Source organism: Mesorhizobium sp. M0152, assembly GCF_040322415.1.
Taxonomy (GTDB): Bacteria; Pseudomonadota; Alphaproteobacteria; order Rhizobiales; family Rhizobiaceae; genus Mesorhizobium.
In genome coordinates this window covers 113,581-310,497 of record NZ_JAMYTH010000003.1, presented here as the reverse complement: position 1 = coordinate 310,497, position 196,917 = coordinate 113,581, and the positions used below count along the sequence as shown (strand labels likewise).

The 196,917-nt window shown below is 63.7% G+C and carries 181 protein-coding genes and 1 tRNA gene (1 of these 182 only partly in view); 94 read left to right on the top strand and 88 right to left on the bottom strand.

The window, feature by feature from the left end:
• Positions 1 to 796: xanthine dehydrogenase accessory protein XdhC (gene xdhC, locus NKJ26_RS05375; RefSeq protein WP_352694266.1), on the top strand; the 796-nt coding region annotated here is incomplete at its 5' end.
• Between the two features lie 84 nt (positions 797 to 880).
• Here the strand turns inward: xdhC and NKJ26_RS05370 are convergent.
• Complete coding sequence (locus NKJ26_RS05370) at positions 881 to 1,801, bottom strand: LysR family transcriptional regulator (protein ID WP_352600140.1); 921 nt, start codon at positions 1,799 to 1,801, stop codon at positions 881 to 883.
• A 139-nt stretch (positions 1,802 to 1,940) separates the two neighbouring features.
• Between NKJ26_RS05370 and NKJ26_RS05365 the strand changes: the two genes are divergently transcribed.
• From NKJ26_RS05365 to NKJ26_RS05350, 4 genes are all read left to right on the top strand, one after another.
• Positions 1,941 to 3,158: a urate hydroxylase PuuD gene (locus NKJ26_RS05365; RefSeq protein WP_352694264.1), complete on the top strand. Its 1,218-nt coding sequence runs from the start codon at positions 1,941 to 1,943 to the stop codon at positions 3,156 to 3,158.
• 1 nt (position 3,159) lies between these two features.
• A complete protein-coding gene (gene guaD / locus NKJ26_RS05360; RefSeq protein ID WP_352694262.1) occupies positions 3,160 to 4,473 on the top strand; it encodes a guanine deaminase in 1,314 nt (437 codons plus the stop codon).
• Positions 4,474 to 4,548: 75 nt separating this feature from the next.
• Positions 4,549 to 5,055, top strand: a complete 507-nt coding sequence (locus NKJ26_RS05355) for a heme-degrading domain-containing protein (protein ID WP_352694259.1) — start codon at positions 4,549 to 4,551, stop codon at positions 5,053 to 5,055.
• Between the two features lie 49 nt (positions 5,056 to 5,104).
• The gene (locus NKJ26_RS05350; protein WP_352694257.1) at positions 5,105 to 6,370 is read left to right on the top strand and encodes a glycerate kinase type-2 family protein; all 1,266 of its coding nucleotides are present in this window, start codon (positions 5,105 to 5,107) and stop codon (positions 6,368 to 6,370) included.
• 9 nt (positions 6,371 to 6,379) lie between these two features.
• On the opposite strand, the gene NKJ26_RS05345 is transcribed toward NKJ26_RS05350, so the two are convergent.
• The 6 genes from NKJ26_RS05345 to NKJ26_RS05320 form a co-directional block, all read right to left on the bottom strand.
• Entirely contained in the window at positions 6,380 to 7,051 is a 672-nt protein-coding gene (locus tag NKJ26_RS05345; RefSeq protein WP_352694255.1) for a UdgX family uracil-DNA binding protein, read from the bottom strand.
• A 62-nt stretch (positions 7,052 to 7,113) separates the two neighbouring features.
• Complete coding sequence (locus tag NKJ26_RS05340; protein ID WP_352599899.1) at positions 7,114 to 8,514, bottom strand: glutamine synthetase family protein; 1,401 nt, start codon at positions 8,512 to 8,514, stop codon at positions 7,114 to 7,116.
• 11 nt (positions 8,515 to 8,525) lie between these two features.
• The gene (locus NKJ26_RS05335; protein WP_352599901.1) at positions 8,526 to 9,908 is read right to left on the bottom strand and encodes an aspartate aminotransferase family protein; all 1,383 of its coding nucleotides are present in this window, start codon (positions 9,906 to 9,908) and stop codon (positions 8,526 to 8,528) included.
• Positions 9,909 to 10,058: 150 nt separating this feature from the next.
• Positions 10,059 to 11,033: a WD40 repeat domain-containing protein gene (locus NKJ26_RS05330; RefSeq protein WP_352599904.1), complete on the bottom strand. Its 975-nt coding sequence runs from the start codon at positions 11,031 to 11,033 to the stop codon at positions 10,059 to 10,061.
• 141 nt (positions 11,034 to 11,174) lie between these two features.
• On the bottom strand, positions 11,175 to 11,342 hold the full coding sequence (locus NKJ26_RS05325; protein ID WP_352694252.1) for a type II toxin -antitoxin system TacA 1-like antitoxin: 168 nt from the start codon (positions 11,340 to 11,342) through the stop codon (positions 11,175 to 11,177).
• A gap of 24 nt (positions 11,343 to 11,366) precedes the next feature.
• Positions 11,367 to 12,422: a CobW family GTP-binding protein gene (locus NKJ26_RS05320; protein WP_352694250.1), complete on the bottom strand. Its 1,056-nt coding sequence runs from the start codon at positions 12,420 to 12,422 to the stop codon at positions 11,367 to 11,369.
• Between the two features lie 266 nt (positions 12,423 to 12,688).
• Between NKJ26_RS05320 and NKJ26_RS05315 the strand changes: the two genes are divergently transcribed.
• Both NKJ26_RS05315 and NKJ26_RS05310 read left to right on the top strand, forming a co-directional pair.
• Complete coding sequence (locus NKJ26_RS05315) at positions 12,689 to 13,273, top strand: intradiol ring-cleavage dioxygenase (RefSeq protein ID WP_352599910.1); 585 nt, start codon at positions 12,689 to 12,691, stop codon at positions 13,271 to 13,273.
• Between the two features lie 333 nt (positions 13,274 to 13,606).
• Positions 13,607 to 14,077: a MarR family winged helix-turn-helix transcriptional regulator gene (locus NKJ26_RS05310; protein ID WP_015314298.1), complete on the top strand. Its 471-nt coding sequence runs from the start codon at positions 13,607 to 13,609 to the stop codon at positions 14,075 to 14,077.
• Here NKJ26_RS05310 and NKJ26_RS05305 read toward each other — a convergent pair.
• A complete protein-coding gene (locus NKJ26_RS05305) occupies positions 13,981 to 14,958 on the bottom strand; it encodes an AraC family transcriptional regulator (protein ID WP_352694247.1) in 978 nt (325 codons plus the stop codon). The two genes, NKJ26_RS05310 and NKJ26_RS05305, sit on opposite strands and share 97 nt — an antisense overlap.
• Before the next feature lie 51 nt (positions 14,959 to 15,009).
• Between NKJ26_RS05305 and NKJ26_RS05300 the strand changes: the two genes are divergently transcribed.
• The 5 genes from NKJ26_RS05300 to NKJ26_RS05280 all read left to right on the top strand — a co-directional run bounded on the left by NKJ26_RS05300 (position 15,010) and on the right by NKJ26_RS05280 (position 19,121).
• Positions 15,010 to 15,417: a DUF2000 family protein gene (locus NKJ26_RS05300; protein ID WP_352694245.1), complete on the top strand. Its 408-nt coding sequence runs from the start codon at positions 15,010 to 15,012 to the stop codon at positions 15,415 to 15,417.
• 198 nt (positions 15,418 to 15,615) lie between these two features.
• Entirely contained in the window at positions 15,616 to 16,500 is an 885-nt protein-coding gene (locus tag NKJ26_RS05295; protein ID WP_352599917.1) for a DMT family transporter, read from the top strand.
• 65 nt (positions 16,501 to 16,565) lie between these two features.
• Positions 16,566 to 17,588 carry a LacI family DNA-binding transcriptional regulator gene (locus tag NKJ26_RS05290; RefSeq protein ID WP_352600142.1) on the top strand — a complete coding sequence of 341 codons (1,023 nt, stop codon included), beginning with the start codon at positions 16,566 to 16,568 and terminating at the stop codon, positions 17,586 to 17,588.
• On the top strand, positions 17,585 to 18,583 hold the full coding sequence (locus NKJ26_RS05285; RefSeq protein ID WP_352694243.1) for a 2-hydroxyacid dehydrogenase: 999 nt from the start codon (positions 17,585 to 17,587) through the stop codon (positions 18,581 to 18,583). Before NKJ26_RS05290 ends, NKJ26_RS05285 begins: the two co-directional genes overlap by 4 nt.
• 139 nt (positions 18,584 to 18,722) lie before the next feature.
• Positions 18,723 to 19,121 carry a hypothetical protein gene (locus NKJ26_RS05280; protein WP_352694241.1) on the top strand — a complete coding sequence of 133 codons (399 nt, stop codon included), beginning with the start codon at positions 18,723 to 18,725 and terminating at the stop codon, positions 19,119 to 19,121.
• On the opposite strand, the gene NKJ26_RS05275 is transcribed toward NKJ26_RS05280, so the two are convergent.
• Complete coding sequence (locus NKJ26_RS05275; protein WP_352694239.1) at positions 19,122 to 19,895, bottom strand: gamma-glutamyl-gamma-aminobutyrate hydrolase family protein; 774 nt, start codon at positions 19,893 to 19,895, stop codon at positions 19,122 to 19,124.
• A 263-nt stretch (positions 19,896 to 20,158) separates the two neighbouring features.
• Here NKJ26_RS05275 and NKJ26_RS05270 point away from each other — a divergent pair, with 263 nt between their 5' ends.
• Positions 20,159 to 21,268: a TRAP transporter substrate-binding protein gene (locus NKJ26_RS05270; protein ID WP_352694237.1), complete on the top strand. Its 1,110-nt coding sequence runs from the start codon at positions 20,159 to 20,161 to the stop codon at positions 21,266 to 21,268.
• A gap of 201 nt (positions 21,269 to 21,469) precedes the next feature.
• Here the strand turns inward: NKJ26_RS05270 and NKJ26_RS05265 are convergent, their stop codons facing one another.
• The 4 genes from NKJ26_RS05265 to NKJ26_RS05250 all read right to left on the bottom strand — a co-directional run bounded on the left by NKJ26_RS05265 (position 21,470) and on the right by NKJ26_RS05250 (position 25,956).
• A complete protein-coding gene (locus NKJ26_RS05265) occupies positions 21,470 to 22,492 on the bottom strand; it encodes a zinc-dependent alcohol dehydrogenase family protein (protein ID WP_352694235.1) in 1,023 nt (340 codons plus the stop codon).
• Positions 22,493 to 22,511: 19 nt separating this feature from the next.
• Complete coding sequence (locus NKJ26_RS05260; protein WP_352694292.1) at positions 22,512 to 24,293, bottom strand: TRAP transporter large permease; 1,782 nt, start codon at positions 24,291 to 24,293, stop codon at positions 22,512 to 22,514.
• Positions 24,293 to 24,877: a TRAP transporter small permease subunit gene (locus tag NKJ26_RS05255; protein WP_352694233.1), complete on the bottom strand. Its 585-nt coding sequence runs from the start codon at positions 24,875 to 24,877 to the stop codon at positions 24,293 to 24,295. The genes NKJ26_RS05260 and NKJ26_RS05255 overlap by 1 nt, the downstream gene beginning before the upstream one ends.
• Positions 24,878 to 25,050: 173 nt before the next feature.
• Positions 25,051 to 25,956 carry a branched-chain amino acid ABC transporter permease gene (locus NKJ26_RS05250; protein ID WP_352694231.1) on the bottom strand — a complete coding sequence of 302 codons (906 nt, stop codon included), beginning with the start codon at positions 25,954 to 25,956 and terminating at the stop codon, positions 25,051 to 25,053.
• 145 nt (positions 25,957 to 26,101) lie between these two features.
• Between NKJ26_RS05250 and NKJ26_RS05245 the strand changes: the two genes are divergently transcribed.
• The 10 genes from NKJ26_RS05245 (at position 26,102) to NKJ26_RS05200 (ending at position 38,284) form a co-directional block, all read left to right on the top strand.
• Positions 26,102 to 26,713 (top strand): CGNR zinc finger domain-containing protein, encoded by a 612-nt coding sequence (locus tag NKJ26_RS05245; protein WP_352694290.1) that lies wholly within the window; start codon positions 26,102 to 26,104, stop codon positions 26,711 to 26,713.
• Positions 26,706 to 27,245 (top strand): hypothetical protein, encoded by a 540-nt coding sequence (locus NKJ26_RS05240; RefSeq protein ID WP_352599933.1) that lies wholly within the window; start codon positions 26,706 to 26,708, stop codon positions 27,243 to 27,245. Before NKJ26_RS05245 ends, NKJ26_RS05240 begins: the two co-directional genes overlap by 8 nt.
• A gap of 177 nt (positions 27,246 to 27,422) precedes the next feature.
• Positions 27,423 to 30,944 carry an indolepyruvate ferredoxin oxidoreductase family protein gene (locus tag NKJ26_RS05235; RefSeq protein ID WP_352694229.1) on the top strand — a complete coding sequence of 1,174 codons (3,522 nt, stop codon included), beginning with the start codon at positions 27,423 to 27,425 and terminating at the stop codon, positions 30,942 to 30,944.
• Positions 30,945 to 31,085: 141 nt separating this feature from the next.
• Complete coding sequence (locus NKJ26_RS05230; protein ID WP_352694226.1) at positions 31,086 to 33,401, top strand: putative bifunctional diguanylate cyclase/phosphodiesterase; 2,316 nt, start codon at positions 31,086 to 31,088, stop codon at positions 33,399 to 33,401.
• Between the two features lie 390 nt (positions 33,402 to 33,791).
• Positions 33,792 to 34,481: an N-acyl amino acid synthase FeeM domain-containing protein gene (locus NKJ26_RS05225; RefSeq protein WP_352694224.1), complete on the top strand. Its 690-nt coding sequence runs from the start codon at positions 33,792 to 33,794 to the stop codon at positions 34,479 to 34,481.
• 90 nt (positions 34,482 to 34,571) lie between these two features.
• Entirely contained in the window at positions 34,572 to 34,721 is a 150-nt protein-coding gene (locus NKJ26_RS05220) for a DUF3096 domain-containing protein (RefSeq protein ID WP_081689377.1), read from the top strand.
• 148 nt (positions 34,722 to 34,869) lie between these two features.
• Positions 34,870 to 35,094 (top strand): aa3-type cytochrome c oxidase subunit IV, encoded by a 225-nt coding sequence (locus tag NKJ26_RS05215; protein ID WP_352694221.1) that lies wholly within the window; start codon positions 34,870 to 34,872, stop codon positions 35,092 to 35,094.
• Positions 35,095 to 35,180: 86 nt separating this feature from the next.
• Positions 35,181 to 36,455 (top strand): Re/Si-specific NAD(P)(+) transhydrogenase subunit alpha, encoded by a 1,275-nt coding sequence (locus NKJ26_RS05210; RefSeq protein WP_352694219.1) that lies wholly within the window; start codon positions 35,181 to 35,183, stop codon positions 36,453 to 36,455.
• Positions 36,455 to 36,880, top strand: a complete 426-nt coding sequence (locus tag NKJ26_RS05205) for a proton-translocating transhydrogenase family protein (protein ID WP_032919126.1) — start codon at positions 36,455 to 36,457, stop codon at positions 36,878 to 36,880. Before NKJ26_RS05210 ends, NKJ26_RS05205 begins: the two co-directional genes overlap by 1 nt.
• A 6-nt stretch (positions 36,881 to 36,886) precedes the next feature.
• Positions 36,887 to 38,284, top strand: coding sequence for an NAD(P)(+) transhydrogenase (Re/Si-specific) subunit beta (locus NKJ26_RS05200; protein ID WP_352694217.1), 1,398 nt, complete (start codon positions 36,887 to 36,889; stop codon positions 38,282 to 38,284).
• Positions 38,285 to 38,340: 56 nt separating this feature from the next.
• On the opposite strand, the gene NKJ26_RS05195 is transcribed toward NKJ26_RS05200, so the two are convergent.
• Positions 38,341 to 39,396 (bottom strand): LysR family transcriptional regulator, encoded by a 1,056-nt coding sequence (locus NKJ26_RS05195; RefSeq protein ID WP_352694215.1) that lies wholly within the window; start codon positions 39,394 to 39,396, stop codon positions 38,341 to 38,343.
• Positions 39,397 to 39,451: 55 nt separating this feature from the next.
• Between NKJ26_RS05195 and NKJ26_RS05190 the strand changes: the two genes are divergently transcribed.
• Positions 39,452 to 40,297 (top strand): NAD(P)H-dependent oxidoreductase, encoded by an 846-nt coding sequence (locus NKJ26_RS05190; RefSeq protein ID WP_352694213.1) that lies wholly within the window; start codon positions 39,452 to 39,454, stop codon positions 40,295 to 40,297.
• A gap of 63 nt (positions 40,298 to 40,360) precedes the next feature.
• Here the strand turns inward: NKJ26_RS05190 and NKJ26_RS05185 are convergent, their stop codons facing one another.
• The 3 genes from NKJ26_RS05185 to NKJ26_RS05175 form a co-directional block, all read right to left on the bottom strand.
• Positions 40,361 to 41,278: a hypothetical protein gene (locus NKJ26_RS05185; protein WP_352599949.1), complete on the bottom strand. Its 918-nt coding sequence runs from the start codon at positions 41,276 to 41,278 to the stop codon at positions 40,361 to 40,363.
• Positions 41,279 to 41,518: 240 nt separating this feature from the next.
• On the bottom strand, positions 41,519 to 43,990 hold the full coding sequence (gene gyrB, locus NKJ26_RS05180; RefSeq protein ID WP_352694210.1) for a DNA topoisomerase (ATP-hydrolyzing) subunit B: 2,472 nt from the start codon (positions 43,988 to 43,990) through the stop codon (positions 41,519 to 41,521).
• Between the two features lie 425 nt (positions 43,991 to 44,415).
• The gene (locus tag NKJ26_RS05175) at positions 44,416 to 44,985 is read right to left on the bottom strand and encodes an NADPH-dependent FMN reductase (RefSeq protein WP_352694208.1); all 570 of its coding nucleotides are present in this window, start codon (positions 44,983 to 44,985) and stop codon (positions 44,416 to 44,418) included.
• A 189-nt stretch (positions 44,986 to 45,174) separates the two neighbouring features.
• Here NKJ26_RS05175 and NKJ26_RS05170 point away from each other — a divergent pair, with 189 nt between their 5' ends.
• Positions 45,175 to 46,548: a cytochrome P450 gene (locus NKJ26_RS05170; RefSeq protein WP_352694206.1), complete on the top strand. Its 1,374-nt coding sequence runs from the start codon at positions 45,175 to 45,177 to the stop codon at positions 46,546 to 46,548.
• A 21-nt stretch (positions 46,549 to 46,569) separates the two neighbouring features.
• On the opposite strand, the gene NKJ26_RS05165 is transcribed toward NKJ26_RS05170, so the two are convergent.
• The 7 genes from NKJ26_RS05165 to NKJ26_RS05135 all read right to left on the bottom strand — a co-directional run bounded on the left by NKJ26_RS05165 (position 46,570) and on the right by NKJ26_RS05135 (position 53,084).
• Positions 46,570 to 47,547, bottom strand: a complete 978-nt coding sequence (locus tag NKJ26_RS05165) for a complex I NDUFA9 subunit family protein (RefSeq protein WP_352694204.1) — start codon at positions 47,545 to 47,547, stop codon at positions 46,570 to 46,572.
• A gap of 185 nt (positions 47,548 to 47,732) precedes the next feature.
• Positions 47,733 to 48,185, bottom strand: coding sequence for a DoxX family protein (locus NKJ26_RS05160; protein WP_352694202.1), 453 nt, complete (start codon positions 48,183 to 48,185; stop codon positions 47,733 to 47,735).
• 442 nt (positions 48,186 to 48,627) lie between these two features.
• On the bottom strand, positions 48,628 to 49,629 hold the full coding sequence (locus NKJ26_RS05155) for an Ldh family oxidoreductase (RefSeq protein WP_352694201.1): 1,002 nt from the start codon (positions 49,627 to 49,629) through the stop codon (positions 48,628 to 48,630).
• Between the two features lie 110 nt (positions 49,630 to 49,739).
• Positions 49,740 to 50,549 (bottom strand): ABC transporter permease, encoded by an 810-nt coding sequence (locus tag NKJ26_RS05150; RefSeq protein ID WP_352694199.1) that lies wholly within the window; start codon positions 50,547 to 50,549, stop codon positions 49,740 to 49,742.
• A complete protein-coding gene (locus NKJ26_RS05145; protein ID WP_352694288.1) occupies positions 50,549 to 51,262 on the bottom strand; it encodes an ABC transporter permease in 714 nt (237 codons plus the stop codon). Before NKJ26_RS05145 ends, NKJ26_RS05150 begins: the two co-directional genes overlap by 1 nt.
• 153 nt (positions 51,263 to 51,415) lie before the next feature.
• On the bottom strand, positions 51,416 to 52,213 hold the full coding sequence (locus NKJ26_RS05140; RefSeq protein ID WP_352599966.1) for a transporter substrate-binding domain-containing protein: 798 nt from the start codon (positions 52,211 to 52,213) through the stop codon (positions 51,416 to 51,418).
• A 55-nt stretch (positions 52,214 to 52,268) separates the two neighbouring features.
• Positions 52,269 to 53,084 carry an ABC transporter ATP-binding protein gene (locus NKJ26_RS05135; RefSeq protein ID WP_352694196.1) on the bottom strand — a complete coding sequence of 272 codons (816 nt, stop codon included), beginning with the start codon at positions 53,082 to 53,084 and terminating at the stop codon, positions 52,269 to 52,271.
• A 215-nt stretch (positions 53,085 to 53,299) separates the two neighbouring features.
• On the opposite strand from NKJ26_RS05135, the gene NKJ26_RS05130 reads away from it, so the two are divergent.
• From NKJ26_RS05130 to NKJ26_RS05120, 3 genes are all read left to right on the top strand, one after another.
• The gene (locus NKJ26_RS05130) at positions 53,300 to 54,148 is read left to right on the top strand and encodes a dimethylarginine dimethylaminohydrolase family protein (protein ID WP_352694286.1); all 849 of its coding nucleotides are present in this window, start codon (positions 53,300 to 53,302) and stop codon (positions 54,146 to 54,148) included.
• Complete coding sequence (locus tag NKJ26_RS05125) at positions 54,145 to 55,737, top strand: 5-guanidino-2-oxopentanoate decarboxylase (protein WP_352694194.1); 1,593 nt, start codon at positions 54,145 to 54,147, stop codon at positions 55,735 to 55,737. Before NKJ26_RS05130 ends, NKJ26_RS05125 begins: the two co-directional genes overlap by 4 nt.
• Positions 55,738 to 55,944: 207 nt before the next feature.
• Positions 55,945 to 56,652 carry an SDR family NAD(P)-dependent oxidoreductase gene (locus tag NKJ26_RS05120; RefSeq protein WP_352694192.1) on the top strand — a complete coding sequence of 236 codons (708 nt, stop codon included), beginning with the start codon at positions 55,945 to 55,947 and terminating at the stop codon, positions 56,650 to 56,652.
• Between the two features lie 116 nt (positions 56,653 to 56,768).
• Here NKJ26_RS05120 and rpsA read toward each other — a convergent pair whose 3' ends face one another.
• The 3 genes from rpsA to aroA form a co-directional block, all read right to left on the bottom strand.
• Positions 56,769 to 58,466, bottom strand: coding sequence for a 30S ribosomal protein S1 (rpsA, locus tag NKJ26_RS05115; RefSeq protein WP_352694190.1), 1,698 nt, complete (start codon positions 58,464 to 58,466; stop codon positions 56,769 to 56,771).
• 204 nt (positions 58,467 to 58,670) lie between these two features.
• Positions 58,671 to 59,321: a (d)CMP kinase gene (cmk, locus tag NKJ26_RS05110; protein ID WP_352694188.1), complete on the bottom strand. Its 651-nt coding sequence runs from the start codon at positions 59,319 to 59,321 to the stop codon at positions 58,671 to 58,673.
• A gap of 244 nt (positions 59,322 to 59,565) precedes the next feature.
• Positions 59,566 to 60,924 (bottom strand): 3-phosphoshikimate 1-carboxyvinyltransferase, encoded by a 1,359-nt coding sequence (gene aroA / locus NKJ26_RS05105; RefSeq protein ID WP_352694186.1) that lies wholly within the window; start codon positions 60,922 to 60,924, stop codon positions 59,566 to 59,568.
• A gap of 206 nt (positions 60,925 to 61,130) precedes the next feature.
• Between aroA and NKJ26_RS05100 the strand changes: the two genes are divergently transcribed.
• The 4 genes from NKJ26_RS05100 (at position 61,131) to NKJ26_RS05085 (ending at position 62,988) form a co-directional block, all read left to right on the top strand.
• Positions 61,131 to 61,517, top strand: a complete 387-nt coding sequence (locus NKJ26_RS05100) for a TIGR02300 family protein (RefSeq protein ID WP_352599978.1) — start codon at positions 61,131 to 61,133, stop codon at positions 61,515 to 61,517.
• Between the two features lie 172 nt (positions 61,518 to 61,689).
• Positions 61,690 to 61,765, top strand: a tRNA-Ala gene (locus tag NKJ26_RS05095).
• 267 nt (positions 61,766 to 62,032) lie between these two features.
• Positions 62,033 to 62,638 (top strand): cupin domain-containing protein, encoded by a 606-nt coding sequence (locus NKJ26_RS05090; RefSeq protein WP_352694183.1) that lies wholly within the window; start codon positions 62,033 to 62,035, stop codon positions 62,636 to 62,638.
• Positions 62,639 to 62,799: 161 nt separating this feature from the next.
• Positions 62,800 to 62,988, top strand: coding sequence for a DUF3008 family protein (locus tag NKJ26_RS05085; protein WP_352584350.1), 189 nt, complete (start codon positions 62,800 to 62,802; stop codon positions 62,986 to 62,988).
• Positions 62,989 to 63,060: 72 nt separating this feature from the next.
• Here NKJ26_RS05085 and NKJ26_RS05080 read toward each other — a convergent pair whose 3' ends face one another.
• Together NKJ26_RS05080 and NKJ26_RS05075 are read right to left on the bottom strand one after the other, a co-directional pair.
• A complete protein-coding gene (locus tag NKJ26_RS05080) occupies positions 63,061 to 63,987 on the bottom strand; it encodes an NADP-dependent oxidoreductase (protein WP_352694181.1) in 927 nt (308 codons plus the stop codon).
• 182 nt (positions 63,988 to 64,169) lie between these two features.
• Positions 64,170 to 64,526, bottom strand: coding sequence for an SPW repeat protein (locus NKJ26_RS05075; RefSeq protein WP_352694284.1), 357 nt, complete (start codon positions 64,524 to 64,526; stop codon positions 64,170 to 64,172).
• Positions 64,527 to 64,753: 227 nt separating this feature from the next.
• On the opposite strand from NKJ26_RS05075, the gene NKJ26_RS05070 reads away from it, so the two are divergent.
• Positions 64,754 to 65,233, top strand: coding sequence for a hypothetical protein (locus NKJ26_RS05070; protein WP_352694179.1), 480 nt, complete (start codon positions 64,754 to 64,756; stop codon positions 65,231 to 65,233).
• A gap of 20 nt (positions 65,234 to 65,253) precedes the next feature.
• A complete protein-coding gene (locus NKJ26_RS05065) occupies positions 65,254 to 65,613 on the top strand; it encodes a hypothetical protein (RefSeq protein ID WP_352694177.1) in 360 nt (119 codons plus the stop codon).
• Positions 65,614 to 65,674: 61 nt separating this feature from the next.
• Here NKJ26_RS05065 and NKJ26_RS05060 read toward each other — a convergent pair whose 3' ends face one another.
• From NKJ26_RS05060 to NKJ26_RS05035, 6 genes are all read right to left on the bottom strand, one after another.
• Positions 65,675 to 66,775 carry a c-type cytochrome gene (locus tag NKJ26_RS05060; RefSeq protein ID WP_352694175.1) on the bottom strand — a complete coding sequence of 367 codons (1,101 nt, stop codon included), beginning with the start codon at positions 66,773 to 66,775 and terminating at the stop codon, positions 65,675 to 65,677.
• Positions 66,775 to 67,440: a cytochrome c oxidase assembly protein gene (locus NKJ26_RS05055; RefSeq protein ID WP_352694174.1), complete on the bottom strand. Its 666-nt coding sequence runs from the start codon at positions 67,438 to 67,440 to the stop codon at positions 66,775 to 66,777. The genes NKJ26_RS05060 and NKJ26_RS05055 overlap by 1 nt, the downstream gene beginning before the upstream one ends.
• Positions 67,437 to 67,817 (bottom strand): hypothetical protein, encoded by a 381-nt coding sequence (locus tag NKJ26_RS05050; RefSeq protein WP_352599992.1) that lies wholly within the window; start codon positions 67,815 to 67,817, stop codon positions 67,437 to 67,439. Before NKJ26_RS05050 ends, NKJ26_RS05055 begins: the two co-directional genes overlap by 4 nt.
• 7 nt (positions 67,818 to 67,824) lie before the next feature.
• Positions 67,825 to 70,341 (bottom strand): cytochrome c oxidase subunit I, encoded by a 2,517-nt coding sequence (gene ctaD, locus NKJ26_RS05045; protein ID WP_352694172.1) that lies wholly within the window; start codon positions 70,339 to 70,341, stop codon positions 67,825 to 67,827.
• Entirely contained in the window at positions 70,338 to 71,153 is an 816-nt protein-coding gene (locus tag NKJ26_RS05040; protein ID WP_352694170.1) for a cytochrome c oxidase subunit II, read from the bottom strand. Before NKJ26_RS05040 ends, ctaD begins: the two co-directional genes overlap by 4 nt.
• Before the next feature lie 299 nt (positions 71,154 to 71,452).
• Entirely contained in the window at positions 71,453 to 72,112 is a 660-nt protein-coding gene (locus tag NKJ26_RS05035) for a phosphoribosyltransferase (RefSeq protein ID WP_352694168.1), read from the bottom strand.
• A gap of 287 nt (positions 72,113 to 72,399) precedes the next feature.
• Between NKJ26_RS05035 and NKJ26_RS05030 the strand changes: the two genes are divergently transcribed.
• On the top strand, positions 72,400 to 72,807 hold the full coding sequence (locus NKJ26_RS05030; RefSeq protein WP_352600000.1) for a DUF6496 domain-containing protein: 408 nt from the start codon (positions 72,400 to 72,402) through the stop codon (positions 72,805 to 72,807).
• Positions 72,808 to 72,896: 89 nt separating this feature from the next.
• Here the strand turns inward: NKJ26_RS05030 and dgoD are convergent, their stop codons facing one another.
• Both dgoD and NKJ26_RS05020 read right to left on the bottom strand, forming a co-directional pair.
• Positions 72,897 to 74,045, bottom strand: coding sequence for a galactonate dehydratase (dgoD, locus tag NKJ26_RS05025; protein ID WP_352600002.1), 1,149 nt, complete (start codon positions 74,043 to 74,045; stop codon positions 72,897 to 72,899).
• 8 nt (positions 74,046 to 74,053) lie between these two features.
• Positions 74,054 to 74,743 (bottom strand): FadR/GntR family transcriptional regulator, encoded by a 690-nt coding sequence (locus tag NKJ26_RS05020; protein WP_352694282.1) that lies wholly within the window; start codon positions 74,741 to 74,743, stop codon positions 74,054 to 74,056.
• Positions 74,744 to 74,999: 256 nt separating this feature from the next.
• Between NKJ26_RS05020 and NKJ26_RS05015 the strand changes: the two genes are divergently transcribed.
• From NKJ26_RS05015 to NKJ26_RS04995, 5 genes are all read left to right on the top strand, one after another.
• Positions 75,000 to 75,989, top strand: a complete 990-nt coding sequence (locus tag NKJ26_RS05015; RefSeq protein WP_352694165.1) for an arabinose ABC transporter substrate-binding protein — start codon at positions 75,000 to 75,002, stop codon at positions 75,987 to 75,989.
• A 69-nt stretch (positions 75,990 to 76,058) separates the two neighbouring features.
• Positions 76,059 to 77,570, top strand: a complete 1,512-nt coding sequence (araG, locus tag NKJ26_RS05010) for an L-arabinose ABC transporter ATP-binding protein AraG (protein WP_352694163.1) — start codon at positions 76,059 to 76,061, stop codon at positions 77,568 to 77,570.
• Positions 77,571 to 77,581: 11 nt separating this feature from the next.
• Entirely contained in the window at positions 77,582 to 78,532 is a 951-nt protein-coding gene (gene araH / locus NKJ26_RS05005) for an L-arabinose ABC transporter permease AraH (protein ID WP_352694161.1), read from the top strand.
• Positions 78,533 to 78,545: 13 nt separating this feature from the next.
• Positions 78,546 to 79,436: an aldose 1-epimerase gene (locus NKJ26_RS05000; protein ID WP_352694159.1), complete on the top strand. Its 891-nt coding sequence runs from the start codon at positions 78,546 to 78,548 to the stop codon at positions 79,434 to 79,436.
• Entirely contained in the window at positions 79,429 to 80,208 is a 780-nt protein-coding gene (locus NKJ26_RS04995) for an SDR family oxidoreductase (protein WP_352694157.1), read from the top strand. Before NKJ26_RS05000 ends, NKJ26_RS04995 begins: the two co-directional genes overlap by 8 nt.
• 40 nt (positions 80,209 to 80,248) lie before the next feature.
• Here the strand turns inward: NKJ26_RS04995 and NKJ26_RS04990 are convergent, their stop codons facing one another.
• Positions 80,249 to 80,923, bottom strand: a complete 675-nt coding sequence (locus NKJ26_RS04990) for a GntR family transcriptional regulator (protein ID WP_352694155.1) — start codon at positions 80,921 to 80,923, stop codon at positions 80,249 to 80,251.
• A gap of 314 nt (positions 80,924 to 81,237) precedes the next feature.
• Here NKJ26_RS04990 and ssuD point away from each other — a divergent pair, with 314 nt between their 5' ends.
• The 13 genes from ssuD (at position 81,238) to NKJ26_RS04925 (ending at position 95,299) form a co-directional block, all read left to right on the top strand.
• A complete protein-coding gene (gene ssuD, locus NKJ26_RS04985; RefSeq protein WP_352694153.1) occupies positions 81,238 to 82,410 on the top strand; it encodes an FMNH2-dependent alkanesulfonate monooxygenase in 1,173 nt (390 codons plus the stop codon).
• Positions 82,407 to 83,861: an FAD/NAD(P)-binding protein gene (locus tag NKJ26_RS04980; RefSeq protein ID WP_352694151.1), complete on the top strand. Its 1,455-nt coding sequence runs from the start codon at positions 82,407 to 82,409 to the stop codon at positions 83,859 to 83,861. Before ssuD ends, NKJ26_RS04980 begins: the two co-directional genes overlap by 4 nt.
• A gap of 168 nt (positions 83,862 to 84,029) precedes the next feature.
• Positions 84,030 to 85,133 carry a dimethylsulfone monooxygenase SfnG gene (gene sfnG / locus NKJ26_RS04975; RefSeq protein ID WP_352694149.1) on the top strand — a complete coding sequence of 368 codons (1,104 nt, stop codon included), beginning with the start codon at positions 84,030 to 84,032 and terminating at the stop codon, positions 85,131 to 85,133.
• A gap of 116 nt (positions 85,134 to 85,249) precedes the next feature.
• Positions 85,250 to 86,185 carry an ABC transporter ATP-binding protein gene (locus NKJ26_RS04970; protein WP_352694147.1) on the top strand — a complete coding sequence of 312 codons (936 nt, stop codon included), beginning with the start codon at positions 85,250 to 85,252 and terminating at the stop codon, positions 86,183 to 86,185.
• Entirely contained in the window at positions 86,182 to 87,081 is a 900-nt protein-coding gene (locus tag NKJ26_RS04965; protein WP_352694145.1) for a branched-chain amino acid ABC transporter permease, read from the top strand. The genes NKJ26_RS04970 and NKJ26_RS04965 overlap by 4 nt, the downstream gene beginning before the upstream one ends.
• A gap of 3 nt (positions 87,082 to 87,084) precedes the next feature.
• The gene (locus tag NKJ26_RS04960) at positions 87,085 to 88,125 is read left to right on the top strand and encodes a branched-chain amino acid ABC transporter permease (RefSeq protein ID WP_352694143.1); all 1,041 of its coding nucleotides are present in this window, start codon (positions 87,085 to 87,087) and stop codon (positions 88,123 to 88,125) included.
• A 79-nt stretch (positions 88,126 to 88,204) separates the two neighbouring features.
• Positions 88,205 to 89,542, top strand: coding sequence for an ABC transporter substrate-binding protein (locus NKJ26_RS04955; protein WP_352694141.1), 1,338 nt, complete (start codon positions 88,205 to 88,207; stop codon positions 89,540 to 89,542).
• 79 nt (positions 89,543 to 89,621) lie between these two features.
• Entirely contained in the window at positions 89,622 to 90,413 is a 792-nt protein-coding gene (locus NKJ26_RS04950; RefSeq protein ID WP_352694139.1) for an ABC transporter ATP-binding protein, read from the top strand.
• A gap of 24 nt (positions 90,414 to 90,437) precedes the next feature.
• Positions 90,438 to 91,685, top strand: coding sequence for an SfnB family sulfur acquisition oxidoreductase (locus NKJ26_RS04945; protein ID WP_352694137.1), 1,248 nt, complete (start codon positions 90,438 to 90,440; stop codon positions 91,683 to 91,685).
• A 67-nt stretch (positions 91,686 to 91,752) separates the two neighbouring features.
• Positions 91,753 to 92,313, top strand: coding sequence for an FMN reductase (gene msuE / locus NKJ26_RS04940; protein ID WP_352600034.1), 561 nt, complete (start codon positions 91,753 to 91,755; stop codon positions 92,311 to 92,313).
• A 117-nt stretch (positions 92,314 to 92,430) separates the two neighbouring features.
• On the top strand, positions 92,431 to 92,916 hold the full coding sequence (locus NKJ26_RS04935; protein ID WP_352694134.1) for a hypothetical protein: 486 nt from the start codon (positions 92,431 to 92,433) through the stop codon (positions 92,914 to 92,916).
• Between the two features lie 276 nt (positions 92,917 to 93,192).
• Complete coding sequence (locus NKJ26_RS04930; RefSeq protein ID WP_352600038.1) at positions 93,193 to 94,632, top strand: aldehyde dehydrogenase family protein; 1,440 nt, start codon at positions 93,193 to 93,195, stop codon at positions 94,630 to 94,632.
• Positions 94,633 to 94,723: 91 nt separating this feature from the next.
• Complete coding sequence (locus NKJ26_RS04925; RefSeq protein WP_352694132.1) at positions 94,724 to 95,299, top strand: DUF1349 domain-containing protein; 576 nt, start codon at positions 94,724 to 94,726, stop codon at positions 95,297 to 95,299.
• Between the two features lie 235 nt (positions 95,300 to 95,534).
• Here NKJ26_RS04925 and NKJ26_RS04920 read toward each other — a convergent pair whose 3' ends face one another.
• From NKJ26_RS04920 to NKJ26_RS04900, 5 genes are all read right to left on the bottom strand, one after another.
• Complete coding sequence (locus tag NKJ26_RS04920; RefSeq protein WP_352694130.1) at positions 95,535 to 97,109, bottom strand: glycosyltransferase; 1,575 nt, start codon at positions 97,107 to 97,109, stop codon at positions 95,535 to 95,537.
• On the bottom strand, positions 97,106 to 98,335 hold the full coding sequence (locus tag NKJ26_RS04915) for a glycosyltransferase family 4 protein (RefSeq protein ID WP_352694128.1): 1,230 nt from the start codon (positions 98,333 to 98,335) through the stop codon (positions 97,106 to 97,108). Before NKJ26_RS04915 ends, NKJ26_RS04920 begins: the two co-directional genes overlap by 4 nt.
• Positions 98,336 to 98,500: 165 nt before the next feature.
• Positions 98,501 to 100,030 (bottom strand): mercuric reductase, encoded by a 1,530-nt coding sequence (locus NKJ26_RS04910; protein ID WP_352694126.1) that lies wholly within the window; start codon positions 100,028 to 100,030, stop codon positions 98,501 to 98,503.
• Positions 100,020 to 101,369, bottom strand: a complete 1,350-nt coding sequence (locus NKJ26_RS04905) for a glucoamylase family protein (protein ID WP_352694124.1) — start codon at positions 101,367 to 101,369, stop codon at positions 100,020 to 100,022. Before NKJ26_RS04905 ends, NKJ26_RS04910 begins: the two co-directional genes overlap by 11 nt.
• A 207-nt stretch (positions 101,370 to 101,576) precedes the next feature.
• Positions 101,577 to 102,329, bottom strand: coding sequence for an SDR family NAD(P)-dependent oxidoreductase (locus tag NKJ26_RS04900; RefSeq protein ID WP_352694122.1), 753 nt, complete (start codon positions 102,327 to 102,329; stop codon positions 101,577 to 101,579).
• A 68-nt stretch (positions 102,330 to 102,397) separates the two neighbouring features.
• Between NKJ26_RS04900 and NKJ26_RS04895 the strand changes: the two genes are divergently transcribed.
• A complete protein-coding gene (locus NKJ26_RS04895) occupies positions 102,398 to 102,520 on the top strand; it encodes a hypothetical protein (RefSeq protein WP_352600052.1) in 123 nt (40 codons plus the stop codon).
• 152 nt (positions 102,521 to 102,672) lie between these two features.
• Entirely contained in the window at positions 102,673 to 103,983 is a 1,311-nt protein-coding gene (locus NKJ26_RS04890; protein WP_352600054.1) for an O-antigen ligase family protein, read from the top strand.
• Positions 103,984 to 104,205: 222 nt separating this feature from the next.
• On the opposite strand, the gene NKJ26_RS04885 is transcribed toward NKJ26_RS04890, so the two are convergent.
• Positions 104,206 to 105,471, bottom strand: a complete 1,266-nt coding sequence (locus NKJ26_RS04885; RefSeq protein ID WP_352694280.1) for a polysaccharide biosynthesis/export family protein — start codon at positions 105,469 to 105,471, stop codon at positions 104,206 to 104,208.
• An 84-nt stretch (positions 105,472 to 105,555) separates the two neighbouring features.
• Positions 105,556 to 106,233, bottom strand: coding sequence for a sugar transferase (locus tag NKJ26_RS04880; protein ID WP_352600056.1), 678 nt, complete (start codon positions 106,231 to 106,233; stop codon positions 105,556 to 105,558).
• A gap of 599 nt (positions 106,234 to 106,832) precedes the next feature.
• Here NKJ26_RS04880 and NKJ26_RS04875 point away from each other — a divergent pair.
• Positions 106,833 to 107,108 carry an exopolysaccharide production repressor protein gene (locus NKJ26_RS04875; RefSeq protein WP_352694119.1) on the top strand — a complete coding sequence of 92 codons (276 nt, stop codon included), beginning with the start codon at positions 106,833 to 106,835 and terminating at the stop codon, positions 107,106 to 107,108.
• A gap of 128 nt (positions 107,109 to 107,236) precedes the next feature.
• Here the strand turns inward: NKJ26_RS04875 and NKJ26_RS04870 are convergent, their stop codons facing one another.
• The 6 genes from NKJ26_RS04870 to NKJ26_RS04845 form a co-directional block, all read right to left on the bottom strand.
• Positions 107,237 to 109,075: an ABC transporter ATP-binding protein gene (locus NKJ26_RS04870; RefSeq protein ID WP_352694117.1), complete on the bottom strand. Its 1,839-nt coding sequence runs from the start codon at positions 109,073 to 109,075 to the stop codon at positions 107,237 to 107,239.
• Positions 109,068 to 110,045, bottom strand: coding sequence for a serine kinase (locus NKJ26_RS04865; protein ID WP_352694115.1), 978 nt, complete (start codon positions 110,043 to 110,045; stop codon positions 109,068 to 109,070). Before NKJ26_RS04865 ends, NKJ26_RS04870 begins: the two co-directional genes overlap by 8 nt.
• The gene (locus NKJ26_RS04860; protein WP_352694113.1) at positions 110,042 to 111,958 is read right to left on the bottom strand and encodes a lasso peptide isopeptide bond-forming cyclase; all 1,917 of its coding nucleotides are present in this window, start codon (positions 111,956 to 111,958) and stop codon (positions 110,042 to 110,044) included. Before NKJ26_RS04860 ends, NKJ26_RS04865 begins: the two co-directional genes overlap by 4 nt.
• Positions 111,955 to 112,446, bottom strand: coding sequence for a lasso peptide biosynthesis B2 protein (locus NKJ26_RS04855; protein WP_352694112.1), 492 nt, complete (start codon positions 112,444 to 112,446; stop codon positions 111,955 to 111,957). The genes NKJ26_RS04860 and NKJ26_RS04855 overlap by 4 nt, the downstream gene beginning before the upstream one ends.
• A complete protein-coding gene (locus NKJ26_RS04850) occupies positions 112,430 to 112,744 on the bottom strand; it encodes a PqqD family protein (RefSeq protein ID WP_352694110.1) in 315 nt (104 codons plus the stop codon). Before NKJ26_RS04850 ends, NKJ26_RS04855 begins: the two co-directional genes overlap by 17 nt.
• 133 nt (positions 112,745 to 112,877) lie before the next feature.
• Positions 112,878 to 113,030 (bottom strand): lasso peptide, encoded by a 153-nt coding sequence (locus NKJ26_RS04845; RefSeq protein ID WP_352694108.1) that lies wholly within the window; start codon positions 113,028 to 113,030, stop codon positions 112,878 to 112,880.
• A gap of 522 nt (positions 113,031 to 113,552) precedes the next feature.
• Here NKJ26_RS04845 and NKJ26_RS04840 point away from each other — a divergent pair.
• The 8 genes from NKJ26_RS04840 (at position 113,553) to NKJ26_RS04805 (ending at position 121,972) form a co-directional block, all read left to right on the top strand.
• Positions 113,553 to 114,683 (top strand): nucleotidyltransferase family protein, encoded by a 1,131-nt coding sequence (locus NKJ26_RS04840; RefSeq protein WP_352694103.1) that lies wholly within the window; start codon positions 113,553 to 113,555, stop codon positions 114,681 to 114,683.
• A gap of 61 nt (positions 114,684 to 114,744) precedes the next feature.
• Complete coding sequence (locus tag NKJ26_RS04835) at positions 114,745 to 115,767, top strand: glycosyltransferase family 2 protein (protein WP_352694101.1); 1,023 nt, start codon at positions 114,745 to 114,747, stop codon at positions 115,765 to 115,767.
• A 286-nt stretch (positions 115,768 to 116,053) separates the two neighbouring features.
• Positions 116,054 to 116,455: a hypothetical protein gene (locus NKJ26_RS04830; RefSeq protein ID WP_352694099.1), complete on the top strand. Its 402-nt coding sequence runs from the start codon at positions 116,054 to 116,056 to the stop codon at positions 116,453 to 116,455.
• Positions 116,456 to 116,603: 148 nt separating this feature from the next.
• Entirely contained in the window at positions 116,604 to 117,467 is an 864-nt protein-coding gene (exoK, locus tag NKJ26_RS04825) for an endo-1,3-1,4-beta-glycanase ExoK (protein ID WP_352694097.1), read from the top strand.
• A gap of 67 nt (positions 117,468 to 117,534) precedes the next feature.
• On the top strand, positions 117,535 to 118,866 hold the full coding sequence (locus NKJ26_RS04820; RefSeq protein WP_352600080.1) for a UDP-glucose dehydrogenase family protein: 1,332 nt from the start codon (positions 117,535 to 117,537) through the stop codon (positions 118,864 to 118,866).
• Between the two features lie 67 nt (positions 118,867 to 118,933).
• On the top strand, positions 118,934 to 120,376 hold the full coding sequence (locus tag NKJ26_RS04815) for a GMC oxidoreductase (protein WP_352694095.1): 1,443 nt from the start codon (positions 118,934 to 118,936) through the stop codon (positions 120,374 to 120,376).
• Positions 120,377 to 120,389: 13 nt separating this feature from the next.
• Positions 120,390 to 120,839 (top strand): hypothetical protein, encoded by a 450-nt coding sequence (locus NKJ26_RS04810; RefSeq protein WP_352694093.1) that lies wholly within the window; start codon positions 120,390 to 120,392, stop codon positions 120,837 to 120,839.
• 53 nt (positions 120,840 to 120,892) lie between these two features.
• Complete coding sequence (locus tag NKJ26_RS04805) at positions 120,893 to 121,972, top strand: glycosyltransferase (protein WP_352694091.1); 1,080 nt, start codon at positions 120,893 to 120,895, stop codon at positions 121,970 to 121,972.
• 9 nt (positions 121,973 to 121,981) lie between these two features.
• Here the strand turns inward: NKJ26_RS04805 and NKJ26_RS04800 are convergent, their stop codons facing one another.
• Entirely contained in the window at positions 121,982 to 123,004 is a 1,023-nt protein-coding gene (locus NKJ26_RS04800) for a phosphoribosyltransferase family protein (RefSeq protein ID WP_352694089.1), read from the bottom strand.
• A 52-nt stretch (positions 123,005 to 123,056) separates the two neighbouring features.
• Positions 123,057 to 124,553 (bottom strand): lipopolysaccharide biosynthesis protein, encoded by a 1,497-nt coding sequence (locus NKJ26_RS04795; protein ID WP_352694087.1) that lies wholly within the window; start codon positions 124,551 to 124,553, stop codon positions 123,057 to 123,059.
• Between the two features lie 188 nt (positions 124,554 to 124,741).
• On the opposite strand from NKJ26_RS04795, the gene NKJ26_RS04790 reads away from it, so the two are divergent.
• The 6 genes from NKJ26_RS04790 (at position 124,742) to NKJ26_RS04765 (ending at position 132,420) form a co-directional block, all read left to right on the top strand.
• Entirely contained in the window at positions 124,742 to 125,914 is a 1,173-nt protein-coding gene (locus NKJ26_RS04790; RefSeq protein ID WP_352694085.1) for a glycosyltransferase, read from the top strand.
• Between the two features lie 15 nt (positions 125,915 to 125,929).
• Positions 125,930 to 126,919 carry a glycosyltransferase family 2 protein gene (locus NKJ26_RS04785; RefSeq protein ID WP_352694083.1) on the top strand — a complete coding sequence of 330 codons (990 nt, stop codon included), beginning with the start codon at positions 125,930 to 125,932 and terminating at the stop codon, positions 126,917 to 126,919.
• A complete protein-coding gene (locus NKJ26_RS04780) occupies positions 126,919 to 127,869 on the top strand; it encodes a glycosyltransferase family 2 protein (RefSeq protein ID WP_352600160.1) in 951 nt (316 codons plus the stop codon). The genes NKJ26_RS04785 and NKJ26_RS04780 overlap by 1 nt, the downstream gene beginning before the upstream one ends.
• Entirely contained in the window at positions 127,859 to 128,827 is a 969-nt protein-coding gene (locus NKJ26_RS04775) for a glycosyltransferase family 2 protein (RefSeq protein ID WP_352694081.1), read from the top strand. Before NKJ26_RS04780 ends, NKJ26_RS04775 begins: the two co-directional genes overlap by 11 nt.
• A gap of 74 nt (positions 128,828 to 128,901) precedes the next feature.
• Entirely contained in the window at positions 128,902 to 129,798 is an 897-nt protein-coding gene (locus NKJ26_RS04770) for a UTP--glucose-1-phosphate uridylyltransferase (RefSeq protein WP_352600098.1), read from the top strand.
• 231 nt (positions 129,799 to 130,029) lie between these two features.
• Positions 130,030 to 132,420: a polysaccharide biosynthesis tyrosine autokinase gene (locus tag NKJ26_RS04765; protein ID WP_352694079.1), complete on the top strand. Its 2,391-nt coding sequence runs from the start codon at positions 130,030 to 130,032 to the stop codon at positions 132,418 to 132,420.
• A 301-nt stretch (positions 132,421 to 132,721) separates the two neighbouring features.
• On the opposite strand, the gene NKJ26_RS04760 is transcribed toward NKJ26_RS04765, so the two are convergent.
• On the bottom strand, positions 132,722 to 133,804 hold the full coding sequence (locus NKJ26_RS04760; protein WP_352694077.1) for an acyltransferase family protein: 1,083 nt from the start codon (positions 133,802 to 133,804) through the stop codon (positions 132,722 to 132,724).
• Between the two features lie 117 nt (positions 133,805 to 133,921).
• Positions 133,922 to 135,829, bottom strand: a complete 1,908-nt coding sequence (locus tag NKJ26_RS04755; protein ID WP_352694075.1) for a propionyl-CoA synthetase — start codon at positions 135,827 to 135,829, stop codon at positions 133,922 to 133,924.
• Positions 135,830 to 135,982: 153 nt separating this feature from the next.
• On the opposite strand from NKJ26_RS04755, the gene NKJ26_RS04750 reads away from it, so the two are divergent.
• The 4 genes from NKJ26_RS04750 (at position 135,983) to NKJ26_RS04735 (ending at position 138,958) form a co-directional block, all read left to right on the top strand.
• A complete protein-coding gene (locus NKJ26_RS04750) occupies positions 135,983 to 136,795 on the top strand; it encodes a DUF2259 domain-containing protein (RefSeq protein WP_352694073.1) in 813 nt (270 codons plus the stop codon).
• 441 nt (positions 136,796 to 137,236) lie between these two features.
• Positions 137,237 to 137,527, top strand: coding sequence for a PqqD family protein (locus NKJ26_RS04745; protein ID WP_352600108.1), 291 nt, complete (start codon positions 137,237 to 137,239; stop codon positions 137,525 to 137,527).
• A gap of 13 nt (positions 137,528 to 137,540) precedes the next feature.
• Positions 137,541 to 137,975 carry a lasso peptide biosynthesis B2 protein gene (locus NKJ26_RS04740; RefSeq protein WP_352600162.1) on the top strand — a complete coding sequence of 145 codons (435 nt, stop codon included), beginning with the start codon at positions 137,541 to 137,543 and terminating at the stop codon, positions 137,973 to 137,975.
• An 86-nt stretch (positions 137,976 to 138,061) separates the two neighbouring features.
• A complete protein-coding gene (locus tag NKJ26_RS04735) occupies positions 138,062 to 138,958 on the top strand; it encodes a phosphoenolpyruvate carboxykinase (ATP) (protein WP_352694071.1) in 897 nt (298 codons plus the stop codon).
• A 102-nt stretch (positions 138,959 to 139,060) separates the two neighbouring features.
• Here NKJ26_RS04735 and NKJ26_RS04730 read toward each other — a convergent pair whose 3' ends face one another.
• The 14 genes from NKJ26_RS04730 to NKJ26_RS04665 form a co-directional block, all read right to left on the bottom strand.
• Complete coding sequence (locus NKJ26_RS04730) at positions 139,061 to 140,089, bottom strand: nucleotidyltransferase family protein (RefSeq protein ID WP_352694277.1); 1,029 nt, start codon at positions 140,087 to 140,089, stop codon at positions 139,061 to 139,063.
• Positions 140,090 to 140,158: 69 nt separating this feature from the next.
• Positions 140,159 to 141,145, bottom strand: a complete 987-nt coding sequence (gene dhaK / locus NKJ26_RS04725) for a dihydroxyacetone kinase subunit DhaK (protein ID WP_352694069.1) — start codon at positions 141,143 to 141,145, stop codon at positions 140,159 to 140,161.
• A 30-nt stretch (positions 141,146 to 141,175) separates the two neighbouring features.
• On the bottom strand, positions 141,176 to 141,601 hold the full coding sequence (locus NKJ26_RS04720) for a hypothetical protein (RefSeq protein ID WP_352694067.1): 426 nt from the start codon (positions 141,599 to 141,601) through the stop codon (positions 141,176 to 141,178).
• A gap of 11 nt (positions 141,602 to 141,612) precedes the next feature.
• Entirely contained in the window at positions 141,613 to 143,229 is a 1,617-nt protein-coding gene (gene ptsP / locus NKJ26_RS04715; protein WP_352694065.1) for a phosphoenolpyruvate--protein phosphotransferase, read from the bottom strand.
• Positions 143,213 to 143,515 (bottom strand): HPr family phosphocarrier protein, encoded by a 303-nt coding sequence (locus tag NKJ26_RS04710; RefSeq protein ID WP_352600118.1) that lies wholly within the window; start codon positions 143,513 to 143,515, stop codon positions 143,213 to 143,215. The genes ptsP and NKJ26_RS04710 overlap by 17 nt, the downstream gene beginning before the upstream one ends.
• 22 nt (positions 143,516 to 143,537) lie before the next feature.
• Complete coding sequence (dhaM, locus tag NKJ26_RS04705) at positions 143,538 to 143,927, bottom strand: dihydroxyacetone kinase phosphoryl donor subunit DhaM (protein ID WP_352600120.1); 390 nt, start codon at positions 143,925 to 143,927, stop codon at positions 143,538 to 143,540.
• Complete coding sequence (gene dhaL / locus NKJ26_RS04700) at positions 143,924 to 144,526, bottom strand: dihydroxyacetone kinase subunit DhaL (RefSeq protein ID WP_352600122.1); 603 nt, start codon at positions 144,524 to 144,526, stop codon at positions 143,924 to 143,926. Before dhaL ends, dhaM begins: the two co-directional genes overlap by 4 nt.
• A 71-nt stretch (positions 144,527 to 144,597) precedes the next feature.
• Positions 144,598 to 146,241 (bottom strand): dihydroxyacetone kinase subunit DhaK, encoded by a 1,644-nt coding sequence (locus tag NKJ26_RS04695; protein ID WP_352694062.1) that lies wholly within the window; start codon positions 146,239 to 146,241, stop codon positions 144,598 to 144,600.
• 96 nt (positions 146,242 to 146,337) lie between these two features.
• Positions 146,338 to 147,351, bottom strand: coding sequence for an ABC transporter ATP-binding protein (locus NKJ26_RS04690; protein WP_352600126.1), 1,014 nt, complete (start codon positions 147,349 to 147,351; stop codon positions 146,338 to 146,340).
• The gene (locus NKJ26_RS04685) at positions 147,344 to 148,456 is read right to left on the bottom strand and encodes an ABC transporter ATP-binding protein (RefSeq protein ID WP_352694060.1); all 1,113 of its coding nucleotides are present in this window, start codon (positions 148,454 to 148,456) and stop codon (positions 147,344 to 147,346) included. The genes NKJ26_RS04690 and NKJ26_RS04685 overlap by 8 nt, the downstream gene beginning before the upstream one ends.
• 2 nt (positions 148,457 to 148,458) lie before the next feature.
• Complete coding sequence (locus tag NKJ26_RS04680; protein ID WP_352600130.1) at positions 148,459 to 148,662, bottom strand: hypothetical protein; 204 nt, start codon at positions 148,660 to 148,662, stop codon at positions 148,459 to 148,461.
• Positions 148,663 to 149,008: 346 nt separating this feature from the next.
• A complete protein-coding gene (locus NKJ26_RS04675; protein ID WP_027023748.1) occupies positions 149,009 to 149,959 on the bottom strand; it encodes a carbohydrate ABC transporter permease in 951 nt (316 codons plus the stop codon).
• On the bottom strand, positions 149,956 to 150,903 hold the full coding sequence (locus NKJ26_RS04670) for a carbohydrate ABC transporter permease (protein WP_027023747.1): 948 nt from the start codon (positions 150,901 to 150,903) through the stop codon (positions 149,956 to 149,958). The genes NKJ26_RS04675 and NKJ26_RS04670 overlap by 4 nt, the downstream gene beginning before the upstream one ends.
• A gap of 126 nt (positions 150,904 to 151,029) precedes the next feature.
• On the bottom strand, positions 151,030 to 152,361 hold the full coding sequence (locus NKJ26_RS04665) for an ABC transporter substrate-binding protein (RefSeq protein WP_352694057.1): 1,332 nt from the start codon (positions 152,359 to 152,361) through the stop codon (positions 151,030 to 151,032).
• Positions 152,362 to 152,664: 303 nt separating this feature from the next.
• On the opposite strand from NKJ26_RS04665, the gene hrpB reads away from it, so the two are divergent.
• The 4 genes from hrpB (at position 152,665) to nhaA (ending at position 158,640) form a co-directional block, all read left to right on the top strand.
• A complete protein-coding gene (hrpB, locus tag NKJ26_RS04660) occupies positions 152,665 to 155,127 on the top strand; it encodes an ATP-dependent helicase HrpB (protein WP_352694055.1) in 2,463 nt (820 codons plus the stop codon).
• Positions 155,128 to 155,394: 267 nt separating this feature from the next.
• A complete protein-coding gene (locus NKJ26_RS04655; protein WP_027023744.1) occupies positions 155,395 to 156,720 on the top strand; it encodes an ActS/PrrB/RegB family redox-sensitive histidine kinase in 1,326 nt (441 codons plus the stop codon).
• 63 nt (positions 156,721 to 156,783) lie between these two features.
• On the top strand, positions 156,784 to 157,347 hold the full coding sequence (locus NKJ26_RS04650) for an ActR/PrrA/RegA family redox response regulator transcription factor (RefSeq protein WP_352605314.1): 564 nt from the start codon (positions 156,784 to 156,786) through the stop codon (positions 157,345 to 157,347).
• 96 nt (positions 157,348 to 157,443) lie between these two features.
• On the top strand, positions 157,444 to 158,640 hold the full coding sequence (gene nhaA / locus NKJ26_RS04645) for a Na+/H+ antiporter NhaA (RefSeq protein ID WP_352694052.1): 1,197 nt from the start codon (positions 157,444 to 157,446) through the stop codon (positions 158,638 to 158,640).
• Positions 158,641 to 158,692: 52 nt separating this feature from the next.
• Here the strand turns inward: nhaA and NKJ26_RS04640 are convergent, their stop codons facing one another.
• Entirely contained in the window at positions 158,693 to 159,193 is a 501-nt protein-coding gene (locus NKJ26_RS04640; RefSeq protein WP_352605415.1) for an MmcB family DNA repair protein, read from the bottom strand.
• Positions 159,194 to 159,318: 125 nt separating this feature from the next.
• Between NKJ26_RS04640 and NKJ26_RS04635 the strand changes: the two genes are divergently transcribed.
• Entirely contained in the window at positions 159,319 to 159,672 is a 354-nt protein-coding gene (locus tag NKJ26_RS04635; protein WP_352694050.1) for a hypothetical protein, read from the top strand.
• 415 nt (positions 159,673 to 160,087) lie between these two features.
• Here the strand turns inward: NKJ26_RS04635 and cueR are convergent, their stop codons facing one another.
• Positions 160,088 to 160,510 carry a Cu(I)-responsive transcriptional regulator gene (cueR, locus tag NKJ26_RS04630; protein ID WP_352605320.1) on the bottom strand — a complete coding sequence of 141 codons (423 nt, stop codon included), beginning with the start codon at positions 160,508 to 160,510 and terminating at the stop codon, positions 160,088 to 160,090.
• 225 nt (positions 160,511 to 160,735) lie between these two features.
• On the opposite strand from cueR, the gene NKJ26_RS04625 reads away from it, so the two are divergent.
• Complete coding sequence (locus NKJ26_RS04625; RefSeq protein WP_352694048.1) at positions 160,736 to 161,353, top strand: L,D-transpeptidase; 618 nt, start codon at positions 160,736 to 160,738, stop codon at positions 161,351 to 161,353.
• 147 nt (positions 161,354 to 161,500) lie between these two features.
• Here the strand turns inward: NKJ26_RS04625 and NKJ26_RS04620 are convergent, their stop codons facing one another.
• From NKJ26_RS04620 to trpS, 3 genes are all read right to left on the bottom strand, one after another.
• Positions 161,501 to 162,070 (bottom strand): NifU family protein, encoded by a 570-nt coding sequence (locus NKJ26_RS04620; protein ID WP_027023737.1) that lies wholly within the window; start codon positions 162,068 to 162,070, stop codon positions 161,501 to 161,503.
• Positions 162,071 to 162,215: 145 nt separating this feature from the next.
• The gene (locus tag NKJ26_RS04615) at positions 162,216 to 162,707 is read right to left on the bottom strand and encodes a universal stress protein (RefSeq protein WP_352605323.1); all 492 of its coding nucleotides are present in this window, start codon (positions 162,705 to 162,707) and stop codon (positions 162,216 to 162,218) included.
• 104 nt (positions 162,708 to 162,811) lie between these two features.
• Positions 162,812 to 163,879, bottom strand: coding sequence for a tryptophan--tRNA ligase (gene trpS / locus NKJ26_RS04610; protein WP_352694045.1), 1,068 nt, complete (start codon positions 163,877 to 163,879; stop codon positions 162,812 to 162,814).
• A gap of 197 nt (positions 163,880 to 164,076) precedes the next feature.
• On the opposite strand from trpS, the gene NKJ26_RS04605 reads away from it, so the two are divergent.
• Entirely contained in the window at positions 164,077 to 164,199 is a 123-nt protein-coding gene (locus tag NKJ26_RS04605) for a hypothetical protein (protein ID WP_352605327.1), read from the top strand.
• Between the two features lie 93 nt (positions 164,200 to 164,292).
• Here NKJ26_RS04605 and murJ read toward each other — a convergent pair whose 3' ends face one another.
• Positions 164,293 to 165,891, bottom strand: a complete 1,599-nt coding sequence (murJ, locus tag NKJ26_RS04600) for a murein biosynthesis integral membrane protein MurJ (RefSeq protein WP_352694042.1) — start codon at positions 165,889 to 165,891, stop codon at positions 164,293 to 164,295.
• Between the two features lie 64 nt (positions 165,892 to 165,955).
• A complete protein-coding gene (locus NKJ26_RS04595) occupies positions 165,956 to 168,757 on the bottom strand; it encodes a [protein-PII] uridylyltransferase (RefSeq protein ID WP_352694040.1) in 2,802 nt (933 codons plus the stop codon).
• A 256-nt stretch (positions 168,758 to 169,013) separates the two neighbouring features.
• Between NKJ26_RS04595 and NKJ26_RS04590 the strand changes: the two genes are divergently transcribed.
• From NKJ26_RS04590 to NKJ26_RS04580, 3 genes are all read left to right on the top strand, one after another.
• Positions 169,014 to 171,515, top strand: coding sequence for a heavy metal translocating P-type ATPase (locus NKJ26_RS04590; RefSeq protein ID WP_352694038.1), 2,502 nt, complete (start codon positions 169,014 to 169,016; stop codon positions 171,513 to 171,515).
• Between the two features lie 42 nt (positions 171,516 to 171,557).
• Positions 171,558 to 171,950 (top strand): CopM family metallochaperone, encoded by a 393-nt coding sequence (gene copM / locus NKJ26_RS04585; RefSeq protein ID WP_352694036.1) that lies wholly within the window; start codon positions 171,558 to 171,560, stop codon positions 171,948 to 171,950.
• A gap of 88 nt (positions 171,951 to 172,038) precedes the next feature.
• Positions 172,039 to 172,884, top strand: a complete 846-nt coding sequence (locus tag NKJ26_RS04580; protein WP_352694034.1) for an aldo/keto reductase — start codon at positions 172,039 to 172,041, stop codon at positions 172,882 to 172,884.
• Positions 172,885 to 173,116: 232 nt separating this feature from the next.
• Here NKJ26_RS04580 and mutS read toward each other — a convergent pair whose 3' ends face one another.
• Positions 173,117 to 175,885, bottom strand: coding sequence for a DNA mismatch repair protein MutS (gene mutS, locus NKJ26_RS04575; protein WP_352694032.1), 2,769 nt, complete (start codon positions 175,883 to 175,885; stop codon positions 173,117 to 173,119).
• A 342-nt stretch (positions 175,886 to 176,227) separates the two neighbouring features.
• Here mutS and NKJ26_RS04570 point away from each other — a divergent pair, with 342 nt between their 5' ends.
• Together NKJ26_RS04570 and NKJ26_RS04565 are read left to right on the top strand one after the other, a co-directional pair.
• Entirely contained in the window at positions 176,228 to 177,223 is a 996-nt protein-coding gene (locus tag NKJ26_RS04570) for a glycosyltransferase (RefSeq protein ID WP_352694030.1), read from the top strand.
• Positions 177,224 to 177,353: 130 nt separating this feature from the next.
• Complete coding sequence (locus NKJ26_RS04565; protein ID WP_352694028.1) at positions 177,354 to 179,633, top strand: NADP-dependent malic enzyme; 2,280 nt, start codon at positions 177,354 to 177,356, stop codon at positions 179,631 to 179,633.
• Between the two features lie 27 nt (positions 179,634 to 179,660).
• Here NKJ26_RS04565 and NKJ26_RS04560 read toward each other — a convergent pair whose 3' ends face one another.
• Both NKJ26_RS04560 and NKJ26_RS04555 read right to left on the bottom strand, forming a co-directional pair.
• Positions 179,661 to 180,371 carry an antitoxin Xre/MbcA/ParS-like domain-containing protein gene (locus tag NKJ26_RS04560; RefSeq protein ID WP_352694026.1) on the bottom strand — a complete coding sequence of 237 codons (711 nt, stop codon included), beginning with the start codon at positions 180,369 to 180,371 and terminating at the stop codon, positions 179,661 to 179,663.
• 463 nt (positions 180,372 to 180,834) lie between these two features.
• Entirely contained in the window at positions 180,835 to 181,827 is a 993-nt protein-coding gene (locus NKJ26_RS04555) for an adenosine kinase (protein WP_027023726.1), read from the bottom strand.
• Positions 181,828 to 182,059: 232 nt separating this feature from the next.
• Here NKJ26_RS04555 and NKJ26_RS04550 point away from each other — a divergent pair, with 232 nt between their 5' ends.
• Together NKJ26_RS04550 and NKJ26_RS04545 are read left to right on the top strand one after the other, a co-directional pair.
• On the top strand, positions 182,060 to 182,962 hold the full coding sequence (locus NKJ26_RS04550; RefSeq protein ID WP_352694274.1) for an EamA family transporter: 903 nt from the start codon (positions 182,060 to 182,062) through the stop codon (positions 182,960 to 182,962).
• A 177-nt stretch (positions 182,963 to 183,139) separates the two neighbouring features.
• Positions 183,140 to 183,856 carry a sulfate transporter family protein gene (locus NKJ26_RS04545; RefSeq protein WP_352605351.1) on the top strand — a complete coding sequence of 239 codons (717 nt, stop codon included), beginning with the start codon at positions 183,140 to 183,142 and terminating at the stop codon, positions 183,854 to 183,856.
• On the opposite strand, the gene NKJ26_RS04540 is transcribed toward NKJ26_RS04545, so the two are convergent.
• The 5 genes from NKJ26_RS04540 to NKJ26_RS04520 all read right to left on the bottom strand — a co-directional run bounded on the left by NKJ26_RS04540 (position 183,853) and on the right by NKJ26_RS04520 (position 187,707).
• Positions 183,853 to 184,851: a proline racemase family protein gene (locus NKJ26_RS04540; RefSeq protein ID WP_352605354.1), complete on the bottom strand. Its 999-nt coding sequence runs from the start codon at positions 184,849 to 184,851 to the stop codon at positions 183,853 to 183,855. The two genes, NKJ26_RS04545 and NKJ26_RS04540, sit on opposite strands and share 4 nt — an antisense overlap.
• 13 nt (positions 184,852 to 184,864) lie before the next feature.
• On the bottom strand, positions 184,865 to 185,668 hold the full coding sequence (locus NKJ26_RS04535; RefSeq protein WP_352605357.1) for an isocitrate lyase/PEP mutase family protein: 804 nt from the start codon (positions 185,666 to 185,668) through the stop codon (positions 184,865 to 184,867).
• Between the two features lie 191 nt (positions 185,669 to 185,859).
• Positions 185,860 to 186,525 (bottom strand): HAD family hydrolase, encoded by a 666-nt coding sequence (locus NKJ26_RS04530; protein ID WP_352694023.1) that lies wholly within the window; start codon positions 186,523 to 186,525, stop codon positions 185,860 to 185,862.
• On the bottom strand, positions 186,525 to 187,010 hold the full coding sequence (gene dut / locus NKJ26_RS04525) for a dUTP diphosphatase (RefSeq protein WP_352694021.1): 486 nt from the start codon (positions 187,008 to 187,010) through the stop codon (positions 186,525 to 186,527). The genes NKJ26_RS04530 and dut overlap by 1 nt, the downstream gene beginning before the upstream one ends.
• A gap of 226 nt (positions 187,011 to 187,236) precedes the next feature.
• A complete protein-coding gene (locus tag NKJ26_RS04520) occupies positions 187,237 to 187,707 on the bottom strand; it encodes an Lrp/AsnC family transcriptional regulator (protein ID WP_352694019.1) in 471 nt (156 codons plus the stop codon).
• 116 nt (positions 187,708 to 187,823) lie between these two features.
• Between NKJ26_RS04520 and NKJ26_RS04515 the strand changes: the two genes are divergently transcribed.
• The gene (locus NKJ26_RS04515; RefSeq protein ID WP_027023718.1) at positions 187,824 to 188,072 is read left to right on the top strand and encodes a DUF6356 family protein; all 249 of its coding nucleotides are present in this window, start codon (positions 187,824 to 187,826) and stop codon (positions 188,070 to 188,072) included.
• Positions 188,073 to 188,087: 15 nt separating this feature from the next.
• Positions 188,088 to 188,888, top strand: a complete 801-nt coding sequence (locus NKJ26_RS04510) for a class II glutamine amidotransferase (protein WP_352694017.1) — start codon at positions 188,088 to 188,090, stop codon at positions 188,886 to 188,888.
• A 52-nt stretch (positions 188,889 to 188,940) separates the two neighbouring features.
• Here the strand turns inward: NKJ26_RS04510 and NKJ26_RS04505 are convergent, their stop codons facing one another.
• Positions 188,941 to 189,891, bottom strand: a complete 951-nt coding sequence (locus tag NKJ26_RS04505) for a hypothetical protein (protein ID WP_352694015.1) — start codon at positions 189,889 to 189,891, stop codon at positions 188,941 to 188,943.
• A 324-nt stretch (positions 189,892 to 190,215) separates the two neighbouring features.
• Between NKJ26_RS04505 and NKJ26_RS04500 the strand changes: the two genes are divergently transcribed.
• Complete coding sequence (locus NKJ26_RS04500) at positions 190,216 to 190,458, top strand: hypothetical protein (RefSeq protein WP_352605369.1); 243 nt, start codon at positions 190,216 to 190,218, stop codon at positions 190,456 to 190,458.
• A gap of 123 nt (positions 190,459 to 190,581) precedes the next feature.
• Positions 190,582 to 190,806, top strand: coding sequence for a hypothetical protein (locus NKJ26_RS04495; RefSeq protein WP_352605371.1), 225 nt, complete (start codon positions 190,582 to 190,584; stop codon positions 190,804 to 190,806).
• Positions 190,807 to 190,876: 70 nt separating this feature from the next.
• Here NKJ26_RS04495 and NKJ26_RS04490 read toward each other — a convergent pair whose 3' ends face one another.
• Complete coding sequence (locus tag NKJ26_RS04490) at positions 190,877 to 191,950, bottom strand: NAD(P)/FAD-dependent oxidoreductase (protein WP_352694013.1); 1,074 nt, start codon at positions 191,948 to 191,950, stop codon at positions 190,877 to 190,879.
• A gap of 141 nt (positions 191,951 to 192,091) precedes the next feature.
• Here NKJ26_RS04490 and NKJ26_RS04485 point away from each other — a divergent pair, with 141 nt between their 5' ends.
• Positions 192,092 to 193,684 carry a peptide chain release factor 3 gene (locus NKJ26_RS04485; protein ID WP_352694011.1) on the top strand — a complete coding sequence of 531 codons (1,593 nt, stop codon included), beginning with the start codon at positions 192,092 to 192,094 and terminating at the stop codon, positions 193,682 to 193,684.
• Between the two features lie 157 nt (positions 193,685 to 193,841).
• On the opposite strand, the gene NKJ26_RS04480 is transcribed toward NKJ26_RS04485, so the two are convergent.
• On the bottom strand, positions 193,842 to 194,312 hold the full coding sequence (locus NKJ26_RS04480; RefSeq protein ID WP_352694009.1) for a VOC family protein: 471 nt from the start codon (positions 194,310 to 194,312) through the stop codon (positions 193,842 to 193,844).
• 257 nt (positions 194,313 to 194,569) lie between these two features.
• Here NKJ26_RS04480 and ilvD point away from each other — a divergent pair, with 257 nt between their 5' ends.
• Positions 194,570 to 196,414, top strand: coding sequence for a dihydroxy-acid dehydratase (ilvD, locus tag NKJ26_RS04475; RefSeq protein ID WP_352694007.1), 1,845 nt, complete (start codon positions 194,570 to 194,572; stop codon positions 196,412 to 196,414).
• Between the two features lie 225 nt (positions 196,415 to 196,639).
• On the opposite strand, the gene NKJ26_RS04470 is transcribed toward ilvD, so the two are convergent.
• Positions 196,640 to 196,917 carry the final stretch of an ABC transporter ATP-binding protein gene (locus NKJ26_RS04470; protein WP_352694005.1) on the bottom strand. It continues 1,477 nt past the right edge of the window, so only the last 278 of its 1,755 coding nucleotides appear in the window; its start codon lies off the right edge, out of view; its stop codon occupies positions 196,640 to 196,642.

Genomic DNA, 196,917 nt, shown 5'->3' with positions numbered 1-196,917 from the left:
CCGCCGGGTGGGGGCGCTTCGGGCCCGCGCGGGGGGCGGGGGCGCGGCCCGCGCCGGGCCGCCCCAAAAACCCCCCCCCCCCCCGCCCGCGGCGACCCCACCCGACGGCTTCGCCGCCACCCTCCCCTCAAGGGGGAGGGATACTCGCGCCACACTTGACGTGCCGCTCGGCCCCGAAATTGGCCAGTGCTGCGGCGGGCGTGTCGAAGTGCTGATCCGTCTCGTCGATGCGAAGTTGGCGCAGGAACTGATTGCCGCCGCGGAAGCAGAAGAAGCCCACCTGCCGCGTGTCTACATCTTCGGCGGCGGCCATGTCGGCCAGGCACTAGCCACGGCGGTGTCGCTTCTTCCCGTGCATGGCGTCGTGATCGAGACGCGAGCCGAGGCGCTGGAGGGCATGCCCGAAACCGTCGAGACGCGGCTGACGCCGATGCCCGAGGCCGAGGTGCGAAACGCTCCGGCCGGCACGGCGTTCGCTATTCTGACGCACGATCACGCACTGGATTTCCTGATCGTCGCCGAAGCGCTGAAACGCGGCGATGCGGCCTATGTCGGCATGATCGGCTCGAAGACCAAGAAAGCGACGTTCAGGAACTGGTTCCTGAAATCGGTGGATGGCAGCGAAGCGGAGTTTGCCCGCCTCGTCTCGCCGATCGGCGGCGACGCCGTTAGGGATAAGCGCCCGCAAGTCATCGCAGCGCTGGCCGCCGCTGAGATCATGACGGCTCTGGTCGTTCACGCCACAGCGTCAAATGCCGACCATTCGATCCCGCGCGGCAAGGTGATGGCCGGCTAGCGACTTGTTGTTTCGTTTCCAATCGACCGAACCATGCGTTCAGGGCGACGGCTAGCACTGGCCAACCGCCGCTCACGTCGGCTCCTATTTGCCGGCAAGAATGTCGTTGATCAGCCGCTGGCAGCGCTCGGCCATGAAGTCGAGCAACAGCCGCACCTTGGGGTCCTGCAGCTTCTTGTGCGGGTAGACGGCTGCGAACTGCACCGGCGTCGGTGGCGTGTTGCTCAAGATCACCTTCAGCCGTCGGTCTCGGATGAACGGCTCGACCTCGAAGCGCGGCTTGTTGATGATGCCGCGGCCCGATAGCGCCCAGCCGGTCAGCACATCGCCATCGTCGGTGTCGTAGGGGCCGTGCACTTCGAATTTCTGCGGGCCGGCCGGGGTTTGCAGCGTCCATACATATTCGCGCGCACCGGAATAACGCAGCATCAGGCAGTCGTGCTTCTTGCCGATCAGCTCCTGCGGCTCGACCGGTTCGCCGCGCGCCTCCAGATACTTCGGCGCCGCCACCAGCACGCGTTCGCATTCCATTATGCCGCGCATCCTGAGACTGGAATCCTCGATGATGCCGAGCCGGAAGGCGACGTCGATGCCTTCCTTCATGATGTCGACATTGTGGTCCGAGAGCCTGAGCCGTACCTCGATATCAGGGTATTTGTCGTGGAAATCGGGAATGCCCGAGGCCACCAGCCGGCGGCCGAGGCCGAGTGGCGCCGTTACCCGGATGGTGCCTCGCGGCTGGCCGGAAAGTGCTGAAACCGCCGCCTCGGCCTCGGTGATCGCCTCCAGCACCTGCTTGGCGCCTGAATAAAAAACCGTGCCATGTTCGGTCGGCATCAATTGCCGTGTGGTGCGGTTGAACAGACGCACGCCAAGATGCTTCTCCAGTTCCTTGATCCGGTTGGAGGCGACCGCCGGCGAAATGCGCATGTCGCGGCCCGCCGCCGACAGATTGCCGAGCTCGACGACGCGGACGAAGACGGCGATGTTGTCGAGATAGGCCATGCGGCGTTCCGTGGCTTTCATGCGGCTGCGTGGGACCACCCTAGTATTTTCCATTTTTTTTTGAAAGTCCTGGTGCGCCTCGCCTCTTTCCGTTTGCGCTCCAGCCCGTAAAGTCACCCAATCGGCAGGGACGACTTCAATGATGGATTTCGCGATTTTCTGGGACTGGCTGAGCTTCGCCATGCGCTGGCTGCATGTCATCACCGGCATCGCCTGGATCGGCTCGTCGTTCTACTTCGTCGCGCTGGATCTCGGCTTGCGCCAGCGTCCGGGCATGCCCGCCGGTGCCTTCGGCGAGGAATGGCAGGTGCACGGCGGCGGGTTCTACCATGTCCAGAAATATCTGGTGGCGCCGGCCGAAATGCCCGAGCACCTGACCTGGTTCAAATGGGAATCCTACGCCACCTGGCTGTCCGGCTTCGCCATGCTGTGCGTCGTCTACTATGCCGGTGCCGATCTGTTCCTGATCGACCCCAACGTGCTGCCAATGTCGGTGCCGGCCGGCATCCTGCTGTCCCTGGCGACGATCGGCGTCGGCTGGGTGGTCTACGACCTGTTGTGCCGCTCGCCGCTTGGCAAAAGCGATACCGGCCTGATGCTGGTGCTCTACTGCGTGCTGGTGTTCATCGCCTGGGGTTTGACCCATCTGTTCACCGGCCGCGCCGCTTTCCTGCATCTGGGCGCCATTACCGCGACGATCATGTCGGCCAATGTCTTCATGGTCATCATTCCCAACCAGAAAATCGTCGTCGCCGACCTCATCGCCGGCCGCAAGCCCGATCCGAAATACGGCAAGATCGCCAAGCAGCGCTCGCTCCACAACAACTACCTGACGCTGCCGGTGCTGTTCCTGATGCTGTCGAACCATTATCCACTGGCCTTCGGCACCCAGTTCAACTGGGTCATCGCCTCGCTGGTGTTCATCATCGGCGTGCTGATCCGGCACTATTTCAACAGCATCCATGCGCGCAAGGGCAACCCGACCTGGACCTGGATGGCGGCGCTTGTGCTTTTCGTCATCATCATCTGGCTATCGACCGCGCCCAAGGTGCTGACAGGAGAGCCCCGGGAAGCCGCCTCGGCGCAAATCTATGTCGCCTCGGCGCATTTCCCGGCCGTGCGCGACACCGTGCTCGGTCGTTGCTCGATGTGCCATGCGCAGGAGCCGGTCTATGAAGGCATCTACCATGCGCCCAAGGGGGTGATGCTGGACACAGACGCCGATATCGCCAACCACGCCCGCGATATCTATCTGCAGGCCGGCCGCAGCCACGCCATGCCGCCGGCCAATGTTTCGCAGATTACCGACAAGGAGCGGGCGCTGCTGGTGGCCTGGTTCGAAGGCGCGGGGAAATAGCATGACCTCGACACTCCTGCGCGGCCGCACACTGTCCTTTGTGCGTTGGCCCGAGACCATCGACGACCACTCCGCCTGGCGTTACGAGGAGGATGGCGGTCTGCTGATCCGCGATGGCAGGATCGCCGCCGCCGGCGCCTATGCCGATGTCGAGAAACAGGCTGGAGAGGACGCAAAAAAAATCGACCACCGGCCGCATCTTCTGCTGCCGGGCTTCATCGATGCCCATGTGCATTTTCCGCAGATGCAGATCATCGCCTCCTATGGCGCCGAACTGCTCGACTGGCTCAACACCTACACTTTCCCGGAAGAGACGAAGTTCGCCAACGCGCAGCATGGTCGCCGCATCGCGCGGCTGTTCCTCGACGAGATGGTGCGCCACGGCACCACCACGGTTGCCGCCTACTGCTCGGTGCACAAGGCCTCAGCCGAAGCCTTCTTCGCCGAGTCACACGACCGCAACATGCTCAACATCGCCGGCAAGGTGATGATGGACCGCAACGCGCCCGACGGCGTGCTCGACACGCCGCAATCCGGCTATGACGATACTAAGGCGCTGATCGCGGAATGGCACGGCAAGGGCCGGCAGCACTATGCCATCACGCCGCGCTTCGCCATCACTTCGTCGCCCGAACAGATGGAGATGGCCGGCGCGCTCTGCCGCGAACATGCCGACCTGCACATGCAGACGCATCTATCGGAAAACCACGCCGAGATCGCCTTCACCCAGGAACTCTATCCGCGGTCGCGCGACTACACCGACGTTTACGAACACTACGGGTTGTTGGGCAAGAAGAGCCTGTTCGGCCACTGCATCCATCTGTCGGAGCGCGAGGCGGATGCGCTTTCGGACAGCGGCTCGGTGGCCGTGTTCTGCCCGACCTCGAACCTGTTCCTCGGCTCCGGCCTGTTCGATTACCAGCGCTACCGCAAGCGTGACAAGGCGCTTCGGATCGCGGCCGCCACGGATGTCGGCGGCGGCACCAACTACTCCATGCTGCGCACCATGGACGAGGGCTACAAGGTGATCGCGCTGAACGGCGAGAAGCTCAACCCGTTCCAGTCCTTCTGGCAGATGACACGCGGCAATGCCGAGGCGCTGTCAGTGGCGGAAAAGATCGGCACGCTGGACGAAGGCACCGATGCCGACATCGTCGTGCTCGACGCCAAGGCAACGCCGGCGATGCGGCTCAGGATGGACACGGTCGAGACGCTGGCGCAGGAACTTTTTCTGCTGCAGACGCTGGGCGACGATCGCGCCGTGCGCGAGGTTTATGTGGCGGGTCGGCCGGCCAAGACCGATCTAGCAATTTAGAACGCTACGGCGTTCCTTGCTTGACAAGCGGCGATCATCGGTCAAAGCGTGCAGCGAAGTTGACAGGGGAACGACATGGCCGTTGCCGAAGACATCGCTCTGATCAAGAGACAGGAAGAGACCCTTGTCTTCCCGGCCTTCGATGAGGCTGTCGCTTTCAAGATCGGTTCGGCCATCCGCGACCGGGCCCTCGCCGAAAACATGCCTGTTATCGTCGACATCAGGACCTTCGACCGGCCGCTGTTCTATGCCGCCATGCCGGGCTCGAACGCTTCCAATCCCGACTGGGCGCGGCGCAAGATCAACGTCGTCAAGCGGTTCCTGAAAAGCACCTACCGCATGGTGCTGGAACAGCAGCGCCCTGATCGCACCTTCAAGATCGGTGAAGGCCTGGATATTGCCGACTATGTGCTGGCTGGCGGCGGCTTTCCGGTTGCGGTCAAGGGCGTCGGTGTCATTGGCGTCATCGCCGTCTCCGGGCTGCCGGAGCGCGAGGATCACGGCGTGGTGGTCGATGCGATCTGCGATCATCTGGGCGCCGACAAGCGCACGCTGGTGCTGCCACCGGAAACAAAGTCGTGACGTTGGCGCTGCCCTGCAAGAACACGCGCGACACTGATAGCGGCCGGATATGACCATTCTCGATCCCAAATCCTTCCTCACCTCCATCTTCAACGCCGCCGTCGCTGCCGCCGATCCCGAAAGAACCATCCGGGATCATTTGCCGGCCAAGCCCAAAGGCCGCACCATCGTCATAGGCGCGGGAAAGGGTTCGGCGCAGATGGCGGCGGCTTTCGAGAAAGTCTGGGATGGACCGATCGAGGGGCTGGTCGTCACCCGCTACGGCTATGGCGCTAAATGCAAGCGCATCGAGATCATCGAGGCGGCGCATCCGGTGCCTGACGCTAAAGGGCTCGAGGCCTCGCGCCGCCTGCTCGGGAAAGTCCAGGACCTGACAGCGGATGATCTGGTCGTGGCGCTGATTTCCGGCGGCGGTTCGGCGCTGCTGCCATCGCCTGCCGATGGCTTGACGCTCGCGGATGAGATCGCCGTCAATGAGGCGCTCCTCGCCTCCGGCGCGCCGATCGCGGCGATGAACACCATCCGCAAGCATGTCTCGACCATCAAGGGCGGCAGGCTGGCCGCAGCCGCCTGGCCGGCCAGGGTGGTGTCGCTGGTCGTTTCCGACATCCCCGGCGACAATCCGGCGCTGGTCGCCTCCGGTCCGACAGTGCCCGACACAGGCAGTCGCGAGGACGCGCTGGCGTCGATAGCAGCCTATGGCATGAACCTGCCGGCCCCGGTCATGGCGCACATCAATTCGCCGGCCGCCGACGCGCCAAGTCCCGGGAATGAGCGCTTTGCGCGCAACGAGGTGCATCTGATCGCCTCCGCCGGCGTCTCGCTCGAAGCCGCGGCAGCCGAAGCCAGGCGACAGGGCATAGAGGCCGTCATTCTCTCCGATGCCATCGAAGGCGAAGCGCGCGAGGTCGGCGGCGTGCATGCGGCCATCGCGCGCGAAGTGGCGACACGCGATCGTCCGTTCCGCAAGCCGGTGCTGATCTTGTCGGGCGGCGAGACCACGGTGACGCTGCGTGCGAAGGGCAAAGGCGGCCGCAACTCGGAATTCCTGCTTGCCTTCGCCCTAGGCATCAACGGCACGCAAGGCATTCACGCGCTGGCCGCCGATACCGACGGCATTGACGGTTCGCAAGACAATGCCGGCGCCTTCGCCGATGGCTCGACGGTGGCGCGCATGCGAGCGGCGGGCGTCGATGCCAAGGCGATGCTGGCCGCCAACAACGCCTGGACGGCTTTCAACGCGGTTGGCGATCTGTTTGTTCCCGGTCCGACCGGCACGAATGTCAACGATCTCAGGGCGATCCTGATCCGGTAGGCGCTCGGATCAGGCGGCCATCAGCTGCTTCACCTGCTTCATGTCGTGCAGGAACCGCTCACGCTCGGCTTCCTTGTCCGCACGCTCGCGGATGCGCAGGATGAAGGAGGGATGGATGGTGATGAACACACGCATGCCATCCTCACGCTCGATCGCCTGGCCGCGCATTTTCATGACCGGAACCGCCTTGCCCAGCAGCGACAATGCCGCTGTCGCGCCGAGCGCCACGGCGAGTTTCGGTTTGATCAGCTCGAACTCCTGGTCGAGCCACCAGCGGCAAGCCTGAACCTCGCCGGCATTCGGCTTGGAGTGAATGCGACGCTTGCCGCGCGGCTCGAACTTGAAGTGCTTGACCGCGTTGGTGACGTAGACTTTCTGGCGGTCGACCCCGGCGTCGTCCAGTATGGCATCGAATACCTTGCCGGCCGGACCGACGAAAGGGCTGCCGGCGAGATCTTCCTGATCCCCTGGCTGCTCACCGACGAAAATCACCTTGGCGCGGTCGGGGCCTTCGCCGAACACGGTCTGCGTCGCATCGCGCCACAGCGGGCAGCGGTGGCAAGCCTTCGCTACCTCGCGCAGCTCCGAAATCGAGGTGACGTCCGGCAACAGCTCGTCGGTCGGCCCGGAAATACGCCTGGCGGGCCTTTTCGCCTCATGCGGTTGGCCTGTCGTCACCATCATCCTGTCCTATCGGTTCTGACACTGAAATGGACGGGACGGACGATGGTTCCTCCGAGGTCTCAGACCTCGTGCAGATAGAGGTGATAGTCCAGTTCGCTGACCGTGCGCGCCACGCGCAGATATTCGGACTGCTTGATCGCCACGAAGGTGCGGTGCAGATCCTCGCCGAGCGCGCCCTTGAGGAAGCTGGATGCCCTGGCCGCTTCGATGGCGGCGCGCCAGTCGACCGGCATGGTCGTGCGCGTCACCGCTGCCTCATAGCCGTTTCCGGTCGTTTCGGGGCCGGGATCGAGGCCTTCGTCTAGGCCTTTGACGATACCGGCGAGCACCGTTGCCGCGATCAGATACGGATTGGCGTCGACGCCCGACGGCCGATGCTCGATGCGCCGGTTCCTGGCGTCGCCCGCCGGCACGCGCAGCGCCACCGACCGGTTGTTGACGCCCCAGCTCGGCGCCACCGGCGCATAGGATTGCGAGACGAAGCGCCGCCAGGAATTGGCGTGCGGCGCAAACACCAGCATCGATTCGGCCATCGTCTGGATCAGTCCGCCGAGACCGCGCAGCAGCGGCAACGACCAGCTTTCGCCGCCGGCCTCGGCAAAGACGTTCTTGCCCGCCTTGTCCTGGAGCGAGACGTGGAAATGCATGCCGGAACCAGCATATTTTTCGATCGGCTTGGCCATGAAGCAGGCGGTGACGCCATGGCGGCGCGCCTGCGCCCGCACCAGCCGCTTCAGCATGACCAGATCGTCGGCCGCCCGCATCACGTCCTTGCGGTAATTCAGCGTCAATTCGTACTGGCCGGGCGCATATTCGGAAATCACCGTCTCGGCCGGAATGCCTTGCGCTTTGGCTGCTGCATAGATGTCGGAGAACAGCGGCTCCATTCCGTGCAGATGGTCGACGGAATAGACCTCGGTCTTGCCCGAGATACGTCCGTCGAGCACGGCGCGCGCCGGCTGCACCTTGCCGTCGGCATCGCGCTCATTGGCAAGGAGAAAAAATTCGAGCTCGAAGGCGCCGGCCGGATAGAGACCCTTGGCCGCAAGGATGTCGACTTGTCGCGCCAGCGCCAGGCGCGGATCCGACGACATCGGCTGGCCGTCGAGGTGATACATCGCCATCAGGAGCTGGCCGCGCGGCGGGTTCGTGCCGTAGAGCGGCACCAGCGTGCCCGGGATCGGCCATGCCCTGAGATCGCCGTCGCCTGTGGTCCAGATCAGTCCGGTCTCGTGCACATCCTCGCCGGTGATGTCGAGGCCGAGGATCGAGATCGGCATATGCCGGCCGCCTTCGAAAATGCTTTTCAGCTCGTGCCGGCGCACGATCTTGCCACGGCCGACGCCATTGGCGTCGGTCAGCACGATATCGAAAGCTTCGATCTCGGGATGAGCGTCGAGAAAGGCTTGCGCCTCGGTGGGCGAAGACCCCGAAGGGGAGGTCACGATGGCGTTGTCCATGGCCGCTTGTCTCATGCCGCAAGCTTCGCCGCAACCGCGGCGAAGGCGGTGATCAGCCGGTTGACCTGAGCGCCTGTGGTCGCCGGCGAGATCAGCATCATGTTGTGAAACGGCGCGATCAGCACGCCGCGATTGACCAGCGCGACATGGATGGCCGCCTCCAGTTCCGGCGCATGCGCCACCTCCGCTTCGGCGCCGTTGCGCAAGGGGCCGGGTGCGCAGATGAACTCGACACGGGCACCGACGCGGGCAACATGCCAGGGCAGGCGGTAGCGGTCGATCACGCCGGTCAGCCCGGCATCGAGCCGCCGCGCAAGATGGTCCATGCGGTCATAATTCTCCGCCGTCATCACCTCTTCGAGCGTGGCGCGCATCGCCGCGAACTGGAGCGGATTGGCCGAGAGCGTCGTGCCCATGCCGGAATAACCGGGCTCTTTCGCTCTGTTGTAGGCGCCGTAGCGCGAGGCGACCTCGTCGCTCATGCCCCACACGCTTGCCGGCACGCCGCCGGCGATCGGCTTGCCCAGTACGAAAAAGTCCGGATCGAGCCCGTGTTTCCTGGTGTAGCCGCCGGGGCCGGTCGAGATCGTGTGCGTCTCGTCGATCAGGAGCAGTGTGCCGGTTTCGCGCGTCAGCTTGCGCAGCGCGTCGTGGAAACCAGGATCGGCCAGCACCATGCAGGAATTGGTCAGCACCGGCTCGGCGATGACGCAGGCGACATCCCCGTCCTTGAGCGCGGCTTCCAGCGCGGCAACGTCGTTGAATTCGATGACCTTCGCCGTTTTGGTCAGGTCGCGGAATTCGCCCGCCAGTCCCGGCCGGTTGACCGGCTTTCTGTCGATCAGCCGCACCATAGTCTCGTCGACGGAGCCGTGGTAACAGCCGTTGAAGACGAGAATCTTTTCCCGCCCGGTAATGGCGCGCGCAACGCGCAAGGCAAAGCGGTTGGCGTCGGTCGCCGTCGTCGCGATCTGCCAGAACGGCAGGCCGAAACGCTGTTCCAGCAACGGCCCGATGGCGAGCGCATCTTCCGAAGGCAGCATATAGGTCAGGCCGCGCCCCGCTTGGCGGCGGATCGCGCGTGCCACCGGCGGTGGCGAGTGGCCGAACATCGAACCGGTGTCGCCCAGGCAGAAATCGTCGAGCTTGATACCGTCGATGTCGGTGATGGTGGCGCCTTTGGCGCTGTCGACCAGGATCGGAAACGGCGTCGGCCAGTCGTTCATCCAGTGCATAGGCACGCCGCCGAAGAAACCCGGCAGGCCGTTGCCGGCCTTGGCCTGCGATTTCGGCCGCGCCTTGCGGAAGGCTGCCCCCTCGGTCTCGCGCAATTCGGCAATGCGGCCGCGGCCGATGCCGCCGATGGACGTCTGTGAAGTGCCGTTGCCGTGCATGAAAGCCCCCGTCGTCGGTCACTCTTAGCCAATGAGTGGCCGCAACCGCAATTGGCCGCGCGTCTACTCTGCGTTGGCTCAGACGGGAGTAGGGCAGTAGGGCAGTGTTCAGGCGCAGGTCTACTTTGCCCTTCCTACTGCCTTATTCCCTTACGCCGTGATGTCGATGACGCCGCAGTCGCCGGCAGCACTGCCGAAGGCGACGCGGCGTTCTTCCTTGTCCCACATCATCGAGGTGATGGCGCCCTTGCCCGGCCGGCGCAGCAGCACCTCCTTTGCGTCGGAAAACCGCACGGCCATCACCATGCCGTCATCATAGCCGACGGCGACGACATCCTGGCTCGGGTGGCAGGCGACTGATGTCACCATGGCGTTGCCGCGCGTGCCGAGCTCGAGCGGCGCTTTGCCCATCGGGCCGTCCTTGCCCGAAAACGGCCAGACGATCGCGGCCGGCGCGCCTGAACTCGCCAGCCATTTGCCTTTCACGCTCCACGACAGGCTTTTGACCTTGCCGGGATAGCCGCTCATGCGCATGTGCTTGCCGTCGGCCAACTTCCAGCCGTGCAGCGCGTTTTCCTGCATGGTGGTGACAACGAAGGCGCCATCGGGCGAGAAGGTGATGCCGGTATGGGCGCCGGCCCATTCCAGTTCGACCGGCTTGCCCTCGGCCGCCGGGAAATGCAGCGTCGCGCCATTGTAGCGAGCAACACCGAAACGCATGCCCTTGGGCGAGAAGGCCAGCCCCTCGACCGAACGCGGATGCACGAACTCCCTGGTCTTGCCGTCGGCAAAGCGCACGAAGGCGGTCTTGCCCGTCGCATAGGCGATAGCGCCTTGCGGCCCGGCGGTGACGCTGGTGATCCACTTCTTTCCGGTACTGGTCAGTTCGGTGGCCTCGCCCCCGGCCTTCACGGCAAACACCTTGCCGTCCTCGCCGCCAGTGATCAGCCGGTCGTTGGCGACATCATGGAAGGCGGCGAGCAACCCGTCATTGGCCTGCATTGTCTTGTGGCCATGATCGAGCCGGTGCACGGCGCCGTCGGCCAGCGCGAAATGCGGCACGTCACCGAGGAAGACGGCGGTGACGCAATGGCCTTCGAGATCAAGCGGGGCGACGGTTGGCATGGTTATCTTTGCTTGGCTGAACGGGATTGCAGACGCGGCTCGGGCTTACTCGACGTTTGCGGTTCCGGCAACCGTGCTGACAATCGGAGGGATCGGCATCCAAGGAGATCCAATCGCGCTGTTTCGCGATCATGGAGAACGTCACAGCGTGTTAGGCAACGTCGCCATCGCCTTGCGCAACTTGGCGTTGGGTTTGGGCGTGCGCCGCAGTAGATAAAGGATGCGCGCGAAATCGCGAGCAGATACCTTCACGGGCTCGGCCGCATCGATCGCGACCTGCTCGGTTTTGCCATCGGTAGATCTGGGCATCACCTGCTCCCCGCCGAACAACCACTACGCCTGGCAGGCGTCGAAGCTCTTCTTCAGCCGCTCGGCGTCGAGTTCGCGGCCGATGAACACCAGCCGGCTCTCATGTTTCTCACCGTCTTTCCAGGCGCGCTGGTGGTCGCCCTCGATGATCATGTGCACGCCCTGGATGACATAGCGCTCGTCGTCGCCCTTGAGCGCGATAATGCCTTTCAGCCGCAGGATGTTCGGGCCTTCCATCTGGGTGACCTTCTCGATCCAAGGGAAGAATTTCTTCGGATCCATCTCGCCGCCGCGCAGCGACACCGACTGCACCGTCACGTCATGGATGTCGGAAGGATGCGCGTGATGATGGTGGTCGTGCCCGTCATGATCATGGTGGTGATCGTGGCCGTCATGGTCGTGGTCATGATGATCATGATCGTCATGCGCCTCGAGAAAATGCGGGTCGTTCTCCAGCGCCCTGGACAGGTCGAAGGCGCCGCGGTCGAGCACTTCGGACAGGTCGACGCCGGCACGAGTGGTGCGATGGATCCTTGCCGCCGGATTGATGGCCCGGATCGTCGCCTCGACCTTGGCGAGTTCTTCGGCGGTGACGAGGTCGGTCTTGTTGAGCACGACGACGTCGGCGAAGGCGATCTGGTCCTCGGCTTCCCTGGAATCCTTGAGCCGCAGCGGCAGATGCTTGGCGTCGACCAGCGCCACCACTGCGTCGAGCCTGGTCTTGGAGCGCACGTCGTCGTCCATGAAGAAGGTCTGCGCCACCGGCACCGGATCGGCGAGCCCGGTGGTCTCGACGACGATGGCATCGAAGCGGCCAGGCCGGCGCATCAGGCCTTCGACGACGCGGATCAGGTCGCCGCGCACCGTGCAGCAGACGCAGCCATTGTTCATCTCGTAGATTTCCTCGTCGGATTCCACGATCAGGTCGTTGTCGATGCCGATCTCGCCGAATTCATTGACGATGACGGCGTAACGCCTGCCGTGGTTTTCCGACAGGATGCGGTTCAGCAGCGTCGTCTTGCCGGCACCGAGATAGCCGGTGAGAACGGTTACGGGGATCTGCGTCTGTGCGTCGCTCATGGCTTGCCTCGAAGTGACTGGGCCGCCAGAACGGCCCTCGGAAAAGGGATTGTCGGCTCCATATAGGATGTGCGTCGGGCTTTTGCACGAGGCAAACCGATGGTCCAAACAGGCTTGCCGACATTACCGAATTCATTGGCGAGAGCCGCCATCCTCGCCTAGATGAGAGAGCAGGAGGCAATGCGACGCCAATCGAGAGGCACGAAACGTCCGACAAGCCATCCTCCTTGTCGTTGAGCCGGCGCAGCGCGCTTGGCTTTATAGCGGTGACCGCCAGCGGCGGTGTCTTCCTGCCGGCCGCGGCACCAGCCGCCCAGTCTTCGGCCACTCGATCTTCGCCCGCCAAGGCCTCGCCCTATGCCGGGCTGGCTTTGTTCGAATCCGGCGCCGGCATCTGTGCCATAACGCCCGAGGTGACCGAGGGACCGTTCTACTTCGACCCGAAGCTCGAACGTGCCGAAATTACCGAAGGCAAGAAGGGCATAGCCCTTGACGTCCGGCTGCAGGTCGTCGACGCGGCCTGCCACCCGCTCGCCGGCGTTCGCGTCGACATCTGGCATTGCGATGCACAAGGCGCCTATTCGGGCTACCCCGGACAAGGTGACGGCAGGGATGTCGACACGTCGGGTCAGACGTTTCTGCGCGGCTGGCAAAGGACTGACGCCAGCGGCATCGTTTCCTTCGACACCATCTATCCCGGCTGGTATCGCGGCCGAACCACTCATATCCACTTCAAGGTCTTCCCCGACGGCAATTCGGTGATGACCGGCCAGTTGTTTTTCCCCGACAGCCTCAGCGAGCAGATCTTCACCGCCGTCGCGCCCTACGATGACCGGCCCGCTATGACGTGACACCTCGAACGCCAGCGACGGCATCGCCAGCCAAGCCGGATCGCTGTCGCAGGCCGCACTGCGCGAGGTGGAGGACGCTTACCAGGCGCTGATGATTGTCGCGGTGAAGCCCGGCTGAAAGGTTCACGCTCGTGCTCGCCCGCGGCGAAAACCCCCAGCCGCGACAACTCGTTTGTCATCTAACTGAAATAAACATCTGGCATTGGCCACGGCGGACACCACAATGCTTGCCGGCAAAGCTGTTTGGGCGCCGGAAATCTTTTCTATCGTCGATTGCCAACCGGCCGGCTGCGTCTATGCTGTACGCACCGGTACGGCCGAAGAGGGATGACCATGGCCAAGGCGGACAAGACTGCGACAATGAGCCGGCTGCATTCGGCGGCAAGGCTGGCAAGAACGGCGCTGGCGGCGCGGCTTCTGGCGCACGGCTTCTATGCCGGCCAGGACCAGATCATGCTGGCGCTCGACCGCGAAGACGGCCAGACGCCGGGTAATCTTGCCGGTCGTCTCGGCGTGCGCCCGCCGACCATCACCAAAACCATCAACCGGCTGCAGGCGCAGGGTTTTCTGGAAAAGCGCGCCTCCGATTCCGATGCGCGCCAGGCGCACATCTTCCTCACCGATACCGGCCGCGAAACCATCCGCGCCATCGAGAAATCGGTGAAGAAGACCGAAAAGCAGGCGCTGAAAGGTCTCGACAAGAAGGATCAGAAGGCGCTGTTCAAGCTGCTGGCCCGCATCGAGGCCAACCTGTCGAACGAGGAACTGGTATTGATCGACGACGACGCCGAGTCGGACGACTGATCGTCGGCACGAGCGATCAGGCCGCCATAGCGGCCGACCAGCGAAGACCAGCGTCCCGGCGTCATGCCGAATGCCTTCTTGAACTGCCTGTTGAAATGGCTCTGGTCGCTGAAGCCTGTCTCGGCGGCGATCTGCGCCAACGGTTCCCCGGTCACGATCATCCGCCGCGCGCTCTGAAGCCGGCGCATCAGCAGGAAACGATGTGGGCTGGTGGAGAAGGCGGCGCGGAAATGCCGCGACAAGCCGTAACGGTCCAGCCCGGTAATCGCCTCCAGTTCGCCGGAACGCACCGGGCGAGTGAAGTTTTCCGTCAGATAGTCCCGCGCCAGCGCAGCCGCCCGCCATGCCGTCCTGGGCATCGGCTTTGCCGGCTGGCCGGCATGGTGGGCGAGGCCTTGCATCAATTGTGCGAGGAAGTCGGCCACGAACAGTTCATCGAGTTCCTGCTGCAAAGGCCCCAGCGCCGAAAGCAAAATCGTGCGCAAGCGTCCATCCGTCAGCACGGCATCCCCGACGAAGGGCAGCGACGCGCGGCCGAGGCAGTCGAGCATCATCGACGGTTCGAGATAAAGCATTCGGTAGCGCAGCCCATCCTCGGTGCCCGCGCCGCCGTCATGCAGTTCGTCGGGATGCAGCAGGATGATCTGGCCAGGCAGGCTCTGGCGCGCAGCGCCGCGATAGCGAAATGTCTGCACGCCTCGTAGCGTCACTCCGATCGCATAGGTGTCGTGACGATGCAGGTCGAACGCGTTGCCGCGGAAGCGCGCCTCGATCCGCTCCATGCCGACAGGGTCGGGAGCGGAGATGATGCAGTTTTCCGCCGCATCAGCGCACAAACGTCCAAGACCCTCGAAGGCTTGGCTGCCTAGATCGTGCGGCATGTTCTCCTTCAGCCTCGCATTGGGGCGCAACCTCGAATTGGCCAGTGTCTCATGTTCGATACGAAATTTGCAATCGTGCTCAGGGATGATCTGCCGGTCTGGCAGAAGCTCAACGTCACCGCCTTCCTGACCAGCGGCATCGTCGCCCAGTTTCCCGATATCATCGGCGAGCCCTACCGCGATCGCGCCGGCACTCTCTACAATCCGCTGTCGGTCCAGCCGGTTATCGTGCTGTCGGCCGACCAGGTCACGCTCGGCACGATCCATCGGCGCACGCTGGAGCGCGGCGTGATGGCATCGCTCTACGTCGAGGAGATGTTCTCGACCGGATTTGACGCGGCTAACCGCGCCGTCTTCGCAGAATTCGCGCCTGAAGACGCCAAGGTGGTCGGCTTGGCTCTGCGCGCCGAAAAGAAGGCCGTCGACAAGATCACCAAGGGCGCCCGCATGCACGCCTAGCACCAGCAGATGAACTGAGCCTGCCGACAACTGTTGTTGTGCCAGCCGGCTCTGGCGTTTCGGCGGGCGACAATTGGCTTGCCGGCGTGCGGCATTTCCCGCAAAGGTGGGCCTCAGCCCAGCTTTCCATCCGGCCTGCAAGTGAGTGCTTCCCAAAGATATCCAGAAAGCGCAACGCCCCCGGTGGCGATCCTGTGCATGCTTTCCACCTACGTCTTTTTCACCTTCCTCGACACCAGCAGCAAATATCTCGTCCTTGCCGGCATTTCGGCGCTGATCGTCGCCTGGGTGCGCTTTGCCGTGCATGTCGTGCTGGTAGGCGCGCTGCTGCGCGGCTGGCGCGAACCGGCGCGGTTTCGCCCGGTCAACCTGCCGGCGCATATCCTGCGCGGTGTATTCCTGTTCGGGTCGACCATGTTCAACGTTTTGGCGTTGCGATCCCTGCAATTGGCCGAGACGACCTCGATCTATTTCTTCGGGCCGATGGTGATAACGGCCCTCGCCGGGCCGCTGCTCGGCGAATGGGCCGGTTGGCGGCGCTGGCTGGCGATCCTGGCCGCCTTTGCCGGCGTCCTGATCATCACCCGGCCAGGCGTCGGGGTCTTCGGCGTCGGGCACCTTTTCGCGCTCGGCTCGATGCTGTCGAACTGCTTCTACGTCATCATGACGCGCCGCATGTCGACGACCGAGACCTCGGAGAGCCTCATCCTGTTTTCGGCGTTGGCGCCGGCGGTGCTGCTTTTGCCCTTGCTGCCGTTTTCGGTTTCGGTGCCGCATGACGGCTGGCACTGGTTCGTCCTGCTCATGCTTGGCGTGTTCGGCGTCGTCGGCCACTGGCTTCTGGTCCAGGCCTATCGGCTGGCAACGACCACCGCACTGGCGCCCTATCCCTATTCGCAGATGGTGTGGATGATCCTTTCCGGCTGGGTCGTGTTCGAGCAGTTTCCCGACCGCTGGACTTTGGTCGGCGCCGCCATCATCGTCGCCAGCGGCCTCTACATCGTCCATCGCGAGCATCGGCTTCGGCTGCGCAGCCGCGCGGCCTCGGATGTCGAGGCGCAAGCGCTGGCAAAAAAACTTTGATTTGGCCTCGATCGATGGCATAAGGCCGCCCTTAAACAGTTTAAAAAAACGACGGGGAGCGAAGGCTGGCACAGAAGATCAAGCTGTCGACGATCGCGGACGCGCTCGGCGTATCCACGGCCACGGTGTCACTGGCGTTGCGCGACAGTCCGCTCGTGGCGGGCTTGACGCGCGACCGCATCAAGGAACATGCCCGCGCCATCGGCTATATCTATAACCGCCGCGCCGCCAGCCTGCGCACCTCGCGCTCTGGCATCGTCGGCGTGGTCGTGCATGACATCATGAACCCGTTCTTCGCCGAGATCCTGCGCTCGATCGAAAGCGAGCTCGACCGCAGCCGGCAGACCTTCATCCTGTCCAACCACTACGACCAGCTCGAGAAGCAGCGCACCTTCATCGACACGCTTTTGCAGCTCGGCGCCGATGGCGTCATCATGTCGCCGGCCATCGGCACACCGGCGTCCGACATCCTGATGGCCGAGGAGAACGGCTTGCCGGCGGTGCTGATCGCCCGCACCGTCGAAGGCGCCGACGTGCCGGTCTTTCGCGGCGACGACGCCTACGGCACCGGGCTCGCCACCAACCATCTGATCTCGCTTGGCCATAAGCGCATCGCCATGATCGGTGGCACCGACCAGACCTCCACCGGCCGCGACCGCTACCAGGGCTATGTCAACGCCATGGAGGCGGCCGGCCTTGAAGTCAGGCCGGCCTGGCGCATCGCCGGCCCGCGCACCAAGCAGGCCGGTTTTGAAGCCGCCGGGCAGTTCCTGGCGCTGAAGGACAGGCCGACGGCCGCCTGCTGCTGGAACGACCTCGTTGCCATCGGGCTGATGAACGGCATTGCACGTGCCGGCCTCGTGCCGGGCGTCGACATCTCCGTCACCGGCTATGACGATCTCGAAGAAGCGGCCATCGCCACCCCGGCGCTGACCACCGTCTGGAACGGCCAGCGCGAAGTTGGCCGCCGCGCCGCCAGCGCGCTGCTCGACAAGCTTAACGGGCAGACGGTGCGGCCCTCGCAGGAATTGATCAAGCCGGAACTGCATGTGCGCCAGTCGACCGGCAAGCCGGTGGAGCGTGCATGACCAAGGCCGAACAACTGCAAACCGTCGCAATTCTGGTGCCGGGCGATTTCAATGATCATGCGATCGCCCGCATCGACCGCACATTCAGGCGTGTCGGAATCGAGCGCGCCGATCCGGCGCTGGTCACCGATGAAATGCGCCGCGACGTACGTGGCATCGCGTCGTTTGCCGGCATCAACGCTGCGATGATGGATGCGCTGCCCAATCTCGAACTTATCGCCTCTTTCGGCGTCGGTTATGATTCGGTCGATGTCGGCCATGCCGCCGCGAAGAACATCATGGTCACCAACACGCCGGACGTGCTGACCGAGGAGGTCGCCGACACCGCGATCGGGCTGCTGATCAACACCGTCCGCGACCTGCCGCGCGCCGAGACCTGGCTCCGCGACGGCAGTTGGGCGCGCAAGGGCAACTATCCGCTGAGCCGGCTGACCTTGCGCGGTCGCAGCGTCGGCATTTTCGGCATGGGCCGCATCGGGCAAGCCATTGCCCGCCGGCTGGAAGCCTTTGGCTTGCCGGTTTCCTACCACAACCGGCGCCGTGTCGAAGGTCTTTCCTACCAATATCATTCGACGCTGAAGGGCCTTGCCGAAGCGGTCGATACACTGATTTCGGTGGCGCCCGGCGGCGCCTCGACGGAGAAGGCCGTCAACGCCGAAATCCTGTCGGCGCTTGGCGCGAACGGGGTTTTCGTCAATATCGGCCGCGGCAGTACGGTCGACGAGCCGGCACTTGCGGCAGCGCTGGCCGACGGCATCATCGCTGCTGCCGGCCTCGATGTCTTTGCCGACGAACCGAACGTGCCCAAGAGCCTGCTCGACGCGCCGAACACTTCGCTGTTGCCGCATGTCGGCTCGGCGTCGGAGCATACACGCCGCGCCATGGCGGATCTCTGCGCCGACAATCTGGTCTCCTGGTTCAGCGAACGCCGGCCGCTGACGCCGGTGCCGGAGACGGCGAATGTAAAGGCCAGCGCCATTCCAGGAAAAGTGTGAAACGGCTTTCCGTTCTGATTTGCGACAAAGAGATCGAGCGGTTCTGCGGCTTGAGCCGCGGGTTGCCACGCTTGTTAACTTCAGCTTAACCCTTTGAAATCATTTTTTCACCCTACCCGTGTAGTGGATGAAGATCAGGATGAGGACACTTTCCGCATTGATCGCCGCAACCGCGCTGTTCGGCGGCATTCAGCTGTTTCATGACGGCAGTGGTGAAGGTGCTGCCGATGAGGCAGCACCGCCTAACACCTACAGGTTGGCGGCCAATGGCGACGAGGCGGCGTGCGCGGTCAGCCGGGGCACCGAAATTTCCGATGGCTTGTCGCTGCTCACCCTGGCCCCGACATGCCGCCGGCTACTGCCCGGCATCGAGCAGGCGAAATTCTGGCGCGAACAAAACGACGGCACGGTCGCCTTCAGTGCCAACGGCGTCGATCCGATCGTGACCTTCGCGGTTGCCGACGGCGAAGGCTACGAATCCTATGCGCCGGCGCTGCCGCTGCTGTCGCTGGCGGCCACCGGTGACTTGAGGGATTGATTATTCCGCTGCGGCGCGCGCGCCGGCCTTGGCCGCCGCGTGCAGCCGCACCGCATCGCCGAAGGCACCGAAAATCTTGGCCGAGTTGCTGTCCGAATTGACCCAATATTCCGGATGCCATTGCACGCCGACGGCGAAGGCGCGGGAGTTGCGCACCGAAACCGCCTCGACCGTGCCGTCGCCGGCGACGGCCTCGATCTGCAGCTTCGGGCCGAGCCGGTCGATCGCCTGGCGGTGCAGCGAATTGACCTTGACGTCGCCAGCACCGAACACGCCGGCCAGACAACTGCCTGGCTTGATCGAAATGGTCTGGTGGATGGCGAAGCGTTCGTCCTGTTTGTCGCTCACCGGCGCGCGGTGGTCGAGCGAACCCTCTCTCTCCTGGATCTCGGTGCCCAGCGTGCCGCCCAACGCCACGTTCATCTCCTGGATGCCGCGGCAGATGGCGAGCAGCGGCACGCCGCGCTCGATCGCCCGACGGATCAGCGGCAGCGTGGTGGCGTCGCGCGCTGGATCGTACGGACCGTTGGCCTCGCTGGCGTCGCCGCCGTAAAGCGAGGGGTGCACATTGGATTTGGAGCCCGTCACCATGACGCCGTCGACCGACGACAGGAGTTCGTCAAAGTCGAGCCTGTCGCCGAATGAGGGCACCAGCAGCGGGAAAACGCCCGCACCCGCGATCGCCGCTTCCAGATATTGCTGCGGAGCTGCATGCCAGGTGTAGTTGTCGAACTGACGGACGTCGGTCGATATGGCGACGAGCGGTTGATGCATTTTGGCTCTGTTTTCCATCTGGGCAAGAAATATCCTGCCTTCAAAATAGGCGATCCCTAGGCATTTTTCCATGCCAAGTTTCGGCATGTCGCATGGGCCAGCAAACGCCTTGTTAGACTATAGTTGCAGGGTTGCATCGCGTGCCCATCAAATCCGGCCGCTGTGCTGGACTCGACTTCTTGCCCGTGTATTGTTTCGCTAAGCCGATACGGGAACAGAGGATTCCCGGAGTTCGGTCAGTGATCCAAAAAGGGAGGAACTGCATGGATCGTCGTTCATTCATTCGCAAGGCCGGCGTCACCGGTGTCGGTGCTGCGGCAGCGGCGGCCACGCTTGCCGCACCCGCCATTGCCCAATCCAATCCCAAGGTGACGTGGCGGCTTGCGTCATCCTTCCCAAAGTCGCTCGACACCATTTATGGCGGCGCCGAAGTGTTCTCCAAGATGCTGTCGGAAGCCACCGACGGCAACTTCCAGATCCAGGTGTTCGCAGCCGGCGAACTTGTTCCCGGCCTGCAGGCCGCCGACGCCACTACGGCCGGCACGGTCGAGGCCTGCCACACGGTTGCATATTACTACTGGGGCAAGGACCCGACATGGGCGCTCGGGGCCGCGGTTCCTTTCTCGCTCAACGCACGCGGCATGAACGCCTGGCACTACCATGGCGGCGGCATCGACCTGTTCAACGAGTTTCTCGCCACGCAGGGCCTTTTCGGCCTGCCGGGCGGCAACACCGGCGTGCAGATGGGCGGTTGGTTCCGCAAGGAGATCAACACGGTCGCCGATCTCGCCGGCCTCAAGATGCGCATCGGCGGCTTTGCCGGCAAAGTGGTGCAGAGGCTCGGTGTCGTGCCGCAGCAGATCGCCGGCGGCGACATCTATCCGGCGCTGGAAAAAGGCACCATCGACGCCGCCGAATGGGTCGGTCCCTATGACGACGAGAAGCTCGGCTTCTACAAGGTCGCGCCCTATTACTACTATCCCGGCTGGTGGGAAGGCGGCCCGACCGTCCACCTGATGTTCAACAAGGCGAAATATGACGAGCTTTCGCCGACCTACAAGTCGCTTCTACGCACCGCCGCCCAGGCCGCCGATGCCAACATGCTGCAGAAGTATGATTACCTGAACCCTCCGGCGGTGAAACGGTTGGTGGCCGGCGGCGCCAAACTGCGGCCGTTCAGCCAGGACATCATGGCCGCCTGCTTCGAAAAGGCGAACGAAGTCTATGCCGAAATGGAAGCCTCCAACGCGCCTTTCAAGAAGATCTGGGATTCGATCAAGGGCTTCCGCAAGGAGCACTATCTCTGGGCTCAGGTAGCCGAGTACAACTACGACACCTTCATGATGGTTCAGCAGCGCAACGGCAAGCTCTAGGCGCTGCAACTGCTTGCGCCGGCTAATGATCAAGTCTGCGCCGCCCTCATCCGCCTGCCAGCTCACTTCTCCCCGTCACTATACGGGGAGAAGTGCCCGGTCCACCCTCAGCAGCTGCAGCTGCTGCGGAGGACGGGCAGGGCGATGAGGGGCAGCGCAAACGCTCTTAGCTGACAATCCGCGAAAGCCAGCACCTCAGCCTCAGCCCGGCACCACCAGCACCTTGACCTCGCCAGGAGCCGGCGGATTGGCGATCACCGTCGCGGCCTCTTCGAGCGTCACCTGCCTTGAGATCAGCCGGTCGATCTCGATTGCACCCGACGCAATAAGATCGGCGGCGCGGCGATGGGTGTAGGGATTGAGGAAGGAGCCCAGCACTTTAAGCTCGCGGAACAGCAGGTCGAAGGGCTCGAATTCCGCTTTCATGCCTTGCGGCGTCACGCCGACGATGACGACCTTCCCGCCGGCCCGTGCCAGCCGCATCGACTGCTCGACGGTCTCTCGCACGCCGGCGCACTCGAACACGACATCGGCACCGCCCGGCATGAGGCCGGCCGGCCCGGCAACGGCATCGGCGACATCGGCTGCGGTTGGATCGATCGTCGCCGTGGCCCCGAGATCCTCGGCAAGCGCGCGCCGCGAGGCTTGACGCGTCGACAGGATGATGGTGGTGGCGCCGGCCAGCCGCGCTAGTTGCACCGTAAGCTGCCCGATCACGCCGCCGCCAAGCACGACCACCGAGCTGCCAGCTGTGATTTCGGCAAGGTCCATGCCGTGCAGGCAGCAGCCGAGCGGCTCGCAGAACGCGCCATGGGTGGGCTTCAGGCCGGCCGGAAGGATGAAAGCCTGTTTCTGCGGCACAATGACATAGTCGGCGAAGCCGCCGTCGCGATGGATGCCGATGGCGCTGAGATTGCGGCACAGGTTGACCCGACCGGCATGGCACTGCGGGCAGCGTCCGCAGGCGATGTTGGGATCGCCGGTGATGCGGTCGCCGATTGCAAAACCCGAAACGTCCGCGCCGATCGTTTCGATGATGCCCGAGAATTCGTGCCCGGGCGTCACCGGCGGTCTGCAGGGAAACTCGCCGTGGAAAAGATGCCGGTCGGTGCCGCACACGCCGCAGGCTTCGATCCGCACTAGAAGATCGTCCGGTCCGGGGACAGGTTTGCGTATTTCGCGCAACGCGATGCTGCCCACCGCTTCCAGCCGCACTGCTTTCATGGTGTTGCCAGCTCCGGCATCAGTTGAAGCTCGGCGGCTGCGACAGGTCCGGCTGGGGGGCCGCCGGCTTGGCGGGCGGCGAGTCGCCGAAATTCGGCGGCTGCGACAGATCGGAGCCCGGCTGCGCGCCGCCATTGGCCGGCGCGGTGCCGGTATCGGCAGGCGGTGCGCCGAGCGGCGTCAGGCCGGGTATCTCGGGCACCTTGTAGTCGATCGTGCCGGAGTCGGCCGCCGTACCCTTGTAGTGCATCACCATTTGCGGAAAGGCGATGGTCAGCCCGATCATGATCACCTGGATGCAGACGAAAGGCACTGCGCCCCAATAGATCTGGCCGGTGGTGACCGGCGCGACCTGCTTGCCAGTGAGGCGGTCGAGATAGGGCACGCGGGCTGCCACCGAGCGCAGGTAGAACAGCGCGAAGCCGAACGGCGGATGCATGAAGCTGGTCTGCATGTTGACGCCGAGCAGCACGCCGAACCAGATCAGGTCGATGCCGAGCTTGTCGGCTGCCGGCGCCAGCAGCGGCACGATGATGAAGGCGAGCTCGAAAAAGTCGAGGAAGAAGGCAAGAAAGAAGACGAGCAGGTTGACGCCGATCAGGAAGCCGGTTTCGCCCCCCGGCAGCGAGGTGAGCAGATGCTCGACCCAGATATGCCCGTTGACGCCGTAAAAGGTCAGCGAGAACACCCGCGCGCCGATCAGGATGAACAGCACGAAAGACGACAGCCGGGTCGTGGAGGTCAGCGCCTGCTTGATGACATCCAGCGATAGCCGTCCCTTGACCGCCGCCATGATCAACGCGCCGACCGAGCCCATGGCGCCGCCCTCGGTAGGCGTTGCTATGCCGAGGAAGATGGTGCCCAGCACCAGGAAGATCAGCGCCAACGGCGGGATCAGCACGATGATCACCTGCTGCGCCAGCCTGGACATCATGTTGATCTTCAGGCCTTTGTCGGCGATAGCCACGATGTAGATGAAGATGACGCCTGCCGTGGCGCCGAGAATGTCGGCATTGTCGCCATGGGCCGGCGCGAAATAGCGATAGGCCGCGTAGGAAACCGCGGCTGTCACCAGCAGCGCCGCTATCAGCGACAGTACGCCGTGGCCGAGCGTGCGGGCCTCGAGCGGCAGCGCCGGCATCGATTTCGGCCGGATGATCGACATGATCAGGATGTAGAGCATGTAGAGGCCGGTGAGCACGATTCCCGGGATCAGCGCGCCCGCGTACATGTCGCCGACGGAGCGGCCGAGCTGGTCGGCGAGCACGATCAGCACCAGCGACGGCGGGATGATCTGCGCGAGCGTGCCCGACGCGGCGATGACACCGGCCGCAACGCGGCGGTCATAGCCATAGCGCAGCATGATCGGCAGCGAGATCAGCCCCATGGCGATGACGGAAGCCGCCACAACGCCGGTGGTGGCGGCCAGCAGCGCGCCGACGAATATCACCGCATAGGCAAGGCCGCCGCGGATCGGTCCGAACAGTTGGCCGATCGTGTCGAGCAGGTCCTCCGCCATGCCCGATCGCTCGAGCACGATGCCCATGAAGGTGAAGAACGGAATGGCAAGCAGCGTGTCGTTCGACATCACCCGGCTGCCGTAGAAATTGTCCGGCAGCGCGTGCAGCAGCGGCCAGGCTAGATTGATCGACCCACCGGAATAGGGCGAGAGGAGCACGCCGATGAAGAAGAACATCAAGCCGTTGGCGGCCAGCGAGAAAGCGACGGGGTAGCCGATCAGCAGGAAGATGATCAGCGAGGCGAACATGATCGGTGCCATGTTCTGGGCGATGAACTCGATCACGAGCGCACCTCGTCGGCCAGCGCCTTGGCTTCGAGCTCGGCCTGCTCATGCACCGATATAAAAGGATTGGGATCGTCCATGTCGCCGCGCATGATGGCGATCTTCTTGATGATCTCGGAGATGCCCTGCAGCGCGAGCAGTAAGAAGCCGGCCAAAAGGATGGCCTTGGCCGGCCAGATGATCAGCCCGCCGGAGTTGTTGGACATCTCGCCGCTGCGAAACGACAGCGACACATAGGGAACGAAATAGATCACCATCAGCGTCACGAACGGCATCAGGAAGAAGAGATGGCCGAGAAGGTCGATCCAGTGCTGCACGCGGCGCGAAAACATGCCGTAGACGACGTCGATTCGGATATGGTCGTTCTGCTTCAGCGTGTAGGCGGCGGCCAGCATGAAAGCGGCGCCGAACAGGTACCATTGCAACTCCAGCCAGGCATTCGACGAAATGTCGAACACCTTGCGTATGATGGCGTTGCCGGCGCTCACCAAGATGGCCAGCAGGATCAGCCACGATACCCATTTGCCGATGAATTCGTTGGCGCGATCTATGGTCCTGGATAGAGCGAGAAGCCCTGCCATGCATTCCTCCCTGGTATTGGAGGCGTGTCGGCTCCCCTTATCCGTCACGCCGCCTGGCCCAACCGTATGCCGCGCGTGGCAGCACGGGTCAACAAGGGATAGAGCCAGCAAAGCATCACCAAGCGAATGGCGTCGGGATATCCCCGCGTCATGCGACCAAAGTCTGATGAGGGTCAGGCGATCTTGCCCGTGTCGCGACCGGCGCCGATCAGGATCAGCATGGCGACCAGGAACAGATACATCCACGCATCGCGCCATTCGACCGGGAAATAGCCGGCCCACAGCGATTCGGCCATGCCGAAGGCGGCCGCTCCCAGCGCCGCCCGCGGCGGCGAGAGATAGCCGCCGACCGCCGTCACGAACAGGATCTTCAACCCGTAGACGAGCCCGGACCCGAAGCTGACATTGCCATAATAGAGGCCGGCCATGATCCCGGCCAGCGCGGCGCAGAAGCCGCCGAACAGCACCGCATGCCGGAACACGCCGCGCACGTCGACACCGCACATGGCTGCGGCCTTGGGGTCGTCGGAAACGGCGCGCCAGCGGCGACCGAAGCTCGAGCGGGCGAATGCCCAGGTGGCCAGCAGGATTGCCGTCAGCACCACTGCGCAGTCGAGCAACTGGATCAGCGTCAGCGTCGCCTTGAAGCTTGGGCCTTGGGCAAAGACGATCGGCTGCGCCAGCATGGGAGGCAACCACAGATCATGCGTGTCGGCGGCGATGCGGCTGGCCTCCGACAACAGCAGCAGGATGCCGAGCGTCGTCACCACGATGGCATTGGGCGAGCGGTCGGCCAACGGTTCGAAGACGCTGCGCGACAAGACGTGGCTGACCAGCCCGGCGTAGAGGAAGGCGGCGGCTATGCCGAGCGTCACCGCCGCGAGCAGCGTCAGCCACAGCACTTGATAGCCGAAGGCCGCGGTGAGGATCATCGTCTGGCCGCAAAAGGCGAACAGCGCGCCATAGGCAAGGTTGGTGCGGTGCAGGATGCCGTTGGTCAGCACATAGCCGAACGCGAGCAGCGCATACAGCGCACCCGAATGCAGCCCGTTCAGCACCTGCTGGAAGAAATAGAGCATGCCAGACCCTCGGAGCACGTCGACCAAAAGTGCGCAGCGGTTTGGCGGCGTGCTCAAGCCAGGGGTAGTGGATACCGCAACCGAAGGCGAGATTTGCATTGCTGAATCTAACTTGTCAAATGCGATTTATCGGTTAGTTTCGGGCATGACCGTATCCTGGACACCGCACCGGTTCACCGGCGGCCTGCTCGCGCTCGACACCGCGAACACCGTCGTGCTGCGCGGCGATCCGGAGAAGACGTTCGACCGCTTCGATGATCCGGTCGAGATCGCTCGCTTCGCCGATGCCGCTAGCGGCTTCCGCGCCTCTGAACTCGGTGGCAGGCCTCTGGTGGTGTCCTCACCCGTGGCGATCGCACCTGTGGTGCTGTCGATCCGCGAGACGACGGACCGGCTGTTCCGCGGCGCGGTGTCGAACGGTGCGGTCGCCACGGCGGATCTCCCTGGGTTCCTGAGAGCCTGTGCCGACGGCCTGGCGGGCAGCCGGACCGGGATCGGCGCGCCGGGGAGGCCTTTCGGCGACCCGGCAACGCCGATCGCCTTCGAGGCGGCGCTCGCGGTTTCCGCCCTGTCGCTGCTGCGCGACGACACCATCGCGAGGCTGAGGATCTGTCCCAACTGCACCTGGCTGTTCGTCGACAGGAGCCGAAATGCCAGCCGCCTTTGGTGCGACATGGCGGTGTGCGGCAATCGTCAGAAGGCAAGTCGCCATTATCGCCGCCGCCGCATGGCGGCCAATGAGGTCAAACATGCTTAGAGGATTTTCCCGTTCGGTCGTCGTCGGTGCCGCACTGGCTGCCGCCGTCGCGCTCGGCGCTTGCCGCGACGCCGGCAAGGAGGGCGAGGGGAGGCTGTTCGAGATTTCGGGCAAGATATTTGTCTTCAACTACCGCCTCGCCCGGGCGACCTATGTGGTCACGCTGCGGCCCCTGAAGCCGATGGGAGAGGGCCAGGTGGCGGTCGCCAGCTTCCAGAATCCGGCCGGCGGCGCGCCGCTGGTGGTCGAGCAGAAGGTCTGGCCGAAGCTCGACAAGGTTACGCTGGAGAGCCCGGCGCTGACTTGCGTCGTCAAGAACAAGCCCTATGCGATCGCCATCAGCATCAAGGGTGCCGACGGTGCGGTCCTCCAGAAGATCGACACCACACTGATGTCGACGGAAGACCAGTCGGTGCTGCCCGACCGCCCGCTGGTCATCGACCAGCTCTATACGCCCAATCCCGATCTCGTCGGCCATCCCGACGGCAAGCTGCCGGGCGAACCGAAGCCGGATTGCTCGAAGGGGACCTGACGCGTCGTTGCCAGACTCGTCGCGGCGAAATTTTCGTTCGCCGGGCCACGTTAGCAGGCCGGTTTCGTACCGGATTCGGAAATGGCGGCGAACGTTCGTTGCGCGCCGCCTGGCACCTGCGATTTTGTTTGACCTCACTTGCAAGGGAAGAAAGGATGCGTCATCCGACTCCCGACGTTGGCTGCCTGCCCCCGCGCGCCTTCGCAGAGGAAATGCCTGATGACGCTGCATGATGTCGCGCTCGACGACAAGTTCGATTTGGGGAAGGAGCGCATCTTCCTATCCGGCGCGCAAGCGGTCATCCGCATGCTTCTGATGCAGCGCGAACGCGACCGTCGTGCGGGTCTGAACACGGCCGGCTTTGTCTCCGGCTATCGCGGCTCGCCGCTAGGCGGCCTCGACATGCAGCTGTGGAAGGCACAGAAGCAGCTCGCCCAGGCCGATATCGTCTTCCAGCCCGGCCTTAACGAGGAACTGGCGGCAACCGCTTGCTGGGGGGCACAGCAGACGGAACTGCTGGGCGAGGGCACCCATGACGGCGTCTTTTCGGTCTGGTACGGCAAGGGGCCTGGCGTGGATCGCTCGGGAGACGTCTTCCGTCACGCCAATCTCGCCGGCTCGTCCAAACATGGCGGTGTGCTCGCTTTGATGGGCGACGACCACATGGCCGAATCCTCGACCAATGCGCATGCCACCGAATTCCTGTTCGTCGACACCATGGTGCCGATCCTAAACCCGGCCGGCGTCCAGGAGATCATCGACTACGGCCTATACGGCTTTGCCATGTCGCGCTTTGCCGGCACCTGGGCGGCGATCAAATGCGTCAAGGACAATATCGAATCGACGGCCTCGGTCGATGCCGCGCTCGAACGGCTCGATATCGTCGTGCCGGATTTCGCCATGCCGCCGGGCGGCCTCAACATCCGCCATGAGATCGACATGCTCGGTCAGGAGGAGCGGCTGCATGAATACAAGCGCGCCGCCGCTTCCGCCTTCATCCACGCCAACGGGCTGAACCGCATCGTCTATTCCGGCGGCCGCAGCCCCAAGCTCGGTATCATCACGCTGGGCAAGAGCTATCTCGACGTCCGCCAGGCGCTCGAGGACATTGGCGTCGACGAGGCGGCCGCCAACCGCATCGGCGTGCGGCTGTTCAAGGTCGGCTGCCCATGGCCGCTCGATCTGCAGCATATCGCCGAGTTTGCACGCGGCCTGGACACCATCGTCGTCGTCGAGGAGAAGCGCTCGCTGATCGAGGTGCAACTGCGCGAGAGCCTCTACGGCACCGCCACGCAGCCCATCATCGTGGGCAAGAAGGATGAGCGAGGCGACTGGCTTTTCCCGGCCAAGGGCGCGCTCGATCCCAACGAGATCGCCATCGCGCTTGGCGAGCGGATCGTCAGGACCATCGGTCCGTCCGAGGAGATCTCGGCGCGGGTGGCCAAATTGCGCCAGTTCCAGGCAATGCTTGCCGACGCCACCGACATCGGCTCGCGCACGCCCTTCTTCTGCTCGGGCTGCCCGCACAATTCCTCGACCAAGGTGCCGGACGGCTCGATCGCCGCGGCCGGCATCGGCTGCCATTTCATGGCCCTCTGGATGGACCGCAACACGCTCGGCTTCACCGCCATGGGCGGTGAGGGCGCGCAGTGGGTCGGCCAGGCGCCCTTCTCCAAGCGCGATCACATTTTCCAGAATCTCGGCGACGGCACCTACAACCATTCCGGCACGCTGGCGATCCGCTTCGCGCTGTCGTCGGGCGCCAACATCACCTACAAGATCCTCTACAACGACGCCGTCGCCATGACCGGCGGCCAGCCGCATGAGGGCGGCCTGACGGTTGACATGATCGCCCGGCAGGTGCGGGCGGAGGGCGTCGAGCGCATTGCCATCGTCACCGATGAGCCCGACAAATATGCGGGGAAGGCGGAATTCCCGGCCGGCGCCACCATCCACCATCGCGACGACCTCGATCTCGTCCAGCGCGAGTTGCGCGGCATCAGGGGCGTCTCGATCCTGATCTATGACCAGACCTGCGCCGCCGAAAAGCGCCGCCGCCGCAAGCGCGGCACCTTTCCCGATCCCGACAAGCGCATCTTCATCAACGAGCTGGTCTGCGAGGGCTGCGGTGATTGCGGCGTGCAGTCGAACTGCGTCTCGATCCAGCCGGTCGAGACCGAATTCGGCCGCAAGCGCAGGATCGACCAGTCGAGCTGCAACAAGGATTTTTCCTGCGTCAACGGCTTCTGCCCCTCCTTCGTTACCGTGCACGGCGCCAAGATCCGCAAGGCCGAAGGCCTGGCGGGCAAGACCGATCCGCTCGAAGGCGTGCCTGTCCCTGCCGAATTCCCGCTTGGCGAGCAAGGCTGGGCGGCGATCATCGACGGCGTCGGCGGCACCGGCGTCGTCACCGTCGGTGCGGTGCTCGGCATGGCGGCGCATCTCGAGGACAAGGGCTGCGGCATGATAGACATGGCCGGCCTCGCCCAGAAGGGCGGCTCGGTGTTCACCCATGTCCGCATCGCCCGCACGCCTGACGACATCCACGCCATCCGTGTTTCTGCGGGGAAGGCCGACCTCGTGCTTGGCTGCGATCTCGTCGTATCGGGCGCCAAGAAGGTGCTGACCGCGGTGCGCGAGGGCCACACCATCTTCCTCGCCAACACCGCTGAGATCATGCCCGGCGAGTTCGCCCGCTCGGCCGATTTCTCGTTGCCGGTCGAGCGCCTGAAGAAGGCGATCCGCGCTGCCGCCGGCGACGACAAGGCACATTTCTTCGACGCCACCCGCACCGCCACCGCCCTGTTCGGCAATTCGCTCGGCGCCAACATGTTCATGCTCGGCTTCGCCTTCCAGCATGGCGGCCTTCCCCTTTCGGCCGAAGCTATTGAAAAGGCCATAGGATTGAACGGCGAAGCGGTGGCTATGAACATTGCCGCCTTCCGCTGGGGCCGCCGTGCCGCACATCAGCCGGATTTCGTGCGCGGCCTTGTCGCCCAGCCGGGCAAACCAGGGCAGGCCGCTGCTGTCGCCGAGACGCTGGACGACATCATTGCCCGCCGCGTCGCCTTCCTCACCGCCTATCAGAACGCCGCCTACGGCAGGCGTTATGCCGACAGGCTGGCTGTCCTGCGCGCCGCCGAGGCCAAGGCCGTGCCAGGCTCAACCTCGGTGACCCTGGCGGCGGCCAGGAACCTGTTCAAGCTGATGGCGATCAAGGATGAGTACGAGGTGGCACGGCTCTATACGGACGGCTCCTTTGCCGCCGAGCTTGGCAAACAGTTCCAGAGCTACAAAAAACTCGAATTCCATCTCGCGCCGCCGGTCATGGGCCGTCGCGGCAACGACGGCAAACCGAGGAAATCGAGCTTCGGCCCCTGGATGATGAAGGGTTTTCGCCTGCTGGCGGCGATGAAGGGCTTGCGCGGCACGGCCTTCGACCTGTTCGGCTATACCGAAGAGCGGCGCATGGAGCGCCAATTGCTGGCGCAATACGAGGCCGATCTTAGGCTTGTCACCAACTCAGTGGCCCCCGGCAACGTCGATGCGGCGATCGCCCTTGCCTCGGTGCCGGCGCTCATCCGCGGTTATGGCCATGTCCGGCAAGCCAGCGCAGAAAAGGCCGCCGGCGAGCGCCAAAGGCTTATCGCTCGCCTGTCGAACACGCCTTCGCGACCGGAGCTTCAAGCCGCTGAGTGATCGGTACGCGTATTTACCGATGCCTTGATTTTCCCACTCTGTCCTGGATCTGCGCGCCCTCGGCAGCCGAGCCGGCCCCACTGTTCTAAGCTTTTCTTAAGGCGGGTGTGGCATGACAGGGCCTAGCGTTGGGCCGACGATATGGGCAGAACAAAGACCGAAAACATCCCGGCGGATGTTTATATCCAGTTTGTGCGGTCGTTGTTCGACAACGCCCACATGCTGGTGATCGGCGGCGCGTGCTACTGGATCCTCGGATTCATGATCTTCTTGCACACGCGCAATCCGTTGTTCCTGGCTTTTTCCTTTGTTCTGCTGTCCATCAGCCTTTTCCGCTATTTCGGCATTCGCGGCTTCCAGAAGGCGGGCGGCGTAATAGCCGATGTCGAAGAGGCGCAGCGATGGGAGCGCAACTACATCCTCAAGGGCAGCCTGCAAGGGCTCGGGTTGGGCGCACTATGCTTCATATCGATCTATGTGTATCCCGATCCGTTCGCCGAAATGGTGGCGACGTCGCTGAGCTTGGGAACCCTGGTCACGGTTGTCGGCCGGAATTACGGATCCCCGCGCATGGTGCGGATTTTTTCCGTGACGTTCATCGGTCCGGCAGCTCTCGCACTCTTGCTGCGCATGGATCTTCCCTCGGTCGTTTTCGGGCTGATGATCATCCCGATGACTTTCATCACGATCAACAGCGCCGACCACGTCCGCAACGTGCTTTTCTCGGCGGTCATCGGCCATAAGGAAGCAAAGACGCTCGCGCACAGGTTCGATCGCGCCCTCAACACAATGTCGCACGGCCTGGTCATGCTTGACCCGGACGGCAGGGTGGCTGTGGCCAACGCCGAGGCCGCGCATCTGATGTCGCTGAGGTCGCCCGATGAGTTGCTCGGGCGCTCGATTCACGGCCTCCTGATGCGCGGCGTCGCGGGTGGCATGCTGGCGCCGAAGGACTGCCGCTATATCGAGGCGCAGCTGACGCGGGCGCTGCGCGAGGGCCGCGACCGCAAGGTGCTGGTTTCTCTCGCCAACGGCCAGCACTATGAATTTTCGGCCCGAGAAGGCAGCCAGGATCTGGGTGTTATCACCTTCGAGGACGTCACCGCCCGTGTCGAGGCGGAAGACAAGATCCGATCCATGGCGCGCTACGACAATCTCACCGGCCTGCCCAATCGTGCTTATTTCCACGAACTGGTCGGCGAGGCCATGGCCTCAGGCGACCGCGACCGTCTGTGTGGCCTGGCGGTGCTCGACCTCGACGACTTCAAGAGTGTCAACGACACGCTTGGGCATCCGATCGGAGACGGCCTGATCTACGCGGTCGCCGAACGGCTCGCCGCCATTGCCGGGCAAGGCATCACCATCAGCCGTTTCGGCGGCGATGAATTCATGGTTTTCTTCGACCGTGTCGAGGACGAGAGCCATCTGGCCAGCCAGACCGACGAAATCTTCGCAGCGCTGCAGGGGGAAGTGGACGTCGCCGGCCACGGGCTACGGATCCAGGCCAGCGGCGGCGCCGTGCTGTCGCGGGTCAGGGACAGCGATGTCGACGCCATGATCGTCAAGGCGGATCTGGCGCTCTACAAGGCCAAGGAGCTTGGCAAGAACGGCTGGCGGCTGTTCGAAGCCGCCATGGATGCCGCGTTCCGCAACCGTCAATCGATGAAGGCGGATCTGCGCGGTGCGGTGGAAAGCAAAGCCCTGCGCGTAGTCTATCAGCCGATCGTGGCGATGAGCACCATGCGTATCGCCAGCTGCGAGGCGTTGTGCCGCTGGGACCATCCCGATCTTGGGCCGGTTTCGCCCAGCACCTTCATTCCGCTGGCAGAGGAAATCGGCATCATATCCGAGATCAGCACCTTCGTGCTGGAGGCGGCTTGCGCGGAATGCGCCAAATGGCCGGACCAGACCAGCGTCTCGGTCAATCTCTCCGCCAAGGATTTCCGCAACCGCGACGTCGTCCAGAAGGTTCGTGATGCGTTGGCCAGTTCCGGCCTCGCCCCTGGCCGGCTGGAGATCGAGGTCACCGAAACGGCGTTGCTCGACGACAAGTCGCTGACGCGCCAGTACATCGAGGAACTGAAACAGCTCGGCGTGCGCATTGCCCTCGACGATTTCGGCACCGGTTATTCGAGCCTGAGCTACCTTCACAAGCTGCCGCTCGACAAGATCAAGATCGACCGGTCGTTCCTGATAGACGTCACCCAGAACCCGCGTTCGCTGGAACTGCTCAAGGGCATCGTCAACCTGTCGCGGCCGCTGGGACTTTCCGTAACCATCGAAGGCGTCGAGACCTTTGAGCAGCTCAAGATCCTGGCCTTGCAGGTCAAACCGGATCTCGTGCAAGGCTTCCTTTTCGGAGCCGCGCTTAGTGCGTCGGGTATCGAGACGATGTCGAATGTCACCTGGCCATTCGCAGCTGACCTGCGTCTCACCGGCAAACGGACAGCCAGTTAGTGTTCGAAGCTCGCTTGATTTAGATCCCCGGCTTCTTTCGATTATCGCACTGCCCTTGATGTCGACTTGTGAACTTCAGGATACCAGTCCTGCCGCGATTCTGCTTCGCGCAACGCCGTGAAAAAGGGTCTTCCTCAGAGCCCGCTTGAAGGATGAACGCAGGCGCGGGCGCCCGGCTGATCCCAAGGCTGCTGACATTCTCAGGCGCGCCCTCGTTAAGGTTAACGAAAGGTAAATCAATAACTTCCAAATTTCAGCTTGTGTCTCATTTCAACTCGAATAGCCTATTCGTAGGCGGAATTTCGAGGACAGATAATGAATGCTGCAGGGGCTGCAAGGGATACGGCTGGCGCGGTCGGATCAGCCGGGGATTCGGTGCTGAATCGATCGATGATGCAACTGCTGGAGCATGTCGATTATCGCCTCATTACCGGGGGCGAGGATTTGGAGGCGATTTATCGACTTCGCTATAAATCCTATCTGCGCTCAGGCATGTGCGGCCCAATCGCCAGCGGGATGTTCGAGGATCGCTGGGACAATCTGCCCAATTCCTACCGGTTCGGTGTCTATTTCTATGGCGAATTGGTCAGCACCATCCGCTTCCATTACATTTCTAGCGAGCACCCGAATTCGCCCTCCGTCGATGCCTATCCGGAAATACTGATCGAGCGACTTGCCCGCGGCGAAACCTTCATCGACGGAACCCGGTTCGCAACCGATCCCGACGGCGCGCCCGCGCCCGGAGTGCTGCCGTTCCTGACGCTCAGGCTTGCCATGGTGGCCTCGCTCTATTTTGGCCAGAACTCGGTGCTGACGCCGGTCAAGGTCGACCATTCCAATTTTTACGCCCGTTACTTCAATGCCGTGCAGAGGACCGAGGCTAAGGAATTTCCGGGCGTTCTCACCCGGATTGCCCTGTTCGAAATCCCTGCCGGCGAAAATATGCGCCGGACACTCGAACGGTTCCCATTCTTCAGGTCGACGCCGACCGAACAGCGGCTGATGTTTGCCAATCCGGCCATCAACCGGCTGACACCCCTATCCATCGTGCCGACGGCGAAATATCATCGCGCTGCCTGAATGGAGTTCTGCCCATCCGCCGCGGAGCTTCCCCGCGCGCTGCCGTAGCCCCGCGCTTCGTCCGGATCGTTCATCCGAAAGGAACCCGATATGACTGTTTCCACGCTCGCGCTCACTCCGCTTATCTCGTTGATCGCCGGTGTGCTGATCCTGGTGATGCCACGGCTGTTGAACTATATCGTCGCGCTTTACCTGATCGTCGTCGGCCTGCTCGGGCTTTTCCCGCACCTCGCTGGCTGAGGCCAGGAGCAGGCCGGGCGCCCTGACGTCGGCCGCAATTTCAAATTTCCCTTGAGGCAGTTGTCGGCTGCGATGCGGCAATAGCGCCATTGCTCTCGGCCCGGCTTTTCGCTATGTGCCTGAAAGATGTCTTCGAAGGGGTATTCCTATGGCTGACCACACGCCGACCGGTCCTGTAGAACTGGGCGCGAAGATGGATTACGCCGAGCATGATCGCACCTATGCGGGCTTTCTCATGCTGGCCAAATACGGATCGCTTTTCTGCGGCGCCATGCTTCTGGCTATGGCTTTCGGCTTCTTCGCGGGCGGCTTCTTTTCAGCGGTCATCCTGTTCGTCCTGATCATGGCCGTTGGCGCCTTCATTCTGCGGTAGACCTTCCAAAACCTCATTGCCTTTGACGTCGCCGGGGCCCCGGCCGACATTTTGCGCAAGCAGGTTCCAGCCGAAAGGATCATGCGGTGGGACAGACGGTTTTCATCCCTCGTGAGCTCGACGCGAACGAGCCGCGCGTCGCGGCCTCGCCCGACACGGTGAAACGGCTGGCGGGACTGGGCTTCGGCGTCGTCGTCGAGACGAGCGCCGGCACCAGGTCGCGCATCACCGATGAGGAGTTCGCCAAGGCCGGCGCCACCATCGGCAAGGCCGGCGATGCCGCCAAGGCCGATGTCGTGCTGAAGGTTCGCCGGCCGACGGATGCCGAACTGAAGGGCTACAAGCCCGGTTCGGCTGTGATCGCCATCATGGATCCCTATGGCAATGATGCCGCCGTGGCAGCCCTGGCTAAGGCCGGCGTCACCGCCTTCTCGATGGAATTCATGCCGCGCATCACCCGGGCGCAGTCGATGGACGTGCTGTCCTCGCAGGCCAACCTCGCCGGCTATCAGGCGGTGATCGACGGGGCCTCGGAATACGACCGGGCGCTGCCGATGATGATGACGGCGGCGGGTACGGTTCCGGCGGCGAAGATCTTCATCATGGGTGTCGGCGTCGCCGGCCTGCAGGCAATCGCCACGGCAAGACGGCTCGGCGCGGTCGTCACCGCCACCGACGTTCGCCCCGCCGCCAAGGAACAGGTCGCCTCGCTCGGCGCGAAATTCCTAGCGGTCGAGGATGACGAGTTCAAGGCCGCTGAGACGGCGGGCGGCTACGCCAAGGAAATGTCCAGGGAATACCAGGCCAAACAGGCGGCATTGACCGCCGAACACATCGCCAAACAGGACATCGTCATCACCACGGCGCTGATCCCCGGCAGGCCGGCGCCGAAGCTGGTGTCCGCCGCCATGGTCGCCTCGATGAAGCCGGGTTCGGTGATCGTCGACCTTGCCGTGGAGCGCGGCGGCAATGTCGAAGGCGCTCAGCCGGGCCAGGTGGTGACCACGGCCAATGGGGTCAAGATCGTCGGCCATCTCAATGTATCCGGTCGCGTCGCCGCATCCGCCTCGCTGCTCTACGCCAGGAACCTGTTCGCCTTCCTCGAGACGCTGGTCGACAAGACGACGAAGACGCTGGCCATCAATCGCGGCGACGATCTGGTCAAGGCGACGATGCTGACCGACGGCGGCAAGATCGTCCATCCCGCCTTCGCCAGGGCCGAGCAGCAGCCCCATGTCGAGCCGGCCGCCATCCAGGCCACGACCATGGTCGCCGACGCTTCGGCCAAGCCGAAGAAGGCCGCGCCCAAGAAACCGGCCGCACCCAAGTCGCCCTCGTCCAAGTCGAAAGGCATTGCGTGATGGACCAGACCTTGCAGAAAGCCCTCGACCAGCTCGACCAGGCAAGCGCTGCCGTCCGGCTCGCGGTGCAGAATCTCGCGAATGCTCCAGGCGGTGCCGAGGCGGCCGGTGACGCCGCGCATGCGCTTTCCGGCGGCGCCATAGATCCTTTCGTCTTCCGCTTCGCCATCTTCGTGCTGGCGATCTTCGTCGGCTATTACGTCGTCTGGTCGGTGACCCCTGCTCTGCACACGCCGCTGATGGCCGTCACCAACGCCATCTCCTCGGTCATAGTCGTCGGCGCGCTGCTTGCCGTCGGTATCGCGGCTTCCGGCGTTGCCGCCGGCTTCGGCTTCGTCGCGCTGATGCTGGTGTCGGTCAATATCTTCGGCGGCTTCCTCGTCACCCAGCGCATGCTGGCCATGTACAAGAAGAAGGACAAGTAGAGCGCCATGAACGCCAACTTCGCCTCCTTCCTCTATCTGGTTTCCGGCGTCCTGTTCATCATGGCGCTGCGCGGCCTGTCGCATCCGACCACCAGCCGCCAGGGCAACCTCTACGGCATGATCGGCATGGGCATAGCCATCGCCACCACCCTGGCGCTGGCGACCCCGTCCGCCGGTCGCTTCGGCCTGATCGTGCTCGGCCTCGCCATCGGCGGCGGCGTAGGCGCCGTCACCGCGCGACGCATCGCCATGACCTCGATGCCGCAGCTGGTAGCTGCCTTCCACTCGCTGGTCGGCCTCGCCGCAGTCATGGTTGCGGCCGCGGCCATCTACGCACCGGAAAGTTTTGGCATCGGCACGGATGGAGACATCCATGCCCAGGCCCTGATCGAGATGAGCCTTGGCGTCGCCATCGGCGCCATCACCTTCACCGGCTCGGTCATCGCCTTCCTCAAGCTCGATGGCCGCATGTCCGGCAAGCCGATCATGATCGGCGGCCGTCACTTCATCAACGCCGCCCTCGGCATCGCCCTGATCGTGCTGATCGTGCTCCTGGTGGCAACGGAATCGAAGCTGGTCTTCTGGCTGATCGTCGCCGCTTCCCTGGTGCTCGGCATCCTCTTGATCATCCCGATCGGCGGCGCCGATATGCCGGTCGTCGTCTCGATGCTCAACTCCTATTCCGGCTGGGCGGCGGCGGCCCTCGGTTTCACGCTCGGCAATCTGGCGCTGATCATCACCGGTGCGCTGGTCGGCTCGTCCGGCGCGATCCTGTCCTACATCATGTGCAAGGGCATGAACCGAAGCTTCATCTCGGTCATCCTTGGCGGCTTCGGCGGCGAGACGGCGGCTGCGGCCGACGACGGCATCGAGCGCACGGTCAAGCAAGGCTCGGCCGACGATGCCGCCTACCTGATGATGAACGCGCAGAAAGTCATCATCGTGCCGGGCTACGGCATGGCGGTCGCCCAGGCGCAGCATGCGCTGCGCGAAATGGCCGACAAGCTCAAGGCCAATGGCGTCGACGTGAAGTATGCCATTCATCCTGTGGCGGGCCGCATGCCTGGCCACATGAACGTGCTGCTGGCCGAGGCCAACGTGCCTTACGACGAGGTGTTCGAGCTCGAGGACATCAACTCCGAATTCGCGCAAGCAGACGTAGCCTATGTCATCGGCGCCAACGACGTCACCAACCCGTCCGCGCGAGATGACAAGAGCTCCCCTATATTCGGCATGCCGATCCTCGACGTCGACAAGGCGCGCACCTGCCTGTTCGTCAAACGCTCGCTCGGCTCCGGCTATGCCGGCATCGACAACACGCTGTTCTACAAGGACGGCACCATGATGCTGCTCGGCGACGCCAAGAAGATGACCGAAGAGATCGTCAAGGCCATGGATCACTGATCCGGATGGGCAACGAACACGGCTGACAATGAGGGGCGCAGTCGGCCCCTCCGTCGTCACCGATGGTCGGCGTTCGCGGCGACACCGCCGCGCTCCCTGTTCCAGGCGTTGATCATCGAGACAATGGCCTCCCGGATCCAGCGTTGGCCGCTGTGTCCATGAACGCGCTCGTGCCACACCATGCCCACCGCAAACCCTTCCACGGGGAACGGACACTCGATCAGCTTCAGCTCGTCGGTCCGATCGTGCACCAGCCGTTCCGGGACCAGGGCCACGAAGTCGGACTGTGCCACGATCTCGGGAACGAACAGGAATGAAGCCGCCGAGAGCACCACATCGCGGCTGTGTCCAAGTGCAGCCAGGGCTGTATCAACAGGAGTGACGAAGTCACCTCCGATCAGGGACACGATCACATGCTCCATTCGAGCATATTCCTCGACCGTGATCCGGTCCCGCAGCCGCGGATGATCGCGACGGCCGATGAGTACATAGCGCTCGTCGAACAGGTGCCTCATGCGAAGACTTGGCGGCGCGGCCTGCGGCGTCATGAGCGCCAGATCGATGTCGCCGCGCCCCATTTGGGCTGCAAGCTGCGGCAGATCAAGATTGCGCATCGCCACGCGCACCCCGGGCGCGCTCATCCTGAGTTTCATGACCAGCGGCCTGACGATCGCTGCCTGCAGGTAGTCCGTGCAGGCGATGGTAACCGTCAGCCTTGCCCTTGAGGGGTCGAAGTTTCTGTTCGTGGTGACGGTGGCGCGAACCTGATCGAGGGCGTGGCGCAAGGGATCGAGCAGTTCGATCGCTTTGGCGGTCGGCGTCATTCCGCGCTGCACGGGGATGAGCAGCGGATCGTCGAACACATGCCTGAGGCGATTTAGCTGGGCGCTGACCGCCGGTTGACTGAGGTGGAGGCGTGCGGCCGCCTTGGTCACGTTCTGCTCCACCAGCAACGCTTCCAGTGTGATCAGGAGGTTCAGGTCGAGGCGGTTGCTATCCATGGCTTGGATGGTAGCCGAATATTTTTGCGATTTCCAATATAGCTCGCGGCAACGCAAAGTCCGCCGGTCGAGAGAGAAGGGCGGCCCAGAACCGTTGCGCGCGGTAGCCATGGCTGTGCGCTCCGCCTGGAGCGCATGAGACGGGCTCCTCTTATCCCGGTCTCAAATGGAGAAGAAAATCATGACGAAGACAGTTCTGATCGTTCATGCACAACCTGAACCCACATCGCTGACGCACACCCTTGTCAATGTCGGTGTCCAGACACTTGAGAAGCAAGGACACAAAGTCCTGCTGTCCGACCTGTACGGCATGAACTGGAAGGCCACGTTCGACGAACATGATTTTCCATCGCGACTCGACCACAGCCGGCTCGGGTTCATTGCCGAGTCGGAGCATGCCTATGGCAACGGTCTGCAGACCGTGGATGTCGAAGCCGAGCAGGAAAAAATCCTCGCCGCTGACGCCGTCATTTTGCAGTTTCCACTCTGGTGGTTCGGCATGCCGGCGATCCTCAAGGGCTGGGTCGACCGCGTCTTTGCATATGGCCTGGCGTACGGTTTCAAGGGCGCCGGCAACAAATATCGCTATGGCGATGGTGCCCTGAAGGGCAAGCGGGCAATGCTGTCCGTGATGGTCGGCGGCCCGGAGAAAGACTATTCGCCGCGAGGTATCAACGCGCCGCTCGAGCAGTTGCTCTTCCCCATCACCCACGGCACGCTGTTCTTCCCCGGCATGGACGTGCTGCCCACCCATGCGGTCTACGGCGCCGTCGGCATCACCGCGGAAGGCGTGGCGGCGGCGCGGGAGAGTTGGCGTCTTCGTCTCGAAGGTCTCTTTGAGGCCCCGCCTATTCCCTTCCGGCCGCAAAACGGCGGCGACTATCCGAACGGCCACATCCTGGCCAGTCATGTTGCCGTCGGCCAAAGCGGATTGCTGGCGCATATAGCGGACAGGCAACCTGCCCCGCGGTCCGTCGAGACGGCCCCTCAACCTGTCGGCAATGAAGCGTAAGACCCACAGCATCGAACAAAAAGCCCCGCTGCCGGGCCTCTTGTTCGATGCGGGGTAGTCAATTCAGCGGCTGCTCAGGAACACCGCTTCCTCGTCGTCGCGCTGCTTGCCGCCAAGGGCTGCCGCGGCACTGGCGATGAAAGCGCCGACGACCAGCGACAGAGCGCCAAGCAGTGCGAAGGTCGCGCTGGCTTTCCTGGCGGTGTCGGCCGCTTGCTGGGCCTTCACCTTGGCGTCCTGTGCCTTTGCGAGCAACGTATCGACGCGCGTCTTGGCGTCTGCTTCGGAAAGCCCGGTGCGGGCGGCTACCAGCTGCGCAAGATAGGTCTTGTCGTCAGCCGAGACTTCTCCCGCCGCGGCACTTGCGATCAGGATGCGCGATGCCTGCGCGGCCGCTGCCGCATCGGTTTGCGGATTGGCGGCCGCCAGCCTTGCGGCATCCGCCGGCCTGAACAAGGAATCCACCAGGTAGGATGTAGCATTGTCGGTCGATGCGCCGCCGGAATTGGCCGATGCACCGGCCGAAGCGCCCAGCGCCGCGCCGGAAGCCACGGTGGAGACAGCCTGGACGCCTGAACCGACCGCCGCTGACAGGGCCGAGCCGAGGACGCCGACGACCAGCAATGTTGCCAGTGCCCAGGCGAGAAAGCCATGCGCCGTGTCGCGGAAATAGATCTCGTCGGTGTGGACGCCCACCCATTTGGTGCGCAGCCGCCCGGCAAGATAGCCGCCAACGCCGGCTGACAGCCATTGCACGACGATCAGCCAGATGGCCGTGGAAACCGCGAAGGTGGTGACTGAGGCGCTCGAACCCGCCCAAGGCGATACCATACTCAGCCCCAGGCCGGAGCCGAGAAGCATCAGAATGAAGGTCAGCGTCGAGGCCGCGAAAGCGCCGGCCACGATCGGTCCCCAACTGACGGCAGTGGCAGAGGATTCCGTCGAAACGGGATCATCGACAACCGATAGGGTCGACTGCATGGAAGCCCCCTATCGCATGAAAAGCAGGAGGAGAATGATAATCGGGATCGGAACCCCGAGCAACCAGAGCAAGATGCCGCGCCCCATGGCAGCCTCCTTTGCAAGAAATCGTGATCGATACTGTCACAATGCTTGAAAGGGTCTTCCGTTCCGGTCGGCCTTCAAATCACTTGTTGCGGCAGAAGAGATATTGGCGCCTCAACAAGGCGCGCCAATATCGCAAACTTCACCAGCGAGACTTCAAATATCGAGATTGGCAACCGATAGCGCGTTATCCTGGATGAATTCGCGCCTCGGCTCGACCTCGTCGCCCATCAGGCGCGAGAACAGGCTGTCCGCATCGGTCGCATCGCTGACCCTGACCTGGAGGAGCGAGCGCACATTCGGGTCAAGCGTGGTTTCCCAGAGCTGCTCGGCGTTCATTTCGCCAAGCCCCTTGTAGCGTTGCATCGTCAGGCCCTTGCGGCCGGTCGCAAAGACCGCGTTGAGCAGCGCCAGCGGCCCCGAAACGGTTTCGGAGACATCCTTGCGGCGCAGCACCGGTGGCGTCCCGTAAACCTCACTGAGGCGCTGTGCGTAGCGGTCGAGCTGGCGGGCATCGGCCGAATTGATCAGTGCCATGTCGAGATGGGCATATTCCTTGACGCTGCGCACCGTACGCTCGAAGACGTAGCCGCCGCTGCCCTCATTCGAGGTCGACATGCGGCCTGTCCAGCCGCGCTCGGTGTCCTCGGCAATGATGTCGAGGCGTTGTGCAACCCGCTCGGCCATGTCATTGGCGCGGCCGAGATCGCTAAAGACGTCTGGGTTGAGCCCGCCCGCGATCGCGGCCTGTTCGACGACGCCCCTGTTGTAGCGCGTGTGCAGGCCGTTGATGAGCTGGCGCACAGCCAGTGCATCGTCGATGGCGCCGCGCAGATCCTGTCCGGCGCGAACCTCGCCGGAGCCGAGCGTAAGCGAGGCCTCTTCGAGCCCCGAGCCGATCAGGAACTCCTCGAAAGCGCTCTCGTTCTTGATGTATTGCGAGCTCTTGCCGCGCGTGACCTTATAGAGCGGCGGCTGGGCGATGTAGAGATGGCCGCGCTCGATCAGCTCCGGCATCTGCCGGAAGAAGAAGGTCAAGAGCAAGGTCCGGATGTGGGCGCCGTCGACATCGGCATCGGTCATCAGGATGATCTTGTGATAGCGCAGCTTGTCGGCATTGAACTCGTCCTTGCCGATCGATGTGCCGAGCGCGGTGATCAGCGTCCCGATCATGTCGGAGCCGAGCATGCGGTCGAAGCGTGCCCGCTCGACATTGAGGATCTTGCCGCGCAAGGGAAGAATGGCCTGGTTCTGGCGCGAGCGGCCGCCCTTGGCCGAGCCGCCGGCCGAGTCACCCTCGACGATGAAGATCTCGGATTTCGCCGGGTCGCGCTCCTGGCAGTCGGCCAGCTTGCCGGGTAGCGAGGTGACGCCGAGCGAGCTCTTGCGGGTGATGTCGCGCGCCTTGCGCGCGGCTTCGCGCGCCGCCGCGGCCTGGATCACCTTGTCGATGACAATCTTGCCTTCGGCCGGATGCTCTTCCAGCCAGGTGCCGAGCGCCTCGTTGACCAGCCCTTCGACCACCGGACGGACCTCCGAGGAGACCAGCTTGTCCTTGGTTTGCGAAGAGAATTTCGGGTCGGGAACCTTGACCGAAAGCACGGCCGTCAGTCCTTCGCGGCAATCGTCGCCGATCAGCGACACCTTTTCCTTCTTGGTCAGGCCCGAAGTATCGCCGTATCCGGTGACCTGGCGGGTCAGCGCGCCGCGAAAACCGGCCAGATGCGTGCCGCCGTCGCGCTGCGGGATGTTGTTGGTGAAGGCCAGCACGTTTTCGTGGTAGCTGTCGTTCCACCACATCGCCACTTCGACGGTGATGCCGTCGCGCTCGGCCTTGATGGCGATAGGCTTCACGATCAGCGGCTTCTTGACCCGATCGAGATATTTGACGAATTCCTCGAGGCCGCCATCATAGTGCAATTCATGGCGCACGATGTCGGCATGCCGGGCATCGGTCAAAACGATGCGCACGCCTGAATTGAGGAAGGCGAGTTCGCGCAGCCGGTGTTCCAGCGTGCCGAAGTCGAACTCCACCATGGTGAACGTTTCGGCTGACGGAAAGAACGTGATTTCGCTGCCGCTGCGTCCCTCATAGGTGCCCGGCTGCTTGTTCTGCTCGTAGGTGCCGGTCACCTTCAGCGGCGCGTCGGCATTGCCGTGCGTGAAGCTCATCTCGAAGATCTGGCCGTTGCGGCGGATTTTCAGCCTCAGCCATGCCGAAAGTGCGTTGACCACGGAGACGCCGACGCCATGCAGGCCGCCCGACACCTTGTAGGAGTTCTGGTCGAACTTGCCGCCGGCATGCAGCTGCGTCATGATCACTTCGGCCGCCGAGATGCCTTCGCCGGTGTGGATATCGGTCGGAATGCCACGGCCATTGTCGATGACGGTCACCGAACCGTCGGGGTTGAGCGTCACGGTTACGAGGTCGGCGTGCCCGGCCAAAGCCTCGTCGATGGCGTTGTCCACCACCTCGTAGACCATGTGATGCAGGCCCGAACCGTCGTCGGTGTCGCCAATATACATGCCAGGCCGTTTGCGGACGGCATCCAACCCCTTCAAAACCTTGATGGAATCGGCGCCGTACTCGGCTGCCGCGCCGTTGGCGTTCTCAGTCTGGTCGCTCATGAAAACCTGTTATCTAGATGCCGCTTGTACTGCGCGAAAATTGGTCCCGAATCGGGCCTTTGATATTGCCTAGATATAGGCGCTAAAGGCGGTTTTTCCAAGGTTTGCAGGCATTTCCCCAGGACAACGAATCCGGGTTGACGGGTTGCTCTGGAGCGTTCGCCGGCGCGTTGGTTGAGAAGCATCAACCATGGATGGATATCTACCATGGCGGAGGTCACGAAGTCAAGGAAAAAAATCCTATCATGAAAAGCTGCCGGTGCCGTCTGGCCTTTTTGCCAACCTGAGTACGGAGCCCTGGGCATTTCCCAGGGGACGGGCCGACTACGGACGACGCGCGTCGATCTTCGCCAGCCGGTCCCTGAAAAACTTGATGATGAACTTGTATCTTGGCGCCAGCCGACCGCTGCGGTCGAGTTCCAGCGTTATATCGAGCGCATCGGTTTCAACGCCTGGCTCCAGCGCAACAGTTCGTCCAGCATGGTCTTGGCACCGCCCCGCACGTGTTCGCTCGGCAGGAAAGAGCCGTCAGTCTCGAGCAGTTTCTGATAGAGCGGCAAGGAAACACCTTCAGGGATCGGCATTATTCCCACGGCGGTCAGCAGCGGCTTGACCGCTTGCGCGGCGCGCAGGCCGCCGGAGACACCGCCATAGCTGAGGATGGCGGCGGGCTTGTATTTCCATTCGCGTGCGAGATAGTCGATCGCGTTGACGATCGCAGGCGCCACGAAATAATTATATTCCGGCGCCACGAACACAAAGGCGTCGGCGGCGTCGATCGCCTTCGACCAGGCCTTGGTGTGGTTGTTCTGGTAATTGCCGAGCCTTGGATGATGCGGCTCGTCCAGCACCGGCAGCTTGAAGGTGTCGATGTCGGTCAGCACCGGTTCGAATTTCCCGTGCTCGCGCGCGAATGTCTCCAGCCACTCGGCGAAAACCGGTCCGGCGCGGCCGGGCCGGGTGCTGCCGATGATGATGTTCAGCTGGTGCTTCAAGGCTGGCTCCTTCGATTGGCGGTATCCGTTGGTAACTGTCACTACGGCAGCGCGTGCCGGTGGACAAGGTGCGACGTTCGGGGGAGCGGTCACGATCGGATGAACGGCCGTCCGCCTTCACATTTCAGCCTCGGTCGCATGGACGCCCGGAGTGCCAGTCACTACATTGGTGCATCAGCGGAGCACTCCATGGATACGCAGCCCGCCCCCTTCGTTCCTCCAGCGCCGAAGCCGCGCACATCGCCGCCTTCGACGCTGGAGATGATCCGCATCGTCTATCGCAATCCGCTCGAACTGTGGGGCGAGCCAACCTACAACGAGCCGTGGATTTCGGTGAATGGTGTTGGTGGGCATCTGGTCATTGCCAACGATCCCGGCCTTATCCGCCATGTGCTGGTCGACAATGCCAAGAACTACAAGATGGCCACGGTACGCCAGAAGATCCTGCGGCCGATCCTGCGCGATGGCCTGCTGACCGCCGAGGGCGAGGTCTGGAAGCGGTCGCGCAAGGCGATGGCGCCGGTGTTCACGCCGCGCCACATTTTTGGCTTTGCCCAGCCGATGTTGAAGCGCACGCTGGAGTTCGCCACCCGCTACGAAGACGGCGGCACGTCCGATATCGCCCAGGACATGACGCTGCTCACCTACGACATCCTGGCAGAGACGCTGTTCTCAGGCGAGATATCAGGCGAGCCGGGCAGCTTCGGCAACGAGATCGACCGTCTGTTCGAGACCATGGGCCGCGTCGATCCGCTCGACCTGTTGCGGGCGCCCGACTGGCTGCCGCGGCTGACCCGCATCCGCGGCCGCAAGACCATGGCCTATTTCCGCAAGATCGTCACCGACACGGTCAAGATGCGCGAAGCAAAGTTCAGGCGTGATCCCGATGCCGTGCCGCAGGATTTCCTGACGCTGCTGCTCAAGGCCGAAGGCCCCGACGGACTGACGCGGGCCGAGGTCGAGGACAACATCATCACCTTCATCGGCGCCGGCCACGAAACCACGGCGAGGGCGCTGGGCTGGACGCTTTACTGCCTTGCCGAATCCCCATGGGAGCGCGACAGGGTCGAGCGGGAGATCGACCAGGTGCTGGCGCGCGAACCCGATCCGACGAAATGGCTCGATGCGATGCCGTTGACCCGCGCGGCTTTCGACGAGGCGCTCAGGCTCTACCCGCCGGCGCCGTCGATCAACCGCGAGCCGATCGTACCGGAGATGTGGAAGGATCTTTATATCCCAAAACACGCCGCGGTGCTGGTGATGCCGTGGGTCGTGCATCGCCACCGTAAACTGTGGGACAGGCCCGACGCCTTCCTGCCCGAACGCTTCCATCCGGGAAACCGCGAAAAGATCGACCGCTTCCAGTATCTGCCGTTCGGTGCGGGGCCGCGCGTCTGCATCGGCGCCAGCTTCGCCATGCAGGAGGCGATCATCGCACTGGCCATCCTGCTGTCGCGCTTCCGCTTCGATGCCACGGCCGAAACGAAGCCCTGGCCGGTACAGAAACTGACCACGCAGCCGCAAGGCGGTTTGCCGATGCGGATCACGCCCCGCCATCGCTGAGAGTTGCAATCCCTGCTGGAACTACGCTGCGGGCCTGCGCTGCTGGAACTGGCCGGCGGCGCGGAAGCGCCAGAGGTAGCTCGGCAGGATGCTCCCGATCGACTGCGGCTGGATGCCCAGCCCGGCGAATGTCCGGTTGGCCTTGTTGGCGGCATCCGAAACGATGTTGTGTTCGCGCAGCTGCATCACCTGATCCTTGGTCAGCAGCGGATTGGGCAACAGGCCGAGGATCGAGGCCTGGATGTTGGCCACCCACCACGGCACGGGCACCAGCAGGCGCTTGCGCTCGACCACGGCGAGCAGCTCTTCCATGCATTCCTTGAAGGTCAGCACCTTGGGGCCGCCGAGCTCGTAAATCTGGCCGCGATCGATCTTACCATCGACCGAGCGCGCTACCGCTTCGGCGACGTCGCCGACATAGACCGGCTGGAATTTGGTCTGGCCGCCGCCGATCAGCGGCAGCACCGGCGAATAACGCGCCATATTGGCGAAGCGATTGAAGAAGCTGTCCTCGGGCCCAAAATTGATCGACGGCCGGAAGATGACGGCATCGTTGATCGTTTCCAGCACGGCCTTTTCGCCAAGCGCCTTGGTGCGGGCATAGTCGGATGGGGACTGAAGATCCGCCCCCAGCGCCGAAACATGGGTCAGGCCGGCGCCGACGGCGCGCGCCGCTTCGGCCACGGCCCGTGCGCCGAACTCGTGGACGGCGGAGAATTTCTGCCGGCCGCTCTCGTGCAGGATGGCGACAAGGTTGACGACATGGTCGGCACCTTGAACGGCGCGGTCGACGGACCAGCGCACGCGCACATTGGCTTGCACCGGCTGGATCTGGCCGACATTGCCGAGCGGCTGCAGGTGCCCGGCGAGATCGGGCCGCCGGCAGGCGACCCGGATGCGATAGCCGCGCTTGGCCAGCGCGCGCACGACATGGCGGCCGACAAAGCCTGATCCGCCAAAGACGACGACGAGCTTCGGGGTCTGCAGGATTTCGGTCATGGCTGGCTCCGGCGCTCGCAAGCTTGGCTGAAGCCGTTTCATAATCCGTTTCGCGCCAAAGGCAAAGGGCGACGCGTGGTCGCTGCCATCCTTGTTTTCTGAGCAATTCCAGGAAAGTGCGAAGCGGTTTTCCCGGGAAAGCGCATGGCGCTTTCCCTTTGGAATTGCGTCAGGACAAAACCGGTTCAGAACGCCTTGCCGATGCGGGCGTCGACCGAGTGGCGGTTGCCGCCGCGAATGACGAAGAAGAGCAGGATCGCGGCCCACAGAAGCGACTTCTCGGCGCCTGAATAACCTTGGCCCATCGTGACCCAGTGGAACCAGACGGTGACCAGCAGCACGAACAGGCCGGCAAAGGCGGCCGGGCGCGTCAGAAAGCCGATGGCGATGAAGATGCCGCCGAAGAATTCGGTGCAGGCCAAAAGCAGCGACCAGAAGGCGCCGGGATAAAAGCCGAGGCTTTCGACCATCTCGGCGGCACCAAAGGGATTGGTGATCTTCTGCGAACCATGGACGGCGAGAAATCCACCGGCGACGACGCGGAGAATGGTTTCTCCACCATCGTGCAGGGCTGCGTAAAACCGGCCAAGGGGCTGGATGATGAGGCCGTTGCGGGGATTGTCCGTGCTTGCCGACATTGTGACTCCTCTGGTTGCCGATCGACTCAAAACGGCCGATCGGGTCGCTCGAAGTCAAATAAACAAAAGTTGACCAGAATGGGCAGGTTTTATTGACGCATATGGCGCGGAGGATCAGACGCAGAAAACCCCGCCGAAGCGGGATTTTCCGGGTGACATCCATGCGAAGCCAGGGGCCGACGGAGCGGCCTGACCTGAGACGGTATCAGGAGGGCGTGAAGCAAGTACGCCCACCCCAGCCCTGAACATCCGACATGGTGCCGCCGACCTTCTTGCAGGCCGCGCCGAAGTCGGCGCTGTGTTGGTCCTGGTGATTTCCTTTTGCCCTGGACAAAGCTGGGTCGTCACGACGCGCGAAAAGGTTCAGCGGCGCGAGTAAAATCGCACCGCGCCGCGCCGCAGGCGGGCAGGCTTCAGATAACCAGCTGAAATAATGGGTTATTCAGGCCGAATAGCGCTCGGCGAATTCGGAAATGCGCTGCACAACCGCTTTGGACGCGGTGATTCCGCGCGCTTGCGCCTTCTCGGCGGCTTCGGCGCGGGCACGACCGGGCACATGCACGCCGAAGCGCCGCCGCAGCCGGTCGAGCTGGCTCTTCATCCGCTGTTCGAAATCCGGATCGAGCAGCTTGGGTTCGACGGCAAGCACGAAAAGGCCGGTTCCAGGGCTGTCCGTGCCGCCGCTGAACCATGGCGCGTCGAGTGACCAGTTGGCGCCCGACAGGCCGGCCGCCAGCACCTCGACCATCAGCGCGATGTTGGCGCCGCGCTGGCCGCCGAAGGCGAGCATGGCACCCTTCATGGCGGCCGCCGGATCGGTGGTCGGGTTGCCGCTGGCGTCCAGCGCCCAGCCTTCGGGGATCTTCTTGCCGTCCTCGGCCGCCTTGCGGATATTGACGAAAGCAGTCGCGCTCGACGACTGGTCGATGACCAGCGGCGCGCCGTCGGCGGCGGGTGCCGCAAACGACATCGGGTTGGTGCAGTAGACCGGCTTGACCGAGCCCGAACCGGCAAGGACGGCCGGGCCGTTGGTGGCGGCGAACGATACCAGCCCCAGAGCGGCCAGCCGTCCGGTGAAGTAGCCGAGCGCGCCGCATGTATAGGCGTTCTTCTGCGAGAAGATGGCGACGCCGAACAGCCTTGCGGCTTTGGCGAGGTCGTCGATGGTGCGGTCGAAGCCGGTATGCGCCAGCCCGCCGCGCGCGTCGGAGAGGTAGACGGCAAGCGCCGGCCTGGTGATGACCGGATCGGCATTGCCGTCGATGCGTCCGGCCTCGAGCGCTTCGAGATAGTCGATGAAATGCGACAGTCCGACGGTCGAAAGCCCTTCCGCCTCGGCTGCTATGATCGACGCAGTGAGCGATTGCGCCGCTTCCTCGTTGGCGCCGGCGCCAAGTGCCGCCATCCGGCAGAGCCCTTTTGCCTGATCGAGACTGAGTTGCATGGTCGTCCTGAATTCCTGAGCGAATAGCGAGTAGTCGGTGCGGGATGGGGAACAAGCATAGCAGCGAGCCGTTCGCTACTCACTACTCGCTATTCGCTATTCGCTAAACCCTAACCAATCTTATTCGGAATCCGCGCCTCGATCCTGCCGAAGGCGAAGACGAGGATGCCGGTGATCGTCATGTAGATCAGCGCCAGCAGCAGCAGGGGTTCGTAGGTGAGATAGGTGTCCTGCCGCACCTTGGACGAGACGGCGAAGATGTCGATGACGCTGATCGTCGCCACCAGCGGCGTCGATTTCAGTTGCAGCACGGTTTCGCCGGTCAGCGTCGGCAGCGCACGGTAGAAGGCCTGCGGCAGCCAGATGCGGCGGAAGATCTTCCAGCGGCTCATGCCAAAGGCACGGGCGGCTTCCAATTGCCCCTTCGGAACGCCGGCGAAGGCGCCGCGCATCACCTCGCCTTCATAGCCGGCGAAGGACAAGGTCAGCGCCAGCACGCCATACGGCCAGGCTTGCCTGAGATACGGCCACATCCAGGATTCGCGGATCCACGGATATTGCGGAAACAACGAGCCGAGCCCGTAATAGAGCAGCCACAACTGGATCAGCAGCGGCGTGCCTCTGATGACCGTGCAGAAGACCTTGGCGGGTGCGGCGAACCAGAAGGAGCCGGTGGCTTGCGCCAGCCCCAGTGGCACGGCGAACAGGAAGCCGAGCGCGCAGGTGACGGCCAGGATCCACAGCGAGCGCCAGAGGCCGATCAATCCCATTTCATAATATTGCGGCAGCCAGTCCCAGCGCATGAAAAAGGCGGCGCCCAGAACAAGGCCGAGCGCGATCAGCATCAGCACGATCCGGTGCGGCTGCAGCCATAGCGATGTTCGCGCGACGACGTTGATGATGGCCGCCTCGTTCGCCATCAGCGTGCTTCCTTGAGTGAAGGCATGCCGCGCCGCGACCAGGCTTCTACCCGGCCGATGAGGAGGTTGGAAAGCAACGACAGCAGCAGGTAAAGCACGCCGGCGGCGAAAAAGAAGGTGAAATAGGCTTTGGTGACGCCCGCGGCCTGCCGCGTAGCCAGCGCCAGTTCGTAGAAACCCACGACCGCCAGCAGTGCCGTGTCCTTGGTGGCGATCAGCCAGAGATTGGCGAGGCCTGGTATGGCAAAGGGCAGCATGGCCGGCAATGTTATGCGCCGCAGCATCAGGCCGGGAGACATGCCATACGCGCGCGCGGCTTCGATCTGGCCCTGCGGAATAGCCAGGATGGCACCGCGGATGACCTCGGTCGAATAGGCGCCCTGGACAAAGCCCAGAACGGCGATGCCCGCCGCTAGCCCGCTGACGTCGACGCGCTGATAACCCATGGCCGTCAGCGCCTGGTTGATCAGGTCGGTACCGGCATAATAAAGCAGCAGGATCAGCACCAGTTCCGGCACGGCGCGCACGATCGTGGTGTAGACCGCCAACAGGTCACGCACCACCGGCCCGCCATAGAGCTTGCCATAGGCGCCGCCGGTGCCGATCAAAAGGCCGAGGCACGTGGCGCCGAGCGCGATCTCGATCGAATGGAGCAGTCCGACCAAAAGAGTCCCGCCCCAGCCGGGCGGGTAGGGCGAGAGAAGTTGGATGATGCCGGCCGCCGAGGCCGAAAGGAATGCGTCGATCAGCGTCGCCCCCGAATTGCTGGCGTCGGCCGCAGACTCAGCGGTCAGCGGCAGGCATGCGTTGCAAGGCCGTCAACGGAGGCATGGCTGCGCCGTGCCTCCGTTGCTCGCGTGCGGGCGTCAGTTCGACTGCGTCGAACCACCATAAATGTCGAAATCGAAATACTTCTTCGAGATCTCGTCATATTTGCCGTTGGCGCGGATCGTTTTGATGCCGGCGTTGATCTTTTCCTTCAGCTCGGTGTCTTCCTTGCGCACGCCGGCGCCGACGCCCGGTCCGAGCACCTCGTCATCGGCAGCGACCATGCCCTTCAGGTCGCAGCAGGCCTTGCCCTGATCCGACTTGAGGAACTCGCCAAGCGCGATCGAATCGGCCTGCACCGCGTCGAGGCGGCCGGCGGCGAGATCCTGGTTGGCCTCGTCCTGCGTCTGGTATTCCTTGATCTCGGAAGCCGTGGCACCGAAGTGCTTCTTGGCGTAGACGGCGTGCACGGTCGATACCTGGACGCCAAGGATCTTGCCCTTGAGGTCGTCCGGGGTGGCGCCGAACTTCTGGTCCTTCGGTCCGATGATCGCCGTCGGCGTGTTGTAGTACTTGTCCGAGAAGTCGATCGTCTTCTCCCGTTCCGCGGTGATCGACATCGAGCTGACGATGAGGTCGATCTTCTTGGTCGTCAGCGCCGGGATGATGCCATCCCAGGCAACAGGCGTAATGACACAGTCGAGCTTCTCCTCGGCGCACACCGCGTCGATGAACTCGACTTCCCAGCCAACCCATTTGCCCGAAGCATCCGGCGAGGTGAAGGGCGGATAGGGTTCGGCGGCAATGCCGATCTTTACCGGATCGGCCTTGGCCACGCCCATCGCGGCGACGCCCAGCAGCAGCGCTGCGGCGAATGTCTTCAAAACGGTCTTCATTTCACGACTCCCAGTTTGTTGTAGGTTCCCGGTTTCTTCGTCCACTCTCGGTCTGCTAGCCGATATTGCGGATGAATTGCTTCAGCCTTTCGGATCGGGGCGCGCCGAAGATCTGCTCCGGCGGGCCTTCTTCCTCGACCAGCCCGTTGTAGAGATAGACCACGTGGGTCGCGACCTCGCGGGCAAACTTCATCTCGTGGGTGACCAGCACCATGGTGCGGCCTTCGCGCGCCAGATCGCCGATCACCTTCAGCACTTCGCCGACCAGTTCCGGGTCGAGCGCCGAGGTCGGTTCGTCGAACAGCATGACGCGCGGATTGATCGCCAGGGCACGGGCGATCGCGGCGCGCTGCTGCTGGCCGCCCGACAGATAGGCCGGATAGACGTCGCGCTTTTCGGCAAGTCCGACGCGCGCGAGCAGCTTTTCCGCCTGGGCGATCGCGTCGTCGCGCTTGACGCCCAGCACGTGCACGGGAACCTCGATGACGTTCTCGATCAGCGTCATATGGCTCCACAGATTGAAATTCTGGAACACCATGCCGAGCTTGGAGCGGATGCGTTCGATCTGCCTGCGGTCGGCCGGAACGGTGTGGCCGTGGCTGTCCGCCCGGAGCTTGATCTCCTCGCCATTGACGCGGATGATGCCGCTGGTCGGGTTTTCCAGGCAGTTGATGCAGCGCAGCAGCGTCGATTTGCCCGACCCTGAGCCGCCGATGATGGCTATGACCTCGCCGTCGCGCGCCGACAGCGAGACGCCCTTCAGCACATGCAGCTCGCCGAACTTTTTGTGCAGGTTCTCGACATGGATGGCTTCGGCGGCGCCGTTCTGCGCCGTGTGGTTCAATGCGGGTGCGGCGCCCTGCGCCGTCATCCCTTCGACGCTCCTCGGAGCGGCCGAGTCCATCGCTGCTGGATTGTTTTACCCATTACCCGTCACTGACAGAGTTCCCATTCTCAAGATGGACCGTTCCGCTTGCCTCCGTCAACCATGGTTTTTGGACCATTGATCACGGCTGGCTGTAGTGATTAGTGGCGCACAGGACATCTCAGGAGAATTTAGTGGGCAAAACATACGGGTCGCAGTCCATGGCCGGACCGTTGAAACGCGTGCTGATGCGGTCCGCGTCGAGCGCCATGCGCCATGCCAGCGCGTCGGAGTGGCATTATGGCTCGGGTTTCGAGCCGCGCGTGGCCGCCGCCCAGCATGACCATTTGACGCAGCTGGTCACGGCCTCGGGCGCCGAGATCGAATGGCTGACGGATGCCGATGACGGGCTGGCCGATTCCGTATTCACGCATGATCCTTCGCTCGTGACCGATCACGGCGCGATCATTCTTGCCATGGGCAAGGCACTGCGCCGGCCCGAGCCCGGCCTGCATGAGGCCGCCTACAAGCGGATGGGCCTGCCGGTACTGGGTCGCATCGAGAACCCCGGCCAGGTGGAGGGCGGCGATTGCGTCTGGGTGGACGCAAACACGCTGGCCGTCGGCCGTGGCGTGCGCACCAACCAGGACGGCATCCAGCAATTGGCCAACCTGCTGGCGCCCAAGGGCATACAGGTCTTCGGCTTCGACCTGCCCCTGTGGCACGGAGAGGAGGCATGCCTTCACCTGATGTCGGTGATCAGCCCGCTCGCCGACGATCTGGCGCTGGTCTACGCCCCGCTCTTGCCGGCGCCTTTCTACCAGATGCTGCGGGCGCGCGGCATCAAGCTGATCGAGGGCGATGCCGATGAGTTCATGGCTTCCCACGGGCTGAGCCTCAACGTGCTGCCGACCGCGCCGCGCCAGGTGATCGCCGTTGCCGGTTTTCCCAAAACAGCGGCGGCCATGGAGGCGGCCGGCTGCACGGTAGCGACCTTCGAGGCGGACGCGCTCTGCATCGCTTGCGAGGGTGGCCCCACCTGCCTGACACGCCCGGTGTTGCGCCAATGACCGCCATCGGCACCACAGTCGGCGAAGCGCTCATTTCGCTGCTCGAAGCCCATGGCGTCGATATCGTCTTCGGCATTCCGGGCGTTCACACGGTCGAACTTTACCGGGGACTGGCGCGCTCGAAGATTCGCCACGTCACGCCGCGCCACGAACAGGGTGCCGGCTTTATGGCCGACGGCTATGCGCGCGCCAGCGGCAAGCCGGGCGTCGCCTTCGTCATCACCGGACCCGGGCTGACCAACACCATCACCGCCATGGGACAGGCGCGCGCCGATTCGGTGCCGATGCTGGTGATATCGGGCGTCAATGCCACGCCGACGCTGGGCAAGGGCCTGGGCCATCTGCACGAGCTGCCCGACCAGCGCGGCATGATGGAGAAGGTGGCGCTGGTTTCGCGGCGCGTCACCGAGGCCGGCGAATTGCCCGATGCGCTGGCACAGGCCTTTGCGCTGTTTTCATCCTCGCGGCCCGGCCCGGTCCATATCGAGATCCCGACCGACATCATGGTCAAGCCGGCTAACGGGGTCGCTGCCCTTTTGACGAATGCCGCACCTCCTGCGCCGGACGGCGTGGCGATCGCGATTGCGGCCGAACTCATCGCCGCCTCCCGCCGCCCGCTGATCCTGGCCGGGGGCGGTGCCAAGCGTGCCGAGGCGCCATTGCAGCGCCTGGCCGAGAAACTGGGTGCGCCGGTCGTCCAGACGACCAATGCGCGCGGCCTGCTGCACCGCCATCCGCTCTGCGTACCGGCAAGCCCGAGTCTGAAGGCGGTTCGGGCGCTGATGGCGGAGGCCGATCTGGTGATTGCCGCCGGCACCGAATTCGGGCCGACCGACTACGACGGCTATGGCGATGGCGGTTTCGTGCTACCCTCCAATCTGATCCGCATCGACATTGGGGCCGACCAGCTCGCCCGCCGCCCGGTCACGGTCGCCATCCAGGCGGATTGCGCCGAGGCGATCGAGGCCTTGCTCGCCTCGACAGGCCTCGCTCACCTGGCGGCGTCGGACGGCCAAAGCCGAGCTGCCGTGGCGCGAAAGGCGGCTTTTGCCGAGCTGAGCCCGGCCTATGCAACGCAGGTGCATGCAGTGGAAATGATCCGCGACGCCTTGCCGGGCGCGATCATCGTCGGCGATTCGACACAGCCGGTTTACGCCGCCAACCTGTATTACGATCACGACCGGCCGGGCGGGTGGTTCAACGCCGCTACCGGCTTCGGTGCGCTTGGTTATGGTCCGCCGGCGGCGATCGGCGCGGCTCTCGCCATGCCCGGCGTGCCGGTTGTCTGCCTTACAGGCGACGGCGGTTTCCAGTTCACGCTGCCGGAACTGGGCGCGGCACTCGATGCCGCGGCACCGGTCATCTTCCTGGTCTGGAACAATCGCGGCTATCGCGAGATCGAGACCTCGATGCTCGATGTCGGCGTGGAACCCGTCGGCGTGTCGCCGGCGCCGCCGGACTTCTGCAAGCTGGCCGAAGCCTACGGCATCGGCGCCGAACGCCTTGTCGACATCGATGCCTTGCCGCAGGCGCTGAAACATGCCCGGGCAACTGGACTGCCGCGCGTCATCGAAATCACGGTGGATTGATTTTTTCGGGCCTGCATCGGACCGTTCGCCGGCTTCGCTCTCCCGAGGTGTGCGCCGCGCGGCCGGCGGAATGGCTGCCCGACGCATGCAAAGACGCAACACAGCCATGTCGAGATATCTGTTGAGTGATCGTGCGAAAGGCGCGACGCTTTGCGTCGGCGCGGCAAACAAGCGACATAATCATAAAAAAGGCAGGAGCGGTCCAGGATGACGGAAACACTTCAAGGCAGGCATATCGTCGTGACCGGCGGAACCGGCGCGCTCGGCGGCGCGGTGGTCGGCAAACTGCTGGGCGAGGGCGCGATCTGCCACGTGCCGAACGCGCACGCCGCGGCACCCCAGCATTTCCCCTTCCCCGCGCATGAGAACGTCAAGCTGGCGCACAATGTCGATCTCTCGGATTCCACCAAGGTCGAGGCTTTCTACAGCCAGGTCCCGGGCCTGTGGGGATCGATCCACCTCGCCGGCGGCTACACCACGGCGCCGGTGGAAAAGATCGAATCGGCGTCCTTCGCCGAGATGATGGACACCAATGCGCGCACCGCTTTCCTGTGCTGTCGCGCGGCGGTGCGCTCGATGCTGGCGTCAGACACTGCCGGCCGCATCGTCAATGTCACCGCGCGCGCCGGGCTCGACCCGCGGCGTGGCGCCGGCATGGTCGCCTATGCCGCCAGCAAGGCGGCGGTGGCGGCAATCACGGTGGCAATGGCCGAAGAACTGAAGAGCAAGGGCATCCTGGTCAACGCCGTGGCGCCGTCGACGCTCGATACGCCGGCAAACCGCGCCGACATGCCGGATGCCGATTTCGCCAAATGGGTCAGCCTTGAAGCAGCGGCCGAAGCCATCGCCTATCTCGCCTCGCCCGCCAACCAGGCGATGAGCGGCGCGCTGGTCCCGCTCTACGGACGGGCCTGAGCCATCGGCACAGTTCTTCAGTTTCCGACGTAAGCCAAAGAAAAAGACCCGCCGGATCGCTCCGGCGGGTCTTTTCGTGAGGCCGCACGCGAGGCGTGCTGCCGATGACTGAAGCCTTAGCTGCCCTGCTTCTTCAGCGCGGCACCCAGGATATCGCCCAACGAAGCGCCGGAGTCGGTCGAGCCGTACTGGGCGACCGCTTCCTTCTCTTCGGCGATTTCCAGCGCCTTGATCGAGACCTGCAGCTTGCGGGTCTTCTTGTCGAAGGCGATGACGCGGGCGTCGACCTTCTGGCCGACGGTGAAGCGCTCGGGGCGCTGCTCGTCGCGGTCGCGGCTGAGGTCGGAGCGCTTGATGAAGGTCTCGATGCCGCTGTCGACCAGCCGCACTTCCAGACCGCCATCCTTGACGCCGATGACTTCACAGGTGACGACGGCGTTCTTGCGCAGTTCGCCCGAAGTCGACGCTTCGCCGACGGCATCCTTGGCCAATTGCTTGATGCCGAGCGAGATGCGCTCCTTGTCGATGTCGACGTCGAGCACCTGCGCCTTGACGATGTCGCCGCGGTTGTACTCTTCGATGACCTGCTCGCCCGGACGGGTCCAGTCGAGATCGGACAAGTGCACCATGCCGTCCACATCGCCTTCGAGGCCGATGAACAGGCCGAACTCGGTCTTGTTCTTGACCTCGCCCTCGACCTGGCTGCCGACCGGATGGCTGCTGGCGAAAGCCTGCCACGGGTTCTCGAGCGTCTGCTTGAGGCCGAGCGAGATGCGGCGCTTGGCCGGATCGACTTCGAGCACCACCACGTCGACTTCCTGGGTCGTCGACAGGATCTTGCCGGGATGCACGTTCTTCTTGGTCCACGACATTTCCGAAACGTGGATGAGGCCTTCGATGCCCGGCTCCAGTTCGACGAACGCGCCGTAGTCGGTGATGTTGGTGACGGTACCCTTGATCTTCTTGCCGATCGGGAACTTGGTGCCGATCTCGGACCACGGATCGCTCTCGAGCTGCTTCATGCCGAGCGAGATACGGTGGGTTTCCTGGTTGATGCGGATGATCTGCACCTTGACCGTCTGACCGATATTGAGGATTTCGGTCGGATGGTTGACGCGGCGCCATGCCATGTCGGTGACATGCAGCAGGCCGTCGATGCCGCCGAGGTCGACGAACGCACCATAGTCGGTGATGTTCTTGACGACGCCTTCGACCACCTGGCCTTCTTCGAGGTTCTGCACGATTTCCGAACGCTGTTCGGCGCGGCTTTCCTCGAGCACGGTGCGGCGCGACACCACGATGTTGCCGCGGCGGCGATCCATCTTGAGGATCTCGAAGGGCTGCGGGTTGTGCATCAGCGGGGAGACGTCGCGGATCGGGCGGATATCGACCTGGCTGCGCGGCAGGAAGGCCACGGCGCCGTCGAGGTCGACGGTGAAGCCGCCCTTCACCTGGTTGAAGATGACGCCTTCGACGCGTTCACCCTTGGTGAACTTCTCTTCGAGACGGACCCAGCTCTCTTCGCGGCGGGCCTTCTCACGCGACAGCATCGCTTCGCCAAGCGCGTTCTCGATGCGCTCGACATAGACTTCGACCGTGTCGCCGACCTTCAGCGTCGTGTCCTTGCCCTTGACGCCGAATTCCTTCAGCGGCACGCGGCCTTCGACCTTGAGGCCGACGTCAATGATCGCCATGTCTTTTTCAATGGCGGTGATGATGCCCTTGACGACCTGGCCTTCGCCGGAATGGCCGGCGGTAAATGATTCTTCGAGCAGGCTCGCGAAATCATCGCGAGTGGGATTGGCAACTGACATTGTTTCTCCTGGAATGTCCCGCATCTCAAGCGGGACGGGCGCCGTGGGTTAGCGTTGCGTTGGCCTGCCGGCGTTCCGGGCTGCAAAAGCCCTGGCCGCCTAAAGCGGCTATTCCGGCGCATGAAGAATGCTGGCAGGCTGGTTCGTGCCCGATATGGGTATTTTCTTCGCTTCCGGCAACGGAAACGCGACGGAAAACCCGGATCAGGCCTTGTCTCTCTTGGCCAGCACGTCGTCGATGATCGCTCTGGCTGCAAGAAACGCGGCTTCTATAGCCATTTCGCTGGTATCAAGCAAGTGCGCGTCGGGGGCCGGCTTCAGCGGCGAGTCGGCGCGGCCCATGTCGCGCTCGTCGCGCCGGACGATATCGGCGAGAATTTCGGTGAAATCAGCGGTGCCGCCGATGCTCTCGATTTCGGCCAGCCGGCGCTGAGCGCGCACCTCCGCGCTCGCCGTGACATAGAGTTTTATGTCGGCGTCCGGGCAGACAACGGTGCCGATATCGCGGCCGTCGAGCACGGCGCCCGGAGGTGCCTTGGCAAATGCGCGCTGCTTTTCGACCAGGATGCGCCGCACTGTCGGGAACACCGCGACTTTCGAGGCCGCCTCGCCGACAGCATGCGCCGACAACACCGCCCGGTCGAGCTTTGCCAGATCGACCTGGCGCGCGGCGGTTTCGGCCGCCGAGACGTTGTCGAGCGGCAATGCGTGCTGGATGAGCGCATAGGCCACCGCGCGATAGGTAAGGCCGGTGTCGAGCAGGTTCAGCCGGTAATGATCGGCCAGCCGCCGGGCTAGCGTGCCCTTGCCGGCGCCGGCCGGGCCGTCGATGGCGATTGTGAAGACGTGTGTCATTGGGGGACCACAATGAGGAAGCCAGGCAAGCGCCGCGATCCTTCGCGCCCCCCTCTGTCCTGCCGGACATCTCCCCCACGAGGGGGGAGATCGGCCGTCATCGCGGCCTTGGCCAATTGTCTACGTTGCAGAATTGAGCGAAGCGCCAAAACTGCCAATCTCTCCCCATGTGGGGGAGATGTCCGGCAGGACAGAGGGGGGCGCTGTCCCGCCAACGTGCCAAGGTTATTGGTTGCCACGACCGTCACCCAATCTCCGCCCCCAGCCCCTTCATCAGCCCCATGAATTCCGGGAAGCTCGTCGCGATCATTGCTTGATCGTCGATGGTCACCGGCTTTTCCGTCGCCAGCCCCATCACCAGAAAGCTCATGGCGATGCGGTGGTCGAGATGCGTCTGCACGGTCGTGTCCTGGCCGTTGGGGTGGCCGCCAAGGCCCTTGCCGCCCGGCCTGCCGCGCACCGCAAGCGAAGTCTCGGCCTCGGTGCAGTCGACGCCGTTGAGCTTCAGCCCGTTGGCGACGGCCGACAGCCGGTCGGATTCCTTTACGCGCAGTTCCTCAAGCCCCTGCATCAGCGTCTCACCCTCGGCGAAGCAGGCGGCAACTGCAAGCACCGGATATTCGTCGATCATCGACGGCGCCCGTTCCGGCGGCACGGTGACGCCCTTGAGTTCGGAGTAGCGCACGTGCAGGTCGGCGACATCCTCGCCGCCGGCATTGCGCGGGTTGAGGATGTCGATCCTGCCGCCCATCTCCTGCAGAGTGAGCAGAAGTCCGGTGCGGGTAGGGTTCATAAGCACATTCTCGATCAAGATGTCCGAACCCGGCACGATCAACGCCGCCACCAGCGGGAAGCCGGCCGAGGACGGGTCGCCCGGCACGGCGATCGTCTGGCCGGTGAGCTTGCCCTGGCCCTCGATGAAGATGTGGCGCACGCCGCGCTCGTCGGTTTCGACCGATAGATTGGCGCCAAATCCCTTCAGCATCTTCTCTGTGTGATCGCGCGTCATCACGGGTTCGATGACGGTGGTGATGCCGGGCGTGTTGAGACCCGCCAGCAGCACGGCCGATTTCACCTGCGCCGAGGCCATCGGCACGCGGTAGGTTATCGGGGCCGCGTGCTTCGGGCCATGCAGCGTGATCGGCATGCGGTCGCCCGGCGTCGCCTTCAGCACCTGCACGCCCATCTGGCGCAACGGTTCGAGCACGCGGCCCATCGGCCGGCCGGACAAGGAGGCGTCGCCGATGAAGGTCGTTTCCATGTCATAGGTGCCGACCAGGCCCATGGTCAGGCGCGAGCCAGTGCCGGCATTGCCGAAATCGAGCGGGCCTTCCGGCTGCAGCAGCGCGCCGTTGCCGGTGCCGCGGATTACCCATTCGGTGCCGCGCTTCTCGATATGCGCGCCCATCGCCTTCATGGCAGCGCCCGTGCGCATCACGTCCTCGCCTTCGAGCAGGCCGGTGATGCGGGTCTCGCCGGAGGCCAGCCCGCCGAACATGAAGGAGCGGTGCGAGATCGACTTGTCGCCAGGCACGCGTGCCGTGCCGGAAAGGGCCTGACATTTGCGGGCGGTGGCCGGCTTGGGAGCGGCGGCGTGAGACATGGAATTTCCCTGGACGGATTGCCGGCGTGCCGGCACTTTTCATTTGTTGCGGCGGTCTCGTATCACGGCGGGCGGAAATGGTCATCCCCATGGTCGTCACTTGGCGCGAGGCCTTTCAGGGCTTGGTTTTGTGACGCCGGCTTTTCGCTTTGACAGCGCCGCAAACTGTGGTTAAGGGGACCACTCTTTTATTGACGAGGCTTGCCGTGGCAAAAACCGAACTTGGCACAAAACGCATCGACCCCGAAACGGGCCGAAAATTCTACGACCTGAACAAGGACCCGATCGTCTCGCCCTATACCGGCAAGACCTATCCGCGTTCCTATTTCGAGGAAGGCAAGGTCGCCGCCATCGAGGAGGAAGAGGAAGTGGCCGAGAAGGAAGTGGACGCCGAGGACGAAGAGGGCGTTGAAGTCGTCTCGCTCGAAGAGGCGGACGAGGACGCCAAGGGCGACGAGATTCCCGATCTCGGCGATGACGAGGACGTCGATCTCGGCGACGACGAGGATGATACCTTCCTTGCCGACGAAGAGGAAGAAGACGACGACGTCGCCGACATGATCGGCGTCGGCGACGATGACGACGAGGTCTGACAGGCCTGAGACGCAAGCGTCGGCGGGCTTTCTGCGCCTGCGAACAAAAAGCCCGCATTCAAGGCTTGATATTGGCGAAAGGCGGGGTTAGAAGCCGCCTGCACTAACGGCGCGGTCTCCAACCCGCGCCGGATCTCTTCGCCGGAAACGGCGCCGGCTGACTGCCGGAAGTGGGGCCATAGCTCAGTTGGGAGAGCGCTTGAATGGCATTCAAGAGGTCGTCGGTTCGATCCCGATTGGCTCCACCAAACAGTCTCCTGCAATTCGCGCCCTGCAACTCCAATTCACAGCCAGGCGATGGTCATTTGGGCGCCCGCCTCCGTGGCGGTGTCTTGATAACCGCTTAACCTCCGAAATGATGCACCGCGTATCGCAACGATGCTGCGGCGAAGCTCCCCTGCGAGACCGCGGCTTGACCGGGGCCGCACGGCAACGGAACAAAGTGCGCTGTCGCTGGTTGAGATCCGTTGAACCAGAGCGGGGGCCATGCCCACTGATCTCACGGGGAATTCGCCATGGGAATTCTTGAGGGTGTGAAGAAAGCTGCCGAGCAGGCGACAGGCATTGCGCGACCGGGAAAGCAAGAACTCGGCGAACTGGTGAAGCCGAAGAAGCCGCTTGAATTTCGGTTCAAGGATGATGGCCTCGTGCCGAACCACCCCTTCTGGCCGTTGGTCGTCTATCGTGGCGCCGTGAAGCCGATGGGGCAATTCGACCCCGCAGCCGTGCTGGAAGAACTTTTCGAGGCCAATGGCTGGCGTGACAGCTGGCGGGACGGCATCTACCACTACGTTCATTACCATTCCCGCATACATGAGGTGCTTGGCGTTGCGCGCGGAACCGGCAGGGTTCGGTTCGGCGGCAACAAGGGGCGTATACTGTCCTTGAAAGCCGGCGACGTGGCTGTTCTTCCGGCCGGCACCGGCCACCAATGCCTCTCCGAGACTGCCGATTTCCTGGTGGTCGGCGCCTATCCCGGATCCGGCACTTATGACGAATGCACGACTGCCGAGGAACGTGAGCGGGCATTGGGAACGATTCCCAGGGTTGGCCGGCCGCGGAAGGATCCGGTCTATGGAAGCAAAGGCCCGCTGCTGTCGGTATGGAAAAATGAAACTTGAAGCCGAAGTCGGTGCCATCTTGGCTTGCGCCTGCGCCGCGTCGTCGCAGTGTGCGCCGAGATGCTTCCAGCCGTTCAAGTGTTTGGCAGGGGAACGGAACGCAAGGCAGACCCACCGAGTTTAGGGTTTATAGTTTAGGGTCATAACGTTGGAGGTGCGATATGCCAGCCAAATCCAAGGCCCAGCAGATGGCCGCCGGCGCAGCCCTTGCGGCCAAGCGCGGTGAAAAGAAAAAGAGCGAGCTGAAGGGCGCGTCCAAATCGATGGTCAAGTCGATGAGTGAGAAGGAACTTCACGACATGGCGTCGACCAAACGCAAGGGCAAGGCGGAACACGCGTCCAAATCGTGATGCAGGTTCAGCAAAGCTCTACTGCTCGATTTGCCGGGTAGTGCCGCTTGGGTTGCGACCCAGGATTGCTGTTCAAGCGGCTATCCGCAGCACGATCTTGCCGCGCGCATGCTCCTTCTCGAGGCGCTCCTCGGCTTTGGCGACCTCCTCTAGGGGATAGGTCGCCTGCACGAATGGCTTCACCTTGCCGGCGTCGATGAGACGGCCGATGTCGGCAAGCTGCGCCGCGTTTGGCTGTGCGATATAGGAAATGCCGTGTGCCTGATGCCGGCGGGCCTGTTCCGGCGAGGGCTCGGAGAGGGTGGAAACCAATCTCCCACCGGGTTTGAGCACTGTCCAGGAGCGGTCTTGCGTATCGCCAGCGACCAGATCGAACACCACGTCGACCTCTTCGACGACATCCTCGAAGCGCTGTTTCTTGTGGTCGACGATCTGGTCGGCGCCGAGCCGATGGACAAAATCGAAATCCTCGGCGGAAACGGTCGTGGCGACGAACGCGTCGGTGGCCTTGGCAAGCTGGATCGCCAAATGACCGACGCCGCCGGCGCCGCCATGGATGAGAACCCGTTGCCCCGGCTCGAGACCGCCATGGTCGAACAGACCCTGCCATGCGGTAATCCCCGCAAGCGGCACGGCGGCTGCCTCCACGTGGCTTAGGCTTTCTGGTTTCGCCGCCGCTTCCGTCGCTTTGACGACGACATATTCGGCATTGCCGCCCCGATCGGGGCCAAGCATGGCAAACAGCGGATCGCCCTTCTTCAAAGTGTGCGCCCGCGTGCCGCACAGTTCCACGACCCCGGATACGTCGCGGCCGAGTGTGACGGGCAGGTCTTCGCCCGATGTCCCCTCACGGATCTTATAGTCGACCGGATTGACGCTCGCCGCATAAACCTTGAGTGTGACCTCGTCATCACGTGGCTGAGGCATGGGCACCTCGTCCAGCGAAAGAACCTCCGGTCCACCGAAAGTGTGAACACGGACCGCCTTGATGGTCGCCATGGTTCTGCTCCTTGTCGGTTCATGATTCAGGCAGCTTCGGACGGTGCCCTGCGACGCCGGTTCCTGCCAGTTCGATAAAGTCCGTCGGCCCGTATCGGTGAGCCACTCCCGCGTGGTGCCGATACGTCAGCCATGCAGCCGGTGGCGCCTTGATCAGCCTTCAGAGCGCCGCTGCCCGCCTGCTAGGCGGCGGATTGCGTTGGCGGGTTCTGGTACATCATCCAGAGTTCGATTGCTGCCAGAACGGCGACCAGAATACCGATCACGACATGTACGGACATCGCCGTGGTCGCCTGGAAACCCAGCACCCAGGGAGAGGCGAGGACCCACAGGCCAACGATCAGGTTCACCCACTCCTCCCAAACGGCAAATGCCGCAAGGGCGGCCACGGAAAGCACGAAGATCACGATACCGCTGCCAAGGGCGTTTTGCGTCTGCGGGCCTGCCGCGAAGGCGAACATCCAGGGAGAGAAGAACAGAATTGCGCCAAGGATCAGGTTGGCTACGTCGCAGAGCCTGGCGTTTGTCCACTGGTTCATGACATCCTCCATCAAAGAGCGGTTCTGGAGTTCCGCCAACGTCCGCGTGAAGCCGCTCATCTGCATCGTGGCCGGGCCAAACTTCCGCATCGGCGGTCCAATCCAAGCTATCTAACTGAATTGCAGGGGTTTTGTTCCAATCGGAGGGGATAGCTGGATCACTTGGCGGTGATCCAAACGGCATCAGCCGTGCTTCCGAGCATCGCACCGGTGAGAATGATCGGCGCATGGCCGGATTCCTGCAAAGGAACATAGCGCGCTGGAACTACATCGCCGAGGCGCTGAATTTGCCGCCAGGCAAGCTTCAAGTCAGGCGCCTATTCGGCGCTCTGCTGCGCAGACCTCACCTGTTCGTGCCGAACTGTGATCGCGCCGGTGGGTTCCGCTTGAAAATATCTGCGCATCGGAGGCCGCCAGGAAACTGTGTGAAGCGGTTCCACGCGTCGTGCGAAACTAACGATTGGCACGCGAGCAATTGTGTGCGTTCATATGGAATGCGCCGCAAACTGGATGACAAGCTCGATTGCAAGGCATGTGGGACGATCCTGATGGACATCCCGGAAGACGCCACGGAATCGACGCCGATTCACTGCAGCAAATGTGGTGCTTATCTTGGCGAGTGGGGTGAGCTGCAGGATGATTTCTACAGGCAAGCCCATGGCACCGGCGCTTTCGACCTAAACCACGGAAACATCCTCAAAAAGTAGCGCAACGGCGCAGCCCTGAGGTGCTGCTCGACTATTGTGCTGACCGGCTTTTAAAATTGGTGTGCCTGACGCCGGATATTGTTTATCCGACGTCGCCTTCATCCGTTTCGGGATTTCGGATTTCCGAGATGCATCTCGGTCCTTTGCTGGCGTGCATCCTGGGTGACCTCGTCGGACGAATTGGGGCGGTCGCGCAAGGTTTTCGCAGCCTGTTCCAGGACATCGCGATTGGTTCCGTACTTGCGGATGAGTTCGCGCACCTCATCGGGTGTCATGTCATGCCGGTTCGCAAAATGGCGCAATTTGTTGTCGTCCGCCGAGATATGCGGACGGTCTCCAACGTCGCGTCTGGTGTCGTCGGGCATCGGTCTTACCTCTGATTGTCCAGCCCTAATGCAAACAGGATCGATGCGGATTTGTTCCGAGCGGCGAGGGTGTCTCTCATCTCGGTGACTGACTGCCCCACGTCGGCAAGGAACCGGACGGCGCGCTTGAGAAATAAGCGGCCAGCGCCCGCATGTCGGCATCGCTCAGGCCCTTCGCCACATTGGCCATGAGGCGATGATAGGCCGTGCCGCCGCGTTTTCCTTCCCCGAAGAGCATCAGCTGGTTCATGACATATCCCGCCGGCTGTCCGGTGATATCCGGATAGAGCGGATTCCGCTTCGATCCTCCGTGGCAACTCAAGCATGCCGGCACGTCCTTCGCCGGGCGGCCATGTCTCGCAATGTCTTCGCCGTCGGCAGCCGCGTTCACACCCTTGGTAGGGGTGGCAGGCCGCGCCGGGGGCAGAGTTGCAAAATGCCGGGCGAGCGCCGGCCATTGGCCGGGCTCGACGGCGGTCGTTGCCATGGCCATGATCCCGCTCGCGCGGCGGCCTTCCGCATAGGCCCTCAGGCTCTCCAGCAGATAGGTCTCGTTCTGGCCGGCGATGACCGGAACCGCCGGGCTGCGTCCCCGCCCGTCCTTTCCGTGGCAGCGCTCGCATTCGGCCACGGCCTGTTCGAGGTCTGCTGGCTGCGCCGGCGTCGCGCCTTTTTCGCCATAGGCGAGATTGCGATAGGCCGCGGCATCCATTGTCGGCAGCTCGCGCAGGAAGGCGACCATGGCCCAGACCTCGTCGTCGCGGTCCTGGGTCGGCCATGCGGGCATGCCGGTGAAGCGGACGCCATGCTGGACGATGCGAAACAGTTCGGCGTCGGTCCATCCACTGACGACTGTCGCCAGATCGGGTGGCCTGGGTAACATCTCCATGACCGTCGGCGAGCGTGCTTCGCCTGGCTCGCCATGGCAGATGGCGCAACCCAGTGCATAATGCCCTGCCGCCGGCTGGATGGCATAGCGCGGCAGTCTCTCCGGCGGCTCTACGGCAAGCGCATAGGTTCTGATTGCCGAGCGCATGGCGAAATGCAGGAACCATTCGGTGATTTTCCAGTGGCCGGTGGAGGCGCCGACGTTGAAGAAGCCGATCCACGCGACGAAGATGGCTGCGAAGGGCAGGACGGCAAACGCTGCGGCAATATGCTTCCAGTTGACGTGCATCAGCGGGCAGCCTCCCGACCGTGCACCTGAATAGCGCGTCCGAGAAGCACGACACCGCCGGCGAGATAGACCACTGCGCCTATCGACAGCATGATGACGCCACCGAGCACCTGATCCTCTTGCGGACCGAGTTCGAGGCCGAGACAGGTGGTCGTGGTCAGGCCGTAAAGTGGGCGCGGAGCAAGCGCCAGAAGCGCGCCGAGCAATGTCATGTGGATCGAGGTCAGCAGCAGGCCGAAAGCCCCGGCAATGCCTTGATGCGTCGAGCCCTTTGCGCCTGTGCCGATGCAGGCAAGCCACAGGAACAGCCCGGCCGCGAGGAAGCTCGCTTGCTCGATAACCGCCGCCAGGACCGTCGCCTGTGCGAGCGCGCGCATGATTGGAGCGTGCCAGGCCCAGACGATCATCAGCTCCACCAGGGAAGCAAGGATCGGCAGGGCGAATGCCGCTGTTCGGTCGGCACCCGCTCGAGCAGGCAGCAAAGCCCGGCAAAAGTCCAGACGCGTGCCGCTGATTCCCACCGCCAGAAGCGGCGCGGCGATTGCGACCACTCCCATATGCGACAGCATGTGGGCGGCAAAAGAGCCTGGCGATGGGCCCAGCAGCGGTCCAGCCCAGATGACGGCGAGCAGGCCGATGCCTGACAGGAGGGCAACGCGCTTCATCGCAGGCATTCCGTCATGAAAAGGGCAGGCAGCGCGACGAAGATCACCGCTACAAAGCTCAGCCCGCAGAGCAAAAGCGTGGCGAAGCCCTGGAACAGGCGCCGGTCCCGCCGCGTCGCATCGTCATGCGGCGGGTCCTCCGCGCCGAAACCCCATTGCCGCCAGGCAAGCCATGCCGAAAGCAAAATGAGAACAAGCGCGACTGCGGTCAGGGCGCCGATGCCGCCGCGCACGGCCCCGAAGCCGAAACCGAACAAGCCAGGCTTGGCGCAATAGATCGCGGCGCCGACATAGCAGACCAGGAAGTGAACCGCCCAGATGATTGGCGCCGTGAATAGCGTCCAGAGGGTTTCCATTTCCCTGGGCAAGAGACGCATCGCAGCCTCACATCGCCATCGGGAAAAGGCCAACGACGGTCAGGACCGTCGCCGCGGTGACCAGCAGGAAATGCCAATAAAGCACCACGTTGTGGAGATCCATGTCGTACTCCGGCGTCAGTCGCCCCGCGACGCTGCGTGCCAGGCAGTAGAGCTGCATGACCGCGCCCAGTGCGGCGTGGGCGAGCACCCAAAGGACAAGGATCCAGACGATCGCCGGATAGACATGCCGCACAGGATCCATGTCGTACGACCACGGGGCATAGGCGGCGGCGGCCGAAGCCGCGATTGTGAGCGCGCCCGATAGCGCCAGGCAGGTCCGCAGGGCCGTCGTTGCGCCGCGGCTGTTCATGGCTCGCGCTGCGAGCATCAGCAGCCATGCGGCCGCGAACAGCACCAGCGCCGCCATCGGCCAGAATGCACCTGGCCCGGCAATGCCGGCGGTGAAGTCCGGATGGATCGTCCAGTAGAAGAAATAGCCGAAGATCAGGCTGGCGAGCGCGGTTCCGTCACCGGTCATGGTGATGAACATAGCCCACCAGCCAGCCGACGCCGGGCCGGAGGAATAGAGCGGCAGCGTCAGCCCAAGCCCGACGTTCTTTTCCGGCTTTTCAGGGATTTCCCCGGTTCCGGTCCACAGCCAGTAAACGATCGCGCAGAAGGCGATGATCCCGCAAGCGAGCGTCGCGAGCCACCAGTGGAAGGTCAGCGCGATGAACACGGCGCCGAGCGAAAAAGCCGAGACGATCGTCACATAGGCGGTGCCGCCGACCCTGAGCACCTGGAGCGGGTTAGCATCGAGCACGGATGTGACCAGGCCTTCGCGTCGGCCTTCCTCGGCATCCGGAAGATAGAACCGGCCGAGGTTGACGTCGCGTGCCAGTGTTTTCTGATCCCACAGGGGATAGCGGCTTTCGATCTGCGGGATGGAGCGCACGCCCCAGTTCTCCTCCGGCTCGGTGATCCATTCCAGCGTGCCGGCGTTCCATGGATTGACCTCTCCGCGCGGCTCCCGGTGTTTCGGCCGCAGCACGTCGACGACGACGACAAGCACGCCCGTGGCGAAGATAAACGCACCGAGGGTCGAGATCAGGTTGAGCCAGTCCCAGCCGAGCCCGGAAGGGTAGGTGAACACGCGGCGCGGCATGCCGCGCAAGCCGGATATGTGCATGGGGAAGAAGGCGATGTTGAAGCCGGCGAACATCAGCCAGAAGGCGATCGTGCCGAGCCGTTCCGACAGCTTTCTGGCATCGAGAAGCGGATAATAATAATATACGCCGGCAATGACCGGGAACAGCATGCCGCCGGCCAGCACGTAGTGCAGGTGCCCGACGACGAAATAGGTGTCGTGCGCCTGCCAATCGAACGGCGCCAGCGCCACCATGACCCCGGTCAGCCCGCCGATGATGAAGATAGCGAGCCCTCCGGCTCCGAACAGCATCGGTACCGAGAAGATCACACGCCCGGCGAGCATGGTGGCGATGAAGACGAATATCTGCACGCCGGTCGGGATCGCGACCGCCTCCGATGCGGCTGAAAAGAAAGCCAGCGAAATCTGCGGCAGGCCGGTGGCGAACATATGATGCACCCACAGGCCGAACGACAGGAAACCGGTGCCGACGGCTGCCAGCACGATCCACGAATAGCCCACGATCGGCCGCTGCGCGAATGTCGGAACGATCATTGCCATCAGGGCGATCGCGGGCAGAAAAATGATGTAGACCTCCGGGTGCCCGAAGATCCAGAACAGGTGCTGCCACAGAAGCGGATCGCCGCCCCGTGCCGCGTCGAAGAACGGCCAGTCGAACATCCGTTCCATCTCGAACAGGAGATCGCCGGCGATCAGCGGCGGAAAGGCGAACAGGATCATGCCGGCGACGATCAGCAGATACCAGGCAAACAGTGGCATCAGGTTGATGCGCATGCCCGGCGCGCGGCATTTCATGATGCCGACGATAAGCTCGACCGCGGCGGCGATCGAGGCGATCTCGATGAAGGAAAGCCCGAGCAGCCAGATATCGGCGCCAATACCGGACAGTTCCTTGTCGGTGGAGAGCGGCGGATACATGAACCAGCCGCTCGAAGGCGCGGCGTCGAAAAAGATCGAACCGCAGACGAAGATGCCGCCAACAAGAAAGCTCCAGAAGCCGAAGGCGCCGAGGCGCGGAAACGGCAGTTCGCGCGCGCCAAGCATGGGCGGCAGCAAAAAGATCGCCACCGCCTCGAAAATCGGCACGGCGAACAGGAACATCATTACCGTGCCATGCAGCGTGAAGGCTTGATTGTAGAAATCGGCGGACAGGAAATCGTTCTCCGGGACCGCCAGTTGCAGCCGCACGAGCAGCGCCAATATGCCGGCGAACAGCATGAAGCCAAACGCGGCCGAGGCGTACCAGAGCCCGACCTGGTAGTTGTTGACGGAAGTCCAGTAGCGCCAGCCGGTCGGATTGGCCCAGACCGAGCGCAGCCGTTTCGTCTGCGCCTCGTGCCGGCCGGTCGCAGGCTTTGTGTCGACGGCGCTCATTCAAGGCCCTTGAGATATGTTGCGATGGCGCGGATGTCCTCGGGCGGAAGCATGCGGAAAGCGGGCATCTTCGAGCCCGGTTTGATTACATCCGGCTCGAAGATGAAGCGGGCGATCGCCGCCGTGGTGTTGGGCAGGATGCCGGCGGCGATGGTTTCGCGCGAGCCCATGTGGGACAGGTCCGGCCCGATGAGCCCCTGCGCCTCGGTGCCGTTGATCCGGTGGCAGGAGGCGCAGCCATGCTTCATGAACAGGTCGACGCCGTTCCCTTCCGAGGCATCGGACGGCGCTGCCTGCTCGGCGAGCCAGCTCCGAAAACCATCCGGCTCCATGGCGACAGCGGAGAATGCCATCAGCGCATGCGATGGCCCGCAAAATTCCGCACACGGGCCGCGATAGTTGCCGGCCTTCGTGGCGACGAGCGATAGCCGGTTGGTCCGGCCGGGAACCATGTCCATCTTGCCGCCGAGTGCGGGGATCCAGAACGAATGGATCACGTCCGCACTGTTCAGCGTCAGTTCGACGCGCTGGCCGACCGGAAGCCTGATTTCATTGGCCGAAATCACGGACGTCCCGTCGTCCAGGCGATAAGCGATGCGCCACCAGAACTGCTTGCCGGTGACTTCGATGCGCAAAGGTTCTCCCCTTGCCGCCAAAGCCGCCGGACGCAGCCCCGGCATCAGCCATAGCGCGTATGCAAGCAGGATCAGCAGCGTTGCCGACGGGAAGACCGCGCCGCCCCACACGATCAGCCGGTGTGCACCCGTTTCGCCGAGCGGCGATCGTCCCGGCCGAGCGGCATGGAGCAGCACACATATGACCGCCGACCATATGACCAGGCCGCCTGCCGTCATCGCCCAAAATAGCTTGGCGATCTCGGCCGCTTCGTCGCCGGCGGGATCAAGCGATGACTGTATTCCGGAACAGGCCGAGAGAACGAGCGGACAGGATGCAGCGAAAGCGAGCGGCCAAGAACGAGCGACACCGGAGCTTGGCGTTCCTCGATCCGGCCGTGACTTTTGCAGGCTCAAAAGAGCGAACGCCATGTCGCGCCAATCGCTGGGCTTAGCGTGGGTGGCATGAAGTCGATCCTTGTGGGTCCGTCAGGCAGTCAGATTTCCTCCGCGGCATGAAGCAACTCGACCACCTCCTCGTCGGAGGTCTGTTCGAAGTCGACGTAGTAGGAGCCAACGGTTTGAAATTGCGCCGGCGTGCTGAGGCAGACCACCTCATCCGCTTCGGCACGCAGCGTCTGGATTACCTCCAGCGGAGCGACCGGAACAGCAAGCACCGTCCGCGCTGCCCCGGATTTCTGCACGGCCTTCAGCGCCACGGCGGCAGTGCTGCCGGTGGCGATGCCATCATCGACGACAATGGCGGTTCGATGCTCTACCGGGATTGCGGCACGTCCCCCGAGGTAGCGCTCCCGCCGCCTTTCGATTTCGTGCAACTGGCGAGTTTCTTCCTTTTCAATGTAGTCTGACGAAATGCCGAGCATCCGTAGGGCATCGTCGTTCAGAAGGAGCTGCGGGTCGTTGCCGTCGACCACGGCGCCCACACCGAACTCCGGATGCTCTGGAGCGCCAATTTTGCGAACGAGCAGAATATCCAGCGGTGCATGGAGGGCCTTTGCAATTTCGAAGGCAACCGGAACACCGCCGCGCGGCAGCGCCAATACGATCGGATCGGCCCATTTGGTCTTGGCGAGTTCGTTTGCGAGCCTTCGGCCTGCCTCACGTCGGTCGAGAAACCCGCCCTCAATCGCGAGCATTTGGCTGACTCCTCCGTTGAGAGACCTTTCCGGCCCACAGTGCCGGTCGCGCATTCCTGCGGACTTCGAGGATTGATCGACCCAACGGAGCAAGACGCGGATCGTTCCGCACGGACTGCAATCACCAGCACTGGAACATTCGCGATTGGCTGCGGTTAGGTCGTCCGCTGCCGGAACCCGCGAAAAATCGGAATCGCGCGGCTCCGCATGGTCGGCGCCGAACGCGGCGCAGAAGGCGAAGTGCATGTGTATCGAAGATCCGACCATCCGAGCAAAGGAGGCTGGTCATGCCGAAGCAATCCGAAACCCAGAAGGCGACCGTCGGGCGCGTCATGCATGAATACAAGCACGGCGAACTCAAGATCAGGGGCAGCGGTCCTAAGGTGAAGAATCCCAAGCAGGCGATTGCAATCGCGCTGCACGAGGCGGGTGCCACAAACCAGGAAAGCCCGAAAAAGAATAGGCAGAACCTGCGCAGGACCAAGGCGAAGGAGCAAAGAGGCGAAACCGCTGAAGCCGAGAAGGAAGGAAAGGCTGCCCAGAACCGCACCATGAAGGCGGCGACGACGCGCGGGCGCTCCTCATCCGACGGCGGCAAGAGCAAGCAGGATCTCTATGCGGAAGCCAGGCGCCGGGACATTCCCAACCGCTCGAAAATGTCCAAAGCCCAGCTCGAGCGGGCGTTGAGCCACTGAGCCGTTGGAATTCCCCGGCTCGCAGGCGCCACGCGGGCTTGCCGCACAACCCGAGCCGACTCTGCCTCTGTCGACGGCAGCTGCGGCGATCACCACTCGGCGAAAGAGCCGTCCTTGTGGCGCCAGACCGGGTTGCGCCAGCGGTGGCCTTCCCTTGCTCGCTCCTTGACATAGTCCTCGTCGATCTCGACGCCGAGGCCCGGGCCGTCGGGAATGGCGACATAACCATCCTCGTAGCGAAAGACGTTCTTGTTCGCGGCGTAGTCGAGCAGGTCGTTGGCCGCGTTGTAGTGGATGCCGAGGCTCTGCTCCTGGATGAAGCAGTTGTAGCTCACCGCATCGAGCTGCAGGCATGCGGCGAGCGCGATCGGTCCCAGCGGGCAGTGCGGCGCCACGGCGACGTCATAGGCCTCCGCCATCGCCGCGATCTTGCGGCATTCGGTGATGCCGCCGGCGTGCGACAGGTCGGGTTGGATGATGTCGACGACGCCTTCCTCGAACACGGACTTGAAATCCCAGCGGCTGTAGAGGCGTTCGCCGAGCGCGATCGGCGTCGAGCCAAGCGCGGCGATCTCCTTCAGCGCCTCGCGGTTTTCGCTGAGCACCGGCTCCTCGATGAACATCAGCCGGTAGGGCTCCAATTCCTTGACCAGGATACGCGCCATCGGCCGATGCACGCGGCCGTGGAAATCGACGGCGATGCCGATGTCGGGCCCGACCGCCTCGCGCACCATGGCGACGCGCTCCACCGCAGCGTCTATTTTGTCGTGGCTGTCGACGATCTGCAATTCCTCGGTGCCGTTCATCTTGAGCGCGAGGAAGCCGCGTGCGACCACCTCCTTGGCGCCCGCCGCGACCTCTGCCGGCCGGTCGCCGCCGATCCATGAATAGACCTTGATGGTGTCGCGCAGCTTACCGCCGAGTAGCTCATGCACGGGAACGCCGAGCGCCTTGCCCTTGATGTCCCACAGCGCCTGGTCGATGCCGGCAATGGCGCTCATCAGGATCGGCCCACCGCGATAGAAACTGCCGCGATGCATCACCGTCCAATGGTCCTCGATCAGGCGAGGGTCCTTGCCGATGAGATAGTCGGCCAGTTCCTTGACCGCCGCCTCGACGGTCAGAGCCCTGCCTTCGACGACCGGCTCGCCCCAGCCGGTGACGCCGGCGTCGGTCTCGATCTTCAGGAACAGCCAGCGCGGCGGAACGATATAGGTGGTGAGCGCGGTGATTTTCATGCAAGGTCTCAGTTGTTCTTGAGTTTCTTGGCGCTGACGAGATCGCGCGCCGCGAGGTCGAGAATTCTATTCGCCGCGCCACGCGCGGCTTCGGCATTGCGCATGCGCAACGCCTCCACCACCTCGCGATGCGCCGCCACGGCTTCCATGCGCCGGCTGAGCGAGATGGTTGCCGTCGCCTCCAGCGAGAATTTGAGCCCGGTATCTATCAAATTGCCGATCTGGCGAAAAATCGGGTTATGGCTTGCGGCATAGAGGATCTGGTGAAAGGCGATGTCGCTGCGCGAGAAGGTGACAAGGTCCTCGCCGGCGCCCGCCATGCCTCGCCACGCTGCTTCGAGGTTGGCGATCTCCTGCAGCGTCGCGCGGTTGGCGGCCAGTTCCGCGACCAGCGGTTCGATGGCGCGGCGCGTTTCGAGGATGGCATCGAACAATTTGTCGTCCAACGCATGCGGCGCATGCCACGCCAGCACTTGCGGGTCGATGATGTTCCAGTCGTCTTCGTTGCAGACGGTGGTGCCGACACGCGGCCGCGACAGCACCAAGCCCTTGGCTGCCAGCACCTTCAGGGCTTCGCGAATGACGGTGCGGCTGACGCCATATTCGATCCCAAGATCGTTTTCGGTGGGCAAGGAGGAGCCGGCCGGATAACGACCGGAAAAGATATCCGAGGCGATCGCCTTCGTCACGTCAGGCATGACGCGCGGGCGTCGAGCGGTGGTATCGCCTTGCGCCTTCTTCAAACTTTCGGTCACCTCAGCCCTCCTCCAAGGCGGCGAACCGCTGGTCTCGCACCACCGGCCCGGCCTTACCGGATGCGGGTGATTTGCGCCAGGGTCACTGGTCAGTGCATGTATCCCAATTATCATACCAGATCAATTGACGAGTATGATAAAAACAATTAGAGACTCCGGTGCCCGGGCTGAGTGTCCGGCCTATCGCTGGGAGGTAATCATGCGACTTTTGAAGACCGCGCTCGTCGCGGGCGCGCTTGCCGTGCTGTCCATCACGACCATCGCTGCATATGCTCAGGACGCCAAGATCGGCTTCATCGTCAAACAGCCCGAGGAGCCGTGGTTCCAGGACGAATGGAAGTTCGCCGACCAGGCTGCCAAGGAGAAGGGTTTTACCCTCGTCAAGATCGGTGCCGAGGATGGTGAGAAGCTGATGTCGGCAATCGACAATCTCGGTGCGCAGGGCGCCCAGGGCTTCATCGTCTGCACGCCGGACGTAAAGCTCGGTCCTGGCATCGTCGCCAAGGCCGCTGCCAACAATCTCAAGCTGATGACCGTCGACGACCGCCTGGTCGGCGCCGACGGCAAGGCGCTGGAAGACGTGCCGCATATGGGCATCTCGGCAACCAAGATTGGTGAGGCCGTCGGCCAGGCGATCGTCGATGAAATGAAGGCGCGCGGCTGGAAGGCCGACGAGGTCGGCGCGATCCGCGTCTCCTATGACCAACTGCCGACGGCGGTCGACCGCGTCGAAGGCGCCATCTCGGTGCTGAAGGCGAACGGCTTCAAGGCCGAGAACATTTTCGACGCCCCGCAGGCCAAGACCGACACCGAGGCTGCCCTCAATGCCGCGACGGTGGTTCTCAATGCTCATGCCGGCATCAAGAAGTGGGTGTCCTTCGGTCTGAACGACGAAGCCGTGTTGGGTGCCGTGCGCGCCTCCGAAAGCGTCGGTATTCCGGCCGACGGCATGATCGGCGTCGGCATCGGCGGCGCGGATTCGGCGATCAACGAGTTCAAGAAGCCGACCGCTACCGGCTTCGTCGGCACGGTGATCATCTCGCCGAAGCGCCATGGCTATGAAACGGCGCTCAACATGTACGATTGGGTCGCCAACAACAAGGAACCGGAGAAGCTGATCCTGACTTCCGGCGCGCTCGCCAAGCGCGACGATTATCAGAAGGTCCGGCAGGGCCTCGGCATCGAATAGTCCTCCCTGTAAAAACAGGCGGCGGCTCATCCCGCCGCCTGTTTTCGTGGCACTAGAAGGATCGAAGCGGTGTCCTTTCTCGAATTCTCGCACATCACCAAGACCTATCCGGGCGTCAGGGCGCTGTCGGACGTCTCGTTCGGCGTCGACAAGGGCGCGGTGCATGGCCTGATGGGCGAGAACGGCGCCGGCAAATCCACCTTGATCAAGATCCTGTCGGGTGACCAGCATGCCGATGCAGGCGAAATCCGCATCGACGGCAAGGTCCAGGCCTATGCCTCGACCAGGGATGCCTTCGACAATGGTGTCATCGTCATTCACCAGGAACTGCAACTCGTCCCGGAGCTGACCGTTGCCGAGAATCTCAGCCTCGGTCGCTTTCCCGCCAGCGCCGGCATCATCGCCGGCCGCAGGATGCTGGAAGATGTCGGCGCCAAGCTGAAATCGGCCGGCATCGACATCGACATGCGCCGCAAGGTCAAGACGCTGTCGATCGGCGAACGCCAGATGGTCGAGATCGCCAAGGCGATCATGCTAGACGCGCGCGTCATCGCGCTGGACGAGCCGACCTCCTCGCTGTCCTCGCGCGAAAGCGAGATCCTGTTCGCTCTGATCGACCGCCTGCGCGGCGAGGGCAAGGTCATCATCTACGTCTCGCATCGGCTCGACGAGGTGTTCCGGCTCTGCGACAGCCTGACCGTGCTGCGCGACGGCAAGCTCGCGGCGCACCACGCTTCGCTTGAGCACGTCACCCGCGACCAGGTCGTCGCCGAAATGGTCGGCCGCGAAATCTCCGATATCTGGGGTTTTCGCCCGCGCAAGACAGGAGACGTCCGCCTGAAGGTCGACAATCTCAGCGGCGCCAAGCTGAAGACCCCGGCCAGTTTCGAGGCTCGCGCCGGCGAGATCGTCGGTTTCTTCGGCCTGATCGGCGCCGGGCGCTCGGAACTGATGCGGCTGGTCTTCGGCGCCGACCCGCGTTCGGACGGCGTCATCAGCGTTGACGGCAAGATGGTCCATGCCGCCGATCCGCACGGGTCGATCCGGGCCGGCATCGTGTTGTGCTCGGAGGACCGCAAGCATGACGGCATCATCCAGGGCCGCTCGATCGAGGAGAACATCAACATTTCGTCGCGACGCCACCACACCCGCTTCGGGGTGCTGAACCGAGCCAGCGAGATCGCGACCGCCGAAACCTTCATCAGCAAGCTCAAGGTGCGCACGCCCTCGCGCAAGCAGGACATCATCAATCTCTCCGGCGGCAACCAGCAGAAGGTCATCCTGGGCCGCTGGCTGTCGGAGCAGGGCGTGCGGGTCCTCGTCATTGACGAGCCGACGCGCGGCATCGACGTCGGCGCCAAATCCGAGATTTATGAACTGCTCTACCAGCTTGCGGAGGACGGCATGGCGATCGTCGTCGTCTCGTCCGAATTGCCGGAAGTGATGGGCATCTGCGACCGCATACTGGTGATGTGCGGCGGACGCATCGGCGCCGAACTCACGCGTGACCAGTTCGCCGAGAGGGCGATTCTGGCGGCGGCCCTTCCCGACAAGAAAACCCCCGACGCGATCGCATCCTGAGGACATCCGCCATGACCGTTCAGTTGAAGAAGATCCTGCTCGGCGAACAGGGACTCGTCGTCATCTTCGTCGTTGCCTTCGCGGTTGTGTCGCTGCTGGTGCCGAATTTCCTGACCGACCGCAACATGCTCGGCTTGCTGCAGTCGGTGGTCACCGTCGGCATCGTCGCCTGCACCATGATGTTCTGCCTCGCGGCGCGCGACTTCGACCTGTCGGTAGGCTCGATCGTGGCATTCGCCGGCATGGTCGCGGTGATGGCGTCGAACTACACCGGATCGATCGTGCTGGGACTTCTGGCGGCAATCGCCTGCGGCGGGCTTGTGGGTTTCATCAACGGCGTCGTCATCGCCAAATTCCGCATCAACGCGCTGATCACCACGCTTGCCACGATGCAGATCGTGCGCGGCCTGGCGCTGATTGCGTCCGACGGTCGCGCCGTCGGCATCAACAGCCCGGATTTCTACCAGCTGGCGCTGTCGAAATTCCTGGGCATACCGACGCCGGTCTGGGTGCTCGCCATTCTCTTCGGCATCTTCGGCTTCGTCTTGAACCGCACGGTTTTCGGCAAGAACACGCTGGCCATCGGCGGCAATCCGGAGGCCTCGCGTCTTGCCGGCGTCAGTGTCGACCGAACGCGCATCTGGATCTTCGCGCTGCAGGGCGTCGTCTGCGGCATTGCCGGCATCCTGCTGGCCTCGCGCATCACCTCGGGCCAGCCCAACGCAGCGGTCGGGCTCGAGCTTTCGGTCATCTCGGCTTGCGTGCTCGGCGGCGTCTCGCTTGCCGGTGGCCGCGCCACCATGTCGGGCGTCATCGTCGGCGTACTCATCATGGGAATAGCCGAAAACGCCATGAACCTGCTCAACATCCCGGCCTTCTACCAGTATATCGTGCGCGGCGTGATCCTGCTGCTCGCCGTGCTGCTCGACAATCTGCGCTCGTCGGCATTGGGCCGCCGCTGAGCGGGGGAGGCAAATGTCGTCCTGGATCCGCATTGACAGCGATCGGTTGAGCGTCTCCATCAGCCCGCTCGGAGGCGCGATCGTCGCGGGCCATACAGCCGAGGGTGTGCCATTCCTGCGCCCCTACGGGAGCAAGGCCGAATTCGATGTCGCGAATTGCGCCTGCTTCCCGTTGGTGCCGATCGGCAACCGCGTCGAAGGCAACGCCTTCTCCTGTGGCGGCCTTACATTCCACTTCGCCCGCAACGCCGCCGACCCCTTGTACATTCATGGCGATGGCTGGCTTGGCGCCTGGACGGTGGAGCAGAGCAGCGCCGACAAGGCCGTGCTGGCCTTCGACAAGCCGGAGAGCGCGGGTTCGCCGTATGCCTATCGCGCGCGGCAGTCTTTCCGGCTCGCCGGCCCGCGCCTGGACCTCACTTTGTCCGTTGCCAACACCGGCGAAACGGCATTGCCGTTTGGCCTCGGTTTTCACCCGTTCTTTCCGCGCACGCCGCTGACGACCCTCTTGGCGCCGGCAAGCGACTGGTGGAGCGAACGTGGCGGGCACCTGCCCGGCGAGCGGATCGCCCTTGCGGACGAGGTCGACTTCTCGACGCCGCGCCGATTGCCGGACCGCTGGCTGAACAATGCATTCGAAGGCTGGAGCGGTGTTGCGCGCATCGTCTGGCCCGAACGAGCACTCGGGCTCGACATCGAGGCAAGCCAGGCGCTCCGTCGCTACATGCTTTATGCTCCGGATGGCGAACGCGACTTTTTCTGCTTCGAGCCAATGAGCCATACTCCCAATGCGCTGAGACATTTCGGGACCGATCCCATGGGGCTGCGCATGCTGAACCCCGGCGAAAGCTTCAGCGCGGGGTTCGCAACGAGCGTTGTAGATTGGAGTGACCACGATGGCTGAGCGCCTGTCCGGCAAACGCATCTTCCTGACGGGTGCCGCGCAGGGCATCGGGCTCGCCATCGCAGAAGCCTGCCTTGCCGAAGGCGCAAGGCTATTCCTGGTCGATCGCGACGGCGCGCTGCTGGACAAGACCGTCGCCGGCTTGGCGGCAGCGCAAAGTCATGTCGGACATGTGGCAGCCGACGTCAGTGATGCCGCCGCGATTGCCGCTGCCGTCAAGCAGGCCGATGATGAGATCGGCCCGGTCAACGCTCTGATCAACAATGCGGGGATGAATGTGTTCTCGACGCCGCTGGATACGACCGAGGAGGAGTGGAACCGCAATTTCGACGTCAACGTCAAAGGCGCGTGGATTTGCAGCAAGGCGGTGCTGCCGGGCATGCGCGCGAGCGGCGGCGGCGCCATCCTCAACATCGCTTCGACGCACAGCTTCACCATCATTCCGCACACCTTTCCCTATCCCGTCGCCAAGCACGCGCTGCTCGGCCTGACCAAATCGCTGGCGCTCGAATATGCCGGGCAAGGCGTCCGCGTGAACGCACTGGCGCCAGGCTATGTCGAGACGCAAAAGGTGACGGACTACTGGAACAGCTTTGCCGATCCGGCGGCAGCGCGCGCCAAGACGATGGCGCTGCATCCCGGCGGCCGCATCGCTTCGGCGCGCGAGATCGCGCTGGCCGCGGTGTTCATGATTTCCGACGAATGCCCTTTCATGAATGCGGCTTGCCTGGTCGTCGATGGCGGGCTTAGCCAGCTGCAGCACCCCGCCTGAACATTGGCAAAACTATGATCGTGTCCGGTATCTCGCGAGCTTAGCCGAGAAGGTCGGCGGCGACTTCGAGCGTGTTGCGGAACGACGTCTCAAGATGGTTTTCCATCGCTTGCGCGGCACCTTCGGCGTCGTGACGTTTCAGCGCGTCGAGAATGGCCTCGTGTTGCTCGATCGTCTGTTCGCCATAGCCGGGCCTGGGGATGGCGAGATAGCGGCCACGGTCCATCTGTGCCTTGGAGATGTCGACCGCCCGCCAGATCATCGGCAGGCCGCAGATCTCGGCGATGGTGCGGTGAAAGACGTCGTCGAGCTGGATCGCGGTGGCATAGCGGCCGCGCGATATGGCCAGCCGGTGCGCCGCCATGTTGTCTTCCAGCAATTCGCTGGCTGCCGGCGTGAGCTTTGCGGCCGCGCGCCTGGCGCTCTCCATCTCAAGGGCCCGGCGGATGACATAGGCTTCCTCCAGATCGGCCCGGCTGATCGGCGCGACATAGGTGCCCGTCTGTGCCAGGATCTTGACCAGGCCTTCGTCGCTGATGCGCTTGACGGCTTCGCGCACCGGTGTGCGCGAGACGCCGAGGGCCTCCGCGATCGCCACCTCGTTGATCACTTCCCCTGGCTTCATCTGTCCGACGACGATCAGGTTGCGGATCTTATGATAGATCTGATCGCGCAACGGCAGAGCCCGATTGAGGGTCGAAGGATCCAGGTCCATGGCAAATCCGTGGCTTCGTTCACCAGAAATGGTCGGATTATACTGGAACGTAAATTGGAATGCATCCAATGCGAGGTTCCACAGCCTGCTGGAATCCAGCTTGCTGGAACTGGCTCCACCGGTTCGGGAAGAGAATTTCTAATCGCGCCATCGGATTTGGAATAAACTAACTCTACAGAGTTTATGGAATAAGCAATCTGCATCGGCGATCTGGTTTTCCCCGGACAGGACCACGCCATGCCTATCCCTTTGCGCTCGCCTTCAATTCCGTCACGCATGATCAGCCATTGCCGCGAGGCGGCGGGAGGCAGACCATGATTCGAGACGTTCCCGACCGCATCAAGGTACTCTGGTTTCTGCCAACGCATGGCGACAGCCGCTATCTCGGCACATCCGAGGGCGGCAGGGCCGTCGATCTGCCCTATCTGACGCAAGTGGCGAAGGCCGCCGACACGCTGGGCTACTATGGCGTGCTGTTGCCGACCGGCAGGGCCTGCGAGGATTCCTGGGTGATCGCCTCGGCGCTGGCGCCGCTGACCGAGCGGTTGCGCTTCCTCGTCGCCGTGCGTCCCGGTCTGCAGTCGCCGACGCTCGCCGCGCGCATGACCGCAACGCTCGACCGCATTTCCAACGGCCGCCTGCTTATCAATGTGGTTACCGGTGGCGATCCGCTGGAGAACAAGGGCGACGGCATCTTCCTGTCGCATGCGGAACGCTATGAGGTGACGCAGGAATTCCTGCAGATCTACAAGCGCGTGCTGGGCGGCGAGACGGTCGAGCACGAAGGAAAGCATTTCCGCATCGAGGATGGCCGGCTGCTGTTTCCCCCGGTGCAGACGCCTTACCCGCCGCTCTATTTCGGCGGCTCGTCCGATGCGGGGTCGACGGTAGCGGCACAGGAGATCGACAAATACCTGACCTGGGGCGAACCGCCCGCCGACGTCGAGCGCAAGCTGGACGGTGTGCGTGAATTGGCCGAGAAGGCCGGCCGCAAGCTTTCCTTCGGCATTCGCCTGCATGTCATCGCGCGCGAAACCACCGAACAGGCCTGGGCCGCGGCGGACAGGCTGATCAGCCGGCTCGACGATGCGACGATCGCATCGGCGCAAAAGGTCTTTGCCCGCATGGATTCGGTCGGCCAGGCGCGGATGAGCGCGCTGCATGGCGGCAACCGCGCCAAGCTTGAGATCGCGCCCAATCTCTGGGCCGGTGTCGGCCTGGTGCGCGGCGGCGCTGGGACCGCGCTTGTCGGCGACCCCGACACGATCGCCGAACGCATCGACGAATACCGGCGCCTCGGCATCGATACTTTTATCCTCTCCGGCTATCCCCATCTGGAAGAAGCCTATCGTTTCGGCGAGTTGGTGCTGCCGAAGCTGCCGACAGATCACCCGGTCAAATCAAGCGGTTCGTCGGTCAACACCGGTCCGTTCGGCGAGACCATCGCCGGCGACCATCGGCCGAAGTCGCTCACCAGCGCCTCGTGAACGCGTTCCCTCCGGCCCGCCGATTGCGCGTCGCCATAGTCGGCGGCGGCTTTTCAGGCTCTGCGGTGGCCTGGCACCTGGCGCGGGCCCATCCGCCGGAGCGCCTGTCGATCTCGGTAATCGAGCCGCGGCCGGCGCTTGGCGGCGGCCTTGCCTATTCCAGCGAGGAGCCGTCGCATCGGGTCAACGTTCCGGCTGTCAGGATGAGCATGGCTCCCGACGACCCGCAGCACTTTGCGCGCTGGCTGATTGGCGACGGTGAACTTGATCGCGACACGGATGCGATCTGGAAGAATGGCGACGCCTTTCCACGCCGGCGCGTGTTCGGCCGCTACGTTGCCGAGCAACTGGCGCCCCATGTCGCTTCGGGCGCGGTTCGTCACGTCGCCGGCCTTGCCACAGCGGTCGTGCCAGATAGGACCGGTGCGGGTTGGACCGTGCACACTTCCGCCGAACCGGTCGCCGCCGACATCGTCGTCCTGGCGGCGACGCATCCGCAACCCGACGTCCCAGCCGCGCTAAATCCGCTCGCGGACGCACCGGGATTCGTCGCCGATCCGTATGGCACGTCGGCGCTTTCCGGAATCGGGCCGGACGCGTCGGTGCTGATCGTCGGCTCCGGGCTGACCTCGGCCGACATGGTCGCCGAACTCGATCGCCGTGGTCACCGCGGCCGTATCCTAGCGCTATCCCGCCGCGGACTGCGCTCGCGCGGCCACCCGGACGTCAGGGGCGAGCCCTTCGGCGACTTTGCATCATCGCCGGCCACGACGGCGCTTGGGTTGCTCAAGACCATCCGCGCCACGCTGGCGTCGGCGCGTGCGGCCGATAGCAACTGGCAATCCGTTTTCGACCAGTTGCGCCTGCAAGGGCCGGTGATTTGGGCGGCACTTGCCGCGACGGAGCGCGCGACGCTGGTTCGCCAGCTGCGCGTGTTCTGGGATGTGCATCGCTTCAGGATCGCACCGCAGGTCGCGGCCGTGCTGGATCGCCGTCAGGCAGCCGGTACTTTCGACAACATCGCTGCCAGGCTCGTTGCATCGAACAACGAGGGCGACAGTCTGGCGGTCAGTTTTCAGCGGCGCGGCCAGACCGGGATCGAGACCGCGCGCTTCGATGCCGTCATCAACACGACGGGGCCGGCTCACGGGCAAGCGCTGCGGCTGAACCCAGCGCTACGCTCGCTGGCCGATGCCGGGCTGGTCAGGGCCGACCAGTACCTTCTGGGTATCGAGACAGGCCTCGACAGCCGCGCCGTTCGCCGCGATGGCAAGGCGGCCGCCGCACTCTTCGTCGCCGGTCCGCTGGCGCGCGGGACTTTCGGTGAGCTCATGGGCCTGCCGGAGGTCGCCCGCCATGCGCAGGCGGTCGCGACCGAAGTTGCAAAGCTGCTCGCGCTCCCGTTCGGAACTGCCGGCGCCAATGCCGCGCCGGGCCCGGCCGCGCGCTGACAAAAATAGGAAGCCGGCGCGGTCCCGGCAAAATTGGTATTTCCGTCCGGCGAATGCCTCAAAAACGGAAAATCCTTCTTTGTATATATATTCTATAAACATAATAAATAAGGGGAAATCTGGTGCCGCCGGATCGATCAACGACACAGCCTGAATGGGAGACAGTTCATGGCACACACACAAACCGACGCGATCAAATTCGCCTACTGGGTGCCGAATGTTTCGGGTGGCCTGGTGATCTCCAACATCGAGCAGCGCACCAACCATTCGGCTGAGTACAACCGCAAGCTGGCGCAGGTCGCCGAGAAGGCCGGCTTCGATTATGCGCTGAGCCAAATCCGTTTCACCGCCGGCTACGGCGCCGACGAGCAGCATGAATCGGTGGCTTTTAGTCACGATCTATTGGCCGCCACCACGACGCTCAAGGTCATCGCGGCGATCCTGCCCGGACCCTGGAATCCGGCGCTGGCGGCCAAGCAGATCGCCACCATCAGCTACCTGACCAATGGCCGTGTCGCGGTCAACCTCGTCTCCGGCTGGTTCCGTGGCGAGTTCCACGCTATCGGCGAACATTGGCTGGACCATGACGAGCGCTACCGCCGCTCGGAGGAATTCATCCGTGCGCTGCGCGGAATATGGACGCAGGACAGCTTCACCTTCCGTGGCGATTTCTACCGCTTCAACGAGTATTCGCTGAAGCCGAAGCCTCTGCAGCCGCTGCCCGAAATCTTCCAGGGCGGCTCGTCGCGCGCCGCGCGCGACATGGCATCGCGCGTCTCTGACTGGTACTTCACCAACGGCAACACGCCGGCCGAAATCGCCAAGCAGGTGGACGACATCCAAGCCAAGGCGAAGGCCAACAACCATACCGTCAAGGTGGGCGTCAATGCCTTCGCCATCGTCCGCGAGACCGAGGAAGAGGCCAAGGCGGTGCTTGCCGAGATCATCGGCAAGGCCAATCCCGAAGCGGTCAATGCCTTTGGGCACGAGGTCAAGAATGCCGGCAAGGCTTCGCCGGAAGGCGAGGGCAATTGGGCGAAGTCCTCCTTCGACGATCTGGTGCAGTACAATGACGGCTTCCGCTCGAATCTCATCGGTACGCCGAGGCAAGTCGCCGAGCGCATCGTCGATCTGAAGCGCGCAGGCGCCGATCTCATCCTGCTCGGCTTCCTGCACTTCCAGGAAGAGGTCGAGTATTTCGGCAAGCATGTCATCCCGCTCGTTCGCGAGTTGGAGAACGCCGAGGCGGCAGCGTCGCTGGCGGCGGAATAGTCACCCAGCGCCGGCCGGATTCCGGCCAGCACACGAATGGCAATGCCGGGCGCGCTCGATCCGTCGAGCGGCGATGAGGACTTGCACGCCTGCCGAAGCAATCGAGGACGATTTGAATGCCGTTGCCCAGCTATGCCCTTGGAGTGATGGAGGCTTCGGTCTACGCGCCGGAGGTCTTTGCGCGCGGGCTGCCGTCAAACCGGCGGCCGCAGAATCCGCCGGAAGACCACGTCGAGCCGGCAAGGGTCGTCGCGGGGGCCGCCGCCCCGCTGCTTTCACTTCAGGGCATCGGCCTATCGTTTGGCGGCGTCGTAGCGCTCGCCGATATCGATCTGTCGGTCAATCCCGGCGAAATCCGGGCGATCATCGGCCCGAACGGCGCCGGCAAAAGCTCGCTGATCAACGTCATCAGCGGCGTCTACCGGCCGGATCGTGGCCATGTCGGACTCGACGGCATCAGCTATGCCCAGATACCGACACAGCGGCTGGCGCATCTCGGCGTCGCCCGGACCTTCCAGAACCTTGCTCTGTTCAAGGGCCTCAGCGTCCTCGACAACGTCGCCTCCGGCCTCGCCTACAAGGTCCGCTCCAATTTCGCCGGCCAGGTGCTCGGTGTCGGCCGCTCGCGCGGCGAGCAGCGCGACTCGCTGAGCCGCGCCGACCAGGTCCTCGAATTCCTCGACCTCACCGCTGTCCGCGATCGCCTTGCCGGTACGCTGCCCTACGGGTTGCAGAAGCGCGTCGAGCTCGCCCGCGCGCTGGTTGCTGAGCCGCGCCTGCTTTTGCTCGACGAGCCGATGGCCGGCATGACCGCGGGCGAAAAGAGCGAGATGGCGGCCTTTGTCCGCGCCGCGCGCGACCGCTTCGCCACCACCGTCGTCCTGATCGAGCATGATGTCGGCGTCGTCATGGGTCTGTCCGACCGCATTGCCGTTCTCGACTACGGCCGCAAGATCGCCGACGCCACGCCCGACGAGGTCAGGAACGATCAGCGCGTCATCGATGCCTATCTCGGCGTCGCCTCCGACAATGAGGACGGTGCAGGCATATGACCGCCGATTTCGATTACCAGTTCTTCATAGAAGTGCTCATCGGCGGCCTGCTGTCCGGCGTCATGTACTCCTTGGTCGCGATCGGCTTCGTGCTGATCTACAAGACCTCGGGCGTGCTCAATTTCGCGCAAGGCGCGCTGCTCCTGTTCGCCGCACTGACCTTCGTCAGCCTCGTTGAGCGCGGCGTTCCGTTCGCGCTGGCGCTGGCGGTCACCTTCGCCATCATGGTGGCGATCGGCGTCGCGATCGAGCGCACGGTACTCAGGCCGCTGACCAACAAGCCGCCGATCACACTGTTCATGGCGACGCTCGGCCTATCCTACATCATCGAGGGCGCCGCCCAGCTGATCTGGGGCACGCAGGTCCACGGTCTCGATCTCGGAATCGAGGACGTGCCGCTGGAAGTCGGCGGCGTACTGATCAGCCAGTTCGACATCTTCGCCGCGGTGGTCGCCGCCGGCATGGTTGTCCTGCTGTCGCTGTTCTTCCGCTACACCCGCATCGGGCTCTCCTTTCGCGCCGTCGCCGACGACCAGTTCGCCGCCCTCGCGGTCGGCCTCAGGCTGCCGTTGATCTGGGCGACCGTGTGGGCTGCCGCCGGCCTCGTCGCGCTGGTGGCCGGGCTGCTCTGGGGCGCGCGCCTCGGCGTGCAGTTCTCGCTGTCCCTCGTGGTGCTGAAGGCGCTGCCGGTGCTGGTGCTCGGCGGCTTCGATTCCATCCTCGGCGCCATTGTCGGCGGGCTGCTGATCGGCGCCAGCGAGAAGCTCGCAGAGGTCTATATCGGCGACTATTTCGGCGGCGGCATCGAGAGCTGGTTCGCCTATGTCGTCGCGCTCGTTTTCCTGCTGGTCCGTCCTTCCGGCCTGTTCGGCCAGAAACTCGTGGAAAGGATCTGAGCCATGACAGCGATATTAGGCGATTTCTCCGCGGCACCAGTGCTGCCGAAATGGATCGCGCCCGTGCTGTTGCTCGTCTTCGCCTATGGCGTCGTGCCGCTGATCGGCAGTTCCTATCTGTTCGAGGCCATTCTGCTGCCCTTCCTGGCGCTCAGCCTTGCCGGCGTCGGGCTCAACATCCTTACCGGCTATGCCGGCCAGGTTTCGCTTGGGAGTGCGGCCTTCATGGCGGCGGGCGCCTTTGCCGCCTATAATTTCAACCTGCGCGTGGAAGGCCTGCCGCTGGTCGGCAGCATATTTCTGGCCGGCATTGTCGCGGCGACGATCGGCATCGTCTTCGGCCTGCCGAGCCTGCGACTGAAGGGTTTTTATCTCGCGGTCTCGACGCTTGCCGCACAGTTCTTCGTGCAATGGGCGCTGACAAAATTCAGCTGGTTCTCCAACGAATCGGCGTCCGGCGTCATCGATGCGCCGAGACTGTCCATAGCCGGCTTCGCTCTCGACGGCGCCGTCGGCCGTTATCTCTTCGCGCTGACCATCGTTGCCGTCATCACCGTCCTCGCATACCGGTTGGTCTCATCTCAGACCGGGCGCAATTTCATCGCTATCCGCGACAATGAAACCGCCGCCCGCATCATCGGCATCCCGGTGCTGAAGACCAAGCTGCTGGCCTTCGCCATCTCGTCGTTCATTATCGGCGTCGCCGGCGTGATCTGGGCCTTCGCCTATCTTAGAACCGTCGAGCCTGATGGTTTCGATCTCGATCGGTCCTTCCAGATCCTGTTCATCATCATCATCGGCGGCCTTGCTTCGATCCGCGGCGCGTTCTTCGGCGCCGCCCTCATCGTCGTCTTCCCGCTGGCACTGTCCCGCCTCGGCGGCTTTCTGCTCGGCGACGTCTTTGACTCGGGCGTGCTCGACATGAGCCAGCGCATCGTGCTGGGCGCACTCATCATCCTGTTTCTGATCCTGGAACCCGACGGGCTGGTAGCGCTGTGGGACAGGATCCGAAGACGGTTCCTGTTCGTCTGGCAGCCGGCCTGAGCCCCATGATCCATTCCAAATCGATATTTTGAAAATGAACCAGAGCCGAACAGACGGCTCATATCGGAGTACAACGAAAATGACTTTCCTCAACGCAATCAAGGCGGCGGCGCTGTCCGCTGCTATGGTCGTGTCGGTGGCCTTGCCCGCTGCCCACGCCGACGAGCAGTATTTCCCGCTGCAGAGCTATCGCGTCGGGCCCTATGCGGCCGGCGGCACCGGCTTCTTCGGCGGCTTCATCGACTATCTCAACCTCATCAATGTCCGTGACGGCGGCGTCAACGGCGTCAAGCTGACCTGGGACGAATGCGAGACCCAGTACGAGGTCGAGCGCGGTGTCGAATGCTACGAGCGGCAGAAGAGCCACACCGGCGCCGCCGCCTGGAACCCGCTATCGGTCGGCATCGCCTACGCCATGATCGACCGCATCACCGCCGACAAGGTGCCGCTGATCACGGTCAACCATGGCCGCACCGACTCCACCGACGGACGGGTGTTCCCTTACGTCTTCCCGCTGCTGCTCAATCCATACAGCGAGACTTCGGGCATCGTGAATTACATCGCCTCCAAGGAAGGCGGCATCGACAAGCTCAAGGGCAAGAAGATCGTCGTGCTCTATCACGGCTCGCCCTACGGCAAGGAGACCATCCCGATCTATGAGCTGCTGGCGCAGAAATACGGCTTCACCGTGCAGCAGATCGAAGTGCCGCATCCCGGCAACGAGCAGCAGTCGCAGTGGCTGACCATCCGTCGCGCCAAGCCGGACTTCGTCGTCCTGCGCGGCTGGGGCGTGATGAACCCGGTTGCGCTGAAGACGGCGGTCAAGGTCGGCTATCCCGTCGACCACATCGTCGGCAATGTCTGGTCGAATTCGGAAGAGGACGTCATCCCGGCCGGCGATGCCGCCAAGGGCTACACCGCCATCACCACGCAGGCTTCCGGCAACTCCTACCCGGTGGTGCAGGAGATCGTGAAGACGGTCTACGACGCCGGCAAGGGCAATCTTGAAGACAAGTCGCGCATCGGCTCGGTCTACCACAATCTCGGCATCGTCAACGGCATCCTCAATGTCGAGGCGATCCGTGTTGCGCAAGAGAAATTCGGCCACCGCACGCTGACCGGCGACGAGGTCCGCTGGGGCTTCGAACACCTCAAGCTTGATCCGGCCAAGGTCGAGGCGCTCGGCGCCAAGGACCTGTTCCATTCGATCAATGTCAGCTGGGACAATCACGAGGGCGAAGGCTACGTGACCTTCCAGCAATGGGACGGCAAGAAGTGGAACGTCGTCTCCGACTGGATCGCGCCGGACTGGGCATTGCTGCGGCCGATCATCGAAAAATCGGCCGAGGCTTACGCTGCGGAGAAAGGCATCAAGCTGCGCACCGCCGATGATGCCGACACCGTGACCACCAACTGACCAGAATAGCGCCGGGCGTCGCGGATCGGTTCCGCGGCGCTTCGCCAGCTTCGGTCCGCGAAACACGGAAGAAGAGCCCATGCCGAACGACGACGTCATTCTTGCCGTGGATGCGGTCCATGCCACCTACAACCACGCCATCACGGCGCTGCACGGCGTCAGCTTCGAGCTCAGGCGCGGCGAGATCCTGGCGCTGCTTGGCGCCAACGGCGCCGGCAAGACCACCACGCTCAAGGCCGTTTCCAACCTGCTGCCGGCGGAGCGTGGCCAGGTTAACGCCGGCACCATCCGCTATGACGGCGGCGACGTCTCGCGCCGCAAGCCTGGCGATCTGGTGCGAGCCGGGCTGGTCCAGGTGCTGGAGGGCCGCCACTGCTTCAAGAGCCTCACCGTCGAGGAAAACCTGATTGCCGGTGGTATCGGCCGCAGCGGCCGTCGCGCCGAGATCAGCCACGATCTTGAGCGGATTTATGCCTTCTTCCCCCGCTTGACGGAAAAACGCCGGACGCTAGCTGGCCTGACTTCCGGCGGCGAACAGCAGATGACGGCGATCGGCCGGGCGCTGATGTCGCGGCCGCTTCTGCTGGTTCTCGACGAACCATCGATGGGGCTCGCCCCGCTCATCGTCCAGGACATCTTCCAGGCGCTCAGAAAACTCAATCGCGAGACCGGCCTGTCGATCCTGGTTGCCGAGCAGAACTCGGCGGTCGCACTTCGATACGCCGACCGTGCCACTGTGCTCGAAAACGGCGTCTCCGTTCTCTCCGGCGCGGCGGCCGAGCTTCGCCAGCGCGAGGATATCAGGGCCTTCTATCTCGGGCAGCAGGCATCGCCAGCCGCCAAGTCAGTCCATCTCCATGCCGTCGCCTGAAACGAAATCCGAAGGAGCAGTGAAATGACCGTCTCGACCGTCAAGACAGACCAGGCTTCCGCCGCCGTGCCCCCAGTCGCAAGGCCGGCGGCACCGGCGCACATCATCAGGGACGACGCCGAGGCGATCGCGATCGCGCATGCGCTCGCCGCCGAATTCGTCAAGGGATCCTCCCAGCGCGATCGTGAGCGGATCTGGCCGGTCGCCGAACTCGATGCGTTTTCGCAAAGCGGCCTATGGTCTATCAATGTGCCGAAGGCCTTCGGTGGCCCCGGCCTGTCCTACGTCACGCTCGCCAAGGTGATCGAGATCATCTCGGCGGCGGATTCCTCCATCGGCCAGGTGGCGCAGAACCATCTTGGTGTCGTCGCCGCCATCCGCACCGTATCCGACAAGGATCAGCAGAAGCTGCTGTTTGCCGAAGCACTCAAAGGCACGCGGTTCGGCAACGCCTTTTCCGAGTTCGGCTCCAAGCGCGCCGCCGACTTCGAGACCCGCTTCACCGATGCCGGCGACCATGTGGTCGTCAACGGCCGCAAATTCTATTCGTCCGGCGCGCTGCTCGCCCATCTGGTGCCGATCGTGGCGCTCGATGACGAGGGTCGCGCCTGGTATGCGATCGCCGACCGTGGCGCGCCCGGCTTGACGGTCATCGACGACTGGTCGAGCTTCGGCCAGCGCACGACGCTGTCCGGCACCGTCATCATCGACAATGTCAAGGTGCCGAAGACGCATCTAGTGCCTGGCTACAAGGGCTACGACAGGCCGACCGCTGACGGTGCCATCTTCCAGATCATCCAGGTGGCGGTGGACACCGGCATCGCCCAGGCGGCGATCGACGAGACGGTCAGTTTCGTCAGGACCAGAAGCCGCGCCTGGATCGACAGCGGCGTCGACAATGCCTGGGACGATCCCTACATCATCCAGGCCGTCGGTGACCTCACGTTGCGCCTGCACGCGGCGCAGGCGTTGCTCGAAAAGGCCGGCCACGCCATCGACCGGGCAGTGGCCGAACCGACGGCGGAGACGGTCGCGCACGCCCAGATCGTCACCGCCGAGGCAAAGATCCTGTCGACCGAGATCGCCATCGCCGCCACCAACAAATTGTTCGAACTGGCCGGCACGCGCTCGACACTCGCCGAGCACAATCTCGACCGGCATTGGCGTAATGCCCGCACCCACACGCTGCACGATCCGGTACGCTGGAAATACTCGATCCTCGGCAAATATTTCCTCAATGGCGAAAACCCGCCGCTGCACGCCTGGAGCTGATTCCCGCCGGCTGGCCGAAGGCTCGCCACATCCAATTTCGCTATCCGCCTTCAAGAGGTCTACTGCCATGTCAAACCCAACAGTCGTCGGCTTTTCCGGCAACATCACCCGGCCGTCAAAGACACGCGCCTTCGTCGACCTGGTCGCCAGGGACATCGCCGCCCGGCACAGCCTGTCGGCGAGCACCTATGATGTGGAGGATCTCGGTCCTTCGCTCGGAACGGCGAAATGGGCCCGCGATCTCGACGGCCAGGCGCGTGCCATCCTGGAGGAAGTCCTCGCCGCCGACGTGCTCGTCGTCGGGTCGCCGACGTATAAAGGCAGCTACACCGGTCTGTTCAAGCACTTCTTCGACCTGATCGATCCGGCCGCGCTGCGCGGAAAGCCCATCCTTTTGACGGCGACCGGCGGCGGCGAGCGCCACGCTTTGATTGTCGAGCACCAGCTGCGGCCGCTGTTCGGCTTCTTCGAGGCTTTCGCCCTGCCGACCGCCGTCTACGCGACCGACAAGGACTTCACCGACGGCGTTTTGCGCTCGGAAGTCATCCTGAAGCGTGCGGCACAGGCGGTGGATGAGGTGGGCTTCGTACTGGCCAACCGCTCGGCGGGCAGGATCGCCGCCGAATAAATTCTCGCCCACGGATCGGTTCGATCGAAATCCGTGTGGCGTGCGACCACGCTTACGCGCAATTTACGACCGCGGACTACAAACGTTCCTGTCTGATTCGTCTGAGACAGGAACATCATGAGCAAAGCCCTCACATCCTTCGCACTGGTCGCGGTGCTCACCGCCTTGCTCATGGCGTTGAGCCTGGCAGTGGCTAGGCACGGCTATCCCTACGGCGCGATCGGCGTCGGACGCCTCGACGGCATCGCCGATGCCGGGACATTCATTCCGCTAGCCGCCGTCTATTTCTTCAGCGCGCTGTTGATGATGATCCTGCCGATCAGGGCGGCCAGTGTTGTCCTGACCAATGCCGCCGATGCGATCTTCTGGACGGTGATCGTGCTGCTTGCCACCATCGTCGGCGGCCTTCTCGCCAGATGGGCCTTCGGCCAGAGCAGCGCCCTGTGGGCGCTCCTGAACTGGCGATTCCTGTTTGCCGTGGCGATCGTGGGCTGTCACTTCGTCATGAACGGACTGCGCCGCAACGTGCTGCTGCGCAGCCTGTTCTTCGTCGTTTTCGCCGCCGCGACGCTGGCCTGCCTGTTCTGGTCGTTCACGCTCTGAACAGATCGTCCTGTCGCCGGCTGGTCGTAGCAGCTGTTGTCAATGGCTGCGGGCAAGCGTCTTCTCGATATAGCCCGCCGAATGACGTCTCATCGATATGCATTGGAACAAGGCGGCTGTGCCGCTGTTGTAGACGCGCCATGGGCTTGTCCGCATAGAGGGGATTTTTGTCGCGGCTGCCGGCCCGATGCGTGCTTTCCCGCAAGGCAATTGTCTGGCAAATACCAATTCAGACCGGATGCCGCCGCGCGGCCAACAGCCAAGGAAGACAGGATCATGACAATGTTTCGGAAAAACCTCATCGATGGCGAGTGGATCGGCGAGGCCGGTTCCCGCAACATCAACCCTTCGGATACCGGAGACATCGTCGGCGAATACGCCTCGGCGGGCGTCGAACAGGCCGGCCAGGCGATCGCGGCGGCCAAGGCGGCCTTCCCGGCCTGGTCCCGCTCAGGTCCGCTGGCGCGCCATGCGGTGCTGAAGAAGGCGTCGGACGAGATCATGGCGCGCAAGGACGAACTCGGCCGCAACTTGGCGCGTGAGGAGGGCAAGACGCTGGCCGAGGGCATCGGCGAGACCATTCGCGCCGCCCAGATATTCGATTTCTTTGCCGGCGAAACATTGCGCCTGACCGGAGACATGGTGCCAAGCGTGCGACCAGGCGTCGGTGTCGAGATCACGCGCGAGGCGGTCGGCGTGGTCGGCATCATCACGCCCTGGAACTTCCCGATCGCCATTCCGGCCTGGAAGATCGCCCCGGCGCTGGCCCATGGCAACACCGTCGTCTTCAAGCCGGCCGAACTGGTTCCGGAGAGCGCCTGGTCCATCGTCGACATCCTGCACCGCGCCGGCCTGCCGAAGGGCGTGCTCAACCTGGTCATGGGCAAGGGCTCGGTGGTTGGTCAGGCGATGCTCGACAGTCCCGACGTCAATGCCATCTCCTTCACCGGCTCGGTCGGCACCGGCAAGCGCGTTGCCGCCGCAAGCGTCGAGCACATGCGCAAGTTCCAGCTCGAAATGGGCGGCAAGAACCCATTCGTGGTGCTCGACGACGCTGATCTCGGCACGGCCGTCGAATGCGCGATCAACGGCGCCTTCTTCTCGACGGGCCAGCGCTGCACGGCCTCGTCAAGGCTGATCGTCACGAACGGCATTCACGACCGTTTCGTCGAGGCGCTTAAGGAGCGGTTGGGCAAGCTGGTCGTCGGCGACGCCCTCGACGCGCAGACACAGATCGGTCCGGTCGTCGACGCGACACAGTTGAAGCAGGATGAGGACTACATTGCCATCGGCCGCGCGGAAGGCGCCGAGCTTGCCTTCGGCGGCGAGCGGCTCGAACGCAAGACGCCGGGTTTCTACCTGCAGCCGGCGCTGCTGACGCAAGCCACCAACTCCATGCGCAGTTCGCGCGAGGAGATCTTCGGGCCGGTGGCCAGCGTCATCCGCGTCGCCGACTATGACGAGGCGCTGGCCGTCGCCAACGACACGCCTTTCGGGCTGACCTCGGGCATCTGCACGTCGAGCCTCAAGCATGCCACGCACTTCAAGCGCAATTCTGAGGCAGGCATGGTGATGGTCAATCTGCCGACGGCGGGTGTCGATTTCCACGTCCCATTCGGCGGACGCAAGGGCTCGAGCTACGGCCCGCGCGAACAGGGCCGCTACGCCATGGAATTCTACACCACGGTGAAGACCGCCTATACATTCGCAGGCTGATCGGCGCAGGCTGATCGGCGCAGGTTGATCGGGGCGCCGGCTGTTCAGGCCGGCGCCGCCACACATATCAAGATCGGACCGGTGCAGCGCGATGGCATTGCTGGACATGACCTGGCTCAATCCGCCGCCGCACCATTCCGTCGACGGCGACGCCATTCGCGTGCGCACCGGAAAGGAGACCGACTTCTGGCGCGAGACCTTCTACGGTTTCTGGCGCGATAACGGTCATTTCCTGCATCGGCCGGTCGAGGGCGATTTCACCGCCGAGGTCACCGTCAAGGGCGATTACAAGGTGCTTTACGATCAGGCTGGGCTGATGGTCCGGCTCAGCGAAACGCATTGGATCAAGGCCGGCATCGAATACACGGATGGTCTTTCCTATTTTTCCGTCGTGGTCACCAACGACACGTCCGACTGGTCGCTAGCTCCCATTCCCGCCGATCCGAACGGTGTCAGGATCCGCCTGACCCGTCATGCCGAGACAATCCGCGTCCAGTATCTGGATCGCTCGGACGGCCATTGGAAGCCGGTGCGGCTTGCTTATTTCCCGACATCCGGGTCGGTCGACGTCGGCATCATGTGCTGTTCGCCGCAGCGCGAGGGTTTTGAAGTCACGTTCTCCGGTCTTTCCATCGGTCCGGCGATTTCGAGGGCTTTGCACGATTGAAGCGTGCCTGCTGGACCGATAATCTGCCGCTCGACATGTGAGCCAACGCGACGACTGGCGCGAGGTCAGGGATCCCGAGGCCCCGCAGACCTATCTCGGACCACCCAGGCTAAAGCAATTCCAGGAAAACTGTGAAACGGTTTTCCGTCCGGAATTGCGTAAAAACAAAGAGATAGAGCGGTTCGGCGTTCCCGTGACACGGTGAACCGCTCCAGAATTTCGGCAAGCCGCGGCCTTACCACGGCACATGTAGGATCTCCAGCTTGGGCAGGCCGACCGGCTGGATGCCGAGATCGTTGGCGAGCACGCCGAAGGCTTCGGTCTCGATGAGATCCCGGTAGGGAATTTCTGGGAAGCGAAGGCCGCCGCGGTGCAAGGCGGCATCGACCAGCAGCATGGTTCCGCCAACGGCATCGAGGCCGATGATGTCGAGATGCCTGAGATCGCTGAGATGATATCGGACTGGCGTGCCTGCCGGGGGCTGATGAAGACCGCCAGATATCTCGCGATAGTAGCGGTAGTCTTTTTGGTGCCGTCTCACGACGAAGCTGTTGAGATCGAAGCTGTCGCCTCCGGCGATCTTCACGCAATTGGGCACCGCGATGCGACGTCCGGTGGCGATCAGCCGGTTCAGCACATCGCCGGGGAAGCGCCAGACGTCGATATCGATCCAGAGCGCCCAGTCGTCGTCCTCGCTCAAGCCATGGTCGATCAGGTAATTGCGCACCTTCGCAATCGCGCCTCTCCTGACGCGTTGCATGCGTGGCCTTGCCCGCTTCGCCCTGTCGAGTCTGGTGCCGACATGGCTCTGCAGCAGGATGATATCGCGATATTTGCCGGCTAACGCTGCGGTTGCCGCCTGCAGCCTCTCCCAGCTTCCGTCCAGGCTGTCGCCTTCGCAGAACACCAGCTTGATCCTGTCTTTCGGGTAGTCGAGTGTATCAAGCGCGTCGAGAAATGGCTGGATGAGATCGGCCGCGTCGCGAAGCGGCACGAGAATGGTGACGTTCCGGCCTGGCGGCAGTGCCGCTGACAGGACCGCCTTGCTGACGCTTGCTTGCGTTTTAGCCTCGTCCAGATGCGCGCCGCGCGTCAGATGATACCAGAACCGGTAGGCTTGGCTGCGGAGCCTGGTGCGCCACCGCGGCGGCGGCTCCGCCGTCCACCATGTGCCGGCCCAGTGATGGATCGAAAGCGCCCCCGTCCCGTCGCTGGTCCCGCGTTCCATGCTTCCGGCGGATGTCACCGGCGTGAACAGGCTGGAGGGGTGGATGGCGAAGGCATGCTGATCCCCATAACCGCGCTGGGCCGAGGTCAGCAGGCAAGGGCCCGTCGCGTCGAGCACGTCCTTGGCGTTGGCGACCCCGGGCATCATGGACAGAAGGTGCAGCCAGAACGGGTGACGAGGCGGGCTCGCTATCGTGCCGTTGAACAGGAGATAGGGTAGACCCCGGAAATCGGCCTGGACGAGCGTGTGCGAGGCCGGTTCCTTGCAGAGCACGATCCGGCTCTCGTTCATGATCGGATCGAAGGATGCGACGCATTCGCAATCGATGTCGGCGTAGATCCCGCCAAAATGATGCAGAAGCATGTAGCGGGCCGCATCCGAGCGCTGGACCCCGTGCGTATAATTGCAGAACATCGGCAGGAAGTCCGGATAGTGCTGAGAGACGAATTCGAGCAGCATCCGGTCGCTCCAGAACATCACCGTCCAGTCTGGATTGTGCCGTTTCCAGCTATCGACATAGCCTTGGAAGCGGGCTGGAACGGTGTCGCTCTTCCATGTCTGGTGCAGGATTTTCGGGATCATGCGGCAGCCTCGTCCAGCCCGAGCCCGTCACGAACGGCGTTGCCGATGGCTTGCGGACCGAACCTTGCCCATACCGCCTGATGTGCGCGAATGCGCTGCCGCGCTCTGCGTTCGGGGTCGAAGCAGAGCCCGATGGCCAGCTCTGCCAGTCCTTCGTCGGTGACCGACAGCAGCACCTCTTCGTTTTCGATAAGGTCCAGTCCCTCAGCCGCCAGCGGTGTCGCGATCACCGGAACGCCGGAGGCCATCGCCTCCAGGATCTTGATGCGCGTGCCGCCGCCTGCCGCGAGCGGGATAATGCTGAGATGCGCCCTGGACAAGAGCGGCGCTACGTCTTGCGGGTCTTCGAGAAGGTGTACGCCCGGCAATGCGGCCAGCGTTCGCACGGCAGGCTTTGGGCTCCGTCCAGCGAGCGTAAGTGTCGCGCCCGGCAGGGCCCGTCGGATGCGAGGCAATATCATGCTGGCCAATCGCGTGGCCGCATCGACATTCGGAGGATACCCGAGATGGCCGACAAACAGGATCGCCGGAAAGCCGCTGTCGGTCGCGGCGTCGGCGGGCAGGCACTGGGGGCCATTCCCAGTGGGAGGAATTCCGTTAGGAACGACGTCGACCGGCACATTGTGCCGGGAAAGCGCCATCAGCTTTTCGCGGTCCCGGTTCGAGCAGACCCAGACCCTGTCGACCAGTGAAAGCGCCTTGCGCTCGAGCCGCCTGATGCCGAGTGCGGTGGAGATTGCGGCAAGGCGCGATCCCGCCGCTTCGGCACGCCGCAACTGCCCAGCCAGATCAGACTCGACATTGTGCATGTCGAGGATGAGCCGCTTCGTCAGCGGCCGCAAAGGCCGCAGCAGCTTGAACAGGGCGATACCTTCCACGAGGATGGTATCCGGACGGAATTCCCCAACGAGCGCCTCGAGCCTCGCCAGGGCGGCGCGCGAAATGCGGTGCTCGGCCCTTGTGCGCCACCAGCCGATCGAACCGCTGCGGGCCTCTCCCGCTATCGACAGGGCTTCCGTTCGGATCAGCGCACCGGGCGGCTTCGCAATGATTGCCTGCGGCCGCACCGATACCAGGAGGACGGGTCCGAACGCGGCCGCGGCCTCGGCGTTGCGGTAGTTCCTCAGGTCCGCGCCCGAGATTGGCGGGAAGGCTGGATCGTGAGATACGACCAGCACCCGCCGCGCCGGTACGGTGACGCCCGGTGGACCGGCTTCGCGGTTCAATGCGGCCGCCTGGGACGTCGCGTCAGGCACTGCATCGTGCGTCGTATTCCAGATGCCATTCAGAACGTTCCGCAGCCACAAAGATCAGCGTCGACTTGTTTAGCCGAACGGTGCTTTCGTCAAGCGCGGATACGCATTGAATGTCGGCTTTGCCGCAGGCCGGGATCATCGCCTGGACCACGCCAGCCAACGCGCCGTCAGGTGCTTCTGGAATGAGGTGAACCGGGTTCGCCGGTAGGCATCGCCCGCCATCTTGATGCCTTGTGCCTGCGTCGGAAAGGGATGGATGACGTCGGCCAGCGCGTGCAGCCCCATGCCCGATTTGATCGCCAGCGACACCGCATTGATCATCTCGCCGGCATGGCTGGCGACGACCGTGGCACCCAGGATGCGGTCGGATCCTTCCTTGACGTGGATCTTGACGAAACCTTCTTCCTCGCCGTCCATGACCGCGCGGGCGACATCGTGCATCAGCACCGTGTAGGTCTTGACCGGGATGCCGTTCCGGCGCGCCTCCGCCGGATAGAGGCCGACATGAGCGATCTCCGGATCGGTATAGGTGCACCAGGGAACGACCAGTTCGCTCAGTCTCTTGCGTCCGAAAAACAGCGCGTTCCGCACGACGATGCGGGCTGTCGCCTCCGCTGTATGGGTGAATTTGTACGCCAGGCAGACATCGCCAGCCGCATAAATGTGCGGATTGGTCGTCCTCAGGTAATCGTCGACCTTGATGCCGCTGGCGTCGTACGCCACGCCGGCGGTTTCCAGGCCGAGGCCGTCGACATTGGGAGAGCGGCCGATGCCGGTGACGATCTCGTCCACGGAAATCGTCGTCGTGTCGTCCTCCCGCACCAGATCGGCGAGCTTCTTGCCATCCCCTGTCCGCACCGCCACCACCTCGGTGTTCAGGCGGACGTCGATCCCTTCGCGCGCCAGCGCGTCCGAAAGAATCTGGGCGGCGTCACGCTCCTCGCCGGGCAGGAACATCGGTTCGCGCTGCGCCAGGACGACTTTCGCGCCCAGCAAGCGGAACGCCTGCGCCGCCTCGCAACCAAGCGGCCCGCCGCCGATGACCAGAAGCCGTGGCGGGCAATCCGTGAGGTCGAACATGGTCTCGTTGGTGAGATAACCGGCTTCGACCAGCCCCGGGATGGACGGAAACTCCGGCCGCGCTCCGGTTGCGATCAGCGCCTTCCTAAAACGCAAGGTCTTGTCCGCGACCACGACCGTGTCCGGTCCTGAAAAGCGCGCTTCGCCAAAATAGAGGTCGATGCCTTTCGCCACGATGGTCGCGGCGGCATCGGCGCGGCTGATCCGCCGCCGGATCTGCCGCATCCGCGTCATTGCACGCTGAAAATCGGCGTGAAGACGTTGCGGTGTGTCACCGCCAAGATTTTCCGCATCGCGCATGTCGGCATAGAGCCTGGCGGTGCGGATGATCGACTTCGACGGGATGCAGCCGACATTGATGCAAGCGCCGCCGATCAGCCTGCGTTCGATCAGCGCGACCTTTCCGCCGAGGCCTGCTGCCTCATGCGCGGCGGTCAAGCCCGCGGGGCCGGCACCGATGACGACCAGATTGTAGAGACCGTCGGGTTCCGGGTTCCGCCAGTGCTGCGGATGCGCGCCCTTGATCAGCTCGAAATCATTGCGGTCGACAGGGAAAGCGGCGGCTTTGGTATTCTCACGCGACATCGCGGTCACCTGGTGCGGCACTTGCCGGCTGTGACAGCCATCCGCCTGTGAAGCCCGCCTTTTGCAGACCGCGACGGATGTGCTGGTTGGACCGCATCAGCTCCCAGATCAGGCGCGAACGGTGGTTCTCGGTCATCATCACCACGATGCCCTGGTCCAGTCCGAAGTGGCCCTCCGATATCCAGCCGTTGCGGCCGAATTTTCGCCGGTTGGCAAGTGTCGGGTTGAAGCCGCTCGGCAGCCGGAAATTGTCGATCACCTCGGGATAGCGGTCCTTCAGATGGCGCAGCGCCGCCATACAGATGTCCGGCGCGAAAGGCAGCGATGCCGGATAGGACCACGGCGCGATCGTGCCGTCATCCGGCCCGAAAGGAGCGCCGCGCGCGGCGTAGCCGGAGAACCGGTGCGGCCGTCGCTCCACCCGCGCGCGAAAACGGCCAGGCCCGTCCCCCGCGGAGAGCCCCCACAGGTTCTCGCCGTAGCCGCCAAAGCCATAGGGGTTGTGCCGGGCATAATCGCGGTGAAGGTAGGTGGCGCGGCGGCTGTTTTCGAAATAGTCCGAGTTCTTCTCGCGCATGAAGGCGTCGCGGATGCCGGCGAAGTCGATCCAGGCATGCGAGAACTGGTGCATGAACAGCGGACCGCCATAGAGCACGTCATAGCCGTAGATGTTTTCCCACTGATAGGTCGCGGTCCACCCCGCATAGCTGTTGTCGGATGTCGGCTTGTCAGGCGCGGCCATCGACAGCACGTAGAGGATGATCGCCTCGTTGTAGCCTTCCCAACCATAGTGCAGAAAGCCGCTCTTCGGTTTCCAGCCTTGCCGCAAGGTCGGACTGCTGCCTTGTGCCCATCGCCAGTCGACGCGCCGGTAGAGCGCCTCGGCCAGCTGGCGGATTTCGGCTTCCTCGTCAGTATCTCCGCAGAAATACGCGCCCGCCACCAGCATGCCGGCGATCAGCAATGCCGTGTCCACCATCGACAGCTCGCAGCGCCAGACGCGCAGGCCGGTCCGCATATCGAGGAAATGGTAGTAGAAGCCCTTGTGGCCGGCAACACCCTCGCCGCTGCCTTGCGGGCTCGTCGAGAAGAAACGCAGCGCGGCAAGCGTCAGCCTCACGGCGGCCTCGCGCGTCACCCAGCCGCGCTCGACGCCGATGGGGTAACAGGACAGGGCGAAGCCCACGACGGCGATGCTGGCCGGCGAATTCGGCCGCGAGGTATCGGCGACCAGCCCGTTCTCCGGGTTCACATTGTCCAGGAAATAGCTGAAGGCCGCACGCTGGTAGCGGTCCAGAAGCTCGTCATCGGAAAGCGCGGCAGGGTCGACTTTAAGCAAATGCAGCGAACTCCAGCCTGATGCCTGCGGCCTTCGTCAATCGCCGAAGGCCGGCACGATACCGGAAGGCTGTCGCGCAGGCCGAACTGTCAAATCGTGTCATGGCTTCCCGCATAGCTTGGTGCGTCGTCGTCGATTTCGATTGCCGGGAACTATACGCGGTACTCTCCCGTTCGTTGCCTCCGTCACGCGGAATTGTAGTTGCGCTCAGTAGGTAGCGCGGCCGCCGGAAACGTCGAATACGGCGGCCGTCGTGAACGAGCATTCCTCCGAGGCGATCCAGCAGATCAGCGCCGCCACCTCCTCGACCTCGCCGAAGCGCGCCATCGGTATCTTGGACAGCATGAAGTCGATGTGCTCCTGGCTCATCTGCTTGAAGATCGCCGTGCGCACCGCCGCCGGCGTCACGCAATTGACCGTCACTCCGGTCTTGGCCAGTTCCTTGCCGAGCGACTTGGTCAGGCCGATCACCGCGGCCTTGGAGGTGCTGTAGGCGGAAGCGTTGGGATTGCCTTCCTTGCCGGCGATCGAAGCAATGTTGACGATCCGGCCGTAATTGCGCTGGAGCATGTGCGGAGCCAGCGCTTTGTTGCAGTAGAATACACCGTTGATGTTGATGTCGATGACCCTCTGCCAATCATCGACGGAATAATTCCAGGTCGTCATGTTCGGCCCGGTGATGGCAGCACTGGTGACGAGGATGTCCACCTCCCCGAAGGCCTCGGTCGTCGAGCGTGCGGCGCGTTCCACTCCGGCCGCGTCGGCAACGTCGACGGCAACACCGTGGAGGCCGGGGATGATGCCCTCTGCCTGTTCGATCTGGGCCGGATCGCGATCCCATACCGATACGCGTCCGCCTTCGTCGACGATCCTTTGCGCTACCGCCAGTCCGATACCGGAGGCGCCGCCGGTGATGACGGCCGACCGGCCACCGAACCGTCCCGCGAAGTTCATCGGCATCTGATTTTCCTCCGGCTCACCCATCGGCGGCGACTTTGAGGTTACCGCCGGGCGAGAATCAAGCCGGCATGCCGGCCGATCTTCTGGGCCAATCCTGGTCCATGCCGGATTTTAGCCCCTTTCCGGTGATCCTGATCCAGGCTGCTGTCGCCGGGCTAGCCCGTGATCTCTCCGCGATCGCCCGGCTGTAAGACAAGGTGACCGGATTTGCCATTGAGCGCGGGGCGCGATAGGTTATATTGCACTGCACAATGGAGATGCCGTTTATTGCACGCCCCTGTTTGCGGATATGCCGGCTGGCTTGTGGCTCGCCGGCCCCGGGTCGTGTCGGCTGGACCCTGAGATGAAGATTCCAAAGTCCCTGCTGGTCGATCCCGAGAAGAACTCGGTCTATGGCAGTTTTGCCGTAGCCGTCTCGATCTGGGCGTTCTCCTACTCCGTGATTTTCGGCCAGGTGCTGATCCTCGCCTACTACGCCGTCTGGCTTCCGCTCATCCTGGTCGACTACCGGCGGTTCCTGCGGCAGCTGTCCAGCGCCTGGCTGCCGCTGCTGTTCGCGGCCTATGTCTGCTCCTCCGTCTTCTGGTCGCAGGCTCCTGGCACCACGGCCAGGACGGCCATCCAGTACTTCTCCCATATCGCCTGCGCCTACGTCGCCGCGCGCACCGTCAGCGTGCGCACACTGACGATCGGCGCCCTGGTCGGGATATTCGTCGTCATGCTCTATTCGCTGAAGGTCGGGCAATATTCCGAGGACGTCCTCGACGGCACCTACAATTTCGTCGGCGCCTTTGCCTCCAAGAACCAGATCGGCTTCGTCGCCTCGCTCGGCATCTATTTCTCCGTCGTATTCCTTGCCTTCCTGCGTCGCGGCCGGCTGAGCTTCATCCTGACGGTGCCTGTCGTGCTGCTGTCGGCCTATCTCCTGGTCGTCTCGCATTCCGCCACTTCGATGGCTTCGATACCGGCGGTGCTGGCGCTGGTGGCGCTTCTCGCCATGAGCAAGCTGTTGTCGCGGCGCTATCGCCGGGTGATCTTCCTGGTCGGCGCCGGCCTGCTGGTCGTGGTGGCTTTCGTCGCCCTCAATCTCGGCCTCATGGACTTCGTGCTCGGCATCTTCGGCAAGGATTCGACGCTCACCGGACGGACCTATCTGTGGGAGCAGGGCTGGGATACCGTCCAGAGATCGCCAATCCTCGGCGTCGGTTATGCCGCCTATTGGGTGCAGGGCTTCGCCGAGGCCGAGCGGCTGTGGAACGAATTCTACATCACCACCCGCACCGGCTTCCACTTCCACAACACCTACATCGAAGCACTCGTCGAACTTGGCTTCGTCGGGGCGACGATGATCGCGCTCATCATGCTGCGCACGCTCTACGGCCACGTCTCGGCGGTGATCTTTAGGGCATGGCAAGCGGAATCGGTTGTCCTCATCGGCGTGATGGTGCTGCTGCTTATCCGCTCCTTCGTCGAGGTCGAGATCCTCAACCCCTATATCATGGGCTCTTTCCTGTTGTATTTCAGCTTCTTCAAACTCGCGCGGCTGCCCGTTACCCGCACATGGCGGGCCCCGGCCTTCCAACCGGCGGATGCGGCGGGGACCGCGGCCGCCTGGCCTCAGCACGGCCGCGCGGCGGCAGCCGACCAATCATGAACCGGAACGCTCAAAAAACCGCGCTGCGGTTTTGAGACGACGACATGCGTAAACACTTGAAGCGCGCCGCCCTTCAATAGCAGCACGCTTTGCCGCTTCAGAGGCCAGAGCAATTCTAAAGCCGGAACGGGCAGGAGTCCTCGGGCACGCGTGGCGCCCAGCAGGGATCCATCCCTTTGCGGGATGGATCGAAACACCGAGATCGAGTTTGAGGTCTGCGGCCTACTGGCTGGCCAATGGCGCCAGCTTGACCTTGATCACGTCGCCGGGCAGCACCGGCGTGTCTTCCTTCGCCGCGATCTCGCTCGTCTTGCCGTCGGCAGCCCGCAGCAGCGAATAGATCAGGGTGGGCTCTTCGTTGGTTGCGCTGGCGGCCACTGTGGCGGGATCGGTGGCTTGGGCCATCAAGCCTTTCTGCATGTTGACCCGCAGCGCGGCCTCGTTCAGGTCGGCTTCGGTCTGCTGCCGGTCGGCGGCGAGGCTCGAACTCAACGTGTTCTGGGCATCGATGGCATCTTGCGTTGCCTTGCTGATCGCCTGCTTGGCGGTGAGGATGGCCGTTTCGTAGTCCAGGATCTTGCCCTGCAGGTCCGTGACGGACTGCTGCGAATCCAGCAGTCTTGCGTTGGCGACCAAGCCTTTCTGCGCCAGCGGACCGATGCTGGTGAGCTGCTGCTGTGCCAGATCGACCTGCTTCTGCTGGTTGCCGATCTTCTTCTGCAGCGATTCGATCTCGGACTGCAAAACCCCCTTCAGATCGTCGAGCGCCTGGAGCTTCAGCTTCAGCGCCTTCTGGTCGGCCGTCAGGATCGTCATCTCGTCAGCGACGATGGCCGGCAGTCGCGGATCGCCCTCGACCTCCTTCGGCGGCTCGAAGCTCGTCTTGCCCGCGAGATCGGCATCGATGCGGGCGCGCTTGACGATGAGCCGGACGCGCTGGTCGTCATAGATGTCGAAGTTGCCCTTGGCGGTGACCATGTCCTTGCCGAGCTGGGGGCCGTAGTCGGCGCTTCGTCTGATGCCGCCGGCGACGCTGATGGCCTTCAGCACCGTCAGGTCGGGCACGTAAGGAAATTGGCCTGGGTTCTGCACCTCGCCCGAGATGTAGAATGGCCGGAATTGTGCCATTTCGACCGACGCTTCGGGCTTGTCGGATAAAGCGAGCTTACGCTGCAGCGCCTCGCCGATCGCCGCGGCGACTTCCGCGGTCGTCTTGCCGGCTGCCGGCAGTTCGCCGACGAAAGGCACCGACAGCGTTCCCGCCGGGCCGACCGTGTACTGGCCGTTGACGGCCGACCAGTCCCGGAACGTGCCTTCGACGGTTTGCCATTCCGCGATGCGGATGGTGAGCTTGTCCTGCGATCCGAGATGATATTCGTCGGCGGAGGCGATCCGGGGAAGAGCGAACGACACGGCAACGCACGTGGCCATCAGCCACGCCCGCCGTGAGCGGCCTGGAAACAGGCCGCTGCCAAAAGCTTCGAACAAATCTGTTTTCAACTGAACGTTCCGATCCGCTTTAGCCCCATCGCCCGATGAGCTTGCCGCCGGATGCTTGGCATTGCTGGCTGATCAGTAGGAGCCGCGCGACATCCAGACGGCTGGAACCGTCTTGATAATGATGCGAACGTCCTCGAACAGCGACCAGTTCTCGACATAGTGGCGGTCGAACGCGACGCGGCTGTCATAGGAGACGTCGTTGCGGCCGCTGACCTGCCACAGGCCGGTCAGGCCGGGCCGGGATTTCAGATAGTACACGGCGGCGCTGCCGTAGATTTCTAGCTCGTCGCGCACCACCGGGCGAGGCCCGACAAGGCTCATGTCGCCCTGCAGGATGTTGATGATCTGCGGCAATTCATCCAGGCTGAGTTTCCTCAAGACCGCTCCGACGCGGGTGACACGCGGGTCGTTCTTCAGCTTGCGGGTCGAAATCCACTCCGCGTTGGCTTCCGGATTGGCGGCGAGATAGGCGGCCAGCACCCTTTCACCGTCGGGAACCATGGTGCGGAACTTGAGGCAGGGGAAAACCCGTCCGCCGCGCCCTATCCGCCGATGCCCGTAGAAGATCGATCCGCCATCGGAGAATTTGACGAGCAGCGCTATCATGACGAATAGCGGGCTGAGAGCGATCAGGCCGACCAGCGAACCCGCAATGTCGAAGCTGCGTTTGATAAGGCCGCCGATCGGCGGCGGAAAATCGGTGTCAGCCTGCGAAAAGTCCGCGGTAGCCGACTTGGCAATGTCCCTCATGCCGAAACTCCATGCGTTGAACGAATGGTTTACGGCACGATACCAAAAAAATGTTGCAGCGCAACACACAATTTCCCATAGGCCTGAAATAGTCACGTCATGAATTGACCAAATAATAAGCTCGCCCTGCACAAATTTCGGAATATTTAGCACATTTGTGACAATAAATGGGCATTGCTGAAAAAATGCGGGCCTTTTTGGGGCGAATTTCGGGCAGTGCGTTCCATTCGCTCCGGAGCGGGGCATGTTAGTGCTTTAGGCTGGCGCGATGTTCGCAGCTATTCACGTAAAATACTACTCAATATTGTAGATTATACTGAAAAACGATGACGGATGGAGTTTGAGCGACGTCCCGTCGTGTGCGTTGCAGCATGGGTGAGTCGACCGTGAAAGCTCAACTAAAAATATTTGCGGTTGCCCTTGCCGCCTTTTGCTCGCCTTAATAGAATTGCAAATTATACCTGTCATGGTGGCGACAGGTTGAAAGGCCGGAAGCAACCGGTCGAGAGCGGGGCGATTTAACAAGCCCGCATGACAAGGGACTGCGCTCGGGTGGGGCAATCGTTGGATATACCCGAGCCGGATTATGGGCTGTGGGTATGTCGCTTCCAAAATTCATCGTTGGGATGATTTTCGCGCTCGCGATCGTCGTCGCTTGGTCCTGGCTGGGCGGAGCTTCCGTGGGTACGACGCTGCTGCGCGTCATCCTCTGCGCCGTGGCCATTCAGGTGGGCTATTTCGTGCTCGTCTATGCCATGATCGCCAGGAGCGCGCCGACGCCTGCCGACAGGGCTCGCGACGCCGAGAGAAAACTGAGTTCGACCGAAGTGGCCGAAGGCGAGAAGCTGGGCAGCGCCAGGCGGGGCCTCCACTAATAGCACACCACGCGTCTGACGAGTTGGAGGCCCGGTGGGCAGCCGGCGTTTCAGCGTTCATTCCACGCGGTGCGCCCAGGCCGCCTCTCAGTCCTTGTGAACCGTTGCCACCCAGAACCTGGCCGGCCTCACGCGACGTTGGCTGCCTCGGACTGTTCGCCCGACAGCATCCTCGACAGCCGGCTCGCCGGTTTTTCCTTTAGCCGCTGATATTGCCCGACTTCGACGACGCGGCCGTCTTCCATCGCCACCACCCAGTCGGCAAAGGCAATCATCGAGGGCCGGTGCGCGATGGTGAGGATGGTCATGGTGCCGCGCAACCCGTCGATCGACCTGGCGATCAGCGACTGGTTCTGCCAGTCGAGCGCGCTTGTCGCTTCGTCCAGGATAAGCAGCGATGGCTTGCGCAACAGCGCACGCGCCAGCGCAATGCGTTGGCGTTCGCCGCCGGAGAGCCGCACGCCGCGGTCGCCGACCACCGTCTCCAGCCGGAGGTCGAGCCGTTCGACGAATTCGCCGGCGTGCGCGGCGCCGAGCGCGGCCCATAAATCGCTGTCGCCGGCCTGCGGCGCGGCAAGGCGCAGGTTCGCCGCGATCGTGTCATGCAGCAGGAACACGTCCTGCGGCACATAGGCCACCTGATCGCGCCAGCGGCGGCGGTTGGCGGCATCGATCTCGACGCCGTCGGCGAGGATACTGCCCGCTGTCGGCTCGAGCAGGCCGAGCAGCATGTCGGCGATCGTGCTCTTGCCAGATCCCGACGGGCCGATCAGGGCGGTTACCTTGCCGGCCGGCAGCGCGAACGTGACGTCGCTCACCACCGTCTTGCCGGCGCCGTCGTCATAGGCGAAGGAGACGCCACGAATGTTCAGCCCGGTATCGAGCGACAGCTTTCTGGAATCCTGAAACTCCACATGGCCGGGCTCGCGCTCCGCATCGAAGCGCGCCTGCAGGCTGCGCATCGCCGTATAGGCGGGCAGATTGATCAGCACCTGCTGGGCCTGTGTCTGCATGTCCATGAAGCGCGGCGCTATGCGCATGAAGACCAGAAGCAGCACGACGATCTCGGCCAGCGACAGGTTGAAGCGGACCAGCGCCACATAGATGAACAGGCTGAGGCCGATGACGCTCGCTACCTGGAACACGGCAGTGCCGATCGAACTGTTGCGGACATAGGCGATGTTGTCCGCCTTCATCCTTTCCAGCGTCGACCGCAGCTGCTCGAAGTAGGTCGCCTCGACGTTCAGGCTCTTGGCCACCTTGATGCCGCCGAGGAATTCCGAAACGGTCCGGTATTGGTCCTGTCGATTGGTTGTAAGGACCCGGCCGAAAGCGGTGGCGCGCGCCCGAAAAGGTTGCAGCGCGACGAACATCAAGATGCCGATCACCACGGCAAACAGCGTCATCACAGGCGAGATGAACATGGAAATCACGAGATAGCCGGCCAGAAGCACGGCGATCTGCACCAGCATCAAGAGCGAGAACGCCGCCCCCTGGACACGGTCGATGTCGCCGGTCAGGGCATGATCGAGATCGGAACCGCGCATGCGCGCGAAGACGCCCCACCGCGCCTTGCCGATGCTCTCGAACAGGTTCATGCGCAAGCGGTTGATGAAATCGAACAGAAGCCTTGCCATGTAGACCGCTTTGAAGCGGTTGAACGCCGCTTGCAGGGCAACAAGCGCGACAAGCGTGCAAAGCACCGTCGTCAGTTGCAACGTTCCATCCGGCACCAGCCAGCGCACGAATTCATTGTTCGGCAGCCGGACGGCGAAATCCTGGTCGGCGCGCCCGACCAGATGCAGCAGCGGCACAAGCAGCAGGATGGAAAATCCTTCGGTCAGGCTGCCAAGAATCAGGAACAGCAATGCCGTCCAGGCTCGCCGGCCGCCGATCTGAGCAATGACGGCGCCAAGCGCGGCAACGTCGCGAAACAGCGACAGGCTGAAGACAGATGGCTTAGACATCAGCCGCTACATCCCGTTCGATCGACTCCACCGCCTCGTCGATGCGCTGCAGGCCGGCAGGCACTTCGAGGCGGCACACGCCGACATGGTCCGCGAGGCGCGCGCATTGCCGCAGATGCATCGCGGCGAAATAGCCGGGCAGGGCCGCGCGGCCGAAACGTGTCACGTAGGAGAATTTGATGAGAGCCGGCAAGGCGGCGATCGTGGGCAATGGCGTGATTTCAGCTTTCCCGCCGCGTTCGAGGATATAGATCCTGGCCGCCGGCACCTTGGCGCCGGAAAAGGCGCCGTGCAGGCGATGCTGTGCCTTGTCGATTGCCGGATGCACTTGCGGCCGCACTTGCACGTGCCCGAGCGAAATCGCGGCCGCGGCGTCGGCCGCGAGCTTGATCTGCGGAAATCCTGGAACGATCATTGGCTGGTCAGGATCGGTGAGATCGAGCGCCACGACGTCATCGGTAAGCAAATCATGTCCGGCGCGGATCATCGCGCTTGCCGTCGTCGATTTGCCCGCGCCCTTGTCGCCCATGAAGATGGCGCCCCTGCCGGACACCGAAATCGCGCTGGCGTGCAGGACAAGCAGGCCGCGCTGGTGCAAGAGCAGCGCCATCACCGGGCCGAGCAGCGGAAACGCGATCAGCGTGTCGTCGACCCCCGGCGCCGGCTCGACCTCGATGCGGGATCCATCGCTGATCAGGAAGGCGCCGACGGCATCCCATGCCAGATACTGCCGGTCCTGCTCGAAACGGAAGATCGTCGCTGCATTGGTCCCAGGCTTCGGCATGTCGATCGCGCCGACGGTGATCAGGATGTCCGCTGCCGCCGGCTCCACCGGCTCCAACTCGGGCAATGACACTTCCGATGCGATGGTAAGACCGTACGCCCCGTAGAAGCGCCGTTCTCTCACAGGCCCGCCATGCGGAGGTGGAGGATCAACGCCTGCCGCGAGCGGCTCGGTTCGGGGCATCATGCGGGACTTCCACGCTGCTGGAGCTGCCGCAGCCAGAGCGACAGCGACGCCGAGCGCCAGACGTACTGGACGTCCAGCGGTGCGACCTGATCTGGCTGGCGCAGCAGCCGCGCATAGGCGGCGCTGACCTCCGGCAGGTTGACATAGGGCGCGATACGGCCCGCATCCAAGACGAGCAGCTGTTCCAGAAGTTCGCGATGGTTGCGCACCATGCCGTTGACCAAATTGGCGGTGAAATCGATCTTGTCGCGCCGCCACTGCACCGCCGCCGGCAGGATGCCTTGCATGGCGCGGCGCATCACATAGCGGCCAAAGCCGTGGCTGAGCTTCTCCTCGCCCGGCAGCGCCAGGCAGAATTCGACCAGCGGCTTGTCCCAGAACGGATAGCGCGGCTCGACGCCGAAATTGGCGGCGGCCTTGTCGAGGACCTCGAAGGAGTGCGGCACATAGCCGTTGGACAGGATCCAGCGATGGCTCAAGGCGTCGCTGGCCTGGACATCGGGCGGCATGGTGCCCGCCCGGTGAAACCGGTCGATAAGCTCGGTTCGCCTGGCCAGGTCCGGATTGATCAGGTCGCGCCAGTTTCGGCCGCGAGGCGCCGGCTTGCGTATCCTGTTCAGCGCACGGTTCGCCAGATGTCTCAGCTTGGCGATGCGCCAGGCCGGCCCGTAGATGGTGAGGAATTGGAAGTACAGGCCAAACGTGCTGTCGCCATAGGTATTCGAGGCGCTGCGGATCTCGCGCCAGAGATCCAGCCAGCGGCCGGAATTGGCCAATTCATGCAAGTGGCCATGGCCTTGCGAGACGACCTCGTCGCCGCCATGGCCGTCGAGCAGCACTTTGATGCCCTTCGCGCCCGCCGTCCGGTAGATACCGCGGGTCAGCGTCAGGCCCGGCGCCAGAAACGTTCCTTCCTGTTCCTCCAGCACCCGTTCGAATTCGGCGAACGGCGCATAATTGCCGACCGCGATCAGCGTTGGGTCGACATTCTGCTGATCGAGGACCGCATCGATGAACGGGCGTTCGTCCATCGACGAGCCCTTCTCGAAAACCAGCGAAAAGGTCGGCAGCCTCGGCTTGCGCTCGACGGTGTTTTGCAGGCCGGCGACACAGGCGATCGACGAGGAATCGAGACCGCCGCTCAGCATCGCGCCGACCGAGGATGTTCCCCGCATGCGGTTGCGCACCGATTGCGAGAACAGATGCGCGAACTCCTCCGCTGCATCCGGTCGCATCGGCAGGGACGACGGTTCGATCTGCCAGTATCGGCGCAGCGTCACCTGTTGCGCGGTGACGGTGAGGCTATGGCTCGCCGGCAAGCTGAATATATCGCTGTAGGGCGTGGACTGCGGATCGTCGGGGAGCCCGGCTAGGAACCCCGAGATCCGATACTCGCTGATGCGTGTCTCTATCCCCTCGATGCCGAGGATCGGCCCGATCTCGGAGGCAAAGGCAAACCGCCGGTCCGTGGCATGGTAATAGAACGGCTTGACCCCGAAATGGTCGCGCGCGCAAAAGAGGAGCCGCCGCTCGCCGTCCCAGATGGCGAAGGCGAAATCGCCCTGCAGATGCATTGGACAGGCTTCGCCCCAGCGCAGATAGGCCCGCATCAGCAATGTCGCGTCGGCGACCGACCTGTCGCCTATGCCTAGCCTCGCCAGAAGCTCGTCACGGTTGTCCAGCCGGCAATCGGCGGTGATGGCGAGCTTGCCGCCAGCCATCGTCAGTGGACCGGGTCCTGGCTCATTCGTGGTGTCGAGCCAGGCGTGGCCAAGCGCCAATCCGGTGTCCAGCCACCACGAGCTTCCGTCAGGGCCACGATGGCGCATACGCGCCAGCATCCGCTGGATGTCGGTCGCCGCGACCGCCGGTGCGGGGTCCTGCCGCAGCAGGATTCCGGCCACGCCGCTCATCGGCTGCCGTGGTCGACCAGATGCGTGAAACCATCGATCGATCCGCCAAGCACGATATGGTTGTCGCTGATCAGCCAGGCATGGGCTTTCAGTTGCTCGCCGGTGCCGCGTTCGATGCCGATGCGTATATTCGAGGCATTGCCCTGGCGCGCGAGAATGTATTGGCCGGAAAGTGCCTGGGTCAGGCACGTGGCGCGCGGGATGAACCGTGCGGCGGCGGCAATGCCCCAGCCGACACGCCGCAGTTCGCCCATGCTTGCGCACTGACGCGCCTCGAGCCGCGCCACCACGTTGCGGACGCGATTGTAGGACAGGAATGTCAGCGCCAGCCGGACCGAGGCCACGACCAGCAGACAATGGCTGAGAAAGATGATTTCCGAGCCGCTCAGGGACCAAATCCTGGCCAGACCCCGTCGGCCAAGCCGACGCTTGGTCTGCCCGGGGGGGCTCGTCGCGTCCTGCGAAACCGGCCTAGACAAGGGTCTCATGATGGAGCCTCGCAAGCCCGTTTTCGGCCAGGCCCTGCAGCAATGCGTCGACATCTGCCCTGCAGCGCTCGGGGTCGACATTGTAGCGCGCGAGCACGGCGCTGCGGATGTCCACGATCGGCTTGGGCTCCTGGATCAGCTGCCAGATGAAGGCGCCGACGCCATTCAGGCTGTAATAGATGTTGGACTTGAGATCGAGGAGCGCCAGGCCCTCGCCGAATTCGCAAGCCACGGCATCCTTGGTCGCGCTTACCAGGTCGTGGTCGGCCAAATCACGGCCGGATAGCTTCCTGTTCATCCCAAAACCTCGCTTAAAACGCTTCAGCAGTTCCAGGCAATGAAAGGCAGTCGGAGGCCTTTGCGCCCCCGACTCTCTTATGGTTTTTTAATCCGGAGTCCCAACTTAGTCACTCCGGAAAACTGCGGTATGCTCAGGAAAATGTTAGGTCGCCAAGCGGCGTATGCGCGGGAAACGATACGTCGATCGCGGTGCTGCCGCCGCCGCCCTGGGTAATGGTTTCGATCGAACCATGGACCGTCAGGCTAGGCGCTTCATATTCATGCCTTTCAACATTCTGTTCCATTTTACTCTCCAATAAGACTGGAAACGGCCTGTCGAGTGCCGGCAGCGCTTTCATGCTGCATCGCAATAGCTGCATGGCAGCATTTATGAGTCAAGCCGCATTTACCGAGCGTTAATCAATTATGGGCTGCGGGTGTCAGACTGTGCGTGAGCTATGGCTAGAATCCGCTTTGGCTTCAGCACAATCCGTCTGCATCGGGCTCTTGCCGGCTGGTATCTTATTAAGCTTTTGATTGAACAGAATTAAAATGTTCTATCTGGGCGCCGAATCTTTAGGGCGCCGCTCAAGGGATGACTTTCGGCGCTGGCGATTCCGTTAAAGAGCGTGCGCTGAAGTCCCCTCGGCGGTTGCCGCCTCAACGTGATCTTCGCCGCCGTTCGGGCGCCGCGGCAAGTGCTCTGGTCGCAAAATATGGCACTGCAAAAAAGGAAAAGCTTTACTGCGCCAGAGTTTTTCGAGATGCTTTGCTTGCACTGCAACATATGCACCGCGCAGACCGCTGTTTGGAGATACGTGCGCTCAATGGCCTTGCCTGAAAGTTCGTACGAGCGACTGCGCGCGACCGACTGCGCCGACGAGATAGTCTATGTGCAGGCCTGCCTGCGGGTGTATTTCGCGGAACCGGCCGCCGCCCCGGGCACCGTGTCGATGCTTGGCCTTGATGTCGCCAATGTCGCCGACATCGCCAGGTTGAACAAGATCGCGACCTTTGTCCTCAAGGCGCTTTCGCGCGCGCCGGCGGCCGACAGACCGCTTGAACTCTTCCAATGGCTCGACACCTATCGCAGGCGAACGGTTTCGATGAACGCGGCCTGCCTGATGGATTCGTTGGCGATCCATGAGGTGCTGCGCGCAAGACAGATCGATTTCGTCTTTCTGAAGGGCCCGTTCCAGCAGCAGCTTCTCTATGGCGACCATTTCATGAAGCCTTCGGGCGATGTCGACATCCTGGTATCGCCTGCCGGCTTCTCCAGGGCGCGCGATGCGCTGCGCTCGATCGGCTACGAGGTCGCCGGCAAGTCGCGTTCGGTCTGGTGGGTCCGCTTCCTTGGCGAACAGCACATGGTTCGCGGCGATGGGCCGAAAGCATCCACGGTCGACCTTCATTACCGCCTTCAGCAGCCCGGCTCGCCGAGCCCGCGCGACTCCGACGGATTCCTGCGGCGAAAGCGGCAGGTCGAGATCACCGGCGTTGAGGTGCCGACCACATCGGCCGCAGACACGCTTTTGTTGTCCTGCATCAGCGTCGCCAAGGCGCTTTTCAACCGGGAGCCCTGTGCGGGCTATGTCTGCGATGTCAGGGCCAGCGCCGCGCGCCTCGACGAGGCCGATCAGCAGTCTGTTCTCGACGCGGCCGCCAAGCAGGGGCTGGACGATACGCTGCTGCTTGGCTTGCGCGCCGCGGACGTGCTGCTCGGCGGCGCCGGCACGCTTCTGTCGGACCGCGCCACGCGGATCCTGTCGCGCATTGGCAATGAGGATCTGCTCAGCATGGTCATCGCGCCATGGCTGTCGTCCCTGCGGTGGCCGCAGCGGCGAACGGTGTTGTGGGAATTATGCGGCCGGGAACCGGTCCGCTATCTGGCCGAAGCCGGCTGGGCAGCGTCGGCGGACATCAGCCGCCGCATCTTCGAACGGCCGGGCAGTCCGTGATAGCGGTGCTCGGAGACGTACAGGGCGAGGGCAGATCGGAACCTGTGCAAGAGGCAAATCCATGTCGATGACGAAATCTGAGGTCTGCGTGATCATCGCGGCAAAAAACGCGGCGCGCACAATCGCGACCGCCATCGCATCCGCGCTGCGCGAGCCGGAAGTGGCGGAGGTCGTCGTCGTCGACGACGCCTCCACCGACGACACGGCCGAGGTCGCCCGCTCCGCCGACGACGGAAGCGGCCGGCTTGCGGTGATGCGCCTCGACGTCAATCGCGGCCCCTCCTTCGCCCGCAACGCCGCCATATCCAGTTCCAGATCGCCATTCATCAGCATCCTGGATGCCGACGATTTCTTCCTCGAGGGCCGGTTTCGCAACCTGTTTGCCGGCGCCGATTGGGATTTCGCGGCCGACAACATCATGCTGATCAGGGATGACGCCACCAGCGATGTGACGAAGATCGTCGCTCCGCAGTTTGCGGCGGAACCGGAATTCCTTGATTTCGAACGCTTTGTCGAAGGCAACATCTCCAGGCGACGTGTGCAAAGGGGCGAACTGGGTTTCCTTAAGCCGGTGATCAGCCGTGCCTTCCTCGACCGACACGAATTGCGCTACGACGAGGCCCTGCGCCTGGGTGAGGACTATGAGCTCTACGCTCGCGCGGTAGCCCGCGGGGCACGGTTCAAGATCATCCGCTCCTGCGGTTACGGCGCTATTGTCCGCGCCGATTCGCTGAGCGGCCGCCACAAGACGCAGGACCTGAAGCGTCTGGCCGATGCCGACCTGGCGCTGCTGGCGATCGACAGCCTGCCCGAAGGTTCCAAAGCCGTGCTGCGGCGGCACGAGCGGCACGTGCGCGACAAATACCGGCTGCGCAATTTCCTCGATGTGAAAGCGGAGCGGGGGCTGGCATCCGCCGCCGCCTATGCCTTCGCAAGCCAGTCCAACCTCGTTCCCATCGTCCAGGGCGTGGCGTCCGACAAGCTCGAGGCGCTTTTCCGCCGCGTCGGCCTTGTGTCGAGGCACAAGCATGTGCCGCCATTGCGTTTTTTGATGGCCGGAACCAGCGCAGGCAAGGAGCGGTAAAGCGTCCGGAGCGTTCTCGTTTTGCTGCCGGACCCGTTCATCACGCAAACCATTCCGCCGGAATTATGAGTTTACGAATTGGGTAGTTGCCTCGCGGCGCCGGGAATGGCAGTCTATGTTGCGGTGCAACAAATTGAATTGACCAGCCGAACGGGCCCCCGATCGGATTGGTATATATTGGTGGATGTCTCTCCCGTCGGAGGAGCAGGACGTGCTATTTTGAGCCCGGTCACGGGTCGGCCAGAAGCCCGGCTTGGTTAGCCGGCGATGACAGGGATCTACGTTCATGGCCTCGATATTCGGCTTCAGATCAAGGGATCCGGCCCGCGACAGGCAGGCCGACATTTCGCGCCTGGATCGGCTGGCGAGACTGTTCGAGCAGATCGCCGCGGAGATCGAGGCCGAGCGAGCCGGGCTGGAGAGCCGCTACCGCAAGACGGCGACCAATGCCGCCTTCCTGGTCGAGGCGATGGAGAACGGCTCCGCCTCCGACAAAAGATCGTCCGAGGTCAGCGCGTTGACAAAGTCGATCCTGGACTGCGAACGCCGCATCGCCGCGCTTTCGCGTCAGAACGGCATGATGAGGGAGCTTCGTCCTTCGCTGGACATGGTCTTCGACGGGGATGAGGCGTCCGATTCGGCCCGTGCGGTCGAATTCGCCAAGCCAGCAGGCGCTGGCAGAGGGTGAACGTGCAGGCTTGGGAAATTGCGATTGATTTTATGCGAGGCAGGACAAGGAGTTCGGGAGGGTCAGACAGGAGGTCAAGCTTGGCCCGTTCAGCCACGGTTCAAACGTCGACTTTGGGTTGGGGACGCACAGCACAAGGTGAGTTTGTATGAATTTGAATCCGAAAAACACGTCCGCCATCGCCATCGACGCATCTCCGTTCGCACGCGAGGCCGGGCAAGCCGGCCCGCGGCAATTGGGTTTGATCGGCGCCTTGCTGCTGGCCGCTCTTGGTGGCCTGGTGACGACCCCTTCCCACGCCCAGGACATTGCGACATCGCCGTCCTTCGTCGACGATTTCACCAGTTTCAACCGCGAGCGCTGGTACGTGTCCGACGGTTGGACGAACGGCAGCCACCAGAATTGCACCTGGTCGAAGGGCCAGGTCAGCCTGGCGGACGGGGTGTTGTCGCTGGGCTTCGAAAAGCAGCAGCTGAAGGATCGCGCCTATGCCTGCGGCGAGATCCAGACCAAGCAGCGCTTCGGTTACGGCACCTATGAGACGCGGATGAAGACCGACACCGGCTCCGGCCTCAACGCGGCGTTCTTTTCCTACATCGGCCCGTCGGACAAGCAGCCTTGGGACGAGATCGACTTCGAGGTCCTGACCAAGGATACGTCGAAGGTACAGGTCAACGTCTACATTGCCGGCAAAGGCAAGAACGAGAAGCTGGTCGACGTGCCGGGCGGCACCGAGAGTGCCTTCAACGACTATGCCTTTGTCTGGGAAAAGGACCGCTTGCGCTGGTACGTCAACGGCCAGTTGGTGAACACAGTCACCGATCCGGCGAAGCTGCCAAGCCACGCGCAGAAGATATTCTTCAGTTTTTGGGGCAGCGACACGATGACTGGTTGGATGGGCCCCTTCACGGATCCGGGCCGCAAGCTTTCGATGCAGATCGAGCGCGTTGCCTTCACCGCGCTGGGCGAGCCCTGTCAATTTCCGGAATCGCTGGCATGCAGCGTAAAGTAGTTGGGAAAGTCGAGTTGAATTGGCTGGGCCGAAAACGGCCGGCTGTCTTGGATGGGGACGAAACCGAATGAATCTGACGGTGTTTGGAATTGGCTATGTCGGCCTCGTGCAGGCGGCCGTGCTTGCCGAAGTCGGCCATCAGGTGGTGTGCGTCGACATCGACGCGGGCAAGGTCGAGCGGCTCAACCAGGGCATCGTCCCGATTTTCGAGCCGGGGCTGGAAAACATCGTCAGGGAAAATCACGCCGCCGGCCGTATCACGTTCACCACCGATGCGGCCGCCGCCGTCAGGCATGGCGAAATCCAGATGATCGCGGTCGGTACGCCGCCCGGCGAGGATGGCTCGGCCGACCTCAAATATGTGCTGGCGGTCGCTGAGACCATCGGCCGCGAGATGGAGACGCCCAAGATCGTCGTCGGCAAGTCGACGGTGCCGGTCGGCACCTGTGAAAAGGTAAAGGCCAGGATTGCCGAAACCTTGAAGAAAAGAGGTCGCGAGGACCTGACCTTCGATGTCGCCTCCAATCCGGAATTCCTCAAGGAGGGATCCGCGGTCGCCGACTGCATGAAGCCGGATCGTATCATCGTCGGCACGGCCAGCGAGGAAACCGAGGCGGTGATGCGCGAGCTCTATGCGCCCTTCAACCGTAACCACGAGAAGATGATCGTGATGGACGTGCGCAGCGCCGAGTTCACCAAATACGCAGCCAACTGCATGCTGGCGACCAAGATCAGCTTCATGAACGAGATGGCCAATCTGGCCGAGCAGCTCGGCGCCGACATCGAGGAGGTCCGCAAGGGCATCGGCAGCGATCCACGCATCGGCTACCACTTCATCTATCCGGGTCTTGGTTATGGTGGCTCGTGCTTCCCAAAGGATGTGCGGGCGCTGATCAAGACTGCCGAAGGCGTCAAGTTCGACGCCAAGCTGCTGCGTGCCGTCGAGGAACGCAATAACGAGCAGAAATCGGTCCTGTTCGACAAGGTGAACCGCTACTTCCAGGGCAATCTCAGGGGCAAGACCTTTGCGCTCTGGGGCCTGGCTTTCAAGCCCAACACCGACGACATGCGCGAGGCCCCCGCGCGTACGTTGATGGAGGCGTTGTGGAAAGCCGGCGCGGCGGTGCAGGCCTACGATCCCGAAGCCATGCAGGAATGCCAGGCCATCTACGGGCTGCGCGATGACCTGATGTTGTGCGGCACCAAGGAAGCAGCGCTGCGTGGCGCCGATGCGCTGCTGATCGCCACCGAATGGAAAAACTTCCGCGCGCCGTCCTTCGATGCCCTCAAGGACGCTCTGACCACGCCGATCATCTTCGACGGCCGCAATCTCTATGACCCCAAGGTGATCGCCCGCCACGGCATCGAATATCACTCGATCGGCAGAATGGCGGCGTGAGGTCCGGCGCCAACAGCCGTAGGCAGAAACGGGCGCGCGCGCCCGGCGTGGAAAGGAGTTGCGGCTGATGGTGCTGGACGTAAAGCCCGAGCAAATCACCAAGGATCATTTCGATCTCATCGCGATCGGTTCCGGCTTCGGTTCGGCCTTCTTCCTGCATGAATTCGCAAAACGGCGAAAAGCGCGCATTCTGGTTCTGGAGTGGGGCCGCCACAACACCCATGAATGGCAACTCAGCCAGAACCTCAACACCGACATCGACGACGAGACGACTTACAAGACCAACTCCGACAAGCCATGGAACTACACGATCGGGCTGGGCGGCGGGACCAATTGCTGGTTCGCGCAGACGCCGAGATTCCATCCCAATGATTTCAGGCTGAAAAGCACCTACGGCATCGGCAATGACTGGCCGATCAGCTATGACGATATCGAGCCGTTCTACTGCGATGCCGAAGACGTCATGTCGATCTCGGGCGATCCCGACATGGCGGCGATGCTGCCGCGCTCGAGGCCGTTTCCGCAGCCGCCGCATCGTATGTCGACGCCGGACCGGATGATGAAGGCGGCCCAGCCCGGCCAGCATTTCGTCATGCCCACGGCACGCGCCCGGGTGGCGACCGCGCAGCGCGGCGCGTGCTGCGCCAATCTGCGCTGCTGGCTGTGCCCGGCCGACGCCAAGTTCACCGCCAATAACGGCCTGATGCATGTCTTCGAGAATCCCGATGTTTCGGTCTGCCTCGGCTCCGAAGTGCGGCGGCTCGATCATGCCGGCGGCACGGTCCGGTCGGTCACCTTCGTCCACGGCGGCAAGGAATACCAGGTCAGCGGCGATCTCTTCGTCCTGGGCGCCAATGCCATCCAGAGCGCGGCGATCATGCTTCGGTCCGGCCTGGGAGACGAATTCGTCGGGCGCGGCTTGCATGAATCCTATGGCTGGAATTTCGAGGTTTATCTCGACGGCGTCGATAATTTCGACGGCAGCACCATCACCACCGGCCTGAATTTCGGTCTTTATGACGGTCCGCACAGGTCCGAGCATGCGGCCGCACTGGTCTATTTCGAGAACCGCTGGCAACACGGAATGCGTGCCGAAAAGGGGCGGCTGCGCCAGGTGCTGCCGCTTGTCGTGGTCACCGAGAACCTGCTCGATCCCGAAAATTTCGTCACCCTCGACCAGGACGACAATGCCTTCGTCAGCTTCAAGGCGCCGTCCGACTACGCGGTCAAGGGCATGGCTCGAGCCCTTGAGAAATTGCCTGGGCTGCTTGCCCCGCTGCCGGTGGAAAGACTTTTCGACCGCGGCATCCGGCCAACCGAATCGCATGTGCAGGGCACGCTGAGGATGGGCACCGGCCCGGCGGATTCGGTGATCGACAGCGATATGATCCATCACCGGTTGAGAAACCTGGTTGTCGTCGGCACCAGCACCTATCCGAGCTGCTCCTGCGCCAATCCCAGCCTGACAGCGGCGGCGCTGTCCCTGCGGGCGGCGAGCCGCATGGCATGAAAGGAGCAGGCCGATGATCGAAATTTCCAGGCGTTCTGCCCTGGCCATCGTTGCAGGCGGCGTGGTGTCGGCCGGTATCGCCTACGCCGCCGTCAGTTCGTTCTCGGACGAGGATCTGGTTCGCGTCACGCTCGAAAAATACTTCGGCAGGCTGAACATGCGCATCGAGCATCTCCAGCAGTTCGTGCTGGAGTTCCGCAACCGGAACCCATGGATATTTCCCAGTGAAAAGCTGGGTGATGCCGTCACCTTGCTCGAGAAGACCAGACTTGGCGAAGCACGCCAGTTGCTGCCAGCGCAGAAGCGGCTCGACCTCACGCATTTCGACCGCTGGCTGATCGCCGAATTCCATATGCTGACCGACTACGCCTGGCGCAGTTCGCCCGACGATCCGATCCGCTTCACCGGGTGGCAGCCATGCACCAATCCGTTCGCGACGCTCGATCCACCGCAAAATGCCTGAGGCGGCCATTGGGCCGCATGCAATGAAACGCGAAAAGACCAGGAGGCAGGACCATGAAAGTTCTTTTTGCAGGCGGTAACGGCTACACACCCGAATTCAGCGGCGGCGTGCAGTCGAGCACCCATCATCTGGCCGAACAGCTGATCGAACATGGGCATGAAGCCTCGGTGCTCGCCGCGTTGTTCGGCGATGGCGTCTTCGGCTTCAAGGCACGCGCCAAGATGAAGCTCTTGCGGCAACCGGCAGTCGTAGACAGTTTCCCTGGCTATCCCGTGGTCCGGGCCTGGTTTCCCTGGGAGGCGGCAAGCTTTGCCGTCGACCGGCAGAAGCCCGATGTGGCGGTCGTCCAGTGCCACAAGTCGGTTCCCCTCGGTCAGGCGCTGCAAGCCGAGGGCGTGCCGCTGGTCGTCTATCTCCGCAATGTCGAGTTCCACGAGTTGGGTGGCGACCTGCGCGAATTGCACTCGGCGCTCTACATCGCCAATTCCGAGTTCACTGCGCGCACCTACAAGAGAGAGTTCGGGATCGAGGCGAAGGTGATCCCGCCGACCATCAACCCGACCCATTACAGCACGCCCACGACAGGCCAGTTCGTCACGCTGATCAACCCCTATGAGGAAAAGGGTTTTGAGCTTGCGGTGCGCATCGCTGGCGCCTGCCCGGAAATCCGGTTCCTGTTCGTCGAGAGCTGGAAGCTGGATGACGATCATCGGGCGCGCATCGAAGAGACGATCGCGCCGCTCGGCAATGTCGTGCTGGAGAGCCGCACCAACGACATGAAGACGGTCTACGGCCGCACCAGGATCCTGCTAGCACCCAGCAAATGGGAGGAGGCCTGGGGTCGCGTCGCGTCCGAGGCGCATTGCAGCGGCATCCCGGTCGTCGGCTCTCGGCGCGGTGGCCTGCCCGAAGCGATTGGCCCTGGCGGCGTTGTGCTCGATTATGATGCCCCGCTTGCCGACTGGGTCGCGGCGGTCAGGCTTCTGTGGAGCGACAAGCAGGAATATGAGCGGCTTTCGGGCCTGGCGCGCAGCTTCGCTGGCCGCCCGGAGCTCGATCCCGACCGCCAGTTCGTCACCTTTTTCTCGATACTGGACAGGGCGGTGCAGCAACGCGCGCGGCAGGCGGCGTAGCCATCCGGATCAGGCCGGGCGTTTGACCCGGCTTTTCAGCGTCTCATAACCGCGGGCGCCAAGCAGGGTGCGCGCGATGGTCTTGGCGGCACTCTTGCGCCCTTCCTGCGAGCCGATCTGCCGCAGCCGTGCCGGCAGATTCCGGGCCGCCTGGCCAAGCGCCGGCAGCGACAGCGCGTCGGGAAAGCTGACCATGTGCGTCTCGACGCACAACACCGGCTTGCCGGATAGCTCGGTGATCGTCAGTGCCTGCTGGTGTTCGCTCTCGATGAACAGGATGGCATCGGATTTGCGATAGAAATCGGCCTTGAAACTGCCATGCGCGCCAAGCCGCTGCCGCTCCGCCTTGCTCGGCAAATCGAGCATGATCAGATGGTCGTATTTGATCTGATGCCTGTCGAGCCATGCCTCGGTCAGCGCGCGGTATTTCTCCAGCCGGCTGGTGACCAGCCAGCCGATCCGGTGGGTCGGGGCATGGAGGGGGCGCGCCTCGCTGAGGAACTTCTCGTAGGCTGGGCCGTCGTCGTTTTCCGCTTCCGTCGGATCCAGGCACAGCACGCCGTCTATGTCGACGCAGCATTGCGCCAGGAACTTGTGATGCATGAAATTCCACTGGAACATGCGCGGATGCGGCACGACCTCGAAGACGACGTCGGTCTCTTCATGCTGCGGCTGCAGGCCGAACACGGCGGCATGAGTGTAGTCGGCCTCGATGCCGGCAGCCGCGATGCGGGCGCGGGCGTCGCGCATCGCGTTGCCGCCGGCAACGCTGTCGTCGATCACCAGCACCTTGCGCATTTCGGTTACTTTGCGGTCGAGTGCCGCACGGCGCTTGGTGACGCCCGACGTGTAGACCCGCCCGGCCAGGAAGCTGTCGAGGTCGGTCATCGGAATGTTCGCCGCGAGGCTGACCAGCGTGGCCGCGAGCACGCCGCTTCGGGGAACGCCGACGACAAGGTCAATGTCGCGCGGCAGCCGGTGAAGGTTTCTGACGATCGCGTCGTTCATATCGGAGATCGATCGGTAGTGCATGGATCAGACCTGATGCTGGAGGGGATGTTCGTAACGGACGAAGACGTCCAAATTATTGCGCTTCGCGCGGCGTCGCCGCCGGCGGCCTTGCCGGCAGCATTTTCAAGGCCTCGCGCAACGCTTCGCGGCCGGAAGCGAATGCCAGCGCGATGACGACGGTGATCAGATAGGCGAGAACGGCGCCACTGGCCAAGGCAATGACATGTTGCTGCGGCAGCAGTGGTTTGACGAGCCAAACCGCGGCCAGCGCCAGATGGGCGCCGAGCACGAACGGTGCTGCCGCGCGCGCCACATGGCTCGCCCGCAGCGGCCCGCTCCTGCCGACATAGAGCCACAGGAAAGGCGTGCGCAGATACTCGCTGACCGCATAGGCCACCGCCACGCCCAGCGCGCCGTAGGGCAGGCCGAGCGCGAAGGCGAGCACCGACGTCACGGCCGTGACGATCCCCCAGCGCATGAAATCGCCGGAGCGGCCCTGGCTGACGAAAAGCCATCCCGCCGGGTTGTTGAGCGGCTGGAGCAGGCCGGCAAAGCCGAGCGCCAGGAAAATCCCGGCGCTCGCGCGCCACTGTTCGCCGAGCACGAAGGGGATCAGCACGTCCGACATCGCAGTGGCGAAGGCGACGCCCGGCAGCGCCACCAGCAGGATCAGCGGCATGACGCGAAGATAGGCGCTGCGGTAGCGGTCCGGTTCGTCCTTGAGCCTGGACAGCGCCGGCACCATGACCTTCGACAGCGGATTGGTGATCTGGCTCAGCGGAAACAAAAGCAGCTTGTAGGCGCGGTCATAGAGACCGAGCTGGGCCTCGCCCCAGTATTTTCCGATCAGCACGTTGTCGAGGTTGCGGGCAAAGAAATTGGCGAAATTGAAACCGGTGATGCCGGCGCCGAAATTGATCAGGTCGCTGATTCCCGCGACCTTGCGCGGCAGGCCGGGGCGCCAGCGCGAGCTTGCCCAATAGCACAGCGTCGGCAGCACGGCTCCGGTCAGCGTGCCGGCGAACAGCGCCCAATAGGAGCGGTCGATGAAGGTCCAGGCAATCGAGACGGCGAGGCCGGCGACGGCGCTGGCGACGTCGATGATCGCCAGGCGCCCGAACTGCATGCGGCGCGTCAGCAGCGCCAGATGCTGCGCGCCCAGCCCATAGGCCATGATCTGCAGCCCGAACGCTGCCACCAGGCCCGTCACGCGCGGCTCGCCGTAGAAGGCCGCGACCAGAGGGGCGGCTCCGGCAAGCACGCAAGCCAGGATCGCGCTGACGGCGACATTGATCCAGAAGAGATAGTTTACCTCTTCGTGCCGGATACCCGATTTCTGGATCGTCGCCTGCGTCAATCCGAAATCCTGGAACAGCGCGATGAAGGCCAGCACCGGCGCGCACATCGCCACGACGCCGAAATCCTGCGGCGACAGCAGTCGCGACAGCACGATGACGGATATGATCTGCGTCGCGACCCGCACGGATTGCGAGAGGGCCGTCACGACCGCGCCACGCCCTACCGACTTGCGGAGGGAGCCTTCTGGCGGATCGAATGCGTTGGCTTCCAAATTCAGGATTCCTGATTTTTTGCGTGAATTTCCAATCTCGAAATTCACGACCGCCGCCGACGACAAACTACGGCAATAATTTTGCAGTGCAACAGAAAACGTGGATCGCTGCAGCAAAAATGTTGCGATGCAGCAAGAGCTGTACTAGCATCCCCGTGGGTGGTGGGCCAAACAGCGGTCGAGTTTTCATGCTGCATGTCTTGTACCTTGTGCATGACGTTTCCGACCCGGCAGTGCGCCGGCGAATCACGATGCTCAAGGCAGGCGGCGCCCAGGTCACCCTGGCTGGCTTCCGCCGCGTCGCGACCCCGGTCGCCGATATCGAAGGATTGCGGCCGATCGACCTCGGCGCGACGCGTGACGGCCGATTCGCCCAACGCCTGACTGCGGTGGCGAAGGCAGCGGTTTCGATCGGCTCGAAGCTGGGCGGCACGCCGCGGCCCGATCTCATCATCGCGCGCAATCTCGAAATGCTGGCGCTGGCCCGCCGCGCCAGATCGGCGTTCGGCGCCACCGTGCCGATCGTCTACGAATGCCTCGACATTCACCGCCTCATGCTGCGCGGCGATGTCCTGGGCAGGGCGCTGCGCGCTGCGGAGCGCTATCTGGCGCGGGACGTGAAGCTGCTGGTGACCAGCTCGCCGGCCTTCATCGCCAATTATTTCAAGCCTTTCGGCCAGGTCGCGGCACCCGTCGAACTGATCGAGAACAAGTATTTCGAGAGCGCCGCAATCCCGTCCGTCGCGCATGAGGCGGCGCCGGCCCCTGTCGCGCCGCCATGGCGCATCGGCTGGTTCGGTGCGTTGCGGTGCCGCCGCTCGCTTGAGCTGCTGGCCGATTTCTCGCGTCGCGCCAATGGCCGCTTCGAGATCGTGCTGCGGGGCCGTCCGGCGCTCTCCGAATTCCCGGATTTCCATGAGTTTGTCGATGCCGAGCCGTGGCTTTCGTTTCGCGGGCCCTACCGCAATCCGGAGGACATGGCGGCGATCTATGGGGACGTCCATTTCTCCTGGGCCATCGACTTCTTCGAGGAGGGGCAGAACTCCAAATGGCTGCTGCCCAACCGGCTCTATGAAGGCTGCCGCTTCGGCGCCGTGCCGATCTCGATGAACAACACCGAGACCGGGCGGTTCCTCGACCGGCATGACATCGGCATCCTTCTGCCGCAGGCCACATCGGACGCGCTCGAAGCCGTACTCGGCAAAATGGAGAATGATCGCTTCAGCAGGCTGAAGGCACGCGTTCTCGCCCACAGCCCGAGGACCTGGAGCTACGATCGCGGCGACTGCCGGGCGCTGGTCGAAAAGCTTAGCCGCCTGACCGCCATGCGCGAACCCTTGGCAACCGAGGCCTTGGCATAGAATGGACATCGCCCGATGACGCAAGCGCTTCCCTCCAGCCTGATAGTGATCCCCTGCCTGAACGAGGCGGCTCATATCGGTGTGCTGCTCGATCAGCTCTGCCCGGCGGCGGCAAGGCTTGACGCTCGCATCGTCGTTGCCGACGGCGGCAGCACCGACAGCACGCTGGCCATCGTCGGCGAGCGCCTGAAGAAGGATCCGCGCATCGTCCTGCTTCACAATGAAAAGCGCATCCAGAGCGCGGCGATCAATCTCGCGGTGGCCGAATTCGGCGACGGCGCCGAGTATCTGATCCGCATCGATGCCCATGGCGGCTATCCAGACGACTATTGCGACCGGCTGGTCGAGGAGGCGCAGGCCACCGGGGCCGATTCGGTCGTGGTTTCGATGCTGACCAGCGGCAACGGCGCCGTGCAGAAGGCGGTCGCGGCGGCGCAGAATTCCAAACTCGGCACCGGCGGCTCCAAGCACCGCCACCTCTCCGCCGGAGAGTGGGTTGACCACGGCCACCACGCATTGATGCGGATATCGGCCTTCCAGGCCGTCGGCGGCTATGACGAGAGCTTCAGCCACAACGAGGATGCCGAGCTCGACTACCGGCTGAGGGAGGCCGGCCACAGGATCTGGATGAGCGGCAGGACGCAGATGGTCTATTATCCGCGCGCCTCGCTCAGCGGCCTCTATTTCCAGTATCTCGGCTATGGCCGCGGCCGCGCCAAGAATGTGCTGAAGCACCGCGTCGTTCCCAAGGTCCGGCAGATGGTGCCGCTCTTGGTGTTCCCTGTGGTTCTTCTGGCGGCGTTCTCCTTCGTACACTGGCTGGCGGCGGTGCCGCTGTTGCTATGGGCGTCGGTGTGTCTCGGCTACGGCCTGTGGACGGCAATAAGCCAGCGCAATGCCGATATCGCGCTTGCCGGCGTTTCGGCGATGGTCATGCATTTCGCCTGGTCCGTCGGCTTTTGGCTACAGCTTCTCGGCCTCGGCTCGCGGCGAGGTGTGGCGTGATGGGGGTTTCCGGCAAGAACCGCAGCATCGACATAGGCGTCTGCACGTTCCGGCGGCCGGAACTGGCCGACACGCTGCGTTCGCTTGCCGCGATGGAAATGCCTGAAGGATTCGACGTCGCCGTCATTGTCGCCGACAACGACGATACGCCAAGCGCCAGGCAATTGGTGACGGCGCTGTCACGGGAACTGGCATTGCCGATCCGCTACCGGCATTGCCCGGCGCGCAATATCTCGATCGCCCGTAACGCCTGCCTCGATGCCAGCGAGGCGGATTTCGTCGCCTTCATCGACGACGACGAGACCGCCACCTCCCGCTGGTTGGCGGAACTGGTGGCGACGATGCAAACGAGCGGCGCTGCCGCCGTGCTTGGCCCGGTGCGGGCGCGCTATCGCCCGGATGCGCCGGACTGGATGCGCCGCGGCGATTTCCACTCGACCTTGCCGGTCTGGGTACGCGGCGAAATCCGCACCGGCTACACCTGCAACGTCCTGCTTGGCATGGGATCCGACAGCCTGCGTGGCCGCCGCTTCAGCCTGGCGCGTGGCCAGACCGGCGGCGAGGACACCGAGTTCTTCGACCAGATGGTCAAGGCCGGCGGCCGGATCGCCTTTTCCAAGGAAGCCTGGGTCGACGAGGTGGTGCCGCCCGCCAGGGCCGCGTTCGACTGGCTCGGCCGCCGCCGTTTCCGCGTCGGGCAGACCCATGGCCACCTTCTGGGGCGCGACGCCAGCGGCATCGGCCTGGTCAAACAGGTCGGCCTTGCCGCGGCAAAGGCGGCCTATTCATTCGCCGCCGCGATTGCGCTTGTCGCCAGCCCGGTGCGCAGGAACCGCAGCGTACTGCGCGGCATCATGCATGTCGGCGTCGTCAGCGGCCTCGTCGGCATCCGCGAAATCCGGCTGTACGGCCAGCCTTCGCCGCAGGAAGGAGGCAAGCGTGCAGCCTGATGTCTCCTTCGTCCCCGATGTTTCCTTTGTGATCGCCGCCTACAATGCCGAGGCAACGCTTGACCGGGCGATCGCGAGCGCCATCGCCCAGAAAGATGTCAGCGTCGAGATCGTCGTCGTCGACGACAAGTCCCGCGACGCGACGCTCGATGTGGCGCGGGCTTATTCCGGGGATACCGTGCGCGTCGTCGCCTTGGAAAAGAATCGTGGTCCCGGCGGCGCCCGCAATGCGGGCCTCGATCATGCCCGCGGCAGATGGATCGCGGTTCTCGATTCCGACGATGCCGTCTTTCCCGGCCGCATCGCCGCAATGATCGCCCGCGCCGAAAGAGCCGGCGCCGAGATCGCCGTCGACAACCTCCAGGTCGTGCGCGAGGACGGCGTCGTCGAGGACGCGATGTTCCCGCGGCAATATCTGGAAGCCCTGCGCGAAATCTCGCTGGCCACCTACATCGCCGGCAACGTCGTCTTCGAATCGAAGTTCAATCTCGGCTATCTCAAGCCGATCTTCCAGCGCCGCTTCCTGGACGAGAACCGGCTTCGCTATGATGAGGATCTGATCATCGGCGAGGACTACATCCTGCTCGCCAATGCCTTGGCCAAGGGCGGCAAATGCGTGGTCGAGCCGGAAATCGGCTATGCCTATCATATCCGCAGCGGCTCCATCTCCCGCGTGCTCGAGCTTCACCACGTCGAGGCGATGCGCAAGGCGGACGCCATATTCGCTCAAACCCATCGGATGGATGAGGCGGCCCAAGCCGCGTTCGCCCGGCGCGGCCGCAGCCTGCGCAAGGCGGCCTCATTCCTGTCCATGGTTCAGCACATCAAGGCGCGGTCCCCGCTCAAGGCGATCCGGACGGCGCTCAGCGACCCGGCGGCGGTCAGGCATATGGGCATGCCGATCGCCGTGCGGTTGCGAAGAGTAGCGGCACAGTTTGCCGTTGGGGCGGGGAGGTGAAGATGCAGGTGCATGGAGGGAATTTTCGTGGCCTGTGAATGGACTGAAGTCGATCTCCTCAGAAGGAATTTGCGATGAAGAAAATCAGGAAGGCCGTGATACCGGTGGCGGGGCTTGGGACACGGTTCCTGCCGGCGACCAAGTCGATGCCGAAGGAAATGCTTCCCGTGGTCGACAGGCCAGTCGTGCAATATGCGGTCGACGAAGCTTTCGAAGCCGGCATCGAGCACATCGTATTCGTGACCGGCCGCAACAAGGCGGTCATCGAGGACTATTTCGACCTTCATCCGGAGCTGATCGGAACCCTGGAGCAGAGCGGCAAGAAAGCGCAATTGCAATCGCTGGAAAGCCTGCTGCCGGTTGCCGGCGCCACCAGCTTCATCCGCCAGCAATCGCCGCAAGGGCTTGGCCATGCCGTCTGGTGCGCGCGCGAGGTCATCGGCAACGAGCCCTTCGCCCTCTTGCTGCCGGACATGGTCTCGTTCGGCGGGCGCGGATGTCTCGCCGAAACCGTCGACCTTTATAACCGCACCGGCGGCAACGTCATCGCCGTCGAGCGCTGCGATCCGACCGAAACCAGCAAGTACGGCATCGTTGGCCGCGGCACCGATATCGGCAGCGGCTTCGAGGTGACGGCCATGGTCGAAAAGCCGGCGCCCTCGAACGCGCCGTCGAACTTCTACATCAACGGCCGCTACATCCTCCAGCCGGAGATCTTCGCGCTTCTGGGCAATCAGCAGCGCGGCGCCGGCAACGAGATCCAGCTGACGGACGCCATGGTCCGCCTGTCGAAGGATCAGCCGTTCTTCGCCCAACCTTTCAACGGCCGCATGTTCGACTGCGGCTCGAAGGAAGGCTTCATCCAGGCCAATGTCGCCTTCGCGCTGGCGCGCGACGACATGAAGGGCCCGATTTTCGAGATGCTCCGGGAGTTCGTCCGGTCGCATGAACGCCAGGAAGAAGCCGCATAATGCCCATCTTTCGGGAGCATTCTCCGAACGCTGACGGTGTGGGGGCCGGCAGGCCTCCCGCTGTGGCATGGAGCTTGCGTTGCGTTTGGCAATGCTTCCGATCTTCGAGGCGCCTGCAAGTCAAGGCATGATCCCGGTGAGCCGCGGGTTCGGGAAAGATCATGCTGAAACACTGAGATAGAGCCCATTCCCGACGATCGGGATGGAACGGGCTCTGGAATTGGACCGAAGATGAATTATGCCAACTTTCCTCTCGACAAGAGGATGCCATTGCCGAATTCGGATGCAGGAAACGGCGAAGACTTCATCGATGTCGAGCGGCTGCTTGGCATGGCCGCTCGGCAAGCCAAGGTGGTTGCCGTGTGCGCGGTCATTGGTCTTTTCCTGGGCGTGCTCTATCTCCAGACCACGCCGCCCAAATACCAGTCGGTCGCCAGCGTGCTGATCGACGAGGGCCTGAACAAGATCGTCGATGACATTTCGGCGGCGTCGACGACCATGCAGACCGATTCCGCCATCCTGAGCCAGATCGAGATCCTCACCTCGACGCGGCTTGCCGCCGTAGTCGTGGACAAGCTCAAGCTCGACCAGAACGACAGTTTCATGAATCCTCCCGTCTCGGCCCTTGCGCAGGGCGTCGGCCTGGTCCGCGGCCTGATCCAATATGTCCGCCCCAGCCCTCCCATGGCGGGTCTTGGCGACGTCAGCAAGCTCGACCCCGCTGCCCGCGATGCACTGATCGCCACGTCTCGCCGCGACTACGCCATTCTCAAGCTGCAGAGCGAAATACGGGCGGACCGCGTCGGACGAAGCTATGTCATAGCACTCGGCTATCAGGCGACGGATCCGGGATTGGCGACCGCGATCACCAAGGCCTATGCCGACGCCTATCTCGCCGATCAGCTCGATGCCAGCTTCGACGCCACCGAGCGCGCCGCGGTCTGGCTGCAGGGCAGGTTGACGGAACTGCGCGAGAGCTCGCAGGCGGCGTCGCTCGCGGTCGAGAAATTCAGGGCCGAACACGGCCTGGCTGCCAACAGCGACGGCCAGCTGATGAGCGACAAACAACTAGCCGACCTCAACGCCCAGCTCATCGTCGCGCAGGCCGACACCGCCCGCGCCGGCGCCCGCTACCAGCAGTACAAATCCATTGTCGACAGCGGCTCCGACAACGCGTTCAGGGATGCCGCCATATCGAGCGACCAGCCGAGCAGCTCGGTCATCGCCACGCTCAAGACCCGCTATCTCACGGTCGCCAAGCGGCAGCAGGATGTCGAGGCGAATTTCGGCGCCCAGCATCCGCAGGCCGTGGCCCTCGCCAAGGAGAAGGCCGACATATCGACGCAGATCTTCGGCGAACTGAAGCAGCTGACCGAGAGTTATCGCAACGAGTATGAGGTGGCGCTGGCGCGTGAGACCGCGCTCAGGGCCAATGTCGCGGCGGCCCAGGGCAAGAGTTCCATCGACAACCAGTCTCAGGTCAAGTTGCGCGACCTCGACCAGAAGGCGACGGCGCTCACCACGCTTTATCAGACATTCCTCGGCCGCTACGAGGAAGCCGCGCAGCAGCAATCCTTCCCGGTCGGCAAGATCCGCATCATCTCGGACGCCTCGACGCCGCTCTCCGCCTCAAGCCCGCGTACGATCATCGTGCTTGGACTTTCGCTCGTGCTCGGCGTGCTGATGGGCGCCGGCTTCGGCGGCCTCAACGAATTCAACGAGCGTTTCTTCAGGACCGGCGAGGATGTGCGCGACCGCGTCGGCCTCAAATTCCTGGGCTACCTGCCGACCATCGGCAGCAAGGCCGCCGCCAAGGAAGACAAGCTGGCCGACGGTCAGCTGGACCCCAAGATCGCCAAATCCCCGGCCGCCTTCGAAAGGCGCGCGCGGATGAGGGTGAGCATCGACGCTCCGGCATCGATGTTCTCCGAAACGCTGCGCAGCGCCAAGATCGCCTTCGATGTCGTCATGGAAGGGCAAGGCAGCCGCGTCATCGGCGTCATTTCGGTCCTTCCCGGCGAAGGCAAGTCGACGGTCGCGGCCAATCTCGCCGGACTGCTTGCCGCCAATGGCGCCAAGACGCTGTTGATCGACGGCGACCTGCGCAACCCGGGCCTCAGCCGCGGCCTCGGCATGGAAGCCGAGCAAGGCCTGATGGAAGCGGTGGTGAGCGGCCAGACCTGGCAGTCCGTCGGCAAGATCGACAGGCAGACCAAGCTGGCGATCATCCCGGCGGTGTTGCGCGGGCACTTCTCGCATACCAGCGAGCTTCTCTCCTCTGCCGGAATGCGGCGCTTCATCGAGAACGCCAAGGAGACTTTCGAATACATCGTCGTCGATCTGCCGCCGCTTGGCCCGGTGGTCGACGCCAAGGCCTTCGCGCCGCTCGTCGATGGCTTTGTGCTGGTCACCGAATGGGGCCGCACGCCGCGCGCTATGGTCAGGTCGATGCTGGAATCCGAACCCTACGTCGCCAACAAGATCGTCGGGACGGTCCTCAACAAGGTCGATCTGAAGAAGCTGGCCAAATACGGATCGTTCGGGGCCTCGGAGAAATTCTTCGACAAATATTCCACCTACTATCTCGACAAGTCGGAAGTGCGCAGCAAGGCAACGGTTTAGACCGATAGCCGCCTTGGACAAGCCGGCCGCCTCATGGCGGCTGGAATGGCGCGGCCATGCGCCACCTTGAGAGTAGACGCCCGGTTGAGCAGTCCCAGGAAAGGTGTGAAACGGTTTTCCGTCCGGAATTGCGTAGAACAGGGGATAAAGCGGTTCGGCGCTTCCGTGGAAGTGGGTGAACCGCTTTGGCGCGTTTGGCAGCCAAGCGCATCGCTTGGCGTCGCAAAAACGTGGCTAAAACAAACGGATAGGCGGGACAACGGGTTCGATTCAAGTGAATCCCGCTCTATGCCACCCGCCTCTACGCCGCCTTCAGGCGGTAGCGGAAAATGGTGTGGTCGAGCAGCAGCCGGATGCGCGGTTCGGCTTCGGTCGCGACCAGCCAGCTTGCCGCGATCATGGTAGCGCCGACCGTCGCCATCGACAGGATATATGGCAGTCCGGCGCGCACCATGGCCCCGAGCATCGCCGCGCCGATGACGTCGTGGATCAGATAGAGCGGATAGGTCATCAGGCCGATCCGGCGCCAGCCGCTCCAGCTGAGGTCGAGCCGCAGCGACCATGCCATCAAGGCGATGGCGACCAGGAAGATGAGGATTGGCGGCGCATAGGGCATCACGGCATCGACCTTGACGCTGCGGACGTCGACCGAACTGGCGATCTGCAGCACGCCGCCGCCCAGGAACAGCAGGCAGAAGGCCATGCGCGAGACTGTCACCGCCTTGAACCGCATCACCCAGAGCAGGACGCCGACGGCGAAGAAGCAGCCATGGTGCACCAGAGTGAGCTGCAGCCAGCGCGTCTCGGCGAAGTCGGACCAGCCGAGCGGATAGTAGAGGCACCAGAACAGCGTGCTGACCACGCCGATAGCGATGGCGACAGCCCCCATCAGATGGAAGCGGCCGAGCCGCAGCAGAACCCACACGATGGCATAGAAGGCGATCTCGATGCCGAGCGTCCAGTAGACGCTGTCCACCCACGGACCATAGGGATCGAACAGGGCGGTGCGCACGAGCCTGATCACCGCATCGGTCGGCCAGCTGACACCGATCACCAGCAACAGCACCGCGGTGACCGGCGCGCAGATCCAGACCGCCGGCGCCAGCCTTTTGACCCGTGCCTCGAAAAATCGCAACGGCGTCGATTTCTCGGCGCTGAAGGCGATGACGAAGCCGCTGATGACAAAGAAGATCTGGACGCCAATCCAGCCGGATTCGACCCAGGCGCCTATTGCCGGTTGCGCCGGAACCCCGCCCGTGGCTTGCGCCGAGAGGCCGTCCGGATAGGCCCACACCCAGAAGCCGTAGTGATAGACCATGACAAGTACGGCGGCGAGAAACCGCAGGATGTCGACGCCGCCAAACGTAGTTTTTTGCTGAGCCATACCGTGCCGCTGGATAGCCCCCCATCAGAACTTTAAGATGGATTGCTGCATTGCACAACAAAAGATTGGGCGCCGTGCAGGGGGAATCGCGTTCCGTCGGAGCTTGACCTAGACGATCTACACCCCGAACCCGCGCTCCTTCAGCGCCGCGGCGATCTCGTCCAGAATGACCGGATCGTCGATGGTCGCCGGCATCGTCCATTCCTCCTTGTCGGCGATCTTCTGCATGGTGCCGCGCAGGATCTTGCCCGACCGCGTCTTGGGCAGGCGCTTGATCGTCAGCACCGTCTTGAAGGCGGCGACCGGGCCGATCCGTTCGCGCACCAGGCCGACCACTTCGCTCTCGATGAGACCGGTCTCGCGTGCCACGCCTGCGTTCAGCACCACGAAGCCGAGCGGAACCTGGCCCTTCATCGCATCGGCGACGCCGATGACGGCGCATTCGGCGACATCGGGATGGGCGGCGAGCACTTCCTCCATCGCGCCGGTCGACAGCCGGTGGCCGGCGACATTGATGATGTCGTCGGTGCGGGCCATCACATAGAGATAGCCGTCCTCATCGACCATGCCGGCATCCGCGGTCTTGTAGAAGCCGGGGAACTCGTCGAGATAGGCTTGGCGAAACCGTTGGTCGGCATTCCACAGCGTCGGCAGGCAGCCGGCCGGCAGCGGCAGCTTGACCACGACATTGCCCAGCGTGCCGCGCTTCACTTCATGGCCGGCATCGTCAAGAATGCGAATGTCGTAGCCGGGCATAGGCACGCCCGGCGAGCCGTACTTCACCGGCAGCAGGCCGAGGCCTGCGGGGTTGATCGTCATCGGCGATCCGGTCTCGGTCTGCCACCAATGGTCGACCACCGGCACATTGAGCTTCTGCTCCGCCCATTTGATGGTTTCCGTATCGGCGCGCTCGCCGGCGAGGAACAGTGTGCGGAATTTCGACAGATCGTATTTGGGAATGAACTCGCCCTTCGGGTCCTGTCCCTTGATCGCCCGAAACGCCGTCGGCGCGGTGAACAGCGCGACGACGCCGTGCTCCGCTATCACCCGCCAGTAAGTGCCGGCGTCGGGCGTGCCGACCGGCTTGCCTTCGAACATGACGCTAGTGCAGCCATGCAGCAGCGGCCCGTAGACGATGTAGGAATGGCCGACCACCCAGCCGACGTCGGATGCCGCCCAGAACACCTCGCCCGGCTTGACGCCGAACTCGTTGTCCATCGTCCATTTCAACGCGACCATGTGGCCGCCATTGTCGCGCACGATGCCCTTGGGTTGGCCGGTCGTGCCCGATGTGTAGATGATGTAGAGCGGATCGGTGGCGAGCACCGGCACGCAGTCGACATTGGCGCCGGCCGCTCGCTCGCGCGCGACGGCGTCGGCGTAGTCGATGTCGAAATGGTCCTTCAATTCGCAGCGCAGCTGGTCGCGTTGCAGGATGAGGCAGGCGTCCGGCCTGTGGTGGGACATTTCGATCGCTCTGTCGAGCAGCGGCTTGTAGGCGACGATACGGCCCGGCTCCAGGCCACAGGATGCGGAAATGATCAGCTTCGGCCTGGCATCGTCGATGCGGGTGGCAAGTTCATGCGACGCAAAGCCGCCGAAGACGACCGAGTGCACGGCGCCGATGCGGGCGCAGGCGAGCATGGCGATGGCCGCTTCCGCCACCATCGGCATGTAGATGATGACGCGATCGCCCTTGGCGATGCCGCGGTTCTTCAGCACCGAGGTCAGCGCCACCACCTCGCGCTTCAACTCGGCATAGGTGAATTTCTTGACCGTTCCGGTGATGGCGCTGTCATGGATCAGCGCGATCTGGTCGGCGCGGCCGCCCGCGACATGGCGGTCGATGGCATTGTAGCAGGTGTTGCAGGTGGCGCCTGTAAACCAGCGGCCATAGACGCCGGCGCTGGCATCGAAAACCTTGTCATGGGGCGAGTACCAGTCGATGGCGCCGGCCGCGTCAGCCCAGAATTTTTCCGGGTCGCGCCTCCAGCCGTCATAAACCTCGTGGTAGCGTGAAGCCATCCGCATCCTCCCCAGGAACGATTTGCCGTCTTTGGCAATAGCCTATGCTGTTTTTTCCGGCGATGTCTTCCCTCAATTCGTCTGAGCCGGTCTGGTGTTGGCCGCAAAGGTGCGGCATCGTGGCCTGCGGTCGAGGCAGCGGGGGATGAGAGAATGCGGCATCCGTGGTGGGGCATGGCGAAGTCGCGCTTTGCGTTGATGCTGGGCGTCGCGCTGGCGGTCTCCGCCGGATCCGCCTGGGCCGGCGATGCGGCGGCAAGGCGCGTCATCGGCTTCTCGCCCGACGGCAATTACTTTGCCTTCGAGCAATACGGCACGCTCGATGCCGGCGCTTCCGCTTCCGGTTATTCGCAGATCGATATCATCGACACGCGTATCGACGCGTTTGTCGGCGGCAAGTCGATCCTGGTGATCGATGAATCCGAGGAGGCGACGCTTACCCTCGATCAGGCGAGGGCGCAGGCAGCCGCCAAGGCGGCGCCTTTGCTCGCAAGATATGCCATCGCATCGCCCGGCCAACGGACGGCTTTCGACAAATTCACCTTTCCCGGCGAGATGGTTGCCTACAACGACATTTCCCGTCTTGAGCAGGTTTCGCAGACATGGCTTGCGCCGAGCTATGACGAACTCGGCATCTCGACCATCCAGCTCGATCAGATGGCGGCAGCCAGCACGAGCGACTGTTCGGCGAGTTTCGACAACACCCAGCAAGGCGACACATCGGGCAAGGCGCTCGGTTTCCGACTGACGCTGCTAGGCCAGGACGGCAAACCGTTCAAGATCCTGCATGAGGACAAGACCGTGCCCGGTTCGAGAAACTGCCCGACGTCATATGGCCTCTCGGAAGTCTACGAATTCAAGCCGGGCGGCAAGCCGGCCGTCATAGTCGTGCTGGTGCAGCGGTTCAGCCAGGGCTTCGAGGGGCGCGACCGCCGCTTCATTGCCGTGACCGGCCAGGCGCGTTGACCGCGGGATTGGCAGAAGCTCCGGCTTCACCGGACCCGCCAACTTGCGCGTCGAGAAATCAGATCGGCAAAGCCATAAACATGAGGCCGATGCCGCCGAAGATCAAAATGGCCGTCGCCAAGGCCTTTCCGTGACGTTCGAAGCTCGTCGGAGCCCGTTCCCAATTGTAACGCATACGCTGCCTCTCCCGACACCCGGAGAGTCCTTACCTTACTCTGGGGAAGAAAAGCAACGGCCCTGCCCAGGCACTTCGCGGCTCGTGGTGCCGCATGGGAGGCCATTTCTGGGGCGATTACTGGCCGCGATCTGCCGGCGGCGCGATATCGATTTGCCACAGTCACAACATGGAGCCGGACGATACCAGGCGACAGTTGGGCGGCCAATAGACAGCATCCCACGGTCAAGCTATTTTCCGCCATCTGGCATGGCTCGGGGTGTGCGGTGGAAATTGCCTCTGGAACGATTCTGCGGCTGGCCGACGACGCCTCGGTCCAGCATGTTGGCGACGGCGCCGTGGTGCTTTTGGCGCGCAGTGGCCAGCTCTACACGTGCAACGGCACGACCGAAGCGTTTCTTGGCAAGGTCGACGGCGCGCGCAGTCTCGACCAGATCGTCAGCCTGCTCTGCGAGGAATTCGAGGTCGACAAGGGTACGCTCGACGAAGACATGGCGGCATTGGCCACCGATCTGGTCACTGAAGGTATCCTTGCCGCCCCGATGCTCGATGGCTAAAGGTACGCGCGTGATGGCCGACGGTCCTCTCCTGCGCGCCTTATTCCGCTGCCATCTCTGGGCAAGCGCGCGGCTGATGCCGGTCCTGGTCGCCAATCGCGGTTTCGAGGAGGTGCTGAAATGGGCGCCGCTCTCCTCGTCGACGCCCTACCGCGGCTTGCCGTCCGCCTATGTCGTGGCCAGCGTCGGCCGCACTGTGCGCCATCCTTGGCTGATGCGCGACCGCAGATGCCTGCGGGAAGGTCTGCTCGGCCATCGTTTCCTGCGCCTTGCCGGCTTCGATCCGGACCTGCGCTTCGGCGTCGATCCGCAGTCGATGCAGGCGCGGCGCTTGACGGCGCACTGCTGGGTCTGCCTCGATGGCAAGCCGGTGGTCAGCGACCGCCTTCCCGGCATGATCGAGATCTATCGCCACCATGCCGATGCGACAAAGCTGCGTCCCGCGTGACCAGACCTTCAGCGTTCTATGGCCTCAACGGCCCAATCTTCGCCATCTCGGCCGAACGTCCGGAGCTGTGGCGGGATTTCGAAAGAATGCTTGCGAAACTGCGCATCACAGGTCCCGTCGAACCGGATTTCCGCCTTGATGTCGCCGAAGCCGAGGTTCTGGACGAGGCGCCCGAGGGATCGCTCGTCTTCGACGGCGAAATACCCGAGGAGGGCTATTGCCGGATGATCGCGGACGGCGGCACCGTCCACCTTGTCTTTCCCGGACGCCAGACCGTCGAGATCAACGACCAGGAGGGTTGGGCCAAACTCCGGCTCCGCCCTGCCGCAAAAGCCCCATGGACGCCATCGATGCTGGTCCTCGACGCCGCGCTCGATGCCGGCGGCCAGCATATGCTGCACACCGCCGGCCTGACGCTGCCGGATCGCGATGCCGTCGTGCTGATCCATGCGCCAAGCGGCACGGGCAAGACCACGACGTCGCTGGCCTTGGCAATGCAGGGATTCGGCCTTTGCTCCGACGATGCCATGATCCTGAATGTCGCTTCGCCCATGCCCTCGGCCTGGGGTTTGCCGCGCCACGTCAAGATCCACCAGAACACGGCCGAGATGATCCCGCTTGTGTCGCCATGCCTCGGCCCTTCATGGGACCGCAACGGCGAGCAGGCCGTGTCGCTGGAGCGGCTGGGCGAGACGGTACGGATCGAAAACCCGTCCGCCAGGCCGGTGGCCGGGCTCTTGCACCTGGCGCGGTCCGCCGATAGCGGAACCCGGCTCGTCGCCATGGCCAGGACCGACGCGATGGTGGCGCTGGCGATGGACAATGTTCGCACAGGCATGACCGGCCTGCTGCCGCTGCAGATGCGCCGGCTGGCGACGATCGCCGGATTGGTCTCCTCGGTGCCGGCCTTCAGGCTGGAAGTGGGCGACCGTCCGGCCGACGCGGCGGCGCTGATCCGCTCGGCATTGTCGGTAAGGGACTGAACGGCCCAGCCAGGCGGCTTATGGCCGGGAGCGGTTCGTCGTTTCACCGGACGCCAAACCGCTCCATCTCCCTGTCAGCCGCGATTCCGGACGGAAAACCGTTCACATTTTTTCTGGAATTGCTCTCGCCCTGGCCAGCCGCTGGATCCACCGGAAGGCATCACGGCGCAGGCGCGAGCCGAGCTTGTCCCTGGCGTTGACGCTGAGCAGCGTGTTCGTCGTGATCAGCCGCTTGGCCAGTCGTATGGAGAGACCGGGCTTGATCCGTCCGGCGAGTTCAAGCGCGCGGCGCTCGCCGAACAACTGGCCGGTCACATTGAGCACGATCGCCAGTTCGAGTTCGATGCCGGTCATGCGGGCGGCGTCGAGCAGGCGGGTTTCCGATTCCGCCGACTGCAGCGCCCGCACGCCTTGCAGCACGTCGACGCAAAGCTGCAGCCGATGGAATTTGTGGCCGCCGGCGGCATGCACGATCGCGATCGTCAAAAGTGCTGCCGGAGAGTCCGTCGCCTCGCCGTCGATGGCATGCAACTCGTGGAAGCCCAGCGACAGGCGGCGCCGCATGCCGGTGTCGTGCACCAGATCGCCATGCAGTTCGACCAGCAGGCTGGAATTCTCCTTTTCCAGCCATTTGAACTCCCGCAGCCCGTAGGACTGGGCCTCGTTGCTGCCAAGCTCGAAGCCGCAGGCCGCGATCACCTGGTTCGCGCGCGACAGATTGGCGGGCTCGACGAGGATGTCGATGTCGGTGAACGGCCTGTCGGATACGTGGCGGTAAAGCTTTCGCGCGAAGACCGGTCCTTTGACGATCCGCGCCGGAACGTCCTCCAACGCCAGCCCCTTCATGATGCGGTCGCCGTGATATTGCAGCAGCATCGACTGGCCGGTGGCGATCGTCGCTTTCCGGCGCAGCGCATCCAGCTTGGCTTGCAGACCCGCATCCCTTCGCGGATGCTCGCCGCGCTCGCTTAGCTTGCGCAGCATGATCGGCAGGACGCCATGGAACTCGGCATTGTCGAGGAGTGCCGACAAAGCCTTCGCCGGCAAAAAATCGGCATCTACGGCCGATGCCTCTGGGTCCGCGTAGCGCAGCAGCAGCTTTTCTTCAGCGGAGTTGAGGAGTGGCAGCATCAACCCGGACAATGTTGCGATAAAAGGATTGTCCGGGATGGTTGCAGAAAAGCGTGGTCGAAGCCAGCGTTACATGCCCCAGCGCAGTGCCGCCGTGTGGACTGGAGCATCCCACAACGCGGTCGTCTCGTCATCGAGCATGGTCAGCGTGATCGAGCAGCCGGCCATGTCGAGCGAGGTGACATAGGTGCCGACCAGCGAGCGCGTCACCGTCACCCCGTGCCCTTCGAAAATTCGCCGTGCGCTGTTGTACATCAGATAGAGCTCCATCAGCGGCGTGCCGCCGAAGCCGTTGACGAACAGCAGCGCCGGGCCTTTCGCTTTGTCGCCGAGATCGCCGAGGATCGCGGCGCAGATCTCCTCGGCGATGGCGTCGGCGCTCTTCAGCGTGTCGCGTCGGCGGCCGGGCTCGCCATGGATGCCGACACCGAACTCCATCTCGCCGGCGCCGATGTCGAAGGTCGGCTTGCCGGCCGCCGGCACCGTGCAACTGGTCAGCGCCACGCCCATCGAGCGGGTGGCATCGTTGACGCGTTCGCCCAGCACCTTCAACGGTGCGAGCGCCAGGCCTTGCTCGGCCGCCGCGCCGACGATCTTTTCGACCACCAGCGTGCCGGCGACGCCGCGCCGGCCGGTCGTATAAGAGGAATTCTCGACGGCGACGTCGTCGTTGGTCAGGATCTGCAGCACGCCTTCCGACATTTCGGCCGCCATGTCGAAGTTCATCACGTCGCCCTCATAGTTCTTGACGATGAACAGGCACCCGGCGCCGGTGTCGACGGCTTCCGCCGCCGCCAGCATCTGGTCGGGTGTCGGCGAGGTGAACACCTGTCCGGGGCAGGCGGCGTCCAGCATGCCGTGGCCGACAAAGCCGCCATGCAGCGGCTCATGACCGGAGCCGCCGCCGGAGATCAGCGCCACCTTGCCGGGCCGCAAGGTCTTGCGGCGGATGAATTTGTGCCCGTCGCCGAGCGCGAGAATATCGGCATGGGCGGCGACGAAACCATCGAGGCTCTCGGTCAGCACCGTGTCCACCGAGTTCATAAATTTCTTCATGGTGTCCTCCCAAACAGCCCGGCAAGAATGTCAGCCGCCCTTGCCGGCGATGCTCGTGATCTTCTGAATAAAGTCGTTCACCGCCTTGTCGAGCGCAGCGTTCTGCTTGTCGTCGCCGAAATCGGGCACGATGAGCGAGACATGCCGCGTCTTGCGCATGCCTGCCGCTATCGACATTTTTCCCGGATGCGCCTGATGGTAGGCGGCGAGAAACTGGTCGCGCTCGGCCGGACTGAAATGGCAGACGGAAAAGATCGAAGGCAAATGCTTCGACGGGATCGGGATCGAATAGGCCGGGCTTGAAATCTGCGTCACGAAGCTGCGATGCTTGCCAAGCGCGTCGGCAAGGCGCTGGCGCATGCCGGACGGGCGCTGGTCGATGACCTGCGACAGGATCGTCTTGTAGGCGCGGATCGCCTCTTCGGAGCCGGGTTCAGGTGTCTTGTCGTCGACCATGCCAGCCGAGCCTAGACCGGAACATCCGCGATGGCCGCCTTGGCCATGGCGAGTTGCGCCGGAGCGACGGAAAGATCGCGCAGGCCCGCCTCGAGCAGAGACGGGATCGAGGCGGGATCGCCGCCGGCGTCGCCGCACAGGCTGACCGGGATTTCTTCGCGCAAGCCGAATGCCGTCACCGCAGCGACAAGCCGCAGCACGGCCGGATGCCGCACCGAATTGAGATGCGCCACGGCAGCGTTGTCGCGGGCGGCCGCCATGACATACTGGGTGAGGTCGTTGGAGCCGATCGAAAAGAAGGCGGCTTCGGCGAAGGCCTCCGGCGCGATCGCCACCGAAGGCACCTCGACCATGATGCCGAGCGGCGGCATTTTATGCGCGACGCCGCGCGCGGCGAGCGCTGCCTGTTCCTCGGCGAACAGCGCCGCCGCCTGCCTGTACTCCTCCGCAATGGCGATCATCGGGAACATCACTTTCAGGTTGCCGTGGACAGCGGCGCGCAGCAGCGCGCGGATTTGTACACGAAACACCTCCGGTCTTGCCAGCGACAGCCTGATCCCACGCAGGCCGAGGAACGGATTGCCCTCCTCGACGGTGAAGCCCGGCACCGGCTTGTCGCCGCCGGCATCGACGGTGCGGATCGTCACCGGCTTGTCGCCGGCCCATTCCAGCACCTTGCGATAGGCGCGATACTGCGTCTCCTCATCAGGCAAAGTCTTGCCGAACAGGAATTCGGTGCGCATCAGCCCGACGCCGTCGCAGGTCGCGATGTCGATGCCGTCGACGTCGGACGGGCCGGCGATGTTGACCTGCACGCGCACGGACGTCCCGGCCCTGGTCACTGCCGGCCGCGCCAGGAACGTCCCGGCCCGGTCGCGGCGCGCCGAGAACGATGAGGACAAGTGGCGGAACGCGTCGATTTCGGCCTTCGATGGCGAAAGCAGGATCACGCCATGTTCCGCGTCGAGCAGTGCGATGCCGGCTAGGGTGGTCGCCGAGGCGTCGAGGTCAACCAAGCCGGATCCGGCCATCCCAAGCCCCACAATCATCGGCACGCCGCGCGAGCGCGCCAGCATCGCGACATGGCTCGCCGTGCTGCCGGCCTTCAGCGCGATCCCGCCACCGGCGTTCCAGTCGGTTTCGAGAAAACGCGTCGGCGCGATGTCCTCACCGTAGAGAATGGCGCCGGCTGGCGCCTGGACGTCGCCGTCCTCGGTCAGAGCTCGCAGCACCTGGTCCCTGATGTCGCGTATGTCGGCGGCGCGCGCGCGGAAATAATCCTGATCGGAAGCTTCGTAGCCGGCGATCTCGGCGTCGAGCGCCTGCCGCCAGGCCTGATCCGCCGGCTGGCCGCCATCTATGGCGGAGAAGGCCGGACTGCTCAGCGCCTCGTCCGCCAGCATGGCGATCTGGAATTCGAGAATGTCGGCGGCATCGCTGTCAGCGGTTTCGATCAATGCGGTGAGGCGACCCGCCGCAATGTTGATTGCGGTTGCGAGCGCCGCACTCTCTTCGGCGATTGCTGCCTTGCCGACATAGGATGCGGCGATCCGGTCGAGATCGAACAGCCGCCCTTCGGCATAGCCGGCCGAGGCCGAAATGCCTTGCAGCCTAAGCGGTCCGGACATGGTCCGCGCCTTCGTCGAAATCACGCCGCACCAGTTCGACCAGCGCGTCGACGGCCTCGTTGGCGCCATCGCCGCTGGCCCTGATGTGCAGCACGGTGCCCTTCGGCGCCTTGGCCGCCATCACCTTGACGATGCTCTTGGCGTCGAACCACGGCCCATTGGCGGCAAGTGCTATTTCCACATCGGCGGCGAAGGTCTTGGCAAGCTTGGTGAGCTTCACCGAAGGACGCGCGTGCAGCCCCACATCGTGGCTGATCAGGACGGTCGCTTCGGCGGCTGCGGACATATCTTTCAAGATTCCCGTTCGTTCACGACGGCGACAATTCGTGCGCCGTCGCCACCACTTCCCTGAGCGTCGCGCCGCCGGACGACTCGGTCGCCGCCATGACCGCGCCTTCGACGATCGGCGCATTGCAGACGATGATCTTGTGCGCCCGCGGCTCGCCGATCATCTCCACAGCCATTTCTGAGTTGGTCTCGGCGCCGCCGAGATCGACCAGGATGGCGACGCCGGCTTCCGACCAGACCTTGTCGATGGCGCCCATGATCGCCTCGACATTGGTGCCGAGCCCGCCATGGCCGTTTCCGCCGCACCATGCAAGCGGCACTTCGTCGCCCACCATCTGGCGCACCATGTCGGCCGTGCCCTCCGCGACCAGCGGCGAATGCGAGACGATGACGATGCCGACATTGCTCATGCGTTCTTCCCAAGAATTTCCGCGACCGTGCGCACCAGCAACGCAGTCGAGCGCGCGCCGGCATCCATATGGCCGATCGAGCGCTCGCCAAGGAACGATGCGCGGCCCCGCAGCGCCTTCATCGGCACGGTCGCCTCGGCCGCCGCGTCGGCGATATCGGCGATTTCAGAAGCCGTCTTTCCCTGGGCCAAGGCGTCATGCACCGGTTGCAGCACATCGAGCATGGTCTTTTGTCCAACTTGCGACTTGCCGCGCGCGGCCACTGCTTCGATCGCCTTGCCGAAAGCTGCCGTCAGGTCGGCGCGATCGGGCGCGGGGGAGATCTCCTTGCCGAGCGCCATGAACAAGGTGCCGAACAGCGGACCCGAAGCACCGCCGACGGTCATCACCAGCTTGGTGCCGATCGCCTTCAAAGCGTCCGGCAGCGGCTTGGCCGAAAACCCCTCGGTCTCCGCGCGTACGGCCTCGAAGCCGCGCTTCATGTTCAGCCCGTGGTCGCCGTCGCCGATCGCCCGGTCGAGTTCCGTCAACGCGTCGGCGTGCGCGACGATCGTGTCCGCGGCCGCTGTGATCAGCCTGGAAAGGTCCAACGCCGCCATGTCACCCAAGTTCCCGGTTTCCGTCCTGCCGGCAGTATCGAAAGAACGCTCATTCGACAACTGGAGCATGCCTAGGCCGCGACAAGCAGCGTGGCCGCGGCCGCGAAGACTTCGGCCACCGCATGAGCGCCGGGATCGGCAACGCCTTGCAGCTTGCTGCCGACATAGGCGGACCGCCCGGCCTTCGCCTTGTCCATCGCCGCGGTAGCCTCGGCGCCGCGTGCGGCCGCTGCCGCTGCTTCCTCCAGCCCGTCGGCATCGAGCGCCTTCAGGGCAGGCTCCAGCGCGTCGACCATGGTGCGATCGCCCATCCTCGCGCCGCCATAGAAGGTCATCCGCTCAAGGCCGGCGAGCAGCGCCTTGGCCACGTCGGCGCCGCTGTCCAGGGCCTGCGCGGCCGCCGTGAAGAAGATCGACAGCAGCACCCCGCTGGAACCTCCCATCGACGCGCTCAAAATATCGCCGATCGCGCCAAGGGTCGCCGCGGGGTCGGCCAGCGGCAATTCATCAAGCCGCTCCAGCACACTGCGCGCGCCGGTCGCCACCGTGGAACCGGTATCGCCGTCTCCCGCCTTGGCGTCGAGCCCGTTCAATGTAGTTTCGAGCGCGATCAGCCGCTCGCAGACCGTGACGACAAGGCGTCTGGTGCGTGCATCCTGGCTGGGCTTGCGTGCCGCGCTAAGTCCGGCTGCCTTTGCCATGGGCACGACATCGGGCGCAACGACCGGCTTGGCTTGCATCCACGCGTGTGGGCCGACCGGCGCCAGCAAGGCCGTTTCGCGCGCTGCGTCGAGACGGATCAGCGACAGCGAGAAACCGTTCATGTTGAGCGCCGTCATCAGCGGTCCGGGTCCGATCGTCAGCTTGATCGTTCTGGCGAGTGGCGAGGCAAGCACCGCATTGGCGATAACAGACATTTCGAGCGGTGGCACCGAGCCGAGATTGTTGATCAGCAACGCATGAACGGCGTCCGGATCGAGCCGCGCCGCGAGCCGCTCCGCCATGATCGCGACGAGCCTGTCGGCGCTTTGCACCGCGATGCGCTCGACGCCCGGCTCGCCATGAATGCCGAGGCCAAGCTCGCCGTCATTTTCGCCAAACCTGTCTTCATGCGGCTGGCCGGGGATGGAGCAGGACGACAGCGACATGCCGAGCGAAACAATGTCCTTCGCCGCCGCTCGCGCCGCCGCCGCGATGTCGGCCAGGTCGCCTCCGGCTTCCGACAGATGGCCTGATATCTTGTGCACGAACAAGGTGCCGGCGACACCGCGCGGTTGGGCAATGTCGGGCAGCGCGATATCGTCGGCGACGATCACCATCTCGACACGAAACCCTTCGGCGCGCGCCTTCTCGGCCGCCAGGCCGAAATTGAGGCGGTCGCCGGTGTAATTCTTGACGATCAGCAGGCAGCCGGCCGGACCGGTGACGGCGCGAATGGCGGCCAGCACCGCTTCGACGCTCGGCGAGGCAAAGATCTCGCCCGAAACCGCTGCCGTCAGCATGCCCTTGCCGACGAAACCGGCATGCGACGGTTCGTGTCCGGCGCCACCGCCGGAGACGACGCTGACCCTCGTCTTGTCCCAGTCGGCGCGCAGGATGACCTTGATCTCGGGATAGCCGTCGAGGCGCACGAGATCGCCCGAACCGATGGTTCGCAAGACGCCGTCCAGCGCCTCGGTGACGATCGTTTCCCTGCGGTTGAAAAAGTGCTTCATCGAATTCGTCCAGTCACTTGTGCGCAGTCATCAATCAGAAGCCGGTGTTGGACCCTTGGAGAGGGAGACACCGAAAACCGTTCCCATCAGCCCCATTCACATCAGTCGTTGCCCGTCGGCGCCGAAATAGAGCGGCGAGCGGTAGCGGATCATCACTCTGTCGCCTTGCGCCAGATCCGTGTCGGGATCGGTCAGCGTCACAAGCTTCCTTGCCCCAACCGTCACATGCAGATGGTTTTGGTCGCCGAGATGCTCGACCCAGTCGACGATGCCGTCGGCATGGCCATTGGCGGCCTTCTCGATAGCCAGATGCTCGGTGCGTGCGCCGATCGTCCTGGTACCGGTGGGCGCCCCGCCATCGGGCAACAGCCCGGTCGGCAAAAGATTGATCGCCGGCTGGCCGAGCCTGGCCGCGACATGCAGGTTTGCCGGCTCGGAATAGATCGTCCTCGGCGAGCCGATCTGCACCAGCACGCCCTCGGTGAGGATGCCGATGCGGTCGGCCATGGTCATCGCCTCGATCTGGTCGTGCGTGACGTAGAGCATGGTGGCGCCGAGTTCGGACTGGATGCGCTTCAATTCGAGCCTGAGATCCGCCCGCAGCTTGGCGTCGAGCGACGACAGCGGCTCGTCCATCAGATAGATCGAGGGCTTGCGCACCAGCGCGCGGCCGATGGCGACGCGCTGCATTTCGCCGCCCGACAGCTTGGTCGAGCGGTTGGCGAGCTTGTGATGGATGCGCACCATCTTCGCCACCTCTTCGACCCGGCGGCGGATCTGCTCCTCCGGTATTCTCCGCGCCGGCGAGCGCAGCGGGAAGGCAAGATTGTCGAACACCGACAGATGCGGATAGAGCGAATATTGCTGGAACACGAAAGCGGTGTCGCGCTCGGCCGGCGAAAGCGTCGTCGCATTGTGGCCGCCGATCTCGATCGTGCCGGCATCCGGCCGCTCCAGCCCGGCGATCAGCCGCAGCGTCGTCGTCTTGCCGGCCCCGGTCGGCCCGAGCAGCACGACGAATTCGCCATCGGCGATATGGAGGTCGAGACCGTTGACGGCGACATGGTCGCCAAAACTCTTGGTCACGTTCTTGATGTGCACCTCAGCCATGCTGTGCTCTCCGTTCCGAGGCCACATCGTGGATCGCGGTTCTCACCGCGCGTCCGGATCCCTTCTCGAACAGCGACAGGCGCGCGCTGCTCAGCGACAGGCCGACACGGTCGCCGGTGGAGAGCCGGATCTCCGCCGGCACCCGTGCCTTGATGATGCCGTCCGCCGTTTCCACAGCGACGATCTGCGTGGTGCCGAGATACTCGGTGCCGTAGATGGCGCCACGCAGCTTGGAAGCATCATCGAAACGGATGTGTTCCGGGCGGATACCGAGCGCCATGTCGGCCGGTGCGATATCCTCGCGCACCTCCGGCACAGCGACCTTCGCACCCTGGACGACGATCTCCTTCGCGCCCTTGGCGAGCCCGCCGCCAAATCCCAGAAAATTCATCGGCGGCGAGCCGATGAAGTCGGCGACGAACATGGTCGCCGGGCGGTCGTAGATCTCGCGCGGCGTACCGAACTGCTCGATGACGCCATGGTTCATCACCGCGATCTTGTCGGCCATCGACATCGCTTCCATCTGGTCGTGCGTGACATAGACCGTGGTGGCGTGGATGCGGTTGTGCAGTTCGCGCAACTCATGGACCATCAAATCGCGGAATTCGGTGTCAAGGGTCCCCAGCGGCTCGTCCATCAGGAAGCATTTCGGCCGCCGCACGATGGCCCGGCCCAGCGCCACGCGCTGGCGGTCGCCGCCGGCAAGCCCGGAGACGGATTTGTTGAGCAGATGATCGATGCGCAGGAGCTTCGCCGTCTCCTCGACCCGTGCGCGGATTTCGGCCGAGGGCATGCCTTGCGCCAGCAAGGGAAAGCCGATGTTCTTGCGCACGTTCATGTGCGGATAGAGCGCGAACAGCTGGAAGACGAAAGCGATGTCGCGCTCGCGCGCCCGCAGCATGGTGACGTCCTCGCCGCCGAGTAGGATCTGGCCGCCGGTCGGCAGTTCGAGCCCGGCGATCATGCGCAAGGTCGTCGTCTTGCCGCAGCCAGATGGTCCGAGCATGACGAAGAACTCGCCGTCCTCGACGACGAAATTGGAATCCTGCACGGCGACGAAATCGCCGAACGCCTTTCTCAGATTCTGGACGCGGATTTCGGCCATGATTATTCCGGGAATTTCGAGACGATGATGAACATCACTGTGCCGGCGAGCATGGTGACGAAGGAATAGGTGTAGAGCGACAGCGCGAAGGGCTGGAACAGCATCAGGAAGCCGATGGCGATCAGCGCCGTGGCGATGTTTTCCATCAGGCCGCGCCTGGCCCAGCGAGGCCATGGTGATTTTTTGGAAATGGCTGAGCGCGTCATGGGTAGCTCCCTTCCTTCTCCCCGTTCACGGGGAGTGATGGTTGCCAGGTGGTTCCCCCACTCCGTCGCTGCTTCGCAGCGCCACCTCTCCCCCCTCCGGAGGGAGAGGAACGGAGCCTGGCTGAATGAAGATCGCGCCCTTCCTCTACCCCGTCGATCGGGGGAGAGGTGGGGCGCGGCGCAAGACCGATTGTGGGGGGCCTTGGCGCGGCGCGAGACCATGCGCGCGCCTGCCTGCCATGCACGCTATCGCCAAACGCCAAGCGTTCGCAAATGTGTCGATACCGTAGCCGTGAACGAAGGGGAGGGACACGATGGCACCCTCGGCTTCCTATTCCCACACTAATCATTTGCGCACCGCGCCGAAGGTGATGCCGCGCAGCAATTGCTTGCGAAGCAGGATTGTGAAAACCAGGATCGGCACCAGGAAGATCGTCGTGCCGGCCGCCACCGCCGGCCAGTCCTGGCCGCCTTCGCCGATGATGGTCGGGATGAAGGGCGGCGCGGTCTGTGCGGTGCCGGAGGTCAACAGGGCCGCGAAGGCATACTCGTTCCAGGCGAAGATCAGGCAGAAGATGGCGGTCGCGGCGATGCCGGTGGTCGCCTGCGGCAGCACGGTGCGCCAGAAGGCTTGCAGCCGCGTGTAGCCGTCGATCATCGCCGCCTCCTCATATTCGCGCGGGATTTCGTCGATGAAACCTTTGAGCAGCCAGACCGCCAGCGACACGTTGACCGCCGTGTAGAGCAGGATCATGCCGAGCGCCGTGTCGGACAGGCCGAGTTCGCGGTACATCAGGTAGATCGGAATGGCGACGGCGATCGGCGGCATCATGCGCGTCGACAGGATGAAGAACAGAAGGTCGTCGGCCAGCGGCACCTTGAAGCGCGAGAAGCCGTAGGCCGACAGCGTGCCGAGGAAAACGGCGCAGAAGGTCGAGCCGAAAGCGATGATCAGCGAGTTGACGAAGCGCGGCAGGAAGTTGGATGGGCCGGCGATCACCATGTTGCGCTTGCGGGTCGTCTCGTCGCAGAAACCGGTCGCCGGTCCCAGCGAGTTGATGTATTCCGGCGTCTGTCGCGTCCGCGTCGTGAACAGGTTGCAATAGCCCTCCAGGCTTGGCTGGAACACGACCTTCGGCGGGTAGGCGATCGAGTCCGGTGGCGTCTTGAAGCTGGTGGCGAAGATCCACAGCAGCGGCACGATCGAGATCAGCGCATAGGCGATGATGATCGCGCCGGCGATTCGCTTCGAATTGGCCGTGGGCGCGACGACGGAATGGGCTGTGGTCAGGCTCATCTCTGCTTCACCTTGTTGAGCGCCTTGACGTAGATGTTGGCCAGCCCGAACACCGCGACGAACAGGATGATCGCGAAGGCCGAGGAATAGCCCGTGCGCCAGCTCTCGAAGGCCTGCCGCTTCAGCGTGATCGAGGCGACCTCGGTGGTCGAGCCAGGGCCGCCGCCGGTCAGCAGATTGACCATGTCGAACATCTTGAAGTTCTCGATGCCGCGAAACAGCACCGCCAGCATGATGAAGGGCAGCGCCATCGGCAGCGTGATCGACCAGAACTGCCGCCAGTTGGAGGCGCGGTCGACCTCGGCCGCCTCATAGATGTATTCGGGGATCGAGCGCAGGCCCGCGAGGCAGATCAGCATCACGTAGGGTGTCCACATCCAGGTATCGACTATGATGATCGACCACGGCGCCAGCGACACGTTGGACAGCATCTGGATGTTTGTCGGCGGAATGCCCGACACGAACGAGATGGCATAGGCGAACAGGCCGATCTGCGGCTCGTAGAGGAAGCGCCAGAAATTGCCGACGACGGCCGGCGACAGCATCATTGGCACCAGGATCAGCGTCGTCCAGAAGGCATGGCCGCGGAACTTCCTGTCGATCAGCCAGGCCAGCGTGAAGCCGATCAGCGTCTGCAACAGGATGGTCCAGAACACAAAATGCGCCGTCGTCTGCATGGCGATCCAGATGTCCTGGTCGCCGAGGATGCGCCGGTAGTTGGCGAAGCCGAGGTTCTTCACCACTTCGTTGGGCCGGTTGGCGCGGTAATTGGTGAACGACAGGTAGATCGCCCAGAACAGCGGAAAGATGTTGATGGCGAGCAGCAACAGGATCGTCGGCGAGATGAACAGCCAGGCGAGGCCCTTGTCGCTGATGCCCCGGACCTTGCGGGCCAACGGTTCCGGGGTCGCCCGGGCAACGTTCTCCGCGGTCCGATTGAGCATGGTAAGTCCTGCTTCGGTCACTTCAGTCGTCTCTGTCGTGGAATTTATCTGAACCGCGTCCCGTGCCAAGGGCGGCACGGGACGCTTCGGCCTAGCTCGGGAGGAGCCGGTTACATCTTGCCCCAGTTACATCTTGCCATCGTCCTGGAACACCTGGGTCCAGTCTTTGACCAGTCCGTCGAGCGCATCCTTGGCCGAACCCTGGCCGGCGACGACATAGTCGTGGAAGCGCTTCTGCGAGGCTTGCAGCAGCGGCGCGTAGCTCGGTTCCGCCCAGAAGTCCTTCACGATGGCCATCGAGTCCAGGAAGGTCTGCGCGTAGGGCTGGCTGGCCGGGAATTTCGGGTCCTTGACCACCGCGTTGAGGCAGGAATAGCCGCCGAGCGACCACCACTTGCCCTGGACATCCTTGTTGGCGAACCACTTGATGTATTTCAGGGCCGCTTCCTGCTTGTCGGAATAGGACACGACCGAGATGCCCTGTCCGCCGAGCTGCGCGAACTGATCGCCGTCAGGCCCCTTCGGATTGACGAAGTAACCGATCTTGTCGCCGCCGACATTCTCGTCCTTCTGCAGGCCGGGCCATGTGAAGGCGAAGTTCATGTGCATCGCCACCTGGCCGGATTTGAAGGCGTCGACGCCTTCGCCCATGTAGCTGTTCGACGCGCCCGGCGGAGTGCAGCAATCATAGAGCGCCTTGTAGAATTCCAGCCCCTTCACCGACTTGTCGGAATTGACGAAGCCATGCATCTCGTATGTCTTGTTCGGGTTCTCGTACTGGAAGCCATAGCTGTAGAGCACGTCCATGGCGCCCATGGTGATGCCTTCCGAGCCACGCTCGGTATAAATCGAGGCGCCATAGACGGTTTTGCCGTCGATCTGCCGCTTTTGGAAGAATTCGGCGACTTGCTTCAGCTGATCGAAGGTGGTCGGCGGACCGAGATCCCAGCCGTACTTCTCCTTGAATTCCTTCTGCAGCTCCGGCTTGGAGAACCAGTCCTTGCGATAGGTCCAGCCGACGACGTCGCCCATGGCCGGCAGCGCCCAGTAGTTGGGCGTATTCTTCGGCCATTCCGAATAGCCGACGACGGTTGCCGGCACGAAATCGTCCATGCTGATCTTCTCCTTGTCGAAGAAGTCGTTCAGCTTGACGTAATGGCCGTTCTCGGCGGCGCCGCCGATCCACTGGCTGTCGCCGATGATCAGGTCGCACAGCTTGCCGTGCGAGTTCAGCTCGTTGAGGAAACGATCGGCATAGTTGGTCCATGGCACGAACTCGAATTTCATGCCGATGCCGGTTTCCTTGGTAAAATCCTTGGACAGTTCGACAAGCGCGTTCGCCGGGTCCCAGGCGGCCCAGCATAGCGTCAGGTCTTCAGCGTGCGCGGCGTTCGACAAGGCTGTCGACGCTGTAATCGCCGAGGCCAGTCCCAACGTCAGTTTCAAGCTCGATTTCATGCCTTCCTCCCATTTTGCGAAACGCGCCGGATGACGGTCTCGAGAATCTCGACCCCTCTCCTCAGGGGGCCCAAACATCGCGGCGCCGGAGCGCGGCGGATGTTTAGTAATTTGTTTAGTGATGCAATTTTTACTAAACAAAGCAAGCGAATTCGTTGCTGCGCCGCAGCATGGTCCGAGGAAGTGCGGTCGGGTACGGGGCGCTATTCCCGGACCCGTCTTTGAGCCGGCTCCGGGCCGCATGAGTTGCAAGACCACCGCCGCCGCTGATATGCGGGCGGAAGCGAAAGCATTCCTGGACCGATGATCACAAAACCTTTGCCGGAGCTTCCGGTATCCGCCGTGCTGCCGGCGCTGGGCGAGGCGCTCGGCTCCGGCAACTGCGCGGTGCTGGTGGCGCCGCCAGGCGCCGGCAAGACGACGCTGGTGCCGCTGGCGCTGCTCGATGCGCCATGGCTGGGTGCCGGCAAGATCGTGTTGCTGGAGCCGCGCCGCCTCGCAACGCGCGCCGCCGCCCGCCGCATGGCGCAATTGCTGGGCGAGGAGCCCGGCGCCACCGTCGGCTACGCCATGCGCATGGAGAACCGCACTTCGGCCAAGACAAGAATACTGGTCGTCACCGAAGGCGTGCTGGCGCGGATGATCCTCGACGATCCCGAACTGCCCGGAATCTCGGCTGTGATCTTCGACGAATTCCACGAGCGGTCGCTCGACGGCGATTTCGGCCTCGCTTTGGCGCTCGATGTGCAGGGAGCGCTGCGCCCGGACCTGCGCCTGGCTGTGATGTCGGCGACCCTTGACGGCGCCCATGTCGCAAAGCTGCTGTCGGGCGCGCCGGTGATCGAAAGCGAGGGCCGCGCATTTCCGGTCGACATCCGCTACGACGAACGGCCGGCCGGCACGACAATCGAGGACGCGATGGCCAAGGCGATCCGCGCCGCGCTGGCCGACGAGAGTGGCAGCGTGCTTGCCTTCCTGCCCGGCCAGCGCGAGATCGAGCGCACCGCCGAGCGGCTGGCCGGCAAGGTCGGCGCCGACACCGATATCGTGCCGCTCTACGGCATGCTCGATGGCAAGGCGCAGGACGCGGCGATCAGGCCGGCGCCGTCGGGCCGCCGCAAGGTGGTGCTGGCCACCTCGATCGCCGAGACCTCCATCACCATCGACGGCGTGCGCGTCGTCATCGATTCCGGCCTGTCGCGGTTGCCGCGCTACGAGCCGGCCAGCGGCCTGACGCGGTTGGAAACCGTGCGCGTCAGCAAGGCCTCCGCCGACCAGCGCGCCGGCCGCGCCGGCCGTACGCAAGCTGGGGTCGCCATCCGGCTGTGGCGCGCCGAGCAAACGGCGGCACTGCCCGCCTTCACGCCGCCGGAAATCCTCGAAGCCGATCTGTCGGGCCTGCTGCTCGACTGCGCCGCCTTCGGCGTCGCCGATCCGACGAGCCTCGCCTTCCTCGATCCGCCGCCGGCGCCGGCGCTCAACGAGGCAAGGACGCTGCTGCGCGCGCTCGATGCCATCGACGAGGCAGGGCGGCTGACGGAAGCGGGCGCCTCGATGCGCAAGCTCGCTCTGCCGGTGCGGCTGGCGCATATGGTCGCCGAGGCGGCCCGCAGCGGTCATGCCCACGAGGCGGCCATGCTCGCGGTTTTGCTGACCGAACGCGGGCTGGGCGGTGACGGCGCCGATCTCGAACGGCGGCTGATGCGCTTTCGCGTGGAAAGATCGCCGCGTGCGACGGCTGCGCGGCAGCTCGCCGAGCGACTGGCGAGGCAGGTGGGCGGAACGAACGACGGCGAAGCCGTTTCAGCTGGTCCTCTCCTTATCCACGCCTGGCCGGACCGCGTCGCCAAGGCGCGCGGCGAGCGGGGCCGTTTCGTGCTGGCCAACGGCTCCGGGGCCATGCTCGACGCCGCCGATCCGCTTGCCGGCGAGGCGTTTCTGGTTGTCGCCGATCTGCAGGGCAAGGCGCAGAATGCGCGCATCGCGGCGGCGGCGGCAATCAGCGAGGACGATATCCGCGCCACGCTGACAGATCGGATCGAAACGCGCCGGCAAACCAGCTTCGACCGCGAGCGCCGCGCCGTGCGCGTGCGCGAAACGGTGCGTCTCGGCGCCATCACGCTCGCCGAGCGCATGCTGCCGCCGCCAACCGGCGGCGAAGCCGATCGCGCCATTCTCGACGCGGTTCGCGAACATGGGCTTTCCCTGCTGACCTGGAGCAAGGAGGCGCAAACCCTGCGCCAGCGGCTGTCCTGGCTGCACCGCGGCCTTGGCGCGCCTTGGCCCGATATGTCCGACACGGCACTTCTCGAGCGTCTCGACGACTGGCTGCTGCCATTCCTGCCCGGCGCGGCATCCTTCGCAGCCATCGATCCGGGTGTCGTTTCGGCAGGGCTGGCCACGCTCGTGGCGCATGATCTCCAGCGCCGGATCGATGTGCTGGCGCCGACCCATTTCGATGCTCCGTCGGGCAGCCATGTGCCGATCCGCTACGACGGCGAGTGGCCCGTCCTGGCGGTCCGCGTGCAGGAACTGTTCGGCCTCGACCGCCATCCTTCGATCGCCAACGGCACGGTGCCGCTGACGCTCGAACTGTTGTCGCCGGCGCACCGGCCGATCCAGACGACGCGCGACCTGCCCGGCTTCTGGCGCGGCTCCTGGGCCGATGTGCGCGCCGACATGCGCGGCCGCTACCCAAAGCATGTCTGGCCGGAAAATCCGCTGCTCGCCGCCGCCACCAGCCGCGCCAAGCCGCGCGGCACCTAGCCTTGGCAGAAGCTTTGACGGACCGCCTTGCTTCGTCATCCACGGGCGGAGCAAGGAGCGTAGCGACGCAGCGCAGACCCGAGGATCCATGCCGCGATTTTCGAGCGCTGCTGCGGTGCCGAATTCAGCTCCGCTGCCCGCTTTGATCAAGGGCCCAGGGTCCCGACGTCGTCGCTCCTGCTTCTGGCGGCCCAGGGATCTCCGATCCGCCAATCCCCGGTGCGGTTCTACTAGCGCTCGCCCTCTCGCGGCAGTAATCCTTGACCCATGATCAACGTTTTGCGCTTACCCGATTTCCAGCAGAGCCAGAGACTGCGCCTCAACACGCTGATCCGGCTGCGCTGGCTTGCCATCGTTGGTCAGAGCGTGACGGTGGTAGTCGTCGCCTACGGCCTGAAATTCCCGCTGCCCGTCAGCCTCTGTTTCGCGCTGATCGCCTGTTCGGCCTGGATGAACCTGTTTCTGGCTTTCCGGTTTCCCGCCGCGCATCGGCTCACGCCGGTCGCGGCGTTCGGCATCCTCATCTTCGACAGCCTGCAACTCGCCGGGCTGCTCTACATGACCGGCGGTCTGACCAATCCGTTCTCGCTGCTGATGACCGTGCCCGTCGTTATTTCGGCGACGTCGCTGCCCCTGCGCCTGACCGCCATCCTTGGTGGGCTGGTGATGGTCGCGGCAACGCTGCTGGTCTTTTTCCATTTGCCGTTGCCCTGGTCTAAAGGCGCGCCGCTGGCCATGCCCTTCATCTATGTCGCCGGGATGTGGATGGCGGTGCTGTCGTCGATCGCCTTTACCGCCATATATGCCTTCCGGGTTGCCGCCGAAGCGCGGCTTCTGGCCAATGCGCTTGCCGCCACCGAACTGGTGCTGCAGCGCGAGCAGCACCTTTCGGCGCTCGACGGCCTGGCGGCGGCGGCGGCGCACGAACTCGGCACGCCGCTCGCCACCATCACGCTTGTCGCCAAGGAGATGGAAAAGGCGCTTGGCAAGGATCCCGTATACGGCGATGACGTCAAGCTTCTGCGGTCGCAGAGCGAGCGCTGCCGCGAAATCCTCAAGCGCCTGACCAGCCTGTCGTCCGAGGGCGAGGCGCATCTATCCCGGCTGCCGCTGACCTCGCTGGTCGAGGAGATCACAGCGCCGCATCGCGATTTCGGCATCTCGATCAAGCTTCGTCCTGGCGAACGCATCGGGCCCGAGCCGGTCGGGCGCCGCAATCCGGGCGTCATCTACGGCCTCGGCAATCTGGTCGAGAACGCCGTGGATTTCGCCCGCAAGAGCGTCACCGTGCGCTGGAGCTGGGACGAGGCCACCGTCAGCTTTTCGATCATCGACGACGGCCCCGGCTTTCCGCCCGAGATCATCGACCGCATCGGCGAGCCCTACATGTCGACGCGCCAGGGCAATGAGGCCGGCGGCGGCCTGGGGCTCGGCCTGTTCATCGCCAAGACGCTGCTCGAACGCTCGGGTGCCACGCTCGACTTCCGCAATTCGAGCGGCCTGGGCGAGGGCGCCATCGTGCGGATATCGTGGCCGCGAACTGTCTTCCTGAACCCGGAAGCGGCTCCCGCGACGATGTTTGACACCGCGTGAATTGGACAATAGCGACGCAAAACTATATCTGCGTAAAAATAAGGCAGCAGGAATTTAAAGACGATGACTGGCGATGAGAATATTGGCGCGATGGTTGAAGGCGAGGACACCTCGCTGCTGATCGTCGATGACGACAAGCCGTTCCTGACCCGCCTGGCCCGCGCCATGGAAACCAGGGGCTTCGTGGTCGAGACGGCCGAGAGCGTCGAGGAAGCGGTCGGCAAGGCGCGCGCCAATCCGCCGGCCTATGCCGTGGTCGATATGCGGCTCGGCGACGGCAACGGCCTCGACGTCGTCGCCGCCATCCGCGAGAAGCGCCAGGATTCCCGAACCATCATCCTGACCGGCTACGGCAACATCGCCACAGCGGTGACCGCGGTTAAGCTTGGCGCCGTCGATTACCTCTCCAAGCCCGCGGACGCCGACGATATCTTCGCCGCGCTCACCCGCACGGCCGGCGAGCGCGCCGCCCCGCCGGAAAACCCGATGTCTGCCGACCGCGTGCGCTGGGAGCATATCCAGCGCGTCTACGAAATGTGCGAGCGCAACGTCTCCGAGACGGCGCGCCGGCTCAACATGCATCGCCGCACCTTGCAGCGGATACTGGCCAAGCGCGCGCCGCGCTGAGGTCGCTACGCAGGCAGTCGCGTCGGACCAGTTTCTCCTTGCGGCGCCAGCGCTCGAAAATGACGCCGCACCGGCAGGCGGCATGACGGAGGCGACATGCAGGACTTGAAGCAGCGGCCGTTTTCCATTTTTCGCGAATTTCTCGATGGCGAGGCGGCCGGCGGCATCATCCTGATGGCCGCCGCCGCCCTTGCCCTGATCGTCGCCAACTCGCCGCTGGCGGAAACCTACTTTGCCGTCCTCCACGCCTATCTCGGCCCACTCAGCGTGTCGCACTGGGTCAATGATGGGCTGATGGCGGTGTTCTTCCTGCTCGTCGGGCTGGAGATCAAGCGCGAGATGCTGGACGGCCAGCTCTCGACATGGCCACGCCGCGTCCTGCCCGGCATCGCCGCCGCTGGCGGCATGGTGGTTCCGGCACTGGTCTATGTCGCGATCAATCGCCACAATGCGGCGGCACTGTCCGGCTGGGCGATCCCGACCGCCACCGACATCGCCTTCGCGCTCGGCGTATTGTCGTTGCTCGGCAGCCGCGTGCCGGCCTCGCTGAAGGTTTTTCTCACGGCGCTTGCCATCATCGACGACCTCGGCGCCGTCATCATCATCGCCATATTCTACACCAGCGGCCTGTCGCTCACCTATCTCGGCGCCGCCTTCGCGATCATTGCCGCGCTCGTCATGCTCAACCGCATGCGGGTGATGACGCTGGTGCCCTATCTCGTGCTCGGCGCCATATTGTGGGTTCTGGTGCTGAAATCGGGCGTCCATGCAACGCTTGCCGGCGTGGCGCTGGCATTGACCATCCCGCTCAAACGGTCCGCCGGCATCAGCCACGATCTTGACCATTCGCCGCTGCACCGGCTTGAACATGGCCTGCACAAGATAGTGCCCTTTTTCGTCATCCCGGTCTTCGGCTTCGCCAATGCCGGCGTTTCGCTCGCCGGCCTGAGTTTTGGCGCGCTGATCGAACCGTTGACGCTGGGCGTCGCCGCCGGCCTGGTGATCGGCAAGCTGGTCGGCGTGCTGGGCTCCTCCGCGCTTGCCATCAGGCTCGGCCTTGCCGATCTGCCGGCCCATGCCGGCTGGACGCATATGATCGGCATTTCGCTGCTGTGCGGCATCGGCTTCACTATGAGCCTGTTCATCGGCCTGCTCGCCTTCGCCAGCAATGTGGCGCTGCAGGACGCCGTCAAGGTCGGCATCCTCTCCGGCTCCTTCATCGCCGCCCTCCTTGGCGCCGCCGTGCTTTTGCTGGCGCCGGCCGCAAGTGAGGTGGAAGAGGCCGAGGAGTAGGGACAAGATCACGGTTCTTGGTCCCGCCAACCCAGGTTCTGCGAAGCAGCCGCTACTCGCTCTCACCCTCCAGCGCCGGCACCGACACGCCGGCAAGCTCCGCGGCCAACAGCCGCGAGGCACCGGCGCGCGCGATGCGCAGCATCAGCGCCTTGCGCGTCGCCGCCGCCATGCGGTGCTCGGGCGCGTCGCGCAGGATCTCGGCGCCGTAGCCGTCGGACAGGATGAAGCCGCACTCTTCCGGAAAGATCTCGGAGGGCACCCCCGGATGGGTGGCGAAGAAGAAGCGGTCGGAGTGCAGCCGGTAGTCCGGCCATTTGCGGTCGACCCGGAAATCCTCGACCGACGATTTGATCTCGATGATCCAGATGTCGCCTTGCCGGGTCAGCGCCACGAGGTCGGCGCGGCGGCCGGTGGCCAGCGACAATTCAGGCAGCACATGCGCGCCCATGTCCCTCAACAGCCGCTGCACGCCGCGCCGCACCAGCATGGCGCGCTCCGACTGGCGGCCGTCGATGAGTGGGTTGAGCGGAATCGGTGAGATGATCGGCATGGCCGCACCATGCCAGAGTTTGTTCACGGTTTGAACCCCTCTCGGGCAAATATCCGCTTGACAAACCTGGCCATATAGGAATATACTCCTCAAACGATCGACTGCCGCAAGAGGGACGCGACGCTATGGCCGAAACACCAGAGGAAGTGCTGCTGATGACCATATGCTTGCGTTGGATCGCATCTCTGATTGGTGCCGTCTTCCCATTTGGGATGGCCGAAAAGATCCTGAAGTCCTGGACGGGCAGGACCGGCTTTAGGGCGCGGCCGAAGCGTGCCTGCCCCGCCTCGGCCATATCATCCAGATCGAGCAGTCCGGCCGGTACGGCGGGAGAGATGATTGGCATGGCGCACCACCACGCCAGATTTTGTTCTCCGTTTGACCCCGTCTTTTGCACGGTGGATCAACAGCAACCGAAAGAGATCAAGGACATGAAGCTTGTCATCCTCCACTACGTCGCGAAGGCGCTCGGACTTTAGAGATGCCAAACGGTTCAATGAGAGCGTGAAGGTCACCGCAAGCGCCATCAATGCGCTTGCTGTAGGTATGATAGGTGGTTCGGTCGTCGTACCGGCAATTAACCACCAGAGCCTACAATGGTGGTCATTCGCTTGGGCGATAGGTGGGTTCGCCCTACATACAGTAGGACACTTTGGTCCTAAGCCTATTACGGTAGGAGGACGGCTATGAATGAGATCGGAATTTTCGTGCCCCTCGCTGGCTTGGTGTTTGGGGCGGCGCTTTATCTCGCCTTGCGAGGCGTGAAGCATCCCAAACCGCGCTTGGGACACTCGAAGAAATAAAACGAAGAAACCCGCTTCGGCGGGTTTCTTCGTTTTAGGCGCGTTCACTTTCCCGTAACGCGTGCGAGCTTTCCACGGGAGACCACAGCCCCTATGCCGACGCTGAAGCGCCCTTGTCGCCTGGCAACGCAGCCCTCGCCATGTCGTCAAGGATCGGGCAGTCCGGCCTGGCGTCGCCATGGCAGGCGTGGATCAGCGTCTGGAGGGTCGAGCGCATCGATTGCAGCTCGCGCACTTTCTCTTCGATCGCCTTGACATGGGCCGCCGCGATCTCGCGCACGTCGTGGCTGGCGCGGCTGCGGTCTTGGTAGAGCGCCATCAACTGCCGGCAGTCTTCGATGGAAAAGCCGAGATTGCGCGCGCGGCGCAGAAAGGCCAACCGGTGGATGTCGTCGCCGGAATAGTCGCGGTAGCCGTTGCCGGCGCGCGCGGGCGCGATCAGCCCGATCTCTTCGTAGTAGCGGATGGTCTTGGCCGGCAGGCCAGAACGGTTGGCGGCGTCGCCGACATTCATGGCGGAATTCCTCGATCTTGCGGGACCTGTGATCCAGGCCCATTGAATTTCCTTCACAATCCAGCGAAGGCTGTTGCCGAAATGCCATAGTAATGCGCTTACCGGCATGTAAGCCCCTGCATATAGGCATCGTGCGCTTGGCAAGCAAAGCAAATGCCAGCATGAATGATGAAGAGAAAGCGGACGACTCGTGCCGCTGAAGTTTGGCGGGGCACCGATCAACTCATGCGCATGAAGTCGTTTGCAATAGTCGCCGCATTGGCGCTGACCACTGCTATCGCCGGTTGCAGCACCATCGGCGGGCAGATCTTCTCCAACGACTATGGCGCGGTGACGGATGCCGGTTACCAACTGCCGCGCATCCCGATCGAAAAGGTGCCCTCGAAGTATCACCGCCAGGAAGTGAACTACGACACCCAGGAAAAACCTGGTACCATCATCGTCGATACGCAGAACAAGTTCCTCTACTTCGTCGAGGGTGACGGCCGGGCAATTCGCTACGGCATCGGCGTCGGCCGCGAGGGCTTCGAATGGCGTGGCACCGCCCATATCGCGATCAAGCGCGAATGGCCGACCTGGACGCCGCCCTCGCAGATGATCAAGCGCCAGCCGGAACTCGCCAAGTTCGCCGGCGGCATGGAACCGGGCCTGAAAAACCCGCTCGGGGCGCGTGCCATGTATCTGTTCAACAAGGGCGGCGACATGGGCTACCGCCTGCATGGCAGCCCGGAATGGAATTCGATCGGCAAAGCGATGTCGTCGGGCTGCATCCGGCTGATGAATCAGGATGTTATCGATCTCTATGACCGCGCCTCGGTCGGCGCCAAGGTCATCGTTCTCTGACCCTGATCAAGGATCAAGGTCGAACTGGAAGACAAGCCTTTCGTAAGCGGACCGTCTAGGCAACAACGGACGTCCCAAACAGAAAACCGGGCAATTTGGCCCGGTTTTTTGTTTTTCTCGTCAGGGAATGGTGTTGGGAAGCGGTTTCTACGAGACCTGCTCGACCTGCTGCACCTCGGGCACAAAATGCCTCAGCAGGTTCTGGATGCCGTGCTTCAGCGTCGCCGTCGATGACGGGCAACCGGCGCAGGCGCCCTTCATATGCAGGAATACGGTGCCGTTCTCGAAGCCGCGGAAGGTGATGTCGCCGCCGTCCTGGGCCACCGCCGGGCGCACCCGCGTGTCGAGGAGTTCCTTGATGGTGATGACCAGTTCCTCATCGGCCTTGTCATAGAACTCGCCGGTCTGGCTGGTCTCGGCGGCCGGGCCGGCCTTGGCCATGACAGGCAGGCCGGACATGAAATGCTCCATGATGGCGCCCAGGATCGCCGGCTTCAGGTGCTGCCAGTCCGGGCCGTCCTTGGTCACGGTGATGAAGTCGTAGCCGAAGAACACGCCGGTAACGCCGGGGATTTCGAACAGGCGGCCGGCCAGCGGAGAGGCCGTGGCCGCGCTGTCGGCGTCACGGAAATCGGCGGTGCCTTCCAGGAGCACTTCCTTGCCGGGCAGGAATTTCAGCGTCGCCGGGTTGGGCGTCGATTCGGTCTGGATGAACATCACTGTCTCCATGCCCGTTTTCGGGCAACTAGTTTGGAATAGTTCTAAATAGGCTCTATCGGCTGGACATTCAAGCGAAACGCATCGCCCGAACGGCTGGCTGGCGGAATGTTTTTGCTGGCTGGGATCGAATCCCTGGCGGGCTTCAGGCGAGGCTGTCGATTTCCTCGTCCGAAAGGTTTTGCGGCACCACGGTCACCGGAATGGGGAAGGCCGCACCCTTGCCGGCCACGGCACCGACCAGCGGCCCAGGCCCTTCCTTGCCGGCGCCGGCCGCCAGCACGAGGATGGCGATATCCTGGTCTTCCTCGATCAGCCTGTGGATCTCTTCCGTCGGCTTGCCTTCGCGCACCACCATCTCCGGCTCGATGCCGAGCTTCTGGCGCACCTTGTTGGCGTAGCTGTCGAGCGCCGCGCGCGCCGTGGCGTTCGCCTCCTCGCGCATGATCTTCTCGACGCCCAGCCAGTGCTGGAAATCGTCCGGCTCGATGACATAGAGCAGCACCAGCGTGCCGCTGGTGCTCAGCGCGCGCTTCGAGGCGTAGGCGACGGCGCGCTCGCACTCCGGCGTATCGTCGATGATCGCCAGGAACTTGCGGCGGTGGCCGGCTTCGCGGCTGAGGCGTTTGGAGACCATGTCTGTCTGCTCGGTATCTTTCGGGCTGCAATCTGCCACCGCCGCCGACCGGCGGCAAGTCGCCGGCCTTGGGCCAGTGTCGGTGCAGTGCACTACTGTCTGGATCAGCCCTGCAGCAATCCGATGATGTCGCGCACGGTCTTCATCGTCGCTTCGGCCAGCACGCCGGCGCGTTCGCCGCCATCCCTGAGCACGGCGTCGACATAGGCGCGGTCGCCCTGGATGCGGCGCATCTCGCTGGCGATAGGCGCCAGCTTCTCCACCGCAAGATCGGCCAATGCCGGCTTGAACACCGAAAACTGCTGGCCGGCGAATTCCTTCAGCACGTCCGCCTTCGAAATCTCGGCGAGCCCCGCATAGATGCCGACCAGGTTCTCCGCCTCGGGCCGGGTGGCAAGGCCGTCGACCTCGCTCGGCAACGCCTCCGGGTCGGTCTTTGCCTTGCGGATCTTCTTCGAGATGGTATCGGCGTCGTCGGTCAGGTTGATGCGGGACAGGTCCGACGGGTCCGACTTCGACATCTTCTTCGAGCCGTCCCGCAACGACATGATGCGCGCCGCCGGCCCGCCGATGACAGGTTCGGTGATCGGGAAATAGCCGTTCACGGTCTCCTCGCCGACCTGCATCTCGACGCCGACGCCAAGCTTGGCGATGCGGTCGGAAAAATCGTTGTTGAATTTCTGGGCGATGTCGCGGGTCAGTTCCAGATGCTGTTTCTGGTCTTCGCCCACCGGCACATGGGTGGCGCGATAGAGCAGGATGTCCGCGGCCATCAGCGAGGGATAGGCGAGCAGGCCCAGCGAAGCATTCTCGCGGTCCTTGCCGGCCTTGTCCTTGAACTGCGTCATGCGGTTCATCCAGCCGATGCGCGCCACGCAATTGAAGATCCAGGCGAGTTCGGCATGCTGCATCACCCGCGACTGGTTGAAGACGATGTGCTTCTTCGGGTCGATGCCCGAGGCGAGGAACGCTGCCGTGATCGACCGCGTCTGGTCGGCAAGGTCCTCATAGACGAGCTGCGCGGTCAGCGAATGCAGGTCGACGACGCAATAGATGCAGTCGGACGTGTCCTGCAGGGCGACGAATTTCTTGATGGCGCCGAGATAGTTGCCGAGATGCAGGTTGCCGGTCGGCTGGACGCCGGAAAAGACGAGTGGCTTGAAGGCGGTCATGATGTCCTCATGGCTTGTGGAGGGCCGTTTCGCGCGCGGCGAAAGTCTTGCGACGGCGCGCTTATGGACGAGAGTGCGGGGAGGATCAAGAGGTTGCCGGCTAGGAGCACGAACATCGGAAGCGCTAAGTCAGGCGTCTTGACGCGGAGATGTGGAGCTAGATGGTTGAACTACATTCTCATTTGCGAGGCCAGCCGATGATGAAGATCAGCACCGAAGCTTCTGCGACTGCCACGCATGAAGCCCTGGAGCGCCGACGCAAGCGCGAACGCCGTTGGAAACGGCGGCTCGGCTCCGAGCCGAATCCGGCATTGAGCTGAGCAAGCAGGCGCGCAATCCGCTGCCACGCTCGGTCTATGACGAATTGTCTGGCGAAGACTGATGTGTCGTTATCATGACGGACGAATTCAGGCTCACGGATCTGGAGACTGTTCCTTAGTCGGCGGCGATCCCTTTCGCCCAATGTTGCGCCGGATCATGCCGAAATCGGCGCCGCCAGTGGCAAAGGCGGTGGCGAAGTAGAGCAGGGCGCCGCCTGCGACGAGCGCCAGAAGCGTCGTCGCCTTGATTACCAATGGCGAACCGGAGCCGAGCCTGACGGCGAACCAATGCTCGGCGAAATAAAGCGCGGCCGCCATCACCGCCGCCGACAGCACCAGGCGCGGAATGCGCTTCAGCAGCGGCACGTCGCGGCCCCAATGACCGCGCCGGATCAGCATGCCGAGCAACATCAGCGCGTTGACCCAGCCGGCGACGGCCGAGGCGACGGCAATGCCGGGTGCGCCCATCTTCGGAAATAGCGTCAGCGCGGTGGTGACGTTCACCGCCACCGAGATGGCGGCGAACATCATCGGCGTGCGCGTGTCCTCGCGCGCGAAATAGCCTGGGGTAAATGCCTTGATCAGCACGAAAGCCGGCAGACCGAGGCCGAAGATCGCCAGGATCGCCGCCACAGTCGGCGTGGAATGGTTGGCGGCAAAAGCGCCGCGCTCGTAGACCAGCCGCACGATCGGCTCCGACATGACCCAGAGAGCGGCCGCCGCCGGCAAGGTCATGAACAGCGTGAATTCGACAGAGCGGTTCTGCAGATTGGCGGCCTCGATCAGATTGCCGGATTTCAGCGCCCGCGATAGTTCGGGCAACAGCACGATCGCCACCGCGACGCCGACCACGCCGAGCGGCAGCTGGTAGATGCGGTCGGCATAGGCAAGCGAGGAAACGGCGCTGTCCTGCGCCGAGGCGATCGCCGTGCCGATCAGCTGGTTGATCTGGGTGATGCCGCCGGTGATCGCCGCCGGCAGCGCCAGGATCAAGAGCCGCTTGACGGCCGGCGTCATTTTCGGGCGGCGGAAGCCGATCGAGATGCCGGCATGGCGCACCGCCACCCAGACGATCGCCAGTTGCACCAGCCCCGCCGCCAGCACGCCCCAGGACAGGCTGAAACCGACATCATGCGCGTCGAGCCCATTGTACCAGGCATAGGCGAGCACGCCGATCAGGATGACGTTGAGGAACACCGGCGCGACCGCCGCGGCGAAATAGCGGCGCAGCGAATTCAACATGCCCGCCATCATGGCGCCAAGCGACATGCAGATGAGATAGGGGAACATGATCGTCGCAAGCCGGACGGTCGTTTCGAACTTGCCCGGCGTATCGGCAAAACCCGGCGCCACCAGGTAGCGCACGATCAGCGGCATCGCCAGTTCCATGACGATGGTCAGCGCCAGCAGCGCGGTGAACAGCACGCCGAACACTTCCTCGGAGAAGCGCTTGGCGCCCTCGGTGCCGTGCGTCTCGATCTCCTTGGCGAACAGCGGCACGAAGGCGGCATTGAAGGCGCCCTCGGCGAACAGCCGGCGAAAAGTATTGGGGAACTGGAAGGCGGCGTTGAAGGCGTCGGCGACCGGCCCGGTGCCGAGCGCTGCCGCCATCAGCATTTCGCGGCCGAAACCGAGCGCGCGGCTCATCAGCGTGCCGGAAGCGACCGTTGCGAATTTCTTGACGAGGCTCATGCGTTTGGAGACTGCCTGCGGGATTGGGACAAAGTGATGATGCCAGGCGCTGGGATGATAACAGTCACTCGGCGGCGGCCTTGGCCTTGCCGCCGCGTTCGGGCGCGATGCCTTCCAGGGCCGCGATCAGCCGGTTGCGGATGGTGGCGGTGCGGGCCGGGCTGTCGATCTTCTGGCCGGTAAGATCGGTGACATAGAAGGTGTCGATGACCTTTTCGCCGAAGGTGGTGATGTGAGCCGATGCGATGTCGAGCGACAGGTCGGAAAGCGTTCCGGTGATCTCCGACAGCAGCCCCGGCCGGTCGAGGCCCTCGACCTCGATGACCGAAAAACGGTTCGACAGCGCGTTGCGGATTTCGGCGCGCGGCGGAATCTTGAACACCTTGGCGCCGCGTCGCGGCTTTGTCCGCTTCTCGATCATCTCCGGCAGCCAGCTCTTGCCCGACAGCACATCCTCGATCAGCCGGCCGACGCGCTCGGCACGGCGGCGCTCGTCCTCGTCGCGGTCGAATTCCCGCGAAATCAGGATCGTGTCGAGGGCGCGGCCATCGGATGTGGTGAAGATCTGCGCGTCGACGATGTTGCCGCCGGCGGAGGCACAGGCGCCGGCGATCACCGACAGCAGGCGGGGATGGTCCTGCGCCAGAACCGTGATTTCGGTCACCGCCTCGAACTGGTGCGTCTTGACCATGGTGGCGAGCTTGTTGCCCGCCGCGTCCGCCTCGCGGATGAATTCGGCGTGGCGGAGCTGGTCCGGCAGGTCGACGGTCAGGAGATAATTCTCATAGTGCAGGCCGACATAGCGTTTGCGGGCCTTGTCCGGCCAGTCGGCGAGCGCTTCGGCCAGGCGTTCGCGGGCCGCCGCCGTCCGCTGCGCACGCGAAACTTCCGAGAAGCCGCCGGTCAAAAGCAGCTCGGTCTCGTAGTAGAGGGTGCGCAGCAATTGGCCCTTCCAGCCGTTCCACACACCCGGCCCGACGCCCCTGATGTCGCAGACGGTGAGGATCAGGAGCAGCTTCAACCGCTCGACCGATTGCACGATCGCGGCGAAATCCTCGATCGTCTTGCGGTCGTTGAGATCGCGGGTCTGCGCCGTCATGGACATTACGAGATGGTTTTCGACCAGCCAGGCCACCGTTTCGGTGTCGGCGGCCGATAGCCCCATATGCGGGCAGATGCGGCGCGCGATCCTGGCGCCGGCCTCGGAATGATCCTCCGGCCTGCCCTTGGCGACATCGTGCAGCAGCACGGCGACGTAGAGCGCCTCCCGGCTCTTCTTCAGCCCCGGCATCAGCGTGTGGGAAAGCGGATGGACCTTCTCGCCGTCGCCGCGCTCGATCTCGGCCAGCACGCCGATGCAGCGGATCAGGTGCTCGTCGACGGTGTAGTGATGATACATCGAGAACTGCATCATGGCGACGATCTTGCCGAAATCGGGGATCAGCCTGCCCAGCAGCCCGGCCTCGTTCATGCGCCGCAGATTGAGTTCGGCATTGCGGTCCGACGTCAGGATGTCGAGGAACAGGCGGTTGGCCTCCTCGTCGCGCCGCAGCGATTTGTTGACCAGGCCGAGCGAACGGGTCAGCAGCTTCAGCGCGTCGGGGTGGAATTCCAGCCCGTGCTTGTCGGCGAACCAGAACAGCCTCAACAGATTGACCGGATCGCGTTCGAACACCTGGTCGTCGGCGATGTTGATGCGGTGGTTGTCGACGATGAAATCCGACGTGCCGGCGAGCTTGCGCTTGCGGCGCTGGAAGGTGAGAAAGATGCGGTTGAAGCCAGGCACATGCTTGGCCTGCTCCTCCTCCAGCGCGGCGCAAAAGATGCGGGTCAGGTCGCCGACATCCTTGGCGACGAGGAAGTAGTGCTTCATGAAGCGTTCGACCGCCGACAGGCCGGGATGGGTAGTATAGCCCAGCCGTGCGGCGATCTCACGCTGAATGTCGAAATGCAGCCGCTCCTCCGCTTTGCCGGTGAGGAAATGCATGTGGCAGCGCACCGCCCAGAGGAAATCCTCGGCCTTCTGGAACTCGCGGTATTCGGCCTCGGTGAAGACGCCCTTCTCGACCAGTTCCTCGCCCGTGCGCACCCGGTAGAAATATTTGCCGATCCAGAACAGCGTCTGGAGGTCGCGCAGGCCACCCTTGCCGTCCTTGACGTTGGGTTCGACCAGATAGCGGCTTTCGCCGGCCTTGGCATGGCGGTCGTCGCGCTCGGCGAGCTTGGCTTGCACGTATTCCGGCCCGGTCGTGCGCACCACCTCATGGTCGAAGCGCTGCATCAGCTCGTCATAGAGCTTGAGCTCGCCCCACAGGAACCGCGCCTCCAGGATCGAGGTGCGGATGGTGATGTCGGTACGCGACAGGCGCAGGCATTCGTCGATGTTGCGGGTGGCGTGGCCGACTTTCAGCCCGAGATCCCACAGCATGTAGAGCATGTATTCGACAGTCTGCTCGCCCCAGGGCGTCTGCTTGTAGGGCAGCAGGAACAAAAGGTCGATGTCGGATCCCGGCGCCAGCGTGCCGCGGCCATAGCCGCCCACCGCGACGACAGCCATGCGTTCCGCCGAGGACGGGTTCTTCACCCGGTAGACATGGGTCGCGGCGAAATCGTAGAGCGCGCGGATCAGTTCATCCATCAGATGTGACAGCCGCTCTGCGCAGGCGTTGCCGCCGCCATCCGCCTTCAGCATGGCTTCGGCTGTTCTGCGGCCTTCGGCAAGCCGGCCCTTGAGCAGCTGGAGAACGCCGGCGCGGGCAGCATGCCCGGAGCCGTCGCCGACCGTGGCCGCGGTCAGCGCGGTCATTTCGCGGCGCAAGGCTTCGCCGTCGATCAGTTCGTCGAGCTTCAGAGAGATTTTCGCCATGGGTACCGGTGGCCTTGCCTTTTGGGCGGCGTCTATAGCGTGTTTTCGTGGCTCTGGGTATGGATTCCGCCGACGGCCCGGCAGCAGGTCTATTCCTCCGCCTCGGGCGGATCGTTGGCAGCGGGCTTGGCAGGTACATCGTGCAGGTACATCGTCTTGCCAAGCGCGTGAGTGAGAAAAGCCAAAACGGGCCCTTGACCTTCCAGTTACTGGAAGCACTACCTCCGGCCGAAGCAGTTGCACAGGGGCATTCGCAATGACGCATTCAGAGCACGATCATCACACACATGGCGGGTGTTGCGCGACGAAAGCCGCGGCTGGAGATACGGGCGTGGTGCGCGATCCGGTCTGCGGCATGACCGTCGATACCGCCGCCGGCAAACCGACCGCCGAACATGGCGGCCGCCTTTATCATTTCTGCAGCGAAGGCTGCCGCACGAAATTCCAGGCAGAGCCGGAAAGCTTCCTCTCGGCCACCGATCCCGTCTGTGGCATGAGCGTCGACCGCGCCACGGCGAAGCACTTTGTCCGCCATGAAGGCCAGGGCTTCTATTTCTGTTCTGCCGGCTGCAAGGCTAAGTTCGAAGCGGCGCCGCAAACCTATCTTGGCGACAGGCCGGCGCCCCAGCCAGCACCCAAGGGCACGCAATACACCTGCCCGATGCATCCCGAGATCATCCGCGACAAGCCTGGCGCCTGCCCGATCTGTGGCATGGCCCTTGAGCCGATGGGCGTGCCGACGGGCGATGAAGGGCCAAATCCCGAGCTGGTCGATTTCACCAGGCGGTTTTGGGTAAGTGCCGCGCTTTCCGTGCCCCTTCTGATCATCGCCATGGCTCCCATGACAGGCCTCTCGCTCGAAGGCCTGGTCGATGACCGGACGAAGGTCTGGATCGAGTTGGTCCTGGCAAGTCCGGTGGTGCTCTGGGCTGCCTTCCCCTTCTTTCATCGCGGCTGGGATTCGATCCTCAACCGCAGTCCCAACATGTGGACGCTGATCTCGCTCGGCGTCGGCGCTGCCTACTTGTACAGCCTGGTCGCCACGCTCTTTCCTGACATTTTCCCGCATCAGTTCCGCGGCCATGGCGGTGCGGTGCCGGTCTATTTCGAGGCCGCCGCCGTCATTGTCGCGCTGGTTTTCCTCGGCCAGGTGCTGGAGCTGCGCGCCCGCGAGAAAACAGGTTCGGCGATCCGCGCCTTGCTCGATCTCGCGCCGAAGACGGCGCGGCGTATCGCCGAGGACGGCACCGAAAGCGATGTGCCGCTGGACGGCGTCAAGGCCGGCGATCGCCTGCGCGTTCGCCCCGGTGACGCCGTGCCGGTCGACGGCACCGTGCTGGAAGGCCGTTCGTCCATCGACGAATCGATGATCACGGGAGAGCCCCTGCCTGTCGAGAAGGTCGAAGGCGATGCCCTCACCGGCGGCACGCTCAACAAAAACGGCTCGCTGATCATGCGCGCCGAGCGGATCGGCGCCGAGACCACGCTCTCGCGCATTGTCGACCTGGTTGCCAAGGCACAGCGTTCGCGCGCGCCGATTCAAGGCTTGGCCGATCGCGTTTCCTTCTACTTCGTCCCGGCCGTGGTTCTGGTCGCGATTGCAGCCTTCATCGCTTGGGCGATATTCGGCCCCGAGCCGAGCCTGATCTTCGCCATCGTCTCGGCTGTCTCGGTGCTGATCATCGCTTGTCCCTGTGCGCTGGGTCTCGCCACGCCGATGTCGATCATGACCGCCACCGGGCGCGGAGCGCATGCCGGCGTGCTGATCAAGGAAGCCGCCGCGCTCGAACGCTTCGCTTCGGTCGACACGCTGATCGTCGACAAGACGGGAACACTGACCGAAGGCCGGCCGAAACTGACCGATGTCGTGGCTGCCGGCGGCTTTCCCGAGGACGAATTGCTGGCGCTCGCCGCGGGCCTGGAGAAAGGGTCTGAGCACCCGCTGGCAGAAGCCATCGTCGAAGGCGCCGGCCAGCGTGGCCTAGAGATCGCCGAGGCCAGCGGCTTCGAGGCGGCCACCGGCAAGGGCGTTTCAGGCACGGTATCGGGCAAGAAGGTCGCGCTCGGCAACGCGGCGATGATGCGCGACCTCGGCGTCGATATTTCCGCCATCTCCGCCAATGCCGAGGCGCTGCAGGGCGACGGCAAGACGGCGATGTTCGTCTCAGTCGGCGGCAAGCTGGCCGGCATCGTCGCCGTCGCCGATCCGGTGAAGGCGACCACCGCCGAGGCGATCCGGGCCCTGCATGGCAGCGGGTTGAGGATCATCATGGCGACCGGCGACAATGAGCGCACGGCCGGCGCCATCGCCAGAAGCCTCGGTATCGACGAGATTCGCGCCGGCCTGCTGCCAGAACAGAAAGCCGCTCTCGTCGACGAGCTGCGTGCCGCAGGCGCCGGCGTCGCCATGGCCGGCGACGGCGTCAACGATGCCCCGGCCTTGGCCAGCGCCGATGTCGGCATCGCCATGGGCACCGGGGCAGATGTCGCCGTCGAAAGCGCCGGCATCACTTTGGTGAAGGGGGATCTCAACGGCATCGTCCGCGCCCGCACGCTGGCCCGGGCGACGATCGGCAACATCCGCCAGAACCTGTTCTTCGCCTTCCTCTACAACGTGCTCGGCGTGCCGGTGGCCGCGGGCGTTCTCTATCCGCTCACCGGCACGCTTTTGTCGCCGATGCTTGCGGCGGCGGCGATGAGCCTGTCCTCGGTGTCGGTCATATCAAACGCATTGCGGCTGAGAACGTTGAAACTCTGATCCCAGCTCCCAAATACGAAACCATTCAACAGGAGACCATGAATGACCTTAGCTAAGAAACTCGTGCTTTTGCTGATGGCGGCTGGAATGCTGGTTGCCGTTTTCCTCGAAAGCATTCCGGCGCAGAGCGAAGAGATGAAACATGACATGGGCGCGATGGCGATGGGGGCCGATAGCCCTTCGACGTCGGGCTACAAGGCCGCCATGGACAAGATGCATGCCGACATGATGGCCTCGGAATACACCGGTAATCCCGATGTCGATTTTATCAGGGGCATGATCCCGCACCATCAGGGCGCCATCGACATGGCCAAGGTCGAGCTCGCCAACGGCAAGGACCCGGAGATCCGCAAACTGGCCGAAGCGGTCATCAAGGCACAGGAAGCCGAGATCAAGCAGATGCAGGACTGGCTCGCCGCTCACCCGGCGAAATAGGCATTTTCGCTGGGAGGAATGGGCGAGAGAACCCCTCTGGATTTCTCGTCCGGCCTGTGCTGCGATCTCGCGTCAACGGGAGCCCGCCATGCCATCGACGGTCAGAACCACCACGCTGCCCTCGGGCGAAGCCATACCGGTTCTCGGGCAGGGCACGTGGAAGATGGGCGAGGATGCCCGCCGCCGTGCCGATGAGGTCGACGCTCTCAAGCTTGGCCTCGACCTTGGCGTCACGCTGATCGATACCGCTGAAATGTATGCCAGCGGCGGCGCCGAGGAAGTGGTGGCGCAGGCCATTGCCGGGCGCCGCGACGAGGCTTTCCTGGTTTCGAAGGTGCTGCCCTCCAACGCCTCGCGCGCCGGCGTGCAGCGCGCCTGCGAGGACAGCCTGAAACGCCTGCGCACCGACCGCATCGATCTCTATCTGCTGCATTGGCCGGGCAGCGTGCCGTTGACGGAGACGGTCGCGGCTTTCGAGGCGCTGAAAAAGGCCGGCAAGATCCGCCATTGGGGCGTCAGCAATTTCGACACCGACGAGATGGAGGATCTGGTCGGCCTGCCCAACGGCGGCAATGTCCAGACCAACCAGGTGCTCTACAATCTTTCCCGGCGCGGCCCCGAATTCGATCTGGCGCCCTGGAGCCGGAAACGCGGCATTCCCTTGATGGCTTATTCGCCGGTCGAGCAGGGCGCCTTGGCACACAATGCCAGGCTCGACGCCATCGCTGCCCGCCACAACGCGACCGCGGCGCAAATCGCCCTGGCCTGGGTGATGCAGCAGGACGGCGTCATCGCCATTCCGAAGGCCAGCAGCCATGAGCACATCCGCCAGAATGTTGCGGCGCTCGATATCAAGCTTACGGGCGAAGATCTCGCCGATCTCGACCGGATGTTCCCACCGCCGACGCGCAAGCGCGGGCTGGAGATGATTTGAAAGCGTGAAGCTGCCAATCTCCCCCCTCGTGGGGGAGATGCCCGGCAGGGCAGAGGGGGGCGCGAAGGAACGCTACCTTCCACCAGCTTATTCACAGACAATCTGTGCATCAGCCAACGCAGTCGGGGAATAAGGTCGGCGGGACAGCGCCCCCCTCTGTCCTGCCGGACATCTCCCCCTCAAGTGGGGAGATTGGCTGTTTCGGCGACACCGCCATGCCAGCAGTTCCAACCTACGTCCCCACCAATCCCTTCAGCCGGTACAGCGCCTCCAGCGCTTCCCTGGGCGTCATCTCGTCCGGGCTGATCGCACCGAGCGCGTCACTGAGCGCGTCATTCTTCGCCGGCTTCGGCGCTTCCCGCTTCACGGCCACGGAAAACAGCGGCAGGTCGTCGACCAGCCGGTTCGTCTTGCCCGAAACCTCGCCTTCCTCGAGCTGGTGCAGCACTTCCTTTGCCCGATCGACAACCGCTTCCGGAAGGCCGGCGAGCCGCGCCACCTGCACGCCGTAGGAGCGGTCGGCCGCGCCTTTGCCGACCTCGTGCAGGAAGACGACGTCGTTCTCCCATTCCTTGACCCGCATCGTGACGTTGTGGAGCCGCGCCAGCTTGCCGGCAAGCGAGGTCATCTCGTGGAAATGGGTGGCGAAGATCGCCCGGCAGCGGTTCTTCTCGTGCAGATATTCCACCGCCGCCCAGGCGATCGACAGGCCGTCGAAGGTGGCGGTGCCGCGGCCGATCTCGTCGAGGATCACCAGCGCGCGTTCGCCCGCCTGGTTGAGGATGGCCGCCGTCTCGACCATCTCGACCATGAAGGTCGAGCGGCCGCGGGCCAGGTCATCCGAGGCGCCCACGCGCGAGAACAGCCGGTCGACGACGCCGATATGGGCCGATGTCGCCGGCACGAACGAGCCGGTCTGGGCCAGGATGGCGATCAGCGCGTTCTGCCGCAGGAAAGTCGATTTACCGCCCATGTTGGGCCCGGTCAGCAGCCAGATCGCGCCGTTCCTGGCGCTGCCCTCCGGCGACAGGTCGCAGTCATTGGCCACGAACGGCCCTTCGCCCGAGCGCCGCAGCGCCTGCTCGACCACCGGATGCCGGCCGCCGCTGATCTCGAAGGCGAGGCTGGAATCCACCACCGGCCTGCACCAGGCCTCGCTCTCCGACAAAAGCGCGAGTGCCGCCGACACGTCGATCACGGCAAGCGCGTCGGCGCCGGCGCGGATCTTCTCCGCCTCGCCCACCGCTTCCGCCGTCAGCGCATCGAAGGCGGCAAGCTCGATGCTGAGCGCGCGATCGGCGGCGTTGGCGATCTTGGTCTCGAGTTCGGCGAGTTCGGTCGTGGTGAAACGCATGGCGTTGGCCATGGTCTGGCGATGGATGAAGCGCGCCTTGGCGCCGTCGCTGCCGGTCATCACCGCATGGTGATTGGCCGTCACTTCGATGTAGTAGCCGAGCACATTGTTGTGCCGGATCTTCAGCGAGCGGATGCCGGTCTCGTCTATCAGCGAACGCTCTAGTCCGGCGATCACCTTTCGCGATTCGTCGCGCAGCGCCCGCATCTCGTCGAGCTCCGGGTGGTAGCCGCCACGGACGAAGCCGCCATCGCGCTTCAGGAGCGGCAGTTCCTCGCCAAGCGCCTGCGTCAGATGCCCGGCAAGCGCTTGCGGCAGCGCCCGGATCGCGGCGAGCGCCGCCGCCAATTCCTGGGGCGGGGCGGTCGCGGCGAAGGTCTCGGCGATCGCGCCGGCCGCCTCGAAGCCGGCGCGCAAGGCGCCGAGGTCGCGCGGGCCGCCGCGGTTGAGCGCCAGCCTGGACAGCGCGCGTGGCATGTCGGCAACGCTCTTCAGGCTCGTCCGCACCGCCTGACAAAGCCGTGTCTGGGAACGGAAGAACGATACCGAATCGAGCCGTGCGCCGATCGCGGCAGGGTCGGTTAGCGGCGCCATCAGCCGGTCGGCGAGCAGCCTTGCGCCGCCGCCGGTCACCGTGCGGTCGATCGCCTTGAACAGCGAGCCTTCGCGGCTGCCGGAAAGCGTGCGCAGCAGCTCCAGATTGCCCCGCGTCGCCGGATCGATGAACAGCGTCGAACCCTGCTCCTCGCGCTCCGGCCGCGACAGCGGCGGGCGCTCGGCCTTCTGCGTTTTCTCGACATAGGCGATGGCGCCCGAGATCGCCGACAGTTCGGCGCGCGAAAACGTGCCAAAGCTGTCCGGCGTCGCCACGTCGAAGAAGCGGGCGATGCGCCCGGTGGCCGAAGCCGAATCGAACAGGCTCGGCGGTTGCGGGCTGGCGACGCGGCCGATCAGGTCGAACACCGGCTTCAACTCCGGATCATGGAACACCGGCTCGGCAACGATCAGCTCGCGCGGATCGACGCGGAATATGTCGGCCAAAAGCCGGTCGGCGGTGGTCTCGGTGACACGGAAGGCGCCGGTCGAGATGTCGATCCAGGCCAGTGCGAAACTTCCTTGGCCACCTGTCGCGCCACCGCGCTCCCCGCCTCTTGGCTCGGACCCACCCTTCACCCGCCCCAGCGCCATCAGGAAGCTCGATTCCGATGGCGCCAGCAATTTGTCCTCGGTGATGGTGCCCGGCGTCACCAGCCGCACCACGTCGCGGCGCACGACGGATTTCGAGCCGCGCTTCTTGGCCTCGGCCGGATCCTCGATCTGCTCGCAGACGGCGACGCGAAAACCCTGGCCGATCAGCTTCTGCAGATAGTCGTCGGCCGCATGCACCGGCACGCCGCACATCGGGATGTCGTGGCCTTGGTGCTTGCCGCGCTTGGTCAGCACGATGCCCAGCGCCCGGCTCGCCTTCTCGGCGTCGTCGAAGAACAGCTCGTAGAAATCGCCCATGCGGTAGAACAGCAGCGAATCCGGGTTCGCCGCCTTGATCTCGATGAACTGCTCCATCATCGGCGTGATGCCGGCCGTGCCGGGCTGCATCGGCGACATCGCCTCGGGGGCGTCGGGCTCGTTCGGGCTATGCATGTTCATGCGCGGCACGCTAGCAGATGTGACGGCGGGGTTTAATGGCGGGAACTCGAAAAGCAGGGGAAGACTGCCGCGCTGACCTGCATCGGGTGATCGCTTCGCGGGCATTGCAACGAGACGACAGCGGACCGTATCATCTGTGCTGGGAGGGCAGGGTCGATGGACAGCTTCGGCCAAAGGGAATTCGAGGAGATGATCGGTTCAGTCCGTTCGCCTTCCGGGCGACCGCGACGGGACATTGCCTCGCGCGCAGGCAGTCTTCTTGGCAAGGTTCGGCTTTCAGCAGCTAAGCGGATACCCTTCCTGCTTCCTGTCCATGGCCCTCTGCGGGATCTCGACGGCGGCATGGTCGTTTCGGTTTATGCGGTCAGTCACGATCCGTTGATACTCTACACGCCGATCGGTGGCGCGCGCCCGCTCTCCACCATTGCCGCCATCGGCCGACGTCTGGCAAAGCGGCGTGCGACCTTGCTGCTGTCCCCGAACTGGACATTGGAGCGGCCGGCGGTCGTCGCCAGGATGGGCAGGGATCTCATCTGGTATCGCGAGCGATTTCCGCTTCACGAGCTGCTTTTCTTCTGCAACACCGAGGAGGAGCGGCGACTTGTCACTATGGCCGGCGGCACCGCGATCGTCTCCAACCACAATCTCATGGTCTCTGAGGAGATGTTCCGCCCCCTCCCGGAGGTGCGCGTCGCATTCGATGCCGTTTACAACGGCCGAATCTCGCATACCAAGCGGCATTATCTCGCGCTCGACATTGAAAGGCTGGTCCACATCACCTTTTCGATTGGCGAGATACCGCCAGCCGGTGCACGTGCCTTTATCCGCCGCTTGCAGGCACAATCGCCGCTGCACCACATCGCCAACGCGATCGCCGACGGCATGACCACCAAGCTGCCCGCGCCTGAGGTCAATCGCGTATACAACCAGGCCGCCGTTGGCCTTTGCCTATCGGCCGAGGAGGGGGCGATGTATTCCTCGATGGAGTACCTGATGGCCGGGCTGCCGATCGTCAGCACTCCCAGCCTCGGCGGACGCGACGTCTACTTCGATCCGGATTTTTGCACGATCGTGGAGCCCGACCCCACCGCCGTTCGCCGCGCCGTCGAGCGGCTGCGCGACCGCGCCATACCGCGTGAGGAAATCCGCGGCAGGACGCTGGAAAAGGTTCGCGCTCACCGCGCCGAGTTGATGGACTACCTGTCGGCCTTGTTGCGGCGCAAGGGCAGCAGCGCTCCGCCATTCGAGACATGGCCGTTTTCAGGCACCGAAGGCCTGACACGCTGGGCGCCGGTGCGCGATCAGGCGCTGCACATCGCGGCGCTGCCGGTCGCCTGAACATTTTCGGTGACCGGCGAGACATCGCCCTGACGGGTGCAGGTTTACAGCGGCGGCATCTGGCCTTAATCCGGAACGACAAGAAGCACCCGTCTCAAGCGGTGCTGAACGGGTGAGGAAACCAAGACATATGGCCAGGAAAACCGAGAACAGCGGTCCGTCCGTCAGCGCACAGGAAGCACTCGAATTCCACGCCATGGGTCGGCCCGGCAAGCTGGAGATCGTCGCCACCAAGCCGATGGCGACGCAGCGCGATCTGAGCCTCGCCTATTCGCCTGGTGTAGCGGTTCCTGTTCTGGCCATCGCCGAGGACCCCAGCCGCGCCTTCGACTACACGACGCGCGGCAATATGGTAGCCGTCATCTCCAACGGCACCGCCATCCTTGGCCTCGGCAATCTCGGCGCGCTGGCCTCCAAGCCAGTGATGGAAGGCAAGGCGGTGCTGTTCAAGCGCTTCGCCGATGTCGATTCCATCGACCTCGAGGTCGACACCGAGGATGCCGACGAGTTCATCAACTGCGTACGCTTCCTCGGTCCGTCCTTCGGCGGCATAAACCTGGAGGACATCAAGGCGCCGGAGTGCTTCATCATCGAGCAGCGGCTGCGCGAATTGATGGACATCCCGGTCTTCCATGACGACCAGCATGGCACCGCCATCATCTCCTCCGCCGGCCTGATCAATGCGCTGGAGATCACCGGCCGCGACATGAAGACCACGAAAATGGTCTGCAACGGCGCCGGCGCGGCAGGCATCGCCTGTATCGAACTGATGAAGGCCATGGGCTTTGCGCCGGAAAACATCATCCTGTGCGACACCAAAGGCGTGGTCTTCCAGGGCCGCACCGAAGGCATGAACCAGTGGAAGTCGGCACATGCGGTCAAGACCGAGGCGCGTTCGCTGGCCGAGGCGCTCGACGGCGCCGATGTCTTCCTCGGCCTCTCGGCAAAAGGCACGCTGACCACCGCCATGGTGCGGTCGATGGCCAAGAACCCGATCATCTTCGCCATGGCCAATCCCGACCCGGAAATCACGCCGGAGGAAGTGGCTGAAATCCGCACCGATGCCATCATGGCGACCGGGCGTTCGGACTATCCGAACCAGGTCAACAACGTGCTTGGCTTCCCCTACATCTTCCGCGGCGCGCTGGACGTACGCGCCACCACCATCAATGACGACATGAAGATCGCGGCGGCCCGTGCGCTGGCGGCATTGGCGCGCCAGGACGTGCCCGACGACGTTGCCGCCGCCTACCAGGGCAACCGGCCGAAATTCGGACCCAATTATATCATCCCGGTGCCGTTCGACCCGCGCCTCATCTCGGCCATTCCGATCGCCGTCGCCAAGGCGGCGATGGACTCGGGGGTCGCCCGCAAACCGATCCTCGATCTCGACCGCTACGCGCAGGAGCTGTCCGCCCGTCGCGACCCGATCGCCTCGACCTTGCAGCGCATCTACGATCGCGTGCGCCGCCAGCCCAAGCGCATCGTCTTCGCCGAGGGCGAGGAGGAGCAGGTCATGCGCGCCGCCGTTTCCTATGTGAACCAGCGGCTCGGCACCGCCATTCTGCTCGGCCGCGACGACGTCATCAAGGAGAACGCCAGGCATGCCGGCATCGACCTCGACAAACAAGGCCTCGAGATCATCAACGCGCGGCTGTCGCGCCGCAACTCGATCTACACCGACTATCTCTACGAGCGCATGCAGCGCAAAGGCTTCCTGTTCCGCGACTGCCAGCGGCTGATCAACAACGACCGCAACCACTTTGCCGCCTGCATGGTGGCGCTGGGCGATGCCGACGGTGTCGTCACCGGCGTCACCCGCAACTATTCCACCGCGCTCGACGATATCAGGCGCATCATCGACGCCAAGCCTGGCCACCGCGTCATCGGCGTCTCGATCGTGCTTGCGCGGGGCCGAACAGTGCTGGTCGCCGACACCGCCGTGCACGACATGCCGAATGCCGAGCAGATCGCCGATATCGCCGAGGAGGCGGCGGGCTTCGCGCGGCGCATGGGCTATGAGCCGAGGCTTGCCATGCTCGCCTATTCCACCTTCGGCCATCCGCAGGGCGAGCGTTCCGAGCGCATCCAGGAGGCCGTGCGCATCCTCGACAAGCGCCGCGTCGATTTCGAATATGACGGCGAAATGGCCGCCGACGTCGCGCTCAACGCCCGCGCCATGGCCCAATACCCGTTCATGAGGCTGACCGGCCCGGCCAATGTGCTGATCATGCCGGCGTTCCACTCGGCCTCGATCTCGACCAAGATGCTGCAGGAACTCGGCGGCTCGACGGTGATCGGCCCGCTGCTGGTGGGACTGAACAAGCCGGTGCAGATCGTCTCGCTGAACGCCAAGGACTCAGACATCGTAAACATGGCGGCGATCGCGGCCTACACGGCGGGGGCTTGATCAGCGAGGTTCGAACCCGCGCGGCCTTCACCCCGGCGCGAATACGCGCGCGGCCTCGACGACCTCGTCGACCTGGTCCTGGCGGAGCAGGTCGATCGGCATGCGGCCGTCGAGCTCAGCCGCGGGGCGCGTCATCCATAGCCACGCCAGCCTTGGATTGCCGATCAGGGACAGCACGCCGCTTATGCCCGCCACCGGCCTGCCGTCGACGAACTGCGCCAGCGGGAAGACATGCTTGCGGCCGCCCTTGCGCAAGGCAACGACGTCGCCCCGCCTTTGCCAGCGGTGCAATGTCGACCGCGCAATGTGCAAATTGTCTTCCAGGTAGGTCGAGCCGGCGACCCGTCCCGCCCAATCCTCGATCAGCATCGATTCGAGATCGTCGGATTGGTTGCGTGGGCTCGGCAGGGCCCGCCCATCGACATCCGCGAGCGATGCCGCCGGCGAGCTTGTCGCGGTGCCGGCCTCGCCGCGCCGCGCGGCTTCCGCCGCCAGCGCGCGCACGAATTTCGAGGCGAGGCCGGGAAGGTCGGCATGGATGGTGTCGATGGCGCGCTGGTGCTTCGGCGACAGCAAGGTGACGGCGGAAGCTATGCTGCCGGCGATCTTGCCCACTGAGACCATGGTGGGCTTGTTGATGGCCTCGTCATACCGGGCGAGCGCGCGTTCGACGTGCTCCGCGACCATCGCCGCGAAGTCGTCCTGCGTGATACCGGTAGGGATTGGAAATCTGTTCATGCATCTGTCTTCTCGGCCGCACTCCTCCCCGACTGCGGCCGTTGTTCAAGGGCTATGGTGAAAGCGGAAATCGTACTGGCAACAGATGCAGCGACCCGACAAGATGCTGTCTTGCATTTCTACATCCCAACTGACTGAGGGCGCCCCGAAATGTCAGTCGCGGAGCGCCTCGATTTGCGTGTAGGTGCGATGTGTGACAACTGCGCGACGGGAGCGGGACGTCGACGCTGCCGATCTCCCCCCTCGTGGGGGAGATGCCCGGCAGGGCAGAGGGGGGCGCCGTAGAGCGCAGACCTGCTGTATCCTCGCGACTAGGCGAGAACGAGCCTGAGGGCGGAATTGCGATCAGCTGAGATGTTCGCGGGACAGCGCCCCCCTCTGGCCTGCCCGTCCTCCGCAGCAGCTGCGGAGGGTGGACCGGCCATCTCCCCCACGAGGGGGGAGATCGGCAGCTCGACGATCGCTACAGCAATCCCGCCTGTTCGGCTTCGCGGCGCAAGTTCTGCCGGGGCCTTGGTCCGATCTGCTGGATAACTAAGCCGGCCGCCAGTGAGCCAAGGTCGCCGCAGGTCTGGAGGTCGCGGCCTTGCGTGTAGCCGTGCAGGAAGCCGGCGGCGTAGAGATCGCCGGCGCCGGTCGTGTCGACCAGTTCCTTGATCGCGGTCGCCTTGATGACCACCGTCTCGTCGCCGCGCACGATGACCGAACCCTTTTCAGACCGCGTCACGGCGGCGATACGGCAATCTTTGCGGATCTGCGCCAGCGCCTCGTCGAAGGACGATGTCTGGTAGAGAGACTTGATCTCGTGGCTGTTGGCGAAGACGATGTCGACCGTGCCTGAACGCATCAGATCCAGGAACTCATCGCGATAACGGTCGACGCAGAACGAATCCGACAGCGTCATCGACACTTCGCGGCCCGCTGCGTGCGCCAGCTTGGCCGTCTGTCGGATCGCTTCCTTGGCCCTTGGCGGGTCCCACAGATAGCCCTCGAAATAGGTGACCTTGGCGCCGGAAGCCTTGTCGGCCTCCACGTCCTCCGGGCCGAGTTCGACGCAGGCGCCGAGATAGGTGTTCATCGAGCGCTCGCCGTCGGGGGTGACGAAGATCATCGAGCGTGCCGTCGGCGGCTCGCCCTTGAGCGGCCTGGTGTCGAAGGCGACGCCTTGCGCATGAATGTCGTGCGCGTAGATCTCGCCGAGCGCATCGTCGGAGACCTTGCCGAAGAAGGCGGCGCGGCCGCCGAAGCTGGCGACACCGGCCGCCGTGTTGCCGGCGCTGCCGCCAGACGCTTCGATCGCCGGGCCCATGCGGCTGTAGAGCAGTTCGGCGCGATGGGTATCGATGAGGTTCATCGCACCCTTGATGATACCGTTGGTCTCGAGGAATTCCTCGTCGCACTGGGCAATGATGTCGACAATGGCATTGCCGATGCAAAGCACGTCATAATCCGGCATCGAAGTCTCCGCCAAAACCCAGCCGGCTTCTTGCCACGCCGGCCGGGCGCGGGTCTAGCGATTCGCAACGGCTTTGCCTAGACGCGGCGCGCAACTTTGGCGAATCACGCCAGAACAGGTCGAAATCCTGATCGTCGCCAGGCACGGCGACAATTCGACCGTGGCCGAAGCATTTCGCCGCGGCGTCGCCTACAACACGGTTGTTCGATCCCGGCCCGAAGTGAGCCAGCCCATGCGCGCAAGAAACGATTTGACCACAGATTTGGCGCTGCTCGCCCTGCTGGCGGTGCTGTGGGGCGCCTCCTACACTTTCATCAAAATCGGAGTCGAGACGATCCCGCCGGTCACGTTTATTGCCGCTCGCACCTTGATCGCCGGCGGCATCCTGTTTGCAATCATCTGCTGGCGCGGGCTCGCCATGCCGGGCGATGCGGCAAGCTGGCGCCGTTTCGCCTTCCAGGCATGCCTCAACAGCGTCGTGCCGTTCACCTTGATCGCGGCGGCCGAGCGCTCGGTCGATGCCGGCCTCGCCACCATCCTGAACGCGACCTCGCCGATCTTCACCTTCCTGCTCACGGCGCTGATCACCCGCCACGAGCCGGTCACGACGCGCAAACTGCTTGGTGTCGGCGCCGGCATTGCCGGCATCTGCCTCATCATCGGCACCCAGGCGCTGGATGGTCTCGGCCACCAGCTCTGGGCGCAGCTTGCCATCGTCGCGGCAACGGTCTGCTATGCAGGCGCCGCGATCTTCGGTCGTGGCTTCAAGGGCCTCGACCCGATGCTGCCGGCCGCCGGGTCGATGCTCTGCGGCGCAATCATGCTCGTGCCGCTCAGCCTTGTGTTCGACCAGCCGTGGACGCAGATGCCATCGACCGCGTCGATCCTGGCCCTGCTCGCCCTGTCGGTCTTTTCGACCGCGCTGGCCTTCGTCATCTATTTCCGCCTCATCCAGACGCTGGGTTCGGTCGGCACGACGTCGCAGGCTTATCTGCGCGTGCCGATCGGCGTCGGCATCGGCGCCCTCTTCCTCGGCGAAAGCCTGGGTTCGACGGCATGGCTGGGAATGGGTTTTATCGTTGCTGGCGTCGCTGCCATGACCATCCCGGTTCGAATGCCGGCGCTCGCTCGATAGCCAAGGCAATCGCTTCAGACCAATGACAGTTTCCGACTTGGGGCGGAGACCGACAATTGTCGAAGTCAGCGGCAGGCAGGGCGGCGCCAGCGTTCGGAAATAGCAATCCGTGCTTGTGACGGGCAAGCGGGTCTCTTATTTGCGGGACGGTCTAATCGATCTGAGGTTGGAAGCATCGTGATCTCCAGCGCCGCCCGCGCCGCCGCCAGCCAGTTGTTCTCACCTGAGTTCCGTCCGGTGTTCACCAAGACGCTGGGCCTGACCTTGCTGGCGCTGGTGGCCTTGTGGTTCGGTTTGGCCAGCCTTGTCGAGTGGTTGGCCCTGCCGTGGCTCCACACGTTGTTGCCTGGCATGCCGTCCTGGGCAGGCTGGCTGGGCGGCATCATTGCCGCCATCGCGCTTGCCTTCGGCATGGCGCTTTTGATCGCGCCGGTGACCGCGATCGTCGCCGGCCTTTTCCTCGACGATGTCGCCGAAGTGGTCGAGCGTACCGATTATCCCGACGAGCCGATCGGGCGCGCCATGCCGGCTCTGCGGTCGCTGGTGCTGTCGATGAGATTCCTCGGCGTCGTCATTCTCGGCAACATCGTCGCATTGCTGCTTCTCCTGGTGCCGGGCATCAACATCGCCGCTTTCTTCATCGTCAACGGGTATCTGCTCGGGCGCGAGTTCTTCGAATTCGCCGCAATGCGCTTTCGCCCGGAGGAAGAAGCCAGGAGCCTGCGCAGGCATTATGCCGGCACGGTGTTTCTTGCCGGGCTGGTGATATCAGCCTTCCTTGCCGTGCCGCTGCTCAACCTGGTGACGCCGCTCTTCGCCGCGGCCATGATGGTTCACCTGCACAAGGCGATTTCGGCGCGGGAAGCGGCCAGATCCGGATATAGGCGCGCTTAACGCAACAGGAACCCGCGTCCGAGCTCGTCATCGGCTTCGACGATGAATTCCGCTCGCCCGGAATAGTAGGCGCGGCCGCCGACGCGGGCGATGATTGCCTCGTGCGGGCCGGCTTTGGCCGGCCTCGCCACGGCTCCGGAAAAACGCGAGCCGGCGATGCTCTCGAATGTGCGCGTCTGCCCGATGCCGATCTCGCCCTTGGCGTGCATGGCCGCCAGCCGGGCGGTGACGCCCGAGCCGGTCGGCGAACGGTCGACTTCGGCTTCGGCGAAGACGCAGATATTCTTCGTTACCCCGCCCGAAAACGCGTCGAGGCCGTCGGTCAGGATGGTGCCGTAGAGAAAGGCGAGATCGGCATGGTCGGGATGCCACAGCGGAAATTCCTTCTTCAGCTTTCCAGTCAGCGATGTTGCGGCATCGACGAAATCGCGCACCCGGTCGCGACCGAATTCGAGGCCGAATTGGTGGCAATCGGCCAGCGCGTAGAAGGCGCCGCCATAGGCGACGTCGAAGCCGATCGTGCCATGGCCTGGCAGTTCGATGTGCTGGTCGCCGGCGAACAGGAATGCCGGCACGCTTTCGAACGACACCGCGCCGGCCTTGCCGTCCCTGATCTCGACCGAGGCGATGACCAAACCGCACGGCGCCTCGATGTTGACCGTCGTCACCGGCTCCCGCTTCGCCACCAGCCCTTCATCGACGGCGTAGCGGCCGAGCGCGACGATGGCATGGCCGCACATGGTCGAATAGCCCTCATTGTGCATGAACAGCACGGCGAGATCGGCTCCGGGCAGGTCCGGTTCGACCAGCAAGGCGCCGTACATGTCGTAGTGGCCGCGCGGCTCGAACATCAGGATCTTTCTGAGATGATCGAGATGGTCGCGCACATAGGCGCGCTTTTCCAGGATGGTGCCTTTCGGGATATCGGGATAGCCGCCGGTGACGATCCTGAGCGGCTCGCCACCCGTATGCATGTCGACGACGGCAAGTGTCATGCAACAGGCCCCATCAAGCCGAAGGTTCGGCGAACAGCGCCTGCAATTTGCCGAACGGCATGGCGGCGCGGGTGAAGCCGAACGTACCGTCCTGCTGGATCTCGCGCGCTGCCGTCTCCAGCATGCCATAGGCGAAATTGGTCAGCCATGGCCCGAGCGAGATGCGTTTCACGCCGGCCATGGCGAGGTCGGCGACGGTGAAGCCAGGTCTCGCCATGACGTTCACCGGCTTGGTGACTGCCGCGCAGATCGTGCGGACCATTTCGACGTCGCCGATGCCTGGCGCATAGAGCACGTCCGCGCCGGCCTTCTCGAAGGCCTGCAACCGCTTGATGGTGTCGTCGAGGTCGGACTTGCCCCATAGGAAATTCTCGGCTCGCGCGGTGAAGACGAAATCCCGCTTCAACGCGCGGGCCGCCTCCACCGCCGCCGCGACGCGTTCGACCGCGTGCGAGAAATCGTAGATCGGGTTTTCCGGATCGCCGGTGTGGTCCTCGATAGAGCAGCCGGCAAGGCCGGCCGCTTCAGCCGCGAAGATAGTCTCGGCGGCTTGCTCGGCGCTGTCGCCCTTGCCCTTTTCGAGATCGGCCGAGACTGGCAGGCTGGTCGCTGCCGTCACCTCGCGGCAATGGTGGATCATCGCGTCGAATGTTACAGCCCCGTCCGGCAGGCCGCGCGAAAAGGCAAAGCCGGCGCTGGTCGTCGCCAGCGCCTTGAAGCCGAAGGAACCAAGCAGTTTCGTCGTGCCGATGTCCCAGGGGTTGGGCATGACGAAGCTCGATGCATGCAGGTCACGAAAGATCTTGCCCTTGTCCATGAGAATTCCCCCATCATGTGCGGTTGGCGAAGTGGATTCTAGCTTGCTGTCCTTGCCCGGGCAAACGAATGCCGTTGGCTCAGAAGCGTTTGGCGTTCTCTGCTGACAAACGCTCATGCGTGGCCGCGAGTTGCCGGTGCCAAGCTAGCACGGACAATCGAGGCCCTACGACCCATGGGCTGAAGATCAGATCAGTGGATGGGCACCAGTCCGGCGAGTTCACGCATGTCGTCGAACAGGATGCCGCCGGCCTGGATCAGGCCGTCACGGTCGGAATGGGGATCGCCATGATAGGAAAACACCCGCATGCCGGCGGCGATGCCTGCCTGCGTGCCGGCGACGCTGTCTTCGATGACGATGCAGTCGGCTGGCGCGAAGCCCATCGTCTTTGCCGCATGCAGGAACAGGTCGGGAAACGGCTTGCCACGGGCGACCATCGTCGAACTGAACATCGCATGCTCGAACAGCGGCAACAGCCCGGTCTGGCCAAGCGTGATGTGCATCTTCGACACCCTGGCCGAAGTGGCGACGCAATAGGCGATGCCGGCCGCGCGGACGGCCTCGATGAACTCACGGACGTAGGGAATGGCCTCGACCCCGTGCGCGAACAGGTCCGGCAGGCCGGCATTCCAGCGCTCGACGAAATCGGCCCCGAGCCTGACCTCCGTCTCCTCTTCGATCTCTTTCTGCACCGACGCCATGCTGCGGCCGGAAAAATTCTTGCGGCAATGTTCGAAGCTGGTCGCATAGCCTGCGGCCGTCAGCCATTCGGCGAGGCGCCGATTGGCAAGATTCTCGGTGTCGACCAGAATCCCATCGCAATCGAAGATGACGAGTTTCGGCAGGGGACCTTGCATCAGGCGGTGCCAGTCGATCCGAACCCGCCAACGCCCCGTGTCGTGCTCCCGGCCAGCGAACGCTCCTCGATCGCCATTTGCGTCACCGCTGCGAAAACGATCTGGGCGATGCGCATGCCGCGCGTCACGGCAAAGTCTTCGTCGCCGAGGTTGATCAACAGCACCTTCACCTCGCCGCGATAGTCGCTGTCGACGGTGCCGGGCGTGTTGAGGCAGGTCAGCCCGTGTTTGAAGGCGAGGCCCGAGCGCGGCCGCACCTGGCCTTCCATGCCTTCCGGAATTTCCAGGATCAGCCCTGTCGGCACCAGGGCGCGTTTGCCCGGCAGGATCAGCAACGGCCTGTCGTCAGGCACCGCGGCACGCAGGTCCATGCCGGCGGCGCCGGTGCTTTCATAGGCGGGGAGGGGAAGTCCTTCACCATGGGGCAACCTGACGATGCCGACAGTCGGACCGATGACGGAGGGAGTTTGAAGGGCTGCGCGCATAAAATCGATCCTATCGGCGCGAACGGCGATTCGGTCAACTCGACTACACCGCTATCAACGGCTTTCTTTCGGGCGTTACTATGGCTTAGTTTCTCGGTGCAGAAGTTTTGGTGGGTTGGTTGCGCTGACGGATCGGCGACTGGCGAGAAGACCCATCGCTTCATCATCCTCGGGTCTTGGTGGCGGAGCTTCGCTCCTGCGTCGGCCAATCTCGAATGCGCCGCCGTTAGCGCAGTTCCATCGGAACGACCGTCGTCTCCTTGATCTCCTCCATCACGAAGGAGGCGGAAACATCCGACAGCGCCACCTTGGCGATCAGCCGCTGATAAAGCCGGTCGTAGGCCTTCACGTCGGCGACGCGGGCACGCAGCACATAGTCGAGATCGCCGGACATGCGGTAGACCCCGATGATCTCCGGAAGACCGGTGACCGCCGCGCGGAACTTCTGCAACCAGTCGGGATCGTGATTGGACGTACGGACCAGAATGAATACCGAAAGGCCAAGCCCGAGCTTGTCTGCGTCGACCAGCGCCACCCGCCCGGTGATGACGCCATCCTCTTCAAGCCGCTTGACGCGGCGCCAGCATGCGTTGCGCGACAATGCCACCCGTTCCGACAACTGGTCGACCGACAACGTGCCGTCGCGCTGCAACTCGGTGAGCAATTTTCGGTCGATTTCGTCGATTTCCAACGTCATGTGGGATGTTTGTCCCGCGGACTGGCCAAACGCAAGGACATTTTGAGACCAATGAACCGACGAAGCATGTCAGGATACTCATATCAGGAACTTCAAAGCGCTGAAGGGGAACCAGCATGTCGGTCGCAAGGATTTTTACCTCTCATCCGGCCAAGGTCGGCGAAACCTATTTCGGCCATATGGCCTTTGCCGCTTGGTTCTCATCGCGGTTGCTGATGGCGGCTTGTGCAGCGCTCGTTCACGCTTTCTTGCCATTTCTGTTTGAGACTACCGCCAGCCGAATCGTTCGCGAACTTTACGAGCGGACTCACAACAGAGGCACACACGCGATCAAGGAGCCTGCGGCTCTTATGGATCGCGCCTAGAGGACGACAGAAGCGATGTGCCGATGGGCGGCCTATCTCGGTGAAGCGGTCTTTCTCGAAGACATCCTCACCGCGCCCTGTCACTCGCTGATCGCCCAGAGCCATTGCGCCCAGGAGGCGAAGTCGCCGACCAATGGCGACGGCTTTGGCCTCGCCTGGTATGGCGACCGGCCGGAGCCCGGCCTCTACCGCGACATCCTGCCGGCCTGGTCCGATCCCAATCTGAAAAGCCTGTGCCGGCAGATCAAATCCGGCCTGTTCCTCGCCCATGTGCGTGCGTCGACCGGCGGCGCTACCAGCCGCATGAACTGCCATCCCTTCGTGTCCAGCAACTGGTCTTTCATGCATAACGGCCAGATCGGCGGTTTCGAGAAGATCCGCCGCGCGCTGGAGAATTCGCTGTCCGATGCCATCTTCGACCAGCGCGAAGGCACCACCGATTCCGAATTGTTTTTTCTCCTGATGATCGACGAAGGCCTGCCGGATGACCCGCAAGGTGCTGTCTCCCGCGCCACCAGCCGGGTAATCGAGGCGTCGCGCCGCGCCGGTCTCGATCCGGCGCTGAAGCTCACCGCCGCCTTCTCGGACGGACAGGCGCTGCATGCGGTGCGCTATGCCACCGACGCCCACGCGCCGACGCTCTACACCTCAGTCCTGCGCAAGGGCGGCGGCCGCTGCATCGTGTCCGAACCCTTCGATCGCGAGGGCGGCGACTGGCAGGCGATCCCGCCGTCGAGCTTCGTCACGATGGCCCGTGATGGCATTGCCATTCGTCCGTTTGTTCCGGCCGCGGCGAAGCTGGCACTGGCCGTCTAGTCGCAAATGAGGCCAACGTCGCGGGACAGCGTCCTCGGCAGGCTACCACCATTCAGGGGCTTTGCGGCGCGCTGGAATGCCTCAGCCAATGGCGATCGAAGACATCGAGGATGGCGCGGAACTCGGCCGGCGGGACCTGGTGGATGCCGCCATCGCTGCCCCCAACCAGGAACCGCATGAGCTGTCGGTCGATCTGCTCCGGCTGCTCGATGGTTATGCCGAGCGTTGCCAGATCCTCCGATATCGACTGGTCGGGCAGCAGGTATCCGCCCCACAAGGTGGCGCCTGGCGCCGGATCGCGCAGGCGTACGACGAGGATTCTTGTCAGTGACGGCAGCGCCTCCGGGCCGATAATGGCGGTTCCGCACATATAGCCGCCAAGCACGCTTCCCGGCTGCGACTGCGGCAACAGGCTGATGAAGAACTGGGCATCGCCGCCGGCTTCCTTCAGATGCACGTAAAGAGCGCGTTTGGCCGGCGTGACCGGGCCGCCAAGCACCAACTGGCCCGTCGGCAAGGCTTCGCGATAAGTGGCGGTCAGACCATGCAGGCCAGGTCCTGCCTCGATCGACAGGATGCCCTTGATGAACTGGCCGCGATAGTAGGGCGACCAGGCGCGTGAATAGCATGCGTAGGTTCCGGTCAGCGCGAAGGCGAGGCTACGCTCCTCATGGCTGGACGAGGTCTCGAATTGAGTGACGGCGCGGCGTTCGAGCACTGCGCTGTCGATGCCGTGGCGGGCCGCTATGGCGGCGGTGAAGTGCGGCAGGTCGCAGTCGGCGATCCATGCGCCTGGCTGCTCCAGGCGAAGCAGCTTCGCCCAATCGTCATAGACACTGTGCTCGCGTGGCTGGGCGCGGCCCTGCAGCCATTTGTCGGCGCGGCCGAGGTCGAACGCGGTCTTCGGATTGACGGCCCGGAAAGCCGCCGCCAGTTCCTTGCGGGTGACGGTCCCCAGCAACGCCGAAGTCAGCCGCAATTTCTGCGCAATGTGCTGTGCCATACGGCGGCTCCTTGCTGCTCGCTGTCTGCCACAACACGCGGCGACCTATTCTCCCATTTTTACTTTACCATTGGCTAATATTCCAGGAATTCCAGAGAATTCCACGGTATTCCACACGGGCTGCCTTTTCGGTTCGCGGGCCGGCGCTAAGCTCGCGGAGGGCAAGGGGCATATCGTCGGCAAAAAACGTGCTGAACGTGGGCTGAGCACGTCCCTTCCTTCGCAGAGCGTGACACGCTCCAATTCGAGCAACGGCGAAACCAGGCTCAAGGACCCTGGTAGCAACCGAACCGTAATGCCACCTCAACCTGAAGGAACGACCAGATGACCTCAAACGCCTCTTCCAGACTGACGTTCATTGTATTCACCGCGGGTTGTATCGCTTTGGCGCTGCTCTTCCGATACGCCCCGGCGGGTGAATTTCCTTCGAAATATGTCAGGGCCGCACCCGTGGCACTCGCCGCAAAGCCGACGCGCATCGACGTCGACAATGAGGCGCACGCCATACGCTTCTACGTCGATGGCAAGCAGGTCGCCTTGCTCGATCAGTCCGGTTTCAGGCAGTGAGCCACGAAGCAGCGCATGGCCGCGGGGCTGTTTGAGACGACTTGCGTGAGACGAGAACTTGGGCGTGATGCATCGGGGATCCAGAAAATGCGGAGCGCTTTGGAGCCAGAGAGGAAAACCGTCATGAAACTCGTTTTGTCCGCATTGCTGGTGCTGTTTGCCTTGTCGCAGGCAGCGGAGGCGAAGAAGAAAGTTCTGCTGACGCCGGACGATGCCGCCAAGGCGCAGGCAACCCGGCCGCCGCTCGACAACGCATCGACAGGCGGGATTAGGCCGGCTGCGGATGCAAAGGCGCCAGCCACCGACGGGACGCAGTACCCGCCGGCGCTGTATTTCAATTTCCTGTAGGCTGTTGCTCGCCGGCGCCGGATCGATGACCCGCGCGGCCATTGACCGGCGGCTTTCGCCGTCCACGAGGCTATTGAGCGAAGCGCGACAAGCCATAGGGCGCTAAAAGCGGATCGCGCTCGCCGTCGAGGATTTCCCGGGCCGCGAACAGGCCGACGGCCGGCGCCAGCGTGATGCCGGAATGCATCACGGCGACGTAGAGACTGTCCATGCCATCGGCGCGGCCGATGATCGGAAAACCGTCGATTGGCGTCGGCCGATAGCCGACCGTGTGAAAATCCAGTTCCAGCCCCTCGCTGCCGCGCAGCATGGCTCTCATGGCCGCGAACAGTTCGCGGACAGTGACTTGCGGATCCATGCCCGGGTCGGCGCCCCCGAAATCCGAGCCGGCGATGATGCGGCCCTCCGCCGTCTGGCGCATGTGCAGCCGCTCGGCCAGCACCAGCCCGTTGAGCAGCTTTTGGTAAGGTCGCGAGTGGACGATCAAGCCGGGCGGCGTTTCGATCGGTAGGTTGACGCCGACTGTCGCGGCGACATGCTGCGAGCCGGCACCGGCCGCGATCACCACTTCATCGGCGGCAACAACACCGTGCGATATGTCCACGCCGCTAATCTTGCCGCCGGTCCCGGCCAGAGCCGTGACCGTGCTGGAGATGATGCGTGCGCCATGTCGTTCCGCATCGGCCAGCAGCGCACGAGTGGCGGCCACCGGCTCGGCGACGCCTTCGGCGGCCACATGCAGCGCAAAATCTGGGAGTTCGGCGAGATTGGGTTCGATGCGCGCCGCGTCGTCACGGCCGACGCGGCGGATGCCGTAGCCCCAGGACAAATGCTCTGTGGCATAGGATTCGAGCTTGTCCGCCGGTAGGTCCCAGCACAGGCCACCGCACCAGGAGAGCGGAATGCTGGGCAGTTGTCGCGCCAGCCGTGTCCATTCGCCCATCGCGCGGGTACGCAGCCGGAAATACGGCTCCGGATTGCCCCAGCTTGCATTGATCCAGGCAAAGGAGTTCGGCGTCGCCACCCCGCCGGCGGCACTGTCGGCAATGACCGTCACCCGTGCGCCCGCCCTGGTCAGATGCCACGCAATCGAGGCGCCGATAATGCCGGCACCGATGACGATCACTTCTTTCGCGGTGTTCATGTCGACCCTCGATTGAACTGGGCCTTTTGATGCCATCGCGGCAGGCCCATCTCAAGTCCCAGCAGGTCAATCCGGGCAAATCTGTTCGACAGGCCGGAAAAGCGCTGCTAGAAGCCGGCGCCACAGACAGGATTCCAAAAATTGGCTGAAGACATCGAACAGGCGGTATCACGCCGCCGTACCTTCGCGATCATCGCGCACCCGGACGCCGGCAAGACGACGCTCACCGAAAAGCTGCTGCTGTTCGGCGGCGCCATCCAGCTTGCCGGCGAGGTCAAGGCCAAGAAGGACCGCATCCAGACCCGATCCGATTGGATGAAGATCGAGCGCGAGCGCGGCATTTCGGTCGTCACCTCGGTGATGACCTTCGAATATGAGGACAATGTCTTCAACCTGCTCGACACGCCCGGCCACGAGGACTTCGCCGACGACACCTACCGCACGCTGTCGGCGGTCGACTCCGCCGTCATGGTCATCGACGCCGCCAAGGGCATCGAGCCGCGCACGCTGAAGCTGTTCGAGGTCTGCCGGTTGCGCGACATCCCGATCATCACCTTCATCAACAAGATGGATCGCGAAAGCCGCGATCCGTTCGAGATACTCGACGAGATCGAGCAGAAGCTGGCGCTCGATACCGCGCCCATCACTTGGCCGATCGGCCGTGGCAGGACGTTTTCCGGCACTTACCACCTGGCGCTGAACGCCGTGCGCAAGGGCGACGACGAGAAGGAGCGCGCGCCGGTCAACGGTCCCGATTCGAACCGCGTCGCCGGCCTGCTGCCGGAAAATGAACGCGAGGCCTTCATCGAGGAACTTGAACTGGCGCGCGAAGCCTGCCGTCCGCTCGACATCGACGCTTTCCGCGAGGGCCATCTGACGCCGGTCTATTTCGGCTCGGCGCTGCGCAATTATGGCGTGCGCGACTTGATCGAGGCGCTCGGCGCCTTTGGTCCGCCGCCGCGCGCGCAGGAGGCCGACACCCGCAAGGTCGAGGCGACCGAGGAGAAGATGACCTCCTTCGTCTTCAAGATCCAGGCCAATATGGATCCCAACCATCGCGACCGCATCGCCTTCGTGCGTGTCTGCTCGGGCAAGCTCGAGCGCGGCATGAAGGCCAAGCTGGTGCGCACCGGCAAGCCGATGAGCCTGTCGGCGCCGCAGTTCTTCTTTGCCCGCACCCGCGTCACCGCCGACGAAGCCTTTGCCGGCGACGTCGTCGGCATACCCAACCATGGCACGCTGCGCATCGGCGACACGCTGACCGAGGGCGAGGAAATCCTGTTTCGAGGCGTGCCGAATTTCGCCCCGGAAATCCTGCGCCGTGTCCGCCTGGGCGACGCCATGAAGGCCAAGAAGCTCAAGGAAGCGCTGCACCAGATGGCCGAGGAGGGCGTCGTGCAGCTGTTCTCGCCCGAGGACGGCTCGCCCGCCATCGTCGGCGTCGTCGGTGCGCTGCAGCTCGACGTCCTGAAGGAGCGGCTGAACTTCGAATACACGCTGCCCGTCGAATTCGAGATGTCGCGCTTTTCCGTCTGTCGCTGGATATCGGCCGACGACAAGGCGGAGGTCCTCCGCTTCATAGAGGCGCATCGCGGCGACATCGCCCGCGACCTGGACAACGATCCGGTATTCCTCGCCCAGCACGCCTTCTCGCTCAATTACGAAGCCGAACGCTGGAAAGCGATCCGCTTCGCCACGATCAAGGATTACCAGGTCCGCGACAAGGCGGCGTAAGGCCCCGCTTTTTCCTTCTCCCCGTTCACGGGGAGAAGGTGCCCGAAGGGCGGATGAGGGGCAGCGCCGACCTCGAAAACCAACGGGCAATTTGCCCTGCCCTTCGCAGGCCCAAGGCATTTCGAAACGCGAAAGGCCAAGCTACGCGGGCCGCTTCTTACCCCTTCGCCGCCTCTTCGATCTTCGCGATGTCGATCTTGCCCATCTGCATCATGGCGCTCATCACCCGGCCGGCCTTTTCCCGGTCCGGATCCAGCAGCAGCCGTGGCAGCTGTTCCGGCACGACCTGCCAGGAGACGCCGAATTTGTCCTTCAGCCAACTGCACACGCCGGGCTCGCCGCCATCCTCGGTGAGCTTGGTCCAGAAGTAATCGACCTCTTCCTGTGTCTTGCAGTCGATCGACTGCGACATCGCCTCGTTGAACTTGAAGTTCGGGCCGCCATTGAGCGCCTGGAATGGCACGCCGTCGAGCTCGAACGTGGTCAGCAGCACTTTGCCTTCGTCGGCATGGCCCTTGGGCCAGCGCAACACGCTCAGCACCTTCGAATTCTTGAAGATGGAGACGTAGTGGTTCATCGCCTCTTCGGCCTGTCCATCGAACCACAGGCAGGTGGTGATCCTTTGCATGTCGTGCTCCTCGGGCTGGTTTTGTGTAATTCAATCATGAAACGGACGACCGGGCGACTGGTGCCGTGATCCATCCGTTGTCCCAAGGACGCAGGGGCCGAACCCAATCCGACAGTGGCCCTCGAATTTCTTCTTGAAAATCTGGCGCATCGCAAAATTGTGGCCAGACCAGGCTAGCGCGTCTATAAGGCCTGCGATCCGAATTCAGTGCCGCCACGCTCCGCATCGAGCGCCGCCAGCCAGCCAAGGAAAAATCGATGCCCGCCTATCGTTCCCGCACGACCACCCATGGCCGCAACATGGCCGGCGCCCGCGGCCTCTGGCGCGCCACCGGCATGAAGGACAGCGACTTCGGCAAGCCGATCATCGCGGTGGTCAACTCCTTCACCCAGTTCGTGCCGGGCCATGTCCACCTGAAGGACCTCGGTCAGCTGGTCGCGCGTGAGATCGAGAAGGCCGGCGGCGTCGCCAAGGAATTCAACACCATCGCCGTCGATGACGGCATCGCCATGGGCCATGACGGCATGCTCTATTCGCTGCCGTCGCGCGAACTGATCGCCGACTCGGTCGAATACATGGTCAACGCGCATTGCGCCGACGCCATGGTCTGCATTTCCAATTGCGACAAGATCACGCCCGGCATGCTGATGGCGTCGCTGCGCCTCAACATCCCAACGGTCTTCGTTTCCGGCGGTCCGATGGAAGCCGGCAAGGTGGTGCTGGCCGGCAAGGCGCAGGCGCTCGACCTCGTCGACGCCATGGTCGCGGCCGCCGACGACAAGATCTCCGACGAGGACGTCAAGGTCATCGAACGCTCGGCCTGTCCGACCTGTGGCTCCTGCTCGGGCATGTTCACCGCCAATTCGATGAACTGCCTGACCGAGGCACTCGGCCTGTCGTTGCCGGGCAACGGCTCGACGCTGGCAACGCATGCCGACCGCAAGCGGTTGTTCGTCGAAGCCGGCCATCTCGTCGTCGATCTGGCCCAGCGCTATTACGAACAGGATGACGAGAGCACATTGCCGCGCAGCATCGCCTCGAAGGCCGCCTTCGAGAACGCCATGACGCTCGACATCGCCATGGGCGGCTCGACCAACACGGTGCTGCACATCCTGGCCGCCGCCCATGAGGGCGAGGTCGACTTCACCATGGAGGATATCGACCGGCTGTCGCGGCGGGTGCCCGTGCTGTGCAAGGTGGCGCCGGCCAAGTCCGATGTGCATATGGAGGACGTCCACCGCGCCGGCGGCATCATGGCGATCCTGGGCCAGCTCGACGAAGCCGGACTGATCAACCGCGATCTGCCGACGGTACATACCGCGAGCCTCGGCGAGGCGCTCGACCATTGGGATATTTCCCGCACCACCAGCCAGAACGTCCGCGATTTCTTCCTCGCGGCTCCGGGCGGCGTGCCGACGCAGGTCGCCTTCAGCCAGGATCGCCGCTGGGATGAACTCGACACGAACCGCGAAACGGGCGTCATCCGCTCGGCGCGGACGCCGTTTTCGAAAGACGGCGGCCTCGCCGTGCTGAAAGGCAATCTCGCGCTCGACGGCTGCATCGTGAAGACCGCCGGCGTCGACGAGTCCATCCTGAAGTTCACCGGCCCTGCGCGCGTGTTCGAAAGCCAGGACGCCAGCGTCAAGGCTATCCTGTCCAACGAGATCAAGGCCGGCGACGTCGTCGTCATCCGCTATGAAGGGCCGCGCGGCGGCCCCGGCATGCAGGAGATGCTCTACCCGACCAGCTATCTGAAATCGAAGGGCCTCGGCAAGGCCTGCGCGCTGATCACCGACGGCCGCTTCTCGGGTGGCACGTCGGGCCTGTCCATCGGCCATGCATCGCCGGAAGCAGCCGAAGGCGGCACGATCGGGCTGGTCAGGGAAGGCGACACGATCGAGATCGACATTCCCAACCGCACCATCCGCCTCGCTGTCAGCGACGAGGAACTCGCCACCCGCCGTGCGGCGATGGAGGCCAAGGGGGCCGACGCCTGGAAGCCCGAGGAAAAGCGCAAGCGCAAGGTGACGACCGCTCTGCGCGCTTACGCGGCCTTCGCCACCAGCGCCGACAAGGGCGCGGTGAGGCACGTGCCGGAGTGAGTTAGAGCAATTCCAGGAAAAGTGTGAAACGGTTTTCCGTCCGGAATTGCGTTGAAACAAAGAGTTAGAGCGGTTCACCGTTCCGTGAAACGATGAACCGCTCTAGGCTGCGACCCCTACCTCCCGCTTGCGGGGAGGTCGGATCGAAGGTCCGGGTGGGGGTGCGGCGCCGACCCACACCCCGCTGCTGCGCAGCGACCCTCCCCACAAGGGGGAGGGTAAGGCTCACGGCATCAGCTGATACTCATAAAGTTTCTGGTAAAGCCCGCCCTGCTTGAGCAGCGTCTTGTGCGGGCCGCTCTCCACTACTTTGCCGGCTTCCAGCACGACGATCGTGTCGGCTTGATGCACGGTCGACAGGCGGTGCGCGATGACGATCGTGGTGCGCCCCTCCGTCAGTTGCTGCAGCGCATCGCGGAACAGCGCCTCCGACTCGGCGTCGAGCGCGCTGGTCGCTTCGTCCAGCAGCAGGATTTCGGCATTGCGCAGCATGGCGCGCGCGA

Bases quoted from the DNA above. Each gene is read 5' to 3' on its own strand.
- NKJ26_RS05370 (WP_352600140.1), bottom strand. From the start codon at position 1,801: ATGGCCTATCTCGACAACATCGCCGTCTTCGTCCGCGTCGTCGAGCTC.
- NKJ26_RS05365 (WP_352694264.1), top strand. From the start codon at position 1,941: ATGATGGATTTCGCGATTTTCTGGGACTGGCTGAGCTTCGCCATGCGC.
- guaD (WP_352694262.1), top strand. From the start codon at position 3,160: ATGACCTCGACACTCCTGCGCGGCCGCACACTGTCCTTTGTGCGTTGG.
- NKJ26_RS05355 (WP_352694259.1), top strand. From the start codon at position 4,549: ATGGCCGTTGCCGAAGACATCGCTCTGATCAAGAGACAGGAAGAGACC.
- NKJ26_RS05350 (WP_352694257.1), top strand. From the start codon at position 5,105: ATGACCATTCTCGATCCCAAATCCTTCCTCACCTCCATCTTCAACGCC.
- NKJ26_RS05345 (WP_352694255.1), bottom strand. From the start codon at position 7,051: ATGGTGACGACAGGCCAACCGCATGAGGCGAAAAGGCCCGCCAGGCGT.
- NKJ26_RS05340 (WP_352599899.1), bottom strand. From the start codon at position 8,514: ATGGACAACGCCATCGTGACCTCCCCTTCGGGGTCTTCGCCCACCGAG.
- NKJ26_RS05335 (WP_352599901.1), bottom strand. From the start codon at position 9,908: ATGCACGGCAACGGCACTTCACAGACGTCCATCGGCGGCATCGGCCGC.
- NKJ26_RS05330 (WP_352599904.1), bottom strand. From the start codon at position 11,033: ATGCCAACCGTCGCCCCGCTTGATCTCGAAGGCCATTGCGTCACCGCC.
- NKJ26_RS05325 (WP_352694252.1), bottom strand. From the start codon at position 11,342: ATGCCCAGATCTACCGATGGCAAAACCGAGCAGGTCGCGATCGATGCG.
- NKJ26_RS05320 (WP_352694250.1), bottom strand. From the start codon at position 12,422: ATGAGCGACGCACAGACGCAGATCCCCGTAACCGTTCTCACCGGCTAT.
- NKJ26_RS05310 (WP_015314298.1), top strand. From the start codon at position 13,607: ATGGCCAAGGCGGACAAGACTGCGACAATGAGCCGGCTGCATTCGGCG.
- NKJ26_RS05305 (WP_352694247.1), bottom strand. From the start codon at position 14,958: ATGCCGCACGATCTAGGCAGCCAAGCCTTCGAGGGTCTTGGACGTTTG.
- NKJ26_RS05300 (WP_352694245.1), top strand. From the start codon at position 15,010: ATGTTCGATACGAAATTTGCAATCGTGCTCAGGGATGATCTGCCGGTC.
- NKJ26_RS05295 (WP_352599917.1), top strand. From the start codon at position 15,616: ATGCTTTCCACCTACGTCTTTTTCACCTTCCTCGACACCAGCAGCAAA.
- NKJ26_RS05285 (WP_352694243.1), top strand. From the start codon at position 17,585: ATGACCAAGGCCGAACAACTGCAAACCGTCGCAATTCTGGTGCCGGGC.
- NKJ26_RS05280 (WP_352694241.1), top strand. From the start codon at position 18,723: ATGAGGACACTTTCCGCATTGATCGCCGCAACCGCGCTGTTCGGCGGC.
- NKJ26_RS05275 (WP_352694239.1), bottom strand. From the start codon at position 19,895: ATGCATCAACCGCTCGTCGCCATATCGACCGACGTCCGTCAGTTCGAC.
- NKJ26_RS05270 (WP_352694237.1), top strand. From the start codon at position 20,159: ATGGATCGTCGTTCATTCATTCGCAAGGCCGGCGTCACCGGTGTCGGT.
- NKJ26_RS05265 (WP_352694235.1), bottom strand. From the start codon at position 22,492: ATGAAAGCAGTGCGGCTGGAAGCGGTGGGCAGCATCGCGTTGCGCGAA.
- NKJ26_RS05255 (WP_352694233.1), bottom strand. From the start codon at position 24,877: ATGGCAGGGCTTCTCGCTCTATCCAGGACCATAGATCGCGCCAACGAA.
- NKJ26_RS05250 (WP_352694231.1), bottom strand. From the start codon at position 25,956: ATGCTCTATTTCTTCCAGCAGGTGCTGAACGGGCTGCATTCGGGTGCG.
- NKJ26_RS05245 (WP_352694290.1), top strand. From the start codon at position 26,102: ATGACCGTATCCTGGACACCGCACCGGTTCACCGGCGGCCTGCTCGCG.
- NKJ26_RS05240 (WP_352599933.1), top strand. From the start codon at position 26,706: ATGCTTAGAGGATTTTCCCGTTCGGTCGTCGTCGGTGCCGCACTGGCT.
- NKJ26_RS05230 (WP_352694226.1), top strand. From the start codon at position 31,086: ATGGGCAGAACAAAGACCGAAAACATCCCGGCGGATGTTTATATCCAG.
- NKJ26_RS05225 (WP_352694224.1), top strand. From the start codon at position 33,792: ATGATGCAACTGCTGGAGCATGTCGATTATCGCCTCATTACCGGGGGC.
- NKJ26_RS05220 (WP_081689377.1), top strand. From the start codon at position 34,572: ATGACTGTTTCCACGCTCGCGCTCACTCCGCTTATCTCGTTGATCGCC.
- NKJ26_RS05215 (WP_352694221.1), top strand. From the start codon at position 34,870: ATGGCTGACCACACGCCGACCGGTCCTGTAGAACTGGGCGCGAAGATG.
- NKJ26_RS05205 (WP_032919126.1), top strand. From the start codon at position 36,455: ATGGACCAGACCTTGCAGAAAGCCCTCGACCAGCTCGACCAGGCAAGC.
- NKJ26_RS05200 (WP_352694217.1), top strand. From the start codon at position 36,887: ATGAACGCCAACTTCGCCTCCTTCCTCTATCTGGTTTCCGGCGTCCTG.
- NKJ26_RS05195 (WP_352694215.1), bottom strand. From the start codon at position 39,396: ATGGCTACCGCGCGCAACGGTTCTGGGCCGCCCTTCTCTCTCGACCGG.
- NKJ26_RS05190 (WP_352694213.1), top strand. From the start codon at position 39,452: ATGGAGAAGAAAATCATGACGAAGACAGTTCTGATCGTTCATGCACAA.
- NKJ26_RS05185 (WP_352599949.1), bottom strand. From the start codon at position 41,278: ATGCAGTCGACCCTATCGGTTGTCGATGATCCCGTTTCGACGGAATCC.
- gyrB (WP_352694210.1), bottom strand. From the start codon at position 43,990: ATGAGCGACCAGACTGAGAACGCCAACGGCGCGGCAGCCGAGTACGGC.
- NKJ26_RS05170 (WP_352694206.1), top strand. From the start codon at position 45,175: ATGGATACGCAGCCCGCCCCCTTCGTTCCTCCAGCGCCGAAGCCGCGC.
- NKJ26_RS05165 (WP_352694204.1), bottom strand. From the start codon at position 47,547: ATGACCGAAATCCTGCAGACCCCGAAGCTCGTCGTCGTCTTTGGCGGA.
- NKJ26_RS05160 (WP_352694202.1), bottom strand. From the start codon at position 48,185: ATGTCGGCAAGCACGGACAATCCCCGCAACGGCCTCATCATCCAGCCC.
- NKJ26_RS05155 (WP_352694201.1), bottom strand. From the start codon at position 49,629: ATGCAACTCAGTCTCGATCAGGCAAAAGGGCTCTGCCGGATGGCGGCA.
- NKJ26_RS05150 (WP_352694199.1), bottom strand. From the start codon at position 50,549: ATGGCGAACGAGGCGGCCATCATCAACGTCGTCGCGCGAACATCGCTA.
- NKJ26_RS05140 (WP_352599966.1), bottom strand. From the start codon at position 52,213: ATGAAGACCGTTTTGAAGACATTCGCCGCAGCGCTGCTGCTGGGCGTC.
- NKJ26_RS05135 (WP_352694196.1), bottom strand. From the start codon at position 53,084: ATGACGGCGCAGGGCGCCGCACCCGCATTGAACCACACGGCGCAGAAC.
- NKJ26_RS05130 (WP_352694286.1), top strand. From the start codon at position 53,300: ATGGCCGGACCGTTGAAACGCGTGCTGATGCGGTCCGCGTCGAGCGCC.
- NKJ26_RS05125 (WP_352694194.1), top strand. From the start codon at position 54,145: ATGACCGCCATCGGCACCACAGTCGGCGAAGCGCTCATTTCGCTGCTC.
- NKJ26_RS05120 (WP_352694192.1), top strand. From the start codon at position 55,945: ATGACGGAAACACTTCAAGGCAGGCATATCGTCGTGACCGGCGGAACC.
- rpsA (WP_352694190.1), bottom strand. From the start codon at position 58,466: ATGTCAGTTGCCAATCCCACTCGCGATGATTTCGCGAGCCTGCTCGAA.
- cmk (WP_352694188.1), bottom strand. From the start codon at position 59,321: ATGACACACGTCTTCACAATCGCCATCGACGGCCCGGCCGGCGCCGGC.
- aroA (WP_352694186.1), bottom strand. From the start codon at position 60,924: ATGTCTCACGCCGCCGCTCCCAAGCCGGCCACCGCCCGCAAATGTCAG.
- NKJ26_RS05090 (WP_352694183.1), top strand. From the start codon at position 62,033: ATGGGAATTCTTGAGGGTGTGAAGAAAGCTGCCGAGCAGGCGACAGGC.
- NKJ26_RS05085 (WP_352584350.1), top strand. From the start codon at position 62,800: ATGCCAGCCAAATCCAAGGCCCAGCAGATGGCCGCCGGCGCAGCCCTT.
- NKJ26_RS05080 (WP_352694181.1), bottom strand. From the start codon at position 63,987: ATGGCGACCATCAAGGCGGTCCGTGTTCACACTTTCGGTGGACCGGAG.
- NKJ26_RS05075 (WP_352694284.1), bottom strand. From the start codon at position 64,526: ATGAACCAGTGGACAAACGCCAGGCTCTGCGACGTAGCCAACCTGATC.
- NKJ26_RS05070 (WP_352694179.1), top strand. From the start codon at position 64,754: ATGGCCGGATTCCTGCAAAGGAACATAGCGCGCTGGAACTACATCGCC.
- NKJ26_RS05060 (WP_352694175.1), bottom strand. From the start codon at position 66,775: ATGCACGTCAACTGGAAGCATATTGCCGCAGCGTTTGCCGTCCTGCCC.
- NKJ26_RS05055 (WP_352694174.1), bottom strand. From the start codon at position 67,440: ATGAAGCGCGTTGCCCTCCTGTCAGGCATCGGCCTGCTCGCCGTCATC.
- NKJ26_RS05050 (WP_352599992.1), bottom strand. From the start codon at position 67,817: ATGCGTCTCTTGCCCAGGGAAATGGAAACCCTCTGGACGCTATTCACG.
- ctaD (WP_352694172.1), bottom strand. From the start codon at position 70,341: ATGAGCGCCGTCGACACAAAGCCTGCGACCGGCCGGCACGAGGCGCAG.
- NKJ26_RS05035 (WP_352694168.1), bottom strand. From the start codon at position 72,112: ATGCTCGCGATTGAGGGCGGGTTTCTCGACCGACGTGAGGCAGGCCGA.
- NKJ26_RS05030 (WP_352600000.1), top strand. From the start codon at position 72,400: ATGCCGAAGCAATCCGAAACCCAGAAGGCGACCGTCGGGCGCGTCATG.
- dgoD (WP_352600002.1), bottom strand. From the start codon at position 74,045: ATGAAAATCACCGCGCTCACCACCTATATCGTTCCGCCGCGCTGGCTG.
- NKJ26_RS05020 (WP_352694282.1), bottom strand. From the start codon at position 74,743: ATGCCTGACGTGACGAAGGCGATCGCCTCGGATATCTTTTCCGGTCGT.
- NKJ26_RS05015 (WP_352694165.1), top strand. From the start codon at position 75,000: ATGCGACTTTTGAAGACCGCGCTCGTCGCGGGCGCGCTTGCCGTGCTG.
- araH (WP_352694161.1), top strand. From the start codon at position 77,582: ATGACCGTTCAGTTGAAGAAGATCCTGCTCGGCGAACAGGGACTCGTC.
- NKJ26_RS05000 (WP_352694159.1), top strand. From the start codon at position 78,546: ATGTCGTCCTGGATCCGCATTGACAGCGATCGGTTGAGCGTCTCCATC.
- NKJ26_RS04995 (WP_352694157.1), top strand. From the start codon at position 79,429: ATGGCTGAGCGCCTGTCCGGCAAACGCATCTTCCTGACGGGTGCCGCG.
- NKJ26_RS04990 (WP_352694155.1), bottom strand. From the start codon at position 80,923: ATGGACCTGGATCCTTCGACCCTCAATCGGGCTCTGCCGTTGCGCGAT.
- ssuD (WP_352694153.1), top strand. From the start codon at position 81,238: ATGATTCGAGACGTTCCCGACCGCATCAAGGTACTCTGGTTTCTGCCA.
- sfnG (WP_352694149.1), top strand. From the start codon at position 84,030: ATGGCACACACACAAACCGACGCGATCAAATTCGCCTACTGGGTGCCG.
- NKJ26_RS04970 (WP_352694147.1), top strand. From the start codon at position 85,250: ATGCCGTTGCCCAGCTATGCCCTTGGAGTGATGGAGGCTTCGGTCTAC.
- NKJ26_RS04965 (WP_352694145.1), top strand. From the start codon at position 86,182: ATGACCGCCGATTTCGATTACCAGTTCTTCATAGAAGTGCTCATCGGC.
- NKJ26_RS04960 (WP_352694143.1), top strand. From the start codon at position 87,085: ATGACAGCGATATTAGGCGATTTCTCCGCGGCACCAGTGCTGCCGAAA.
- NKJ26_RS04955 (WP_352694141.1), top strand. From the start codon at position 88,205: ATGACTTTCCTCAACGCAATCAAGGCGGCGGCGCTGTCCGCTGCTATG.
- NKJ26_RS04950 (WP_352694139.1), top strand. From the start codon at position 89,622: ATGCCGAACGACGACGTCATTCTTGCCGTGGATGCGGTCCATGCCACC.
- NKJ26_RS04945 (WP_352694137.1), top strand. From the start codon at position 90,438: ATGACCGTCTCGACCGTCAAGACAGACCAGGCTTCCGCCGCCGTGCCC.
- msuE (WP_352600034.1), top strand. From the start codon at position 91,753: ATGTCAAACCCAACAGTCGTCGGCTTTTCCGGCAACATCACCCGGCCG.
- NKJ26_RS04935 (WP_352694134.1), top strand. From the start codon at position 92,431: ATGAGCAAAGCCCTCACATCCTTCGCACTGGTCGCGGTGCTCACCGCC.
- NKJ26_RS04930 (WP_352600038.1), top strand. From the start codon at position 93,193: ATGACAATGTTTCGGAAAAACCTCATCGATGGCGAGTGGATCGGCGAG.
- NKJ26_RS04925 (WP_352694132.1), top strand. From the start codon at position 94,724: ATGGCATTGCTGGACATGACCTGGCTCAATCCGCCGCCGCACCATTCC.
- NKJ26_RS04920 (WP_352694130.1), bottom strand. From the start codon at position 97,109: ATGATCCCGAAAATCCTGCACCAGACATGGAAGAGCGACACCGTTCCA.
- NKJ26_RS04910 (WP_352694126.1), bottom strand. From the start codon at position 100,030: ATGTCGCGTGAGAATACCAAAGCCGCCGCTTTCCCTGTCGACCGCAAT.
- NKJ26_RS04900 (WP_352694122.1), bottom strand. From the start codon at position 102,329: ATGCCGATGAACTTCGCGGGACGGTTCGGTGGCCGGTCGGCCGTCATC.
- NKJ26_RS04895 (WP_352600052.1), top strand. From the start codon at position 102,398: ATGCCGGCCGATCTTCTGGGCCAATCCTGGTCCATGCCGGATTTTAGC.
- NKJ26_RS04890 (WP_352600054.1), top strand. From the start codon at position 102,673: ATGAAGATTCCAAAGTCCCTGCTGGTCGATCCCGAGAAGAACTCGGTC.
- NKJ26_RS04880 (WP_352600056.1), bottom strand. From the start codon at position 106,233: ATGAGGGACATTGCCAAGTCGGCTACCGCGGACTTTTCGCAGGCTGAC.
- NKJ26_RS04875 (WP_352694119.1), top strand. From the start codon at position 106,833: ATGTCGCTTCCAAAATTCATCGTTGGGATGATTTTCGCGCTCGCGATC.
- NKJ26_RS04870 (WP_352694117.1), bottom strand. From the start codon at position 109,075: ATGTCTAAGCCATCTGTCTTCAGCCTGTCGCTGTTTCGCGACGTTGCC.
- NKJ26_RS04865 (WP_352694115.1), bottom strand. From the start codon at position 110,045: ATGATGCCCCGAACCGAGCCGCTCGCGGCAGGCGTTGATCCTCCACCT.
- NKJ26_RS04860 (WP_352694113.1), bottom strand. From the start codon at position 111,958: ATGAGCGGCGTGGCCGGAATCCTGCTGCGGCAGGACCCCGCACCGGCG.
- NKJ26_RS04855 (WP_352694112.1), bottom strand. From the start codon at position 112,446: ATGAGACCCTTGTCTAGGCCGGTTTCGCAGGACGCGACGAGCCCCCCC.
- NKJ26_RS04850 (WP_352694110.1), bottom strand. From the start codon at position 112,744: ATGAACAGGAAGCTATCCGGCCGTGATTTGGCCGACCACGACCTGGTA.
- NKJ26_RS04845 (WP_352694108.1), bottom strand. From the start codon at position 113,030: ATGGAACAGAATGTTGAAAGGCATGAATATGAAGCGCCTAGCCTGACG.
- NKJ26_RS04840 (WP_352694103.1), top strand. From the start codon at position 113,553: ATGGCCTTGCCTGAAAGTTCGTACGAGCGACTGCGCGCGACCGACTGC.
- NKJ26_RS04835 (WP_352694101.1), top strand. From the start codon at position 114,745: ATGTCGATGACGAAATCTGAGGTCTGCGTGATCATCGCGGCAAAAAAC.
- NKJ26_RS04830 (WP_352694099.1), top strand. From the start codon at position 116,054: ATGGCCTCGATATTCGGCTTCAGATCAAGGGATCCGGCCCGCGACAGG.
- exoK (WP_352694097.1), top strand. From the start codon at position 116,604: ATGAATTTGAATCCGAAAAACACGTCCGCCATCGCCATCGACGCATCT.
- NKJ26_RS04820 (WP_352600080.1), top strand. From the start codon at position 117,535: ATGAATCTGACGGTGTTTGGAATTGGCTATGTCGGCCTCGTGCAGGCG.
- NKJ26_RS04815 (WP_352694095.1), top strand. From the start codon at position 118,934: ATGGTGCTGGACGTAAAGCCCGAGCAAATCACCAAGGATCATTTCGAT.
- NKJ26_RS04810 (WP_352694093.1), top strand. From the start codon at position 120,390: ATGATCGAAATTTCCAGGCGTTCTGCCCTGGCCATCGTTGCAGGCGGC.
- NKJ26_RS04805 (WP_352694091.1), top strand. From the start codon at position 120,893: ATGAAAGTTCTTTTTGCAGGCGGTAACGGCTACACACCCGAATTCAGC.
- NKJ26_RS04800 (WP_352694089.1), bottom strand. From the start codon at position 123,004: ATGCACTACCGATCGATCTCCGATATGAACGACGCGATCGTCAGAAAC.
- NKJ26_RS04790 (WP_352694085.1), top strand. From the start codon at position 124,742: ATGCTGCATGTCTTGTACCTTGTGCATGACGTTTCCGACCCGGCAGTG.
- NKJ26_RS04785 (WP_352694083.1), top strand. From the start codon at position 125,930: ATGACGCAAGCGCTTCCCTCCAGCCTGATAGTGATCCCCTGCCTGAAC.
- NKJ26_RS04780 (WP_352600160.1), top strand. From the start codon at position 126,919: ATGGGGGTTTCCGGCAAGAACCGCAGCATCGACATAGGCGTCTGCACG.
- NKJ26_RS04770 (WP_352600098.1), top strand. From the start codon at position 128,902: ATGAAGAAAATCAGGAAGGCCGTGATACCGGTGGCGGGGCTTGGGACA.
- NKJ26_RS04765 (WP_352694079.1), top strand. From the start codon at position 130,030: ATGAATTATGCCAACTTTCCTCTCGACAAGAGGATGCCATTGCCGAAT.
- NKJ26_RS04760 (WP_352694077.1), bottom strand. From the start codon at position 133,804: ATGGCTCAGCAAAAAACTACGTTTGGCGGCGTCGACATCCTGCGGTTT.
- NKJ26_RS04755 (WP_352694075.1), bottom strand. From the start codon at position 135,829: ATGGCTTCACGCTACCACGAGGTTTATGACGGCTGGAGGCGCGACCCG.
- NKJ26_RS04750 (WP_352694073.1), top strand. From the start codon at position 135,983: ATGCGGCATCCGTGGTGGGGCATGGCGAAGTCGCGCTTTGCGTTGATG.
- NKJ26_RS04740 (WP_352600162.1), top strand. From the start codon at position 137,541: ATGGCCGACGGTCCTCTCCTGCGCGCCTTATTCCGCTGCCATCTCTGG.
- NKJ26_RS04735 (WP_352694071.1), top strand. From the start codon at position 138,062: ATGCTTGCGAAACTGCGCATCACAGGTCCCGTCGAACCGGATTTCCGC.
- NKJ26_RS04730 (WP_352694277.1), bottom strand. From the start codon at position 140,089: ATGCTGCCACTCCTCAACTCCGCTGAAGAAAAGCTGCTGCTGCGCTAC.
- dhaK (WP_352694069.1), bottom strand. From the start codon at position 141,145: ATGAAGAAATTTATGAACTCGGTGGACACGGTGCTGACCGAGAGCCTC.
- NKJ26_RS04720 (WP_352694067.1), bottom strand. From the start codon at position 141,601: ATGGTCGACGACAAGACACCTGAACCCGGCTCCGAAGAGGCGATCCGC.
- ptsP (WP_352694065.1), bottom strand. From the start codon at position 143,229: ATGTCCGGACCGCTTAGGCTGCAAGGCATTTCGGCCTCGGCCGGCTAT.
- NKJ26_RS04710 (WP_352600118.1), bottom strand. From the start codon at position 143,515: ATGTCCGCAGCCGCCGAAGCGACCGTCCTGATCAGCCACGATGTGGGG.
- dhaM (WP_352600120.1), bottom strand. From the start codon at position 143,927: ATGAGCAATGTCGGCATCGTCATCGTCTCGCATTCGCCGCTGGTCGCG.
- dhaL (WP_352600122.1), bottom strand. From the start codon at position 144,526: ATGGCGGCGTTGGACCTTTCCAGGCTGATCACAGCGGCCGCGGACACG.
- NKJ26_RS04695 (WP_352694062.1), bottom strand. From the start codon at position 146,241: ATGAAGCACTTTTTCAACCGCAGGGAAACGATCGTCACCGAGGCGCTG.
- NKJ26_RS04690 (WP_352600126.1), bottom strand. From the start codon at position 147,351: ATGGCTGAGGTGCACATCAAGAACGTGACCAAGAGTTTTGGCGACCAT.
- NKJ26_RS04685 (WP_352694060.1), bottom strand. From the start codon at position 148,456: ATGGCCGAAATCCGCGTCCAGAATCTGAGAAAGGCGTTCGGCGATTTC.
- NKJ26_RS04680 (WP_352600130.1), bottom strand. From the start codon at position 148,662: ATGACGCGCTCAGCCATTTCCAAAAAATCACCATGGCCTCGCTGGGCC.
- NKJ26_RS04675 (WP_027023748.1), bottom strand. From the start codon at position 149,959: ATGAGCCTGACCACAGCCCATTCCGTCGTCGCGCCCACGGCCAATTCG.
- NKJ26_RS04670 (WP_027023747.1), bottom strand. From the start codon at position 150,903: ATGCTCAATCGGACCGCGGAGAACGTTGCCCGGGCGACCCCGGAACCG.
- NKJ26_RS04665 (WP_352694057.1), bottom strand. From the start codon at position 152,361: ATGAAATCGAGCTTGAAACTGACGTTGGGACTGGCCTCGGCGATTACA.
- hrpB (WP_352694055.1), top strand. From the start codon at position 152,665: ATGATCACAAAACCTTTGCCGGAGCTTCCGGTATCCGCCGTGCTGCCG.
- NKJ26_RS04655 (WP_027023744.1), top strand. From the start codon at position 155,395: ATGATCAACGTTTTGCGCTTACCCGATTTCCAGCAGAGCCAGAGACTG.
- NKJ26_RS04650 (WP_352605314.1), top strand. From the start codon at position 156,784: ATGACTGGCGATGAGAATATTGGCGCGATGGTTGAAGGCGAGGACACC.
- nhaA (WP_352694052.1), top strand. From the start codon at position 157,444: ATGCAGGACTTGAAGCAGCGGCCGTTTTCCATTTTTCGCGAATTTCTC.
- NKJ26_RS04640 (WP_352605415.1), bottom strand. From the start codon at position 159,193: ATGCCGATCATCTCACCGATTCCGCTCAACCCACTCATCGACGGCCGC.
- NKJ26_RS04635 (WP_352694050.1), top strand. From the start codon at position 159,319: ATGGCCGAAACACCAGAGGAAGTGCTGCTGATGACCATATGCTTGCGT.
- cueR (WP_352605320.1), bottom strand. From the start codon at position 160,510: ATGAATGTCGGCGACGCCGCCAACCGTTCTGGCCTGCCGGCCAAGACC.
- NKJ26_RS04625 (WP_352694048.1), top strand. From the start codon at position 160,736: ATGCGCATGAAGTCGTTTGCAATAGTCGCCGCATTGGCGCTGACCACT.
- NKJ26_RS04620 (WP_027023737.1), bottom strand. From the start codon at position 162,070: ATGTTCATCCAGACCGAATCGACGCCCAACCCGGCGACGCTGAAATTC.
- NKJ26_RS04615 (WP_352605323.1), bottom strand. From the start codon at position 162,707: ATGGTCTCCAAACGCCTCAGCCGCGAAGCCGGCCACCGCCGCAAGTTC.
- trpS (WP_352694045.1), bottom strand. From the start codon at position 163,879: ATGACCGCCTTCAAGCCACTCGTCTTTTCCGGCGTCCAGCCGACCGGC.
- NKJ26_RS04605 (WP_352605327.1), top strand. From the start codon at position 164,077: ATGATGAAGATCAGCACCGAAGCTTCTGCGACTGCCACGCATGAAGCC.
- murJ (WP_352694042.1), bottom strand. From the start codon at position 165,891: ATGAGCCTCGTCAAGAAATTCGCAACGGTCGCTTCCGGCACGCTGATG.
- NKJ26_RS04595 (WP_352694040.1), bottom strand. From the start codon at position 168,757: ATGGCGAAAATCTCTCTGAAGCTCGACGAACTGATCGACGGCGAAGCC.
- NKJ26_RS04590 (WP_352694038.1), top strand. From the start codon at position 169,014: ATGACGCATTCAGAGCACGATCATCACACACATGGCGGGTGTTGCGCG.
- copM (WP_352694036.1), top strand. From the start codon at position 171,558: ATGACCTTAGCTAAGAAACTCGTGCTTTTGCTGATGGCGGCTGGAATG.
- NKJ26_RS04580 (WP_352694034.1), top strand. From the start codon at position 172,039: ATGCCATCGACGGTCAGAACCACCACGCTGCCCTCGGGCGAAGCCATA.
- mutS (WP_352694032.1), bottom strand. From the start codon at position 175,885: ATGAACATGCATAGCCCGAACGAGCCCGACGCCCCCGAGGCGATGTCG.
- NKJ26_RS04570 (WP_352694030.1), top strand. From the start codon at position 176,228: ATGGTCGTTTCGGTTTATGCGGTCAGTCACGATCCGTTGATACTCTAC.
- NKJ26_RS04565 (WP_352694028.1), top strand. From the start codon at position 177,354: ATGGCCAGGAAAACCGAGAACAGCGGTCCGTCCGTCAGCGCACAGGAA.
- NKJ26_RS04560 (WP_352694026.1), bottom strand. From the start codon at position 180,371: ATGAACAGATTTCCAATCCCTACCGGTATCACGCAGGACGACTTCGCG.
- NKJ26_RS04555 (WP_027023726.1), bottom strand. From the start codon at position 181,827: ATGCCGGATTATGACGTGCTTTGCATCGGCAATGCCATTGTCGACATC.
- NKJ26_RS04550 (WP_352694274.1), top strand. From the start codon at position 182,060: ATGCGCGCAAGAAACGATTTGACCACAGATTTGGCGCTGCTCGCCCTG.
- NKJ26_RS04540 (WP_352605354.1), bottom strand. From the start codon at position 184,851: ATGACACTTGCCGTCGTCGACATGCATACGGGTGGCGAGCCGCTCAGG.
- NKJ26_RS04535 (WP_352605357.1), bottom strand. From the start codon at position 185,668: ATGGACAAGGGCAAGATCTTTCGTGACCTGCATGCATCGAGCTTCGTC.
- NKJ26_RS04530 (WP_352694023.1), bottom strand. From the start codon at position 186,525: ATGCAAGGTCCCCTGCCGAAACTCGTCATCTTCGATTGCGATGGGATT.
- dut (WP_352694021.1), bottom strand. From the start codon at position 187,010: ATGCGCGCAGCCCTTCAAACTCCCTCCGTCATCGGTCCGACTGTCGGC.
- NKJ26_RS04520 (WP_352694019.1), bottom strand. From the start codon at position 187,707: ATGACGTTGGAAATCGACGAAATCGACCGAAAATTGCTCACCGAGTTG.
- NKJ26_RS04515 (WP_027023718.1), top strand. From the start codon at position 187,824: ATGTCGGTCGCAAGGATTTTTACCTCTCATCCGGCCAAGGTCGGCGAA.
- NKJ26_RS04510 (WP_352694017.1), top strand. From the start codon at position 188,088: ATGTGCCGATGGGCGGCCTATCTCGGTGAAGCGGTCTTTCTCGAAGAC.
- NKJ26_RS04505 (WP_352694015.1), bottom strand. From the start codon at position 189,891: ATGGCACAGCACATTGCGCAGAAATTGCGGCTGACTTCGGCGTTGCTG.
- NKJ26_RS04500 (WP_352605369.1), top strand. From the start codon at position 190,216: ATGACCTCAAACGCCTCTTCCAGACTGACGTTCATTGTATTCACCGCG.
- NKJ26_RS04495 (WP_352605371.1), top strand. From the start codon at position 190,582: ATGAAACTCGTTTTGTCCGCATTGCTGGTGCTGTTTGCCTTGTCGCAG.
- NKJ26_RS04490 (WP_352694013.1), bottom strand. From the start codon at position 191,950: ATGAACACCGCGAAAGAAGTGATCGTCATCGGTGCCGGCATTATCGGC.
- NKJ26_RS04480 (WP_352694009.1), bottom strand. From the start codon at position 194,312: ATGCAAAGGATCACCACCTGCCTGTGGTTCGATGGACAGGCCGAAGAG.
- ilvD (WP_352694007.1), top strand. From the start codon at position 194,570: ATGCCCGCCTATCGTTCCCGCACGACCACCCATGGCCGCAACATGGCC.